We start from the raw sequence: 230686 nt of genomic DNA on the forward strand, positions 1-230686 counted from the left end.
GGCGATTTTCCCGCCCAGGATTCACACTGAAATCCAACGATGCACAGTCGAACGTCCTACAGCGCCCGCAGCGTACCGGTGAGGTACGGGTAGCCCTTGGCGATATTGCGCAGATTCAGATCCCAGCCGTCATTGACCTGGTCGACGTAGAGCCCAGCCTTGGCGGGTAGTACCAGTGGCTTGCCGAACCGCACCGAATACTTCACCGCGTCGGGCAGACGGCCTTCGAGGTTGACCAATACCGCTGCCGCGCTGAACATCCCATGCGCAATGACGGTCGGGAATCCGAACAATTTGGCGCCGATGGGATTGGTGTGGATCGGGTTGTGGTCGCCGCCGATGGCGGCGTAGCGGCGAATCTGCCCGGCGCTGATCGGCAGGACCGCGTTCGGGGGAGGCAGCTTGGGCTGCTTCTGGGGCGGCGGCTTGGGTTCGTCGGAGAGGCTGGTGCGCTGCTGATGCAGGAAGGTCGTCACTTGGTGCCACGCGGTGTCGTTGCCGACACTGACATCGGTCACCAGATCTACCAGCAGGCCCTTACGGTGTTCGCGGATGTTCTCCGCGTGGACCGCGATGCCCACGGTATCGGTCACCTTGATCGGCCGGTACTGCGTGATGTGGTTTTCGATATGAACCGAACCCATTGCGGGAAAAGGAAAGTCGAAGGCGGTCACCAGCGACATCATGGTCGGAAAGGTCAGCGCGAACGGGTAGGTCAGCGGCAGGTTGTCGCCGTAGCGCAGCCCGGTGACCCCAGCGTAAGCGGCGACGTTCGCGCGGTCGATGGGCACGTCCGGCACCGTCACCGTCCGGTTGGACAGATGGTCGCTGCGCGGTACGAACGGCAACGCCCCGGCTGCGGCGCGGACTAGGTTCTTCAGACCACTGGGCTGGGTCACCGGCTACGCCCCTAACATTGCTTGGCCGCAGACGCGAATCACGTTGCCCGTCACGGCGTTCGACGCGGGGCTGGCGAAGTAGGCGATGGTCTCGGCCACATCGACCGGCTGGCCGCCCTGGTACAGCGAGTTCAGCCGCCGGCCCACCTCACGGGTGGCCAGCGGGATTGCGGCCGTCATCTGGGTTTCGATGAATCCCGGCGCGACGGCGTTGATCGTGATGCCCTTCTCGGCCAGTTCCGGCGCCAGCGCCTGCGTCAGCCCAATCATGCCCGCCTTGGTGGCGGCGTAATTGGTCTGCCCGCGGTTGCCGGCGATACCGGCCATCGACGACAGGCCAATCACCCGGCCACCTTCGCCGATGCTGCCGTTACCCACCAATCCTTCGACAAGACGTTTTGGCGCAAGCAGATTGACAGCGAGGACGGCGTTCCACCGGTCATCGTCCATGTTGGCCAGCAGCTTGTCGCGAGTGATGCCGGCGTTGTTGACCAGCACGTCGGCGTGTCCGTTGTAGTGGTCACGCAGGTGCTCGGTGATCTTGTCGACGGCGTCGTCGGCCGTGACGTCGAGGGTGAGCGCAGTGCCGCCGACCTTGGTGGCAGTTTCGCCGAGTGCCTCGTGGGCGGCTTCGACGTCGATGGCCACCACCCGGGCGCCGTCACGGGCGAACACCTCGGCGATGGTCGCGCCAATACCCCGTGCGGCGCCGGTCACGATGGCGACCTTGCCGTCCAGCGGCCGGTCCCAGTCGGCCGGCGGGGTGGAATCCTCGGCGCCGACATAAAACACCTGGCCGTCGACATAGGCGGATTTGCCCGACAGGATGAAGCGCATTGTCGACTCCAGCCCGGTGGCCGCGGGTTTGGCGTCGGGAGCCAGGTAGACCAGCGCAACGGTGGCTCCCCGGCGCAACTCCTTGGCCAGTGAGCGGGTGAAGCCCTCCAGCGCGCGCTGCGCAATCCGCTCGTCGGTGCTGCCGGCTGCCTCGGGGGTAGTGCCCACCACGACGACGCGGCCGGAAGGGCCGATGTTGCGTAGCAGTGGGGTGAAGAATTCATGCAGCGCCGTCAGGCCGGCCGGAGTGGTGATTGCGGTGGCGTCGAAGACCAATCCGCCGAACGAGTCGACCCATCGACCGCCGAGGTTGGCCCCGACCACGTCGTAGTCCTTGTCCAGTGCTGCACGTAGCGGTTCGACCACTCGGCCTTCGCCACCGATCAACAGCGACCCGGCCAGTGGCGGATCGCTGGCGCGGTAGCGGCGCAGCGGCTCGGGCTGGGGGACTCCGAGCTGTTTGGCCAGGAACGACCCGGGGCCGGAGTTGACGACCTGAGAGAATAGATCCGTGGGGGCCACTGAAGTTGCCTTCCATATCGAGCGTGCCATCTATCGACAACCGTAACGAGACTGAACTTACTCCAGAGTAAGAACCGTGGGTACTATGACCTTAACCGCGGATAACCCCTACTGACGGAGACAAACGTGGCCCCTGCCAATTCCTCTGCAAGTTCCAAGACCAACGACCAGGCCTCGAAGGAGAGTCTGCGATCCAGGCGGCGCGTGGCGGTGCTGGGCGGCAACCGTATCCCCTTCGGGCGTTCCGACCGCGCGTACGCCGAGGCCTCCAACCAGGACATGTTCACCGCAGCCCTGGGCGGCCTGGTCGACCGGTTCGGCCTGTCCGGTGAGCGGCTGGGCGCGGTGATCGGCGGGGCCGTGCTCAAGCACAGCCGCGACTTCAACCTGATGCGCGAGTGTGTCCTGGGATCGGCACTGTCTTCCAACACACCGGCCTTCGACATGCAGCAAGCCTGTGGCACCGGGCTGCAGGCGGCGATCGCCGCGGCCGACGGCATCGCCGCGGGCCGCTACCAGGTTGCCGCCGCCGGCGGGGTGGACACCACGTCCGATGCGCCGATCGGCCTGGGCGACAACCTGCGCCGCACATTGCTCGGGCTGCGCCGGTCGAAGTCCAATGTCGAGCGGCTGAAGCTGGTGGGCAAACTCCCGGCCAGCCTCGGGGTGGAGATCCCGGTGAACAGCGAACCGCGCACCGGACTGTCGATGGGCGAACACCAGGCCATCACCGCCAAGCAGCTGGGCATCAAGCGCGTCGACCAGGACGAGTTGGCCGTTGCCAGCCATCGCAACATGGCGGCCGCCTACGACCGGGGCTTCTTCGACGACCTGGTCACGCCATTTCTGGGGCTCTACCGTGACGACAACCTGCGGTCGGATGCCTCGGTGGAGAAGCTGGCCAAGCTCAAGCCGGTGTTCGGCGTCAAAGCCGGCGACGCCACGATGACGGCGGGCAATTCGACGCCGCTGACCGACGGCGCCTCGGTCGCGCTGCTGTCCAGTGAAGAATGGGCCTCCGAACATTCGCTGCCTGTCTTGGCCTACTTCGTCGACGCCGAGACCGCCGCCGTGGACTATGTCAACGGTGCCGACGGCCTGCTGATGGCGCCGACGTATGCGATACCGCGGCTGCTGGCCCGCAACGGGTTGAGCCTGCAGGACTTCGACTTCTACGAGATCCACGAGGCCTTCGCGTCGGTGGTGCTCGCTCATCTGCAGGCCTTGGAGTCCGAGGAGTACTGCAAGGAACGGCTTGGCCTGGATGCCGCACTGGGACCGATCGACCGGTCCAAGCTCAATGTCAATGGCTCGTCGCTGGCCGCCGGTCATCCCTTCGCCGCCACCGGCGGACGGATCCTCGCCCAGACCGCCAAGCAGCTGGCGGAAAAGAAGGCCGAGCAGAAGGGGAGTGGCGGCAAGCCGCTGCGCGCCCTGATATCGATCTGCGCGGCCGGCGGCCAAGGCGTCGCTGCCATCCTGGAGGCTTGATCGGACGGGGCGGAGAATTTCCGTCCCGGATTGTTTTGTAACACTGGGCCGCGGGTATGCGACGTGCCGGATAGCTCCGCGTTGTCGTCCGACCCCCCGACCCGATGGCGATGCGGAGCTTCCCTGAATTAATTGGCACGCCGCTGGGATGAGGGGATTTAGCGGCGGTCATTTCAGTTCTGGGAGGGCCCGCAATTCGCGTGGCCCGCAATCGCAAAGTCCCCCGTTTCGCAGCGGCGAAACGGGGGACTGTTGCGTCTTAAAGCCTGAACATCAGAAGGCGGCTTCGTCAAGCTCCATGATGTCATTGTCGATCGTCTCGACCACCTGGCGGGTGCTGGTCAGCAGCGGCAGGAAGTTCTTCGCAAAGAACGACGCCACCGCGATCTTGCCCTCGTAGAAGGCCCGATCGCTGTCGCTGGCCCCGGCGTCGAGCGCCTCGACGGCCACCGCAGCCTGACGCAGCAACAACCAGCCGATCACCAGGTCGCCGACGCTCATCAGGAAGCGCACCGAACCCAGGCCCACCCGGTAGATGCTGGAGATGTCCTCCTGCGCGGCCATCAGGTATCCGGTCAGCGCGGCCGCCATGGCCTGCACGTCGGTCAACGCGGTGGCCAGCAGCGCGCGCTCGGCCTTCAGCCGGCCGTTGCCGGACTCGTTCTTGACGAATTGCTCGATCTGCCCCGACACGTGGGCCAGCGCCACACCCTTGTCCCGCACGATCTTGCGGAAGAAGAAGTCCTGCGCCTGGATGGCGGTGGTGCCTTCGTAGAGCGAATCGATCTTGGCGTCGCGGATGTATTGCTCGATCGGGTAGTCCTGCAGGAAACCGGACCCACCGAGGGTCTGCAGGCTCTCGGTGAGCTTGGCGTACGCCTGCTCGGAGCCCACGCCCTTGACCACCGGCAGCATCAGGTCGTTGACCTTGACTGCGAGATCGGCGTCCACATCGTGCACCGCCTTCGCCACCCCGGCGTCCTGGTAGGTCGCGGTGTAGAGGTACAGCGCGCGCAGACCCTCGGCGTAGGCCTTCTGGGTCATCAGGGACCGACGCACGTCGGGGTGGTGAGTGATCGTCACCCGCGGTGCGGTCTTGTCGGTCATCTGCGCCAGATCGGCGCCCTGCACCCGCTCCTTGGCGTAGCCGAGCGCGTTCAGGTAACCAGTGGACAGCGTTGCAATGGCCTTGGTGCCGACCATCATCCGCGCCTGCTCGATGACGTCGAACATTTGCGCGATGCCGTTGTGCACCTCGCCGACCAGCCAGCCCTTGGCCGGCACGTCGTGCTGACCGAAGGACAGCTCACAGGTCGCCGAGACCTTCAGGCCCATCTTGTGCTCGACGTTGGTCACGAATACGCCGTTGCGCTCGCCCGGTTCACCCGTCTCAGGGTCGAAGTGGAACTTCGGCACGAAGAAAAGCGACAGGCCCTTGGTGCCGGGGCCGGCGTCCTCGGGGCGGGCCAGCACCAGGTGGAAGATGTTCTCGAACAGGTCACCGGAGTCGGCGGAGGTGATGAACCGCTTGACACCGTCGATGTGCCAGGAGCCGTCGTCCTGCTGCACGGCCTTGGTGCGGGCAGCGCCCACATCCGAGCCGGCGTCCGGCTCGGTCAGCACCATGGTCGAGCCCCAGCCGCGCTCGGCGGCCAGCACGGCCCACTTCTTCTGCTCCTCGGTACCCAGGTGGTAGAGGATGTTGGCGAAACCGGCGCCGCCTGCGTACATCCACACCGCCGGGTTGGCGCCCAGAAGGTGCTCGTGCAGCGCCCACATCATCGCCTTGGGCATCGGCATACCGCCCAGCGCCTCGTCGAGTCCAACCCTGTCCCAACCGGCCTCGGTAACCGCGCGCACCGACTTCTTGAACGACTCGGGCAGGGTCACGGAATGCGTTTCCGGGTCGAAGGTCGGCGGATTACGGTCCCCCTCGACGAACGAGTCAGCGATCGGCCCCGCGGCCAACCGGCTGATCTCGTCCAGCATCTCGCGGGCGGTGTCGACGTCCAGGTCGCTGAAGTCGCCTTCACCGAACGCCTTGTCCACGCCTAAGACCTCGAAAAGGTTGAATACCTGGTCGCGGACATTGCTCTTGTAGTGGCTCACGTGCTCCTCCTCGATGAGAATGCCACTCGTGGTTGGGTACTAGGGCTAAGTTACCCACCAGTAACAGCGCCAAACTTAACGGTTCGGTAACTGCAACGCAAGCGACTGTGAGCTAAATTTCATAACCTAAGCAACCAACTGGTTGGGCCACCTGTTCTCAGCGCTGTGACCTGCGGAGACGGTAGATACGTGCGTTGTGTGGCAAGCATCACCGAGTGTCGGCTGGTCGATCTCCGCGAGCATCCGCACGCCCCTGCGAAGCCCGCTCTCTGGCGGGCACACAGCCGCACGGATAGTTAGGCACCGCCGAGGTCACCCGGCCCGCCGAGTAGGGTCAGAGTTGCGAAAATCCGTCGATCCGAATGAAGCCCGGTGAACTCACCCGACAAGCTGACGCCGTCGTCTCTGCGTGAGGCATTCGGTTGTTTCCCGTCCGGCGTCATCGCCATTGCCGCTGAAGTCGGCGGTGTCCGGGAGGGGCTGGCTGCCAGCACGTTTGTCCCGGTTTCGCTGGATCCGCCGTTGGTCTCGTTCTGCGTGCAGAACACGTCGGCGACCTGGCCGAAACTCAAAGATGTGCCGTCGCTGGGCATCAGCGTGCTGGGAGAGGCTCACGATGAGGCAGTTCGCACCCTGGCCGCCAAGACCGGAGATAGGTTCGCCGGCCTGGAAACGGTCTCCAACGGCAGCGGAGCCGTCTTCATCAAGGGCACCAGCATGTGGTTGGAAAGCGCCGTCGAACAACTGGTCGCGGCGGGGGACCACACCATCGTCGTGCTGCGCGTGATCGACGTCCAGGTGGATCCCGAAGTGGCCCCTATCGTGTTTCACCGCAGCGTTTTCCGTCGCCTCAACGTCTGAGCGACTCTGCGGCTTATGGACGTTCGCCGAGCTCGTCGCGGTACTCCTGGATACGTTGCTCGATCTCGGCGGCCTCGTCGTGCCTGCCCTCCTTGTGGGCGATATCGGCACGCGCGGACAACTCACGGATCGCGGTTCGAATGTCCTTGGGGCTGGCAGGTTCTCGGAGTGCCATCGCTGCCGCCTTTCCGGGTCGGTCGGGCTCGGCTCTGCACGGAGTACCCGCGTCGGATGTGAGCTAAAGCTCCCGGCGATTTACCGGCGGAACAGCTTGTTGCCCAGCCAGACCACCGGGTCGTATTTACGACCGGCGACGCGCTCCTTCATCGGGATGATGGCGTTGTCGGTGATCTTGATGCCTTCGGGACAGACTTCGGTGCAGCACTTGGTAATGTTGCACAGTCCGAGGCCGGCCTCCTCTTGGGCGAGGTCGCGCCGGTCAGCGGTGTCGAGCGGATGCATTTCCAGCTCGGCGAGACGGATGAAAAAGCGCGGACCGGCGAACGCCTCCTTGTTTTCTTCGTGGTCGCGAATCACGTGGCAGACGTTTTGGCACAGGAAGCATTCGATGCACTTGCGGAATTCCTGTGAGCGCTGAACGTCGACCTGCGCCATCCGGTATTCGCCGGGCTGCAGATCCTTGGGTGGAGTGAACGACGGGATTTCACGCGCTTTTTCGTAGTTGAACGACACGTCGGTGACCAGGTCGCGGATCACCGGGAACGTCCGCAGTGGTGTCACCGTGACGACCTCGTCCTCGGCGAAGGTCGACATCCGGGTCATGCACATCAGCCGGGGCCGGCCGTTGATCTCCGCCGAACACGATCCGCACTTGCCGGCCTTGCAGTTCCACCGCACCGCGAGGTCGGGCGTCTGGGTCTGCTGCAGTCGGTGGATGACGTCGAGGACCACCTCACCCTCATTGACCTCGACGGTGAAGTCTTCCAGGCCGCCGCCGTCGGTGTCGCCGCGCCACACCCGCATGGTGCCGTTGTACGTCATCTAGCTTCTCCGTCCTGGATGGTCGGCCAGCTCTTCGTCGGTGTAGTACTTCTCCAGCTCGGAGATTTCGAAGAGCTCCAGCAAGTCGCCCCGCATCGGGACCTGCTCCTCGCGGCTGACACTGATGTGCGGAACGTTGACCTCGCCGGGCCCACTATCGGCCCGGCACACCAACAACGTATTGCGCCAATCGGCTTCCATGGCCGGATGGTCGTCGCGGGTATGGCCGCCGCGGCTCTCGGTGCGCTCCAACGCCGCCCGGGCCACGCATTCGCTGACCATCAGCATGTTGCGCAGGTCGATGGCGAGGTTCCACCCTGGGTTGTACTGGCGATTTCCTTCGACCTGCATTTTGGTGAACCGGGCCCGAAGCTCCTCCAACCGCGACAGCGCCTCGGAGATCTCGTCGGCCTTGCGGATGATCCCGACCAACTCGTTCATCGCGTCCTGCAAGTCGATCTGCAGTTTGTACGGATTCTCCGCTGCCGAACCGTCTTCGGGCCCGTCGAACGGCGCCAGGGCCAGCTTCGCCGCGGCGTCGACGGCCTCCTGGGAAACCGCCGGACGGCTGTGTAGGGCCCGCACGTAGTCCGCGGCGCCGAGGCCGGCGCGCCGGCCGAACACCAACAGATCCGACAGCGAGTTGCCGCCCAGCCGGTTCGAGCCGTGCATTCCGCCGGAGCACTCGCCGGCGGCGAATAGCCCCGGTACCGTCGCCGCACCGGTGTCCGGGTCGACCTCGATACCGCCCATCACGTAGTGACAGGTCGGCCCGACTTCCATCGGCTCCTTGGTGATATCGACGCCGGCCAGCTCCATGAACTGGTGATACATCGACGGCAGCCGCTGCTTGATCTCCGCAGGCGTCAGCCGCGACGCGATATCCAAGTAGACCCCGCCATGCGGGGTGCCGCGGCCGGCCTTGACCTCCGAGTTGATCGCGCGAGCCACTTCGTCGCGGGGCAGCAGGTCGGGGGTGCGACGGGCCGAGTCGTTGTCTTTCAGCCACTGGTCGGCTTCTTGCGCGGTCTCGGCGTACTGCCCTTTGAACACCGGCGGGATGTAGTCGAACATGAAACGAGAGTTCTCCGAGTTTTTCAACACACCGCCGTCCCCGCGGACACCCTCGGTGACCAGGATCCCCTTCACGCTGGGCGGCCACACCATGCCCGTCGGGTGGAACTGGACGAACTCCATGTTGATCAGCGTCGCCCCGGCCCGCAGCGCCAGCGCATGGCCGTCGCCGGTGTACTCCCACGAGTTGGAGGTCACCTTGAACGACTTGCCGATGCCGCCGGTAGCCATCACCACCGCGGGGGCCTCGAACAGCACGAACCGGCCGCTCTCCCGCCAGTACCCGAACGCGCCGGCGATCGCGTCGCCGTCCTTGAGCAGCTCGGTGATCGTGCACTCGGCGAACACCTTGATTCGCGCTTCGTAGTCGCCGGATTCGGCGTAATCCTCCTGCTGCAGCGAGACGATCTTCTGCTGCATGGTGCGGATCAACTCGAGGCCGGTGCGGTCACCGACGTGCGCCAGCCGCGCGTAGGTGTGCCCACCGAAGTTGCGCTGGCTGATCTTGCCGTCTTTGGTGCGGTCGAACAATGCGCCGTAGGTCTCCAATTCCCAGACCCGGTCGGGCGCCTCTTTGGCGTGTAGTTCAGCCATTCGCCAGTTGTTCAGGAACTTCCCGCCGCGCATGGTGTCGCGGTAGTGGACCTGCCAGTTGTCTTTCGGATTGGCGTTGCCCATCGACGCTGCGCAGCCACCTTCGGCCATCACCGTGTGGGCCTTGCCGAACAGGGATTTAGATACCACCGCAACTTTCAAGCCGCGCTCGCGTGCCTCGATGACCGCGCGCAGCCCCGCGCCGCCGGCACCGATTACGACGACGTCGTACGCGTGCCGTTCGACCTCAACCATGAAACCTCACTCAACTCTTGCTGATTGTCCTGACTGAATCTGCTTGTCAGTTGCCGATGAATCTCAGGTCGGTAATGGTGCCGCTGGCCACCAGCATGACGTAGAAGTCGGTGAGCGCCAGGCTGGCCAGCGTGATCCACGCGAACTGCATGTGCCTGGTGTTCAGCTTTGTGACCTGGGTCCAGATCCAGTACCGCACCGGGTGCTTGGAGAAGTGCTTGAGCCGTCCGCCGGTGACGTGCCGGCAGGAGTGGCAGCCGCCGGTGTAGGCCCACAGCAAGATCACGTTGACCACCAAAATGATGTTGCCCAAACCGAATCCGAACCCGGACGGGGAATGGAACGCGACGATGGCGTCGTAGGTGTTGAGCAGCGCCAGCAGCGACGCGGCGTAGAAGAAGTAACGGTGGCTGTTCTGAAAGATCAGCGGCAGACGCGTCTCACCGGTGTACCCGGCGCGCGGCTCGGGCACAGCGCATCCTGCCGGCGACAACCACACCGAGCGGTAGTAGGCCTTGCGGTAGTAGTAGCAGGTGATGCGGAATGCGAGCAGGAACGGTAATACCAGCATTCCCAGCGGAATCCAGCGGGGGAATTCCGGCAGCCAGACGCCCAGATGGCTGGAGTGCGGGACACATGACTTACTGATGCACGGCGAGTAGAACGGCGTCAGGTAGTGGTATTTGTCCACCCAGTAGGCGCTACCCCAGAACGCCCGGATGGTCGCGTAGATGATGAACGCGGCCAAACCGATGTCGGTCATCAGTGGCGGGAACCACCACTTGTCGGTGCGCAGGTTGGACTGCGTCACCTTGGCGCGGGTGGCTGAGAAGACGCCGGTGGCAGGACGGTTCGCCGTGGGTGCGCTCATCTGTTGTGATCCTCTTCGCGTGGGGCTCGTTGGAGAGTACTAAGTCACACAGCTGCACCCGGACCGCGGGGTGGTCAGGACCGACTATGGCCGCCGACACCCTCGTCGTCCACGTCACGCCAGAACTCGGCGTCGTATTGGGTGTCGGGGATGGAGATCTTCTCGCCCGGATGCGGCAGCGGACCGGCCAGCTCCAGCTCGCCGGCGTCGATGTCGAGCAACTCGACATCGTTGAGGATTCGCTCGGCGTCGTTGACAATGCGCCGCATCGCCGGGGTATCGGCGTATCGCGACCTCAACGACGTCACACACCGGCGCAGGCCACCGATCAGGTCGTGCAATTCGGCGAGTTCAGTAGTGGTCGACAACGGATCTCCCTGGGCCGAGGTGTCATGGATCACAGTACGTGACTCGATACTATCCACCGCACACCGCCGGCGTGAGGCAGGTCACGCCCTCCACGAGAGGCTCAGCAAAGATGCCAGCAGACAGCGCACCGGTCGATCGGGCGAACGCGTTACTGGCGCTGCACCAGCCCGGCAACCCAGTGATTCTGCCGACGGTGTGGGATGCCTGGTCGGCGCGGCTGGCCACCGAAGCAGGGTTCGCTGCGCTGACCGTCGGCAGCCATCCCGTCGCCGATTCGGTCGGCAAACCAGACAACGAAGGCATGTCGTTCGACGACCTGCTCGGCCGGGTTGCGCAGATCACCGCTGCGGTGGACGTCCCGGTTTCGGTGGATATCGAGTCGGGTTACGGGCTGTCGCCGTCGCGGCTCATCGACGGGCTGCTCGATGCGGGCGGGGTGGGCCTGAACATCGAGGACTCCGTACATAGCGAGGGCAAGCGGCTGCGGCCAGCCGGTGAACACGCCGAGCTGGTTGGGGCACTGCGCGCGGCTGCCGATGCGGCCGGAGTGCATATCGTGATCAACGCCCGCACCGATCTGTTTCTGCGTCAAGACGGTGACGAATCGGATCGCGTCGAGCGAGCGGTGGCGCGGCTGAAAGAGGCCGCGGCGGCCGGTGCCGATGTGCTCTACCCCGTCGGCCGCCATGATCCGGAGACGCTGCGGCGCTTGACTGCTGAGCTGCCGCTTCCGGTCAACGCGATCGCACTGCCCGACCAGGACGATCCGGCATCGTTCGGTCCGCTGGGCGTGGGGCGGATCAGCTTCGGGCCGTTCTTCCAGGCCGCGCTGGGGACCCGGGCCAAGGAGATCCTGGCCCGCTGGAGTTAGCGCGTCAGCAGACGCAAAAGGCCCCCGACACGCCGGGCGCGCGGGGGCTTTTGCGTCTGCTCGGGTTACTTGCTGATCGCGATGCGCTGCGTGCCGGTTCCCGCGTAGGCACCGGCGACCCGGACGGTCAGTACGCCGGCGTCGTAGGAGGCCGAAATCGCGTCGCTGGTGATGTGGGCGGGCAGTTGGAACGACCGGCGAAACGATCCGTAGCGAACCTCGCGCAGCGTGCGGCCGTCCTTCTCCTCGGCGTGCTCGTCACGGCGCTCGCCATGAATGACCAGCCGGCCTTCGTCCAGTTCGACGTTGACGTCCTTCTCGACGTCCACACCGGCCAACTCCAGGCGGACCACCGCGTCGTCGCCCTCTTTGACGACCTCCGCGGCGGGGCTGAAGCCGCCGTCGCTGAATACCGGCTTGAACCAGTCGGAAGCCGCTGCGGGACCGAAGAATTCACGTAGCCAGCGGTCGGTGTTCCAGGCCGGGCGCGACCACAGTGTGACGTTGCTCATTGTTGTCTCCTCGTCGTGATGCGGCCGACACCGTATCGGCCTGCTATCCGGTAAACATGAGTCACCCACGCTTAAGTTCCACCTCGGTGTTCGCTCTTGGTGAACCGAACCAGCCTCAGTTTCGTGTCCCTTCATTGTGAGATCACCGTCACCCAGAAGGGACGCCGCGCGAAACATCCCGGAAATATGCCGTTCCTAACCTCGTGAGCATGGCCTCCGGCGGAAACCCCTGTGCGACCCGCGATGTCGTCGTGGTCGGACATGGGATGGTCGGCCACCGATTCGTTGAGGCGTTGGGCGCCCGCGACGCGAACGGGTCCTGGCGAATCACCGTGCTGGCCGAGGAGCCCGATGCTGCCTACGACCGGGTGGGGCTGACTGCCTACACAGAGCAATGGGACCGGGACCTCCTGGCGCTCCCGGGTAACGACTACGCCGGTGACGAGCGGGTCCGGCTGCTGCTGAACACTCGGGTCACCGAGATCGACCGGGCCGCCAAATCGGTGCTGACCGCGGATGGCCAGCGGTATGGCTACGACACGCTGGTGTTGGCGACCGGCTCCTATCCGTTCGTCCCGCCGGTTCCGGGTCATGATCTGCCCGGGTGCCATGTTTATCGCACGCTCGACGACCTCGACGGCATCCGCGCCGATGTCCAGCGCACGCTGGACGCGGGCAACGTCAGCACCGGTGTGGTGATCGGCGGTGGGCTGCTGGGGCTCGAAGCCGCCAATGCTCTGCGTCAGTTCGGCCTGCAGACGCACGTCGTCGAGATGGCGCCGCGGTTGATGGCACAGCAGATCGACGAGGCCGGTGGAGCGCTGCTGGCAAGGATGATCACCGAGCTGGGCTTGGCGGTGCACGTCGAGGTGTCCACGGATTCGATTGAAGCCGTAGAGCATTCGCAGGGCTCGCCGTCGGTTCGAGTGCACCTGTCGGACGGCGGCGCCATCGACGCCGGATTGGTGATCTTCGCCGCGGGTATCCGACCGCGCGACGAGCTGGCCGCCGCGGCGGGTCTGGTGATCGCGGACCGGGGCGGCGTGCTCACCGACTTGTCTTGTCGGACAAACGACCCCGACGTCTACGCGGTAGGCGAGGTGGCCGCCATCGAGGGCCGCTGTTACGGCTTGGTCGGCCCCGGTTACGCCAGCGCCGAAGTCGTCGCCGACCGGCTGCTGGACGGCGCGGCCGAGTTCCCCGAGGCCGACATGTCGACCAAGCTGAAACTGCTTGGCGTCGACGTTGCCAGCTTCGGCGACGCGATGGGCGCCACCGAGAACTGCCTTCAGGTCGTGGTCAACGACGCGGTCAAGCAGACCTACGCCAAGGTGGTGCTTTCCGACGACGCCAAAACGCTGTTGGGCGGCATCCTGGTCGGTGACGCCTCGTCGTATGGTGTGCTGAGGCCGATGGTCGGTTCCGAGCTGCCCGGTGATCCGCTGGCGCTGATTTCACCGCAAACCGGTGATGGGGCAGCGGTGTTGGGGGTTGGCGCCCTGCCCGGCTCGGCCCAGATCTGCTCGTGCAACAACGTCAGCAAGGCCCAGCTGACCGACGCGATCGCCGCCGGCTGCTCCGACGTAGCGGGGCTGAAATCATGCACGGGCGCCGGCACCTCGTGCGGCTCCTGCGTGCCGCTGCTCAAGCAGCTGTTGGAAGCCGAGGGTGTCGAGCAGTCCAAGGCGTTGTGCGAGCACTTCAGCCAGTCACGTGCCGAGCTGTTCGAGATCGTCAGCGCTACCTCGATCCGCACTTTCTCGGCGCTGTTGGACCGCTTCGGTACCGGAAAAGGTTGCGACATCTGCAAACCCGTCGTCGCATCGATCCTGGCGTCAACCGGTTCTGAGCACATCCTCGACGGTGAGCAGGCGTCCCTGCAGGACTCCAACGACCATTTCCTGGCCAACATCCAGCGCAACGGCAGCTACTCGGTGGTGCCGCGGGTTCCCGGCGGCGACATCAAACCCGAACACCTCATTCTCATCGGCCAGATCGCCCAGGACTTCGGTCTGTACACCAAGATCACCGGCGGTCAGCGCATCGACATGTTCGGCGCCCGGGTCGACCAGCTGCCGGCGATCTGGAAGCGGCTGGTCGACGCAGGAATGGAATCGGGGCACGCCTACGGCAAGGCGGTGCGCACGGTGAAAAGCTGCGTCGGAAGCGACTGGTGCCGCTACGGCCAACAAGATTCGGTCCAGTTGGCCATCGACTTGGAGATGCGCTACCGCGGACTGCGGGCACCGCACAAGATCAAGTTGGGTGTGTCGGGCTGCGCGCGGGAGTGCGCCGAGGCGCGCGGCAAGGACGTCGGCGTGATCGCGACCGAAAAGGGCTGGAACCTCTACGTCGGCGGCAACGGCGGTATGACACCCAAGCATGCCCAGCTGTTGGCCAGCGACCTCGACGAAAAGACCCTGGTCCGCTACATCGACCGGTTCCTGATGTTCTACATCCGCACCGCCGACCGGTTACAGCGCACGGCGCCGTGGATCGAGTCGATCGAGGGCGGATTGGATCACGTGCGCAGCGTGGTGTGCGACGACTCGCTGGGCCTGGCCGACGAGTTGGAGGCCGCGATGGAGCGGCACGTGGCCACCTACCAGTGTGAGTGGAAGGGGGTGCTGGAGGATCCCGACAAGCTGTCCCGATTTGTGTCCTTCGTCAACGCTCCCGGCGCCGTCGACGCCACCGTGACATTCACCGAGCACGCCGGCCGCAAGGTACCGGTACCGGTCAGCAACGACAGCTCAGTTTCCATCGGTATGCCCTCGATGCCGCGGGCATGAAACACCAAGGCACCAAGGAGTTCTCATGACATTACTGGACGACATCACCGCCCTGTCGAACTTCGATGACCAGACCTGGACCGCGGCCTGCGCCTACGACTACCTCATTCCCGGCCGCGGTGTCGGTGTACTGCTCGACGATGGATCGCAAGTGGCGCTGTTCCGGCTCGACGACGGCTCACTGCATGCCATCGGCAACATCGACCCGTTCTCGGGAGCTGCGGTGCTGTCTCGCGGTATCGCCGGGGATCGGGGCGGGAAGTCGGTTGTACAATCACCGATTGCCAAGCAGGCCTTCGTTTTTGACGACGGCCGCTGCCTCGACGATCCCGCCGTCGCAGTGCCGGTCTACCCGACCCGAGTGATGGACGGTGTCGTGCAGGTGGGCCGCGGCAAATCTGCCGGTCAAGCAGCCAGGCACATCGCGGCCGCCTGAAATCGGCCGGCGATCAGCCGCACCAGCGCCGGGTGGGTGCCCAGCGGCTGGGTGACCAGATCAGCGCCGCTGCGTCGCAACCGTCCCTGAAAAAGGCCGTCGGCCAACAGATGGGACGCCACCACAACTCGACGCGAGGACCCGTCGCGCGCCTTGGCCACGGCGTCGGCGATGCTGCGCTCGGTGGTCGCCAACGCCGGTTCCACGGGTGAGTCGATCAGCGCCGACACCATCGCCGCGGTGGCAGCCAGGTCGTTATGGGCCGCGGGATCCGATGTGCCGGCCGCCGCCAGGATCACCGAATCGCCTGAACGCCAACCGGTGCGATCCAATTGGTGGGCAACGATCGCTGCCACATCAGGGCTCGGCCCCAGGGCCGGGGTGACGATGACGTCGGGGTGTCCGCTGGCCGCAACATGCGCGGGCAGATCGGTGCGAACGTGGTATCCGCGAGACAAGAACGCCGGCACCACGATCGCGGGCTCGGCGGCCACTGCGGCGACGGACAGCAATTCGCTCGGCGCGGGCCCCAGCACGTCGACGAAACCGACCTGAACGGTTTGGCCCACTACCGCGCTTACCTGCTCGGCAAGGCCGCTGACGATGGCGATCCCGGCCGATCTGCGGGTGCCGTGCGCCACCAGGATCAGGCTCATGCCACTCCCGACTGTTCGTCGATGGCCAACCGGTAACCACGTTTGACGACCGTTGCCACGATGCTCTTGTCGCCCAGCGCGGTTCGCAAACGAAGGACTGCCGTATCGACGGCATGGGTGTCGGAGCCGTTGCCCGGCAGGGCCCGCAACAGCGCGGCGCGGGCGACGACGTCTCCCGGACGTTGAGCCAACACCCGCAAGGTGGCCATTCCCGCCGGGGAGAGCGATTTGATGGTCCCGTCGACCACCACACAGGAGCCGCGGATCTCGATCAGATGACCGGCGGCGCGCACGATGCGGGATCGTCGCGACGGCAACTCGTCGGCGATATGGCGGGCCAGCGCCGCCAGTCGCATTCGTTTCGGTGCCGAGGTCGGAATACCGGCCGCCAGCAGCGGTTGGGCCGTCACCGGGCCGACGCACATCGCATGCACGTCGGCGCCCAACGCGGCGAGCAACTGGTCGCCGATACCCAGCTGGCGAGCCCGCAGTAGTGTCGCCGCAGCGGCCGGCGCCGAGGTGAAGCTGACGGCGTCAACCTGGCGTTGGGCAATCAGGGTCACCAGCTGGTCGAACCCCCCGGCCGGCGCCGGCAGCCACCGGTACACCCGCACCGGCACCACCTCGGCGCCCGCGCCGCGCAGCTCAGCAACGAACTCCGGGAACGGATCCCAGTGGTCGCTGGCCCCGTGCAGCTGCAACGCGACCCGCTGTCCGTGTACACCGCCGCCGAGCAGGTACTGCAGCACCTCGCGCGACGACTCAGATCCAGGGCTCCACTCCTCATACAGGCCGGCTGCGCGCAGCGCGCCGGTCGCTTTCGGTCCGCGCGACACTATCCGGGCGTCTCGCAGCACTGCGGTCAACTTGGTCGCCAGCCGCCAACCGTCGGCGGCGGCCAGCCAGCCGCGCAGGCCGATGCCGGTGGTGGCGACCAGGATGTCGGGCGGACGGGCGATCAGAGCCTCGGTGTGACGGCGCAGTTCGTCGTCGTCGAATAGTCCAACTTTGGTGATGGCCGGGGCGCTGTAGACCGTGGCGCCGGAGCGGCGCAGCAGCGCACACAGCTCGTCGGCACGGTGCGCGGACGTCACCGCGACCCGGTAGCCGACCAGCGGCGGCGAGTCTGGCTGGTCCATATGAAGTGTGTATGCCTGATAGATTGCCGCCGCATTACCTGGCAATTTCCGCCGAGTTGCCCCGTCGTCACACCGGTGGAACCATCGGTCACACGCGGGCGGGCGTCGGCTCGCTTTCTGCTTCGGGCGCTGCTGTGGCCGAAACAGGAGGACGCACGTACATGGCCCAGGTCAGCAGCGACGCGACAACGTAAAAGAGCAGGAAGATCCAGAACGCCGACGTCTCTGTGCCGGTGCTCTCGTAGGACTGCCGTAACGCCAGGTTGATCGCCACACCACCGAGTGCTCCGACGGCTCCGGCGAACCCGATCAACGCCCCCGACATCGCGCGGGACCAGTGCCGGCGCTCGGCTTCATTGACGTCCAGCGCACGGCTGCGCGCCTCGAAGATCGACGGGATCATCTTGAATACCGATCCGTTGCCTACCCCCGACAGGATGAACAGCGCAATGAACCCGATGACGTATCCGACCAGCGTCGCGCCCGGTGCAGAGCCGTGGCTGTATTCGTCGTAGCTGCTGACGCCGACCAATAGCCCGGTAGCCAGGATCATCCCACCGAATACCGCCAGCGTGATCCGACTTCCCCCGATGCGGTCGGCCAACCGGCCGCCGTAGATTCGCGAGAGGGATCCCAATAGTGGCCCTAGGAAGGCGATTTGGGCGACGTGCAGGGATGCGTGCGCAGCGGTCTGTCCGCCGGTCATGAAGTTGATGTAGAGCACCCGGCCGAATGCGAACGAGAATCCGATGAACGACCCGAACGTACCGATGTAGAGCAGTGAGATCACCCAGGTGTGTCGCACGAACAGAATCGACCGCAAATTGCCGACCTCGATGCTGTGGTCCAGATTATCCATGAACACCGCCGCCGCGATGCCGACAATCGCCAGCAGCACAAGATAAAACGCGCACACCCAGTAGGGCTGCCGGCTGCCCGCGGTGGCCAGCACCAGCAGTCCCACCAGCTGAACGACCGCCACCCCGAGGTTGCCGCCGCCGGCGTTGACCGCCAACGCCCAGCCCTTGAGTCGCTGGGGATAAAAGGCGTTGACGTTGGCCAGCGAGGCGGAATAATTGCCGCCGCCCAAACCGGTGGCCGCCGCACACAACACGTACGGCCACAGCGGCAGCCCGGGATTGGCCAGCAGCAGGATCGTGCCCACGGTGGGTACCAGCAGCACCAGCGCCGAGAACGTCGTCCAATAGCGGCCACCGAATTTCGCGATGCCCAATGTGTAGGGGATGCGTACGCACCCTCCGACCAACGTCGCGATTGCACCCAGCAGCAGCTTGTCGCTCGGCGAAAAGCCGTAGACCGATTCGGGCATGAACAGCACCATCACCGACCACAAGGACCAGATCGAAAACGCGACGTGGTCGCCGGCGACCGTGCACATCAGGTTACGTCGAGCGACGGCTTTGTTGCCGGCCTCCCAGGCGACGGTGTCCTCGGGATTCCAGTGGGAGATGCGATGCGAGCGGACCATGCAAATTGACCTTTCGGTTCTTAGTTGCGCCAACACCATTCACTGCCCGGGGTAGCCGATACCCCGACATCTACCGAGCCACAACCTATTTCGCCTGCGATATGACAACTGACTGGGCCGTGTGGCCGAGATCCTTCCGGGCGCAGGAGCCTCTAGCAAGGGCATACGACGCTGTATTCGGCAATCTCACATGAGGATTCGAACCGGGTCAAGTCAGATCCGGCCATTGCGGCTTAAAGTTGCGTTGCGGTTAGCTGAAAGGACGCTGCAAACATTGTTAAATCATTGTTTCGCAGTTGCGTTGCGCCACAATGGGCTTCGTCCATAAGAGTTGAAACCCCAATATGACGCAGGAAATGTGGTGCCGATCACATCGGGCGTTGCCGGCTACCAAACGTCGCCGTCACGCCAGTCGCAGGTCAACTCCGCGGAGGTGTCCACCGTGGCCGCGACCGGGAGCACGAACACCGAGCCGTCGTCGTCCGGGGTGCGCACGGTCCCGGCGGGCGCCAACACCGACGTCGGTCCGCACCACGGCAGCCAGCCGCGCACGACGAAGAGCCGCCGTCCGCGCTCGGAAGCGCTGATCGCGCCGATGTGGTAGCCGCCGCGGATGACCTGCTCGCACGCGTCGAGCACCGCGATCGCCAGTCCTTGGCCGCGCCACTCCTCGGCTACCGCCACAGCTTCGATGTAGCCGCAGCGCAGCGCGCTGCCGCGGTGAATGAGCCGCCGCTGCACCACTGCAGCGTGTGCGATGATCACGCCACGATGCCAGATCAGGGCATGCATCCCGCCTAGCGCGTGGTCCCAGTCGCAGTCGGTGAAACCACCGCCGAACGCCTCGATGACCATCTGGCGAGCGCTGTGCCGGGTCTCGCAGTCGAGATCGGCGGTGTGGACCAGGCGAGCGGTGTGGACCTGGGTGTACACACCTTCCGGTTTACCAGGCTGACTGGCCCGCGGCAGCGGCAGTCAGCGGCGACCGGGGCCGCGACCAGTGCAACCGCACATACTGGCCGGGCCGCACCTGGGCAACTTTGTCGATGTCGTCCTCGGCGAGCACGCCGATCACCGGATAGCCGCCGGTGATCGGATGATCGGGCCCCAGGATGACCGGCAAACCGTTAGGCGGCACCTGAATTGCGCCGCGAGCAGCTCCTTCGCTGGGCAACTGCCGATTCGGCCAGCGGTACTGCAGCGGACGGCCCTCCAGCCGCATTCCCACCCGGTCGCTGCGGTCGGAAACCATCCAGATGGTGCGCACGAGCGCGTCGGGATCGGCGAGCCACTCGTCACGCGGGCCCGGCACCACCCGCAGCTCCACCAGATGCTCGTCGATCGCCGCTACCGGGGCCTGATCGAGTTCGGGATACTCGTCGGTGTGCTCGCCGATCGGCAGCACGTCGCCAGGCTGCAGCGGCAGCGGGCCGATCCCCGACATCACGTCGTAACTCCGCGAACCGAGCACCGGTGTCACGTCGATACCGCCGCGCACTCCCAGATAGCTCCGCAAGCCCGCCAACGGCGCACCCAGCGAGATCACGTCCCCGTCGCGGACATGCTCAACGCTGTTGGTGCCGAACACGTTTCCGTTGACGGCTGGGTCCGTGTCGGCACCGGTCACGACAACGTCGACGTCGCCGCCGCGGACTCGAGCCGAGAGGCCGCCGAAGGTCACTTCAATGGTGGCGCGGTCGTCGGGGTTGGCCACCAGCCGGTTGGCCAGCGTGTGCGAACCACGATCCGCCGCCCCCGACCGGGTGACGCCGAGGTGAGCCAGACCGACCCGCCCGAGGTCCTGGACGAGTGCCAGCGGCCCGGTGCGCAGGATTTCCAGCGTGGTCATCGGTGCTCTCCTAGGCGGCTCGGAATTGAACCCACTTGCCGGGCGTGAGCAGCGCCGGGTCGGGCCGGTCGATATCCCACAGGACGGCTGTCGTGTGGCCGATCAGCTGCCAACCGCCGGGGGACCGCCGCGGATAGATTCCGCTGAACTCTCCGGCGAGGCCCACCGCACCGGCCGGCACCGACTGCCGTGGCTCCGAGCGCCGCGGCACCGCCAACCGTGGGTCGCCGCCGACGAGGTACGCGAAACCCGGAGCGAATCCGCCGAATCCGACCTGCCAGGGCGTGGAGGTGTGGGCGTTGATGACCTGTGCGGTGCTCAGCCCGGTGCGATCGGCGACCTCGGCAAGGTCGGCGCCGTCATAGACGACGTCGATCACCACGTCAACGTGTCCGTCGGGCGGGGCGGTCTGCGTCGCCTGGGACGTGACCTGCATGCGGCGTAACCGGTGCCGGGTGACGCCCTGATAGCGCGGCCCGTCGAGTTTGACCAGGATGGTGCGGGACGCGGCGACGATGTCGAGCACACCGGGCAGCGCCGCCTCGCGCAGGGCAGCTGTCCACGCCAAGACGTCGGCGCTGCTGTCGAATTGCAAAAGCAGTGCCTGATCACCGTAATCGAGAACGGTGTCGGTTACCTTCAGGTCCATTGCCACGCTCATTACTCGACGGTAACCTCGGGTTCCGGCGGCTGCCAGTAATTGTGGTGCTCTGCCAGAGGTGCCTTAGCGAACGCTCAGAGGGCCGCCGTTTTCGGCGAGCTCAGCCCAGGATTTTGGTGATCAGCGACGGCAGTTGGTCGGCCACCACCGGGTAGCTCAGCGGTGAGGCGAAGGCAAGCGCCCCGGCTTGGTCCTTGGTGGTGAAGACACTGCGCGGCCGAAGGTCTGCCACGCCCGGATCGGCCAGCAGCATCCGCTGGTCGTCTTCGGTGTCCGTTGTCCAGATCAGCACGTCGGTGGCGTCGAGCGCTGCCTTGATCTTGTCGCGGGGAATGAACGCACGCTGCTGATCGACGGCGAACTGGTTGATGCCCTCGGCGACCACCAGACCCATCCGGGTCAGAAACTCGGTGCGCCAACCCGCCGTCGTCGCCACCACATTGTCCTGGTAGAACGTGCCCTGCAGCAGCAGCGCCTTCTTGTCCTTGAATTGCGCGTGCTGCTCACCGATCGTGGTGAACTTCTGGTCGACGCCGTCGATCAGCGACTTCATCTGATCGGACTGGAAAACCGCTTGGCCGATCGCGGTCGCCTGGTCCTTCCACGGCTCGAAGAACGCATCGCCGCCGGCCTGCGGGAGGGTCGGGGCAATCGCGGCCAGCTTCTGGTAGGTGTCGGCGTCTACTCCGGCGTTGGTGGCCACGATCAAATCAGGTTTCAAGCCGGCGATCTGGTCGATCTGAATCCCGTTGTCCAGGTTCAAGACAACGGGTTTGGCGTCGCCGAGTTTCGGCTGCGCCCACGGCCACACCGCGAACGGCTGGTCGCCGAACCAGTTGGTCACCGCGATCGGCACGATCCCCACCGCGAGCAGGTCGTCTTGCCCCGTGTAGCCCGCGCTGACCACCCGCTTGGGTGGCGCGGGGATTGTCGTCTCGCCGAACGCGTGTGGAATCGTCACCGCGCTGCCGCCCGGGGCGCCGGTGGTGGTCTTGTGCGACGAGCAAGCGGCCGTGGCGAGCAGTCCGGCCCCGCCGGCAAGACCCAGGAATGCGCGCCGGTTCCATCGTCGTTCCATCGCGTCAGTCCTCCGTCACCGGCATCCAGCGATTGTTGCGTATGTATCGCGGTGGTGGGCCGTTAACGGCTCGGCCAAGGGCTGTAGTCGGCGATCAGCTCCTCCTGCGGCGGCCGTTGATCGGCCGGCACGTGCTGCAGGTTGATCCGGATTCGGTACCAGATCGAACTCGGTCCGCGCATGCCGTCGACGAGCACATCGACCGGCTGGAGTCGCTGGGCCACATCGGGATAGCGGTCACGCCAGGTGTCCAGCGCAGCCATCGCCTCGTTCTTGGTCTTGGTGCGGGCGATCTCGATCAGCGGCATCGTCGAGGCCCGCCGGCCGTCCCGGCTCTTGGTCGCCCCCTTCGGTGCCTTCTCGGCGGGGCCGAGCTCCTCGGCCAGCGTGAGCAGCCGATCCAGCGTCCCGGCGGCATCGTCCATCCCCGCCCACGGGTCGCCGACGTCGGCGACCCGGTCCGGCACGGTCGCCATCGTGAACGCCGCCGGGTCGCAGTCTGCGGCCTCGTCCCAACGCAGCGGCACGGACACCCGGGCATCGGGCGTGGCCCGCACCGAATACGCCGAGGCGACCGTGCGGTCTTTGGCGTTCTGGTTGAAGTCGACGAAAACGCCCTGGCGTTCTTCCTTCCACCACCGGCTGGTCGCCAGGTCGGGGGCGCGACGCTCGACCTCGCGTGCCACCGTCTGGGCTGCCAGTCGGACCTGCCGGAACGGCCAGTCCGGCGTGATGCGCGCATAGATGTGAAAACCGCGCGACCCTGATGTCTTCGGCCACGGGGTCAGGCCGTAGTCCTCGAGCACGTCTCGTGCGACGGCCGCGACCTCCACGATCTGCGGCCACCCCACGCCGGGCATCGGGTCCAAGTCGACGCGCAGCTCGTCGGGATGGTCGAGATCGCCGGCGAGCACCGGGTGCGGGTTGAGGTCGACGCAGCCCAGATTGATCGCCCACACCAGGCCGGCGGCGTCGTCGATGACGGCCTCCTTGGCCGAAGTTCCGGACGCATAGCGCAGTTCCGCCACCCCGACCCAGTCCGGGCGCTTCGTGGGCGCCCGTTTCTGGAAGATGGCTTCCTGCTCGATGCCCTTGACGAAGCGTTTGAGAATCATCGGACGTCCGGCCACGCCCCGCAGCGCCCCCTCGGCGACGGCGAGGTAGTAGCGGATCAGGTCGAGCTTGGTGTAGCCGTGGTCCGGGAAGACCACCTTGTCGGGGTGGGTGATCTCAACGTGGCGGCCGTCCACTTCCAGTGACAGCGGACGGACCATGCACTTCATCGTAATTTGCCCGTCGCGGTGCGACCTGGCTCACATATGGTGGGGCTATGCCTAACCTTCCTGACCCGTTCGGGGCCACGGCCAAAGTCCAGCAATACGCCGAGCGTGGCCTGGCCGAACTGCACTATGTCCGCAAAATCTTCGAAGCAGGCGGATTCCCGATCGAGCGGCCACAGAACGTGGCGGCGATGGCGAATGACATCCGCAAGTGGGGCGAGATCGGCATGCTGCCCGCGCTGCACGCGCGCCGCACCCCAGACAAGGTGGCGATCATCGACGACGAGGGCGAGTTCACCTGGAAGGAACTCGACGATGCCGCCAACGCGGTGGCCCACGGGCTGCTGGATAAAGGTGTCAAGGGGGGCGACGGCGTCGCCATCCTGGCACGCAACAGCCGGTGGTTTGCCATCGCGGAGTTCGGTTGCGCGCGGGTCGGGGCCCGCATCATCCTGCTCAACAGCTCGTTTTCCGGCCCGCAGATCAAGGAAGTGTCCGAGCGCGAAGACGCCAAACTGATCATCTACGACGACGAATACGCCAAGGACGTCAGCAAGGCCGAGCCGCCGCTGGGCAAGCTGCGCGCTCTGGGCACCAACCCCGATTCGGACGAGCCGTCGGGCAGCGAGGACGAGACGCTTGCCGACCTGATCGAACGCAGCAGCGGCGAGCCCGCGCCCAAGGCCGGCAAGCACTCCTCGATCATCATTCTGACCAGCGGCACTACCGGCACTCCGAAGGGCGCGAACCGCAGCACCCCGCCGACGCTCGCGCCGATCGGCGGCATCTTGTCGCACGTGCCGTTCAAGGCCGGCGAGGTGACGTCGCTGCCGGCGCCGATGTTCCACGCGTTGGGCTTCCTGCACGCCACGATCGGGACATTCCTGGGATCGACGCTGGTGCTGCACCGCAAGTTCAAGCCGGCGGTGGTGCTGGAAGACGTCGAGAAGCACAAAGTATCGGCGATCGTCGTCGTCCCGGTGATGTTGTCGAGGATGCTCGAGGCCGTGGAGAAGATGGACAAGAAGCCCGATCTGTCCAGCTTGCGGATCGTGTTCATCTCCGGCTCGGCGCTGGGCGCCGACCTGGCCGAGCGTGCCCTCAAGGACCTCGGGCCCGTGGTCTACAACATGTACGGCTCGACTGAGATCGCGTTCGCCACGATTGCGGGACCCGACCATCTGGAATTCAATTCCTCGACGGTGGGACCGGTCGTCAAAGGGGTCAAGGTCAAGATCTACGACGACAACGGCAAGGAGTTGCCGCAGGGCGAGGTCGGGCGAATCTTCGTGGGCAACGCCTTCCCGTTCGAGGGCTATACCGGCGGCGGCAACAAGCAGATCATCGACGGGCTGTTGTCATCCGGCGACGTCGGCTATTTCGACGAGCACGACCTGCTCTTCATCAGCGGGCGCGACGACGAGATGATCGTCTCCGGCGGCGAGAACGTCTTCCCCGCCGAAGTCGAGGATTGCATCACCGGCCATCCGGACGTCACGGAGGCCACCGCGATCGGTGTCGAGGACAAGGAGTGGGGCCACCGGCTGCGCGCCTTCGTCGTGAAGAAGGAGGGCGCCGATGTCGACGAGGACACCATCAAGAAGTACGTGAAAGACCAGCTGGCCAAGTACAAGGTGCCGCGCGAAGTGGTCTTCCTCGACGAGCTGCCCCGCAATCCCACCGGCAAGATCCTCAAGCGCGAGCTGCGCGAGATGGACGTCGACTCTGACTAGGGCCACCTTTCGCCTCGCGCGAGCGTGCGCCTCTTCTCGCGCGAGCGTGCGCCTCTTCTCGCGCGAGCGTGCGCCTCTTCTCGCGCGAGCGTGCGTGTCCCCGGTCGACACGCCGGGTGAAATCCCGTTTCTGCGCACGCTCGCGGTCGGCGGCTAGCCGTCGAAACCGGTTGCGCCGTCAAGTTGTTCGCGCAGATATCCAATTGCCCGCCGTGACGGGCGGTCTCCTCGATCATGTGCACGTAGATCCAGCGCAGTGACACCTGTCCGAGCCGGACATGTGGCACCACGTGATCCAGCGAATAGCGCGCGGCTATCCGTCGCGACTCGTCGCATTGCGTTCGATATTCCGCGATCAACGTATCCAGTGATTCCTGAGGAAAAAACTCGAATTCCCAAGCACGGTCATGCGTGCGGCGGTTGTCGCTGATTCGCTCCTGAAGCAGCTGATCGAACCAGCCGTATTCCGCCCAGCGCAGGTGCTTGACCAGCCCGCCCACCGTCGTCGGCGAAGAAACCAGGCGGCGACAGGCGTCGGCGTCGGACAGGCCAGAAGCCTTGCGCACCACGATGTCTCGGTAGTCGTCGAGGAAAGACTCCAGGGTCTCACGCTCGGCGGCATCCGCACGGTTGCGGCGATGGGGCGGGCCTTCGGTCATGCCGGCGAACCTAGCACCGGACCAGGGCATCGGCGCTACATGGTTTCCGCTCGGCGCGAGGGTGCGCAGAAACGGTGAAAGCTTCGGCGTGTCGGCCGGGGACACGCACGCTCGCGCCGAGAAGTAAGCCTTACGGGTCGCGGGGGAGCCCCAGCAGCCGCTCGGCGATGATATTGAGCTGCACCTCCGACGTGCCGCCGTAGATCGTGGTGGCCCGGCTGGCCAGCAGGTATTCGTCCCACTTGCCGGGCAGCTCCTCCGGGTCGCCGATCGCGGCGTCGGCGCCGAAGGTGGACACCGCGAACTCCGCATAGCCCTGGCCGGTGCGCATCGACAGCAGCTTGGAGATGGCCGCCGAGGGCATCGCGTCGCCCCCGGCCAGCGTCAGCAGCGTCGAGCGCATATTGAGCAGCCTGGCGGCGTGACCTTCGGCGATCAACTGGCCCGCCCGGTTCTTCGCGACCTGGTCGAACTGACCGTCGCGAACGAAATCGACCAACTGGTCGAGGTTGGCCAAGAACGGCGCCTCGCTGCCGCCGATCGAAACCCGTTCTGCGGTCAGAGTATTGCGACTCACCTCCCAGCCGCGGTCGACCTCGCCGAGCACCAACTCGTCCGGCACGAACACATCGTCGATGAACACGGTGTTGAACATCGCGCCGCCGGTGAGCTCGCGAAGCGGCTTGACTTCCACGCCTTCACTGTTCATGTCCAGCAGGAAGTAGGTGATCCCATTGTGTTTCGGAACGTCGGGATCGGTCCTGGCCAGCAGCGCCCCCCACTGCGAGAACTGCGCGGCGGTGGTCCAGATCTTCTGGCCGGTGATGCGCCAGCCCCCGTCGGCCCGAGTCGCCTTCGTGGTCAGCCCTGCAAGGTCAGAACCGGCACCGGGCTCGGAAAACAGCTGGCACCAGATCATTTCGCCTCGGAAGGTGGGCGGCAGGAACCGGAGCTTCTGCTCCTCGGTGCCGAACGCGACGATCGACGGGACGATCCACGACGCGATACCGATCTGAGGCCGCTTGACCCGGCCGGTGCCGAACTCTTGGGCGACGATGATCTGCTCGACCGGACTTGACGCGCGGCCCCACGGCGTCGGCAGATACGGCAGCACCCATCCGCCTTCGGCGATCGCGGCGTTGCGTTCGTCGCGCGGGATCGCCTTGAGCGCAGCCACCTCGTCCCGGATTTCGGCCCGCAGTTTCTCGGTGTCGGGGTCCAGGTCGATGTCGACTTTGCGCATACCGGTGCCGGTGGCGGTGTCGACCACCCGCTGCGGGTACTCGGAGGTGCGGCCGAAGGAGGCGGCCAGCATCAACGCCCGCCGGTAGTAGACGTTGGTGTCGTGTTCCCAGGTGAAGCCGATGCCGCCATGCACCTGGATGCAATCCTGTGTACAGCGCTGAGCGGCGGCAGGCGCCAACGTCGCCGCCACCGCGGCGGCGAACTCGACCGCGGATGCTTGCACATCCCAATTGTTTTGGCGTGCTTCGTCGATCGCGCGGGCGGCGTCCCAAACGGCCGCGGTGGCACGCTCGGTGTCGGCAATCATCTCGGCGCACTTGTGTTTGATGGCCTGGAACTGACCGATCGGCCTACCGAACTGTTCGCGGATCTTGGCGTACTCCGACGCCGTGTCGGTGGCCCACCGCGCGACCCCGACGGCCTCGGCCGACAGCAAGGTCGACATCAGCGCGTGGGCGAGCGTCATGCTGAGGTTGCTCAGCACGGCGTCGTCACCGACCTCGACGGCGTTCGCACGGACGTGGGCGATCGGGCGCAGCGGGTCCACGCTCTGCACCGGTTCGATCTCGAGTTGGTCGGCGCGCAGCACCACCCATTCCTCGCCACTGTCGATCGCCACCGGTAGCACCAGGACCGACGCCTGCGCCGCGGCCGGCACCGCCCGCGCTTCGCCGCGGATCACCAATCCGTCGCCGTGGCGGGTGGCGGTCAGCCCGGAATCCAGCGCGTAGGCGGCGACGGCCGCGCCCGATGCCAGCTCGCCCAGCACTTTGGCGTCGGGATCGTGTGCCGAGATCAGCGCACTGGCAATCGCCGACGGCACAAACGGGCCGGGCACCGCACCATAGCCGAACTCAGCGAGCACGACGGCAAGCTCGAGGATGCCGAAACCCTGCCCGCCGACGGCCTCGGCCAAGTGCACGCCCTGCAAGCCTTGGTCGGCGGCGCTCTGCCAGTAGGGCGGTGGGTTGTCGATCGGTGTTTCCAGCGCGGCATGCAACACCTCCGAGGGCGCTACCCGCGCTACCAGGGACCGCACCGAGTCGGCCAGGTCTTGATGCTCGGGAGTTATCGCGATCGGCATTGCTCGCCTTCCTTCGGGGCATTCGTCCCCTCAATTTAATAACCGGTTGGTTAGTTGACTACAGGAGGACTCTCAGCGCCACCGCTTGGCAATCCACTTGGCGATCACGTCGGCCTGCTCGCTGCGCGCCCCGGGAGTGGTGAAGTAGTGATCGGTATCGATGGTGCACAGCATCTTGTCGGTGCCGGCCAGCGCGTCGCAGATACGTTGAGCGTCCGACGGGAAGACGCCCGTGTCGGCTTCGGCATTGATGACCAGCCCGGGGCAGGTGATGCGCCTTAGATGCGGCTCGGCCCGGGTCTGTGCGTTTCGCAGGCTCCACATGCCCAGCCAGTTGCGCAGCGTGCATGCCGCCGCGATGCCGTGCGCGGAACGATTCGCCTTGGCCGGGATGCCGGCATAGCACATGTTGGGCTGCCGTTTCGTGGGCTCGATGCTCGGGTCGACCATCCGGGGGTCGGCCCAGGTTCGCGTAACGGTGAAAGGGATGTCGGAAAACCCTGCGGCCTGAATACGTTTCAGCTCCTTCTCGGCCCAGTCGGTGATCGCGCGGTTGCGTGCGGCCTGCGCTGAGCGGTAGCGGGTGAGGAACTCCGGTGAATAGGGCGGACCGTTGTTTTCGTTGAACAGGTCGAGGTCGGGATCGGTGGCGACGGGGTCGTTCTCGTCGACGACGGCGCCGTCCATCCATGCGGTCAACACGTCGGGGCGGCCGGGATGGGCAGCGCTGGCGACGTATCCGTCGGCGGGCAGCAACTCGGTCAGCCCGGCCGCGGGCCGCATACCCGGCAGCGGAGTCACATTCGGGTCGACCGCTTGCGACTGGTAGGCGGCCATCAACGAGCCACCGCCGGAGTTGCCCAGCAGCACAATGATTTCCACACCCTGCACTTCACGAAGCCAGCGGACACCGACGCCGATGTCGACGAGAGCATGGTCGAGCAGAAAACTGCTCTCAAAGCCGCGGAACCGGGTGTTCCAGCCCAGGAACCCGATGCCGCGGGTCGCCATGTAGTCGGCGAGATAGTGCTCGGAGAAATCAATCTGGTAGTGGGTGGCGATCATCGCCACTTTGGGCTTGCGGCCCACACCGCGGTGATACAGGCCTTGGCAGGGGTGCCCACCGGCGCCGGCGCGGCGAGCGGTCGGCGACGGTAGGCCGACGAATTCGCGGAGGACGCCCGGTGCTCCGGTATTGCGAGTCACCTCAGTCGACCTCCTTGAAATAGATGGCTCGATAGAAGATGTTGGCCAGCGTGTTGATGCAGGCTTCGTCGTCGGGTTCACCGACCTCGTTCGAACGAGAGCCGCTCAGCTGCGAGTAGCAGAACTGGTTGAACATCGCCACGATCGCCACCGCGACCAGCTGGGGATCATCGTCGGGGCAGCAGCCTTCGCTCTGCGCACGTCGCACGGTTTCGGCGATGAAGGCAATGGGGCCCGCGCAGATTTCGGCCCAGTACTGCGCGAAGTCGTCGTTGATGATCGCCAGCTGTGACACGCCGATCATCTCGGCGAGCCGATGGCGGTAGGTGTGCCAGTGCGCGGCCGCGGCCTGATGGGCGCGTTCGCGGTTCGAAAGGCCGTGTCGGGTAATCGTTTTCGCGCGGTCATTGGCTTCGTCGCGAAAGCGCAACGCCCACTGGCGGACCATTGCCTCTTTGGAGTCGTAGTAGTTGTAGAACGACGCCGTCGATCGGCCCGCTTCGGTAGCGATGTCAGCGATGGTCGCGGCGAGGATTCCCTTGCGGGCGATGACGGCCCGGGCTGCGGCGTCAATGGCCGCCTGTGTCCGCCGGCCGCGATGTGTCGGTAACTCGACGCGCTCGGCGGGTTGCTCGGACACGGTTGACACCGGACGGCTCCTTTCCTCGCGACCCCGCGACCCCTGGAAGAGAACTGAATCTGATGTTAGATTCAGTTTCGGGTATTCGCCACAGATCGGCAATCCGCCCGCCGACGAACGGGAGTCGGAAAATGATCAAGCCGCACAACACCAACACCGAATTCGAACTCGGCGGCATCAATCACGTCGCGCTGGTGTGCTCGGACATGGCGCGCACGGTGGACTTCTACAGCAATGTGCTGGGCATGCCGTTGATCAAATCGCTGGATCTGCCGGGTGGCCAGGGCCAGCACTTCTTCTTCGACGCCGGCAACGGTGATTGCGTCGCGTTCTTCTGGTTCGCCGAGGCGGCCGACCGGGTGCCGGGCATCTCGTCGCCGGCCGCGATCCCCGGGATCGGCGAGATCACCAGCGCGGTCAGCACCATGAACCACCTGGCCTTCCACGTGCCGGCCGAGAAGTTCGACGACTACCGGAAGCGGCTCAAGGAGAAGGGCGTGCGGGTCGGTCCGGTGCTCAACCACGACGAGAGCGAAATGCAGGTCTCGGCCACGCTGCATCCCGGAGTGTACGTGCGCTCGTTCTACTTTCAGGACCCCGACGGCATCACGCTTGAGTTCGCTTGTTGGACGAAAGAATTCGCGGAAAGCGATCCGCGGGCGAAACCGAAGACGGCCGCTGACCGACGGGTGCCGGTAGGCAACTAGCAGGCAGCTCAATCGCGATACAACGCCGGATCGGCCAGTCGGTCGAGAGCCGTGGTGAGCTGCTCGACCAGTTCGTCGGGGGTCAGCGACACCGCACCGGCCAACCAGGCGCTGATGGTTTGCCCGACGCCACCGACCACGAAGTGCGCGGCGGCGGCAATGCGGTCGTTCTCCGGGATCCGCGAGACCTGGCCGGCGTGTCGCCCCAGCAGCGTGGCGAACAGCGCGGTGGATTCCACGCGTTTGCGCACCAGCACAGGATCGGTCAAGTGCGCGCTGAACAGCAGGCGCCCGACGCGCGGGTCGCCGGAGAATGTCTGCACGATATTGGTCATCCCGGCGCGAGATTGCTGGTCGGGTGGCACCGCGTCGACGGAAGCCTGCGTCGCCGCCGCGAGATCGGCTACCACCCAGTCGAAGACCGCGCAGACGAACGCATCCTTATCGGCGAAGCTCTCGTAGAAGTAGCGGGCGGTCACCCCGGCCCGTCGGCAGATAGCGCGCACCGTCAACTCCGACCAATCGCGCTCACTGGCGCCGAGCAAGTCCAAGCCGGCCCGAAGCAGCCGGCCCCGCCGCTCGGCCAGCCGGTCGGCCGGCTCGACCCCGCGGTAAGGGCGCGCGCTCGTCGTCTCCGTCGCAGCCATGCGTCTCATCTTGACATCGCAGGGAGCCGGCGGCAATATCAGGAAACAAGTGTTCTCAGAATTAGCGGAGCAGGTAAGGCAATGACAACCCAACACGTCGAACGAGCGGTCAGCGATCCGCCGATACCAGCACTGGCGCGCCGCCGACCCAAGCGCGCCGCCCGCATCGACGACCAGTTGATGGGCATGGCGCTGCTGCTCGGCCCGGCCAACGTGATCATGCAGTTGGCCCGGCCCGGGGTCGGCTACGGAGTCGTGGAAAGCCGGGTTGAAAGTGGCCGGGTCGACTTGCACCCGATCAAGCGGGCCCGCACCACGTTCACCTACCTCGCGGTGGCGATGGCCGGCAGTGACGACCAGAAGGCGGCGTTTCGTCGGGCGGTGAACCGTGCCCACGCCGAGGTCTATTCGACTTCGGAGAGTCCGGTCAAGTACAACGCCTTCGACCCGGAGTTGCAGATGTGGGTGGCCGCCTGCCTCTACAAGGGTGGCGTCGATTTCTATCGCACCTTCATCGGCGAGATCGACGAAGACGATGCCGAACAGCACTACCGCGAGGGCATGGTGCTCGGTACCACGCTGCAGGTGCCGCCGGAGATGTGGCCGGCCGACCGCGCCGCGTTCGACAAGTACTGGCAGGAGTCGGTGGACAAGGTGCACATCGACGACACCGTGCGCGACTACCTGTATCCGATCGCCGCCTCCAGGGTGCGGGGGATGACGTTGCCGGGTCCGCTGCAACGATGGGCGGAGAAGCCCGCACTGCTGATCACCACCGGCTTCTTGCCACAACGCTTCCGCGACGAGATGCAGCTACCGTGGGACGCCGCCAAGCAGCGGCGGTTCGACCGCTTGATGGCTGTGCTGCGCACCGTCAACAAACTTCTGCCTGGCTTCGTCCGGCGGTTCCCGTTCAACGTGTTGCTCTGGGACGTGGACCGGCGGATCAAGTCCGGCCGCCCGTTGGTATAGCGCGCGTCAGTCCCCCGCGAGGGTGATGCGATCACAACCGGCAGGTCGTGCCACGATGAGGCATGGACGGACCGGAGGGTGACGCAGCGCGCGGGGCGAAACCTACCCGGCCCACCCACGCTGACGTAGCCCGGCTGGCGAGCGTGTCGACCGCGACCGTTAGTTATGTACTGAACAACTCGGAAGGCCGACGGATCTCGTCGAGCACCCGCGAGTCGGTCTACCGCGCCGCCGAGCAACTCGGATACCGGCCCAACGCCGCCGCACGCAACCTCGCCCGCGGCAAAAGCGGTGTGGTGCTGTATGTCGTGCCGCGGGTGGCCGTCGGTGAAATGCCGATGCAAGCGGGCAGCCGGATGACCACGGAGCTTGCGCGCCGGGGTCTACTGCAGGTACAGATCTTCGAGACCGAAGACGATCAGCATGTCATCGACGCGGTCGAGAATCTCGATCCCATTGCCGTCACCAGTTTGTTCCCGCTGAGCCGCGGGGCGCGGAGCGCGGTTGAGGGCGCGCACGTCGCCCACATCGAGATCGGGACGCTACCTGCGCTCGGAGATCCACATTTGTCGATCGGCGCGGTCCGCGTCGAACACCTGGTTTCACGTGGCCACCGAAAGATCGCATTCGCCTACACCGGGATCGCCAAATGGCGTGCCCTGGGCGACTATTGGCTTGAAGGAGTGGCCCGCGCAGCCCGTGCCCACGGTCTTTCACCGATCAGTGTCGACGACGTCACCATCGACAACGCCGCCGACATCGTGGCCCGCTGGAGCCGCGACGGCGTGACCGCGGTGTGCACGCAAAGCGATGAGATTGCATTCCTGGTGCTCCACGGCATCCGTGAAGCGGGCCTGGTGTGTCCCGGTGACCTCGCGGTGATCGGCGTCGACGCCAATCCGATGGGAGCTATCAGCTCCCCACCTCTGACCACGGTCGAGTTCAACCCCGTTGCCGTCGCCGACGCCGCCATCGCGGCTGTCTTGACCGAATTGGGCTATTCGGCCCCGCCGGCTCCGCGACCCGCCGATATCGCCCGCTTGGTCGTGCGCGCCTCGACATAAATATCGGCGAAACCCCCAGGCATCAAAGGTGTTTCGTGCTGATCCCGCATGCGGGCACAGCTTGTTCAGGGCCACCTCGCCGGACGCCCAACACCCGTCCGGCCGTTAATCGCCAGCCCTGGACAACGCTTGGTTAAGCGCATAACCTACCGTGCAAACGCAATTACCGGTATGCGAGAAGGGGATATCTATGACGGTGCAGGCAGTGCTGGACGAGATTCGTAACCGACCCGGCACCGGCGACGTCATTCCCGTCGTCGACCCCGCCACCGAAGAACAGCTCACCGAATTCACCGATTGCGGCCCAGAAGCCGTCAACGATGCGGTAGCGCGCGCGAAGGCGACCGCCGAGGCGGGGGTGTGGTCGGGCATGGCCGACTATGAACGGGCCAGGGTGCTGTGGCGGATCGCCGATCTGATCGACGAAAACGCGGCTGTTTTGGCCGAACTCGAATCGGTCAACGCCGGCATACCGCCCGGTCAAGCCGGGATCATCACCAAAGTCGGCTCCGAGTGGTTCCGCTACTACGCCGGCTGGTGCACGAAGATCGACGGGATCGCGCGCGACGTGAACACCGGCGGGCTGACCGGCATCGAATCGCACCAGCACGTCTACACACTGCGCGAGCCCTACGGCGTGGTGGGCCTGATCTTCCCGTGGAACGGCCCGGTGTTCAACTTCTGCGCCAAGCTGGCGCCCGCATTGGCTGCAGGCTGCAGCAGCGTCGTCAAACCCGCTGAGGAGACCCCGTTGTCGGCGCTGGTGTTGGACCGGATCCTGACGGAGGCGGGGGTGCCTGACGGCGTCGTCAACTTGCTGCTCGGCTACGGGCACACCGCAGGTGCGGCGATCACCGCGCATCCCGATGTCGAGAAGGTCGCCTTCACCGGTTCCACCGAGGTCGGCAGGGAAATCGTGCGTGCCTCGGCAAACAGCAACCTCAACAAAGTCACGCTGGAACTTGGAGGCAAATCGCCGGTACTGATCTACGACGACGCCGATTTGGGCATGGCGATCCCGATGGCGGCGTTTGGCACCTTCATCCACTCCGGGCAGGCCTGCGTGTGCGGGTCACGCATCATCGTCCAACGCGGTGTCTACGACCAGGTCGTGGAGGGCCTCGCCAATATGGCGAACACCATGCAACTGGGCGGCCCGAAGGAAGAGGGCGCGATCATCGGCCCGCTGATCAGCCAGAAGCAGCTCGCCCGTGTCCTGGGTTACCTCGAACAGGGCAAATCCGACGGGGTCGAGCTGGTGACCGGCGGCAATCGGCTCGACCGCAAGGGGTACTTCGTGCACCCGACCGTGGTCACCAATGTCGACCCCGACAACAGCAGGCTGTTCCAGGAGGAGATCTTCGGTCCGGTCGTCACAGTCCTGCCGTTCGACGACGACGACGAGGCAATCGCCTTGGCCAACAACAGCACCTACGGATTGGCTGCCACCGCTTGGACCCAAAATCTGGGCCGCGCACACCGGCTGGCCAAGCGACTGAAGGCCGGAACCGTGGGTCTGAACTGCCAGATGCAGTTCGATCACTCCATGCCTTTTGGCGGCTACAAGCAATCCGGTTGGGGCTACGAATCGGGCAAGGCCGGCATCGAGACCTATCTGCAAACCAAAATTGTCTGGGCGCAGATGTAAACCCGCTGAACGAATGGCGTTCCGTCGCAGGAGCGTAAGGTCTGTTGAGTGCGTACTGAAGGCGACAGCTGGGACATCACAACGAGTGTCGGTTCGACCGCGTTATTCGTGGCCACCGCTCGAGCATTGGAGGCACAAAAGCCCGATCCCCTGGTTCTCGACCCGTTCGCGGAGGTGTTCTGCCGTGCGGCGGGTGGTGACTGGGCCGGTGTGCTCGACGACGATGTTCCCGACCACCAACTGAAAACACCCGAGTTCGGTGAGCATTTCGTCAATTTCCAAGCCGCGCGAACCAAGTACTTCGACGACTATTTCCGGCGCGCAGCCGATGCCCGTGTCCGCCAGGTGGTCATCCTGGCGGCCGGCCTGGATTCCCGCGCCTACCGGCTGCCCTGGCCCGGCGGAACGACGATCTTCGAGCTGGACCGCCCCGAGGTTCTCGACTTCAAGCGTGACGTGCTCGACGAGCGCGGCGCCAGTTCGCGTGCCGAGCGCCGCGAGGTCGCCGTGGACCTGCGCGAAGACTGGCCGCAAGCATTGCAGGACAGTGGGTTTGATCCGGGCAAGCCGTCGGCCTGGATTGCGGAGGGTCTGCTGATCTACCTTCCGGGCGCCGCGCAGCACCAGTTGTTCACCGGGATCGACGCGTTGGCCGCGCCGGGCTCTCATCTCGCGGTCGAGGACGGTGCTCCGCTGCCGGCCGAGGATTTCGCCGCCGCCGTCGAAGAAGAGAAGGCCGCGAGAGCCGAAGGCGACCAGCGTCTGTTCTTTCAGCTTGTCTACAACGAACAGTGCGCACCGGCTGAGCAGTGGTTCGGCGAGCGCGGATGGAGTGCGACGCCAACCCCGTTGGCCGATTACCTGCGCGAGGTGGGCCGTCGAGTGCCCGAGCCCGACTCCGAGGCCGGACCCATGATCGCTCGTAACAGCCTGGTCAGCGCCGTTAAGGCTCGCTGAATCCGGCCTGGTTGAGGATTTCCTGACCGCGCTCACTGGTCACGAGATCGATGAATTCTGCGGCCAACCCTGGTTGGGCAGTCTCGTTGAGTACGGCAATCGGGTAGGTCATCACTGCGCTTGCGGCCGCGGGGAACCTGACCGTTGTTACCTCGTCGCCGGCAGCGTGCGCGTCGGTGGCATCGACCACGCCCGCGTCAGCCTGACCGGTGGTGACCTTATTGAGGACATCCTCGACGTTCGGTTCCTCACTGGCCGCCTGGAGGTGCACCCCGGTGCTGTCCTCGACGCGCTGGGTCGCTACTCCGCACGGCATGGGCGGCGGGGAGACCGCCACCACCAGTCCCGGTTTGGTGAGATCGGCGAAGGAGCTGATGTGCTTCGGGTTACCGGGAGCCGTGACGATGACCAATGTGTTGGAGGCGAATTCGACCGGCCTGCCGTCAATCAAGCCTGCCCGGTTTACCGTGTCCATTTGCGCGGTATCCGCCGACGCGAACACGTCGGCGGATGCGCCCTGAGTCAGCTTAATGGCCAGGTCCGATGAACTGGCGTAGTCGAAGTGGATGGCGGTGCCTGGATTGTCCGTTTCGAAACGTTCGCCGATGTGATTGAAGGCGGGTCCCAGCGAGGCCGCGGCGAGCACGAGCACCGACGGCAGAGACGGCTGGGAGCTACAGCCGGATTGGGTTGCCACCGCGATCGACACAATGCCCGCGAGCGCCCAAGTTTTGCTCGGAGAACAGATCAATTGTTATCCCAGCTGCTCGGCATCATCGGGACGGTTGGGCTGCCGCCGAAGTTGTCGCCGCCTAGCGTGGTCAATCCCGCCGGCCGTGGGACGGCCTCGGCTGTGGAGGCGGCAGAACCCAGTGGTCCCGCGCCTTGATTAGAGGCCGTCGGCGATATCGCGCCGCCGCCAGCCGAAGTGCCGGAGTGCAATTGGGCATCCGAGTCCAGGTCTAAGTATTCGTAGCGGTGACCGCGGTCGATGCGCTTTGATGCCGCTCGCCGACGTCGCTCCGCTTGCTGCTGCGGCGGGCCCGCCGACGCCGCCGCGGCCGCCGGGACACTGGCGGTGTCGGATGCCGACTTTGGAGCTTTACCGCGGACGCTGGACTCCGACCGGGCCCCGAGAACACCCGCCAGGTATGGGTAGACGTAATTTTGCGCGCCAACGGTAACTTCAGGGCCCATCAGCGGTGGCGGTGGCGCGCCGCCCGGCGGCGGTGGCGCGGCGGGCGCGGGTGCCGGCATCGTCGGCGCCGCCGCGGGCGCCGGCGCCGCGCTGACGGTAGGAGCCGGCGCGGGGGCCGGCACAGTAGGCACACCCGCGACGGGAATCGGCGCCGCCGCGACCGGAAGAACCGGCGCCGCTGCCGGCACGGCGGCCAGACCCGCGAGACTCGCGAAACCGCCCGCCGCTCCGGCAGGCACGAGTGCCATGGGTGCGGTCAGCCCGAGGGTATAGATCGGATTGCTCAGAACGAAGCCGATCAACCCCACCGGGTTGTAGAGAATAAGCCAGATCAAGTACATGGTTCGGTGAACCACGAATTGGACGGCGAGCAGGATTATCGCCTCGAGCAGTTGCCCGGGGCTACCAGCGTAATTGGCCAGCATGGCCTCAGCGCGGGGAATGAACGTTGCCAAACTCGGGTGCATCATCGAGAAGGAATTCGGGTCGAACGGGTTGAATTGCGGGGGGAAGATGGCTTGTAGCCATTGCTCGGGGGTGGTGGGCAGGTGGGTTTCCATGCCGGGCATGGGCATGTTCCCCATGCCGCCGCCATTCATGCCACCCGACCCGTCGCCCATGCCCGAACCGCTGTCCATGTTGGATTTCATGACCGGCGGCGCCGCCGGGGTAGGTGGGGTGGCGGCCACGGCCGCGGTGGCAGCGACCTGATAGGTGGTCATGACGGTGGCGGCTTGGACCCACATCCTCAGGTAGTCGGCCTCGTTGAGGGCGATCGGGATGGTGTTGATCCCGAAGAAGTTGGTCGCCAGCAATACCGCGTGGGTGGCGTGGTTGGCGGCCAGCTCAGGGAGTGTCGGCATGGCGGCCAGCGCGGTCGTATAAGCAGTCGCTGCGGTCGTCTGCTGGGCGGCCATCCCGGCGCTGTCGCCGCTGGCCAGCATCAGCCACGCTATATAGGGTGCGTGCGCGGCCACGTAGGACTCCGCTGATGGGCCTTCCCATGCGCCGGCCTGCACTCCGCCCAGCACTGTGATGAGTTCGTTTGCCGCCGAGGCGTATTCGGCGCTAAGGATGTTCCACGCCCCAGCCGACGCGAGCAACGGCCCCGGTCCTGGGCCGCTGCTCAGCAGCGCCGAGTGCACTTCGGGTGGGAACGCCATCCAGATTGGTGCCGTCACGACAGAACGCCGGGGTGCGTCATTTAGATACCTCATTCCGATAATCCGTTGCCGGTCCCGGATCGGCCATACGACTTAATGGCCCAGCCGCAAAACGCGATAGGCATCCCGGTCGTCACAACGTGGACTGCGCCTGTGATCGCCGCATGCGGTCCTGAGCGTACGTCGTAGTTAACCGTAAATGCGGAGAATTCAGCCAATTAACACCGCATTCACAGATATATTGCGCTTATGCAGCCGTGCATGCGCCGCTATGCTTCTGCTGTGCCGACGATCTGGATTCGTGCGGTTTCTGACGGCGCCCGTGCCGCCGGGGCCGGGGCGTCGCCGCCAAGAGTGCACCCGAACGCAACTAGCCATTGCCGTAACTGCGGAGTCAAAATTCGATATGATCCGCGATTGCAGGACTTTTTGGTCGTCGCGACCGCTCTTGGGCCGACGTGAAATTTGGTCTCGCCCAACCATCCGGCTTTACCGAGGCGGCTGTGCCTGCCAGGGGCGACCAGTGATCGCGCGTCGACGTAGCAACGAGTGAGGGAGCAATGGAACCGAGGGGCCCCCGTAGCCGACTACCTGTTCGGCCGGTCCGCGACGGCTTGGAACCGGCCGATGACCGCCCCTAACCTCCTGGTGACTCCCAATGCGCCACCGACTCTGAGGACGCCGACTACTGTGCCCGCTTTGCCGCGCGCCTCATCGCTAATGACACTCATTTTCATTAACGCTCGGGGCGGAGTAACGTTGCCGTCCGGAGCGGGGGTCGCGACCTTCGCCCGGACGAGCGTCGACCTTGAATTCCAACGCACCCCGAAAGGAGGCTGCCATGTCTGCTGATGTGCGGCGTGAGCGTCCGCGCTTGCGGGTGACCGAGGCCACGTCTTGGCCCCAAGGGGCCATCTCGACACTTAGCTTATCCAATGCTAACTTCAGCGAAGTTAGCTTAGGCAATGCTATTACCGAGGGGAGGCGACGGGGTCGTGGAAAGCGCTGATACCGGCACGCTCGCGACCCGGCCCGCAGCGGTCCGCGTCGACGATGACGTCATCAGCCGGTTCGCCACCTGCTGTCGGGCGCTGGGCCTCACCGTGTACGACCGGCGTCGTCCCGCGGACTTGACTGCCGCCAAATCCGGGTTCACGGCGCTGACTCGGATCGCGTACGACCAGTGCGACGCCTGGACCGGGCTGGCCGCCGCCGGGGATGTGTCAGCCCATGTGCTGGAAGCGGTTTCACGGACCGCGGCCACTGCCGGCGTGCTGCAGCGGCAGGTCGAGCTGGCGCCGGGCGCCCTGGGCTTCCGCTACGACACCGGACTGTATTTGCAGTTCCGCACCACCGAGCCCGACGGTTTCCACCTCGCCCACGCCGCGGCGCTGGCAGCCGACGGGAAATACGCCGAGGCGCACGAGGTGGTCATCGAAGTCACCGAACGCCGGCCGAGCTGGCTTGATGCCCGGTGGGTTGCCGTCGCCATCCAATACCGCGCCGAGCGGTGGTCGGATGTCGTCAAGTTGCTGACCCCGATCGTGAACGACGCCGGCTTGGACGAGACCTACGCGCACGCGGCCAAGGTCACCCTGGGAATCGCGTTGGCCCGGCTGGGCATGTTCGCCCCGGCATTGTCGTACCTCGAAGAGCCCGATGGCCCGGTCCCTGTCGCCTCGGTCGATGGTGCGCTGGCCAAAGCGCTGACGCTGCGTGCCGACGAGGATGAGGACACCGCCCGGGAGGTGTTGCAGGATCTCTACGCGGCAAACCCGGAGAACGACCAGGTCGAGCATGCACTGTCCGATCCCACGTTCGGTATCGCCACCACTACCGCGGCCCGCATCGAGGCACGCACCGACCCGTGGGATCCCCACACCGAGCCCGGTGCCGAAGATTTCATCGACCCCGAAGCCCACGAGCGCAAGGCTGCGCTGCTGGCGGAAGCCGAACACGAGCTCAGTGAGTTCATCGGTTTGGACCAGGTCAAAAACCAGGTGCAGCGACTTAAGAGCTCGGTGGCCATGGGGCTGCTGCGCGAGCAACGCGGGCTGGAGGTGGCGCAACGCACCTACCACCTGGTCTTCACCGGGCCGCCCGGAACCGGCAAGACCACCATCGCCCGCGTGGTGGCCAAAATCTATTGCGGCCTGGGCCTTTTGAAGAAAGAGAACATCAAAGAGGTGCACCGCGCCGACTTGATCGGCCAGCACATCGGTGAGACCGAAGCCAAGACCAACGCGATCATCGACAGCGCTTTGGACGGGGTGCTGTTCCTCGACGAGGCTTACGCGCTGGTGGCGACTGGCGCCAAGAACGATTTCGGTCTGGTCGCGATCGACACGTTGCTGGCCAGGATGGAAAACGACCGCGATCGGCTGGTCGTCATCGTCGCCGGCTACCGGGCCGACCTGGATCGGTTTCTCGACACCAACGAAGGTCTGCGATCACGGTTTACCCGCAATATCGACTTCCCGTCCTACTCGGCGTCGGAACTGGTCGAAATCGCCAACCACATGGCGGGCAAGCGCGACAGCGTCTTCGAACAGCCGGCGCTCGACGATCTCGAGGCACTGTTCGATCGATTGGCCACCTCCACGAGACCCGACGCGGCAGGTGTCCAACGACGCAGCCTCGACATCGCCGGTAACGGCCGCTTCGTTCGTAACACCGTCGAAAGATCGGAAGAGGAACGGGAATTCCGATTGGACCATTCGGAGAAAGCCGAAAGCGGTGAGTTCACCGACGAGGAATTGATGACCATTACTGCCCCTGACGTCAGAAACTCGGTGGAGCCGCTGCTGCGTGGCCTGAACCTGTGGGAGTCGGCATGACGACTCCATCAGACGACGAGCGTCGCTCGTTCTCGTCGCGCACCCCGGTCAACGACAATCCCGACAAAGTGGATTACCGGCGCGGCTTTGTCACCCGCCACCAGGTGACCGGCTGGCGGTTCGTGATGCGCCGGATCGCCTCCGGTGTAGCTCTGCACGACACCCGGATGCTGGTCGACCCACTGCGCACCCAGACCCGCGCGGTGATGATGGGCGTGCTGATCGTGGTCACCCTGCTGGTGGGCTGTTTCGTGTTCTCGCTGATCCGGCCCAACGGGTCGGCGGCCAACAACGCCGTACTGGCCGACCGGTCCACCGCCGCGCTGTATGTGCGGGTCGGTGACCGGTTGCACCCAGTGCTCAACTTGACCTCGGCCCGACTCATCGCCGGGCGGCCCGTCAACCCCACCACGGTGAAAACCAGTGAGCTGGACCAGTTTCCGCGTGGCAACCTGATCGGCATCCCGGGCGCTCCCGAGCGGATGGTGCAAAACAGCGCCAAGGACGCGGACTGGACGGTGTGCGACGCCGTCGGCGGTCCGGCCACCGGCGTCACGGTGATCGCAGGAACCCTGGAAACCAGCGGCGCGCGTGCCGCACTGCTGCCGGCGGGCCGAGCGATTCTGACCGCCAACCCCACCGGCACTTGGCTGCTCTGGGACGGTCGACGCAGCCGAATCGATCTGGCCGACCGGGCCGTCACCGGCGCGCTGGGCTTCGGCGCGGAGGTACCCAAACCACGCCCGATCGCCGCGGGCTTGTTCAATGCGATCCCCGAAGCGCCGGCGCTGACCGCACCGGCGATCCCGGAGGCGGGCAACCCACCGGCATTCGGTCTGTCCGCCCCGGCGCCGATCGGTGCCGTCGTCGTCGCCTACGCGGCGGACAACTCCGTGTTGTACTACGCGGTATTGCCCGATGGGCTGCAGCCCATTTCGCCGGTGTTGGCCGCGGTGCTGCGCAACGCGAACTCCTACGGTCTGGGTCAGCCGCCGCGACTGGGCGCCGACGAGGTCGCCAGGCTGCCGGTATCGCGAATGCTCGACACCGACCGTTACCCCAACCAGCGGATCAGCCTGGTCGACGCCGCCCGTGACCCGGTGTCCTGCGTGAATTGGAGCAAGGCCGCCGGGGCCGCCACCAACTCGCTGACGTTGTTGTCGGGTTCGGCACTTCCGATACCCGAGGCGATGCACACCGGAGAACTGGTCGGCGCCGGGACGAACGGCATCGCCACCCGCGTCGCATTAGCGCCTGGCAGCGGCTATTTCACTCAGACCGTCGGCCAGGATGCGGCGTCACCGGCTGCCGGGTCACTGTTCTGGATTGCCGACACCGGTGTGCGCTACGGCATCGACAACGAAGCCACCGATGCCACAGGCCGTGCGAAAACCGTTGAAGCACTTGGTTTGAACCCGCCACCAACCCCCATCCCGTGGTCGGTGCTGTCATTGTTCGCGCCCGGCCCGACACTGTCGCGGGCCGATGCGCTGCTGGCCCACGACGGCCTGGCCCCAGACGCCAGGCCCGGTCGGACAACCAAAGCCGAACTGGAGACACGATGAGCCGACTGATCTTCGAGGCCCGCCGTCGGCTGCCACCGCCGGCGACCCGTAAGGGCGCCATCAACATCGAGGCACCGCCCGAACTGCAGCGGGCCATTCCGCCGTCGATGCTGCGTCGGGCGTTGCCGGTGGTCATCGTGATCCTGATCGTGGGAATGATCGTCGCGATGGTCGCCACCGGGATGCGGGTGATCTCCCCGCAGACCTTGTTCTTTCCGTTCGTGCTGTTGCTGGCCGCCACTGCGCTGTACCGCGGCACCGACAACAAGATGCGCACCGAGGAAGTCGATGCCGAACGGGCTGACTACCTGCGCTACCTGTCGGTGGTCCGCGACAACATCCGGGCGCAGGCCGCTGAACAGCGGGCGGCTGCCGAGTGGTCGCACCCCGACCCGGCCGAGCTGGCGGCGATCCCCGGTTCACGACGCCAGTGGGAACGCGACCCTCACGACGCCGACTTCCTGGTGCTGCGGGCGGGACTGCACTCGGCACCACTGGACACGGCACTGCGCGTCAACGACACCGCCGACGAAATCGATCTGGAGCCGGTGTCGCACAGCGCGTTACGCAGCCTGCTGGATACCCAGCGGACCGTCTCTGACATTCCAGCCGGTATCGACCTGACCAAGGTCTCGCGGATCACCGTGCTCGGGGACGAGGACGAGGTGCATGCCGCGTTGCGCGCGTGGATTGCTCAGGCGGTGACCTGGCATGATCCGACAGTGCTCGGGATCGCGGTGGCTACACCCGAACTGGAAGCGCCGCAGTGGTCCTGGCTGAAGTGGTTGCCGCATGCCGACGTTCCCGGCGAGCTCGACGGCGTCGGTCCCGCCCGTTACCTGTCGGCGCGACCCGACGAGCTGACCGCACTGCTGGCTCCAGCACTCGCTGATCGCCCGGCGTTCACCGGCGGGCCAGCTGACACGTTGCGGCACTTGCTGGTCGTCGTCGACGATCCCGATTACGACCTGAACGCTTCGCCGTTGGCCGTCGGCCGCGCCGGCGTCACGGTCGTGCACCGATCGACCAAAGCACCGCACCGCGAGCAGTATTCCGATCCCGAACGGCCGATCCTGCGGATCGCCGACGGTGTCATCGAGCGTTGGCAAACCGGCGGTTGGCAGCACTACATCGATACCGCCGACGGCTTCGGTGCCGACGACGCCGGCCACCTGGCTCGCCGGCTCTCCAGGTGGGATTCCAACCCGACACACAGCGGCCTGCAGTCGGCCGCCACCCGCGGTGCCACTTTCACCACGCTGCTGGGGATTCCGGATGCATCGCGGATCGACGTCCCGACGCTGTGGGCGCCCCGTCGCCGCGACGACGAGTTGCGGGTCCCGATCGGGGTCACCGCGACCGGTGAGCCGCTGATCTTCGACCTCAAGGACGAAGCCGAAGGCGGGATGGGCCCGCACGGCCTGATGATCGGTATGACAGGTGCCGGGAAATCCCAGACCTTGATGTCGATCTTGTTGTCGCTGTTGACGACTCACTCAGCCGATCGGCTGATCGTGATCTACGCCGACTTCAAGGGTGAGGCCGGCGCCGACATCTTCCGGCACTTCCCGCAGGTTGTCGCGGTCATCTCCAACATGGCCGAGAAGAAGGCGTTGGCCGACCGATTCGCCGACACGCTGCGCGGCGAAGTCGCCCGTCGGGAAATGCTGCTGCGTGAGGCGGGGCGAGCGGTCCAGGGCAGCGCATTCAACTCGGTGACCGAATACGAGAACGCGATCGCGGCCGGACACGACCTGGCTCCGATCCCGACGCTGTTCGTGGTCGCCGACGAGTTCACCCTGATGCTGGCCGACCATCCCGAGTACGCCGAACTGTTCGACTACGTAGCTCGTAAAGGTCGCTCCTTCCGAATCCACATCCTGTTCGCCTCGCAGACCCTGGACATCGGCAAGATCAAGGACATCGACAAGAACACCTCCTACCGGATCGGGCTGAAGGTGGCCAGCCCAGCCGTGTCCCGCCAGATCATCGGTGTGGAGGACGCGTATCACATCGAATCCGGCAAGGAGCACAAAGGCGTCGGCTTTTTGGTGCCTGCGCCGGGGGCCGCACCGATCAAGTTCCGCAGCACCTACGTCGACGGTATCTACGATCCGCCGCGGGCTGCGAAGACCCTTGTGGTGCATGCGGTTCCCGAGCCCAAGCTGTTCCCGGCCGGCCGGGTGGAGCCGGATCAGAACACGGTGATCGCCAGCAGCGACGACGAGGAGCAGACCGGGCCGCCGCGCAAGCTGATCGCCACCGTCGGCGACCAGTTGGCGCGCTACGGGCCGCGGGCGCCAGAGTTGTGGTTGGCGCCGCTCGACGACCCGATCCCACTGAGCACCGTGCTGGCACGCGCAGGTGTGCCGCAACGGCAGTGGCGCTGGCCGCTGGGTGAAATCGACAAGCCATTCGAGATGCGCCGGGACCCGCTGGTGTTCGATGCGCGTTCGGCCGCGGGCAACATGGTGATTCACGGGGGCGCGAAGTCGGGCAAATCGACCGCGCTGCAGACGTTTATCCTGTCGGCCGCGAACCTGCATTCACCCGCCGAGGTGAGTTTCTACTGCCTGGACTACGGCGGTGGGCAGCTGCGGGCCCTCGAGGATCTCGCGCATGTCGGCAGCGTGGCCTCGCCACTGGAACCAGAGCGCATCCGTCGCACGTTCGGCGAGCTCGAGCAGTTGCTGCGGCTGCGGCAACAGCGAGAGGTGTTCCGGAACCGGCACGAGTCCGCCCCAGATGACGGGTTCGGCGAGGTGTTTTTGGTGATCGACAACCTCTATGCCTTCAGCCGGGACAACACAGATCAGTACAACACGCGAAACCCGTTGCTGGCGAAGGTTACCGAGCTGGTCAACGTCGGCCTGGCCTACGGCATCCACGTGATCATCACCACCCCCAGCTGGCTGGAGGTGCCGCTGGCGATGCGGGACGGGCTCGGGTTGCGGTTGGAGCTCAAGCTGCATGACCCACGCGACAGCAACGTCCGCGTGGTCGGCGCGCTGCGCCGCCCGGCCGAGGCGGTGCCGGCCGACCAACCCGGTCGTGGCCTGACGATGGCTGCCGAGCATTTTCTGTTCGCGGCCCCGAATCTGGCCCAGGTGGGCGAGATCAACGCACGTCATCCCGGTATGTCGGCGCCACCGGTGCGGTTGCTGCCTATCAACCTCACCCCGGCCGCGGTCGGCGCCACCTCTCGGGGTCCGGATCGGGTGGTCATCGGCCAGCGCGAAGAGGACTTGGCCGCAGTCGAACTCGACTTCGCCGACAACCCGCTGCTATTGGTCCTCGGTGACACGAAGACGGGCAAGACCACACTGCTGCGCCACATCATCCGCACGATCCGTGAGCACAGCACGCCCGACCGGGTCGCGTTCACCGTGCTGGACCGCCGATTGCACCTGGTCGATGAGCCGCTGTTCCCCGACAACGAGTACACCGCCAACATCGACCGCGTCATCCCGGCGATGCACGGTTTGTCGGCGCTGATCGAGCAGCGCCGGCCGCCGGCGGGCCTGTCGGCAGCCGAACTGAGCGGCTGGTCATATCAGGGCCACACCCACTACCTGATCATCGACGACGTCGACCAGATCCCGGACACCCCGGCGATGACTGGGCCGTACATCGGGCAGCGGCCGTGGACCAACCTGATCGGACTGCTGGCCCAAGCCGGCGATCTGGGTCTGCGAGTGATCGTCACTGCCCGGGCCACCGGATCGGCGCACGCGCTGATGACCAGCCCGCTGATGCGCCGGCTCAACGATTTGCAAGCGACCACGCTGATGTTGTCCGGTAACCCGGCTGACGGGGGCAAGATCCGCGGTCAGCGATTCGACCGGTTGCCGGCCGGCCGGGCAATCTTGTTGGGCGACAGCGCTACCCCGACATATGTGCAGTTGGTCAATCCTCTGGTTGACGAGAGGGTGGCCCTTGATGGCCGATGAGATTTATCGAAAGGAGTACCTGCCATGACGCTGCAAGTTGTTCCCGAAGGTCTGGCCGCGGCCAGCGCTGCCGTGGAGGCGATCACCGCCCGGCTGGCAGCGGCGCACGCGGGCGCGGCCCCGTTGATCACCGCTGTAGTACCGTCGGCGGCCGACCCGGTATCGCTGCAGACTGCGGTGGGATTCAGCGCCCAGGGCAGCGAACATGCCGCGGTGGCCGCCGAGGGTGTCGAAGAGCTGGGCCGTTCCGGTGTCGGTGTCGGTCAGTCCGGGGTCAGCTATGCCGTTGGAGATGCCGCCGCGGCCTCGACCTACCTGGTTGCCGGCAGCTGACACATGATCGCGCCGATCTGGATGGCCTCACCGCCGGAAGTGCATTCGGCGTTGCTGAGCAGCGGTCCGGGTCCAGGGTCGCTGCTGGCGGCCGCGGCGGCGTGGACATCGTTGAGTAGCGAATACGCTTCGGCGGCGGGAGAACTCACCACAGTGCTGGGTGCGGTGCAGGCCGGAAGCTGGGTAGGCCCAAGCGCTGAGCAGTATGTCGCCGCCCATGCTCCGTATCTGGCGTGGCTCGCGCTGGCCAGTGCGAACAGCGCCGGCGCGGCCGCACAGCACGAGACCGCGGCGGCCGCCTACACTGCCGCCTTGGCCGTGATGCCGACGTTGCCCGAATTGGCTGCCAACCACATGGTTCACGGCGTGTTGGTGGCGACCAACTTCTTCGGCATCAACACGATCCCGATTGCGCTCAACGAGGCCGACTACGTGCGGATGTGGATTCAGGCCGCCACCACGATGACGACCTATCACGCGGTTTCCGGCACCGCATTGGCCTCCGCGCCGCGCACTACACCCGCACCGCAGGTGATGAAACCTGGTGTGGGGGAGAGCAACAACGCTTCGACGTTGCAGAGCAACGCACCCGTGCAGGGGCAGTCTTGGCTCTCGGATCTGCTGAAGTCCCTGCGGGATATGTTCAACCAGCTCAAGGACGTCTTCCCGTTCTTACTGGCGAATCCCTTGGTGCTCGCTTTCTTTGTCGGATATCAGGTGTTCTTCAACCTGATCGGCTGGCCGACCTGGGCAATGATCTTGAGCGCTCCGATCCTGCTGCCGCTGCTGATCGGCTTGGGCGTCAATTCGCTGATGACGGCGACGCCGCCGGCATCCATCGCGGCACCTGCGGTCGTGGGACCTCCCGCCACCGCCGCTGCTCGGTCCATGCCGGTCGTCGGGCTGGCTCCCGGGGCGGCCACACCCGCAGCGACGCCGGCTTCGGCTCCCGCAGCCGGGGCGGCCGCCGGCGCCGCGCCGGCCGCCGCACCGGCGGCTGCGGGTTTCGGTTATGCGGTGGCCGGTTTCGGTCCACAGGGTGGGCCTGGCCCGACGTTGCATGACCGTGAAGGTGTCAAGGCGCCGGCGTCCCACATCCCGGCCGCCGCTGCCGCCGGAGTGTCGAGTCGACAGAAAACGCGGGCCAGGCGGCGCCGACGGGCGGCGCTGTACGACCATGCCGACGAGTTTGCCGATATGAACGTCGAGGTCGACCCGGACTGGGATGCGGGGCCCGTTAAGGAGCCAGTCGCCGCCGCGGTGGCGTCGGAAAACGGGGCGGGACGGTTGGGGTTTGCCGGCACGGTGGGTAAGGACACCATCGGTGATGCGGCTGGGCTGACCACACTGTCCGGCAACGGTTTCGGCGGGGGACCGGCGATGCCGATGGTGCCGGGCAGCTGGCAGTCTGACAGCCCCGCTGAATCCAACAGCGAAGGGGGAGAGCACAACTGAGGCAGAACGGTGTATCACGATGACTGGAAATCGATGACGAAAGGATGTGAGTGATGAGTTTGTTGGATGCCCATATTCCGCAGTTGGTGGCGTCGCAGTCGGCGTTTGCGGCTAAGGCGGGGTTGATGCGGTCCACGATTGGGCAGGCGGAGCAGGAGGCGCTGTCGGCGCAGGCGTTTCATGTGGGGGAGTCTTCGGCGGCGTTTCAGGCGTCGCATGCCCGGTTTGTGGAGGTGGCGGCCAAGGTGAATGCGTTGTTGGATATCGCGCAGGCCAATTTGGGTGATGCCGCGGGCACCTATGTGGCGGCGGATGCTGCTGCGGCCAGTGGCTATTCCGGGTTCTGAGTCGAAGGGATCAGATGATGTCGCAGATTATGTACAACTACCCGGCGATGTTGGCGCATGCCGGGGATATGGCGTCGTATGCGGCGACCATGCAGGGGTTGGGGGCGGATATCTCCAGTGAGCAGGCCGCGTTGTCGGGTGCTTGGCAAGGGGATACCGGGATGACGTATCAGGCGTGGCAGGCGCAGTGGAATCAGGCGATGGAGGAGTTGGTGCGGGCCTATCACGCGATGGCGGGTAATCATGAGGCCAACACCATGGCCATGCTGGCCCGCGACCAAGCCGAAGCCGCCAAATGGGGCGGCTAGCCAGTCGGCCGGTCATCGAGTCCAGTCGGTTCGCGGGATAAATGGGCACCGGGCCTAACGCCGTCGAACTGACCGTCGATCAGGCGTGGTTCATCGCCGAAACCAGTGGCGCGGGAAGTTTGCCGTGGGTACTGGCGATCACAACGCCCTACACCGACGCCGGGGAGCGAGGCGCGTTCATCGCTCGGCAGACTGCCGAATTGACCCAGATGGGTCTGATGTCGGCCGACGACACGATCAACCCTGCGGTGGCCGACTGGTTACGGGTGGTGTGCTTTCCGGACCGATGGCTGGATTTGCGCTACGTGGGACCCGATCAATCCGGCGGAGCAGGCGACCTACTGCGCGGTATCGTCGCGCGGCGCGGCGACAAAACCGTTGTCGCGCTGCGCAACGCGCAGCTGGTCACCTTCACATCGATGGACATCGGTGACGCGCGAGCCCTCGTGCCGGTCCTGGGCGTCGGGCTCGCGCATCAACCTCCGGCGCGGTTCGACGAGTTCAGCATGCCCGCCCGGGTCGGCGCCCGAGCCGACGAGCGGCTGCGCGCCGGCACCTCGCTTGCCGAAGTGCTTGACTTCCTGGGGATTCCAGAAACAGCACGACCCGTGGTGGAGTCGGTGTTCACCGGCCCGCGCAGCTACGTCGAGATCGTCGCCGGGTGCCGCCACGACGGACAACACGCCACCACCGAAGTCGGGATGAGCATCGTGGACACCGCCGCGGGCCGGGTGCTGGTCAGTCCCTCCCGCGCATTCGACGGTGAATGGATCTCGACATTCAGCCCCGGAACACCATTTTCGATCGCCGTCGCGATCGACCAACTGACCGCGACGCTGCCGGACGGTCAGTGGTTCCCCGGGCAGCGACTCTCCCGAGACTTTCAGACCCAATCCAGCTGACGAGACCTACCAGAACAGAACAACCGCTGTTCTACGAAGAGAAAGAGAAGCAATGTTCCCCCAAAGTCTGAGGATCCGCTGATGTCCAGCGCCGTGATGCCGATCGTCCGGGTCGCCATCCTCGCCGACAGCCGGTTGACGGAAATGGCGTTGCCCGCCGAGCTGCCGCTGCGCGAAATCCTGCCCGCGGTCCAACGGCTGGTGGTTCCCAGTGCCGGTAGCGACGGTGCCGAAGCGGCCGACGGCGCCGACGACACCGGGCCGGTAACCCCCGCCCGGCACAGCCTTGCGCCGATCGGTGGTGCGCCGTTCAGCCTGGATGCCAGCCTGGACACCGTCGGCGTGGTCGACGGTGACCTACTGGCGCTGCAACCGGTCCCCGCCGGACCGGCTGCCCCCGGAATCGTCGAGGACATCGCGGACGCCGCGGTGATCTTCTCGACATCGCGGTTGAAGCCGTGGGGAATCAGCCACATCCAGCGCGGTGCGCTGGCCGCAGTGATCGGCTTAGTGGTCGCTGCAACCGGTCTGGCGGTCACGCACCGATTGGTCACCGGCGCAGCCGCCGGGCTGATCACCGTCGCCGCGATCGCCGTGCTCACCGCGCTGGCCGGCCTGGCGATCCGGTCGACGCGTGCGGCCACCGCCGTGTCGATTGTCGCGCTGGTGCCGATCGCTGCGGCATTGATGCTGGCGGTACCCGGCGACTTCGGACCGGCGCAGCTGATGCTGGGCGCAGCCGGCGTCACAGCGTGGTCACTGATCAGCATTGTCATTCCCCGTCGCGACCATGGCCGCGCTACCGGATTATTCACCGCCACAGCCGTTCTCGGTATCGGCGTGTTGCTGGCCGCGCTGGCTGAAATTCTCTGGGAGCTACCGATGCTCAGCGTCGGTTGCGGGCTGATCGTGCTGGCATTGCTGGTGACCATTGAAGCCGCACAACTGTCCGCGCTGTGGGCGCGGTTCCCGCTGCCGGTGATCCCGGCACCGGGGGACCCCACCCCCTCCGCGCCGTCGTTGCGGGTGCTGCAGGATCTGCCGCGGCGGGTGCGCATCAGCGATGCGCATCAAACCGGGTTCATCGCGGCCGCTGTGTTGCTCAGCGTGCTCGGCTCGGTGGCCATCGCGTTGCGACCCGAAACATTGGCGGGCTGGGGCTGGTATGTGGTGGCGGGAACTGCGGCGGCCGCGGCCCTTCGGGCCCGGGTGTGGGATTCAGCCGCCTGCAAGGCGTGGCTGCTGGCTCAGCCGTATCTGGTGTCGGTGGTGCTGCTGGTGCTCTACACCGCTACCGCGCGGTATCTCGCCGCGCTGTGCGCGATCGTGGTGCTGGCGGTGCTGGTGCTGGCCTGGGTTGTGGTTGCGCTGAACCCGCCGATCGGTTCACCGGACAGCTACTCATTGCCGCTGCGCCGATTGCTGGGCTTCGTCGCGTCCGGCATCGACGCATCACTGATTCCTGTGATGGCCTACTTGGTCGGGATCTTCAGCTGGGTACTCAATCGATGATTCGTGCCGGCTTCTCCTGTCTCGCAGCGGTTTTGGTCGTCGGGGTGTGGGTCTGCCCGTCGGCGGTGGCGATCAGCCCGCCGACGGTCGATCCTGGCGCGGAGCCGCCGAGCGGTGCCCCAGGGCCGGTCCAGCCGATGGAGCAGCGCGGCGAATGCAGCGTCTCGGGCATCATCCCGGGTAGCGATCTCGGTGTGGCGAGCCCAAACCAACTCGCCATGAATCTGCCTGATGCATGGCGAATTTCCCGCGGCGATGGTCAGTTGGTGGCGGTCGTGGACACCGGGGTGCAGCCGGGGCCGAGGCTGCCCAGCGTCGAACCTGGCGGCGACTACATCGAGGCGACCGACGGCCTCACCGACTGTGACGGACATGGCACCCTGGTCGCCGGGATCATCGCCGGCCAACCCGGCGACGACGGCTTCGCCGGAGTCGCTCCCGGCGCCCAGTTGCTGTCGTTGCGCACCGCCTCTGTGAAGTTTTCGCCCCGTATGCCCGGTGGCGACCCGACATTGGCGCGTGCGACTTTCGACGTGACGGCGCTGGGACGAGCGATCGTGCACGCGGCTGATCTCGGTGCTCGCGTGATCACCATCTCCTCGGTCACCTGTCTACCGGCCGACCGTGGCGTCGACCAGTCCGCGCTCGGGGCGGCAATCCGGTACGCCGCGGTCGACAAGGACGTGGTCATCGTCGCGGCCGCCGGCGACAGCGGCTCGACCGGTTCGATGGCTGGTGGATCCGCGTGCGAATCCAACCCGCTGACCGATATGAGTCGTCCCGAGGACGCCCGAAACTGGGCAGGCGTCGCCTCGGTATCGATCCCCTCGTGGTGGCAGCCGTACGTACTTTCGGTGGGCTCGCTGTCACCCAACGGCCAGCCGTCGAAGTTCACCATGGCCGGCCCATGGGTGGGTATCGCCGCGCCCGGGCAGAACATCGTGTCGGTGAGCAACCGCGACGACGGTGGCCTGGCCAACGGATTGCCCAATGATCGCCAGCAACTGCTGGCACAGAGCGGCACCGGCTATGCGGCCGGTTATGTGTCGGGCGTGGCGGCGCTGGTGCGCAGCAAATATCCGGAGTTGAGGGCCGACCAGGTGGTGCACCGGATCACCGCGACCGCACACAACGGTGCCCGCGCGCCGTCCAACGTTGTCGGCGCCGGCACGCTGGACCCGGTGGCGGCCCTGACATGGGAGCTGCCCGCTACCGCCGATCACGAGGCGGCGCCGGTGAAACAGCTCGCGGCGCCGCCGGAACCGGCCCCGAAGGACCACACCCCGCAGATCGTCGCGTTCGCCGGATCAGCGGCCCTCATCCTGGCCGTCGTGGTTGTAGCCGCGATCGCCGCGCGCCGACGAAAGGAACCCACCTCGTGAGGCAATCAGCTCTCGCATCGCTACCGACCGGACGGATTGTGCTGGTGCTGTTGGCCATCGTGCCTGCGGCCATGGCCTATCCGTGGCAGTCCCCGCGCGAGCGCTGGGTGCTCGGCATCGCCGTCGCGGTGGTGATCGTCCTGTTGGCCTGGTGGCGGGGCTTGTTCGCGACGACCATGCTGCGCCGGCGGGTCGCGGTGCTGCGCCGCAACCGAGGTTGGGGCCGCGGCCGCCGATCAACCACCGACGTGCGGGCTACCGCGCTGTTGCGCATCACGGCGTCGGACACCGACCGCGACGCGCTGCCGTTGCCGCTGATCGCCCGATATCTGGACTGCTACGGGATTCATGCCGACGCAGTGCGTATCACCAGCCGCGACAGCGCATCCGATACCGCAGCGCCGCAGCGGGACACCTGGATCGGGCTGACCTTGTCGGCCGCCGACAACCTCGCGGCGTTGCAGGCCCGCTCCTCGAAGATCCCGTTGCACGAGACCGCCGAGGTGGCCGTGCGCCGACTCGCCGACCATCTCCGCGAGGCCGGCTGGGCGGCGAGCACTGTGGACCCCGATGACGTTCCCGACCTGTTCGCGCGGCCCGCCCAGGAGACCTGGCGCGGAATCCGGGTTGGCAGTGCGGAATACGTTGCGGCGTACCGGGTCAAGGCCGACGCGGAGCTGCCCGACACGCTCGCGGTGATCCGGTCATATCCGGCACGCGAAACGTGGACGGCGCTGGAGATCGCCGGTGGTCCGGGGGGCCGGACGCTGGCGGTGGCATGCGCATTCCGCACCGACGGCCGGCCGGGGCGGGCGGGGCCGCTGGCGGGGCTGACTCCGCAAGCCGGTAACCAGCGGCCGGCGCTTGCGGCGCTGCACCCGTCGTCGGTGCAGCGGCTCGACGCGCACAGCGAGCTACCCACCGATCTACTCACCCGGCTGCGCTGGCCCAGCACCGCCCAACGGCAGGCCAGGGCGCGCCACGCAGCCGTCAGCTGAACATGAAACCCTGCAGGAACTGAGTCATCCGACGCAGGTAGTCGAGTTGGCTGATATGCATGAGGTGGCTGCCGGGGAACCAATGCAGCGCGCAGCGACCCCAATGCTGCCATAGCATTTCGGCCTGACCCGGGGGTGCAAACCGGTCGCCGAGACCGGTGATAATCAGCCGGCGGTCTTTGGCCACCAGCGGTTGGTAGCTCAACGGCGAGTGGTAGGACAGTGCGGCGGCCAGCTCGTCGCGGCTGATGTCACTCATCCGCATCCCCAGCGCCACCAGCAGGCTGGCGGGGAACCAGTCGTCGAACGCCGCGATCGGGGTGACCACCGGGCAGTTGGGTATGACGGCTTCGAGCCGGTCATCGACCGAGGCGACCAATGCCGAGGTATAGCCGCCCAGCGATATTCCGGTGAGCGCGATCCGTTCGACACCGGTAGAGCGCAGATAATCCAGCAGCGAACGGAAGTCGTGGACCGCCTGGGCGGTTGCTTCGGCGAAACCGGTCAACCCGCGGGCGAAGTAGCCGTATCCGCTGAACGGAGCATACTTTTCGGCTCGTCGCCCGTGAAACGGCAAAGTGTAGAGCACAACGTCATAGCCGGACTTGTAGTACCACGGCAGCGAGAAAAACCGGCCGTTCAGCAGATAGGACGAACCCAGAAAACCGTGAATGACACACAGCGTCGGGCGAGGACCATCGTTATGCCGCCAATGCTGCGCCCGGACAACATTGTTGTGACGCAATGTTCGCCACTGCTGGCGCATCGCGGGGTTGACTGTTTCGAAACTGCTGGCGAACGCGATGTTTTCGACATTGCCGTGCGCGAGCCACTCCGCCAGGTGGCTGGCCGGCCGTGAGGACACCCGAGGCGGCGTCGTCGGCGCCGGGAACGACTTCGCCGGATCGGGTTCGGCGGCCAGTTCGGCGTAGAAGCCCAGATTGTCCCGCTCGCGGTGGGATTCGCTGCGGCGCAACGCAGTCCCGAGCACCGGTGGCAGCATCGCGGCACCGAGCATGGTGGCGACTGCGGTACGCAGTCCGACATCGCTGACCGCGGACGCCTCGACGATCGCGCGTTGCCGCGGCGGCAGCGTCGACCGATCGGGCAGCCCGCTGGCGCTCGCATCTGCGCCGGGCACGTCGGGAACGGGAATCGGCGGATCGACGGGGGTGGCGTCGGACGTCATTGTCGGCTGGCCTCTCCGGTATCGGGCGGCGAGAACAGTGTAGCCGCGTTCTGGTAGAACACCCGCCGTAACCAGTCGTCGTCAATACCGGGCAATTCGGTGATCGACCGCAGGGAGTCGGCGTAGTTGTAGGGGATGTTGGGAAAGTCGCTACCGAACATAATGCGATCTCCCAACTGGCGCAGTCGGCCCAGTTGCGCCGGTGGGAACGGCATCGATTCCTCGACGAACGGCGTGAAGGCCATCGTGGTGTCCAACCGCACGTCGGCGGAGCTCTCGCAGATGTCGAGAAAATCCGCGTATTCCGGCATTCCCAGATGGGCGATGACCAACCGCAGGCGCGGATAGCGGCGCAGCAGGCGGCGTATCGGCTCCGGACCAGTGTGCTCACCGGGAACCGGTCCCGAGCCACAGTGGATGACGACCGGCACCCGGTTGTCTTCGATCATTCCCCAAACCCGGTCGAGCAGGGCGTCGTTGGGATCGTAGCGGCCCACCTGCAGATGTGCCTTGAAGACCTGCGTTCCGCCGCGGATCGCGGCCTCGACGTAGTCATCGGCGTCGGGCTCGGGGTAAAACGTCGCGGTGGCAAGACAATCCGGTGTCGTCCGGGAGAACTCGGCTGCCCACTGGTTCAGCCATGCTGCCATCTGCGGCTTGTGGGCATAGACCAGTGCGGTGAAGCCGCGCACGCCGAACTGCCGTAGCACCTCGACTCGTCGGGACTCCGTGGCGCGATAGTTGATCGGCCACTCGCGTCCGACCAGCGGGCCGGCGGAGTCGAAGTACTTCCACACCTTGTCCATCACCGGTCTCGGCATGAAATGGGTGTGCACATCCATCACGCCGGGCAATCCCAATGCAGACCAGATCTCCCGGACGCGCGCGGCCTCATCTTCGTCGGCCATCGTCCACCCTCGATTCGTCACCAGTAATAGGTTGTCTATATCAGTCGGCTCGCGGACTGCTGATCGGAGGACATATGTGGGATCCAGATGTCTACCTGGCATTCGCCGATCAGCGTGCCCGCCCTTTCTACGATCTGCTGGCCCGGGTGGGCGCCGAGCAACCGCGACGGGTGGTCGATCTCGGCTGCGGCCCGGGCAACCTCACCGTGGAGTTGGCGCGGCGCTGGCCCGACGCGGCGATCGAGGCGCTGGACAGCTCGCCGGAGATGGTCGCCGCCGCCCGCGAACGCGGTGTCGACGCCACCGTCGGCGATCTGAGGACCTGGGCACCGCGGCCTGACACCGACGTGGTGCTGTCCAACGCCGCGGTGCACTGGGTACCTGAGCACGCCGAGCTGATGGTGCGATGGGCCGGTGAGCTGCCCGCCGGGGCCTGGATCGGCGTTCAGGTGCCGGGCGCATTCGACACGCCCTCGCACGCGGCGGTGCGGGCGGTAGCCCGTCGCGAACCCTTCGCAAAGGCACTGAGCGACATACCGTTTCGAGTGGGCGGCGTGGTCGACACCCCGACGCATTACGCCGAGCAACTGATCGACGCCGGATGCATCGTCGACGCCTGGGAAGCGACGTACCTGCACCAACTGCGCGGCGAGCATCCGGTGCTGGACTGGATCAGTGGCACCGTGCTGCTGGCAGTGCGCGAACGGCTCAGCGATGCAGACTGGCAGCAGTTCCGCTCCGAGCTCATCCCACTGCTCGCCGATGCCTATCCGACGCGGCCCGACGGGACGACGTTCTTCCCGTTCCGGCGGATCTTCGTCGTCGCACACGTGCGCCCGTCGTGAGTGTGCATCCTTGGCGTTGAGTGTGAACGTAGGGTGGGATTTCAGCGCTCAGCCCGCCCTGACTACACACTCAACGCCAAGGATTCATAGTCAAACCGGTAGGCCGAGTTGCTCCGCCTCCATGCGATAGCGGTCCACCCACTCGTCGGAGCGCTGATCGGCCTGGCGTTCCAAGGCCGGCGCGGGCGCCAGCCGGGGATCCTGCCCGACAGCGTCCAGCACGGTCGCGACGATCGTGGTCAGGTTGCGCCACAGCACCGGATAGGCGACGTCGATCGGAATGATGTTCTCCTCGGCAAACCAACTGCGCCAGCCCTTCTCCTGATCCCGCAGCGTCGTGACGATGTGGGCGATCGCGCCCGCGTGATACACCGCCCGCGAATCGCGTTCCGGATCGGGCCGGCCCCGCCACACCCTTGTCTGCACCGCCCGCCAGAACGACACCGCCTGCGAGATCACATCGGGCCGGTAGACGTGCACGTAGACCGGCTCGCTGCCGATCACGTCACGGATCGCGGCCCGAAGACTCACCCCGGAGCGGTCCGGCAGCCCCGCGGCCCGCTGCTGAAGCAGCGGGGTCTGGTTCCACATCAGCTTGCCGCCCCACACGCCGTTGGGGGTGCGGCCCGAACTGCGGATGTGCTCACGCCAGGCCACCGGCGTCGCGGTGTCCGGCGTCCCGGGATCCAGCGGATCGAGCAGTCGCAGGATTGTCTCGTCCTCGACCTCGGCGAACCATTCCCGCGGCTGGGGCGCCATGCCGGTGGTGGGCAAGTATTGAAAGAACTCCTGTGGCTCACCGGCGCATCCGGTCGCGCGCAGCGATTCCACCAGCAGCGTGCTGCCGCTGCGTTGCGAAGCGAGCACCAGATACGACGTCGGCGTGGGCATCAGGTGAGCCTATTTCTTGACTTCGTCCTCGATGCCGCGATCGACGGCGATCGCCGACCGGCTGGTCGGCACCTTGGGGGCATGGATCTGCAAATAGGTTTCGGTATAGCGAGCCGCAATGCGGGTGCCGGCGAAATCCGACGGTATGACGTCGCCGGTCTGCTCGCGCCACTCGTTGAGCAGCTCAGCCAGATCCCCCGCAATGGCGTCCGCCTGGCCGGTGTCGTCGTTGGCCAACAGATTATTGGTCTCGGTGGGATCAGCGAGCAGGTCGTAGAGTTCGCGTCCGGGCCGCGGCGCGGTGACCAATGGCCCGACGGCGTGACCCGACGGGCTTTCCTCGATGTCCCACGGCAGATCCAGCAGCGGGCGGGGCGCGTAATTTTCGATGTAGCTGTATTCCTTCGTGCGGATTGCCCGGATCGGATCGAACGAGTCGTGATACGTCTTGGCGGTGTAGACGTGCTCGCGCACCGGCGTGCCGGTGTTGGCCGCAAGCAGCGCCTGTGCATGTGAGATTCCCTCGACCTCGGCCGGCGCGTCGACACCGAGCACGTCGAGCAACGTCGGCACCAGGTCCACGCCGCTGAACAGGTCGTCGTAGACCTTAGGACTGGCGGTCATTCGGGTGGGCGGGCGGATGATCATCGCGATGCCGGTGCCGGCCTCATACAGCGTGGATTTCTCGCGGGGGAATGCCGCTCCGTGATCGGTGAAAAACACCACCCACGTCGTAGCGTCGAGTCCGGTGTCGGCCAGCGTGTCCAGCAGCCGGCCGACTGCGGCGTCGGCGGTGGCTATCGACCCGTAGAAGTCGGCCAGATCTTCGCGGACCTCGCGGGTGTCGGGCAGGTAGCCGGGCAGCGCGACAGCGGTAGGGTCGGCCGGCTGGTAGCGGTCCCGCGGGAAAGGTCGATGTGTCTCGAAGAACCCCGTCGTCAACAAAAACGGTCGGCTGGAGTCGTAGGCGTGCAACCACTGCTGAGCGCGCTCCACCACGTACTCGCAATAGGAATTCGACACGTCGAATTCGTCGAACCCCAGCTGAGACGGATACGACGTCTCGTGCTGCATACCGAAAAGTGCTGAATGCCAACCCTCTTCGGACAAAATCCGTGGCAGCGTACGAACATTCGAGCGGTATTCCCAGCCGTGATGAGCCAGGCCGACGAGTCCGTTGCTCTGCGGATAGCGTCCGGTGAACAGCGATCCGCGCGACGGTGAGCACAGCGGTGCGGTGGCATGCGCTCGGGTGAACAGGATGCCCTCGGCGGCCAACCGGTCTAGTCGCGGGCTCGTCACATCCGCGTGGCCGTAGATGCCGAGGTAGCGCCCCAAGTCGTGCCAATGCACGATCAAGACGTTGTCGGGTTGCCGGTGTGTTTCGTCGCTGTCGCTGATCGCCGTCACCTTCCCAGGTCGTCTGGTTCACTCGGAGACGTTATCGGCACCGGTGTGCCCCAGGTGTTCTCCGCTACGAAATCGGCCAACGGCCGCGCATATGCCCAGTGGTCCAATTCCAGCGCCGGCCGATCCGGGAACTCGGGCACCGGACCGAGGCACAGTATTGCCACCGGCTCGGCGTCGGCGGGCATGGACAGCAGCGCCGCCAGCCGTCGTGGATCGAACAACGACACCCAGCCCATGCCCAGTCCCTCGGAACGTGCTGCCAGCCAAAGGTTTTGGATTGCGCACGAAACCGACGCCAGATCCATCTGCGGCAGAGTGCGCCGCCCGAAGATGTGGTCGTCTCTGCCGTCGCCCAGTGCCACGACCAGCAATTCCGCGCAATCCAGGACGCCTTCGACCTTCAACGCGAGAAATTCCTGAGCTCGCCGGCCCAATGCTTGCGCAGTGAGCAGGCGCTCGTCGTCGACCAGTTCGTGGATGCGTCGTCGCAGCGAGTCATCGGTGATACGGATGAAGCGCCAGGGCTGCATCAGCCCGACACTGGGCGCGGTGTGCGCGGCCTGCAGCAAGCGCGCCAGCACGTCCTGCCGAACAGTGCTGCCCGGCACAAACCGGCGCATGTCTCGTCGCTCGGCGATCACGCGATAGACGGCTCGCCGTTCGTCCGGACTGAACGCGTGATCGTGCACAGGGCCATCGTAGGAACCCGGTGAGCAGACCCGATAAGGAGGCGTTCGGCAACTACGGCCGGTAGGTCACGCCCACGGCGCGGAAAACGTATTCCGGCGGCATGTCGAAGGACAGCGACCGCTGCGGCAACCCGGTGAGCACGTCGCCGGGGATCGCCGCCTTGTAATGCAGCGAGAGGTGACCGCTGAACGCGGGATCGACGCGGGGAAGGTCCAGCTCCACCTGTACGCCGGTCGACCCGATCTGGGCCGTGGCGGCACCGGTTTGCGGCGCATCCCAGCGGGCGTCCACGGTGGGACCGGCCAGCTTGGGCAGCGACGACAAGGTGGCCAGCACCCGCTGGGAGGTCAGCACCAATGAGCCGACGTAACTGGCGACACTGTGCGCCGAGCGCAGGCCGGGGATGGCGCCGCTGAACCGCCGGGTGACCGCGACGTAGTCGGCGAGGTAGATCACGCCCTCCGCTTCGACCTGCGTGCGCAGATCGGCCGGCAACTTGCCGATGCCGAACAGTCTGCGGACAAAGACCGACATGAGCCCAGTATGACGGCGGCCCGTGGTATCGGTGTAGCCGTGGTATCGGTTCGGCCGAGGGCTGCCGCAGTGGCTGCCGTGGTGGTGTATGCGGTGATGTGGCTGGGGCACCGGCAAGCGTGGAGCTGGCTGGATTCGCCCGATGCGGCGTCGCTGACCGCGCTGTACGACGTCGGGGTCCACCATCCGGCGTGGGTGCGGTCCTGGCAGCTGGTGTCTGCCGTGTTCGGCCCCGCGACGTTTCGGCTGCTGGCCGCGGTCGCCGCAGTGATCGCGCTGGTCAGGCGCAGCCTGCGGACGGCGGTTTTTCTGTTCGTCACGGTGGAGTTCAGCGGGTTGCTCATCCAGGCGGCCAAGGGTCTGGCCGATCGGCCGCGGCCGGTGACGGCGCTGGTCACCGAATCGTCATCGTCCTTCCCGTCCGGGCACGCCCTCGGCGTGCTGGTCGGGGTGCTGGCATTGCTGACCGTGGTGTGGCCGATGCTGAGTCGGCCGCTGGCGGTAACCGCCGGCGCGGCGGGGGCGCTGGTGGTGGTGGCGGTCGGGTTCGGCCGAGTCGCGCTGAATGTGCACCACCTGTCCGACGTGCTGGCCGGCTGGGCGCTGGGATACCTGTACTTCCTGGCGTGCGCGTGGTTGCTGCGGCGCTAGCTCGGGTCGCCGGATGTCGCGTCCGGTACGACGACGCGCCTGGTGGCAACCGGCTTGCCCGCCAGTCGTTTTGTCACCTCCGGCGCCGCCGCGGTGATACGGCCCTGCACCGGGGCGCCGTTGCGCACAGACGGCACGATGACCCGTTTGGCATCGGCTTTGGGGTCGCCGGCAGATCCGCTCGTCGGCGAAACGGCGCCCGGTGGCACCATCGGCATGGCGCCCATCCCGGCCCGCGGCGTATTCGCCGTTTCCGGCGCGCTCGGTCTTGTCGGCATGGTCGGTGACGACGCGGGTGTGGTAGCCGCGGACGGCGCGGGCGGCGGCCCGAGCACTGCGGTCGGTGCGGTGCCCTCGACGCCACCGCCGGCACTGCCATCGCCGCCGATGCCACCACTGCCGCTGAAGAATTCGCCGGCATCATCGGCAGTGCCGAGCGCCTCCTCAGGCAGCACCTCGGCGTTATCCCCATGCAGCCCGCCCATGCCCAGTTGCAGCGCCTGCTGGCCGGCTTGGGTAGCTTGCTGCGAGGCCTGACTCAGCGGCTGCAACGCACCGCCGAGAGCACCGGCGATCGCCCCGGCGACACCGAAGGTCAGCTGGACCAGCTGGGTCATTTGGTTCGGATCGGTGAGCCCGCTCAGCTGTGCGGCCGAATCTTCTTCGTTGGTAGGGAATTTCGCTTCCGCTTCAGCGGCTTTGAGGGCGCGTTCGGCTTGTCCGATTTGGGCGTCGATGTTGTCGGTCGGGACGCCGATGTTGGCGGCAGCACCCAGAGTCGTTAGCAGGTTGTCGACGATCGAGCCGGCGCGCGGGACGTCGGTGGGCATGATCGGTGGCGGCGGTGTGTTTGCCGCGGCAGCGGCCGCATAACCTGCGGGTGCGGCCTGCAACTCGCCGCTCATCTCGGGCCGTCAAATGACTTGTCTGCGTTGACTATCGCAGCCGCCTGTGCTCGAGCGTTGTCCGGGCTGGGGTGACCGAACATGCGCCCGGTGTCAATCCCGTGTTCGGCGGCGAACTGACGAGCCGACTTGCCGGCGCCTTCGGCATCGAGGACCCGTTGGACCGCACTGAGTATGCCCTCGCCACACGCGGCGGCCTTGACATTGGCGCGAGTCTGGCAAGCCAGCACGACGTCGCCGATGTTGTCCAGCTTTGATGCCGACGAGTCGTTACCTTGTTGAATCCGCGCGATTTCGGTGTCGCCGTCTTCGGCGATCGTGGTGAGCGCCGACCGGAGCTCGCTGAGCGCATCGCGAACCGAGGTGAAAGCGGCCCGTTTGATTGCGTTCTTCTCTGCGACATTGCCGGCGTGGGCCTCGCCCCGCTGAAAGGTATCGCGAACATCGTCGGCGGTCACTCCGGCCTGGCTGGCCAGCGGCCCAAAACGGATCTGGCGCAGCTGATCCTGCAGATCTTGATAGGCGGTAGCGGTATTGCCGAAATCCGTCGATGCATTGCCGATTGCAGCAAGGTTCGAACCCGACGGCCACACGTGGCCGACCAGCACGTGCGAATACCGGCCCGGCGGAAAGTCCGACATCGGCCGATGGTAGGACCGTTGCGCGGTACTCGCTATTCACTTGATTGCGAAGCTCGGAAGTGGTTGCGGCCGCCCAGTGACCGAATTGAGGCTAAACCTTTACTTGACCCTGAAGTTGGGCGGAGTTGATCATGAAATGGTGCGCCGACTGCTGGGTTTGCTTTGTGCTGCCATGGGTGCGGCCTTGGTGGCGCTGGCGGACGCGCCGTTGAGCGCCGCGGTCGTCACACCCTGGTTCGCGCAGTCCGTCGGCAATGCCAGTCAAGTGGTTTCAGTTGTCGGCGTGGGCGGTTCGGCGGCCAAGATGGATGTTTACCAGCGCGGCGCCACCGGCTGGCAGCCGATCGGTGTCGGGATCCCGACCCACATCGGGTCCGCGGGCCTGGCGCCGAAGGCCAAGAGTGGCTATCCCGCCACGCCGATGGGCATCTATTCGCTCGACTCTGCCTTCGGTACCGCACCCAATCCGGGCGGCGGCCTGCCGTATACCCAAGTCGGGCCGGACCATTGGTGGAACGGTGACGACAAGAGCCCCACGTTCAACACCATGCAGGTGTGCAAGAAAGCGCAGTGCCCCTTCGACACCTCCGCGAGCGAGAACCTGCCGATTCCGCAGTACAAGCATGCGGTGGTGATGGGCGTCAATAAGGCGCGCGTCCCCGGTGACGGCGCCGCGTTCTTTTTCCATACCACCGACGGCGGGCCGACTGCGGGGTGTGTGGCCATCGACGACGACACCTTGGTGCAGATCATCCGCTGGCTGCGCCCCGGCGCGCTGATCGCGATCGCCAAGTAATCAGGCCAGCGCGCGACCGGGTTTCACCTTGAAGTCCAGTCCCGCCAACGACATCGTCGCTTCGTAGGTGCGGTCGTAGCCGGTCGCACTGATCTTCCAACCCTCAGCGGTACGCCGGTAGCGATCGCGATAGAACGCCGCGCCGATCAGCATGAAGTCGAACTCGGCGACGATCACGCGGTCCTGCAGATACCAGGTGCCGGACGCCTCGTCGCCGGTCACCGTGATCTCGGGGTGGATCACCCGGTGTTCGGTGATGACATTAGGGCCCAGCGCCGAGCGCATGTAATCCACCAGATCCACGCGGTTGGTGAAGTGCAACTCCTCACCGAGCGAGGACCCGTAGTCGCCGGCAATGTCGTCGGTCAGCGTGCCGGCGAAGTCGTCCCAATGCTTGGTGTCCAGCCCGCGCAGGTAGCGGTACTTGACTTGTTTGATCGCTTCGATGTCGGCCGCGAGATCGTGGGGGCTCACCAGGTCATTGCAGCACATCTGGATTCACAGCCGCGCGCGGGTTCGCGGACGCTGTCTCACCGGGCTCACCGACGACAGCAGGCCGGTCAGTTCGGCGACAGGTATCTCGTCCAGGCGTTGCACTGCGGTGATGATCTCGTCGCGAAGCGCTTCGTCGGCGAATGGCTCACCGAGCCAGTGAAACTTGTCGACGACCCGTTCCCAGGACATCGGTCGTGTCGGTGATCCTTCGAAATCGGATTGCTCGCGGTCGAATTCACGACCGTCGTGCAGGGCGATGTGTATGCGGGTCGAGGTGCGCTCTGGATAGGCGGCCGTCAAGTCTGATGCCGGTTTGACAGCGATCCGGGTCAGCAAGTCCTGCACATCGGCCCGTCGGACACGCTCGGATTCCAGCTGCTCGGGCCCCACCTGCCCGTCAAGCAACGCGACGGCCGTGAGGTAGTTCAAGTTGTAGTCGGCCTGCTCCTTGGTCAGCGGGTGGTCCTTGTCGCCGTAAGTGCCGCCGCCGGCGAAGTCGAATGCACCTTGGAAGACCTCCACAGTGGCGCGCTCGACGTCAGCGCCGGTGAAGCCGTGTTCCTCGCGGGCGTTCAACGTGGCGTCGATGACGGCCTGGCCATGGATCAGCGAGCAGTACTGCTTGAGGTAGGTCTGTTCGACGGCGACCAGCGCTGGGTCATCGGTATGCAGGTCGATGGGCTGGTCGAATAGCTGCGTCAGGCCATGGGGCCCGTCGAAAAGCGCCCTGGGACCGGTGATGCCACGCTCAGCCAGCTTCGTGACATAGACCGCGCGCATCCCGGTGATTGCCGGCGATATGCCCTTCCAGTTCGACACCGGCTCGGTGTGCGCCGCCGCCAATGACACGTTGTCGACAACCGAGGCGGCGATCGCGTCGGCGGTGCGCGCCGAGTCGAGGTTCAACAGTTTGGCCGAACCAGCGGCGGCCGACATCGCCAGCTGCAGTGCGTGATTCAGGCCACGAGCCATCACCGGAACCTGCGCGCTGAACCGACACTGAATCTCATAGGCGATCGCCAGCGCCAGCAGGAAATCCGCTCCACGGGCATCGACATATTCGGCCATCGCCAGGATCGCTCCGAAGTTGTCGGCCGGGTGGCACAGTCCGCCAGGCGTCAGGTAGGTGTCGAGCAGATCGGGGTAGCGCACCAGGACGGCGTTGAAGAACGCCGCTTGGTCCACCGATGCGCGTCCACCACCGATGAAGGTCGCGGTCGGGCGGCTGCTGAATTCTTCGGCATGGGCGCGCAACGCCGGAATGAGTTCGCCGTCGAGCGCGCCCAGCGCACAGGCGATGCTGTCGAGCACATTTCGCTTCATCAGCGCCAGGTTGGGTTCACTCAGATCCTGCAGGCGCGCATCGACGACGAACTGGCCCAACTGATCCACGACATAGTTCATGTGATCAGTGAAGCGCGACGATGACCAGCCGTCCACGACGAATCTGCTACCTGTCGTAGGCGCGGCTTACGACAGCAGCGTGTCGCGGTGCGGGTCGTCGGCCGGTGTCCACCAGCGCTCGGCCGGCGGCCTTCGCCAGTCCTGGCTGTCGGCGAAGGCGAGCAGCGACTCGACCGCCGCACGCACACCGGGCCGGTCGTCGTCGCTGCGGTGCAGCAGCGACCAGGTCCACAGCGGTGCCGGTTCGGCCACCGGCCGCTGCCCCAACCGCGGTGGGATGGCTGCGGTGTGACGTTTGGGCGAGGCGAGCACCGGTGCCCCCAGCCGCCGCACGTGCGCATAGAACGCGTCGCCGACGATTCCACCGTCTTCGATGTGGGCGATGCGGGCACCCGACTCGGCGGCGAAACCCTCAGCGAATCGGTTCCATGATGACCAGGCCGACTCGTCGATGTCGAGCAACACGGTGACGTCTCGCGCGGCAAGGGGAACACCCGAGCCGGCCCCCGGAAGAACTGCGCGCAGGCGCTCCGCGCGTAATAGATGCGCCGCCAAACCATTTGCAGCCGCGTCTGAACCACTCACCCAGGCCAGCGCCAAATCAAGGCTGCCCTCGGCGACCCTGGCGGCCTGCGCATGCGACGGCAGCACCCACTCGTCGATACGCAACGTCACCGCGGAGCCCACCAACGCGGCCAAATTGTCGGGCAGCCAACTGACATAGCCCAGACGCAGCGGGGCCGACTGGGCGGCAGTGCGGCGCAGCCGCTCGGCGGCGCCGTCGGCCATCGTCAGAATCTTGCGGGCGTCCTCGAGCAGGGACCGTCCCGCCTCGGTGAGCCGGACACTGCGTCGGTCGCGGATGAACAGCTCAGCTTTGAATTCCCGTTCCAGCGCAATGATCTGCTGAGACAAGGCCGGCCCGGAAATGTGACTCCGTTCCGCGGCGCGACCGAAATGCAACTCCTCGGCCACCGCAACGAAGTAGCGGAGCTGCCGCAGTTCCATGCGCCGAGCTTAAGCGCTGACCTGCAGCGGCTCAGCGCTGCAGGTAGTGGCTGGCCATGTCGATCAGCGCGCGTCGTTCGGATTGCCAGTCGATGGGCACACCGACGATCATCTGCGCCAGCACCACCCCGCGCAGGGTGGCCCAAATGACTTCGGCCACACCGCTATCGGCGGGGTCATCGGTGACCAGCCTGCCCAGCTGGGCGATCGCGGAGTTCATCTCGAGCAGATGCCGTCGTGAGCTCTCCTCCCAGCGCGTTGCCCGCAGGATTTCAAAGGCCGCCATGGATGTCGGGCTGCTGTAACAACGCCAGGCGGTGTCGACGACGACCTCGATGCGTTCGCGCAGGGTCAACTCACCGACATCGGCCGCCGCCAGGCTCTCCAGCAGCTTGCTCACGCCGTCGTCGACCACCGCCATCAGCAGGCCGTTGCGGTCACCGAAGTGGTACTGGATCACGCCCCAGGTCACGCCCGCGCGTTCGGCGACGTGCTTGGCCGTCGCGGCGGCGAAACCTTCTTCGACGATGCAGCTAATCGTTTCGTCGATGATCTTCGCGCGAGTGTCGTCGCCGCGTTTGCGCGGCGCATTGGTGCGCCGGGTAGGACTGACGCCGGCGCCGACTGACATAGTTGACTTTATAACATAGTCACATCTATTTTTGGAGTCGTGGTCGCATCCCGGTACGCGCGGTTGTCCCGCGAGCAACTTGCCGTCTTGGTCCCGGAACTGCTGTTGATCGGGCACATGATCGACCGGTCCGGCATGGCCTGGTGCATCCAGGAATTCGGCCGCGAGGAAATGCTGCAGATCGCCATCGAGGAGTGGGCCGGCGCCAGCCCGATCTACACCCAACGGATGCAACGGGCACTGAATTACGTTGGCGACGACGTGCCCACCATCTTCAAGGGCTTGCAGCTCGACATCGGTGCGCCGCCGCAGTTCATGGACTTCCGCTATACCGTGCACGACCGCTGGCACGGCGAATTCCAACTCGACCACTGCGGTGCGCTGCTCGACGTGGAACCGATGGGCGACGAGTACGTCTTCGGTATGTGCCACACGATCGAGGATCCGACCTTCGATGCCACCGCGGTGGCGACTAATCCGCGGGCGCAGATGCGGCCCATCCACCGCCCGCCCCGCGAACCGGCCGATCGGCATCCGCACTGCGCGTGGACCGTCATCATCGACGAGTCCTACCCGCCCGTCGAAGGCATCCCCGCGTTGGAGGTGGTGCGCCAGACCTCGGCTGCGACATGGGAACTCGAAGCAATTGATGCGACCGACGAGGGTTTGACCGACTACTCCGGCCCGCTGCTCTCCGACCTCGACTTCGGTGCGTTTTCGCGTTCGGCGCTGGTCCGCATGGCCGACGAAGTGTGCCTGCAGATGCACCTGCTGTACCTGTCGTTCGCGATCGCGGTGCGAGCACGGGCCGGGTCGGTCGCCGCGTTGGGCGCCTCGGTAGGCACCCGGCAGTTGATCGGCCTGGCCGGCCTGGCCGCCGAGCGCATCCATCGCGCATTGTCATTGCCCGACGGCATTGAGGGCGCGCTGCAGGTCTTCGAATTGCATCCGCTGCTCAACCCCGCCGGCTATGTGCGGGCCGAGTTGTCCGAAAACCACGTGACGGTGGATCGGTCGCCCGCCCACGACGACGGAGCCTGGATTTCGCTGTGCTCGCCGGAGTCTGTGCAACCGCTGCAGGCGATCGCCACCGCAGTCGATCCACATCTTCAGGTGCGCGTCAACGGCACCGGCGCCGACTGGACAGCTGAAGTGATCGAAACCGACACCATCGCACCGGAATTGCCGGAGGTGCAGATAGCCAAGGTCAGCGGCGGGTCGACGTTTCAGTTCCAGCCGCGCAGATCGCTGCCGTTGACAGTGTTGTAACTCGTACGGCCCGAGGGCATTAGATAACAAGACCGTATCCACCGCGTCTCGATCGTGCTTTACCTGGTCTCGATCCAGTCCAAGCGCGGCTATCGTGAACGCTGCCCGCCGACCGCTATCGATGCGAGGTATTCACTGTATGTACGACCCGTTGGGGTTGTCGATCGGGACCACGAACTTAGTCGCGGTGCGTAACGGAAGTCCGCCCGTTACGCGCCGCTCAGTGTTGACGCTGTTTTCGGATCGCGCGCCACAGCTCGGTGCGCCTGTGCCGGAATCGAGTTCGACCGATCACGGCACATTGATCGGCGGCTTCGTCGAACGCGTCGGTGACTCACGGGCTTTGGTATCCGCCGACGGATCTACCCATGATCCCGCGCTGTTGCTGGTCGAAGCGCTGGATGCGATCATTTCTGCGGCCGGGGGCGACGCTTCGACGTCCGAGATCACGATCGCGCTTCCGGCCTACTGGGGCCCGGGCTCCCTGCAAGCGTTACGTGCTGCACTGCGTACTCACGCCGGTTTCGTTCGAAGCGGCATGGCTCCGCGGCTGGTGTCGGATGCCGTTGCGGCGCTGACTGCGTTGAACTCCGATGCGCGCCTGCCCAGCCATGGCGTGGTGGCCCTGCTGGATTTCGGCGGCGGCGGAACCAGCATCACGTTGGCCGACGCAGGGTCCGACTTGATCCCGATCGGTGAAACACTGCGCTACTCAGCATTTTCCGGCGACCAGATCGACCAGGATCTCCTGGCCCATGTCCTGTCGGATATCGGCCACACCGTCCAGGCCGATCCCGCCGGCACCGCTGCGGTCGGCCAACTCGCCGACTTGCGCGAGGCATGTCGTACGGCTAAGGAGCAATTGTCCACTGAGACGGCGGCCGAACTGGTAGTCGAACTTCCAGGACGGCGCACCGTCGTCGTGGTAACGCGTGCCCAGCTGGAGAATCTCATAGAGGAGCGGTTGAGCGGTGTGTTCTCCGTCTTCGACGAGACGTTGTCTCGTCATAAGATTGCCCGCGGGGATCTTGCGGCGGTAGCGATGGCCGGTGGCGGTGCCAGCATTCCTCTTGTCGCTCAACGTCTCTCATCGCACACGATGGCCTCGGTGGTGACCGCGGTGCGGCCCGCGCTGGCGATGGCGGTCGGTGCGGTGATGCTGTCGTCGCGCGAGCCGGGCGAGCAGGAAGCGGACGAGGCCCAGACGTCGACGGCGATGGCCCCGGTGGCTAGCGCAGCTACCGGCAGTTTCGCTGCGAATACCGGCGGTTTCGCCGCGCACAGCGGAGCGTTCGACGCGCCCACCGGTGACTTCGGAATCCCCGCCGGTGATGTGCTTGTCGAGGACCCGCCGGCGACACGACGGGAGCTGGCTTGGTCGGAAGCCGACGACGACGAAGGACCGTTGGCCTACTTCGGCGAGCCCTACAGCGACGATGGCAGTGGTGCCACACCGTCGCAGTACCTGCTCACGCTCCAGCCGCCGCCTGACGAGCGTCGCCGACGCGGGTCCCGCCTGCCGCAGCTGCTTTTGGGGTTCGGCGCGTTGGTCGCGATGTGCGCGATCGGTGGGGTGGCGTATTCGTTGACCAGCGTCACGGGGCACCATGCGCCACCTGCGCCCAGCAGCGTCGCGCCTCCGCCGCAATTGCCCAACACCCAGCCACCTGCGCCGAGCCCGGCGCCGCCACCGCCCAGCGCGGCACCGACGCCCAGTGTGGCGCCGCCGCCACCACCGACCACCGCCGAACCGCCTCCTCCGCCGCCGCCGGTTACCACCACGCATCAGCCCCCGCCGAGCACAACCACACCGCAGCCGACGACGACTACCACAACGCCCCCCACGACGACGACCACCACGACCACGACTCCACCGCCCACCACCACGACGACCACGACGACGACGGTGCCCATGACGACGGAGTACCTGAGAATTCCGTTGGTGCCGGTGCCCATTCCGATTCAAGTCCCGCAGGGGTAGCCGCAGGACCGCAGAAGCCTTCGCTATTAGGCCGGTCAGGCCGATTTGTGTTCCCCGTCGGGCTTGCCGGGTAGGGTGGAACTGCCAGGCCTGGCGAGGTGATGCCGTGGTGTCGTCGTCTCGACCACACAGAACTTCATGAGACTCCGGCAAATTTCGGGAGTGACGACGACCCGGTGTGCCCCTCCGCCCAGATTCTGGCCAGCAAAGAATTTTGGAGGAGCAGTGGACATCGTACTCGGCGTGTCGATGGCGCCCACGACGGTCCGCATGGTGCTGGTCGAAGGCGAGAACGCCGACGGAGTCACCGTCGAGGAAGACAGCTTCGCAGTTGCCGGCACCGACGTAAGGGCAGCGTCCAGGGCGCCCGAGCAGGTGATCGGCGCGATCCTCGGTACCAGGCAAGCGGCCGCCGAAGGGGGCCACCGGCTGATGTCGACCGGGGTGACATGGACCGAGCCCAGCGAAGTCGGCGCGCTGCGCGATGCACTGGCCGTTCGGGAAACCCGCAACGTCATGTTGGTATCTCCGCTGCTGGCGGCCGCCGCGCTGACCCAGACTGTCGGTCAGGCGGTCGGCGACGAGTACATCGCGCTGGTATTCGCCGAGGCGGACAGCGCGACGGTGGCCGTGGTGGAAGTCACCGACGGTTCCATCGTCGATCTGCAGCGTCAGCAGATCCGGTGTGTGCAGCCCAGCCCCGCGGGGCTTTCCGCGCTCGCCAAGATGATCAGACGCCTGGAGGAGCTGGAGTCGAGCCCGGGCGGCGTGTTCATCGTCGGCTGCGGCGTGGACATCGTGCCGGTCAAACACGGCCTGGAAGAGCTGGTCTCGCTGCCGGTGAGCGCGCCTGAAGAACCGGATATGGCGCTGGCGCGGGGCGCGGCGTTGGCGTCGGCGAACGCACCGCTGTTCGCGTCGTCAACCGCGGCGCTGGCCTACGCGCAAGATCCCGGAACCGGTGAGGTGAACCACGACGTCATCGCACCGGCCTACCTTGACGTTTCGGCCAACGCCAGGGTGGGCTCCGGAGCCCTCGCATACAGCGCCGTCGCCGACGAGGACGACGACAGCAGCCCGCGGCACCGGCCGTTCCTGCTGGTCGGTAGCGGAGTTGCGGCGGTAGTGGCCATCGGCGTTGTGGCGCTGGTGGTTTCGCTGGCCAGCGATGTGCGGCCGTCGGTCGGCCAACGACCCAACCCCGATGGCAAGGGCGTCGTCCCGACCGCACCCGCGAACCCGCACCCGCCCGCCGCGGCCGCTCCGGCCCCAGCAGCGCCGCCCGTCGCATCGCCGCCGGCACCGCCGCCGTCGGCCGCTCCGCCCGCACCGCCACCCGCCGCACCGTCACCGGCGCCGGAGACCATCACCGAGCCGGCGCCCGTGGTGCGGCAGCAGCCGCAGCAAGTCGTCAACCCGCCGCCGGTCCGCCAGACACCGGCCCGCCAAGCACCCGCCTACGTGCCGCCTCCCGCGGCAGAACCGGCGCCCCCGCCGGCCGCGCCCGCACCGCCACCCGCCGCACCCGCGCCGCCGCCGGCCGCTCCACCACCGCCGCCAGCTCCCCAGCTGCCACCGATGACGATGTATCTGCACCTGCCGTTCGTCACGGTGCCGATACCGATCAATCCGCCACCACCGCCGCCGCCGGCGCCATAACGGGAGAGCTGTCATGGGAGAGAACGGTCCGTTCGGGTTCGATCCCGACGACTTGGATCGGGTAATGCGCGAGGCGGGTGAAGGATTGCGCGACGCTTTCGAACGCTTCAGCCGGTTCGTCACGGTCCCCGGCGAACGCGCCGGCTGGTCCGCGCTTTTCGAAGATCTGGCCCGGCGCTCACGCACCGAGCCGGAAACCACCGGCGAAGCCGGCGACGGCGTCTGGGCGATCTACACCGTCGACGCGCAGGGCGGCGCCCGCGTCGAAGAGGTGTATGCAACCGAGTTGGATGCGCTGCGCGCCAACAAGAACAACACCGACCCGACGCGCAAGGTTCGATTCCTGCCCTACGGCATCGCGGTCAGCGTCCTCGACGATTCGGACGAATGCCCGTAACGCCACGACTTTGAGTCGGCGCGTCACCGGATTGTGATGCGCGCGCCCGCCGGCTCATGGTTTCATTCGTCTGTGCCTGAGATGAATCGTCGCAACGTGATGTTGATGCTGGGAATCGGCGCGGTGGCAGCTGCGAGCCCGCTGCCCACAGCCGGTGCTAACCCGTCCCGACCGGCGCCACCGCCCACGGCGCCGCCCGGTGCGACGACTGGGGCTTTCCTTTTTCACGACGAGTTCGACGGCCCGGCCGGTTCGGCGCCGGATCCTTCCAAGTGGACCGTGTCCAATCACCGCACTCCGATCAAGAACCCGGTCGGCTGGGACCGGCCGGAGTTCTTCGGGCAATACCGCGACAGTCGTCAAAACGTATTCCTCGACGGCAATTCCAACCTCGTTCTGCGCGCCACGCACGACGGAGACGCCTACTTCGGCGGCCTGGTGCACGGCAACTGGCGCGGCGGCATCGGCACCACCTGGGAAGCGCGGGTCAAGCTCAACTGCCTCACCGGCGGTTGCTGGCCGGCCTGGTGGCTCTCCAACGACTTCCCCGGCCGTGAAGGCGAAGTCGACCTGGTCGAGTGGTACGGCAACGGAGAATGGCCGTCGGGAACCACCGTCCACGCCGATCCATACGGCACCGCATTCGAGACCCATCCGATCGGAGTGGACGGCGGCTGGCACACCTGGCGGGTCACGTGGAATGCGACCGGTTTCTACTTTTGGGAAGACTATGCCGACGGCGCCGAGCCGTACTTCAGCGTTCCGGCGATCGGCATCGAAGACCTCAACGACCCCATCCGCAAATGGCCGTTCAACGACCCCGACTACACGATGTTCCCGGTGTTGAACCTTGCGGTTGGCGGATCCGGTGGCGGCGATCCGGCGTCGGGTTCCTATCCGGCGGACATGCTCATCGACTGGGTACGCGTCTTCTGACGTTGCGAGTTGGGTTTATCTCGCGGAAAACCGGGAAGACACCGAGCGCAGCGTAACTTCAGATCACGTCGCGGTCGCTGGCGCGACACGGTGGGGGTAAACATGAACGTCGTCGAATGGATCCGTGCCATGCGGGCGCACCGGTTGGGTCGCGTCTGTCCGGCTGCAGCAGTGCTGATCGCGGCGGCGCTGCTCGGCGTGCCCACTCCAATTGCGGCAGCACAGCCATGTCCCGACGTCGAGGTGCTGTTCGCCCGGGGTACCGGCGAGCCCCCTGGTGTGGGCGGAGTGGGGCAGGCCTTCGTCGACTCGCTGACGTCGAAAGTCGGCGGTAGATCGGTCGGCGTGTATCCGGTCGACTACCAGGCCAGCGGCGACTTCGGCGGCGGCATCGAATTCGCCAGAACCGTCGTCGACGGAATCCGAGACGAAGGTAACCACATCGAGACCACGGCCGCGAACTGTCCTAACACCCGCATGGTGCTCGGCGGCTACTCCCAAGGTGCAGCCGTGACCGGCTTCGTCACCTCGGCCAGTATTCCGAAGGAAGTGCCCGCGGAGTACGTGTCGTATGTGCCCCAGCCGTTGCCCGCCGAAGTGGCTAACCACGTCGCCGCAGTGGTTCTGTTCGGAACGCCGTCGAACGAGTTTTTGAGCGGTGCCGGAGCACCGCCCATCACGATTGGTCCGTTGTATACCGCCAAGACCCTCGAGTTGTGTGCTCCGGATGACACGGTCTGCAATGGCGCGCCGCCCGGGCAGCCCGGCGCCGCGCACGTGCTCTACCCGGTGAACGGCATGGTGGATCAAGGCGCGGATTTCGCCGCGAGTCGCCTGTAAATTCCCAGGTCGTCGCGCTGATTTGCGAGCCGAGCACCGCCGCGGTCGCGTTCCGGCCGTTACAAAATTGTGACTATTGCCGGTTTTGCTCGTAAAGTGGCTTGCCGTGGGTCGGCACCGATTAGCCACGAAGCGACGAAAGTCACCGGCAATCATGGCTACCGCCATCTCCGCGGGCGCCGTCTTCTTTGCCCTCGGCGGCAGCGCCCGTTCATTCGGTCCCGCCGGCGACGCCGGTTCAGGAGCCGACGACGGTGCGGGGTGCTGCCTCGAGATCGTGGGGGGAGTACCGACCGCAGTTGCGTCGGCGTCGCCGAGTGACGGTTCCGTTCCCGACGACAGTGTGGCGGCATCGAGATGGCGGGTCATTGATCAACGTCCTCCGCAGCTGTTGCCCGTCGGGGTGGCCCCGGAGCAGGGATTACAGGTCAAGACGATCCTGGTCGCTCGGAGTATCAGCGCGCTGTTCCCCGAGATTCAGAGCATCGGCGGTGTCCGACCGGATTCGTTGCGGTGGCATCCCAACGGTTTGGCCCTTGACGTGATGATTCCCAATCCCGGGAGCGCCGAGGGCATCGCGCTCGGTGACGAGGTCGTCGCGTTTGCGCTGAAAAACGCGGAACGGTTTGGATTGCAAGACGCCATCTGGCGCGGCACCTACTACACGCCCTACGGGCCACAGTCATCCGGATATGGCCACTACGACCACGTCCATATCACCACCACCGGCGGCGGCTATCCCAGCGGTGGCGAAATCTACATGCGCTGACCGCGGAAGCCAGTTTTCCCGCCTGCGCGCGCGCCGGTTGGCCGCAAAAGCATGCCCGCGCTGAAGATTGGCGCTGCGCTGCCCTAACCCTGCGCCCTTCTCGAAAGAGCGAACGTCACCATTTGGACACGGCGCGGCGCGGCACGGCCCGTATTCCACACCTGTTGCAAACAATTGAGTCGGTCGTCGAGGTACGACCTCGGTACGGCTATGTGGTTCTGCTGCACCATCAAAATTTCGGAAATATCTGAGCGCGAATAGAGGAGTTGAGGGTGATGACGATCTTTGATCGGCTCGAGATCAAAGTAGTTGCCAGCGCTGGGTTGTGCGGAGCCGCTATAGCGTTATGCCCGCACGCAGTAGCCGTAGCCGCCCCGTTTACCACGGGCGGGTCTGCGTGCATGCAGGGCTTGGCCGGCGAAGTGCCGGCCGCGGGCGGAGCGGGCGGAGCGGGAGCCGCCGCGGGTGGAGCGGGCGCCACGGGTGCCGCGGACTCGTGCGGTCCGGCCGCCGCGCCGGTTACTGATATGGCTGGCGTGCCGATGGCCGTCCCTGGGCCGCTGCCGCTCGGTGCGCCAGTCCCGATCGGTGGCCCGTTACCGATCGGGGCTCCGTTGCCGGTTGCGCCGGTGGTGCCGGCCGGTGCCCCGCTGATCGCGCTCGGGGGCGCGCCGGCTGGTGCTCCAATCGTCGACATGTCGGGTGCGTACGCGGGTAAGGGTGAGCCGACCGCTCCGGCTCCGGCCGGCGGGCCGGTGGCCGGTGAGCCGGTTCCGGCCGGTCCTGCGGCTGGGAGCGCGAGCTAGCACTGATCCTCTCCCGACCGCACGGACCCGCTGGATTCCCACCAGCGGGTCCGTCCCGTTTGCAATGACAGCGGCGGGCGGGGATGTTGCGTGTCAGCGGCGAGGCGTGCGCCGGTGAAAAGTCCTTAGACAACAGCAGATTGGCGCGCGGGTGCGCACATCGGTCTAGGTGCGGAATCCGGTCAGTTGAGCCGGTGTGGTCGCTCGATTCCTGATTCCTGCACAATCACCGGGTCACCGACGTGGACCGTGTTGAAGTACCACTCTGCGTCCTCCGGGCTCAGACTGATGCAGCCGTGGCTGACATTGTCCAGCCCCAGTGAATTGACAGCCCACGGAGCCGAATGCACGAAGATGCCGCGGTTGGTGATACGGACGGCGTAATCCACTGAAAGGTGGTAGCCCTCAGGGTCGTTCACGGGAATGCCGACGCTGCTCGAATCCATGGTCACCGAGCGTTCTTTGGACAAGACCGTGTAGGTGCCGACCGGCGTGGGGAAGTGTGGTCTACCCATGGAGGCCGGCAGTACGCCCGTTTCTCCGAAGTGAGGCCGGTGGTGTGGCGTGGGTAGTGGAGGCGGCGGTCCTGCCTCGACCCCGTCGATGCTCACGGTGAACGTGTGCGCCGAGATATCGGCGATACCGACGATGGCGGGACCCGTTTTGAACTGGCTGGAGACGCCGCCTACCGAGAGCGCGACTGTACTGTGCGCTGGCCAGAATCGGTCGGGAGTCCACTGCACAACCTCGTTGTCGACCCATTCGAACTTGCCGGTCATCGCGGGCACCGAGGTGATTCCGATGGCGTGTTCGGCCGCGCGCCGGTTGACGACGGGCGCGCCGAACGTCACCGCTATCGGGTGTGCCACACCCACCACGGCACCCTGCGCTGGCAAAACCGATGCGATGGTGAAACCGTGGGACTGGTACCCCGCCGGGCTTACGCCGGCCGGCCCCACGACCATGCTCGCGGCGATCACGAGCACAACAAGAGCGCAACGAACAACCGCCCGCATGAGTCTATTTCCTTTAATTGACAGAGTTGTAATAGTGATGGTAGGTGTGGCCTGAGCAGTGGAACGGCAAGGGCGCGTTCGCAATTCGGTCAAGTATTCGTCACGTTTTGGCTACGGCGAGCGAACCCCGACAAGTTGCGCGGCGGATCTGCGCCAGCGATTCGAGTGTCTAGTCAGGGATGGCGTTAGCGGCGTGTCGTCGCCAACGATTCACAGTGAACGGCAGAAGCGGACCCGAGGACCACGCGCTGACGACGCCCTGCTCAGAATGGAGCCGATGACGGGAATCGAACCCGCGTATTCAGCTTGGGAAGCTGCCTTGGTGCGATCAACGCTGTTCGCTAGGTACCAAGAGGTCAACGACAGTTCACATATCGATGCATGTCAATGATGATTTCTGTGGTCCGCCGATGACCTGTTGCTATTTGTTGGAGACCTAGTGAGGGCCCCTGTCGACGGCCAACTCACGGTCAAGGGCAGCAAACGCGGTGTCCCGCCCTGTCTTGCGTTCTGGGCAAACTATTTTTCCTCGCGGCTGGCAGTTGGTCAGAACTGCTTAAGGGCGATTTCGCTCGCGTGACCCGGATATGCGATCTCCGAATGAGGCCAGGCCGAGGCCGAAGGGAAGTAACCCTCGTAAAAGTCGACGTAGTCGTCGCTGGTCTCCTTGAGGACATCTCCTACCGCCTTGCCAAGCTCCAGTGCCGCCTGCTCAATCAGCACGACGCTGGCGGTCGCGACACCCATAGCTGCTCCGACCACTGTTAGCAGCGAGTTGAGGTCGCTCTTCTGGATGACGTCGGCCACCGAAGACAGCGTTTGCCCAAAATTGCGGATGCCTTCGGCCGACTCCCAAATCTGAATTCGCACTGCAAGTCCAGCGGTGACACGCCTTCTCGGAAACAGGAGTGCTCCTTCACCCATGAACTCGCGGACATCCCCGCCTCGCATGGGAATCAGCACACTCGTGGGATTGGCGCTGACGCCCGGGTACACCGACGCTGGCGCGCCGCTGAGGTCCCAGCACCAGGCGAGGAAGTAAACATCACTTGTTTTGTGAAACAACCGAGCGAGGAAGCTTTGGAATCCCGTATCGAGGCGCAGACGGGCTAGCGCAAGTCCGCGAGGTTCGGGTGAGACCTCGAACTGGAACACGTCTGCCGGCGCGTCGCGGGTGACCTCTGCGAGCACTCCGAAATTGTCAACAACATCGGCCGCTGCCACAGACGTGCTAGCGCCCTTAGTGGGTTCGATCGAGAAGTCAGCCAATGAGCCACGGGTGATGATCGCCATCAGAGTGCTCCTACAGTTTCGCCGAGGTGTGTCCGTGCAGGCGCACGCTGTATTGATTCGATTTTGCGAACAGCCAGGCGGTCCGAGCATCCGACGAGCCCAGTCCGAACCTATGTCCGTTGGTCTTGTAGACCACTCGGGCCTGAGCGAAATTACGGCGCAGTTCGTCAGCCGCTGAGCCGATATCGTCACCCTGAGTAAGCAGCCCGCGTAACCCGTGGATGACGGCCATTGCCATCGGAAACGGCGCCAAGAGCGGGATGCCGAACTCGTCATCAAATCCAAGAAATGCTTCGACGTTTGGATTCTGAACCGACTGCGGCCCGAGCGTGACCGCCGCATCGCACGCAATCGCGATCACGATTCCTCCCCCTAAAGTGCCGACGTTGTGTTGATCCACCAAAGCTGATCCGTTAGCAATGAGTTCGGCGGTGGTGCCATGGCCGAAGTAGAACAGACTCGTCGCCTTTGGCAGCTCGGCGTCGACAGTGGCCCGATTGACCTGTTGACCGTAGAGGTCAGTACTTGTAAACGCTGTCGCTAATAATCGGACGGCTTGGCCCACAGTGGCGATTTGGCCGGCTGCGCTGTCATCTGCCGGACGGACGAACAGCAGATGCGCCATCTCAGGGATGGTCCCTGATCCAGCGTTTCGTGTCCTGCCAATAGTCGTCGAGAATCTGATCGAGAGACTCGAGCTTTTCATCGTCGTCGGCAATCAATCCGGCTGCGAATACTCGCAGCAGCTGCCGCCCTCTTGGGCTGTCGGGTTCTGCTGCGGCTCTAGCCATGTCCAACGGCGTGAGTTCACTGCCGTCAATTAAGGCGATGACGGGAAGATTGCGGTGAGGATGTACCTCAGCCCAGGCCTGCAGCGTTTCGGCGATCTGTCGCTGCTCTCGCTCATCAAGATGCACGCCACGCGGCAACCTGTGCCTCCTTTTACTCGATGGCCATTTTATCCCACATCGAGCACTTGGCGAGGCGTGTGATGCATTTGACGACGCTTGGAAGTCGGGCGGATGTCCTCCCAAGACACGACGCAGTCCGCTGCGACTGATCTCCCGACTATTACGCAACGTACGGCGTCGCGATTCTGCGACCAGCCGAGACGCCGACGTAGTACTCGCTGCGGCGTCTTGTGCGTATCTTAGCTCCGACGTGGACCCCGGCGTATTCGCCGCCAGGGCCGACCCGACCGACCCGGACAGTGTTGCCGAGGCTCCCGGTTACGTACCGCGGGCGTCGCCGATTGATCTTGCGGCCGATCCGCTTGGTCCGGGAGCCCCCATGGGCCGCGAAACGACCCCGCCGGTCGCGCTTGTAGGTGCGGCGCTTGGGCATCAGAGGACCACCGCTGTCGCCGAGTACAGATTCCGGCCGAGTTGTCGCCCGCGCCGACTGTCGGAAGTGGTCATCTCCCATGCCTCGCAATCCGTCTGGTATCTGTCGAGTGTACTCGAGATAATGACAAAAGCCGGTGTGCGACAGTAAGTTTCAGTGTCGAAGCTCTCGCAAACCTAGGCGGGTATCGCAGCTCAACGACGGCCTGTGTGGCCCTGAGACGAACGAACATCGAGGCGGTGGGGTGATTTGGCCGCGCCGACCCGTTGACATGGCGTCCGATTTTGAACGAAGACTGCAAAAGCAGAGTGATCAACGCCAGGACCGAAAAAATCCGAAGCTGAACGGTAGAAAACGATTTCACGTTCAAACGCGAAAAAGCCTTTCGGCGTTATACTCAAGAAACATGCCGAATGCGATAGACACAAAAACGCGACAAATTGCAAGCGAAGAAATGCGCTTCACAGAATCTACCGGAAACGAATAACTTTTTTACGTTATAACCCTAGCTCAGAGCCACTTGCCGACCCCTACCACAATCAATTGAGAATGGTTGCCAAGCGCTATGGACGCATCCGCATATAGGGCACTACTATTGGACCCAATGGGCGAATTGCCCGGTATTGATCGAGTATATGGGCCTCCAATAGGCCTCACGCATGGAAGCTAACCCTTATGACAAGAATGGACCGCCGGCCACCAGTATCGACTCATACCTGCGAATTGGCCGCCGACCTGCAGCAGTGGCTTGATTCTCAGAACGTCGGCAGACTGCCGACTTTGACCAAGGACGGTGCTCTAAAGTTCCTCAACGACCGCGGTATGCCTGTGAAGCGCAACGCGGTCGTCACGGCTTTCAACGCCAAGGAGCTAGCTTCGGGGATCTATTCCGGGAAGCGACTCGCGTCGGAGTACGACGTGATGAGATGGGCGGTTTCGCGGTTGGGTGACCGCCACCAAATGTCGTTAGGCGCATGATCGCCGAGCGCCATGACCATGTCCAAGCCCGCGGACGCTATGCGCGTCGCAAATCTGCCGGATGTCAGCGGTATGTCGAACGGCGAGGCCGCCCTTATCTACGCGAAGGCTGGGGTGTGCGTTGTGCCGGTGCGGCCGGGCACCAAGGACCCCGGAAGCTATATCGGCAAGGGCTGGCAGCACCGAGCAACCTGCGACGTCGACGCGGTGCGCGCATGGTGGCGACGCTGGCCAGATGCTGGGATCGCGATGCACGCCGGTGCCAGCGGATTCCTCGTGGTCGATGTCGATGATCCGGACAAGGTGCCGAAGTGGCTGTGGCCGTTACTGGGCAAGGCGATATTTCGTCCGACGACGCGCGAGCCCACGAGCCGACGCGGGCACTACATTTTCCGGCTGCGACCAGGCGAGCGATTGGGCAATGGTCTGGGCAAGCTCAAGACCGCCAGGGGCCAAGCGTGGGGTGAGGTCCGGTGCTGGGGTGGTGCGCTAATTCTTGGGCCAACCGTTCATCCCAGGGCTGACGAAGGTGGCCACTACTCGACGGCACCTGGCGGGGTGGCGCCGGAGCTGCCCGACGAAATCGGCGAAAAGCTCAAGGCCGTGCCGGATCAGGAGATCTTCAGTCTTCTGACGCCTGCTGAACTGGAAGTAGGTGCCAGGGCGTTTCTGTCGACGTACGACGACAGCCGCGATGCGTCGGCCTTGGCTGCGATCCTGAACAATTTCGACCCGGCGCCCGGTGGCCGGCATGGATCCATGTACGACACCCTGTGCTGGGCGATGCGGGAGGCGAAGGCCGGATGCTTTCCAGCGCAGACGGCCCATGATCAGCTCAAGTCCGCGTGGGAGAAATCCATTGGTGCCCCGGCGCGGAACGGGGATGGCGACGAGTTCAACCGCATGCTTCGTGACGCTATTCACGCAGCTGATGCTGACGGGACGACCGAGCAACTGTGGGCGCGAGCGCATCGCAACCAATGGCCGTCGCCGAGCGCGCCCCTACGGGTGGCAGATGAGATAGTTCGGCGCGCGGATGTACGGCGGCGGCCGGTCACCTACTGGGGCGAAGAGTGGCTGTGGTGGGAAGGTCCGCAGTGGAGATTTATCCGCCCGACTGAATTCAGACAGTTTCTGTACCAGCAACTCGCACAGGCGATCTACGACAAGAACGGGGAACGAATTCCCTGGAATCCCGACAAAACCAAAATCGACAAGGTCCTAGACGCCCTCAAAGCTGTTGTGGCCCTCCCGCACGGTACAACGGTGCAGAGTTGGCTCGACGGAACTGCGGAGCCGGTGATTGCGTGCGCCAACGGTCTTGTGCGGCTGCGAGATCGCACTGTGATGGCACACACCCCATGTTATTTCAACACTTTTGCCCTACCATTCGACTACGAGCCGCATGCAGCCAAGCCGGAACGGTGGGAACGGTTTCTAGCCGAAGTGTTCGGTGATGATGCGGAAGCCATCGAGGCGATCCAAGAGTGGTTCGGCTACGTGCTCTCCGGTCGAACCGATCTTCAGAAGATGTTGATGCTCATTGGCCCAACCCGCTCCGGCAAAGGCACCATCGACAAAGTGCTCGCAGCGCTCGTAGGAGTCGGGAACCACATCGGACTCTCAGGCCGAGACCTGCAGGGCGAGTTCGGCTTGTCGACCCTGTTGGATAAGACGCTCGCGGTGTTCTCCGATGAGCGAATGTCGATGAACAGGAAGCGGTTTGTTGAAACGCTGTTAAGGATCACCGGTGAAGATGTGGTCACTGTCGCAGAGAAGTACAAGCCAGCGTGGACGGGCCGGCTGGGCACGCGTTTCATGTTCATGAGCAACGAGCTGCCGACACTGCCTGACAGCTCTGGAGCGATCGTCGGACGCCTCATCTTGCTCTACATGCCCCGATCATTCCTTGGACGCGAAGACACGGGATTAGTCGCGGAGCTGATGAATGAACTGCCAGGGATCTTCAACTGGAGCCTGGATGGTTTGGAGCGGTTGGATCGTCATGGTGCATTCACGCGTGTCGCCAGTAGCAATTCGCTGCTGGAACTGTTGCACGAAGGCGCCAGTCCGATAACCCAATTTGTGGCCGAACGATGTGTACTGAGATCAGGGCAAACAGTTGCGAAGGACGATTTGTATCGAGTGTGGAAGGAATGGTGCCAGCAGACCGGACATGAAGCTGGGACCAAGGAGAATCTGACAAAGAAGCTCGTAGCTGCGTTCGGCCGCGATGTCATTGACCCGAGCGGCCGCCGTGGCGGGCGTGGCGACCAAGTTCGCGTTTACTCCGGGATTGCACTGCGGCACACGGTCAACAGCAACGGTGTGCTCACAGCGCCCCGGCTTCGTGTGGTCTCGGAAGCCGGTGCGGTAGATGGCAAGTAGGCAGCTTGTCGCTGGGTACAACACACACTCTGGTCTGCGCGTAGGCGGGGTAGTCAGCTTCTATTTGTATCCGTCGGAATTGAGAAGACCGGAGTGCAGGAGAAGTGGGATGACTTTTCTGTTGGAGGTCTCCCCATTGCGCCTACATCGCCTACGTCGCCTACTGCCAGCTAGAAGTGGCCATTCCAATTGCCTACAGGGGGTGGATCTATGAATGACCTATCGAGCTCTGGACCTATCGACCGTTGGGCGCGCAGTGCCCACCCGGAGCGACGTTGCACCGCGCATAGGAAGAACGGTGACCGGTGCAAGAACGCTGCACGGCATGGGACGAACGTTTGCGACTTCCACGGCGCCAAGGCGCCTCAGGTGAAGCGCAAAGCGCGGCAGAGGCTTGAGGAAGCGGCTGATCGGATGGCGTGCGAACTGTTGAAGATGGCGACGGACGCCAATGTGGCCGATTCGGTCAAGCTTGCAGCGATTCGGGACGCCCTTGACCGAGCAGGCTTAGCGGCGAAGAACGCTGTCGAGGTCGAAGTGGGTCCGCCCAAGCCGTACGAGCAGATATTCGACCGCATCATGGTGCTCGAAGGCGGCTCGCGCGCCGAGTATCGGCGATCGCGAGGGATCCCCGATGGCAGCGACTCCACCCCCAACGCCGCCTATGGCATGGTCGAAGACTTCATCGTCGTCGACGAATGACGAAGACTTGAACGATGTGACCGGAAACCGTTGATGCGACCACCTTGCGACTGCCGCTCAGGATCTGCCAACTGAGGTCGCCCGGAGGGCTACGCCGACATGGCGCTAGGCACCCGCGCTTCAAGACTCCGTAGTCGCGATGTCCACTTCGGCCACACGGGAATTAGTTCAAAGAAGTCCTGGTCGGTGTCAGCGTCGGCCAATCCTCGGCGTGCTGTTTTGTCCCAGGCCCCGACGCAACCCGGGTTGCCATCGAATTTGATGCGCCAGTAGTCCCTGTTGGGCTCGATGACTTCCGTTGCCGCCACGAAGCGTTCCAGCATGCGCTTGATCCTCTCGCCATCGAGTGCATCGATGCGGCAACGGACCACCAATGTCTGAGACTGGTGCAGCTCACCCTTGGTCGTCGATGAGCCCGCGCGATGAACTTTGTCATTGCTCCAGTCGATGTCGCGAGCGCCAACCTCCAGGGGAGCGAGGACGTAGCCCGCAACTTCGGCTCGACTACGGAAGCACGTGATTCGCTCGAGAGCGCGCAACTGTGCCATTGTCTGCGCAGCTTCAGATCGTGATCGGCCTACGAACTCGGCATCCAGGTCGAAAGTGCCGCTCGTCACGAGATGCCTGATCGAGTCGCGCAGTTCGCCATCAACTTCAGTAGGCAAGTCCAGTTCGGCGACGTGACTCAGTGTGCGCAACACCGTCGCACGTGTCCCGGCGTCCTCGAGCACGCGCAGCGCTGCGGCGTGTTCTTCGCCGGCCAGTTCGGCGACTAGTCCGGGATCGTCGGAATCCGTGCCCCACAACAGTGTCCACGCCGCCAGATGGGCCGAAACCGCACGGCCGGGATCCGCCGCGTCCTTGAGGAGTAGTTGAAAGACGACGTGGATAAAAATCGCGGCGTTGTGCACCGCCAACGTCGGACCGAGCTTGTCGATGAATCCCTTGTCTCGAGTCGCGGCGGCGTACCGAGTCACAAATCGGTTGATGGCCATGCGGGTTCGCGTGGCAACACCGAGCGGCTGGCTGTTGGCACGGTCGGAGTCCTCGTCCGGGTCGTTCGCTGTCGTCGTATCGCCGGATATCGAGAGGTCGTCGTCGGCGGAAACGGTGGAGTCGCCGCCTAGCGGATCCAGACGGCCCGAAATTGATGCCAAGACGACTTCGATGTCGGTGTGGTCGATGGTTCCGCGCGAGCTCCCATACAGGTATGCGCCGTAGCGTGGGTCTCGCCGGATCCGGTCCCAGTCGAGCTCCTCCCAGCGGATCGATGACTGATCTTGCGACAAGGGATCCTCGGCGCCGCCTGCATTCGCGACGCGCCACGCGGTCACGGCGTCGAAGATCAAAGTGCCCTCGAGCTCGCGCAGCACGAGAAGTAGTTCGGTGTCCTCCTCCGGGAGCGTTCCCGTCTTGGCGAGCAGGTCGCGGTTTGTGGTCCGCTCGAGTCGGCCTTTCAACGTCGACAACTGGTACGGCCATGTGACAGTGGATATCTGGTGATCGCCGGAGAGTGAAACCCAGATGGGCCCACCGTCGGCGAGCCTGCCCGCGTCGGCTGTGTCGAGCGTGAGGGTCATGGTGGCATCGGCCCTATCGATACTGACGATGCCGACCGGTCGTTCGAACGCTGTCAGTGCGACCGCCACGTCGGACCCGAGGAAGGAAAACTCCAGGGTTAATCGGCCCTTGTCCAGCCTGCTCCAAAGCAGCGAAGGCTTCGCTGGATCGTCGACCTCGTCGGCCTCGGAGTGGAAGCTCAGATCCAGTTCTGTGCAGGAAGCCAACTCGGTGAGGTTTAGTGGTGCGTAGAGATCGTCGAGGCCACCGGCGTCGCGGACGCTGACGATCCCGAGTTCGATGTTCCCTTGGGCGGCAGTGGACAACAGCGCTGATCGCGAGAGGTTGGCCGAGCCGGTCAGCATGACCTCGCGATCGGTGCCTGCGAGGTGAATCCACTTGGCGTGTATAAACGTTGCAGGATCGTCTCGGACCTCGAGCTGCTCACAGGTCGCGCCTGCCGTCGCTGCGATGATCTCGTCGAGCCGGTCGGCGTCCACCGATGTGTTTCGTGAGACCAGAAGACGAAGCCGCCTGGGGTGGAACCTGTTGAGTACCGCCAACACCGCCGCGCAGTCGGGATCGTGAAAGGGGGCGTAGAGGGTCGCGACGTCGACGTCGAAATCAACCGCGTCTGCCAACTGCTCGATCAGTGGTGACTGCATGTTGTGGCGAACGGCCCCAGCAGCATACGAGTCAGACGTAGGCAACCACGGGCTCTGCGCCCACACCAGTTCGAGCATCTGGGATGTCGGGTCGTCGAGCGCGCCGCTCTGAGCGAGCCCGTCGACGAGATGGCGCAAAGTCATGAATTCCGCGAGGTGCTCTCGACGGTCCTCGCGATATGCGAATACGTGCCAGAGCTCGCCTGGCGACGCGTAACCGTCGTGCCCGAGATTTCCCGAGCCGACAAGAAGCAATCCTTCGGTTGGGTTCGACAAAAAGACCGCCTTGGCGTGCGCGGCCCGGTGATGACGTATCGGGCCGATAAGGCACGTCCGATTGGCCATGGCCAGACGTTGGCCAGTCTGCGCCGCCTCTGCGTAGCGACGCGTGAGCCGACCGGCGTCCGCCAGCACAATCCGCACCGGGACGCGATGAAGCTGGCTGAGCAATCGACGCTCAAGGAACCCGAGATCGACGCCGTAGGTCAGCACCAGTATCGACGTCCAGGATCCCTGAAGGAGATCGGGGAGTCGGATCGACGGTATCGGAGTGGAGTCGCTGGTCATGATGACTCTAGGTCGAAAACGTAGGGCGCGGCCGCTTCGGTGAGCAGACCCATTGGCAGGTCGCCTGTCTCGAGCAGGGTCTGTCCTGCCTGAGTCAACTGGCGATTCGGTCGGAGCAAACTCGAGACAAGTCCGAGTTCCTCCACGGTGGCACTTAGAGCGGTGTATCGGCTGTCGTTGAAATCGGCCGGCGCGGCCTGGGTGGAGAACCGGATCGAGTCGCCGACGCGCCTGAGTCGAAACGTATCGTCTGGCAGCTTGGCGTTGGCGACACGCTCGTGCTGAATAACGACGTAGTCGTGAATGATCCACCGCGCCAGAGCCGACAACGTGGCGCCCGCCATAAGTCGGCGGTTGAATTCAGTGAAGAAGCACGCCATGCCGATGCGGGTGGTGGCGCCCTCGGTCACCAGGCGCTCGTCGTCGCGGAGGTCGGCGACGCGCCCCGGCGATCCGATGCGGCGGTAGATCAGCAGCAGCATCGCGATCATCGCGACGACGGTCTCCGGCGTATCCGACCTCGTCGGGTGCGCGCAATAAAGCGCGTGTTCATCGAGCGTTGGGTGCCGAGACCACGCTTCGTCAACGCCAGCGTCGAGGTCGACGTGTGTAGCGAGCGTGTTGGCGAACTCGGAAGCCCGAGTCGAGGCGCCGAAGGTGCCCAGCTCATCGGAAGCGAAGGCATTTTCGTCCAGTGCGTCGTCGACCCACGACCACATCTGCCCCATCGGCAGGTTGACGAGGCCGTCGTCAGACTCGTGCTGCCCTCGCCGGACAAGCCATCCGAAGAGTCTGTTGAAAGCGAATGAGAAGTACTCGCGCGCCTGGAACAGCCGCCACCGGCGTGCGACGTCGAGCAGATCTGCGCGCGGCTGATAGAGCTCGCCGTCGAGGGTGCGAAAGTAGATGAGCTGGCGAAAGGCGTCCTCGGTCAGCGTCTCGGGCTGACGTGTAGTGCTCACGTCCAGCAGCAGTCGGAAGGTCCCGCGCCGCGCCGCCGATTCGTCCGCGCTTCCTGAGTGAGTGAATAGATCTTGCAGCAGGGGAAGGTCGTAGTCGTCGGCTGTGGCGAGTTGACACAGGCAGCCGTGGCGGGCGAACGCGATCAGCACCTCGCGGGAAATAGATTCTTCGAGGGGATCGCCGAGGTAGTCCTGCCAAAGGGTGGTCGTGCTGATGGCCCTCCGATACGCGTCTGCGATCGCGCGACCGGGCGCTGTAGGGGCGTCGTACACGAAGCCGTTGCGCGGCGACGGCGTGACGATGGTTCCGGTGGCCTCCATCGTGGAGCGGTAATAGAGCGAGTAACCGCCCAAAGTCTCCTTGATGTAGTCGTAGCTCGGGTCGAACTGCTCCTGCTTGGTCAGCCGCGCGATCTTCTGCGAACCCACGATGTGCCCGCCTAGTGTCGCGTGTTCCTCCGCGTCACAGAGGTTGCAAGCCGTTGCGAAAAGCGCTTCTCGTGGCCGATAGAAATCGCGGAATGCGGTTCGGTTACGTGGCAGCTCGCGCGACCAGAACTCATCTAGCACGAACAGGTAGAACGACCAGTAGCGCGGGTGAATGGTCAACACGTTGATACCCGGCGACAGCAGCGGCAGTATGCGGTCCGAGCTCACTGAACCGAGGCCCAAATGATCCTGGCCCGACGTAGGCGCAAACATCCGTGCTGCCCAACTCGGACCAGTATGGTCCAGTCCCCAGACCAACCCCGTACCTGTCACGCCCCACCTTGATCAAACGCAGCAATCAGTGAATGAGGGTGTTCCCTCTACGGTCAGCCTCTCAAACCGGGCGACTCACGGTCATGGGACCAAGCGATCCGGGTGTTTCCGCAATCATCGACTGATGCTCTTGCCTTCCTCGAACAGCCAACGCTCGATAACGTCGAGGCGCGACAATTCGAGCTGGTCCACCCACCTTCCGAGCAATGTCGCATAGCGGTCGTATGCGGTCGCGAGCCAATTCTTGGTCGGCAGCGATGCCCAGTCGCATGCTCTTTGTAGCGCCAGGGCCACGTTCTCGTCGAGGATGCAGCAAGGATGGCTTGCATCTCCGCCCCCCGCGAAGTAGAGGTACTTGGTGAAGAACGCCGGTCCTAACTCGGGGATGGCCGTGCGATTGCGCGGATACAACACGTCCGTAGGCCGAGCGCGGATCGGTTCGGCTGAGCCTCGCTGCCTCTTGAAGCAGCGCACCTATGCGATCTGGGTCGCGAGCGACAGAAGCGATGCGACCCTTGTTGTTTCGTCGTTTGCTGCCGCTTCCCCAAGCAAGTGAGTTCCACAGCAGAGTCAGCGCTGCGGCCGGGCTCCCCAGGGCGTCATCGGCCAGCGCGAAGATGTCATCACGGCGGATGGTGTCTCCGACCACGGTGTCGTCGAAGCCTTGCTCGTGGAGTGCAGATGTCCACCAGGCGCGACCAACCTCTATAGCGTGGCCCGCGATCCAATCGCGGGCATCGACACTCCTGAGCTGGTCTACCGCCCGCACAGGTAGCTGGATGTCGCTAAGTGGAGTCGCAGTCACCGTCTGATTGTCTCGCTTTGGCTCAGGTCAATCGCAGTGTTGGGCGACTGTCGTGAGCGCGTGTCACTCTTCATTCTCGGTAAACCGTGCGAGCTCGCGGTCGAGGCGAGCGAGGCCGATGATGTATTGGCACGTTTCCCGCAGCGCCTCCAGCGAGTCTGTCGGCCAGTCCACAAGTGGTGGCACGATCAACAGGAAGTCCAGCAGCTTGTCATGGCGCTCAGCATCGTGGGTGTGCTCGGCCATCGTCGCGAGCAACTCTTGTAGCGCTGAGTCACCTGGGTTAACAGCGTCGACAGACTCCATCATCGGCACGGTAGCTGTGGCCACCGACAACAACTCCGCCCCGCAGGCGCTCGCTATTGCGACCACCTCGGATGTATGCAGCATGCTCGAGAGCGCCGAAGGTCTCGAAAACGATGGGTTGATGCGACTGCGACCGCCGGCCTGTCACCGATTCCACCAGCAGGGGTTAAGCACCCCCCGGTTGTCTTGAAAACCTGTCTTAAAACCGTATAGTATCGAAACCTAGATCACGCGGGATTATGAGACAGGAGCGGCGATGGCCATCATCGGGTACGCACGGGTCAGCACCATTGACCAGAATCCCCAACTACAGCTCGACGCGCTTGACGAGGCCGGCGCCGCCCGCGTGTTCACCGACCTCGGCGTCAGCGGCTCGACCGCTAACCGCCCACAACTGAAGGCCTGCATGGACCACCTCCGTCAAGGCGACATCCTCACGGTCTGGAAGCTCGACCGGCTCGGGCGCAACACTCAACACGTGCTCGCCGTTATTGATGAACTGACGTCCCGCGGCATCGGGTTCCGCAGCATCACCGAGGGCCTGCACACCGACGGTGCGATGGGCAAGGCGATGCTGACCATCATGGCCGCGTTTGCCCAACTCGAACGCGACACCATGGTCGAGCGGACCCGCGCCGGGCTGGCCGCCGCCGCGGCCAACGGACGCAAGGGTGGACGTCCGCGCAAGGTCGACGACGCCGACGCCGCCAAAGCCCGAACACTTCGGGATAAGGGCGTCACGGCCGCCGATATCGCGAAGATGTTGGGAGTCTCCCGGGCAACGACGTACCGGTATCTCGCTTGCGAGTCCTCTGTTGCCTGACATGCCTTAAGTCGAATGCCGGCAGAGTGCAGTGTGGAACTCAGCGCGTGTTCGGACCAGACGGCACCCGAACGAACTCTTCGACGCTATGGGCAGATATAGGGGTGGTTCGAAGCCGTGGGAGGAAGACGATGTTGGAAGGCAACAAACTTGACCCGAGGCAGTTCCCAGAATTGAACGCGGTTTTCAACACAGCCCGTAGCGTCCGACTTCAACGAGATGCGCGTCAAGGTATTGACGTTGATGGGTAGTGACGCCGCCTTCCTCGCCCTCGCCTTTGCGATCGACCGGCGCATCGGGATCGATGGCGTTTGATGGCAGCGAGCGGCGTCTGGCGACGAACGCCAGCGGTCGCTCAGAACAGAAGCCGTCACGATCGTCCACCACGCTTCGCAGGCACTTCTGCAGTCAGATTCTTTTGCGCATGTCGATCAACCCGAGTGTTCTTGGCTGGGCATGTCGGCATCCACAAGCTTTCGCGAGTTCAAAGGTCAGGTTGACGACGCGCTCACTGCGGGATTCGACCGGGGCGACATTGCGGCTATCTTCCTGGGCGGTGCGAACCCCGAGGAAGCAGGCGGGGAGATGTCTGTCGAAGAGTTGACTGGGACGAGGCGAAGTCGTCGAGGACAACGCCGAAGGAGGAAGCTGCGCGACGGTTCTTTCCAATTTCACGCCCCCGCACCCAGACTCGTCCACAGGTTGGGGCCATTGCTTCCGTCAGAACCGGCGGGCCGCGCTCCACTGGTGTCTGATGTATCGGCGCATTTCATCGGTGTTGGAGGGCCAGTGACCAGCCTAGCGACTCAGGCGCGATCACCGAGGTACCCATCGGAGTCGGCCTGAGTCCGCCAGCCCTCTGGAACGCCCCTTGACCCGTTAGGGCTGACGGGCACCTCCAGCCGGCTCGGTCAGGCTGCCCCAGACTCCGGCGGCGGTTCGAGTTCGGCGAACTTGGTCTTCATCGTCTCGTTACCCCGGGTGAGCTTCTTGACGGTGAGGGCGGTCGCCTTGTCGTTGGCGAGCCGCAGGTTGTTCTCGGAGCCGAGCAGTGCGTCCTTCACCTTCTGGAGGCGGTCGATGGCGGAGTCGATCTCTTTAATCGCAGTATCGAACTTGCGCTTCGCAAGGTCATAGTTCCTGCCGAATGCCGACTTGAACCCTTCGAGTTCGGACTCGAAGTTGGTGATGTCGATGTTCTGCTTCTTCACCTGCTCCAGCTCGGCCTTGACCACGATGGTTTCCTGTGCGGCGTTGCGGAGCAGTGCGATGATGGGGAGGAAGAACTGCGGCCGGACGACGAACATCTTCGGGTACTCATGTGAGACGTCGGTGATGCCGGTGTACAGCTCGGACTCCTCTTCGAGCATGGACACGAGAACTGCATACTCGCAGCCCTTTTCCCGCCGGTCCTTATCGAGCTTCGCGAAGAAGTCAGCGTTCTTCTTCTTGTTCGACGACGAGTCGGCCTCGTTCTTCATTTCGAACATGATCGAGATGTACTCGACCCCGTCGTCATTGAAGTCCCGGAAGACGTAGTCGCCCTTGGTTCCGCTAGATGCGTCGTTGTCCTTGCCGAACTCGGCGTTCGGGAACGCGATCGCCCGCATCCGGTTGAATTCGGTCTCGCAGTGTTGCTCGAGGTTCTCGCCCAGCAGCTTCACGGAAAGCTTGGCCTTCATGTCCTTAAGGCGCTCAATGAGGTCATCCTTGAGCGCGATCTCCTTGGAGTGGCTCTCCTTGAGCGCTGCTTCGGTGACCTTCTGCTCCGCCTCCTGGAGGGCGAGCCGGTTCTCGGTCTGGGCGAGCTTGTGCTGCACGGCAGAGGTGGCCTCTGCGAGGACGAGTTCCTGAGTGATGGCGGCCTTTTCGATTTCGGCCTTCAGACGCTGGATCTCCACGTCCTTTTCGACGGCGGCCTTCTGGGCCTCCTTGCCGACCTTCTCGATCGCCAGAGCCTGCGCGGTGTCTGCGCCTTTCAGCTCAGTCTTTAGTCTCTCGATCTGAAAATCCTTGTCGCCGAGAGCTTTTTGTGCCTCCTGAGCCGCCTTCGCCAATGCGAGCGCCTGCGCAGTCCCGGCTCCTTCAATCTCGTTCTTGAGCCGCTGAATCTCAGCGTCTTTCCGTGCGGCATCCTCCTGCGCTTGCTGCGCGACCTTCGTCTCGGCGAGCCTAATCTCGGCATTCTTGGCCTTTTCGGCCTCAGCGAGCCGCTCGTGGAGTTCGTTCTCGAACTCCACCGTGCGCACCTGCTGCACGAGGCTGGCGTAATCTGCCTCGTCGATGGTGAATACGGTTCCGCAGTGCGGGCATTTAATCTCGTTCACTGGCTACCTCCTTCCGTGTCACCAAGGTCAATCTGGCGTGACGGGGAAGATGTAAACCTCAGAACATGAATTCGTCCTCGTTGTTGGCGAAGATCTCGGCCTGCTCGATGACCAATTCGATGGCCTCAACTTCGGCATCGGGAGGGTAGTCGTAGCGAATTAAGATGCGGCGAACTGCTGAGCGCATCCTCGCACGCACGCTTTCCTTGACGTCCCAGTCGATCGTCCAATTGTCGCGGATCGTTCGTACCAGGTCCCGAGCGATCGCCTTCAGTGTCGCGTCGCCGAGTTCCATGACGGCCGAGTCGTTCTGGGCGACGGCGTCGTAGAAGGCGATCTCGTCCTCACGAAGGCCCAGGGCGGCATGCCGATTCATTTCTTCGCGCATCTGCTTCGCGAGCGTTACAAGTTCGGCGATGATCTGCGCCGAGGTGAGCGACCGGTTGTTGTACCTGTTTATGGCCTCGTCGAGCATCTCGGAAAACTTCCGCGTCTGCACGACATTGCTTCGCTTGATCGTCTTAATCCGGTCGTCAAGGAGCCGACGTAGCAGACCGATCTGAAGATTCGGCTTGTCCTTATCCGCAAGGCCATCGAGGAACTCATCAGAGAGGATTGACAGCTCAGGCGTCTCGACGCCGGCGAGCTGGTAGATGTCGATTACCTGGTCCCCCGACACCGCTTGATCGACAAGCTGCCCGATAGCGGTATCGACATCGACCGCACCCGATCCGCTGCGACCCGAACCGGGGTCGAGAATCTTCAGGATCGCGGCACGCACGTCGACGAAGAGACGAACGTCGTTACTTATCGCGGCCGCCTCATCCCGAGCCCCGCACAACGCGTACGCCTTGGCGAGGGCGAGTACCTGATCGTTGTACCGCTTAGTGCGATCGGGATCGGCCATGACGAAGTCGAGCACCTTCGCGTACTGGGCCAGCCTCTCCGATGCAGTTAGCTCTGGGGACGAGTCGAATGTCACTCCGTGTAGCAGTGATGTCACGATGTCGTGCTTCTCCAGCATGACGACGACCATCTCGTCGATGGGCACACCCGCTTGATCGCGGTCCGACGGCGAGTAGACCCTGAGTGCCTCTTGCAGGTTGGAGTAGACCCCAATCAGGTCAACGATCAGGCCGCCCGGCTTGTCACGAAAGGTCCGATTGACGCGCGCAATAGCCTGCATGAGCCCCGCGCCCTGCATCGTCTTGTCGACATACATCGTGTGCATCACGGGCGCATCGAAGCCGGTGAGCCACATGTCGCGCACGATCACGAGTTGCAACTCATCGTCGGGATTCTTTGCCCGAAGCTGGATTTCCTTCCGGGTCGCCTTGTCATGCAGATGTGGCTGGAACTCTTGCGGGTCGGCCGCGGACCCGGTCATGACGACCTTGATTTTTCCCGTGCGGGGGTCGTCGGTGTGCCACTCGGGCCGAAGGGCGACGATTTTCTCGTAGAGCTTGACCGCGATACGGCGGCTCATCGCGACGATCATGCCCTTACCGATCAGCGACTCACGCCGCTTCTCCCAATGCTCGACGATCTCCCGAGCCACGAGGTCGAGACGCTCGTCCGTCCCGACGATGGCCTCGACGCGGGCCCAGCGAGATTTTGCCGCTGCCGCAGCCATCTCCTCGACCTGCTCGGTGATCTCGTCGGCAAGGTCGTCGAGTTGGCCGTAGACAGAATCGCTCAAGCCAACCTTGACAAGTTTGGGCTCGTAAAAGATCTTCACAGTCGCCCCATCTTCGACCGCGCGAGTGAGGTCGTAGATATCGATGTAATCGCCGAAGACGGCCTGAGTGGATTTATCGGTGGTCTCGATCGGCGTTCCGGTGAAGCCGAGGCAGGTCGCGCTGGGAAGCGCGTCCCGCATGTGCTTGGCGAGGCCGGCCTTAAGCCGCCCCTCAGGGTCGAGAGTCTCACCGAACCCGTACTGCGACCGGTGTGCCTCGTCCGCGACGACGATCACGTTGCGTCGGTCGGTGAGCACCGGGTTGGTGTCACCACGAGCCTCGGGCGCGAACTTCTGCAGGGTCGTGAAGACGATACCGCCGGACGCTCGCGTGAGCAGCTCACGCAGATGGGCGCGGTTCTCGGCCTGCACCGGCTTCTCAGGGAGAATGGTCGCGGGCGAGAAGGTCTCGCCAAAGAGCTGATCGTCGAGGTCGTTGCGGTCAGTAATGAAGACGAGGGTCGGGTTCTCCGTGCGTGGATCGCGCATGACCTTCGCGGCGTAGAACACCATCTCGAAGCTCTTGCCCGACCCTTGCGTGTGCCAGACCACACCGCCACGCTTGTCACCCTCGGGGCTTGCGGCCTTCACGGTCGACTCGACCGCGGTATTCACAGCCCAGTACTGGTGATACTTCGCAACCCGCTTCACAAGGGAACGCATCGGCTGGCCCGTGGCCGTGTCGGTGATCGTCTCGTCGCTGAAGACCACGAAGTTGCGAAGGATGTCGAGGAATCGCTTCGGCTCGAACACGCCTCGGATAATTACTTCGAGGGAGGGCCGGTCCGTGACGACGTCGCGACCGTCGATGGTCTTCCAGGGTGCGTAGTGCTCGAAGGCGCCGGTGAACGAACTCATGGCGGCACTGGGCACGCCGTCCGAAATGACGGTAAATGCGTTGAAGTCGAAGATCGACCCGATGTCGTGGCGGTAGGTCTGAATCTGGTTCCAGGCGCCCTTCATGTCGGCGTTCTCATCGGTGGGGTTCTTCAGCTCGAACAGAGCCAGCGGCATGCCATTCACGAAGACGACGACATCGGGGCGACGGTTCCTACCGTCCTTCGTCACGGTGAACTGATTGACCGCCGCCCAGTCGTTCATCTCGGGATTCTCGAAGTCGATCAGTTTCACGCGGACGGTGCGCGTCTGACCGTCCGCCCCTCGGTGCTCGACCGGTACGCCGCCGATGAGTAACTGGTGGATTCGGTAATTCTCATCAATCGGGTTTTGGGATTCAGGGCGGAGTAGGCGCTTGATGGCCTGGTCGATGACGGTTTTGTCGATACCGTCGTTCAGCCCGCGAACAGTCGGCAGCAGTCGGTCGATGAGCACAACGTCGGTAAATGAGTCACGAAGTTGGGGGCCATTGCCGCCTGGCGAGATACTCGGCCCATGCAAGGTTTGGTAGCCGAGGTCGGCGAGCCATTCGAGGGCAGCATTCTCGACGATGGATTCGTTAAAGTTCCTCACGGTGCTGTTTCGACCTCCGCGTCATCTATCCAGCGAGCAAGCACGCTGAGTGCGGCCAGGTACTCCAGGCCGATCTGCTCGTCGATGTCCTTCGGGTCTTCGTGGTTGAGCGGGTTGCGGATACCGGCATATATGCCTTCTGCCAGTGCCCAGGCGCCGCGCTGAACGGACTTGTAGGTCTCGCTGCCGTCGGGCTTCCGGCGCCGCAGCCGAGACTTCCCAGGGCCCGCGGTGTCTAGGCTGAACGCCTGCTTAAACAAGTCGGTCTCGCTGACATCACGACGCCCGACCTTGTTCTGTGTCTCGGCATTCACCTTCTTCGCAGCGTCTTCAACGGCGGAACGATAGTGCCCTGACTGCCACAGTGAGCGGGCGCCACTCCACACCCAAGGGTGCAATTGGCCCGCCGAGATGTTGGGAGCATCGTCTCCGAGGTTCTCGCGCAATTCTTGCTCGCGCCGTAGGGCGGCGATGCCGCGTCCGGCCCAGTCGCGCAAGTGATTCCAGCGAGCTTTGTGCCGTACCTCGGAAGGCCGGTCGTCGGCGTGCCGCCAATCCGGTAGCACGCGATCGAGGATCTGCTCGGCGACGTGCGCGAGTTCCGCGACCTCGGAGTCTGCAGACCGCTGGTGAGTTCCTAGCATGACGACACCGCTGCCGGGACGGTTGTTGTACGCAACTTGGTCGGTTGCTCGTACGAACTCCTGCAACGCATTGATGGCCCACTCCGCGTCGAGGGTGCTCACGACGCCTCCTCGACCGGCACCCGAATGCGGCCGGACAACAGCTCGGGAAGAAGTACATCGCGTATCGATGCGAGACAGCCATTCTCGGTAGCAAGGTGGTCTGCGCGGCGTTCCAAGGCGAACAATTCTTCTTCAAGCACACTCATGTTCGCGGCGTCCGGAAGGCGCACCTTGAATTCACCGAGCCGAGTCGGGCTGAGTTCAGTCTGGCCAGTGCTCCCTTCGCCCAGTGCCTCAATATCAGGCACGCGCCCGAGCATTGCGTACGCCAGCACAGTGGGACCAACCTCAGCGACGTCTGGTTTGATCACAGAGACGTGGCTGTCGACGAAGATCGATCCCTCGTGCCATCGGGCAACGCGCCCGAGCGTGCCGACTCCAGTCGAGTTCACCAGGATGTCGCCGCTCGACGCCTTCCGCGCGGACGCTACGACTCGGTCCTGCACGCGCCGTGCCGGTGCCAGCGACACCCAGCCGTCACGGATGCACCTCTGGTTCAGCGCGAGTGGAGCCGAAGTCTCATCGTCGGCGTACTTGGGCGAGACCCCTCGAGCGATACTGGTTGTGACGGAATGGAGCGGTCGCTCAACTTCACCGTCAGCTAGGGCACCGGCGAATCGCGCGGCCCCCAGTTTCCGCAGCAAACCGCGCTGGCGTTCGTTGGATTCAATCTTGTCGTCAAGCGTGCCGAGGGTGGCGGCGATGGAGCGCTGCTCTGCGATAGGTGGTAGATAAACGGGCACCTCCCGCAGAACACCTGTGTTGAGATTGGGCATGGTTGCGCCTACGGCGTGCTGACTAATCCAGTTTCGAGTGGCCGGGAGCGATAGTGCGTAGGCCAAACACCGCGCATCGACGGTGGGGCCACCCACACGGACAAGCAGACAGCCCGTCCCGCACAGCCATCCGTTTTCGAACTCCGTGACTAGTGCACACTTTTCAACGTCACCTCGCCGACTGTAAACAATGTCCCCTGGCTTTAGTTTGTGTCGGGCGAGGCGCTCGATGTGTTCGCTAGATACGCGAGCAATTCCGTCCGTCGAGATCCGCAAATCGCGGATGTTTGTCGGCATCACAACTGGCGTCCCAACAGTGGAGTAGTCGCTCGCGTGAAGCTGGCTCCCGAACGGACCGGTTTGAATCACGCCATTGGATTCGCGCTCCAACTCACCGAGTGTGGGGGTTCTCCACCCGCTGCTCATTCGAGTACGTCCAGTCGGGCTCGGATCTGCGCTTCAAGCTGACGGCCTTGTTCGAACTCAGCAAACAGCTCTTTCGTCAGCCGCTCGACCCTGTCCGCAATCGGTTCGTCTTCGGCTTCAGGTTCTTCGGTGCCGACATAGCGCCCCGGCGTTAGCACAAAGTAGTGCTGCGCTATCTCTTTGAGCGACGCCGCTTTTGCGAATCCTGCGACGTCCTCGTAGCCGCCGTCGTGGTTTCGCCAGGAGTGGTAGGCGCCGGCGATCTGCCCGATGTCGTCGTCGGACAGCTCGCGGAGGCGGCGATTGATCATCGCCCCGAGTTTTCGGGCGTCGATAAACAGCACCTCTCCCTTGCGCTTGCGGTGCTGCGCGTTGCCGTTTCGGTCCCTGCTAATGAACCACAGGCTCACCGAAATGCCTGTGTTGAAGAAGAGCCTGTCGGGCATCGCGACGATGCAGTCGACCAGGTCGGCCTCGATGAGCCTTCGACGGATTTCACCCTCGCCGCCGCTCTTCGAGCTGAGCGACCCGTTGGCGAGCACGAATCCGGCTGTGCCGCGCGGGCTGAGGTGGTAGATGAAGTGCTGCACCCAGGCGAAGTTGGCGTTGCCCACCGGAGGCGTTCCGTACTTCCATCGGGCGTCGTCGGCGAGTTTCGCGTTCCACCAGTCGCTTACGTTGAACGGAGGGTTGGCGAGCACAAAATCGGCCCGTAGGTCGGGGTGCAGGTCCTGGGTGAAGGAGTCGGCGGACTTGTCGCCGAGGTCGGCGTCGATGCCACGAAGTGCCAGGTTCATCTTCGCGAGCTTCCAAGTGGTCGCGGTGAACTCTTGGCCGTACACGGAGATGTCGTTGCGCTTCCCGCCATGCGCCTTCACGAACTCGGCGGACTGGACGAACATGCCGCCCGAGCCGCACGCGGGGTCGTAAACACGGCCATGGTAGGGCTCCAGCATCTCGACGAGGGTCTTGACCACCGAGCGGGGCGTGTAGAACGCCCCCGCGTCCTTGCCGGTCTCCCTGCCTGCGAACTGGCCGAGGAAGTACTCGTAGACCCGGCCGAGCACGTCATCGGACCCGTGGTCATCGGTCTCGGTGAACCCGATCGAGCCGATGATGTCAACGAGCTGACCGAGGCGACCCTTGTCGAGGTCCTCGCGACCGTAATTGCGTGGCAGAACGCCACGCAGCTTTGGGTTCTCGCGCTCGATGAGATCCATCGCTTTGTCGATGGATTCGCCGATATCAGGCTGCTTCGCGGATTTCTGGATGATGCCCCACCTGGCGGCGGCGGGAACCCAGAACACCGACTGGCTGGTGTACTCGTCTCGGTCCTCGACGAGACGCTCGATCTGCTCTGGCTTCAACCCTTCGGCTGCAAGTTCGGCTTCAAGCTCTCTGCGACGCCCCTCGAATCGGTCGGATATGTACTTGAGGAACACCAAGCCGAGCACGACGTGCTTGTACTCGCTCGGCTCCTGATTGCCGCGCAGGGCGTCGGCGGCGTCCCAGAGCTTTTGCTCAAGGCTTTTGATTGCGGCCTTGCGTACGGCTCGTGCCATTTGGGGCCTCCCTTCTGCGTTGTTGCCGTTAACTCTCTGCCGGACACCAAGTCCAATCCGACTAAGTGGCGCCGATGTAAACAGCCGGTGCCTACTCCGACTGGGCCGCCTTGGCCCGGCGCTTCTTGACCGCCGCCGAGAGGATCGCGTGCTCTTCCTCAGTGGCCTGGTCGAAGAAGTTCTCCGGCCACTCCTCGATCCCGCCGTACTCGTTGGACTTCACGGGCTCGTAGTTGGTCGCGCCGTCTACGCGCTTCGCAAAGTAGATACCAATTGTGTTCTGAAGCTCATCATCGAGATCTTCAGCAACATGTCGCCGCAGTCGCGAAATCAGGTACTCACTGTGGGTCTCGACAACGAGGTGGCGTCCGCTTTGGGCGATCGCCAGCAAGAAGTCAGTAAGCCGCTGCTGCACTCGCGGATTGAGATGCAACTCCGGTTGTTCGATTAGGAGCAAGGAGCCGATTGGTGCCTGCACGCACATCACGATGACCGGCAGCAGCTGGCTGACGCCGGTGCCGACACTCGTCAGGTCAAGATCTCCCTCGACGTCCTTTTGCTTCACCTGCAGCTGGATCCCGAAGCGGCCTTGGTCCGAAACCGAGAAGCTCTCGCCGATATCGAGGTATTCGGCCCACCGGTTGACGGCGGTAATGAGCTGGATTGGCCGACGGGGAGTCTTGATCGTTCCATCTGGCTGCGGCGTCGGGACGCTGACTTTCCGGTCGCCGTGCCGTTGCAGCACCGAGGCGGTGAATTCGCCCTTCGGGCCGACATAGGTGTCGTCGCCTTCCGGCGAGTCGGGATACGAGGCCCGAGGTTCGTCCCGAAGAGGACCAAGATAGCGGATGCTTGCGCTCAAGTAGGAGGCTGCGAGATCCGATGCCCTGCCCAGGTCATCCAAACGATGAGGGAACGGGACCTCGCCTTGAATTCCACCCTTGGTCAGTTCCTCGACAACTGCATCGTTGAACGTCTCGGACGACACCACGTTGAGGTCGATCTTGGAACGTGTCTCAGGAGCCTTCGAACCAAGCTCAAGGCGCACAGCGTCCCCGTACTCGGCCTTCGCGTCGGCCACCGCTGCGTGAACCGATAGCAGAACACGGCTGACTTCCTCGATTGCTTTAGCTTCGGTGAATAGATCATGCTCGATCTCGTCCCGCTCCTGGATCGATCGTCGGAGGAGCATGTCGCGCCAAGCCTCGAACAGGACTTCGGCACGCGGACGCATCACTGACGCGTCGAGCGGGAAGCCCCCAGCGACATGGATGTCGATGACTTCCAGCAAGCTGCTATTGGCACCGGCGAACTGTCCCGAAAAGTAGTGCGGAATGGAACTCGCTTCGTCGTCTTCGTCGAGCGGAACGAGATCCTCGGCGTCTTCGTCCGCTATGGCAAGTACCCACGCTCTGGCCACACGCGGGACGTTCTCTGGGAGCGTGTCGGGGTCCTCTGGCTTCAAGTCGACGTTCAGCCGCTCGATCTTGGCGATGCCCTTCTGTTGTGATGACTCACCGAGCTTGACTTCCCAGGACAAGGTAGCGAGAACCGGGGCTGCTTGTGATTGGGTCAGCCCTCTGCCCTCCCTATATCCGCCTCGCGGGGCCTGAATTTCGAAATCGGCGCCGATGATTAGCGGCTCTTCATCGTTACCGGGGCCCCGGTATTTAACCTCGGCCACGGTGCCGAGCCGGACCCCGCGACCGTTGAGGGGATACAAATAGCCTGTCGTGCCTATCGCCTGGCTCGCAGCGCGGATGCTCTGGAGCAGTGTGCTCTTGCCCGCACTATTCGCGCCAACGATGACGGTCAGTGGGCGAAGCTCGACGCTGTCGTTTCGCACGGACTTGAAGTTCTGTAGACGCCAACGGCGGAGCGTGATGCCCCGCCGAGTCGAGAAGGGCGGGCGGCGCCCGATCAGTGGATTACTCATGCGAAGACCTCTCGGTAATGGGTGACGCGCGCGCGGGCGGAAATAAGGCCTATCTGGACGAGGCGTCCATCACGAGTGCGGGTGGGGCGCGCCTCGATCGGACCTCGAATATCGGTCGACCGGCCCAGAAGCCACAGGCTCGAGTGTCCGGACGCGGATGCCATCTCCACTTGAAGAACCTGCAAGTGCTCAAGCGGTGAGTTGGCAGATGGCGGTTTGGGGCCTGCATCAGTTGGGTCAGCAAGTCTCCATAGAAGACGCAGCGAGTTGTAGAGGCCGACCGCGCGGTAAGCCTCTATAAGTTCGTCGTCCAGGGCGATGTCTACGAGCCAACCGGGGACTCGCGCTGTCCCACGACCCACTCCTTCGACGACTTCCACCACGAATTCCTCAAATGCCGCGATTTCCGCCTCCGTGGAGGGTGCGCGAAGCGCGTTTGGATCAATGGAAGCAACCCGCTCGCCGTCGATCAGTTCGCGAGTGCAGTCTGCGGTCAAGCTCTGGAGCCGCTTCAACTCCTGGAGTTTGAACTTCCAGCGAGGGTCGCTGCGGTCAATAACCGGAGGGCCGGCAACCCGACGATCTACCGCGTCCTCCTCGCGCAGCGCAGAAAGAGCCCTCAAAACCTGCGCGTCGACTCGTCCAATACGTCGATCGAGTTGGACCACCCACGCGTAGCCGAAAACGTCAGACTCGGCCAGTAGATCGTACGGGCGGCCAATCTCGTCCCCTGATAGGAGAAGGTCGGTGCTTGAGCCCAACTCGACATCCGGGCTGAGCAGCGTCACGGTGAGAGACTGCGTTGCCTCGTCGAAGTCTGTGACAAGCACCAACGCGGCCGGTGTTTCACGGTCCATCGCCACCGCGCGGTAGATGCCTCCGATCTCAATGTCGGTCATGATGCACCTCCTCCGACCCTGGTGATTACAGCTGAATGCAGACGCCCCAACGTGAACCTGACCACGGCTTCACTTTGCGAGGTGAGTTCGTTACGAACCTTCGCGAAGGCGGACGCCTTGTAATTCGCGGCGGTGGGCCGGCTGACACCGAGGCGGCGTGCGATGTCGCCGTCGGAATCGCCGATCCACTTGCCCGCGAGCACCGTCGCTTCCTCATGCGTTAGCGCTGCACCGAGTCGCTCTGCGAGTTCGTTTGCCATGATCAGTTCGCTGGGGTCGAGTTCGCCGGAGCTGTCTCCAGTCCCGGCCTCATCAGACACAACCTCCGCTGTTGCGAAGACTGTCAACGACTCGTCAAGAATTTTTCGAAGATCGAGTTCCTCGACCTCGTGAACCGAGGTGCAGATCAGATTCAGAGCGTCAACAAGCGTCTCCGTCGTCCAGATCGCACTTGCGCGCTCCGTTCCATTGCCTGGAAGGCGGGGCAGCGCCGCGAGGGATGTGGTGAGCCGTTGTGTGTAGGGCGTGGCCTCGAGACTGTGGCCAGCGATCCGCCAAGATCGTGGCTTCTCCTTCACCTGCTCAAAGGGTAACTCCCCAAAACGCTCAACAGCTCGATCGAAAAGGTTGTCGACCGCTGTCCGCTGTCTGCGGTCGATCAGCGTCATTCGCACTTGGCGGTATATGAGGGCTCGGGCGTGGCCGAAGTCGTTCGCGACGTCACAGATGTACTCGGCTTGCCCTTTTGTCAGCATGCGTTCGACAACGTCTTGGACCAGATCGTCGACGGCCTCGTCGTCCCAAACGGCGCTGCGAGCGTAGACCGAGGGGCTGTACCGTCGAGTGATACGTGACGCTGCCGTCTGAATTTCTTGGAGCCAGCGCGGACCGACCCCGCGGCGTTCGAATTCCTCAATCAAGGTCTCAAGGTCTCCGCCATCGACATCGCCGAGGCCGAATTCCTCGTCGACATCCGCGAGCGGGTCGGCGGGTTCTACCTGGTCTGCCATCGCGCTTTCATAACTGCCTTGATCGTGCTGGCGTCATCGTCGCTGCACAGCCGGTGCGCCTCGTCGAGGGCATCCTTCGGCACGGGGAGCGGCCGTGAGACGACGATGCTGCCATCGTCGCGGAGCCAGCATTTGGGCCATTCGTTGCGATGGTCGTGCCCAGGGTTGAGAACTTCGACGCGATCGAGGCTGGAGGTGCGGGCGAAGACGTAGGCGATCGCGCCGGAACTCGGCCAGTGGCGGAGAATGATCGGCCGTTTGGCGCTGGGCTTTTGCGGGGCAAAGCCTACGATCGATTCGGTCTGCTCAAACCACGCCTCGCCATCGGGTGGGCCCATGTTGAGCAGCTTCGCGAGATCAGACAGATCGAACCCCACCGGCATCCTTCACTGCCGAAGCGGAGTTCGGCCGTATGCGCCTTTGCAACTTGGCCGAGTGTATCGAGTCGGACAGCCACAAACGGGTTCACGCCGCACCCTGGCAACATTCGGCAATGCTTCGACGGCCTCGTCGCGGTAGCCGGTTTTGCGCGCATCACCTTTTGATCTGTGACACTCCTACGCCACCACCGCGCTGCGGGCCGGCATGAACCCCAAGGTGATCAGCGAGCGGATCGAGCGCGCCGACTTTGAGTAGCGTCGGTCCCTGGATTGTTCTGGTGAATGACAAAATGTCATATCTCAGCTCACAACGGGTTCGGCTGAGAGACCAGCATCGCGAAACCGGTTCGATTCCCGGCAGCTCCACTGGAACGGCAGTGCTACGCGAGCCGCGGCTCCTGCGTAACGGGTGCGGCGTTGAACCTGTCGCCTGACCGTGCAGCCGAGTCGTCGTTGTCTAGCTTCCCTGCAGGCCACGTTTACGCTGGGAGTGCCGCTCAAAAACGGTCAAATGACGGTCAAAGACGCCCCGAAGAGGGTGTGGCATGCTGGTTGGCAACAGCTGCTAGCTCCGTCGTTGCCGCCCCGCTGCTCTTCAATCGAGCAGCGTATTCAGCTTCTACGACTGTTGCGATCGGCGAACTGGGGAAAAGGGGGCTTGATGGCTGTTTCGGCGAAACGCGCTCACGACAGACTGGCCGATCGGATCAGGACGTGCACCAAGTGCGCAGGCATGAACGTAAAAGGCAAGACCCAAGCTGCGCCGGGTTGGGGGAATCTGGGATCACCCGTGGTGATCGTCGGCCAGAGCTTGTGCGGGCCGTGCATGGCAGCACAGGAACCGTTTGTTGGTGGCAGTGGCGATCTGCTGGAAGCCGCGTTCGACCTGGCCGACCTCGAAAAGCGCGATCTCTACATCACCAATGTCGTGCACTGTCATCCCGAAGGCAACGTCAAATCGCTGCGCGAGTGGAAAACGAACTGCACCCCGTATCTAGGCGAAGAACTGCGCCTGGTCCGTCCGAAACTGATTGTCGGTCTGGGCGATGACGCCAAGGTCGCCGTTCGCAGGTTCTATCCTGATGGGCCAGAACTGTTGTGGCCGTTTCGAACACCACGCGCTGAGCCGTCGAACGAATCGCCGCGCGTTCACTTCATGTGGCACCCGTCGTATATCAAACGCCAACACGATGATGCGTTGGAACGGCGATACAGCGCGAGTTTGGGACGGGCGCTGCGGTGGGGTTTTCAACCCGAACGCACGTGCAAAGGTGAGAACGACTGGATGACGGACGGGAACTGACGATGCATATTCGGGTCCGTGAATCGGGTAAGCGCGTCAACGGCAAACCGGTCAAGCGCTATCAAGCCGTCTGGTACGAGCATGGCCGCGAATACCGCGAGACGTGCGACACGCGGGAGCTGGCCCAAGACAAACTTGACCGCGCTAAAACGCTTTTATCGCAAGGCCAATCGGTGGCGAGTCTACGTGAGCGCGGCAAGGAAACGTTCGGCGTGGTCGCCGCGCAATGGCTGGACGGTCGCCACGATCTCAAGCCCCGCACGCGCGCCGAATACGCAAACCTGTTGAGCGGCAAGACACGCGCGCGTCGCAACGGCGACGGCGCGAGCACCGCCGATTTGTCGATCGCAGCGACATTCGACCACCGGCCGGTCAACGAGATCATGCGCGCCGACATCGCCAACTGGGTTGGCAGGCTGTCAAACGCAGGTAAGTCGGCGTCGACGGTACGACATCACTATTTCGTTGTGCGCCAGATACTTTCGCAGTGTGTCGCCGACGGACGGTTGACGGTCAATCCGGCTGATCACGTCAAGTTGCCCAGTGAGCGAAGCGCCCAAAGTGGCACGCCGGGCGTGGTGGACGATCCCGACATGTTTCTCACCGCCGCGCAGGTGGCTGCGCTGGTCGACGCCACGCCCTGGCCGTGCTCGGTGATGGTGCACCTGGCCGCGTGGTGCGGTTTGCGTGCCGCCGAGTTGGCCGGGCTACAGGTCGGTGACGTCGAGTTGCCGGATGCGCCGATCAACCCGAACGCGCCCGCCAAACCGGGCGTGCTGCATGTGGAACGCACCGTGACCACGATCGACGGTGCGCTGGTGTATGACTCGCCCAAGACGAAAGGTTCACGGCGTCGCGTGCCGATGATGAGCGGGACCACCGAACTGTTGCGCGAGTATCTGGCCGCCCACCCACGCGCCGATGATCCTGCCGCACCACTGTTTTGCTCTGTGACGTTGAAAGCGGCCAAGCCGACCGGCAAGCGCGCTACCGATGCCAACGGTAATCGCGTTGTGCCCACCGCCGTCGATGCCCTGGCGGGGCTTTCGATCGATGAAGCGGCGGACCGCCTGGTGCTGGATTGGTCGGCACCGATCCGCCACCAGACGTTCTACAAAGCGGTGTTCCGCCCTGCGGTCGCGCGCGCCAACCGACTTGGCGGGTCGGATGCGGTGTTGCCACCCGCGTTGAAGTTTCACGCTCTGCGCCACACCTACGCGAGTTTGTGTGTTGCGGCCGGTATCCCGCCGCTACAGCTTTCGCGCTTCATGGGTCACGCGAAAGTGACGACGACACTGACGATTTACACGCATCTGTTCGATGACGATCACTCCGAAACGATGGCCGCGCTAGAGGCGATGAGCCGCCCGGTCGATGCGCGCAACGTGGTCGCGATGCGCCAACGCGGCTAAAAGTCGGGATCTTCGTCGGGGTCTTCGTCGTAGTCGTCAGGTTCGTACTCGGGTTCGCGTTCCTCGTAGTAGGAATCCGGCGGTTCAAAGTCGTCGTCACCGTCGAAATCGTCGTAGTCGGAATATCCACCGCTGCTATCGGTTTCATTCACAGTCGCTTCGGCAGCGGTCGCGAACGGATTCACGGGCGGCGGTGCAGCGGGTGACGGCTGTTCTTCGCTGTCGGCCGCGCCGAGCATCAGTTTGAGTGAGTTGAAAGCGTTGTCGATTAGTTGGTCGTAGGTGATCACCTGAACCCGCGTCAAGTGGCTGTTGTACGTGCGCAATGCACGGTAGAAGTCGTCTTCGTCCATTTCTTCCACGTTGTGATTGATGTGGCCAATCACCACCGTTGCGAAAACGCGGCGCGCCTCAAATTTGAGTTTGGACTTGATCGTATGGGCTTCTTCATCGAGAGACCGTAGATAGTTCTCGGTTTGCGAAACAGCTTCGTGCACTTCGTTTCCGACGATGTGGTGGTTGCGATACGGCCTTACCAGTTTCGGGATGTTGGCTCTCTTGAGTTCGACAACGTGGAGCGAACCGTCGCCGGTTATCAGCGCAATGTCGATCTGATCTTGGGTCGTCAGTGTTCGTGTCTTCTCGACGCCGACGAACTGCCCGCCGAACATCCACGGATTGTCCTGCAATATCCGCTGGAAGCTGTTTTCGTCCGAAGTTGGGTCTTCGGCGAGCGCTTTGAGGGTTTCCAACGTGTCGATGTTCTTTTGGCCGATGAGTACGCCGGTGAGAAAATCGGCCTGACCCGCTTGTTGGATTGCCTTGACCAGTTCGGTTTTGTCCGAGATCGCGACCAAGATTTCGGCCAGTTCCGTCGACCCGTACTTAGCGACCTCTTTGGCGATGTCGCGGTCATCGACCCGAACGTAGTGCCCGTCTTGGTTGAACTCTTCATTCAGAAACGCTTTGAGGGCGAGAATTTCGTTGTTCTCGATGGAAATCTGGCGTTCGGGATTGTCGAAGTCGTAGCCGTCGCCGGGGATCTTTCGGCACTGCTTGATCTCCAACCGTGCTTTCGACGGGTTTTCGGGATCGTCGCCGAAGAATCGAAGACTCGCCGTTTTGTAGGTTCGCCCGCGCGGCTTGATCTCGGCGGCCTTGATGCCGAGGTACTTCGTTCCCGGTTCGGGCGGCAACGACCATGCGCGTAGTGGCCCGTCCTGGTCGGGTTCGGCGTCGTCCAGGTCTTGCGGTCCTCCACCGAACACGGTCGCTCGGACCATCGTTCCACCCACAACGACCAGAGCAAACGGGCTCGCTGTGGGGGTTTCGCCGACCCACGGTCAAAACACGGTCCAAACGCCGTCTGGCGGGTTGATGAGATCGGCCGATATGCCGTTGAACTGGGGGTTTGTGGAGCCGATGACGGGAATCGAACCCGCGTATTCAGCTTGGGAAGCTGATGTTCTGCCATTGAACTACATCGGCGCGGATGCTTGACGAAGGCTAGCACCCGGCGCCGCGCCGTTCATCGGCAACGCAGCCGCCAACGCAGCCGATACGCTCGTCGGGTGCTGCTCTCCGATCGTGACCTCAGAGCCGAAATCGCCGCCGGCCGATTGGGCATCGACCCGTTCGACGACGCGCTGGTGCAGCCGTCCAGCGTGGACGTTCGACTCGACAGCATGTTCCGGGTGTTCAACAACACCCGCTACACCCACATCGACCCGGCCAAGCAGCAGGACGAGTTGACCAGCCTGGTGCAACCGGTCGACGGTGAACCGTTTGTGCTGCATCCCGGCGAGTTCGTGCTCGGTTCGACGCTGGAGTTGTGCACACTGCCCGAGGACCTGGCCGGCCGCTTGGAAGGCAAGTCGTCGCTGGGACGGCTGGGACTGCTGACCCACTCGACCGCCGGCTTCATCGACCCCGGCTTCAGCGGCCACATCACATTGGAGCTCTCCAACGTCGCCAACCTGCCAATCACGCTGTGGCCGGGGATGAAGATCGGCCAGTTGTGCATCCTGCGGTTGACCAGCCCGGCCGAGCACCCTTACGGCAGTGCGCGCGCCGGGTCGAAATACCAGGGTCAGCGCGGCCCGACGCCGTCTCGCTCCTACCAAAACTTCCTCAAACCCAGCCAGCCGTAACGCCGCGCCGTAGAGCCGAGTGAGGCATCGCACGGTCGCGGCCACCCTGCCAACTGCGAGCGGGCCGGTAGGCTCGAAGTAACAGGGTCAGCGGGGACGGGTTAGTTGCTGCCCACTATCGCGAGTAGCTAGCAAACTACTTTGGAGGAAGTAGTGGACATCGTACTGGGTGTGTCGATGGCACCCTCAGCGGTCCGGATGGTGCTGGTCGAGGGCGAAAATGCCGACGGTGCCACCGTCGACCGGGACAACTTCGAGATCAACGGCAACGGTCATGCAGTAAACCCTGCCGTGACCGACCAGGTGATCTCGGCCATCCTGGGCACCCGTGAAGGCGCAGCCGAAAGCGGTTACCACCTGACGTCGACCGGGGTGACCTGGACCGATCAGCTCGAGGCCGCCGCGCTGCGCGACGCGCTGGCCGCCCGCAAGATCGAAAACGTCATGCTGGTGTCGGCGTTTTTGGCCGCGGCCGCGTTGGCCCAGGCAGCCGCCAATGCCTCCAACTACGCGAACACTGCACTGCTATTTATTCAGCCGGACACCGCCACCCTGGCCGTGGTGGACTCGGACGACGGGTCCGTCTTCGACGTGCACCGCCAGCCGCTGCCCGACGACGACGACGCGGCCGTTGCCGAGTTGGTCAAGCTGGCTTCCGACGCCCAGGCGCTGGAAGAACGACCCGACGGCTTGTTCGTCGTCGGCTCTGGCGTGGACATCCCGTTGATCAAACCGGCGCTGGAGGCCGCGACGTCGCTGCCGGTGAGCGCGCCCGAGGAACCCGACCTGGCGTTGGCGCGCGGAGCGGCCCTGGCCTCCGCGAGCGCACCGCTGTTCGCGTCGTCGACCGCCGCACTGGCCTACGCCCAAGATCCCGGCACCGGCGCCGTGGACCCGTATGCCGTCTCGCCCGGTTACCTCGCCGCCGCGGATGTTCCCGCCGATGCGGAGCCGGGGGAGGAGGCTCTTGCCTACAGCGCGGTCCCCGACGAGGAGGCCGAGGCATACACGGCAGAAGGGCCCGAGGCCTACAGCGACCTCGCCGACCAAGAGGAAAACCTGGATTCGAGCATGCTCGACTTTCGGTTCGCGCAGGGCGAGTCGCCGAGTCGCAGGCCGTTCCTGACTGCCATCAGCGTGCTGACGATCTTCGTGGTCGGCGTTGTGGCACTGGTCATTTCGCTGGCGTTCACCATCCGGCCGTCGGTCAGCGAACGACCCGACATCGGACACAACGTCGTCGCCCCGTCTAAGCAGGCTCCTGCGCCGCCGCCGTCGGCACACGTGCCCGCTCCGGCTCCCGCGCCGCCCACGCCGGCCGCACCTCCGCCTGCACCGGCACCCGCTCCCGCGCCGGCGCGAGCGCCTGCACCCGCACCGGCTCCTGCGCCAGCACCTCCGCCGCCGATGCCGCCGGTACTGCCGCAATTGGGGCAGATCTTGGCGCCGCCGCAGCAAGGCCCACCCCTTCGACCGCGAGGCGATGACCATGGCGGCGGTGGCTGGCGCCACGGCGGCGACGACGACGACCACGGCCACGGCTGGGGCGGCGGACCGCGCATCAAGATCCCGCTGCCGGTACCGGGGCTCAACCTCGGCATCGGGTAAGCGCCGGTTCCTCCAGCCCGCAAAAACGGGTACTCCTCCCACCGGACCCCGACGGCGGCAAGAATTTGGAGGAGCAGTGGACACCGTACTTGGCGTGTCGATGGCACCCTCGACGGTTCGCATGGTGCTAGTGGAGGGCGAAAACGGCGACGGCGCCACCGTCGAGCAAGATGACTTTGCCCGGCCCGGCAACGGCGACGCAGCGCCGCCCAGCGCGCCGGAGCAGGTGGTCTCGGCGATTCTGGGCACTCGGGAAGGCGCGGCCGAAGGCGGCTACCAGCTGGCCTCGACCGGCGTGACCTGGAGTGATCCGACCGAGGCCGCTGCGCTGCGCGACGCACTGGCTGCCCACAAGATCGAAAACGTCATGCTCGTGTCGGCGTTTTTGGCCGCCGCCGCGCTGGCCCAAAGCGTCGGCAGCGCCAACGGCTACGGCCGAACCGGACTGCTGTTCGTCGAACCCGATGCCGCGACGACCGCCATCGTCAACTCCGCGGATGGATCGGTCATCGAGGCGCGCCGCGAGCCGTTTACCAGCGGTGATCCCGCCGCAGAATTGTCCGCGATGGTCGGCGACATGCAGACCCTGGAGTCGCGCCCCGACGGGCTTTTCATGGTCGGTTCCGGCGTGGACGTCGGCCCGCTCAAGCCCCAACTGGAAGCGACCACGTCGCTGCCGGTGAGCTCGCCCGAGGAGCCCGCGACGGCGCTGGCCCGCGGCGCGGCGCTGGCTTCGGCACACGCGCCGTTGTTCTCGGCGTCCACCGCAGCGCTGGCGTATGCGCAGGATCCCGGCACCGGTGCGGTCGACCCGTATGCGGTGTCGCCGGCATATCGTCCGATGCCGGACGCGGCCGCCCCAGCGGGCGGTGACGCACTTGCCTACAGCGCCGTCGCCGACGACGAAGCGAACGCCCCGACCGCCCTCGCCGACCGCCACCCAGTGGAGCCAGATCAGGATCAGCAGAGTCGGCCGCGCAGGCGATTGACCTTGGTGTCCGGTGCGGTGGCCGCCATCTTCGTGGTCGGTGTCGTGGCACTGGCGATCGCGCTGGTGGTCACACTGCGCCCGACGGGCGAGCAGCCCAATCCAGGCCACAAGATGGTCGTGCCGGGCAATTCGGCACCGCAGCAAGCACCGCCTCCCCCCGCCTCGGCACCGGCGCCGGCGCCCGCTCCGGCCGCGCCCGCTCCGGCACCGGCTCCCGCGGCGCCCGCGCCGGCGCCCGCCCCCGCACCCGCGGCTCCGCCACCTGCGGCGCCGGTGCCGCAAATCCCGCAGATCCCAGGGCTCCCGGGCGGCGGTGGCGGGCCACCCGGCATTCCGGGTGGTGGCCACGGGGGCGGCGGTGGTGGCGGTCATGGCGGTGGCGGCGGCCACGGCGGCGGTCATGGCGGCGGTGGCGGCGGCGGCGGGATTCCCGGGGTCCCGGGCATCCCGGGAGTTCCCGGCCTGTAACAACCCGCATCGTCGCCGGGCAAACTGTCATCTGACGTTCGCTTATCGCTCAGGGAGCGGTCACGGTCAGCTCGTCGCGGCCGCCTACACACGGTGTAATGCGATGCACCGTCTTCGGCACGGGTTATCTGGGCGCCACCCACGCCGCCGGGATGGCCGAGCTGGGCCATGACGTCGTCGGGGTCGACATCGATCCCGGCAAAATCGCCAAGCTGGCCGGCGGCGACATCCCGTTTTACGAGCCGGGCCTGCGAAAGCTGTTGAGCGACAACCTCGCTGCGGGCCGGCTGCGGTTCACCACCGACTACGAGATGGCTGCCGAATTCGCCGACGTGCATTTCCTGGGTGTCGGCACGCCGCAGAAACGGGGCGAATACGGCGCGGACCTGCGCCATGTGCATGCCGTCATCGACGCGCTGGTGCCGCGACTGGCCCGCCCATCGGTGATCGTCGGCAAATCCACGGTGCCGGTGGGCACCGCCGCTGAACTGGGTCGACGCGCCCGGTCCATCGCGCCACCCGGAGTCGACGTCGAAGTGGCCTGGAACCCGGAGTTTCTGCGCGAGGGACTGGCGGTGCAGGACACGCTGCAGCCGGACCGCATCGTGCTGGGAATGGAACCTGGCTCGACGTACGCCGAGGCCGCCCTGCGTGAGCTGTATCAACCTCTGCGACAGGCCGGTGTGCCGTTCCTGGTCACCGATCTGCAAACCGCCGAACTGGTCAAAGTGGCCGCCAACGCATTCCTGGCGACCAAGATCTCGTTCATCAACGCGGTCTCCGAAGTCTGCGAAGCCGCCGGCGCCGACGTCACGATGCTGGCGGACGCACTCGGACACGACCCGCGCATCGGCCGTCGATGCCTCAACGCCGGCCTCGGTTTCGGCGGCGGCTGCCTGCCCAAAGACATCCGGGCGTTCATGGCCCGCGCCGGGGAGCTGGGGGCCGACCAGGCGCTGACGTTTCTGCGCGAAGTCGACAACATCAACATGCGCCGACGCACCCGCATGGTTGAACTGACCACCACCGCCTGCGGCGGGTCACTGCTGGGCGCCAATATCGCTGTGCTCGGCGCCGCGTTCAAACCCGAATCCGACGACGTGCGCGACTCGCCGGCGCTCAACGTCGCCGGCCAACTTCAGCTCAACGGCGCCGCGGTCAACGTCTACGACCCCAAAGCGCTGGAGAACGCGCAGCGGCTGTTTCCCACCCTGAACTACGCGGTGTCGATCGCCGAGGCGTGCGAGCGCGCCGACGCCGTGCTGGTGCTCACCGAGTGGCCCGCATTCGTCGACCTCGACCCCGGCGACCTGGCGGATCAGGTGCGCGCCAAAGTCATTGTCGACGGCCGCAACTGTCTCGACGTCGCCCGCTGGCAGCAGGCGGGTTGGCGGGTGTATTGCCTGGGCCGCCGCGTAACCTGACCGGGTGGATTACGCGGCAGCATTTCTCGAGGAGAACCGCGCCTTCGGTGAGGTGATCCGCGGCGGCGATCCGTCGACCCCAGTCCCGACCTGCCCGGACTGGACCATCCAGCAACTGTTCCGGCACGTCGGCCGCGGCGACCGGTGGGCGGCGCAGATCATCACCGACCGAGTCGACCACTTTCTGGATCCCCGGTCCGTCGAGGGCGGCAAGCCGCCACCAGATCCCGACGACGCCATCTCGTGGCTGCACGCCGGCGCGCGGCGACTCGTCGATGCCATTGAGCTGGCTGGTCTGGAAACCCCGGTATGGACCTTTCTCGGACAGCGCCCGGCGTACTGGTGGGTGCGGCGTCGCCTGCACGAGGCGACCGTGCACCGCGCCGACGCCGCGCTCGCGATCGGTGGCGACTACACGCTGAGCGCCGAGCTGGCGGCCGACGGCATCAGCGAATGGCTGGAGCGTGTGGCAGCCCAGGCCGGACGCGACGATGCGCCGATGCCGCTCGCGCAAGGCAACACCGTGCACCTGCACGCCACCGACCCCGGCTTGGGCGCTTCGGGCGAATGGACGATCGGCGTGGGCGACTCCGGGATCACCTGGTCGCACGACCACGGCAAGGGAACGGTGGCGCTGCGGGGCGCTGCCGCCGACCTGCTGTTGGCCGCCACCCGGCGGGTTGCGGCCACCGATACCGACATCGCGGTGTTCGGTGACACCGCGGTCTGGCAGAACTGGCTCGACCACACGCCGTTCTAGGTCAGCTCCGACCCGGTATTTTGCAGTCCATGACCACATCGGAGATCGCCACCGTCCTGGCTTGGTACGACGCCCTCAACGCGTCCGACATCGACACCTTGGTCGCCCTGTCCAGCGACGACATCGAAGTCGGCGACGCACGCGGTGCCGGTCAGGGGCACGACGCGCTGCGCCAATGGGCGAGCGATCGCCCGGGCGGCACCGAACCGGGCAGGATGTATGTGCACGACGGCGTCGTCGTCGTCGAACACAAGGCCGGCCCCGACGATCCGCCCGCTAACGTCGTTGCGGCGGCAGCGTTCCGGGTGGTCCACGATCACATCACCTCGGTATTCGGTCATCGCGACTTGGCGGCCGCACTGGCCGCGACCGATCTCACCGAGGCCGACCTCGTCGACTGAGGAGTACTACATGCGCGGCATCATTCTGGCCGGCGGATCGGGCACCCGGCTCTATCCGATCACGATGGGCTCCAGCAAGCAGTTGCTGCCCGTCTACGACAAACCGATGATCTACTACCCGCTGTCCACGCTGATCATGGCCGGCATTCGCGACATCCAGATCATCACCACGGGCCACGATGCGCCGGCTTTCCAGCGGCTACTCGAGGACGGCGCGGCATTCGGCATCAACATCAGCTACGCGGTACAGGACCGGCCCGACGGCCTGGCCCAGGCGTTCGTCCTCGGTGCAGACCACATCGGGAATGACTCGGTGGCATTGGCCTTGGGAGACAACATCTTCTATGGCCCCGGGTTGGGAACGAACCTCAGCCGCTTCCAAACCGTCGACGGCGGAGCAATTTTCGCCTACTGGGTGGCCAACCCATCGGCATACGGTGTCGTCGAATTCAGCGACGACGGCATTGCGTTGTCGCTGGAGGAGAAGCCGGCCACCCCGAAGTCGCAATACGCGGTTCCGGGTCTGTACTTCTATGACAACGATGTGATCGAGATCGCGCGTGGCCTGCGGCCGTCGGCGCGCGGCGAGTACGAAATCACCGAGGTGAACCAGATTTACCTGAATCAAGGCAGGCTCAACGTCGAAGTGCTCGCACGTGGTACCGCCTGGTTGGACACCGGGACGTTCGATTCCCTGCTGGACGCCAGCGATTACGTGCGCACGGTAGAGCGTCGACAGGGTCTCAAGATCGGTGTTCCCGAGGAAGTGGCCTGGCGCAGCGGCTTCATCGACGACGAGCAACTGGCGCAGCGCGGCCGGTCGCTGGCGAAGTCCGGGTACGGCAATTACCTACTGAGCCTGTTGGAACAACGCTGATATCCCGTACACCCACAAGTCTGCTTACTGACGGTAGCTGGCCAAGAAGTTACCCAGCCGCTCGATCGCATGGGACAGGTCGCGTGCCCACGGCAGCGTCACGATGCGCAGGTGATCGGGTGCGGGCCAATTGAATCCAGTGCCTTGAGTCACCAGAATCTTCTCCGTCAACAATAGATCCAGCACCAACTGCTCGTCGTCGGCGATGTCGTACACCTCGGGATCCAGTCGCGGGAAGGTGTACAGCGCACCCGCGGGTTTGACGCACGACACCCCGGGGATCTCGTTGAGTTGGGTCCACGCCACATCGCGCTGCTCGAGCAGCCGGCCACCCGGAAGCACCAGGTCGTCGATGCTTTGGTAGCCGCCCAACGCGACCTGGATGGCATGCTGCGCAGGGACATTGGGACATAGCCGCATGTTCGCCAGCAGGTGGATGCCTTCGAGGAAACTGCTGGCGTGGTCTTTGGGACCGGTGATGGCCAGCCAGCCGGCCCGATAGCCGGCCACTCGATAGGCTTTCGACAATCCGTTGAACGTCAGGCACAACAGGTCGGGCGCTACTGAAGCCATGCTGATGTGCTCGGCGTCGTCGTAGAGGATCTTGTCGTAGATCTCATCGGCGAGCAGCAACAGCTGATGCTTGCGCGCCAAATCGGCTATCTGGGTGAGGACTTCGCGGCCGTAGACGGCACCGGTCGGGTTGTTCGGATTGATCACGACCAGCGCCTTGGTGCGCTCGGTGATCTTGGACTCCAGGTCGGCGATGTCGGGCTGCCAGCCCTGGGTCTCGTCGCACAGATAGTGCACCGGGGTGCCGCCGGCAAGTGACGTCGACGCCGTCCACAGCGGATAGTCGGGTGCCGGGATCAACACCTGATCGCCGTTGTCCAGCAAGGCCTGCAGCGTCAGCGTGATCAGCTCGGAGACACCGTTTCCCAGGTAGACGTCGTCGACGTCGAACCGGGGGAAGCCTTCGATGACTTCGTAGCGGGTGACCACCGCACGCCGCGCCGGCAGGATTCCCTTGGAGTCCGAATAGCCCTGCGCATTCGGCAACGCCTGGATCATGTCGCGCATGATCACGTCGGGAGCTTCAAACCCGAACGGCGCGGGGTTGCCGATGTTCAGCTTGAGAATCCGGTGCCCCTCGGCTTCCAGCCGTGCGGCGTGGTCATGCACCGGGCCGCGAATCTCGTAGAGGACATCCTGCAGCTTGGACGACTGCGCGAACGTGCGCTGCCGCGGCGGATGCCCGGTGGCATGCCAGGGCAGCTGATGCGTAGTCACGTCAACTATGGTGCCACGGTTGTCCAGTGAAAATTCGCTAAAGCGTCTCAGCGCTTGCCCGGGGGACGCACGCCTTTGGCGATTCCCAGCCCTTTGACCGGCGGCGTTGGCGTTTCGCTGTCGCCGTCTTGGTCCGTGGACGCCGGCTTGGATTCCGGTTCCGGCTTTGCTTCGGGCGCCGACGCCGGCTCGGCACTCGCCGGTTGCGCGGGGGCTTCTGCGGGCGTCGCAGCGGCTTTTTTGGCGCCGGGTCGTTTGGCCCCCGCGGCGATGCCCAGCCCCTTGACCGGCGCGGCCGGCGCCTTGGCTTCCGGTTTGGCTTCGGCCGTGGTCTCTGCTTCCGGCTTTGCTTCCGGGGCGGCCGCGGATTCTGCTGGTGCAGCGGTCTTCTTGGCGCCTGGCCGCTTGGCGCCGGCGGCCATGCCCAACCCCTTCACGGGTGCGGCGGGCGCCGCGGCTTTGGCTTCTTGCGCCGGTTGCGTTGGCGCTGCGGCCTTTTTGGCACCGGGCCGCTTAGCGCCACCGGCAATACCCAGACCGGTAACGGCCTTGGTGGCCTTCTCCTGCGTGGGCGCGGCGGTTTCCGCTTCGGTGGTCTCCTTGCCCGGCGCCGTCGCGGCGGGGGCTGCCGCGGCCTTCGGAGCGGCCTTCGGGGCGGCCTTGGCGGCCTCCTCGGCAGCCGTGCCCTTCGCCGGCAGCGTGACGTTGCTGCGGTCGATGGTCTCCAGCAATATGTTGGCCACGTCGCGCACGTCGACATCGGTACGGCCGGCGGCTTCGGCGCGGTCGTTGACGCCGTCGCTGACCATCACCCGGCAGAACGGACAGGCGGTGGCCACGGTGGTGGCGCCGGTGCCCAGCGCCTCGTCAACCCGCTCGTGGTTGATCCGCTTGCCGATGTGCTCTTCCATCCACATCCGCGCGCCGCCGGCGCCACAGCAGAAGCTGCGCTCGGCGTGCCGCGGCATCTCCGTCAGCGTCGCACCCGAGGCCCCGATCAGGTCGCGCGGCGCCTCGTAGACCTTGTTGTGCCGGCCCAGATAACACGGGTCGTGGTAGGTGATCGACGGTCCGTCGCCGTCCACCGGCTTCACCGAAATCAGCTTCTTGTCGCGCACCAGCCGGTTGAGCAGCTGGGTGTGGTGCAACACCGAGTAGTTGCTGCCCAGTTGCTTGTATTCGCGGCCGATGGTGTTGAAGCAGTGCGGGCAGGTGACCACGATCTTGCGGTCGACGGTCTCCACGCCTTCGAAGACCCCGTCGAGCGTCTCGACGGCCTGGGCGGCCAGCTGTTGGAACAGGAACTCGTTGCCCGAACGGCGCGCCGAGTCGCCGTTGCAGGTTTCCCCGGTGCCCAGCACCATGAATTTCACCCCGGCGATGGCCAGCAGTTCGGCGACGGCTTTGGTGGTCTTCTTGGCCTTGTCGTCGTAGGCGCCGGCGCAGCCGACCCAGAACAGGTATTCGTAGCCGTCGAAGCTGTCGACGTCTTCGCCGTAGACCGGGACGTCGAAGTCGACCTCGCTGATCCAGCTGGTCCGGTCGGCGGCGTTCTGCCCCCACGGGTTGCCCTTGGTTTCCAGGTTTTTGAACAGCACCGAGAGCTCGGAGGGGAACTCCGACTCCATCATCACCTGGTAGCGGCGCATATCGACGATGTGGTCGATGTGCTCGATGTCCACCGGGCACTGCTCGACGCAGGCGCCGCACATCACGCAGGACCACAGCACGTCGGGGTCGATCACGCCGCCCTGCTCTTCGGTGCCGACCAGCGGGCGGTTGACCTGCTCAGGCCCGGAGCCCGGTACCCGGCCGAACCCGGATTCCGGGACGTGGTGGCCTTCGCCGCGGCCGGATTCGATGTAGCCGCCCTCGGCGTCGGCCTGCTTCTCGCCGAGCAGGTAGGGCGCCTTGGCCATCCAGTGATCACGCAAGTCCATGATGACGAGCTTGGGCGACAGCGGCTTGCCGGTGTTCCAGGCCGGGCACTGCGACTGGCAGCGTCCACACTCGGTACAGGTGGCGAAGTCGAGCATGCCCTTCCAGGTGAAGTCCTCGATCTTGCCGCGGCCGAATTCGGCGTCATCGGGCGGGTTTTCGAAGTCGATCGGCTTGCCGCCGGACTCGATCGGCAGTAGCGGTCCCAAACCGTCGGGCAGCCGCTTGAACACGACGTTGATCGGCGCCAGGAAGATGTGCAGGTGCTTGGAGTGCAGCACGATGATCAGGAACGCCAACATGACGCCGATATGCAGCAGCAGCGCAACGGTTTCCAGGATCTCGTTGCCGGTGTGGCCCAGCGGCTTGAGGATCACACCGAACAGGTGTGAAACGAATGCCGCCTTACCGTAGGGCAGCGTGCCGTTGTTGACGGCCGCCCCACGCAGCAACACAAACGTCCAGACGACGTTGAAAATCATGAACAGGATCAGCCAGGCCCCGCCGTTGTGCGAGCCGTAGAACCGGGAGGCGCGCCCGATCTCACGCGGATTGCGCAGGAGACGGATGATCGCAAAGGTGACGATCCCGGCAGTCACCGCAACGATGAAGAAGTCCTGAATGAAGCCGAGCACGTCCCAGCGACCGATAACCGGGATGTGGAATTCTTGGTCGAACAGCAACCCGTAGGCCTCGATGTAGACCGTCAGCAGGATGAAGAAAGCCCACATCGTGAAGAAGTGGGCCAGGCCGGGGATCGACCATTTCAGCAGCCGGCGCTGCCCGAAGACCTCGGAGAGCTCGATCCAAATCCGTTCGCCGATATTGTCGGTGCGTCCGCTGGCCGGTTGGCCGGTCAGGGTGAGTTTGGCCAGCCAGCCGACCCGTCGGGCGGCGAACAGCACCACGAGCGCCGTCATGCCCAGGCCGACTACCAGTCTGATCAGCATCTGTGTGTCCACTGAGCGTCTCTCCCATTCTGGCGCTACTGATCGGTAACTTAACTAATGTTACTAGCCGGTAACTTAGCTGCCGGTGCCTGCTCGGCCAGCTCATAGTGACATCTTTGCGGTGACGACCGCGACCAAGGCTGCCCTAACTCATGCCCGTAGCGAGCGAGTGGCCCGTCAGTGGCCGTAGGTGGGCGTGACCGGCACCAGCGTCGGGATCTGGGCAGTCGTGGGCGGACGCGTCGTGACCGGCGGGTAGGTGAAGGTGGTGGTCGGTTGCGTGGTCGTCGGCATGGTCGTCGTCGGTCGGGTAGTGGCAGTCGTCGGTTGCGTCGTCGTGGTGGTCACGGGCGGCTGGGTGGTCGTCGGCGGTGGTGGTGGCGGTGGGGCCGGATTCACCGGCTCGGTCGGTTCGGGGGCGGGCGGCTCGGTCGCCGGCGGCGGTGGCTCCGAGGTCAGTGGTCCGACGCTGGGCAATTGGCTCGGCGTGGGAACAGTGGTCGTGCTTTTAATGGGGCTCTGGTTGGCGGCACTCAGTTTCAACACCACGACACCGGCTCCGAGCAGGGCCACCAGCGCGGCGGTCGCGGCCACGCTGAACAGCACTCCTGATCGCTTGTACCAGTGCGACCGCTCGGGCGCGGCGGGTGGTGGGGCGGGCTCCGGCGGCGGGGCAGCAGGCGGGGTCTGCCCGTATTCGCCGCTGTGGTCCTCACCGGTATAGGGCAGCGGCTCGCTACCCGTGGAGGCCTCCTGGGACCAGGCCAAGGCACGGTAAGTCGCCGAGCGGGCGCCGTCCTCGACCGATTGCCCCGCGGCCGCGGCGCTGACCCCGGCGGCCCATCCAGCGGGGACCATTTCGGTCGGGTCGCTCGGCTCAACCTCGTCGAAACCGCGCGGTTCTACCGGGGCGACGGTGGGTCCCACCGCAGTCGGTGGTGCCGCGGAAGCCACACCGCTCGTCGACGATTGCTGTTCGGCGAGGACGGCTGCGCCGATCGCAGCGCTCAGCGTGGGTTGTGGTGTGGTCACCACCGGGACCTGCAGCCGCTCCTCCAAATGATGAGTGACCAACGGGATGCACGCCCCGCCGCCGACCGTCGCGATCGCTGCCAGTTGGGTCCTTTGAATCGCCTTGTGCCGCAACATATTCTGGACGCAGTTGACGAACCGCTCGAGCGGTCCGGAGATCAGGTCCTCCAGTTCCGCGCGAGTGAACCGCACCTCGTAGCCCAGGCCGGGCATCTCGGCCGGCACCACAGCGACCGTCGCGGCGGACAGTTGCTCTTTGACGCGCCGGCATTCGTCGAGTCGGCGCACCGGCGACCCGACCGGCCCGGTGCCCGCCGCGTCGGTGCTGCCGGCACCGCGGGCCTGCAGTCGGTTCAGGATCGCGCGATCGACTTGGTCACCGGAGAATTCGGTGTAGCGAACGGTTTCACCGATGTGCCGAAAGTTCGCCGCCGCGTCGGTGAGCGTGAGGCTGGTGCCGCTCGCACCGAAGTCGCACAGCGCGACGACGCCGTCCGTCGGGAATCCCGGTTTCGCGTACAGCGCGGCCAGCGCCGTGGTGGCGTCGGAAATCAAGGCAGGCAATGCACCGTTGGGTGTCAGCGCGGGCTTGGCGCGCAATGCCTCGCGCAGCGCAGCGACCGCGTTTTGGCCCCAGTGCCCGGGAACCGCGACCGCCGTTGGCGCGCCGCCGCCAGCGGCACGGGCCACCGCGTCGAGGGCTTCGGCCGCCAACACATCACTGCGGTGAATCGATCCGTCGGGCCCGATGAACGGCGCCGGGTCGTCGACGCGCTCGATGAATCCGCTCAAGATCAGGCCCGGTTCGTTCAGCTTCGGGTTGTCCTCCGGGACCCCCACCTCGGGTGGCCGGTGGTCGAACACCGTCAACACCGATCGGCGGGTCACCGGCGCGCTCCCCACCCGCGCCGCCACCAGGTTTGCCACCCCGACCGACAGCCCGAGCGGATCGCTCATATCGCACACCTCTGTATCCCACATCTGGCCGACGGCCAAGACCCCCTGGCTCACAGCGCCGGCACTGCCCCACGATCCCTATAGTCAGTCCCCCGTTAGGGCGCGCTCTAATCCAGCAGTTATCACAGCGGGCTGCGCACCCCTCACGGGCCGAGCCGCGGTCGAGACAAGGTGGGAAACAGCTTGGGGGTTGCTGTGAATACCGGGGTCGTTGGTAACAGGCGAACAGGAGGTTCCGTGGGGCAAACTCATTGCTGGACTTCGTGTTTGTTCCGGTGCGCAATCCCGATGCCGCCATCCGCGCCGGAGCAGTGCTGCTGACGACCGCAATGCCAACGGCTCAGGGGATAGAGGGCACGTGAATGTTGGGCAGGTCCTGCCACCAGTGATGACGGGGCTGTTGCTCAGTCGGCGGCGGGTAAGGCTGCGGCGGCAGGGGTTCCTCGGTTGTCTCGGACGGGACCGTCGTGGTGGTAGTGGTGGTGGTCCTGACCGTGGTCTTCGTGGTAGTGGTGGTGGTCGTCGTCGTGGTAGATGACGGTGTAGTGGTGGCGGGCGTGCCGCCACCACCGCTGGCCAGGATGACCAGGCCGTAGATGATCACCGCGATCAGGATCGCGACCAGCACGCCCCAGCCGGCCAGCACTCAGGGCTTGAGAAACCAGGGCGACGGTCCGTCGGTGCGGCTGAACAGGTCGTCACCATTGCCGCCCGAGCGCGAGTCGTCGGCGTTGCCAGGTGGTTCGCTGACCCCCACGGCGAGCGATGTTATCGCTTCAGAGGCCCGGCGGCAGCGTGACTGCAGTCGGTATCGGCGGCAAGGTGATCACTGACGGCGCGTTGAACGCTCCCGGCGGGGGCGCGCTGGCGGTAGTGGTGGTCGTCGTCGTGGTCGTCTCAGTGGTGGTCGTTGTCGTGGTGGTCGTTGTCTCGGTGGTGGTCGTCGTCGTTGTGGTGGTGCTGGTCGGGGCAGTCGTGGTGGTGGGAACGGCGGTGCTGGGCGGCACGACCGGCGCGGCGGTGGTCGTCGTGGGTGCCGGTGTGGTGGTGGTCGTTGTGGTGGTCGACGACGTCGTCGTCGTGGAGGTACCGCCTCCGCTCACCATTTGCACGATGCCCCAGACGATCAGCGCGATGAGAATTGCGACCGCCACACCCCAGGCGACCAGCGCTGCGGGTTTGCGATACCACGGGGTGGGTTCAGGTTCTGGCGGGGCGCCGCCGCCGTCGTCGTCGTATTCCGGACCCGCCTGGTACTCGTTGTAGTTGGCGGCATACTGGGTCGGCTCGCCGCTTTGGCCGTAATTGGGCGCGTACTGAGTCGGCTCGTCGCCGCCATTGCCGGGGGGTTCGTAGCCTGTCACGGTGGCTGATGGTAGCTCTGGCCATCGCCGCGACACCGGTGCCACGCGGACGGCAGGCCGACCGGCCGTCGGCGCCTTAGCTCAGATGCCCGGCGGCAGGGTAATCACCGTGTGCGGCAGGGTGATCGTCGACGGCAGATGCGGCAACGGCGGCAACTTGGGCAGATGCGGAGGTTGGTGCGGCGCGGCCGGTGCGGGCTGCCGTGGGACGGGCGCGTTCTGCGCCGGCGGTGGTGGCGGCGGTTCATTCGAGCTGGACGGCGAGGGGCTCGTCGTGGTCGTCGTTGACGACGGGCTGGTGGTGGTCGTCGACGTCGACGACGTCGTCGGGGTGGGCGCGCCACCGCCACCGGTGGAGAGTTCGACGAGCCCGTAGATGATCAGCGCGACCAGGATCGCCACCACCGTGGCCCAAGCGGCCAGCAGCGAGCGCTTGCGATACCACGGCGTTGGTGCGGCGTCGGGCTCGGCGAGCTGAGCAGATTCGATCGGACCGGTCGGTTGTTGTGCGTTCGGGTCGTAGTCGGCCCGCTGAGTGGGCTGGTTGCTTGGATTATCCGGGGGACCGTAGCGGGCCACGGGTCGATCCTACGACTGTCACAACTGGGGCAGCACCTCGTCGGCGAATAGCTGCAGGTGCTCCAGATCCGACATGTCCAGCAGTTGCATATACACCCGCTGTACACCGATCTCGGTGAATGGCCCCAGCCGGTCGACGATCTCGTCGGGGCTGCCCGCCAGGGGAGAGTTGTCCCGCAGCTCGTCGAGATCACGCCCGATGGCGGCGGCGCGCCGGCGGATCTCTGCGTCGTCACGCCCGGCGCACAGCACAAAGGCCGCGGAATAGGTCATCGAGTCCACCGACCGGCCCACCGCCTGCACTGCGGCGCCGACTCGATCCAACTGGGCGCGGATGGTGTCTAACGGCGCGAACGGCACGTTGAACTCGTCGGCGAAAGTTGCCGCCAGCCGCGGTGTCCGCTTGGCGCCCATCCCGCCGATGATGATGGGGGGTTGCGGTTGCTGCACCGGCTTGGGCAGCGCGGGGGAGTCGTTGATCGCGTAGTGAGCTCCGGCGTAGTCGAACGTTTCACCCTCCGGGGTGGTCCACAGCCCGCTGATGATCTCCAGTTGCTCGGTCAGCCGGGCGAACCGCTCGGCCAGCGGTGGGAACGGGATCGCGTAGGCCTGATGCTCCCGCTCGAACCAGCCGGCGCCGATGCCGAATTCGACACGCCCGCCGCTCATCTCGTCGACTTGCGCGACCGACACCGCCAACGGCCCCGGATGCCGGAACGTCGCCGAGGTGACCAGCGTGCCGAGCCGGATCGACGACGTCTCCCGGGCGATACCGCCCAGCGTCACCCAGGAATCCGTCGGGCCGGGCAATCCGACACCGCTCATCGCCACGTAGTGGTCGGAGCGGAAAAACCCAGAGAAGCCCAACGATTCGGCGGCCTGCGCCACGGCGAGTTGGTCGGCGTAACTGGCGCCTTGTTGCGGTTCGACGAAAACCCGGAAGTCCACGCCCGACAGACTACGGGCGCTGCCGCGAACAAGACGTGATCGAGGTTTTAGCGGCGGATGGTGTATGAGCCGCCGGCGTCTCAAAACATCGTGATGACGGTGCTACGGCCATATGAGGGACACCGCTGACCAGCAGTGGAACCATGATGAGGTGGACCGCAGCACGGATGGTGGCGGTGGACTGACCGCGACGGGGCGATTCTGTGATTCTTGCGGCGCGGAGTCCGGGCCAACGGCCAAGTTCTGCGCTGAATGTGGTGCGCGACTCGCCAAGGCTGTCCAGTCGGCTGAGTACAAGCAGGTGACGGTGCTGTTCGCCGATGTCGTTCATTCGATGGAGCTTGCGGCAACGGTGGGTGCGGAGCGGCTGCGCGAAATCATGGCACAGTTAGTCGACAAAGCCACTGCTGTGGTGCAGCGCTTTGGTGGGACGGTGGACAAGTTCACCGGCGACGGCATCATGGCGGTGTTTGGCGCACCGGTGGCTTTGGAGGACCACGCCGTGCGGGCCTGCCTCGCGGCGCTGGGCATCCAGGCGGAGATCAGCCGGATGGCCGTTGCGGTCAGCAATCGCGACCACGTCGAACTGGCTTTGCGGATCGGGCTGAACTCTGGTCAGGTCATCGCTGGGGAGGTCGGGTCAAAATCGTTGGGCTACACCAGTATTGGCGAGCAGGTAGGCATGGCTCAGCGGATGGAGGCGGGCGCTCCGTCGGGTGGGGTGATGCTCAGCGCATCGACAGTGCGGTTAGTTGATGGGGTAGCGGCTCTCGGCGAATCTGAGCTGATTCAGATCAAAGGTGTCGACGCGCCAGTACCCGCCCGTCGGTTGCTGGGGATGGGTGGAGGTCACCGTGCGGCCTGGCGTGCTGAATCCACTCTGGTCGGTCGGCGGCTGGAGATATCCGCCGTTACAGGCCTGTTGGACTGCGCCGTCGATGGTCAGGGCGCTGTGGTGGGCGTGGTCGGGCCGCCTGGCATCGGCAAAAGCCGTCTTGTGCGCGAGGTGGCGGCGCTGGCGGCCCGACAGGGCGTGGCGGTGTTCACCGCGCATTGCGAGTCGCACGAGAGCCAAATTCCATTTCAAGTCGTGGCGCGGCTGCTATGTGCGATCACCGGCGTCGATGGTTTTGAAGGGCAGCAGGCTCGCGATCGAGTGCGCGACCGGCTGAGCGACGCAGACCCACAGGACTTGGCCTTGCTCGATGACCTGCTGGGCATTGCCGACCCAGATGCTGCTCTACCGACCATCGATCCCGATGCGCGCCGGCGGCGGCTGACCGCATTGGTCAATGCCGCCTCCCTGGCCCGCAAAAGCCCGGCTGTCTACGTCATCGAAGACGTTCATTGGATTGACAAGGTCAGCGAGTCGATGCTGGCTGAGTTCCTCAGCGTGATCCCGCGAACTCCGTTGCTGGTGCTGGTTACGTATCGACCGGAGTATGGCGGCGCCCTGGCGCGGGCGCCTGGGGCTCAGACCGTCGCCCTTGCACCGCTAAGTGATTCAGAGACCGCGGCACTGGTCAGAGAACTACTCGGGCCAGACGGCTCGGTCCGGGGGCTGGGCCAGATGGTCGTTGAGCGGTCCGCTGGAAACCCATTTTTTGCCGAGGAGATCATGCGCGATCTGGCCGATCGTGATGTGCTGCGCGGCGCGCCGGGTGCATACGCGTTAACGAAAGGCACTACTGAGGTCAGTGTGCCGGCCACGTTGCAGGCGACTATCGCTGCGCGTATTGATCGTCTCGATCCGAACGCGAAACGCACGTTGAGCGCAGCGGCAGTCGTCGGCTCTCGTTTCGACCTAGACCTGCTGACCGTTCTGGGTGTCGAGCCAGTTGTCGATGACCTAGTCGTAGGCGAGTTCATCGATCAGGTCAGCTTCGCCAGGCAACCCGAGTATGTATTCCACCATCCGCTGATCCGTGCGGTGGCTTACGAATCGCAGCTCAAATCCGATCGAGCTGAGTTGCACCGGCGGGTTGCTGCCGCGATCGAAGCGCGCAAGCCGGAATCGATCGACGAAAACGCCGCGTTGATCGCGGATCATGTGGAGGCTGCAGGCGATCTGCACTCAGCGTTCGGATGGCACATGCGAGCCGGGAACTGGTCGACGCATCGCGACATCACCGGTGCGCGAATGAGTTGGGAGCGAGCCCGTCGCGTGGCTGACCAGGTGCCCGCCGAGGACGCCGGTCGCATTGCCATGCGCATCGCCCCCCGGACCTTGTTGTGCGCAACGATCTGGCGGGTCAGCGCAAGCCTCGACGACATTCGCTTCGACGAATTACGCGAATTGGCCACTGCTGCAGGCGATGCGAGATCACTAGTCATCGGCATGACAGGGCTTGTCAGTCTGATGCAGTTCTACGGGCAGTATGCAGAAGCCTCACGCTTGGCTTCGCACCATGTGGCACTGCTGGATTCGATCGGTGATCCCGAGCTGACTGTCGGCCTGTTGATGACGCCCATAATCGTCAAATGGTCCGTGGGTGAAGTCTCCGAAGCCATGGAGCTCAGCCAGCGCGCAATCGACACATCCCGAGGCGAACCCACTATGGGCAACATGATCGTGGGGTCGCCATTGGCGTTCGCATTGGTGATGCGGGCGTCGGCACGGTGCGCGCTGGGCATTCCCGGTTGGCGCCAGGACTTCGATGACGCCGTCGCGCTCGCCCGCAAAACCGACAAATTCACGTTCTGCGCTGTGGTCATGTTCAAGTACATCGCGACGCAGAGCTGGGCGCTGCAACCCGATGACGATGCGTTGCGAGACACTGCGGAGGCGTTGGAAATCGCCCAACAGTTCGGCGACGACTTCGCGCTCACTAATGCGGAATTCACGCGTGGGCTCGTCTTGGTGCGCCGTGAGGACGCTGACCGAAAGTTTGGTTTTGAACTACTGGACAGGGCTCGCCGAGTGGCGCTCGAGCATCGAAACATCATCGTTGCCGCCTGGTGCGCTGACATCGATTTCGCAGCAGAGAAAAGTCGAATCGGTGACTTCGACGGTGCTATCGCATTGTGCCGTGCCGTACTCGAGAACGAAATCCAGTCCGGCGAAATGAGCAATCGCGGTTGGTGCACCACCGTCCTCGTCGAAGCACTGCTCAACCGACATCGCGATGGAGATCTTGACGAAGCGCAGAATGCCATCGACAACCTAGCGGCAACACCGACCGAGCCTGGCTTCTTGTTCCACGAGCTTCCCCTGCTGCGGTTGAACGCACTGCTTGCCAAAGCTCGCGGGGATGCCGATCGCTATCGCGAGTTCTGCGAACGGTACCGCGCCCGCGCTGAATGGTCCGGTTTCGAGGGACACATTGCGCTTGCTCACGCGATGAGCTAACGGGTTGCAGGCCGTGCAGCGGCCGGTGCCGTAACCACCGTAAATGTCCCCGACGACTCCTCGGCGACGCGTTAAACGGCTATCTTTAGAAGACGCTTGAACGGGGGGCGGACTGGCGGAGGGTCGGATGACGGCCACAGCGGCGTGCCGAAAGTGCGGTACCGAGCCTCTAGCGAATGCGCGGTTTTGCCATAGCTGTGGCTCACCGATATCCGAGCCCGGCGCCCACGCGGAGTACAAGCAGGTCACGGTTCTGTTCGCCGACGTGGTCCACTCGATGGACATCGCGGCTGCCGTGGGAACGGAGCGGCTTCGCGAGATCATGGCCGACCTCGCCGACCGGTGCGCGGCAGTGGTCAAACGCTATGGCGGCACGGTGGACAAGTTCACCGGTGACGGGATCATGGCGGTGTTTGGCGCGCCGTCGGCACTGGAAGACCACGCCCTTCGTGCCTGCTTAGCGGCGTTAAGGGTTCAGGAGGATACGAAGCGGCTTGCCGTCGATGTCCAAAAGCACGACGGTGTGAAGCTGCAATTGCGGGTGGGACTGAACTCCGGTGAGGTGATCGCCGGTGAAATCGGTTCTGGGCCATTCGGTTACACCGCCGTTGGTGAGCAAGTCGGGATGGCACAACGGATGGAGTCCCTCGCCCCGGCCGGTGGGGTGATGCTCACCGAATCCACGGCGCGACTTGTTGAGGGCGTGGCGAGCCTGGGCGAGGCTGAGCTGGTTCAGATCAAGGGTTCCGACGTACCAGTGCCGGCTCATCTACTGCTGGGGGTGTCGGAGCGCGATCGCCGTGCCCGAGGTGCTGAGTCGGCGCTGGTCGGTCGGCGCAGAGAGATGGCCGTTGTGGAGGCTCTACTGCAACGCGCGATTGACGGTCATGGCTCGGTGGTCACGGTGGTGGGCTCCCCGGGGATCGGCAAGAGCCGCCTGGTGCGCGAGGTCGCCGTGCTCGCTGCGGTGCGGGGTGTTGAGGCGTTCGCGGCCTACTGCGAATCGCATGCCACCGACATCCCGTTTCAGGTGGTGGCTCGACTGTTGCGCGCAGCGACCGGAATTGGCGGGCTGGACGAGCCAGTGGCCCGTGAGCGGGTGCGGGCTCAAGCTTTTGATGCCGACCCCGAAGACGTGCTGCTGTTCAACGAGCTGCTGGGCATCGCAGCACCCGATGACGTTCTGGCCAAGATTGATCCGGATGCGCGGCGACGGCGCTTGACCGCGTTCGTGAACGCCGCCTTGTTGGCCCGGAAAAGCCCGGCGCTCTATGTGATCGAGGACGCCCACTGGATTGATGAGGTCAGCGAGTCGATGCTGGCCGCGTTCCTCACGGTGATCCCCCAGACGGCCACACTGGTACTGGTCACCTACCGCCCCGAATATCGGGGAGTGCTGAGCCGCGTTGCCGGTGCCGAATCCATAGCCCTCGCGCCACTGACTGATCAAGAGACCGCAGCATTGGTCTCGCAGCTGCTCGGGCCGGATCCCTCAGTCGCCGCGTTGGCCTCCGTGATCGCCGAGCGGGCCGCCGGTAATCCGTTTTTCGCCGAGGAGATGGTGCGGGATCTCGCTGAGCGTGCCGTGTTGCGAGGCAGCCGAAGCGTTTATGTCTCCACGGTCGACGCTGCCGAGATCACCGTGCCCGCCACTGTGCAGGCCACCCTCGCCGCTCGCGTTGACCGGCTGAACCCCAAAGCGAAACGCACCCTGAACGCTGCGGCGGTCATCGGTGCGAAATTCAGCCGGGACCTGTTGAAAACGCTGGGGATTGATCCTGTGCTGGAGGACCTGGTGGTGGGCGAGCTGATCGATCAGATCAGGTCTCAGCGACAGCCCGAGTACGTATTTCACCATCCGCTGATCCGCATGGTGGCCTACGAATCACAACTCAAGTCGGATCGTGCCGAGTTACATCGGCGGCTGGCAGCCGCAATCGAGGCCCGTAGCCCGATCACGCCTGATGAAAATGCTGCCCTGATCGCTGAACATCTGGAGGCTGCCGGTGATCTGCGCGCCGCCTACGGCTGGCAAATGCGTGCCGCAACATGGGCGACCAACCGTGACATCGCCGCCGCGCGATTGAGTTGGGAGCGGGCCCGAATCATCGCCGACGCACTACCCGCCGATGACCCGGATCGGGCGGCCATGCGCATCGTCCCGCGCACCATGTCATGCGGGACCGGCTGGCGAGTCCACGCCAATGTCGCGGGCGACCGCTTTGATGAATTGCGGGAGTTGTGCAGCGCCGCGGGGGACAAGGCGTCCCTTGGCATCGCGACGGCAGGGTTGGTAGTTGGCTACGCGCACCAGGACCGGGTGCGCGAGGCGTCGCAGCTGGCTTCGGAAGCCTGGGCGCTCGCTGAGTCGGTCGGAGAACCAACCTTGACCGTGGGTCTGTCCTTCCCGGTGATTTACGGCAAGATCGAGAGTGCCGAATGGCGTGACGTCTTGCGATGGTCACAGACCGTCATCGATCTGGCCGACGGTGATCTCTCGAAAGGCAACTTCCTAGTCGGGTCTCCGTTGGTGCTCGCCGTTGCGTCGCGGGGGATGGCTCGTTACTTTTTGGGCCGTCCCGGATGGTCGGAAGACCTGCGGCACGGCCTGGCTATGGCCCGCCGCGCTGATCCCGCGTCGTATGCCGGGGTCGTCGGCTATGTCTACTTGCTGGGAATACCGTTTGGCGTGCTGAGGCCCGATGACCGTGCGCTGCACGAGATCGAGGATGCACTACGAGTCGCCGAGCGATCCAGTGATGACGTCGTGGTGCGCTTTACCCAGGCGGCGTTAGGCGTTGCCCTGGTGCACCGCGACACCCTCGTCGAGCGTGCCCACGGAGAGCAGCTGTTGGCCGAGGTAAGCGAAGTGTTTCTGAACCGAGGACACAACCTTTGCGATTTGCCCCTCGCCCAGGTCTACTCAGCTCGTGAGACTGCCAATCAGGGAGATCGCGATGCCGCCATATCGGTGATACGCGCCGTCGCCGACCATCTGTTCCGCGAGAGATATCTGCTGTTATGGAGCATTCCCGTGACGGCTGTTCTGGTGGAGACACTGCTCGATCGCGAGGCCGACGGTGACGTGACCGATGCCGAGGCCGCGATTGACCGGCTGGCGAGCGCATCAGCCGATGGGGCCCTGATGCTGTGCGACGTCTGGTTGTTGCGGCTGCGGGCGATGCTGGGCCGGGCCCGTGGTGATGGCGCCGCTTACACGCGCTTCCGGGATGACTACCGTGGCATGGCGAAAACGCTTGGCTACGAGGGACATATCGAATGGTCCGAGGCGATGCCGTGACGGCGGCCGCATACGCTGCGCATCAACTCGGTCCGCTAAAACGTGTCGACGTGCTCGATGCTGACGAACATGCCGTGGCCGGTGCGCTCATTGGTGAAACGGGTGCCCTTCTCGGAGGCATCGATCGTCCAGCCCTGCGCGTCATAGGTGCGGTACTCGATGGTCACGGTAGGGATGTCGCCCAGATTGCCCAGCACCCACTGCACGTCCCCGCTGGCGGTGACATTGACGCCGTTGGCGTGCTCACCGTCCTTGATCGGCGAGTTGGTGAACTGCGCTTCGCAACCCACCGTGTCTGTCGCGATCTGGCAGCGTGTCTGACCGGATTTGGTCTCGATGAAGACGTAGCCATTCTGGTCGGGCGGTAGCGCAATAGCGCCGCCCGGCGCGGTCGGGCTCGGTGACGGGCTGGGCATTGGCGGCTTCGCCGTCGGCCGGAGTGACGGCCTGGCGGTCGGGAACGACGGTTCGGGCGCTCCTGCGCCCGGGACCGCCACGGGCTTGCCGTCGGTAGACGTGCTGCAGCCGGGGGCCAGCAGCGCGGCCAGCAGCCAGGCGCCGATCAGACCGAGCTTCGCTCTGCGCACAGACATATCGGAATCAGCCTACGTACGAAGTGATGCAAGTGACTGCAGTGACGCACCTTGGGCAGCGGTGTTCATGCGGGCATCCTGCGCGTCCTGGTTCAGTAGTGTCCGCCTAATGGACATTTCGTGTGCGTTCGCAACCTCGTCCGAGACTCCCGCGCACGTGGAGCTGGCTGAAGCGCTTGGCTACCAGCGTGCCTGGCTTTACGATTCGCCGGCCCTCTACCCGGACGTGTGGATGGTGCTCACCCGGTGTGCGGAGCGTACGTCACGCATCGGTCTTGGACCGGCAGTACTTGTCCCCAGCCTGCGCCATCCGATGGTGAACGCTGCCGCGATCGCTGAGATGGTCGGCCTGGCGCCTGGACGGGTGGCGGTGGCGATCGGCTCCGGCTTTACCGGTCGATTCACCCTCGGCCAGCGGCCGATGCCGTGGCGGCACGTCGCCGACTACGTCCGGTGCCTGAGGGCTCTTCTCGCGGGCGAAACCGCCGAATGGCAGGGGGCGGCGGTGCGCATGATGCACCCGCCGGGCTTCGGCGCCGAGCGGCCGGTTGACGTGCCGATCCTGATCGGCGCCGACGGCCCAAAGGGTCTGGCCGTGGCGGCCGAACTAGGCGACGGCGTGTTCTCCGCCGCGCTGCCCCAACCCGATGCGGCGAAGGTGTCCGCGTGGCGGGCGCTACTGGCGTTCGGCACCGTGCTCGACGAGGGGGAGGACCTGACTTCTCCTCGGGTCGCGGACGCCGCGGGTCCCGGGACGGTCGTGCTGTATCACGCCAGCTACGAACGCGGCGGCGCTGATGCGGTTGACGCACTACCCGGTGGGCGCGCATGGCGCGAGGCGATCGAGGCCTGTCCGGAGAATGAGCGGCATCTGGCGATCCACGATGGGCATCTGGTAAGGGCCAACACGCGCGACGAGCCCCACGTCGCCGACCTCCTCCCGCTTGCCAGCTCGACGGCGCTGACCGGCAGCGCCGAGCAGATCATGGACAAGATCGCCAGGCTCGCCGCGGCCGGCGTCACCGAGCTCGCCTACCAGCCGGCCGGATCCGATATCCCGCGCGAACTAAAGGCTTTCGCAACCGCTGTTGGTCTGCCGGGCTGATCCGCTGCCGGGCCCGACATCGACTCGGCGGCGCGGTGAACGGCGTTGACGATGCCCTGATAGCCGGTGCAGCGGCAGAAGTTGCCGGATAGACCCTCGCGGATCTCGGTGTCCGTGGGCTGCGGGTTGTCGCGCAGCAGCGCGGTAATCGACATAACGAAACCCGGTGTGCAGAAACCACATTGCAGGCCGTGGCATTCACGCAGTGCCGATTGCACCGGCGACAGCTCACCGGCGGGGGAGGCGACGCCTTCGACCGTCGTCACCTCCATGCCGTCGGTCTGGACGGCGAAGATCAGGCAGGACCGCACCGCCGCCCCGTCGAGCAGCACCGTGCACGCGCCGCAGGCGCCGTGCTCGCAGCCCAGGTGGGTCCCTGTCAGCCCGCAACGTTCGCGCAGATAGTCGGCCAGCGTCAGCCGGGGCTCGACGATCGCTTCGGTCGGGTGCCCGTTGACCGATACGCGGACCGGCAATTCATTCATCGCGTGCCTCCTGAATCGCCTGAGTCCAGGCGCGCCCCACCATCGTGGCGCCCACTCTGGTTCGGTATGCAGCCGATCCCTGCAGGTCGGCGGGAACATCGTCGAGATCGGCCATGGCCAGTTCACCGATCTGCTGCGACGTGATGTCGTCGACGGGACGGCCGAGCACCGCTTGCTCGGCGGCCGAGGCCCGCACTGGAGTGGACCCGAGCCCAAGCAGCCCGATACCGCACCGGCCGATCCGGTTGTCGTCGTCGAGCTGGACGGCCACCGCGGCGCCGGCGATCGCGAAGTCGCCATGGCGGCGCGCGAATTCCTCGATGGCGAACCCGGATCGACTGCCCCACACCGGAAAGCGCACGGCGGTCAGTATTTCGCCGGACTCCAGCGAGTTCTCCCACAGCCCGGTGAAAAAGTCGTCGGCGGCGATCTCCCGGGTGCCAGTCGACGACACCGCTTCCATCTGGGCGCCGAGCGCCAGCGCCACCGCGCCGTACTCTGCCGCGGGATCGGCGTGGGCGATCGAACCGCCGAGGGTGCCCCGGCTGCGGATCTGGAAGTGCCCGATCAACGGCGTGGCCCGGGTGAGCAACGGAACCGAATCGGCGACCTCGTCGTCCATCCCGACCAATGCGTGCGGGGTCGCCGCACTGATCCGCACCTCCTCGCCGCACAGGTCGATGCCCACCAACTCGTCGACACGCGAGATGTCGACGAGGTTCTCGAAATAGGTCAGGCGCATCGCCAGCATCGGCACCAGGCTCTGCCCGCCGGCCAGGATCTTCGCCTCGTCGCCATACTCGTCGAGCAGGCCCACCGCCTCCTTGACCGACTCAGGACGGTGATAAGCGAAGGGGGCAGCTTTCATGACAGCAGCCGGACCAAAGCGGCCTGCAGATCCTCGGCCAGCACTGGATGCGCACGCATCCGCCGGTTCCGGCGGCCCAGGAGAAACCCGAGCGCCGTCCCGGCGGCAAGACCGGCGAGTATCGGCATGGCCCGCTTAGCCAGCGGAAACGCGACCACCTTGAGAAGGTCGACCGAATCGGTCGTGGCATCCTGCGCCGCGGATACGGACGTCATTGTCGCCGAGAAGGTTTCAGCGCCTGCTTGGCCGCCGAGTAAGTCGGCCTCGAGCCGTTTGGCGAACTGGGCGATCAGGTTAGTGGACACATCGGCCAATACCCCGCGGCCGAACTGTGCCGCTTTGCCCGAGATGGTCAGGTCGGTGGTGATGACGACGGCAGTCGCCGCTCCCTCGTCTTTGAGCTGGGCGGTCACCACCGCCGCGGCGTTGCCGTTGCCGCGGGTCTCTTTGCCGTTGGCTTTGAGTACCACCCGCTGGGCGGCCGCGTCCTTTTCCTGGAAGGAGGCGAACCCCTGGTAGGACACGGTGATTGGGCCCACCTTGACCTTGACCGCGCCGGTGAACTCGTCGCCGTCGACGCTCAGCAGAGTGGCGCCGGGCAGACAGGGGGCAACCCGTTCGACGTCGGTGAGCACCTCCCACGTCTTGGCCGGCGGTACCGCGACACGAAATTCGTTGTTGAGCTCCAACTTCGGGGTCCTTACTTGTCGTGAGCTTGCTCGAGCAGCGAAACGATCGACGCCGGGCTGGCGGGCAGATGGGTCAGCGTCACGCCCAACGGCGCCAGTGCGTCGTTGATCGCGTTGATCACGGCCGGTGACGATCCGATGGCCCCGCCCTCGCCGACGCCCTTGTAGCCGCCGACGCCGGGGCCGGGAATTTCGACGTGGCCGAACTCGATCGGCGGCACCTCGGTGGCCGTCGGCAACAGGTAGTCGACGAACGTCGACGACAGCGGGTTGCCGTCGTCGTCGTAGACCAGGTTTTCCATCAGCGCGCCGCCGATCCCCTGCACTGTCCCGCCGGCGATTTGGCCTTCCACCACATTGGGATTGATCATCGGGCCGACGTCTTCGCTGACGATGTAGCGCAGCAGTTTGACGTGACCGGTTTCCACGTCGACCTCGCAGGTGCAGGCGTGGGTGGCGTTGGCCCAGTGGATCGGCGCCTGCGAGGTGAAGCGTGCAGTCGCCTCCAACGACGCCGACGTCCCCGGCGGCAGTTGCTGCGGCTCGTAGTAGGCGCGGTACGCCAGATCGGCGAAGCTCACGCTCTTTCCGGGATCGTCGTGCACGGTGGCGCGTGAATTCGCCAGTTCCACATCCGTTTCCGCCACGCCGAGATAGTGCGCAGCCATCGCCACCACCTGCGTGCGCAGCATGCCGCCGGCCTGGTCGACCGCCCCGGCCGTCATCGGACCGCTGCGGCTGCCCTGGGTTCCCGCCCCGTACGGCGTGACCGCGGTGTCGCCCTGGATGCACGCCACGTCGGCGATGTCGGCGCCCAGCGCGTCGGCGGTCAACTGGACGACGGTGGTTTCGATGCTGTTGCCGGTGGAGCCGCCGTTGACGTAGACGTTGATCTTGCCGGTCGACTCGATTCGGATGGTGGCGCCCTCGGTGGCCAGATGGCCGGTGGCCGCACCGGTCGGCTCGATGTAGGCCGAAAACCCAAGTCCGATATAGCGTCCCTGCGCCAGTGCCTCGCGCTGCTCTTTGCGAAAGCCTTCGTGGTCAAGGATCTTCACCGCCTGCTCGAACGTGTCGTTCGGGGCCACGTGGTCATAGGGCATGCCGTTGGGGTTGAAGTACGGCATCTCATCACCGCGAAGGATGTTGCGCCGGCGCAGCTCCACCGGATCCATGTTCATTTTGCGGGCGGCGATGTCGAGCAGGATCTCGCGCGCCAGCGTTTCGTACTGCCACGGCCCGCGATAGGCCGCCAGGCCGGCGGTGTTGGAGAACACCGTCTTGTAGTTGAAGCTGGACTTGGGCACCCGGTAGGGACCGGGGAAGAACATGCCGATCGCGGCGGTGGTCAACACCGGATACGGCGTGGGATAGGCGCCGATGTCCTGAGCGAAGTCGATGTCGGCTGCCAGCAGGGTGCCGTCATCGTCGAAAGCCATTCGGGCTCTGCCGTCGACGTGACGTGCCTGCCCGGCCGACATCAGGTTCTCGCGGCGGTCCTCGATCCACTTCAGCGCCGCCGGCACTTTGCGCGCTGCCAGCATGATGCACATGTCTTCGCGCATCGGCACCACCTTCTGGCCGAAGCCGCCGCCGGTGTCGCGCATGATGACCCGGACCCGCTGCGCCGGAACGCCCAGCAGGCGCGCGGCGAATGCCCGCAGCTCGTGCGGCGTCTGGGTGGATGCCCAGACGGTGAGTTCATCGGCCGCAGACGACCATTCGACGACCATGCCGCGCGTCTCAATCGGCACCGGCAGATAAATCTGCTGATAGACATTCTCGGAGACCACGCATGCGGCGGCCGCAAACGTCTCCTCGTCCGGCGGTGCTCCGGCCATCCCGCCCGCGACGTTGTCGGGATACGCCTCGTGGACCACGACGTCGGAGCCTTGAGCGGCGGTGAAGTCGGCGATCGCAGGCAGTGGCTCGTAGTCGACCTCGACCAGTTCGACCGCGTCTTCGGCGACATACCGGTTTTCGGCGACGACGAGGGCAACCGGGTCGCCGACGAACTTGACCTCCCCCTCGGCCAGCGGCGGGCGCGGCGTGTCCGGGACATCTTTGCCGGCTACCGCGTGCCAGGCTTCCTTGACGCACGGGTTGAGGTCGGCCGCGACGAACACTGCCCGCACGCCTGGCAGCGCCAGCGCCGCCGCGGTGTCGATGCCGTTGATGCGGGCGCGGGCAAACGGGCTGCGCACGAAACAGCCGTGCAGCATGCCCGGCCGCGAGACGTCGTCGACGAACGTGCCCCGGCCGGTGAGCAACCGGGTGTCCTCGACCCGATGCACCCGGGTACCGGCATATCGAGGGGTGACGGTGCGTTGCGCCAGGTCAGCCATGCCATCGCTCCATCTCGATTCAGCAGGTTATCGCGTTATGAGAAGTGCAATGTCATCATATGAGAGTGCGGTTATCACAGTCGATAGCCCGTGCGCCACGGAGTGGTCGTGCGTGACGTCTTGCCGGAGTTGACCTCGATCTGGAGAACCGGTGGCATCGCGGGTGTCGCCACCGTGGTGCGCACGCTGGGCTCGTCGCCGCGTCCGGCGGGTGCGGCGATGATGGTTGCGCCGAACGGAGCGGTCGCCGGTTCGGTGTCCGGCGGGTGTGTCGAGGCGGCGGTCTATGACTTGGCCACCGAGGTGGCGCGCGCCGGACGACCCGAACTGCAGCGCTACGGCATCAGCGCTGACGATCCGTTCGCTGTCGGCCTGACCTGCGGCGGGGAAATCGACATCTTCGCCGAGCCGATCTCCCGGCACACCTTTCCGCAATTACAGGTGGTGGCCGATCGCATCGCCACCCACCGCCCCACCGCGGTGGCCACCGTGATCGCCCACCCCGACCCCGGCCGACTGGGTTGCCGGATGGTCATCACGGCCGATTCGCTCGACGGCTCGCTGGGGTCGGCGCGGACCGACGCCGCCGTCGCCGATGACGCCCGCGGCATGTTGGCCGCCGGACGCACCGGCGTGCTGACCTACGGCCCGGACGGCGAACGCCAGGACGTCGGCATGGACGTGTTCGTGGCCAGCCACGCACCACCGCCCCGGATGCTGATCTTCGGGGCCATCGACTTCGCGGCGGCGCTCGCACGACAGGGTGCCTTCCTCGGATATCGGGTCACGGTGTGTGACGCTCGCCCGGTGTTCGCCACCCGGGCCCGATTCCCGACCGCCGACGACATCATCGTCGACTGGCCCGACCGCTGCCTGCGCTCGCAGTCCGCGCAGGGCGCGATCGACGCGCGAACCGTCGTCTGCGTGCTCACCCACGATCCCAAGTTCGACGTACCGCTACTCCAGGTGGCACTGCGGCTTCCCGTTGTCGGCTATGTCGGTGCGATGGGTTCGCGTCGCACCCACGACGACCGGCTGGATCGACTGCGTGCGGCCGGACTGACCGAAGCCGAACTCGACCGGCTCGCCGGCCCGATCGGCCTGGATCTCGGTGCCCGCACTCCGGAGGAAACCGCGGTGTCGATCGCCGCCGAGATCATCGCCCGGTGTTCGGGCGGTGGCGGACGACCGCTGACCGAGGTCGACGGCCGCATCCACCACGACATGGGGCCATGAAAACCGCGGGCGTGCTGCTGGCGGCCGGCGCCGGCCGACGCTACGGCAAGCCGAAGATTCTGGTCGACGGCTGGCTGGAGATCGCGGTGCGGGCGCTGCGCGGCGGCGGATGTGACGACGTCGTGCTGGTGCTCGGCGCCGCCCAGGTGCCCGCCCCCGCTGGTGTCACCGCGGTCACCGCACACGACTGGCAGGACGGGCTGAGCGCATCGGTGCGCATCGGTTTGGCCGCCGCTGATCGGCTGCGGGCCGACTACGCCGCGCTGCACGTCGTCGACACTCCCGACGTCGGGGGCGACGTGGTGAGCCGAGTCCTGCAGCGGGCGTTGGCATCTCGCGGGGGGCTGGCACGCGCGACGTTCGGCAATCGGCCCGGCCACCCCGTCGTCATCGCACGCCGGCACTGGCCCGAGGTACTGGCCAGCGTCAGCGGAGACACCGGCGCAGGCGCCTACTTGCGCGACCGCTCGGATGTCGAGAACGTCGACTGCAGCGACCTGGCCACCGGGTGCGACATCGACGAACCCGCCTGAACCCGCCGGTACGGTACTGGACAGTACTAAATGACGGACTCTATTGTGGGCGCTGTGACCCAGGTTGCCGACTGCGCAGCGGACCCTTCGCCGTGGTCGCCGCGCGAAACCGAGTTGCTTGCGGTGACGTTGCAATTGCTGCAGGAACACGGCTATGACCGACTGACGGTGGATGCTGTCGCGGCCACCGCCCGGGCGAGCAAGGCCACCGTGTACCGGCGTTGGCCGTCGAAAGCCGAACTGGTGTTGGCCGCACTCATCGAGGGGATCCGCCAAGTCGCCGTCCCACCCGACACCGGCACGCTACGTGGCGATTTGCTGCGATTGGGCGAGCTGGTCGCCCAGGAGACTCGCCAGCATGCCAGCACCATTCGCGCGGTGCTGGTCGAGACGTCGCGCAACCCCGCGCTCAACGCGGTCATGCAACACGAATTCGTCGACCAGCGGAAGGCCCTCGTCCGGCACGTGCTGCAGCAGGCTGTCGATCGCGGTGAGATCGCCAGCGCTGCGATCAACGACGAACTTTGGGATCTGCTGCCCGGCTACCTGATCTTCCGATCTGTCGTCCAGGACCGGCCCGCCAACCCGCAGACGGTGCAAACCCTCGTCGACGACGTCATCCTGCCCAGCCTCACCCGGTAGCGCGGCCAGCTGCCGACATCCGACTGTATACGGCATCGTCTCTTGTGCGGTCCGGTCCGGTACCGTACTGTTCTCCTAGGTTTCCTGCTTAATACAGCGACGATGACCTCGGCGTCACCGGTGATCGAAAGGCCAACGGGTGAAGCAGCTTTCAGTCTTCGGCCTGGTCAGGCGCTGGTGGATGGTGCTGATCACCGTCGGGTTGGTGGCGCTCGCGGGTTTCGGCGTGTATCGGCTGCACGGCATCTTCGGCTCGCACAACGACACCTCCACTCCGAGTGGCGTCTTGAATGACACCGTTCCGTTTAATCCGAAGCGCGTGGTCTACGAGGTCTTCGGTGACCCGGGGACTGTGGCCACCATCAACTACCAAGACATCCACGCGGTGCCGCAGCGAGTCGACCACGCTCCGCTGCCGTGGAAATACGAGGACACCACTACCGACCCCGCGGTCATCGCCAACCTGACCGCGCAAGGCAACAGCAGCACGCTCGGCTGCCGCATCATCATCAACGACGAGGTCAAGGACGAGAGGACCGTCAACGAAGTGAACGCCTACACCTACTGCCTCGACAAATCCGGATGAGTAACGACCACGCCCCGCGGCGCTTCGTGCCGCATACCATCCGCCGGCTTGCCGTGCCGATCATCATGCTGTGGGTCGGCGTTGCTGCCCTCACCAACATTGCGGTACCGAATCTGGAGACCGTGGCCAAGGCGCATCAGGTGGGCATGAGTTCCCCGAGCGCGCCGGCGCTGCAGGCGATGAAACACATCGGCAAGGTGTTCCAACAATTCGACTCTGACAGCGCGGCCATGATCGTGCTGGAGGGGGATAAGCCCCTCGGCGACGACGCCCATCGGTTTTATGACACCCTGATCCATCGGCTTGAGCAGGACACCAAGCACGTCGAGCACATCCAGGATTTCTGGGGCGATCCGCTGACGGCGTCGGCCTCTCAGAGCAACGACGGCAAGGCCGCGTTGGTTCAGGTGTACCTGGCCGGTAATCAAGGTGACGCGCTAGCGGGCGAGTCGGTCGACGCGGTTCGCGGCGTCGTCGATCACACGCCGCCGCCGGAGGGCGTCAAGGCTTATGTGACCGGCGCGGCGCCGCTGATCACCGATCAGTTCGAGGTTGGCAACAAGGGCATCGTCAAGGTCACGCTGATCACTTTGGTGGTGATCGTGATGATGTTGCTGTGGGTTTATCGTTCCGTCGTCACCACCATGCTGGTGCTTGTCACGGTCCTCGTCGAACTGGCTGCGGCGCGGGGAGTCGTGGCCGTGCTGGGGAACTCCGGTTTGATTGGGCTTTCGACGTTCTCGGTCAATATCCTCACGCTGCTGGCGATCGCCGCCGGCACGGATTACGCGATCTTTGTCCTGGGCCGGTATCACGAGGCGCGCGGAGCCGGCGAAGACCGAGAAACGGCCTTCGACACGATGTTTCACGGCACCGCGCACGTCGTGTTGGGTTCGGGCCTGACGATCACCGGCGCGGTGTATTGCCTGACGTTCGCGCGGCAGCCCTATTTTCAGTCGATGGGCGTCCCCTCTGCGGTGGGGATGCTGGTTTCGGTGCTGACCGCGCTGACTCTGGCGCCCGCCATGCTTGCGGTGGCCAGCCGGTTCGGTCTCCTCGAACCCAAAGTCACCATGAGGACCCGGGGATGGCGGCGTATCGGCACCGCCATCGTGCGCTGGCCGGCACCTATCCTCGTGGTGACAATCGCGGTCGCGCTTGTCGGTCTGCTCGCGCTACCGGGATATAAAACGAGTTACGACTCCAAGCCATACTTGCCTGCCGAAACCCCGGCCAAGATCGGGTATGCGGCCGCAGAGCGCCACTTCTCACAGGCCCGGCTGAATCCCGAGTTGCTGATGGTCGAGGCGGATCACGACCTGCGCAACCCGGCTGACATGCTCGTCTTGGAGCGGGTCGCCAAAAGCATCTTCCATACGCCGGGTATCGCGAAGGTGCAGGCGATTACCCGGCCGTTGGGGACACCGCTCGACCACAGCTCGATACCGTTTCAGCTCAGCCAGCAAAGCGTCGGTCAGGTCATGAACCTGAAATACCAAAAAGACCGGGCCGCCGACTTGCTCAAGCAGGCCGGCGAGCTGAGAAAAACGATCGACATCTTGCAGCAGCAATATGCACTCCAACAGCAGACTGCCGCTGCTACGCATGAGCAGACCCAAAGCTTTCATGACACGATCGGCACGATCACTGACCTGAGAGACAAGATCGCGAATTTCGAAGACTTCTTCCGGCCCATTCGCAGCTACTTCTACTGGGAAAAGCACTGCTACGACATCCCCGTCTGTTTCGCACTGAGAAACGTCTTCGATGCCATCGACGGCATCGACGAACTCACGGAGCAGTTCGAAGCCATCACGGCGTCTCTGGATAAATTGGATGCGCTCCAGCCGCAACTGGTGGCGCTGATCCCACCCCAAATCCAGAGCCAGATGACGAATCTGGAGCTGACGCTGTCCAACTACGCGACCAACTCGGGGATCAATAATCAGTCGGCCTTTGCGAATGACAATCCGGCCGCAATGGGGCAAGCCTTCGACAAGGCCAAAACCGATGACTCCTTCTACTTGCCTCCGGAGGTGTTCTCGAACCCCGATTTCAAGCGGGGCGTGAAACTCTTCATGTCACCGGACGGCAAGGCCGCTCAGATGATCATCACCCATGACGGTGATCCCGCGACGCCCGAGGGAATCTCGCATGTCGACCCGATCAAGAAAGCAGCGAAAGAGGCCGTGAAGGGAACTCTTTTGGAGGGCTCCCACATCTATCTCGCCGGAACCGCGGCGACCTATAAGGACATCCAGGACTCCGTCAAATACGACCTGATGATCGTCGGGATCGCCGCGCTGAGCCTGATCCTGCTCATCATGATGTTCATCACCCGAAGCCTGGTCGCCGCGATCGTCATCGTCGGCACGGTGGCGCTGTCGTTGGGCGCATCATTCGGGCTCTCGGTGCTGGTTTGGCAGGACATCCTCGGGATGCAGTTGTACTGGGTTGTTTTGGCGCTGGCCGTCATCCTGCTGTTGGCGGTCGGATCCGACTACAACCTGCTGCTGATCTCCCGGTTCAAAGAAGAGATCGGCGCGGGGTTGAAGACGGGCATCATCCGCGCGATGGCCGGCTCCGGTTCGGTGGTCACTACTGCCGGCCTGGTGTTTGCCGCCACCATGTCGTCGTTCGCCTTCAGCGCGTTGGTGATTCTCGGACAAGTCGGTACCACGATTGCGCTGGGCCTGCTGTTCGATACCCTGATCGTCCGCTCGTTCATGACGCCGTCCATCGCAGCGCTACTGGGGCGCTGGTTCTGGTGGCCGCAGCGGGTGCGGCCGCGCCCGGCCAGTCAGATGCTGCAGCCTTACGGATCACGCCCCGCGGTGCGTCAACTGCTGCTCTGGGACGACCCGGAGGAGGAGGACGCAGCACTATCGAGTGTGAATGCTGGGAGTCGAGTGTGAATCCAGGGCGGGATTTTTGCCGACGGCCGTCCCTGAGTACACACTCAAATCCCTGATTACACAGTCGGTTTCGAGCTAAGCCGAGGATGCAGCGGCATCCGCGATCAGCGTCTCAGCGGCCGGGCCGAACATCGTCTGCTTGATCGCCCCCAGCGTGCCGGGATCCTTCCCGCCGAGCGGCCGCAGCAGGTCAACTGCAGCGTCGGTAACTGCACCCTCGGGTGCGGTCGCATCGACCATGCCGTGGCTCGCCGCGTCCTCCCCGCCGAAGCGCCGTCCGGTGGTCATCGAGGCGACCGCCGCCTGCGGGGTGAGTTTGGCCTGGATCAGCGCGGCCATGCCGGGAGTGAACGGAATGCGGATATCCGCTTCGGGAAAGCAGAAGTAGCCGCGGTCGGCCCGCATCACCCGAAAGTCGTGTGCCAGGGCCAACATTGCTCCGGCACCGAACGCGTGGCCGACCAGAGCGGCCGCAGTGGGAATCGGCAGCGTCAATACCCGGGCCAGCATAGCCTGCACCTGCCCGACGTACCACTGGGTCTGCTCACCATGGGCGGCCAGCCAGTCCAGATCCAGCCCGTTGGTGTAGAACTTGCCGCCTGCTGTGGTGACCAGGCCAGCTGCTCCGGAACCGATGATTTCGTCGAGGTGGGAGTTCACCTCCTCGAGAAACACGGGTGAGAACCGGTTTTCGTCGTCGCCGAGATTGAGGACGGCGATCTTGTCTCGGTAGGTCAGGCTGATGGCCACGGCATCATCCTTTCGTCTGTTACGAGAAGTCGCGGAAGGCGAGCGCGAAGCCCGTCACCGCGATCACGGCGGCGGCTCCGTAGCCCAGAATTGACCACCAGCCGGCATGCAGATTTGCGGTGACGGCGACAATCGCGATAGCGAGGAAGACCATCACCATTCCGTAGAGCGGCGGAGTGGCCGCATATCGGTTGCGGCTCATCGGTTCACCTCCTTGGCGGTAGCCATCACCCGGTGGCGGACCAGATACCAGCCCCCGACTAAGGCCGGGATTGCCACCGCCAGCGTGCCGATGATCCAGTGGCCGCGCCGATGGTCGAGCATCATCAGCACCAGCACGGCCGCCAGGAACGCCAATGTGGCGTAGCCGCTATAGGGAGCCAACGGCATCCGGAAATGGGGCCGCTGCATTTTCCCCGCCTTGGCCGCGCGGTAGAGCCACAGCTGGCAAGCCACGATCGTGGCCCAGGCCGCCATCACGCCCATGGCAGCGATGTTGAGCACGATTTCGAAGGCCTGGCCCGGCTTGACCGCATTGAGCACGACTCCGAACAGTCCGACCATGCTGGTCAACAGGATGCCGCCATAGGGCACACCGTTTTTCGACATTCGCGCGGTGAACTTCGGGCCGCTGCCGTTGATCGCCAGCGAACGCAGAATCCGGCCAGTCGAATACAGTCCGGCGTTCAGGCTGGAAAACGCCGCGGTCAGGACCACCACATTCATCAGCGTTCCCGCGCCGCCGAAGCCGATCTTGGAAAAGAATGTGACGAACGGGCTTTCGTGTTCTTTGTAGGCGGTGTAGGGCAGCAGTAGCGCCAGCAGCGCAACCGACCCGATGTAGAAGATCGCGATGCGGGCCACCACCGAGTTGATGGCACGGGGCATGACCTTGTCCGGCTCGGCCGTTTCCCCGGCGGCGGTGCCGACGAGCTCGACTGCGGCATAAGAGAATACGACTCCGGAAGTCACGAGCACCAGCGGAAGCAGACCGGTCGGCAGGAATCCGCCGTGATCGGACCACAGACTTAGTCCGGTGTCCCGGCCGTCGATCTGGTAGCGCCCGGCCAAAAAAACCGTCCCGACGACCAGGAACGTCATCAGCGCGACCACCTTGATCAGCGCGGCCCAGAATTCCAGCTCACCGAAGAGTTTCACCGAAATCATGTTCACCGCCACCACCGCCACCAGCGCGATCAGCGCCAGCGTCCACTGCGGGATCACGTGAAACGCCGTCCAGTAGTGAAAGTAATTCGCGATCGCGGTGGAGTCCACGATTCCGGTCATCGACCAGTTCAGAAAGTACATCCAGCCGGCCACGAAGGCCGCCTTCTCACCGAAGAATTCGCGGGCGTAAGAAACGAACGATCCCGACGAGGGGCGGTGCAGCACCAGTTCGCCGAGCGCGCGCAGGATCAGGAACACGAAGGCGCCGCAGATCCCGTAGACGAGGAACAACCCCGGCCCCGCCGACTCCAGCCGCCCGCCGGCCCCGAGAAACAGGCCGGTTCCGATGGCGCCGCCGATCGCGATCATCTGCAGCTGCCGCGGTCGTAGCTCCTTGTGGTACCCGGCGTCTTCGCGAGTCAAGAAGTCCGCGGCCGCCTGGCGTACTGCCGGCGTCGGCGCGTCGGGCAGCGGTGGCATCGGATTCCTATCGTCGTGAGGCTGGGGGAAAGGGTATCCGACGGCGCCGCCTGGACATGCGGCATTCCTCTGAGCTGCGTTTTTCGATCGTCTGGGCGCTATTCGCTGCTAGATTCAAACGCCATGACGGACTCCAGTGGACTGTTGTTCAATCCGAACACCTACGACCCGCGGCAGTTCGACGCCGAGACGCGGCGTCAACTGCGGGCCCTGATCGACTGGTTCGAGATGCGCGGCAAGACGAAGTTGCTCACCGACGATCTTGACGCGGTGTGGGTCTCGGACTTTCTGGATTTCATCAAACAGGAGCGAATTTTCGCGACGTTCCTCACACCATCGGCGTATGGCGGGGGCGACCCGAACAAACGATGGGACACCTCTCGCAATGCCGCGCTCAGCGAGATCTTCGGGTTCTACGGGCTGGCGTATTGGTATGCCGAGCAGGTCACGATCCTGGGCCTCGGGCCGATCTGGCAGAGCGACAACATCAAGGCCAAGGAGCGCGCGGCCGAGCAACTCGAAGCGGGTGGCGTGATGGCGTTCGCGCTCTCCGAGCGCGAGCACGGCGCGGACATCTACAACACCGACATGCTGCTGACCCCGGTCGAAAGGGGCGAGAGCGGGGACGGACTGGTCTTCCGCGCGTCGGGAGAGAAGTACTACATCGGCAACGGCAACGTGGCCGGCATGGTGTCGGTGTTCTCGCGCCGCACCGACGTCGACGGTGCCGACGGTTATGTGTGGTTCGTCGCAGACAGTAGCCACCAGAATTACGAACTGATCGGCAACGTCGTGCACGGCCAGATGTACGTGAGCAACTTCCGGCTCAATGACTATCCGGTGTACGAGGAGGACATACTGTGCGCCGGGCCCGACGCGTTCTCGGCCGCACTCAACACCGTCAATGTCGGCAAATTCAACCTGTGCACCGCTTCAATCGGCATGTGCGAGCACGCGTTCTACGAAGCAATCACGCACGCAAACAACCGCATCCTCTACGGCAACCCGGTCACCGACTTCCCGCACGTGCGCGCGAGTTTCGTCGACGCCTACGTCAGATTGATCGCGATGAAACTGTTCAGCGACCGCGCGATCGACTACTTCCGCAGCGCCAGCCGAGAGGACCGCCGCTACCTGCTCTTCAATCCGGTCACCAAGTCGAAGGTGACCTCTGAGGGCGAAACGGTTGTCACTCTGCTCTGGGATGTCCTCGCCGCCAAAGGCTTCGAGAAGAACACTTACTTCTGCGAAGTCGCCCGGCTGATCGGCGCCTTGCCGCGGCTGGAAGGCACGGTGCACGTCAACGTCGCGCAGATCCTGAAATTTATGCCCAACTACCTTTTTAATCCCGCCGAGTACCCCGAGATCGCCACCCGCAACGACCCGGCGGATGACGTCTTCTTCTGGGCGCAGGGGCCGGCTCGGGGCGCGTCGAAGGTGCAGTTCGCCGATTGGACCCCGGTCTACGAAACATTCCTGGAGATACCGAACGTCGCTCGCTTCTATGAGCAGGCTCGTGCGCTCAAGGAACTGCTGGCCACGGCTGCGCCAGCTGCCGACCAGCAGCGCGACTTGGATTTCATCCTCGTCGTCGGGCACCTGTTCACGCTCGTCGTCTACGGCCAGTTGATCCTTGAGCAAGCCGATCTCCTCGAACTCGACCGTGACCTGGTGGACCAGATCTTCGACTTCCAAATCCGCGACTTCTCCGCGCATGCGATCGCATTGCACGGCAAGCCGAGTTCTACTTCGGCGCAACAGGAGTGGTCGCTGTCGGCGGTGCGCAAGCCGATCACAGATGCCGACCGCTTCGACCGGGTCTGGGAGCAGGTGAAGGCCTACGACGGCGCCTACACCATGCGCCCCTAGGCCCTGGCGGAGCGCTCGGCTCGCGACCTGACCAGTCGTGCGCCGAGTTCGTCCGAGGGCACCGGGTGGCCTTCGGCGCAACGGATTTCGACTGACGCGTCGGCGCCGCAGCCAAGATGGATCAGACCTAGCCGCCCCCGGTTCGGCAAGTGGCGTTGTCCCCACTGGAACATCGCCCAGACCACTGGCATGAAATCAATGCCGGCTTCGGTGAGGACGTATTCGTCGCGGCTGCGCTGCCCCGGCTCACGGTAGGGCCGCCGGGTCAGCAATCCGAGGTCGACCAGTTCCGCGAGCCGCGCCGCAGCGGCGGCCTTGGTGATGCCCACCCGGCGGGCGAAGTCGTCGAACCGGGTAGTGCCGTAGTAGGCCTCGCGCATGATCAGCATCGCCGATTTGGTGCCGACAACCGCCATGGTTTTCTCGACCGGGCACTCGCCGACCGCCGACCAGGTATCGCGGTCGACGAGGGATCCCTGCAGGAATGTCATCTAGCTCACCTCAATCCTGGGTTGTCTCCGCTGTACCTAGGGTGTATACCTGAGTATAGCAGACAATACTCAGCGTGGTTAAAGGAGGCTTCCGGACTGACGGTGAGAACCGTTGATACACAGGATGAAAGAAGGGTGACGGCCATGAACACGATCCGAGCCGCAGCGGTGCAAATCAGCCCGGTGCTGTACAGCCGGGAAGGGACCGTCGAGCGGGTGGTCGCCAAGGTCGAACAGCTGGCCCGGCAGGATGTGCGGTTCGCGACTTTTCCGGAAACCGTGGTCCCGTACTACCCGTACTTCTCGTTCGTGCAACGTCCATTCGAGATGCGGGCGGAACACCTTAAATTGATCGACCAGGCCGTCACGATCCCGTCGCCGACGACGGATGCGATCAGTGCAGCGGCCCGGCAGGCCGAAATGGTGGTGTCGATCGGTGTCACCGAGCGCGACGGCGGCTCGCTGTACAACACCCAGCTGCTGTTCGACGCCGACGGCGCGTTGCTTCAGCGCCGGCGCAAGATCATGCCGACCTATCACGAACGGATGATCTGGGGACAAGGTGACGGCAGCGGTCTGAGGGCTGTCGACAGCGCGGTCGGGAGGATCGGACAGCTGGCCTGCTGGGAGCACTACATCCCGCTGGCCCGTTATGCCCTGATCGCCGACGGCGAGCAGATCCACTCGGGCATGTGGCCGGGATCATTCGCCGGCGATCTGTTCGCCCAGCAGGCGGAGATCAGTGTGCGCAATCATGCGCTGGAGTCGGGTGCTTTCGTGGTGAACGCCACCGCCTGGCTGGATGCCGACCAGCAAGCGCAGATCATGGCCGATACCGGATGCCCGATCGGCCCTATTTCCAGTGGGTGTTTCACCGCGGTCATCACCCCGCAGGGCGAACTATTGGGTGAACCGGTTCGCACGGGTGAGGGCGAGGTAATCGCCGATCTCGACTTCTCGTTGATTGATGCCCGCAAGTCACAGATGGATGCCGGCGGCCACTACAGCCGGCCCGAATTACTCAGCCTGGTGGTGGACCGCACCCCGGCAGCACACGTGCATGACCGCTTCGATGAAGCTGCGGTCGTCGAGGTTGAGGAGGTTGGCTATGCCGCAGTCTGATTCGCGTGAGACCCGCTTCGATGGGGTCCGGGTGCGCTACGACAGTACGAAGAGCTACGACGAGCTGGTTGCCGCGTTACTTGCCGACGTCGGCAGCCGGCCGGTTCCGATCGACGATTTCCCGGAGGATTTCGACAGCTGGGACTCGTATGCCCAAGAGGTCGAATCCCACGTCGGCCCAAGCGGGTTCATGCTGTTCACGGTCTTCAACCACGGCGGATGGATCAAGAAGGCCGGCATTGACCGCAAAGTGTTGCGCGCCATCATCGGCAACCCGCTGATCGCGATCACGATGTTGCGGCACGACGTGACCGCGGGTCTCTTCGCCCCGGTCGAGTTGCTTGTCGCCGAGGAGGACAACGGGCACAGCAGCTTGATCTACGTCAACCCGTCATCGCTGATGGTTTACCAGTACAACCCGGAACTCGAGGCGGCCGCGCAGGAACTCGACGCCAAGTTGGCCGCGCTGGCCGCGAAGATAGCAGCCTAAAGGGGTTCAGCTCCCAGCTCCGCTGCCTCGTCGTGGCCGGGCGTAACGCGGTGACGCCAGCGCGTCCAACTCGTCGTCCGGATCGGGGAACAAACGGCCAACCGGGGCCGTTGACCCATTCGACAACCTGAGTGAACCAGACTCAACCTTTGGCTTGACAGCACCCCGGCAGCGGAGGCAGGCTTGAGCGGGGTTCACTCAGCGTAGTGCACTGACAAAGCTCGATTATCAGGGAGGATTCACTATGGCTCGTGCGGTCGGTATCGACCTCGGGACCACCAACTCCGTCGTCTCAGTTCTGGAGGGCGGCGACCCCGTCGTCGTCGCGAACTCCGAGGGCTCCCGGACCACGCCATCGGTCGTTGCGTTCGCCCGCAACGGCGAGGTCTTGGTCGGTCAGCCCGCCAAGAACCAGGCAGTGACCAACGTCGACCGCACCATCCGGTCGGTCAAACGGCACATGGGCACGGACTGGTCGATCGAGATCGACGACAAGAAATACACCGCGCAGGAGATCAGCGCCCGGGTTCTGATGAAGCTGAAGCGCGACGCCGAGGCTTACCTCGGTGAGGACATCACCGACGCGGTGATCACCACACCCGCCTACTTCAATGACGCCCAGCGTCAAGCGACCAAAGAGGCCGGCCAGATCGCCGGGCTGAACGTGCTGCGGATCGTCAACGAGCCGACCGCGGCCGCGCTGGCCTACGGCCTGGACAAGGGCGAGAAGGAACAGCGGATCCTGGTGTTCGACCTCGGTGGCGGCACTTTCGACGTCTCGCTGCTGGAGATCGGCGACGGGGTCGTGGAGGTCCGCGCCACCTCGGGTGACAACCACCTTGGTGGCGATGACTGGGACGACCGGATTGTCAGCTGGTTGGTCGACAAATTCAAGGCCTCCAGTGGCATCGACCTGACCAAAGACAAGATGGCCATGCAGCGGCTGCGGGAAGCGGCCGAGAAGGCCAAGATCGAGTTGTCCTCGTCGGGCAGCACGTCGATCAACTTGCCGTACATCACCGTTGACGCGGACAAGAACCCGCTGTTCCTCGACGAGCAGCTGACGCGTGCGGAGTTCCAGAAGATCACTCAGGATCTGTTGGACCGCACCCGTAATCCGTTCCAGTCGGTGATCAAGGACGCCGGCATTCCGGTGTCCGATATCGACCACGTGGTGCTCGTCGGTGGTTCCACCCGGATGCCCGCGGTGAGTGACCTGGTCAAGGAGATGACTGGCGGCAAGGAGCCCAACAAGGGCGTCAACCCCGACGAGGTCGTCGCCGTGGGTGCCGCGCTGCAGGCCGGTGTGCTCAAGGGCGAGGTGAAAGACGTTCTGCTGCTTGATGTTACGCCGCTATCCCTGGGTATCGAGACCAAGGGCGGCGTGATGACCAAGCTGATCGAGCGCAACACCACGATCCCGACCAAGCGGTCGGAGACCTTCACCACCGCCGATGACAACCAGCCGTCGGTGCAGATCCAGGTCTATCAGGGTGAGCGCGAAATCGCCTCGCACAACAAGCTGCTCGGCTCCTTCGAGCTGACCGGTATTCCGCCGGCGCCGCGCGGCGTGCCGCAGATCGAGGTCACCTTCGACATCGACGCCAACGGCATCGTGCACGTCACCGCCAAAGACAAGGGCACCGGCAAGGAGAACACGATCAAAATCCAGGAGGGCTCCGGCCTGTCCAAGGAGGAGATCGACCGGATGATCAAGGACGCCGAGGCGCACGCCGACGAGGACCGCAAGCGTCGCGAGGAGGCCGACGTTCGCAACCAGGCCGAATCGCTGGTCTACCAGACGGAGAAGTTCGTCAAAGACCAGCGCGAGGCCGAGGGCGGCTCCAAGGTTCCCGAGGACACCCTGACCAAGGTCGACGCGGCGATCGGCGAGGCGAAGACGGCGCTGGAGGGCACCGACATCGGCGCGATCAAGGCCGCGATGGAGAAGCTGGGCCAGGAGTCTCAAGCGCTGGGCCAGGCGATCTACGAGGCGACCCAGGCCGAGCAGCCCGCCGGCGGCGGCGCTGAGGCCGGCCCGAGCGGAGCCGATGACGTCGTCGACGCGGAGGTGGTCGATGATGACCGGGAGGCCAAGTGACCGAAGGCAACCCACACGAACCGGTAACCGTCACCGACAAGCGGCGGGTTGATCCCGAGACCGGCGAGGTACGACACGTGGCTTCCGAGCCGGCCCCGAGCGGGCCGGCCCCGGAAGCCGCGCCGGCGGACGCTTCCGACAAGGTCGCCGAGTTGACGGCCGATTTGCAACGGGCGCACGCCGACTTCGCTAACTACCGCAAGCGGGCGCTGCGTGACCAGCAGGCGGCGGCGGACCGTGCCAAGGCCACCGTGGTCAGCCAATTGCTGGGCGTGCTCGACGATCTCGATCGGGCACGCAGCCACGGTGATCTGGAGTCAGGTCCGCTGCGCTCGGTCGCCGACAAGCTGACCAGCACGCTGACCGGGCTCGGCCTGGCGGCGTTCGGCGCCGAGGGCGACGACTTCGACCCAGAGCTGCACGAGGCGGTCCAGCACGAAGGCGATGGGGCTGAAGGCTCGAGGCCGGTGATCGGCAACGTCATGCGGCAGGGCTACAAGCTCGGTGACCAGATTTTGCGGCACGCCATGGTCGGCGTGGTCGACACCTTTCCGGGAGAGGGCGCCGACACAGCCGATAACGACGCCAATAACGCCGAGCAGACCGCAGAATCAGAACCAACGGAGAATTAACGACGAGACAAATGCAGAAAGGTGAGAGGGGGTGACGCGAAATGGCCCAACGGGAGTGGGTCGAAAAGGACTTCTATAAGGAGTTGGGCGTCTCCCCTGACGCCAGCCAAGACGAGATCAAGCGGGTGGCCCGCAAGCTGCTCGCCGAGAACCATCCCGACCGCAACCCGGACAACAAGGCGGCCGAAGACCGCTATAAGGCAGTGTCCGAAGCCAAGGAAGTCCTGACGGATCAGGCCAAGCGCAAGGAGTACGACGAAACCCGCCGCCTGTTCGCGGGCGGCGGGTTCGGTCGCCGGTTCAACGGCGGCGACTTCGGCGGCGGCTTCAACGTGGGCGGCGACGGCGCCGAATTCAATCTCAACGATTTGTTCGACGCCGCCGGCCGCAGCGGCGGCACCAATATCGGCGACCTGTTCGGGGGCTTGTTCGGCCGGGGCGGCGCCCCGCGTCCGAGCCGGCCACGGCGTGGCAACGATTTGGAGACCGAGGCCGAACTGAGCTTCCTCGAGGCCACTAAGGGCGTGGCGATGCCATTGCGGCTCACCAGCCCTGCGCCGTGCACGAATTGCCATGGCAGCGGCGCGCGCCCGGGCACCAGCCCGAAGGTCTGCGCCACGTGTAACGGCTCCGGGGTCATCAGTCGCAACCAGGGCGCGTTCGGCTTCTCCGAACCCTGCACCGATTGCCGCGGCAGCGGGTCGATCATCGAGCACCCCTGCGACGAGTGCAAGGGCACCGGTGTCACCACCCGCACCCGCACCATCAACGTGCGGATCCCGCCGGGTGTCGAGGATGGGCAACGGATCCGGCTGGCCGGCCAGGGCGAGGCCGGGTTGCGGGGCGCTCCGTCGGGTGACCTGTACGTGACCGTGCATGTGCGGCCGGACAATGTTTTCGGTCGCGACGGTGATGACCTGACCGTGACAATTCCGGTCAGCTTCTCCGAATTGGCATTGGGTACCACGCTTTCGGTGCCGACGCTGGAGGGACGGGTCGGTGTTCGGGTGCCCAAAGGTACCGCCGACGGCCGCATCCTGCGGGTGCGTGGGCGCGGTGTGCCCAAGCGCGCCGGCGGTAGCGGCGATTTGCTGGTCACCGTCAAAGTCGCTGTCCCGCCGAACCTCGAAGGCGCCGCCCAGGATGCGTTGGAAGCCTACGCGGCCGCCGAACGGTCCAGCGGCTTCGACCCGCGGGCCGGATGGGCAGGTAACCGCTGATGGCCAAGAAAGACGACGCCCGCACGTTTCTGATCTCGGTGGCCGCCGAGCTGGCCGGTATGCATGCCCAGACCCTGCGTACCTACGATCGGCTCGGGCTGGTCAGCCCGCAGCGCAGTTCCGGTGGCGGACGGCGGTATTCGCCGCATGACGTCGAACTGCTCCGCGAGGTGCAGCGGCTCTCCCAAGATGAAGGCGTCAACCTGGCCGGCATCAAACGGATTATCGAGTTGACCAATCAAGTCGAAGCGCTGAAGTCGCGGCTCAGCGAGATGGCGACCGAAATCGAGGCATTGCGGGCCACTCAGCGGCGTGATGTCGCGGTGGTGCCCAAGAGCACCGCGGTGGTGGTCTGGCAACCCCGCCGGCCGCGCTGACTTCTGCCGCCAAACAGAAGCCACGGCTGTATTTTTCGCGGTTCTACGACCCTGGCTTCTGCTTCGCGATTACACCCGAATCGAGAACTGAGCGATTGCCGAGTCGCCCGGCTGCGCGCATCGGTAACCCCCACGCCGTAGTGCATCAGTCGGGGCGGCCATCGGCTCGAAGCACACCACATCCTCGCCGGGCGGAGCGAAAATCTGCGCCGCGGGATAACCCGACTCGAAATGCACTTCGATGCGTCGGCCACCACCAGACACGGCGAACACCGCGCCGTCGACGACCTGGTCATAGCCGTCGTCGAAAGTCTTGTCGCCCAGAGCTTCTCTGGTTGCCGGCTGCGGTGACGACTCGCCGGTGGGCAGGCCACGCTCGTCGAGGCTCAGGTGCCGCAGCGGCGGGGTCTCGACGATCCACTCGCTGCGCGCCACGTCCGGCAACTGAAGATACGGATGAAAGCCGAAGCACAGCGGCACGGCGGTGTTCCCGGTCGGTGTGATTGCCGTTCGCAGCGTCAGCGTCCGCCGCGAGAGTCGAACGGTCAGCGCCAGCAGATGCGGGAACGGGAAGCTGGACAGCAGTTCGGGATCCGCGCCGAAATCGACCTCGGCGGTCAGTTCGCTCGCGGATTCGGCCACCACCCGCCAGCGTGGATACGCCGCCAGCACACCGTGAATAGGCAGCCCGTGCGGATCGGCCCGCACCCCATTGCTCCCCGGCTCCAAGTTGACCGTCTCGCCCTCGGCGCGGTAAGTATTGGCCCCCAACCGATTTGCCCACGGATAGAGCAGTGGGATGCCCATCGTCTTACCGTCGGCGACGTAGGCGTCCAGCCCGCGGCGCTGGCCGAGCAGTTGCACATCGGAGTCCGTGAGTGAGGCGCCGATCATCCCGGCGTCCGGCACGAACTGGGCCTGCACGGCTGACGACGGGTCACGCAGTGTGACGATGTGCACGACCGCCAGCCTAACCTCAGCTGTGCAGCGGGTCGTGCTGGATGTGCTCCGGCGGTGTTCCTTTGGCGATCAGCGCCGCCTTGGTGGCGCGCACCATGTCCGGTCCACCACAGATCAGGATCTGGCGGTCACCCCAGCCGCCGTATCGGGTCACCACGTCGGGCAGTCGGCCCGTTTGCCGCACATGCAGCCCGCGCGGCGGCGTCACGTCGGGGTAGTCGGCGGCCCAAGCCGGGTCACCGCCGTACTCCGACACCGGGGACACCGACAGCCACGGGTTGTGCGCCGCGATCTGCCACAGCGTGGGCAGGTCGTAGAGCTCGCAGGGGTAACGACCGCCGAAAAACAGGTGCACCCGCGGATTCTGCCCAAAGCGGGCGAGGTCCATGACGATCGACCGCAGCGGCGCCAGGCCGGTGCTGCCGGCCACCATCAGCACGTCGCCGCCGTCGCGGTCGACGTGCATCCCCCCGTGCGGACTGGACAGCCGCCACCGGTCACCGGGCCGGGTTTCGCCGACGATGGCGGTACTGACCAGGCCGCCGGTAACCGCCCGGACATGGAATTCGATGGCGCCACCACCATCCGACGGGATGGCCGGCGTCAGGTAACGCCACCGCTGCGGGCATTGCGGGACCGCGACGTTGACGTACTGGCCGGGGTGATAGTGCAGCGGCCGGTTCAACTGCAACCGCACCACCGCCAGATCGCGCGACACCCGCAGGTGTTCGATCACGGTGCCGTCCCACCAGGCGGGGCCCTCATCGGCATCGGCGGCGCCGCTCATCACCCCGGTAATGAGGTTCAGCGACTGCCGCGCGGCCTCGTCGACGGCATCGGTCCAGGCGTGGCTCAGCCCGTCGCGCAGCGTCGCATACAACGCGCGCCGCAACGTCTCGTAATGCCTGGGGATGACGCCGTATTTGCGGTGGTCGCGGCCCAGCTGAGCCAAAAACGCCACCGGCGACTGTGCGCGCTGCGCGACCAGTTCGCCGTAGACCCAATGCAGCGCGTGGGCGAACGCGGCCCGTTGTCCGGCCATATCCGGCGGGAACAAATCGCGCAGTGCCACGTCGAGGGAAAACCAGCGGGCATAGAACTGGCCGACCAGCCCATCGGCGTCGGATGGGGCCTCGTCGTCGAACGCGGCGTGCAACACTCGCAGCGCATCTCGGTCGTCTAGGCCCACGGCCCACGATTTTAGGCCTGTTGAGGCGCATGGTCGCCGCGGCGAGCAAGGCTTCTGCCTAGAGAGAGTGAATTCCCTTGTAGAGCACCAGCAAACCGATCAGAACCAGGATCACCGCGAGCATCGCGGCGTTGTGGCGCTCCATCCAATCCTTGAGTCGGCCCAGCGGGTCGTGGAGGCGCTCACCCGCAGCGGCGTAGGCCAGGATCGGGATTGCGACCGACGACGCGGCGACCGCGACGAAAAATACCGCCGAGATCCATGCACGGGTGGCGCCCAGGCCGGCGCTGCCGATCGCCAAACCGGCCGCGGCGCAGATCAGCAGCACCTCGAGCCGGACCACTGCCAGCACCGCCCCCGTCACTCCGGCCCTGAACGGCGTGAGCGTGGTGAGCGACTGCATCCATCGCGGCGTCTCCGTGTGGCGGTGGCGGCTCAGCCACCGGTAGACGCCGAAGAGGATCAGCGCAGAGCCGACGACAATCCGCAACCACGACGCCCACGCCGGTGGCGACTCATGCAGCCCACCGAGCAACCCGGAGATCGCGACAAACAGAGCCGTCAGCCCAGCCAGGACCACCAACCAGCCAGCGAGAAACGCGAGACCGGTCGGCCGCGGTCGCGGAGTGTGCAATACCAGCACGGCGGGAATGATCGACAGTGGAGAAAGGCTGATCACCAGCGCGAGGGAAAGAAGTCCGGTCAGCGCCGAACTCCAGCTTCCTGCCACGCCAGCACCGTAACCCATGGCGCCCGCGCCCCACGGTCGCCGAGCGTGTCGCTCGTCGTCCTTCGGCGCGATCGCAGGTCTGGCCGGCGGCAACGTGGCCCGATGGGGCCGCGTTGAGTCGCACCGGGCTGCTTCGTCGTACCCTCGTCTCGAGCTCGACGTCGAACCGGCGCAGCGGTGAAACGGCCTCGTCGGCGATTCATCTCGCGTCAGGTCCGGCTGAGATCTCACCACATCGATACAAAGAAGTTGGGCGGCAGAGAAATTGGACACAGTGAACTGGTATCGGGTCAAGACGTCGCTCACCGGACTGAAGAGGCTGGCCACCCTGCCAGAGGCAGACAAGCAGGCATGCATCGACGCCTACAAGTTCTTCCAACGTATGCAGGCCGGCGAGCCGACCGAGACGGCGGATGAGACGAAAGCAGTCGCTGATTACTACAAGGTTCTCAACAACCTGCTGTCAGTGTTCGATCTGGAAAAGCTCTACATCCCGCCCATGCTCGACGAATCCGAGGGCTTGTACGGCAATCAGTTGCTGATCGAGAAGGCGGTGCTGGCCGAGCTGGATCTGAAGGATCCGGTGAACTCGCACCTGCTCGACATGGGGTGCGGACGGGGCCGGATCGCCCACCATTTCGCGACGATGACCGGTGGGCAGGTATCCGGCTACAACATCGATCCGAATCAGCTGGAAAACGCTGTGGACTGGGCCGACCGGTGTGCGATGAGCGAGCGGTTGCACTTTGCGTTCGGAGATCATCATCAACCGCTGAGATACGAGACAGAATCGTTCGACGGGTGCTTTTCCTTTCAGGCGGTCTGGCCGTTCTTCAAGCAACATGAACTGGACGCCCACGCCCGGGAGATGTACCGGGTACTCAAGCCGGGAGCGCGCTACGCCTGTTCGGAGTACCTGCTGACGCCCTACTTCGACTGGGGCAACGACGAGCACGTGGCGCTGCACCGACTCTTCCTGCCGACGCTGGCTGCCACGCAGTCGAGGTACCCGGACGAGGTATGCGGGGCGTTGGAGCGGGCCGGTTTCCGGATCCTGGTTTCGGCGCCATCGAAGAGCGAAGCGTGGCCGATCTGCGAGCAGAAGCGTGCCCTGATCCTGCGGGGCCTGCGCGTGGTCCGGGTACTGGCGGCGGCGCGGATCGCGCCGGCCTGGCTGGAAGAGGCCCTCGACCTACTTCAGAAGGGCGGGCAAGCCTGGAACGATGCGGAGAGAGCCAAGATCGCCGACTTGAACTGGCGGATCGTCGCCGAGAAGACGCGCTGAGCGGGCCGGCAACGAGTTAGCGAGCCCAGACCGGGACGGGCGCGCCGCAGCGGCGAAAAATTAGATAGACTTGAGCGGAACAGACTCAACCTTGACGACGTTGAACAACGCGACAAGCATTTTGCACACCCTTTTCACGCTCGAGGGGAGATAGTCGTGGACTCTTTCAACCCGACAACCAAGGCGCAAGCGGCGCTGACATCGGCCTTACAGGCGGCCTCCGCCGCCGGTAATCCCGAGATCCGGCCCGCTCATCTGCTGTTGGCGCTGCTGACGCAGAACGACGGGATCGCCGCGCCGCTGCTGGAGGCTGTCGGCGTCGAGCCCGCCACCATCCGCGCCGAAGCCCAGCGCCTACTCGACGCGCTGCCGCAGACCAGCGGCGCCAGCTCGCAGCCGCAGCTGTCGCGCGAATCGCTGGCGGCGATCACCACCGCCCAGCAGCTGGCCACTGAACTCGACGACGAATACGTCTCCACCGAGCACGTGATGGTCGGACTGGCTACCGGCGACTCCGAGGTCGCCAAACTGCTGACCGGTCACGGCGCCTCCCCGCAGGCATTACGCGAGGCATTCGTGAAGGTCCGCGGCAGCGCCCGGGTCACCAGCCCCGATCCGGAGGCCACCTACCAGGCGCTGGAGAAGTACTCCACCGACCTGACCGCGCGCGCCCGCGAAGGCGAACTCGACCCGGTCATCGGGCGCGACAACGAGATTCGCCGCGTCGTCCAGGTGCTGAGCCGTCGCACCAAGAACAACCCGGTGCTCATCGGTGAGCCCGGCGTCGGCAAAACGGCGATCGTCGAGGGCCTGGCCCAGCGCATCGTCGCCGGCGACGTGCCGGAGAGCCTGCGTGACAAGACCGTCGTCTCGCTGGACCTGGGTTCGATGGTGGCCGGCGCCAAGTACCGCGGCGAGTTCGAGGAACGGCTCAAGGCGGTACTCGACGACATCAAGAACTCCGCCGGCCAGATCATCACGTTCATCGACGAGCTGCACACCATCGTCGGCGCCGGCGCCACCGGCGAATCGGCGATGGACGCCGGCAACATGATCAAGCCGATGCTGGCTCGCGGCGAGCTGCGGCTGGTTGGCGCCACCACGCTCGACGAATACCGCAAGCACATCGAGAAGGACGCTGCCCTGGAACGCCGCTTCCAGCAGGTCTTCGTCGGTGAACCGTCGGTGGAAGACACCGTCGGGATCCTGCGCGGATTGAAGGACCGCTACGAGGTGCACCACGGGGTGCGCATCACCGACTCGGCGCTGGTTGCCGCGGCCACGTTGAGTGACCGCTACATCACCGCGCGGTTCTTGCCGGACAAGGCCATCGACCTGGTCGACGAGGCCGCGTCGCGGTTGCGGATGGAGATCGACTCGCGGCCCGTCGAAATCGACGAGGTCGAACGGCTGGTCCGCCGCCTCGAAATCGAGGAAATGGCGCTGGCCAAAGAGGAAGACGAGGCGTCGCGCGAAAGACTGGAGAAGCTGCGCGCCGAACTGGCCGACCACAAAGAAAAGCTGGCCGAGCTCACCACCCGGTGGCACAACGAGAAGAACGCCATCGACGTCGTCCGCGAGCTCAAGGAGCAACTGGACACGCTGCGCGGCGAATCCGACCGCGCCGAACGCGACGGCGACCTGGCCAAGGCCGCCGAGCTGCGCTACGGTCGCATCCCCGAGGTCGAGAAGAAGCTCGACGCGGCGCTGCCGTCCGCGCGGGCCCGCGAGGACGTCATGCTCAAGGAGGAAGTCGGGCCCGACGACATCGCCGACGTCGTGAGCGCGTGGACCGGCATCCCGGCCGGGCGGCTGCTCGAAGGCGAGACCGCCAAGCTGCTGCGGATGGAAGACGAGCTGGGCAAGCGGGTCGTCGGCCAGCGCAAGCCGGTGCAGGCGGTGTCCGACGCGGTCCGGCGCTCACGCGCCGGGGTCGCCGACCCCAACCGGCCGACCGGGGCGTTCATGTTCCTCGGCCCCACCGGCGTCGGCAAGACCGAGCTGGCCAAAGCGCTGGCCGACTTCCTGTTCGACGACGAGCGGGCGATGGTCCGCATCGACATGAGCGAGTACGGCGAGAAGCACTCGGTGGCCCGCCTGGTCGGAGCGCCGCCCGGCTACGTCGGATACGACCAGGGCGGTCAGCTGACCGAAGCGGTCCGCCGCCGGCCCTACACGGTGGTGCTCTTCGACGAGGTGGAAAAGGCCCACCCGGACGTGTTCGACGTGCTGCTGCAGGTGCTCGACGAGGGCCGGCTCACCGACGGGCAGGGCCGTACCGTCGACTTCCGCAACACCATCCTGATCCTGACGTCCAACCTAGGGTCGGGCGGCAACGAGGAGCAGGTGATGGCCGCGGTGCGGGCGACGTTCAAGCCCGAGTTCATCAACCGGCTCGACGACGTGCTGATCTTCGAGGGCCTCAACCCCGAAGAACTTGTGCACATCGTCGACATCCAGCTCGAGCAGCTGAGCAAGCGGCTGGCGCAGCGGCGCCTGCAGCTGGAGGTGTCGCTGCAGGCCAAGAAGTGGCTATCGCAGCGCGGATTCGACCCGGTCTACGGGGCGCGTCCGCTGCGGCGGCTGATACAGCAGGCCATCGGCGACCAGCTGGCCAAGATGCTGCTGGCCGGCGAGGTGCACGACGGTGACACCGTGCCGGTCAACGTCAGCCCCGACGGCGAGGCCCTCATTCTCGGATGAGCTCGAACGTCGACTTGTTGTGGACATTTCCCGGAAATCGCCCAACAAGTCGACGTTCGGCAGCGGGGGTGTGATGGGGTTGTGACCTGCAAGCATTCGTGATTCTTCACGAAAAGCAAGTAGGCTACGTGCGATGGTCCCGCTTTGGTTCACGCTCTCCGCGCTGTGCTTCGTCGGCGCGGTGGTGCTGCTTTACGTCGACATCGATCGACGCCGCGGGCGGGGCCGGCGCCGCAAATCCTGGGCGCGTTCGCACGGATTCGACTACGAGCCGGAATCCACCGACATCCTCCAGCGCTGGAAGCGCGGTGTGATGTCGACCGTCGGCAACATCCCGGCCCGCAACGTGGTGCTGGGCCAGATCCGCGGCGAAGCGGTGTTCATCTTCGACCTCGAGGAAGTCGCCACGGTGATCGCGCTGCACCGCAAGGTGGGCACCAACGTCGTGGTCGACGTCCGGCTCAAAGGCCTGAAAGAGCCGCGGGAGAACGACATTTGGCTGCTCGGCGCGATCGGGCCGCGGATGGTGTACTCCACCAATCTGGACGCGGCCCGGCGGGCATGCGACCGGCGCATGGTCACCTTCGCCCACACCGCACCGGACTGCGCCGAGATCATGTGGAACGAGGAGAACTGGACGCTGGTCAGCATGCCGATCGCCAGTACCCGCGCCCAGTGGGACGAGGGCCTGCGCACCGTGCGCCAGTTCAACGACTTGCTGCGGGTGTTGCCGCCGGTGCCCAAGCAGGCCGCGCTGAGCCAGTCGGCCGGCCGCCGTAACGCCGCGCCGAGTCGCCCGCTGGCCCCGACCGCCCGGGCGGAGGCGGCGCCGACGCGCACCGAAGCCTCCGGGCGATCCGAGCCGGCTCGGCGGGCACCCGACGAGGCCGTCCGTCGCCCGCCGCCGGACCGCAACGGCTACCAGGCCACGCATTATCAGCGTTGATATCTGACAGCTACGCTGTCGGTCATGCCGTCGCCCGTCGCCCTGATCACCGGGCCCACCTCGGGGATCGGCGCAGGATTCGCCCGCCGCTTCGCCGCCGACGGCTACGACCTGGTATTGGTTGCCCGCGATGCTGATCGGCTGGACCAACTGGCCGCCGAACTGCGCGACGAAGGCGGCCGCGCGGTCGAGGTGCTGCCGGCCGACCTGGCCGAGCCCGCCGACCGCGGCAAGGTCGCCGAGCGGCTCGCTGCCGGCGTCGACGTACTGGTCAACAACGCCGGCTTCGGCACCTCCGGCGAATTCTGGACCGCCGACCCCGCGCTGCTGCAGGCCCAGCTGGATGTCAACGTGACCGCGGTGATGCAGCTGACCCGTGCCGCGCTGCCGGCCATGGTCGACGCGGGTTCGGGCACCGTCATCAACGTCGCCAGCGTCGCCGGGCTGGTGTCGGGTCGCGGGTCGACCTACTCGGCGTCCAAAGCGTGGGTGGTGTCGTTCACCGAGGGGCTGGCCGGTGGGCTGAAGGGCACCGGGGTGGGAATACACGCGGTGTGTCCGGGCTTCGTACACACCGAATTTCACAGCCGCGCCGGGATCGACATGGCCTCGATGCCGTCGTTCATGTGGCTCGAGGTCGACGACGTGATCCGGGAAAGCTTGGCCGATATCGCGCGCGGCAAGGTGATCAGCGTTCCGGGCTTGCAATACAAGGCGCTTACCACGGCCGGGCGGATGGCGCCGCGAAGCCTGGTCCGCGGCTTTGCCAATGTGATCGGCCGGGGTCGTGGCCGCACCTGAGCCCGCCGACCGCGACGAGTTGGCCGACCTGGTGCGCCGACTCTCGGTGGTGCACGGCCGCGTCACGCTGTCGTCGGGGAAGCAGGCCGACTACTACGTCGACCTGCGCCGGGCCACCCTGCACCACCGCGCCGCCGCGCTGATCGGCCGGTTGATGCGCGAACTCACCGAAGACTGGCAGTACGCGGCCGTTGGCGGTCTGACCTTGGGTGCCGATCCCGTCGCCGCCGCCGTCATGCACGCGCCGGGACGCCCGATCGACGCGTTCGTCGTGCGTAAGTCGGTGAAAGCCCATGGCATGCAACGCCTTATCGAAGGCCCCGACATTTCCGGACAGCAGGTGCTGGTGGTCGAGGACACCAGTACCACCGGCGCTTCGGCGCTGACTGCGGTACGAGCGGTGCGTGACGCCGGCGCCGACGTGGTGGGTGTGGCGACGGTGGTGGATCGTGCGACCGGCGCAGCCGAAGCGATTCGAGCCGAAGGCCTGCCCTACCGCAGCGTGCTGAATCTCGCGGATCTAGGACTGCGTTAATTGTCTGGCGACAACCCGCTTCGCCCGGCCTTGCCACGCTTGCGATCGCTGCGCGGCGCCGTGCGGCCTCTGATCGCAATAGTGGCGACGCTGGCGCTGGTATCGGCCTGTTCGGGTGCGGCTCACGATGACCGGGTCTACGGCGCGCAGCCCGCCCGGCTGGGCGAATCGCTGGCAGTGCTGGGCTGGAATGTCGCAATGTCCAATCTGCGCTGGAATGCCGACTACGTTCTGGTCGACGTCGACGCCGCCCCGACCGACCCGGCTGCAGCGCACGCGAAGCCCGAGGACTTCCGGTTCGGTTTCTACGGCGCGCTGGCCCACCCGATGGAAGCAACGGGCATCGGCAGTTGTGCAGGCGCGAAGAATGTTGTCGTGCAGCATCTCTCCGCGCCGACGCCAGACCGGCTGACCGGCACGGTGTGTCTGGGCCCGCTGAAGGACCGCAGCGCGGTGCGCGGGGTGTACATGTATTCGCCACGGGACCGTATCGCCGGCACCGCGGCGGCGTATCCGGCGACCTTCCCGGTGGGCATGCTGCCGACCAAGGAGAACGACATCGGCATGGTGGTCAAGACCACCAGCGTGTCGGCCTGGCGCACCGACGGCACCCAGTTGACTCAAGAGTCGCTGGGCGACCCGGCCGTGTTCACCGGCAACGGTTATATGCTGCTGGGCCTCGTCGCTGACACCGTTGCGGCGCGCTACCGCGAGGAGTCGGCTGCCCGCGATGGGCCAATGATGCTGCTGGCCACCCCATCCCTACCCGCGCCGGGGCTCAACGCCGCCTGCTCGGCATACGGGTCGTCGGTGTTGCTGCTGCCCGAGGTGTCGCTGGACGCCGTACACGTCGACGCGTCGCTGTGCACTCAGGGCGAGATCAACCAGGCGCTGCTGTACGCGACCGTCGCGGTGGTCGGCACCCACGCCGCGGTCTGGACCACGCAATGACTGAGCCCGGTCCCACCGAATGGGGCGCACCCAATGCGGGTGTAGGCCCGTGGGTGGGAGATCTCCCGGAGGATCCGCGGTATGACCCGGCACTGCTGCGTGACGGTGACACCCGCAACGTCGTCGACGCCTACCGCTACTGGACGCGGGAGGCGATCATCGCCGACATCGACCAGCGCAGACACCCGCTGCACATCGCGATCGAGAACTTCGGCCACGACGCCAACATCGGCGGGATGGTGCGCGCCGCCAACGCGTTCGCGGTGGACACCGTGCATGTCGTGGGCCGCCGCCGGTGGAATCGCCGCGGCGCCATGGTGACCGACCGCTACCAGCGGCTGTCCCATCACGACCACATCGCCGACCTGCTGGATTTCGCTGCCGGCGCCGGGCTGACGGTGGTGGCCGTCGACAACGTCCCCGGCGCCGCCCGGCTGGAGCAGACGCCGCTGCCGCGCAATTGCCTGTTGGTCTTCGGCCAGGAGGGGCCCGGCATCAGCGACGACGCCCGCGCGGGCGCGGCGCTGACGGTCTCGATCGCTCAGTTCGGCTCGACGCGCAGCATCAACGTCGCGGTGGCCGCCGGGATCGCCATGCACGCCTGGATCGAGCAGCACGGAGACCTGTCGCGCGCCTGGTGAACGCGCCATCACCTGTCGTTGTGGAGGGCGGCCGCTCGTGCCCGGCCAGCCGATGTGCCAGTCACCCTTCATCATTAGCTCCTTCCCCGGAAACGTTTTTCGCGCCCACCACAAGTGTGGGCGGGTTCGTCCGGCCGGGCTGCGGCCAATTGCCGAACGCTTCTGCATAGCTGTGACTCATCAACTCGAGCACGGTTCCCCACGGGTCGGCGACGTAGGCGAGCCGCCACGGACGTCCCGGCACAAATTCGTACGGCTCCGCCAGGACCGTGCCGCCATGATCTGTGACGCGCCGGACCATGCCCCCGACGTCGGGATGCGTGATGCACAGGTGCCAGAACCCGCGGTCGAGCCAGGGCACCGGCTCGTCCGACCGACCGCGGGTGGGCGGGTCGATGAACTGGAACAGTTCGATGCCCACGTAGTTTCCGGTGATCAGATGCGCCTGCCAGGCTCGGCGGAACGTTTTGCCGAAGACGGACTTGGCCTCCAAGTGTCCAGCGGCCTCGAGCACGCGCGGGCCCATGATGCAACGGAAGCCGAAGACGTCGCCGTACCAGTCGATTGCGGCGAAGACGTCCGGCACCGTGAGCCCGACGTGGTTGACGGCGAGTGCGGCCATCGGTTCGGTCGTCATGCGGGGCTCTTTCGCGGATTGCGTTCCCAGGGCCAGTCTTCGGCGTCCCAACTCTTCTGAAGGTCGGAGTACAGGGGCGCGTGGTCGCCGGACATCGACGCCTTCACCTCTTGCGTGAATGCATCAGTGAGCACCTCCTCGTCGCCGCGCCGGACGGCATTTAGGGTCTGGGTGGCGACGTCGCGAGGGGAAATCATGGTGTCGGACACCGTCGCCGCCATATCCGTGTCGATCCAGCCCGCGTGCACGGCTACGACAAGGGTTCCCTGCGAACGCAATTCGATGCGTGCCGCATTGGTCAGGGCCCATTCGGCGGACTTCGACGCCCCGTACGAGCCGTTGAACGGCGACGTCAGCCAACTGGCTACCGACACAATGTTTACCAGCGCGCCACCACCCTGGCGGGCGAGTACAGGGGCGAACGCGCGGCACATCTGCAGCGTTCCGAAGTAGTTGGTTTCCATCTCGTCTCGGGCCGCGCTCAGGTCGGGCGCCGCCAGCAACGGCGTCCTCAGCATGGCCCCGGCGTTGTTGACCAGAACCGAGACGTCGGCACAACGTTTCGCCGCGGCGTGCACATCGTCCGGCCTGGTGATGTCCAGTCCCATCGGGACGACCCGGTCGTCGTCGACGTTGACCGTGGTCGGATTCCGCGCTGCGGCATACACTTTCGCCGCGCGACGGTCGAGCAGTTCTCGCACGAACGCTTTCCCCAGTCCGCGGTTGGCTCCTGTCACCAACGCACATGTACCTGCGATCGCAACTCCGTAAGCCGTGTTCATCTCGATTCCTCTTCCCGTCGTCGTCCGCGGGACAGCCGTTTCTCCATCCGTTCATAATAATGAACAGTATGTGCAGTATCCAGTCTGCTGAGGAAAAGAACACTGCTCAGTACGTCAAAAAATGAATGGTATGTGTACGGTTTACTGAACAAGGAGGTGGAATGGCAGTCGCGGAGGGCCTTGGCGTACGGCTTCGCCGGGTGCGCATCGAGCGCGGCATTTCAGTACGGGAACTCGCCCGACGGGTGGGTTGCTCCGCCAGCCTCATTTCGCAGGTCGAGCGCGGAATCACCACACCGTCCGCGAGCGTGGTTTACTCCCTGGCGAGCGAGTTGGGTGTCTCGCTGGATTCCCTGTTCGAGGTCGCGCCGCACCCGCATCCCCCCGTCTGGGGCCGTCCCGGCGGCCCTGACGGGGCGGGCATCGTTCAGCGGGCGGCCGACCGCCGGGCGATCGATCTCTTGACGGGTGTTCGCTGGGAGCGCCTCACGCCCAACCACGACGACAAGGTCGACTTCCTCGAGGTCGTCTACGCCCCGGGCGGTCAATCTTCCGAAAACGGGCGGGCCGTCCGTCACGACGGGCGCGAGTACCTGCTCGTCTTGCAGGGCGAACTGGAGGCGGTCATCGGCTTCGATACCCTGCTACTCGCCGAAGGGGATTCGTTGGCGTTCGATCCGGCCACGCCGCACCACTACAGGAACCGCACACACGATATGGTCCGGGTGCTCTCCCTTGTTGTGCACGGTTCCGCCAACAGCGCCTACTGATCGCGACACACCAGTAGGGCAGGATCGCAGGTATGGATCAGCTATGGGCCAACCGAGCGGCCAGCGCCGAAGCGGCGGTGACCGCCCGGCACCTCAGACGACTGTGGGCGCTGCCGGGCACCCAGTTGGGCGTGGTGGCCTGGCCGCCGGTGCGGCGTGACCGGTTGTTCGGACACTGGCATTACTGGTGGCAGGCGCACCTGCTGGACTGTCTGGTCGACGCCCAGCTGCGCAACCCAACACCGGAGCGCCACAAAGAGATCAAACGCCAGATCCGCTCACACCGGCTGCGCAACGTCGGACGATGGGTCAACGACTACTACGACGACATGGCCTGGCTGGCGCTGGCGCTCGAGCGGGCGTCCCGGTTTGCCGGGGTCGACCGGCATCGCGCCCTTGACACACTGACCGACCAGTTCGTCAAAGCTTGGGTGCCCGAGGACGGCGGCGGCATCCCATGGCGCAAACAGGACCAGTTCTTCAACGCCCCGGGCAACGGTCCGGCCGGAATCTTTCTGGCCCGCTACGGCGACCGGCTCAAGCGCGCGCAGCAGATGGCCGACTGGATCGACAGCACGTTGATCGACCCAAAGACGCATCTGGTGTTCGACGGCATCAAGGCCGGTTCGCTGGTCCGCGCTCACTACACCTACTGCCAGGGCGTGGTGCTGGGGCTAGAGACCGAACTGGCCGCGCGCGCCGGCGATCCGCGGCACGCGCCGCGGGTGCACCGGCTGGTCGACGCCGTCAAGGAGCACATGGCGCCGGCGGGGGTGCTCAAGGGCGAAGGCGGTGGCGACGGGGGACTGTTCGGCGGGGTCACCGTCCGCTACCTGGCGCTGGTCGCCACCACGTTGCCGGGGGAGTCGGTCGAAGACGCCGCGGCCCGCGACACCGCTCGCGAGTTGGTCCTGGACTCCGCGCAGTCGGCCTGGGACTACCGGCAGTCGGTGCAGGGGCTGCCGCTGTTCGGACCGTTCTGGGATCGCACCGCCGAACTGCCGTCGACGCTCGGCAAGGAGGCCGAGTTCGTCGAGGGCGCGGTGACCGGTTCCGAGGTCGCCGAGCGAGACCTGTCGGTGCAACTGTCCGGCTGGATGCTGATGGAGGCCGCCCACGCAGTCAGCGCAGTAGAGAGGAATACCCGATGAGCAAAATCCATCCCGACGCAGAGACCGCATTGCACGGCCTGCTGAAGGACGGGATCACCGTCGCCGCCGGCGGTTTCGGCCTTTGCGGCATTCCGGAGAACCTGATCCAGGCTCTGGTGGACAGCGGTGTCAAGGACCTCACGATCGTCGGAAACAACGCCGGCGTGGACGATTTCGGCATGGGCCTGCTCCTCAAGGCACGGCAGGTGAAAAAGGTGATCGCCTCCTACGTCGGCGAGAACAAGGAGTTCGAACGCCAGGTGCTGTCCGGCGAACTGGACCTCGCCCTCACTCCGCAGGGGACGCTGGCGGAGAAGTTGCGCGCCGGCGGGGCAGGCATTCCCGGCTTCTACACCCGCACCGCGTACGGCACCAACCTCGCCGAGGGTAAAGACACCCGGGTCTTCGACGGCACCGAATATGTTCTGGAAGAAGGCATTCGCGCCGATGTGGCCATCGTCAAGGCGTGGAAGGGCGACGCGGCCGGCAATCTCGTCTATCGCAAGACCGCGCGCAACTTCAACCCGATGATCGCCACCTGTGGCGCGGTGACGGTCGCCGAGGTGGAGGAGCTCGTCGACGTCGGTGACTTGGATCCCGATCAGATTCACACTCCCGGCATCTACGTCGACCGGATCATGGAAGGGCACAGTTACGAGAAGCGCATCGAATTCCGCACGGTGACAAGCGGTGCCGCACTCAAGCACGACAGTCCGATTCGCGAGCGGATGGCCCGCCGGGCCGCCCAGGAACTGCGCGACGGCTACTACGTCAACCTGGGCATCGGGATTCCCACGCTGGTGGCCAACTTCATTCCGTCGGGCATCAGCGTGACGCTGCAGTCGGAGAACGGCCTACTGGGTATCGGCTCCTACCCGACCGAAGATGCGATAGACCCTGACCTCATCAACGCCGGCAAGCAGACCATCACCACGCTTGCCGGTTCGAGCTTTTTCAGCAGCGCCGATTCCTTCGCGATGATCCGCGGCGGCCACATCGACCTGTCCATCCTGGGCGGACTAGAAGTCGCGGAGAACGGCGACCTGGCCAATTGGATGGTGCCGGGCAAGATGGTCAAAGGCCCGGGCGGCGCCATGGATTTGGTGTCGGGCGTGAAGCGGGTGATCGTCGTGATGGACCACACCGCCAAAGACGGCAGCCCGAAGATCCTCAAGCAATGCACGCTGCCGGTCACCGGCAAGGCCGTGGTCGACATGATCATCACCGACCTGTGCGTGTTCGACGTCGAACCCGACCGCGGGCTGACCCTCACAGAAGTGCATCCCGGGGTGACGGTCGAGGACGTGCGCGCCAAGACCGGCTGCGATTTCACCGTCGCCTTATGAGTCGCGTTGGGCGCAGTCGCTGAAGATCAGAGTTGTCATGCGTCCGCTCGCACTGTTCGACGACATGGGTTCAGGTCGACGCAATACGTGTTCAAGCGATTGGTTTCGCCTCCAGCAGCGAGAACGCCGCGGGCGGCGGCAACGCTGTCACGCTTTCGAGGCGAAAGTGGGCGGCGGCGCATAACCGCTGGAACTCTTCGCGTGTCCGTTCGCGGCCGCCGGCGTTCACGAGCATGTTGAGGTCGCTGAGGTACGTGATCAACGGCATCGCGCCATCGACAGTGGGAGGAACGACGGGTTCGATGATCAATAGCCGGCCGTCAGCGGGAATGACCGTGCGCACGTGGCCGAGGATGGTGACACACCGCTGGTCATCCCAGTCGTGGATGACGCTCTTGAGCAGATATAGGTCGGCCCCAGCTGGCGCGGAATGGAAAAAGTCGCCGACGATGCTGGTTGCACGGTCGTCGAGTGCGGCGGCGCCAAATGTCTTGTCGGCCTGCGCGAGGCCCTCGGCGGTGTCAAATAGAATTCCCCGCAGCGCGGAATTCGCTTTGAGCACCGCGGCCAGAAGCGTCCCGTCACCACCGCCGATGTCGGCAACGGTGTGAAAACGGGTGAAGTCATAGCTACCCGGCAGCTCCTGAGCTATCGCCATGGTGGCCTGTCGCATCGCGGCGTTGAACCGAGCGGACAATTCAGGTCTCTGCCCCAGATAGTCGAAAAAGCTTGTGCCATAGACTTTGTCGAACGTCGCCTGACCGGTTCGTACGCCTGTTTCAAGCTCTCGCCACGCGGCCAGCATAGCGGGGTCGCCGAACATCTGGACGAACGCGAGTAGTGAGTCGGAATGGTCGCTGCGCAGCAAGCCGCCCGATTCGGTGAGTCGGAACCGGCCTGGCGCGGGTTCGGTAAGCAGGCCCATCGCGGCCATTGCCCGCAACAATCGGATGAAGGACGTTGTGTCCGCCTCGTACTCAGCAGCCAGGTCGACGGCCGCGGACTCACCCTCTCCGATTAGGTCGGCCACGCCCAGCCGAGCGGCGGTAAACAGCACCTCCGCGGCCATCGCGCCGAACACGGTGTCGACGATCCGAAGCCTGTCTGCCGAGGACGCCATGCCGAGTCAGCGTAGCGGCCGCCCCGCCTCCTCAAGTCCCGGGACCGCCCCTTGGGGAAGAATTTCCGGCGTCCCGGCAACCGGATCGAGCTACCAGCGGCTGAGCGCCTGGTTCTTTCTCAGATGCCGGCGAAGTACTTTGACACAGCGACGGTGCCGTCGAAGTAGTTGGCGTGGGTCACCTTCACCGTTTCCAGCGAATCGGAGCCAATCAGCACGATTTCGATCGCATCTGACTTGCCTAGGTGCTCGCGCTCCAAGCGGGCATATTCCGCCATAGCGCTTTTCGCATCGGTGCCGAAGTCCTTCAGATCGACCAACTCAGCGCGGCTGTGGTCGAAGACAAGCAAGAAGTGATTCAACGATGCAGTCATCGACGAACTCCTTGCAGGTAGGGCTGGGCGGATGCCCTCAGTGTAGACACGCGGCGCAATAGCTCCGCACCCACTTGCTCACCCTGTTCTTCTAGCGCCATAGCGTCTGACACTGCTGCAAACCAGTCGCGAACCGGCGGCGGGCCACCACCAGCCTTGATATCAAGCCCGAATCGTGATGTGACGCTCTCCACGGTGTATGCCCATTCGTGCTGCACGTGCGTACGGAGTTGTACCTCAATCAGTCGGTCGTGGTAGTGGACGATCACATGCACGGCGCGGTAGCCGTCTGGCTTCGGTTGTTCGATGTAGTCCCTGATCCTCGCAGTGACGCGGTCGCCCGCGTAGCGAGATTGGACTCGCCGGACTTCGTCGAGATCGCGCAAGACTGACCGGCAGCCGCCGATGTCGTGCATCCGCCCGAGGTTCATCCTCGGTTCGCGGCGAAGCTTGTCGATGATCGTAGGAATGCGTTTGAGTCGCTGCGATACCTCAATCTGCGAGCAGCCCGCTGTCGATACCCGCGACCGCAGGCCCATCGTCGCGGCCTGAAGCGGTCGAGCGTGCGCGGCGCGCCAGGCTTCCAGCGTGTCGAGGGCTTCGAAGATCTGCTCAATGCCTAGTTCGTCGGGTGCAGTGATTGTGCCCAAGTTCGAAGTGACTGTCAGCCTGCGCAGAACGTGGCCTGCTCGGTTCACAGCGGAGACGCTCGGCACGACGGCAGCCACGTTAAGCAACGTATCGCGCTACGCCGACGAGATCTGACTCGACGTTGCCCTTCTTCGGCCCGCGGCAGGCCGGTGCCAACGCGTCGAGGTTACTTAGGAACCGAACTGGTCTCGCGTGATTCCTTGGCTGCCCGACGGCGGTTCAGATAGCTCCGTCCGACCGCGATCAATGCCGGCAACAGCGATACGAACAGGATGCACAGGATGATCGCTTCCAAGTTGCGATGGACGAAGTCCACGTTGCCCAGGAAGTAGCCCGCCACCGTCGCACCGCCACCCCAGGCGATGCCGCCGACGATGTCGAACGCCAGATACGTCGGATAGTGCATGTAGGACACCCCGGCGACCACCGGCGTGAAGGTGCGCACAAACGGCATGAAGCGGGCCAGAATGATGGCCATCGGGCCGTACTTCTCGAAGAAGGCGTGCGATTCGGTCACGTGATGCTGCTTGAAGAAGCGGGAATCTTCCCGCTTGAACAACGCCGGCCCGATCCGGCGACCGATGAAATACCCGGTTTGGTCACCGAGCACCGCGACCAGCGCGACCGCCGGGGCCAGCACCCAGATGTTCATCGTCCCGTGCGCGGCCAGCAGACCGCCGGTGAACAGCAGCGACTCGCCGGGCAGCAACGGAAACAGCAGGCCGGTCTCGATGAAGACGATGAGCAGGATAGCGGGCAGTACCGCCGACGCGAACAGGCCCTGCGGACCGATCCAGTACATCGGGTCCATCAAGTCGGGCAAGGCCAACACGGCGGTGTCCATGAGGACTCAAGATACCGGCGTCGGAGGCCGGCCCTGACCAGACGCCGCCCGGGTGGGCTGTCAACGCCTGCGCGGGGTTGCGATACTGGGCTTACACGTCTTCAGGTGCAGCCGCTGCCGGCCCCGCTTCACACCAGCTCAGGAGGAGTTCCATGCCGATCGCAACACCCGAGGTCTACGGCGAGATGCTGGAGCGGGCCAAGCAGAACTGCTACGCCTTCCCGGCGATCAACTGCACATCCTCGGAGACCGTCAATGCCGCGATCAAGGGATTCGCCGACGCCGGCAGTGACGGCATCATCCAGTTCTCCACCGGTGGTGCGGAGTTCGCTTCCGGCCTCGGCGTCAAGAACATGGTGACCGGTGCGGTGGCGCTGGCCGAGTTCGCCCACATCATCGCCGAGAAGTACCCGATCAACGTGGCGCTGCACACCGACCACTGCCCCAAGGACAAGCTGGACGGCTACGTCCGCCCGCTGCTGGCGGTCTCGTCGGAGCGGGTGTCGGCCGGCAAGAACCCGCTGTTCCAATCGCACATGTGGGACGGCTCAGCAGTGCCGATCGACGAGAACCTCGACATCGCGCGCCAGCTGCTCAAGGATGCGGCGGCCGCCAAGATCATCCTGGAGATCGAGATCGGCGTCGTCGGCGGTGAGGAGGACGGCGTCGCCAACGAGATCAACGACAAGCTGTACACCACACCGGACGACTTCGAGAAAACCATCGACGCGCTGGGCCACGGCGAGCACGGAAAGTACCTACTGGCCGCGACGTTCGGCAACGTGCACGGCGTCTACAAGCCCGGCAACGTCAAGCTGCGTCCCGACATCCTCGCCCAGGGCCAAAAGGTGGCGGCGGCCAAGCTCGGGTTATCCGACGACGCCAAGCCGTTCGACTTCGTCTTCCACGGTGGCTCGGGTTCAGCGAAGTCGGAGATCGAGGAGGCGCTGCGCTACGGCGTGGTCAAGATGAACGTCGACACCGACACCCAGTACGCGTTCACCCGGCCGGTCGCCGGGCACATGTTCAGCAACTACGACGGCGTGCTCAAGGTCGACGACGAAGTCGGCAACAAGAAGGTCTACGACCCGCGCAGCTATCTGAAGAAGGCGGAAGCCGGAATGACCGAGCGGGTCGTCGAGGCCTGCAACGACCTGCACTGCGCCGGAAAGTCGCTGTCCAGCTAGGAACCGGCGCCCGCGGAAACAGCACGTCATGGCCCCGCTCGGGGCGCACCGCTACCCATGGATGCGGAAGCGCGAGACCATGCGACATATATACTTTTGGCGTTGAACGTATATGCCTGGAGGTGTGGTGACAAAGCGGTTGATTGATCTTGACGATGACCTGCTCATCGCGGCGCAACGTGAGCTCAATACAACTGGCGTTTCGGACACCGTGCGGTTGGCGCTGGAACAGGCGGCGGCCAACTCCGCCCGTGCGCGCCAAGTCGAATGGCTTGTCGGTGGCGGCCTAGAGGAGATGGCCGAACCGCAGAAACGCGTCGACGTGTGGCGCTAATCGCCCGCTACCTGATCGACACCAGCGCCGCGGCCCGGATGCGGCACCCCGAGGTGTCGCGACGGATCGCCCCGTTGATCGAGGCCGGACTGGTGGCGACCACTGCTTCGCTTGACGCCGAAGCGCTGTACAGCGCGCGTAGTCCAGGCGAATACGAACAGCTATGGCACGATCGCCGCGCGGCCTATGAATACTTACCGACCAACGACGAGCATTGGCAGTCCGCTCTCAACGCTCAGCGCGAACTCGCTCGAACGGCCCAGCACCGCTCTGTCGGGGTCGCCGACCTACTTACCGCGGCCCTGGCCGCAGCCCACGACCTCACCGTCGTGCACTATGACGCCGACTTCGACACGGCCGCAACCGTATTGACGTTTGCACAGCAATGGGTCATCGCGCGTGGCAACTTATAGTGATCAGCCCGTAGTGGACTGACAGATCTTCCACTGGTCGTCGCGGTATTGCAGGTCAAAACTGCGGGTGGAGCGGACCTGCGGGGCGTAGGACATGAACGCGGTGACGTTGGCCTCGGCGTGACCGTCGTTGACGACCACCTGATCAATGCTGGCCACCACCGGATACTGCTTGGCCGCCGCGACGCGCTGGTAGGTGTCCTCCCAGGCGTGCTCGTCGTAGTTCACATAGCCGTCGCGGGCGGTGCCGCAGGTCAGGCCGCGCAATGCAGCCAGATCACCGTTTTGCACAGCGACGTCGAAACTTTGGATGGTGCTGCGGACATCATCTTCCTGAGAAGTGGCTTTCTTCTCGTTTCCGTGGGTCAGCACCACCGTTCCCAGCACCGCGATCGCCGCCAGCGCCAGGATGATTAATATCAACGCCAGCACCCAGCCCCAGCTGCGCTGGCTCGACGGACGCAGCTTGGCCCCCAGTCGTGGCGGAATCAACTGTGGCACAGCAGCTCTCGGCGTTGACCGGACCTGGCCCCCCGGTTGCGCGTCACCCGCCTGGAATACCTCGGTGGCCGGCTCCGGGCCGGTGTCGATGACCGCGGTCTCATTGGCGTCGAAACCCGGTGCGGTGAAACGCCGTTCACCGCGCTGGCGCTGCGGTGGGGCGGCCTCGTGCTCCGTATCGTGGCCTTTGGCGATCACCTCGGTGGCGGGTTCGGCGTCCGACGGTGCTCTCCGGTAGGCCTCGGTGGCCTCGTCGTGGGGGTCAGCGTGCCCGCCGGCGGGATCGGTGTCCCGACCCGTCGAGTCGTTGCCGGCGTCTGGATCGAATCCAGCCTTGTTCGACCTGCTGTCGCGGTTGGGCCCTGGTGACGTGGGCATGAGCGCTGCTGTCCTCCCCGCAGTCGAATCGGTATGTCGGAGCTTAGCGACCCGACCCAGTTTGTGTGGCGACGCCGCGGCGAGACCGGGGCAACGGCAAGATAGAAGTCATGACTTCCATGGGTGACCTGTTAGGGCCGGACCCGATCCTGCTGCCGGGCGACAGCGAGGCCGAGACCGAACTGCTGGCCGGCGAGAAAGCGGCCATTGTCGCCGCCGCGCACCCGACGGCCTCGGTGGTCTGGGCGGTGCTGGCCGAAGAAGCGCTGGCCGACGACCAGGCCGTCACCGCGTACGCCTATGCCCGCACCGGCTATCACCGCGGGCTGGACCAGCTGCGTCGCCACGGCTGGAAGGGTTTCGGTCCGGTGCCCTACGCGCACGAGCCCAACCGTGGCTTCCTGCGGTGTGTGGCCGCGCTGGCGCGGGCCGCCGATGCCATCGGCGAGACCGACGAATACGTGCGCTGCCGGGATCTGCTCGACGACTGCGACCCGCACGCGCGTCCTGCGCTCGGTTTGAACTAGTTACCAGCTGGCTCCGCAGCCGCCCGCGCCGCCCGTCGGCTCGACCTGGACGGTGGCGTGCGTCAATCCGCGGGCGCCCAACACCGCGCGGGCCTCGTCGAGCACTCGGGCCGAGTCGCCGTGGCTGGTCAGATGCGCGGTCACCATGTCCTTGCCCGGTACCAGCGTCCAGACATGCAGATCATGGACGTCGGTCACGCCGTCGACGGCACACAGTGCCGAACGCAGCTCCTCGACATCGATGTGGCCAGGTGATGCTTCGGACAAAATCCGCAACGCCCCGCCGGCCAATGAGAACGCCCGCGGCAACACCCAGAGCGCAACGACGACGGCCACCACCACGTCGGCGTACGGCCAGTGCGTCGTGACGGTGACCAGCCCGGCGATCAGCACGCCGACGCTACCGATCGCGTCGGCGATGACCTCCATGTACGCGCCCTTGACGGCCAGGCTCTGGGCGGCGTGCGAGCGCAGCATCAACGCCACTACGGCGTTGGTGGCCAGGCCGAGCAGCGCGACCACGATCAGCGGTACGCCGGGCACCGCCGGTGCGTCGCCGAGCCGCCGAACCGCTTCATAGAGGATGAACGCCGCCACCCCGATCAGCAGCGCCGCGTTGGCGACAGCGGTGAACACTTCGGCGCGGTGCCAGCCGTAGGTGCGCCGCGGCGACGTACTGCCGCGACGGGCCAGCAACACGGCTGTCAGCCCCATGAACGCGGCCACCACGTCGGTCAACATGTGCCCGGCGTCGGCCAGCAGCGCAATCGAGCCGATGGCCAGCGCGGTGGCGATCTCGACGGCGAAGAACCCGCTCAGCAGGGCCGCGGCGGCGAGCAATCGGGATACACGGGCGTCGACCTCGGTGTGTTGGTGGCCGGCGCCCATGCCACGAAATATATGCGCGTTGACGCATATATGGCAAGGTCACATCCAGGGGCTCCAGAACCGGGTCAGCTGTCCGCCGGCGCCTGCCAACATCGCGGGCACTCCGGATAGCTCGAAGAACCAGTAGACGATCCCGAAGAACCACTGGTTCAGCACCGGTGCGATGAGCAGCACTACCAGCGCCAATACGCCCCACGGTTTGACCGGTTCCAGCGCGCGCTGCGTTTCGGGACTCAAATGTGGTTCCAGTGCGCCGTAACCGTCCAGGCCCGGAATCGGCAGGAGGTTCAGCAGGACCGCGGTGACCTGCAGGAAGCCGAGGAAGGCCACGCCGGCCCACAGCACCGGGTGCTCGGGGTCGTAGCAGATGCGGGTCACACCCAGCAGCAGCACCGCCAGCAGCAGGTTGGCGGTGGGCCCGGCCAGGCTGACGATGGTGCGCCGCGCGGCCGTCATGAACGAAGTGCGCACGTAAACCGCGGCGCCGGGTAGCCCAATTCCGCCCAACGCGATGAACAGCATTGGTAGGCCCAGCGACAGCCCCGGATGGGCGTAACGGCGCGGATCCAGGGTCAGATAGCCGCGCACGGCGACATCGTGATCACCGAACCGCCAGGCGGTGACGGCATGCCCGAACTCGTGCAGGCACAGCGACACGACCCACCCGGCGATCACCATGACGAACACCCCGGCATAGGCCAGCGGCGCGATGTTGGCCCGGGCCAGCCACGCCAACGCACCGCCCAGCACCGTCAGGCCGACGATCGCCAGGAAGATTGGACTGGGTCGCACCGATTGGTGCACACCGCGAATGCTCACGTCACGACGCTACCGGACCAGTAACCAGCCCTCGGTGTTCCGGTAGAACGTCGAGCGTCGCACCGGGCGGGCGGCCGGAATCCCGTCGCGCATCACCGCCGCGCCGGTGGTGCCCAGCTGTGCCGCTCGTCCGGTCACCCAGCGGCGCCGGCCAACTACCCGGGCGCGCAGGCCGGGCACCGTCGCCGTGGGCTCGATTCGCGCCCCGTCGAAGTGGCCGTCGACGAGCACGGTGTCGTCGACCACGGCTTCGCCGTGCAGCAATCGCGCGTCACCGGACGGGCGCCACTCGGCGGACCCGACAATCACCGACCCGGTCTCGTCCCGGATCAACGGCACCCGCCCGGCGGTGCCGCGTTGCGCCCGGCGGGCAGCTCGCCACCCGACCGGCAGCCGATAGGCCCGGGTGGCGGGGGTGCGGCGGCGCGACACGTACGCCACCTCGACGCTCAGCAGCTCGGCGCGCAGCAGCCGGGTCAGCACGGTGGCCAGGTCGGCATCGGCGCCGACCACGACTAGCCGTCGACAGGTTTTCGCTGCAGCGTCCACGTCGGCCGGGCTGGTGACCCGGCGGGCGGGCAGGCTGCACAGCGGACCCGGGGCACGACGATCGCCGAACAACAACACCGCCACGCTGGCGGCGTTCCCGCCGGTAATCGTGGGTTCTGGGCGAGCTCGGTCGAATTCAGCGATCACCCATTGTCTATTAGTTCCACCTGATCAACGTCATGTGGCCGAGATCGAGGTCGGTTTGTGAGGCGATACGAGTGGGTTTGTTGTCGCCGCCGACGTCGACGACATACAGGCCGCCGGGCGAGTTGGTGTTAATGAACGCGATTTTGGTGCCGTCGGGATTGGCTACGGGCTGGCTCACGTTTTGGATACCTAAGTCGAAAACTTTCGTGGCGTCCTGGTTGCTTTGGTTGATAGCGGGGCAGCCGTTGCCGGTGGTGATGATGGGGTATTTGACGATAGCGAACCCTTGAGAGGAGGAGGAATCGGTGGAGCTGCCGGGCAGCCCGATCGTCGTGGAGACGGTCATCCGGCTGTCGGACCCGAGCCACTGTCCGGGTATTTCCGGGCAGTCAAAATTCAGGGTGCCGTCGGGGTTGCGGAGTGGGTAATTGGCCTGATTTTTGGGGTCCGGGCTGACCTGTTGCGGGTCTGATGTTGATCCGGCCGGCTGCTTGTACAGGTGATAGGTGTTGTCTTGACTTGCCCAGTAGTAGAAGTTCCCTGCTCCGTCGAAGATGGGCCAGCGGGGCACCGCTGGTTGGCTTTGCTGAAAATCGGTAGCGGGCGGTGGCGCGGGGCTGACTGCGGTGAATTTTCCGCTGGTATCGATCCATCCGGCGCGTGATGGCGCGCTTATTGGTGAGCCCCCGCTGTCATCTGACTTACTAGTGGCGAATTTAGTCAGGTCCGGTGACAGTTCCAGAACCTCGGGGTCGCTGCTCGTCGTTCCCGCGCCGCTGAACGTTGAGACAAGACCGTATTTGCCGCTGCCGGGATCAATGTAGCCAAAATTGAGGCCCGAGCCATCATTCGACATCACCAGAAGGCCCGACGTCGGTGCGCCTCCGCCATGGCGCGAACCACGGTGGTGTGGACCGCCAGGCCCCGCCTGGGCGCCCGGTCCGGATTCTTCGCCGAAGAAGTGGCTGTATACCGGGAAGACCACCTTCGAACTCGCCGGTATCGCCACGGCGACGACGGCCACTATGGCGGTGACGACCAAGGCTTTGAGTGCAACGGGTCGTTGCGACCGGAGGATGAAGAACGCGATGATGGCCGCGATCGCGGCGACAATCAGGATTGCTGGCCAAAACGCTCCGAACTGGACGCGGCCGGCCACGAACGCGGCAATGACCAACACCAGCGCAACGCCCGCGAGGATGGCCGCTGTCTTGATCGCGCCGGACGTGACCCGGGACGCAGCGGGCGGCTGCGCCTGCCCGGGTGGGGGCGGCGGCACGTTCGACGAGGGCGGTGGCGGCGGCTCGTTCCGCGGGGGTGGTGGCGGCGGCGTGGACCTGCCGGGCGGCTGCTCCGGCGGGGGAGGCTGCTGCCGCGGCGCGGGCCGTGAAGCCTGCTTTCGCTGACGGTGTGGCGTCCAGTCCTGACCGTCCCAGTAACGCTGCGCGTTCGGGTCGTTGGGGTCGTCGTACCAACCGGGCTGGCGGGATGTTGTCGTCATTGCTCTCTCCCCTGTGGAGGTTGTGCTACGGGGCTGGCAAAGTCTCGAGCAGACGTCTTGGAACTTTCTTGTCGCGGATCGTAACGCCGCCATAGCGGCTGATGGTCCGTTTCGCAGATGCAGTTAGCCGGGCGGTTCAGCGGCCTCCTCGCAAACCCCTGAGATAGTGTGAGACACCGGCTGGAACCACAAGAAACAGGAGAACCATGCCGGCAATCGTCCTGATCGGCGCCCAATGGGGCGACGAGGGCAAAGGCAAAGCCACCGATCTACTCGGTGGGCGCGTGCAGTGGGTGGTGCGCTATCAGGGCGGGAACAACGCCGGGCACACCGTCGTCTTGCCCACAGGCGAGAACTTCGCCCTGCATCTGATCCCGTCGGGTGTGCTAACACCCGGCGTCACTAACGTCATCGGCAACGGCGTAGTCATCGATCCCGGTGTGCTGCTCGACGAACTCGAAGGCCTCGAGGACCGCGGCGTCGACACCTCCCGCCTGCTGATCTCCGCCGACGCGCATCTGCTGATGCCCTACCACGTGGCGATCGACAAGGTGACCGAGCGCTACATGGGCAGCAAGAAGATCGGCACCACCGGTCGCGGCATCGGCCCCTGCTATCAGGACAAGATCGCGCGGATGGGCATCCGGGTCGCCGATGTGCTCGACCCCGAACAATTGGCCCACAAGATCGAGGCCGCGCTAGAACTCAAGAACCAGATCTTGGTCAAGATCTACAACCGAAAGGCACTGGAGCCCGAGCAGGTCGTGCACAACCTGTTGGAGCAGGCCGAAAGTTTCAAGCACCGCATCGCCGATACCCGCCTGCTGCTCAACAATGCGCTGGAGGCCGGTGAAACCGTGCTGCTGGAAGGCTCGCAGGGGACCCTGCTCGACGTCGACCACGGCACCTATCCCTATGTGACGTCGTCGAATCCGACGGCAGGCGGCGCTGCCGTCGGCTCCGGCATCGGCCCGACCCGGATCACCACGGTGCTGGGAATCCTCAAGGCCTACACCACCCGGGTGGGTTCGGGACCGTTCCCCACCGAATTGTTCGACGAAAACGGCGAATACCTGTCCAAGACCGGCGGCGAGTTCGGGGTGACCACCGGCCGGCGCCGGCGCTGTGGCTGGTTCGACGCCGTCGTCGCCCGCTACGCCACCCGGGTCAACGGCATCACCGACTTCTTCTTGACCAAACTCGATGTGCTGTCCAGCCTGGAGACCGTTCCGGTCTGCGTCGGCTACACCGTCGACGGCAAACGCACCCACGAGATGCCGATGACCCAAAGCGATTTGGGTCGCGCCGAACCGGTCTACGAGGATTTGCCGGGCTGGTGGGAAGACATCTCGCACGCCCGGGAGTTCGACGACCTGCCGGCCAAGGCGCGTGACTACGTGCTGCGGTTGGAAGAGCTTGCCGGAGCACATGTTTCGTGCATCGGGGTCGGTCCGGGCCGAGATCAAACCATTGTCCGTCGCGATGTTCTGCAGGTGCGCCGATGACCGATCAACCGGAGTCGGTCGATCCTGATTACGGAAAGCACGGCGGGTTTCCGCGGTACGAGGCCGCCGAACCGGGTCCGGGCTTCGGTCGCTTCGTCACCGCGATGCGGCGCCTGCAAGATCTGGCGGTCTCCACCGATCCCGATGACGACACGTGGGACAGCGCCGCCGAGCGGGCCGAAGAACTGGTCAAGCTCCTCGATCCGTTCCAAGCGCCGGAGGGCGTGGCGCCGGCAGGCCGAGTGCCGTCGATGCCCGGCATGGGCAGTCTGTTGATGCCGCCGTGGAAGATGACGAAGTTCGACTCCGACGGTGTCGAAATGCGCGGGCAGTTCAGCCGCTACTACGTCGGCGGCAACTCGGCCGTGCACGGCGGTGTGCTGCCCCTGATTTTCGATCACGTCTGCGGCATGGTGGTGCACGCGGCTTCCCGGCCGATCAGCCGAACCGCATTTCTGAAAGTCGACTACCGCAAGGTCACTCCGATCGACACCCCGCTGATCGTGCGGGCACGCATCGACTCCGCCGAGGGTCGCAAGGCGTTCATCTCCGGAGAGCTCGTCGACTCCGAGGATGCGGTGCTGGCCGAAGTACACGCGTTGATGGTGCGGTTGCTCCCCGGCCAGCCGTAGGTTGGTCTCGTGCGCGACGTGCTCGCCGATCTGATGTCGATCTGGCACGCCGGCGGCACCGCCGGCGTGGGGACCGTGGTGCGAACCTTCCAATCAGCACCGCGCTCACCGGGTGCGGCGATGGTGGTGGCTCCGGACGGATCGGTGAGCGGATCGATATCGGGCGGCTGTATCGAGGGCGCCGTCTATGAGCTCGCCACTGAAACGGCGCGTAGCGGGACGCCGCGGCTGGAGCGCTATGGCATTAGTGACGACGATGCGTTCGCCGTCGGGCTGACGTGCGGTGGCGTCATCGACGTCTTCATCGAGGCGATATCCCGGGACGCGTTTCCGCAGCTCAGCACGGTAGCCGACGATTTCGACGCGCACCGGCCGGTGGCGATCGCCACCGTGATCGCCCATCCCGAACCCGCGCGGCTGGGCCGACGGCTGGTCGTCCGCCCGGACGCGGTGTCTGGCTCGCTCGGTACGGCGCGCGCCGACGCCGCGGTCACCGATGACGCGCGCGGATTGCTGGCGACCGGGCGTAGCGAGGTCCTGCACTACGGGCCCGACGGCCAACGGCTGGGCGAAGGTATGGACGTGTTCGTGGCCAGCCACGCGCCGCGGCCGCGGATGCTGGTGTTCGGCGCCATCGATTTCGCTGCGGCACTGGCACGGCAGGGTTCGCTGCTGGGCTACCGGGTCACCGTCTGTGACGCCCGCCCGGTGTTCGCGACACCGGCGCGCTTTCCCACCGCCGACGAGGTCGTCGTCGACTGGCCCAACCGCTATTTGACGGTGCAGGCGCAGGCGGGCGCCATCGATCGGCACACGGTGATCTGCGTGCTCACCCACGACCCGAAGTTCGACGTGCCGGTGCTCGAGGTGGCACTGCGCCTGGACGTCGGCTACGTCGGGGCGATGGGATCGCGCCGCACTCACGACGATCGAATGACCCGGCTGCGCGAAGCGGGTCTGACCGACGCCGAGCTGAGCCGACTGGCCAGCCCGATCGGGCTGGATCTCGGGGCACGCACACCCGAAGAGACCGCGGTGTCGATTGCCGCCGACATCATCGCCCGGCGCTGGGGAGGCGGTGGCGGTCGGCTGGTCGATATCGGCGGCCGCATCCACCACGACAGCGGCCGTGCTGCCAACCCCGCGACCAGTTCAGCGCTTACTTTCCCGCTCTATCCTTGAGCAGCATGCAGGCCGAACCGGTCGAGGACGAGCAGCTCCGCAGCGATGACATCCAACGCACCAGGGTGATGTTGCTGGGCGCGGACGAGTTCGGCCGCGAGCTGGCGGTGGTTTTTCAGCGCCTCGGCGCTGAGGTGATCGCGGTGGACCGACATGCCGACGCGCCCGCGCACCGGGTTGCCGACGATTCGGTGGTGGTCGACCTGACCGACACCGACGAGCTGGCCGCCGTAATTGGTCGGGTGCAACCCAATTTTGTGGTGACCGTCACCGATGTGGTCGCAGCCGACGCGCTGACGGCTGCCGCCGAAACCGATTTCGCGCGGGTATTCCCGACCGCCCGCAGTGCCCGGCTCACCGCTGACCGGGAGGCTCTGCGGCGGCTGGCCGCCGACGAGCTCGGGCTGCCCACTGCGCCGTTCTGGTTCGCCGGATCGCTCGAGGAACTCCGCGCGGTGGCCGACTACGCCGGGTACCCGTTGCAGGTCCAGTCGGTCGCGCGCGTGGACGGTCATGCAGCGACGGTGGTCTCCGCGCCGGATGACCTCGATGCGGCCTGGCAGCGTGCGGTGTCGGCCGGTGGCCCGCGCACACCCAACCGGGTGTTGGCCGAAACCGTCGTCGAAATCGACTTCCGGGCCACCCTGCTGACCGTGCGCAGCGAGGGACCGACCGGTCCGGCGGTGGAGTTCTGCGCTCCGATCGGGCACGGCGAAACCACCGGCGATGTGGTGGAGTCGTGGCAGCCGCAGAATCTGACGCCGGCCGCGCTGGACGCCGCTAAGTCGATCGCCGCGCGCATCGTCAAGGCACTTGGCGGACGGGGCGTTTTCGGGGTCGAGTTGATGGTCCGCGGCGACGAGGTGTACTTCTGCGATGTCAGCGCGTCGCCGTACGAGAGCGGGCTGGTGACGCTGCGCACGCAACGGCTGTCGGAGTTCGAGTTACAGGCCAGGTCGATCCTCGGCCTGCGCACCGACACGATCATGATTTCGCCGGGCGCCGCACACGTCGTGTACTCCGAGGCGGTCGAACAGGCGGCAACCATCGGCAGCGCCCTGCGTGAAGCGCTGGCCGTGCCGGAAAGCGATGTGCGAGTCTTCGGCGATGAGGCCGAGGACCGCCGTCGGCTTGGGGTGGCCGTCGTCACTGCAGACGACGTGGCGACCGCGCGTGACCGTGCCCGACAGGCGTCGGCCGCCCTGCGCAAGCATTGGGGGCTCGTGAGAGACTCCTCCGAGTGAGTTACGCAGGAGATATCACGCCGCAGCAGGCCTGGCAGCTGCTCAGCGAGAATCCCGAAGCGGTGTTGGTCGACGTACGCACCGACGCCGAATGGCGCTTCGTCGGCATGGCCGACCTGTCCAGTCTCGGCCGCGACATCGTGTACATCGAGTGGAACAGCGCGGATGGCACCCGCAACGAGAATTTCGTCGCCGACCTGCTCAACCGGGTCCCGGCGCGAGACGATCGACCGGTGGTGTTCTTGTGCCGCTCGGGCAACCGCTCCATCGGCGCCGCGGAGGCCGCCACCGAGGCCGGCATCGCGCCGTCCTACAACGTGCTGGACGGGTTCGAAGGACATCTCGACGAGGCGGGCCACCGCGGCGTGACCGGCTGGCGGGCAATCGGCTTGCCGTGGAAACAGTCATGACTTCCGCAGACGACCAACGCTCGATCCGCATCCCACGCCCGCTGCCCGAGGGTGTGGGTCCGGCCACCATCGGGGTGCGTGGCGGGGTGTTGCGGTCGCAGTTCCACGAGACCGCCGAGGCGATGTATCTGTCGTCCGGCTATGTCTACGAGTCCGCGGCCGCATGCGAGCAGGCGTTCACCGGGGAGGTGGACCGTTATGTGTACTCCCGCTACGGCAACCCGACCATCACTATGTTCGAGGAGCGGCTGCGGCTGATCGAGGGGGCGCCGGCGGCGTTCGCCACCGCCAGCGGCATGGCGGCGGTGTTCACCTCACTGGGCGCACTGCTGGGAGCCGGTGACCGACTGGTCGCATCCCGCAGCTTGTTCGGCTCGTGTTTCGTGGTGTGCAACGAGATCTTGCCGCGCTGGGGTGTGGAGACCGTGTTCGTCGACGGCGACGACCTCGCCCAGTGGGAGCAGGCGCTGTCGGTGCCCACCCAGGCGGTGTTCTTCGAAACACCGTCGAACCCCATGCAGTCGCTGGTCGACATCGCCGCAGTTACCGAAATGTCGCATGCCGCCGGCGCGAAGGTGGTGTTGGACAACGTCTTCGCCACGCCGCTGCTGCAGCAGGGCTTCCCGCTGGGCGTCGATGTCGTGGTGTACTCGGGGACCAAACACCTCGACGGGCAGGGCCGGGTGCTGGGCGGGGCGATCCTCGGCGACCGGGAATACATCGACGGCCCGGTGCAGAAGCTGATGCGGCACACCGGTCCGGCGATCAGCGCGTTCAACGCCTGGGTATTACTGAAAGGTCTTGAGACGCTGGCGGTTCGGGTTGATTACGCCAACTCGTCGGCGCAGCGGGTGGCCGAGTTCCTGGAAAGCCACCCGAGTGTGCGCTGGGTGCGTTACCCCTATCTGTCGTCGCACCCGCAATACGATCTGGCCAAGCGGCAGATGTCCGGGGGCGGCACGGTGATCACGTTCGAGCTCGATGCCCCGGCCGACGTGGTCAAGCAGCGATCCTTCGACCTGTTGGACAATTTGCAGCTCATCGACATCTCCAACAATCTCGGCGACGCGAAATCCCTTGTCACTCATCCGGCGACCACCACGCATCGGGCGATGGGACCCGAAGGCAGGGCCGCGATCGGCCTCGGCGAAGGGGTCATCCGAATCTCGGTGGGGTTAGAAGACACCAACGACCTGATCGCCGACCTCGACCGGGCGCTGAGCTAATTGACAACGACGAGATAACAGTTCCCGCAACAAACTATCGCAACGCGCGGGGCAAATACCGGGGACACCGCCTTGGCCAACATATCGTCAATTTGTGTATCGCCGAACCGTCTTGAAACTGCCGCTGCTGCTGGCAGCGGGCGCGGCGATGGCCCAGGCACCGCACGCCGCTGCCGACCCACCACGCGCCTCTGGCGAGTCGAGTCGGTGGTCGGTTGACCGTGCCAACCGGTGGTATCAAGCCCAGGGTTGGCCCGTCGGCGCCAACTACAGCACCTCGACCGCCATCAATCAGCTCGAGATGTTTCAGCCCGGCACCTACGATCCACGGCGCATCGACACCGAACTGGGCTGGGCGCGTTTTCACGGACTCAACAGTGTGCGGGTTTTCCTACACGATCAGCTCTGGGCTCAGGATTCCCGGGGCTTCCAAATGCGCTTGGCGCAGTTCGTCAACATTGCTGCGCGTCACCGCATCAAACCGCTCTTCGTTTTCTTTGACTCGTGTTGGGATCCGTTCCCCAGGCTGGGCCGGCAGCACGCACCGAAACCCGGAGTGCACAACTCTGGTTGGGTGCAGAGCCCGGGTGCTGAACGTCTCGATGACCGCGGCTATCAGCGCGTTTTGCAGTCCTATGTCACCGCGGTGATCAGCCAGTTCCGCAATGACGATCGGGTTCTGGGTTGGGACCTGTGGAATGAGCCCGACAATCCCGCGAATCAGTATCGCAGTGTCGAGCGTAGCGACAAGCTGGAGCTGGTCGCCGAGCTGCTTCCCCAGGTTTTCGGTTGGGCACGCTCAGTCGAGCCCAGCCAGCCACTGACCAGCGGTGTGTGGGACGGCGAATGGGGAGATCCCGCACGCCGCAGCACGATCAGCAGTATTCAGCTGGACAACTCCGACGTGATCACGTTCCACTCCTATGGCAAACCGGCGACCTTCGCCAACCGGATCGGCGAGCTTGCGCCGCTGGGGCGGCCGATGCTGTGTACCGAATACATGGCTCGGACCCAGGGCAGCACGGTTGAGGGAATCTTGCCAATTGCCAAGCAGCACAACGTTGGCGCATTCAACTGGGGTTTGGTCGCCGGCAGGACCCAGACCTACTTCCCGTGGGACTCGTGGAACCACCCCTACACGTCAATCCCGAAAGTGTGGTTCCACGACCTGCTACGACCCGACGGGCAGCCCTTCCAGGGCAGCGAAATTCAAGCAATTCGGGCGCTGAGCAGCGGTCCGGTGTCTTAACTCGCCGCCTCTTGTTCGGCGTGCTCGGCCTGCTCGACCGCCGCCAACGCGCCCGCCTGCTGCTCACGCACCCTGCTCATCGCCAGCCTGGCGTAAATCATCTGGCTGGTGATGGCCATCTGCCCGCGACCGCGGCCCAGGAACGAGACGCCCCAGGCAACCACGGCGGTGAACCGATTCTTGTGTCCCACAAGGTAATACAGGTGCAGCACCAGCCACGCCAGCCACGCCAGAAAGCCGCCGAACTCCAACTTGCCGACCTGCGCGACGGCGCTGTACCGCGACACTGTCGCCATGCTGCCCTTGTCGAAGTACTTGAACGGCACGCGCTGCGCGGGGTTGTCATGGCCTTTCAGTGCGCGCTTGATGCACTTGGTCGCGTACGTCGCACCCTGAATTGCGCCCTGCGCCTGCCCGGGCACATCCGGCACCGACATCAGATCGCCGACCACGAACACGTACGGATGCCCTTCGACGGTCAGGTCGGGTTCGACGACCACACGTCCGGCGCGGTCCACCTCGGTCCCGCCGGACTGCTCGGCGAGCATCTTGCCCAGCGGGCTGGCCTGCACGCCGGCCGCCCATACCTTGCAGGCGCATTCGATGCGTCGCTCGGTGCCGTCCTTGTCCTTGACCCCGATGCCCTGGTAGTCGACGGCGGTGACCATCGCGTCGAGTTGGATCTCCACGCCCATTTTCTCCAGCCGGCGCTGCGCCTTGAGCCCGAGCTTCTCACCCATCGGCGGCAACACCGCGGGTGCAGCGTCGAGCAGGATCACCCGGCAATCAGTCGGCTCGATGGTGCGAAACGCCCCGGCCAGCGTGCGATCGGCGAGCTCGGCGATCTGCCCGGCGAGCTCGACGCCCGTCGGCCCCGCCCCGACCACCACGAATGTCAGACGGCGTTGCCGCTCGGCGTGGTCGGTAGTGACCTCGGCGGCCTCGAACGCGCCAAGAATCCGGCCGCGCAGTTCCAGCGCGTCGTCGATCGTCTTCATGCCCGGCGCATAGGTGGCGAATTGGTCGTTGCCGAAATACGACTGCTGCGCACCGGCGGCGACGATGAGGCTGTCGAAGGGCGTCACCGTCTGCATGTCGATCAGCTTCGACGTCACGGTGCGTGCGGACAGGTCGATCGCTTCGACATCCCCGAGCAGCACCCGGGCGTTGCGCTGCTTGCGCAGGATCAGCCTGGTGGCCGGAGCAATCTCGCCTTCCGACAAGATCCCCGTCGCCACCTGATAGAGCAGCGGCTGAAACAGGTGACTGGTGGTCTTGGAGACGAGCGTGACGTCGACATCCGCTCGCTTCAAAGCCTTGACCGCGGTCAGGCCGCCAAAACCCGACCCGATGATGACGACACGGTGACGCGGGGATGCAGGCGGGCTCACCTCATCGAGGCTAAACCGACGCCTCCGGTCAGGCCAGTGCTCAGTCCTTGTGCTCGACGACGCCGGTCGCGTGCTGTGCCCGGTCCTCGTAGGCCGCGCGCGCAGTGGTGTCGAAGTTGAGGAACACCGTGTCGGTGCCCATCTTCTTGCCCAGCCAACGCCGGCCCCGAGACGGCAGCAACATCGTGATGATGCCGATGAAGCGGGACGAGCCGGGCACCGACACTTGCGCTTTCGGCTTGTCGAGCACCTTGACGATTGCGGCGGCGACGTCTTCGGGCTGCACCGGCTTGGTCGCGGCGGTGGTAGCGGTGCCGGAGATCAATTCGGTATTGGTGAAGGTCGGCAATACCGCGCTGACGTTGACGCCCTGCGGGGCGAATTCATCGGCCATCGCGCTGGAGAGCCCGACCACAGCGAACTTCGTGCCGGCATAGACCACCTGGCCCGGGACCGCCACCATGCCGGCCATCGATGCGATGTTGACGATGTGGCCGCTGCGGCGCTTGACCATTTCCGGTAGCACCAGTTGGCAGCCGGTGATCACGCCATAGAAGTTGACCTCGATCGAGGAGCGGATCGCCTCGGCGGACTGCCGCAAAAACGGGCCCACCGGCATCACACCGGCGTTGTTGATCAGCACATCGATGTGCCCGCCGCCGTCGGCGCTGGCCTTATCGAGAAAGGCCGCGAACGACTCTCGCTCGGTGACGTCGAGGGGATGGCCCGACACCGCACCCAGACTGCTCAACCCCGCGACGGCTTTTTCCAGCACGTCGACGTCGCGGTCGCCGATGACCACCCGCGCACCGCGGGCCAGCAGCGCCTTGGCGGTGGCGTGCCCGATGCCCCGGGCAGCGCCGGTGATCACGACGGTCTTACCCCTGATGTTGTCCATGGCCAGCGACTTTACAGGTGTCAAGTTCGGCGTGGAACCCGGCTATCCCGACTGCTTTACCGTATTGCGGCCCTACTGTTTCAGCGTCATACTGTCACGATGCCTTTCCGCGGATACGTAGGAGTACAGGCGCGCGGCGTGGTGGCACTGCCGGCCGAGGTGCGGCGCCGGCTGCACTTGGACGAACCAGGTGCACAGGTCGAGATCACCGAGCGCGACGACGGGGTGCTCGAACTGCGACCGTCGTTGCCGGTGCCGGCGGATCAGCGTTGGTTTTGGACCGAACGCTGGCAGCAGCGTGAGACCGAAGTGGACCAGCACGTGGCCGCTGGGCGGCTCACCGTGCACGACGACGGGGATGCATTACTAGAGCACTTGGATGCGTTGGATTCCGAAGAGCGGTGAAGTTCGAAACCACCCCGGCATTCGATGCGGACTACCGCCGACTCAAAGTTGAACATCGAGATACGTTTCGGCGGGCGCTCAAGAACAAGTTCATCCCGGCCCGTGACGCTCTGGCGGCCGATCCATCCGCGGCCTGGCCGCGGTCGCTTCGTATCAAGTCCGTACAGGGCGCACCAGGCGTATTAGAAATGACGTGGTCGTTCGCCAGCCCGGATGGCCGCGCCACGTTCGAACTGATCACCGTCGGCAATGAACTGAGATGCCGGTGGCGCCGTATCGGCGACCACGCTGTATTCCGGACTTCTTGACGACAGAGAGCCACGGCTATCCGTTGAGATTGCTCCCAGGGTCGCGAGATTTTGGCGGAGACAGCCCTGAACGCAATCTCAACGGTGATCACTCCGGTTCGCCGTACTCGTCGAACCAGTACGCGAGTTTGCCGCGGCGACTGACCGCCCGCAGCCGCCGTTCGGCGGCCGCACGCGTCTTGGCGGTGGTGACGATGAGCAGCTCATCACCGGCCTCGATGCGAGTGTCCGGCTGGGGCACGAACGTGCTGCCGTCGCGGATGATCAGGGTGATGGCGCTGGGTTCGGGTAGCCGCAGCTCCAGGAGCGAGACGTTGTGCAACCGCGACGCCTTGGACACCGTCATCGTCAGCAGCTCAGCCTCCAGCACGTCCAGCGGCGCCGCTTCCACCTGGATTTCCCGGGTGGCCTCGCGGGAGATCAGCCTCATCCAGTGCGCGATCCAGCCCAAGCTGGGGCCCTGCACCAGGGTGAACACCACCACCAGGACGAAGACGATATTGAGCAGTCGGTAGCTGTCCTGAACACCTTCGACGATCGGAAAAGTCGCCAACACGATCGGGACCGCGCCGCGTAGCCCGGCCCACGAGAGAAACACCTGCTCGCGCAACGGCACCCGGAACCAAACAAGCGAGGCGATGACCGACAGCGGTCGGCCAAGCAGCAGCAGGACGGCTCCGATGACGATCGCCGGCACCAAATCACCGGCCAGCTGGCCCGGACTCACCAGCAGGCCCAGAAGGACGAACAGACCGATCTGGGCGAGCCAGCCCAGCCCTTGGGCAAAGGACCGGGTGGCCGAGCGATGCGGTAACCCGGAGTTGGCCAGCACAACTCCGGACAAGTAGGCGGCCAGGAACCCGCTGGCGTGCACGCTGCCCGCCGCTGCAAAGGCCACCATGCCCAGCCCGAACGTCGCGAGTGGGTAGAGGCCCGAGGCCGGCAGGGCCGCGCGCCGCAGCGCGACGGCGCCGACCAGCCCGCACGCCAATCCGATTGCCGCGCCGGCAATCAACTCGTACACCACCCCGGCGATGGCGGGCCCGGGCGAAAAAGTCAGCGGCGTGGCGCTGAGCATCAGGACGAGAATCGCCGCTGGTGCATCGTTGAATCCGGACTCGGCCTCCAGCAGCCCCGCAACGCGCCTCGGCAGTGGCAGGACGCGCAGGATAGAAAAGACCGCGGCCGCGTCCGTGGGGGAAACGATGGCACCCAGCAGCAGCGCAAGTTGCCAGTTGATACCGAGCAACAGATGTGCGCCGGCAGCGGTGACCACCATGCTGACGAAAACACCCAGAGTGGCCAGGACACCGGCGGGTGCCAGCAGTTTGCGGATATCGGCGAACCGCGTGGTCAAGCCGCCTTCGATCAGGATGACGGCCAGCGCCGCGGTGCCGAGGTCACTGGCGAGCTGAACGTCGCTGAAGTCCAGCCCGAGCCCGTCGTTGCCGAGCGCGACGCCGACCGCGAGGAACAGCAACAGGCTGGGCAAACCCACCCGGGCCGCGAACCGGGTAGCGACGATGCTGGCCAGCAGCACAACGCCGCCGATCAGCAGCGCCACGTACAGCTGCTGCAGGGTCATTTCATCCTCGTCGGGCCTGCGCACGTGCGACGGAACATCCCGCTACTGCGTGCAGCAAAGGTCACCGGAGTTGCGTTCAGGCCGGTAAATCAGTACCAACGCTAGTGAATGCCGTGGTACCGGCGAAGTACCACCCCGGGCAACGGCGGTGAGGAGACCAAAGGTGCGGATCGGGATCGCGGGCGCAGGCGCTGTCGGTCGGTCCGTTGCGCGGGAACTGCTCGACGACGGGCACAAAGTCTTGCTGATCGAGCGCGACCCCCGGCACTACGAGCCGCGTGCCGTTCCCGATGCGGAGTGGTTGCTTGCCGACGCGTGTGAGCTGACCTCGCTCGAAGAGTCCGGCATCGAGATGTGCGATGTGGTCATCACCGCCACCGGCGATGACAAGGTGAACCTCGCCGCGGCTCTGTTGGCCAAGACCGAGTTCGGCGTGGCCAAAGTGGTGGCGAGAATCAACGAGTCACGCAACGAGTGGCTGTTCACCGACGCCTGGGGCGTCGACGTGGCGGTCTCCACCCCGACGGCCATGGTGGCCGGAGTCGAGGGCGCCATCGATGTCGGCCACCTGGTGCGATTGATGGGGCTTCGGCGAGGCCAGGCCAACCTGGAAAAGCTGACGCTCCCCGCGGACAACCCACTCGTCGGACAACGGGTCCGTGACTTGGCGCTACCCGAGAACACCGCGCTGATCACCGTGCTGCGCGGCGACGAGATCATCCTTCCGCAACCGGACGACGTGCTGGAGGCCGGCGACGAGATGTTGTTCGTCGCCGGCAGCGCCGTCGAGAATCAGATCCGGGCTGTCATTCACGGCCTCGACACCGCAACGAGTTGAGCACGTGCTGCGTCTGTAGGCGGATGTAATCGTCGAGGCTGTAGTTGGGCCCGAAATGCCAATGTTTCAAGGCCCATCCGTGCGCGAGCAGCATGATGTCGAAGACCAGCAGATCCACGTCGGCGTCGCGGAACGTGCCGTCGGCGATACCCGCTTCGATCGCCGTACGCAGCGGTGCGGCGGTGGCGATCTCCAGTTCTTTGATCTGGGCACGCCCGGCCGCGTCGAGGGTGCGGCTCTCCCGGTAGGTCAGCACCACCGCATCCAGGTTGTCCTCGACGATCTCGATGTAGCGCCGGATCCCGGCGGCCAGCTGCTCGGCGGGATCCGCACCGGCCGCCTCCATGACCGGGGCCAACTGGTCGCGAAAGGCGTCTTGGATCCGCACGATCGTCGCGAGCAGCAGATCCTCCTTGCCGCCGAAGTACTTGTAGATCAGCCCCACGCTGACGCTGGCCTCGGCCGCCAGATCCTGCATGGACATTTGGTGAAAGCCCTTCTGGCCCATCACTGTAACCGCGGCGTCGAGCAACTGACGGCGCCGCGTGCTGGCGCGTACGGCCCGCACGGCCTCCTCGACTGGCAGGTCGCCGTAGTCGAGTACCATCAGAAGCCCAGATCCTTGGCGATGATCGTCTTCATGATCTCGGTGGTGCCGCCGTAGATGGTCTGGATACGCGCGTCGACGAACGCCCGCGACACCGGATACTCCCGCATATAGCCGTACCCGCCATGCAGTTGCAGGCAGCGGTCGGCCACCCGCACTTGCAGTTCGGTGGTCCACCACTTCAGCCGGGCCGCGCGCGCGGTGGTGAGCTCACCGGTCAGGTGTTCGGCGATGCAGTCGTCGAGGAAGGTTCGGGCGACGTCGAGTTCGGTGGCCAGTTCGGCGAGTACGAACTGGGTGTTCTGAAAGTCGGCGATCGGCGAGCCGAACGCCTGTCGCTGCCGGACATACTCCAGAGTCTCGGCCAGCACCCCTTCGGCGGCGGCCACGGCACCAACTCCAAGCGAAAGTCGTTCTTGGGGAAGGTTGCTCATCAACTGGTAGAAGCCCTTGCCCTCTTCCTCGAGCAGGTTGTCGACGGGAACCCGCATGTCGGTGAAGATCAACTCGCTGGTGTCCTGGGCGTGCAGGCCGATCTTCTCCAGGTTGCGGCCGCGGCTGAAGCCCGGTGTGTCCGGCTCGACCACCAGCAGCGACAGGCCCTTGTGCTTTTCGGGTGAGGTGCGCACCGCGATGACGAACAGGTCGCCGTTCTGCCCGTTGGAGATAAAGGTTTTCGCGCCGTTGACGATGTAGTGGTCACCGTCGCGGACCGCTGTCGTGCGGATGCCGGCCAAATCGCTGCCGGTGCCGGGCTCGGTCATCGCGATGCCGAGCACGGTCTCGCCAGTCACTACTCCGGGCAGCCAGCGTTGCTTCTGTTCGGTGGTGGTCATGGCGGTGAGATAGGGCAGCACGACGTCGTTCTGCAGTGAAAAGGCGATGGCCTCGGCGGCCGCGCCGGCCCGCTGCAGTTCTTCGATAACGATTGCGTGGTAGCGAAAGTCGTGGACGCCGGGGCCGCCGAGGCCTTCAGGCACCGGAAAGCCCAGCAGCCCAAGCTTGCCGGCTTCGGTGAACAGCGACCGGTCCCAACACCCGGCCCGTTCCCAGTTCTCGTGAGCCGGCAGCACGGTCTGTTGCACGAAGCCAAGCACCAGCTCCCGGAACTGGTGGTGTTCGGCGGTGTAGCTCAGCGCGCTCATCGGAAGGCGTCCAGGCCGGTGAAGGCCTGCCCGAGTATCAGTTGGTGCATCTCCGGGGTGCCCTCGTATGTCAGCACCGATTCCAGGTTGACCATGTGCCGGATCACTGGGTATTCCAAGGATATTCCGTTGCCGCCCAGGATGGTTCGCGCGGTACGGCAGATCTCGATCGCTTCCCGGGTGTTGTTGAGCTTGCCGAAGCTGACCTGCTCCGGCCGCAGTCCGACGCTGTCTTTGAGTCGGCCTAACTGCAGCGACAGCAGCTGCCCCTTGTGCAGTTCGATCGCCATGTCGACGAGTTTGGCTTGGGTCAACTGGAATCCCGCGATGGGGCGGTCGAATTGGGTGCGCTGGGTGGCGTAGTCGAGCGCGGATTGCCAGGCCGACCGTGCGGCGCCCATCGATCCCCAGATGATGCCGTACCGCGCCTCGGACAGGCAGGCCAGCGGACCTTTGAGCCCAGTCGCGTCGGGCAGCACCGCGTCTTCGGGCAACCGCACGTCGTCGAGCACCAACTCGGAGGTGATCGACGCGCGCAGCGACAACTTGTGGTGAATGGTGTTGGCCGTGAAGCCGGGCGTGTGAGTGGGGATAATGAATCCGCGGATCCCGTCGTCGGTGGCCGCCCACACGATCGCCACGTCGGCCACCGTGCCGTTGGTGATCCACATCTTGCGGCCGTTGAGCACCCAGTCCGAACCATCGCGTCGCGCACGGGTTTTCATTGCTGCGGGATCGGACCCCACATCGGGCTCGGTCAGCCCGAAGCACCCCAGCAGCTCGCCGGCCGCCATGCCCGGTAGCCACTGCTGCTTCTGCTCCTCGGAGCCGTTGTTCCAGATCGCGAACATCGCCAGCGACCCCTGCACCGATACCAGTGAGCGGATCCCGGAGTCGGCGGCTTCGAGCTCGGTGCAGGCCAGCCCATAGTGCACCGCCGATGCGCCGCCGCAGCCATAACCCTTCAGGTGCATGCCCAGCAGGCCCAGTTCGCCGAACTGCTTGGCCAGTTCGCGGGCCACCGGCAAATCGCCCGCTTCGAACCAGTCGGCAACATAGGGGGTGACATTCTCGGCGCAGAAATCACGGACCGTCTGCCGCACCGCAATCTCGTCGCTGGACAACGACGCATCCAGGCCGAGCGGGTCGTAGGGGTCGAAGCTCATCATCCCGCCATCGTAAGTCCGCCGCTGACGCTGATCACCTGACCGGTGATGAACGACGCGGCGTCGGAGGCGAAGAACAGTACTGGCGCCGCGACTTCCTCGGGCCGGGCCAATCGGCGAAACGGGATCGCCTTGACCAGAGCCTCTCTCAGCTTGTCCGGTTGCGCCGCGAATAGCGGGGTGTCGGTCGGGCCGGGGCACACGCAGTTGACCGTGATCTGGTGGCGGGCCATTTCGCGGGCCAGCGACTTGGTCAGCGCGATGACACCGCCCTTGGCGCCGGCGTAGATGGTTTCGCCCGCGCTACCCACCCGTCCGGCGTCGCTGGCCAGGTTGACCACCCGCCCGCCAGCACTGGCCTCGATCATGCCCGGCAGAAACGCGCTGCACATGTGCACTGGGCCGAGGTAGTTGATCGCCACCACCTTTTCAGCGAAATCGGTTGTGGCGTTGAGGAATTGGTCGGTCCGGTCCCAGCCGGCGGCGTTGACCAACACGTCGGGGACGCCGACCTCGGCGTGGGTGCGGTCACGCAGGGTGTCTACTTGTGCGCGGTCGGCGACGTCGACCGGCAGTGCGGTGATCAACTCGGGGTGTGCTTTGGCGGTGGCCTCGGCAGCAGCTTGGTCGAGGTCGGCGGCGACGACCCGGTCGCCCCGGGCGGCGAACCCCAGCGCGATCGCCTTGCCGATACCCGATCCGGCCCCGGTCACCAGTGCGAGTTTGCTCATCTGCGGCTTCTCCTCAGGCCGTGATATAGCGGCCGAACTCGGCGGGACGCTTTTCGGCGAACGCCTGCGCCCCTTCGCGGCCTTCGTCGGTGTGCACAAAGATCTCCAGCGCCGACATCGCCATGTTGCTCAACCCGGCCTGGTGGTCGGTGTCGGCGTTGAACGACTGCTTGAGGAAACGCAAGGCGGTCGGGCTCTTCTCGGCGATCTCCGCCGCCAAAGCCTTGGCCTCGGGTATCAGTTGGTCGGCGGGCACCACGTAGTTCACCAGACCCCACCGTTCGGCGGTGGCGGCGTCGTAGCGGCGGCACAGGAACCAGATTTCGCGGGCCCGCTTCTCGCCAACCACCCGCGCCAGATACGCCGATCCGAAGCCCGCGTCGAACGACCCGACCCGCGGTCCGGCCTGGCCGAACGTCGCGTGCTCTGCGGCGATCGACATGTCGCACAGCACATGCAGCACATGACCGCCGCCGACCGCGACTCCGTTGACCGCGGCGATCACCGGCTTGGGCACGTCGCGAATCAGCTTGTGCAGATAGCCGATTTCGAACATGCCGCTCTCGGTGGGCCCGTAATCGCCGGTCTCCGCGCGCTGCTTGACGTCGCCACCGGTGCAGAACGCCTTGTCGCCCGCACCGGTCAAGATGATCGCCGAGACTCGGGTGTCGGCCCACGCGGCGCGGAACGCCCTGACGAGTTCTTCGACGGTGTTGCCGGTGAAGGCGTTGTAGCGCTGCGGCCGGTTGATCGTGATGATCGCCGCGGCAGCGTCGATCTCGTAGGTGATGTCTGCGTAGGGTGAATTGGCGTTCATTCTGGACGAATCTATATTCATTCTGGGTGGCGGTCAAGCCCGTCGCGGTGTTCCAGTCCAGACGAGGGCGACTGGTCCCCTGCGAGGCTTGGCGTCGTGAGCTCATCAGATCTGCGTGGCTTCTGCCCAATTCGGCGGTCGCACAACGCTCCACAAGACCTAAAGAGTCCGGGAGGGGCGGGCAAGACTTGAGAGACAATTACAAGCATGACCGATACGGTGAAAGTGACGTTAGATCGCAGCAGCGTTGCTATGGGCGATGATGTCGAGTCCCATCGTGTTTTCTGGATCTTCCCTAGCTCGGCTACCGTCGATGACTTCCTGGTTGAAATCTCCACCCGTTATGTGCCCGGAATCGCTGGCCCGGCCGGCTGGACTGTGGACGTGAATACCGATGACCATCTCCGTCGCCTCGACCTCGGATTGATCTACACGCGCGACGACCTCAAACAAGAGGATCACATCTGCAGGTTGGTTTCCGGCAGAACAACATTGGGAGATCTGGCGCGCCGCGCCAAGGTCGCGGATCTTGACGTGTACGCCCGGTATCTGACCTGGGATATGGGACGCCCGCTCACGCTGAGTGAGGTGACGGCCGGACCCACATACACTGGGGCCCAGCCAACCAAATTGGAATCCGAAGCCGCCGCCCAGGCAAAGACCGACTGGGTACTTGTAAACGAGCTGGATCGCCGCGCAGCCGCGGTAACGACAGCGCGGCGTGACTGGATTCGCGCCAATGTCGTCTCAGTGGCCAAGCCACCTCCGCACACCGATACCTTCATCGCCCGCAATTTCCACTTCTTGGCCGACCTGCACTGTCCCGCCAGCATGGACGTTGCCGCACAATTGCTGGGAACCGACGAAGCTAGGTACGAAGACCTTGCAGCGGCAGTCGATATCGAAGAGCGCCCCGCCGTTGTGACTCTGGCGATGGTGCTTGCGGCATTTGAATGGAATACCGCCCGTCGCAGCTCGCAAGCAGGCGGACGTCCCTATTGCAAGCCTTACTTCGAATTTCTTGCCGACTGCGGATATCGGCTCTCACCGATTGAACAATTCCTGGCGGGCCATATCAGCATCGAGCAATTGACGTTCTCGGCGAACGACGCCGCCAGACTCGACCGCATTCGGCAACTGCGAGAGCAGCAATACCAGCTGCGCACAAGGCGCTACTACACGAAATCTTTGAGCGAAGACCAATACCGGGCAGCCATTGAACCCGTCCACGCAGAACTCGCTGCCCTTGGCGAGCTCCCGGGGCCCATGTAGCCACGCGATCATCGCCCCAAAGCGACGAAAATGTACGAGCAGGTGCGATGGTCGGCGACGAGCACGCGGGTGCCCACAGCGGGCGTGACGTTTAGCGTTCGTCAACGTCAGGAATGATCACAACCGGATGTTCGCTCAACGGCTCAATGACAATTCCCGCGTTTTTCATCAACTCGATTGAGCGATTAGTGTCGATCAGGGATTTGATGTCGCCTTCAATGATCATATACGCGGCGCGATTCATTCGCGTATAAAATTCTTTCATCGACTCCTCGCTACGAAAAGCAGGAACGTAGTACACGCCGTCGCGTTCAAGTAAAAAGAGCTTTTGCGTGCCGTCTGTTGTGTCGCCAAAAGGTGTGGAGTAGTAGATTTTAGCGTCACCAGCAGCTGTTTCGGCCTTCTTCTTCCTCTTGAATAGGCCCACGTTATCCTCCCATCATGGCGGCGATAGGTCATCGAAAACCACTTTTGAGCCTGAGACTGACGTCGTCGCCCTACGGCATCGACCCCTGCATCACTCCAGCGGAACTTACCTGGGAGTTCCGCGATCCTTTCCTGGTTTGTAAACCAGAAGATCGTCGTGTTCGCGACGACGACAAGCCTCTGCAAATTCGAACGCTAAGTTTTGGTTTTCCAAAAAACCTTGATATTGTTCGTCGTCAATCCAGTAGAACTCGATGTAATCCACCATTGCGTTCGAAATTGGTATCCCAAGATAATATCGACCCGAATCTGTTTCCTCTCCAAGCCAGTATCTGCCTTCCCTAGAGAAGTAGGTCTTTTGGAAGTTCATTTATTTCCTCCCGGGTCTCGAAGTTTTTTTATGCTCAGGCCGTCAGGTAGGACTTTCGAGCCGTCAATGACAGCCTCCGGCATTCCCTGGGGCAAGAAACCCCCCGGAAGCCAGTATTCGTTCGCGCCGGCTTCATTGCCAGATGGGATCCTCAAGTTATACTGCTGCGGGTCAGAGATATCGACGCGAATTACATTATCTTTTAAATAACCATCCGGCAGTCCAAGCGACTTCTCCAGTGGAGCCGGATCGCCCTTGCTCGCCTCCATAAGAGCATCAATTTCACTCCTCGGAAACACGAAACTTGTTCCGTCGACTTGCCCAATGCCGAAATCTTCGAAAGTGTCCTTTAACATGAAACGAGTCGCGCCGTGATTGAATTGCTCCAGATGGTGCTCAATGTACTCTTGTGACAAATACTCGGACGGGTCAGGGCGCGTTCCCCTTTCCATTGCGAGGATTTCATCGCACTTTTCGTCACTCAACGGGGTTGATGATGTATCGGCGGAACGCGGTCCATCATGGTCGGCAGGTAAGCCATCGTCAGATGCGTGCGAGTCGCCGTGCTCGGATCCGTCTCCGGGGCTGTGACGGTCTGCGCCGTGGCCGCTACCGTCACCGCGGCCACCACCGCCATGGTCACCACCGCCGCCTGGTCCATCCGGTGGTGGCTCGGGTGGATGCGCCCCACCGCGGTACGAGTCAGGGACTGACTCGTGGGCCGGCGACATCGGCGCAGCCTGCGGCGAATGAGTGCCCGCCAGCGTCGGCTGTGCCGGGTGCCCGTCGGTAGCCAGCGGCACTTGCGAAGGGGCGGCTTCTGGCACGTGTCCAGCGGGTGACGGCAGGTGCTCACCCGGCGCGAGCGGTGCAGTCGTCAGGTGTTCACCCGCTGCGCCCGGCACCGACGCCGGGTGGTCAGCGATGGGGACGGGTTCACGCGGGCCGATCGGCGGCTCGGCGCCACCTGCTGCCGGGGCCGGTGCCGCAGTTGGATGTTCAGCCGGAGTTTCGGGCACACGCCCGCCCGGCGATCCGGGAAGGTCCCTTGGGGCCGCGGCGGCGGGTGGAGTGTGGTCGACAAGCGAGGGCGGAATGCCTTTGCTCCCGGTCGCGCCGGACTGTGCGCTGGCCGACAAGTCGCGCTCGATCTTGCCCAAATCGGCAGCGAGCTTGCCGGACTGCTCGGTGATCGGGTTGAGCACACCCGCCGCACCGCGTGCCGCCTCACCAGCACGCGCCCCCGCTCGACCGGCCGCGCCAGCCGCATCAGCCTCCGCCTCAACCCCTCGGGCGGCACCCGCGGCCGCCTCGACGCCCTTCGCGCCCGCACCGACCTCGCCAAGCCCAGGAGCAGCCAGGGTGGCGATGTCGAACAGATTTTCACCAGCCCCCAGGCCCGGCCGGTCGCGGCGCCAATCATCGAGATGGAGCAAACCCTTGGCGAGCTCTTTGTCGGCCTGCGCGGCAGCTTCAGGGTTGGCGATGTGCGCAAGCAAACCCGTTCTGCTCATACCCTTCCAGGTGGCTGCCGCACCTTCGGGGTCATAGGCGAATCGCGCCGGGTTGAGCTGCTCGAGGCTCTGCTCCGCTCCGACCGCGCCCTTGATGAGGCCCTCACCGAGATTGGTATAGGTGTCGAAAGCCGTGGCGAGCGGGTTACCAACGTCCTCACCCAAATAGTGGGTGAACTCCTTGCGCATGTAGGCCTGTAAACCCGTCACCGCGCCGTCGAGTAATCCCATCGCCTGCTGCACCACCTGCCCGCGGGCGGTGGCTTGACGTTTGAGATTATTCAGCACTGCCTTGATATCGTTGGCGATCTTCTTGACTTCTTCCAGGCCATCGCCTTTGAAGAAGGCGACAGCTTCGCCGAACAACCCCTGCGGAGTGCCCAATCGGTGCAGTAGATCCCGGATCGCGTTTTGGGCGGATTCCACGTCGGCGGCGAACTCATCGAGCTGGGTGGCCAACTTCGTGCACTCGCCGGCGATGCCCGAAATAGCCTGGCCCGCCCCCGACAACGCCGACGTGATCAGCGCGCCCTCATCGATTTGCTGACCGGCAATGGTCGCCGACGGGCCGCTCAACTGCCCGGCCGCGCCGGAGATCGCCGACCCCAACGCCCGCCACGCCCCCGCTGCCGACCGCAACTCCGCCGGATTCCCGCTCGGCCACACATCGCCGACGAACGTCTCCACCACCGACCACAGCCCCGGCGCGGCTACCCCGGACCCGAACGGTGACGGCACCCGCGGCGCATCAAAGTGCCCCGGCTCACCTGGCGGCGACAACGCCTCCCCGCCGCCGATTGTCGATGCCGCCTCCGCGCGCGAATAATTCGTCGCCGTCATTTGGATGCCAAAACCCAACTGCCGGCACGCATTGACCCCGGCGTCCACTGCGTTCAGCACGCCTTGGGCGGCTTGCTCGTAGGCCTGACCGAACATGCGCCCCGCCGTGTCTTCTCCGGCCATGTCCCCACAACCGGACAGCGCCGAGCCCAGCGTGCCCACCGCCGTCGCCAACTCATCGCCGACACCGCCGACAGCGCCACCAGCTCCCGCCAACACATGCGGGTCAACCGTTAACGGCGCCACCCCAGGCCCCGCCTCGCGCCTAGGACCACATTCGCGAATTCATCGCCGCCGCACCCGAATAATTCGCGTGTGCTACGTCGGCGATCCCCCGAAGACGCGAAAGCGCCTGCCGCATCTCGGCCGCGCCCTCATGCCACTCTGCCTGCGCAGCGCGCTGCGCCTCGCTAGCTTGTCCATGCCAAGCCGGTCCCAGCGAATCCACCATCGCCTGAGCCTGCACCAACGACTCTTCCAACTGGTTCTCAAACGACGACATCTGTTCCACCGCACTCATCAGCGCCGCGGTGTCCACAACAAACTTCGCCATCACAGGCCCGCCGAATCCACCGCAGCACCGCCGGCCGCGTCCGTCGTCGTGTAATGCTGTGCCGCCTCGTCCAACAGGTCAGCCATCGCGCTCAACCCGTGCACCACCTTCGAAGCGCCCTCATGCCAGGGCTCCCACACCCCGGAGAACGCCGACCCGGCCTCACCGACCCAGCCCGTGCCCAGCAAACCCGACACATGCTCGTCCAGACCACCCAAGCCGGTCTGCATTCCATCGGCAACTGACCGCAAATTGCCGGCAACCGACACCAACTGTCCGGCAGATACCCCCAACTCAGCCACAACCGACCCCTGTTCAACACGCAGCTAACTGAGCAATCATGTCGTCGGCTCAAGTTAGCGCCGGTCGCCTTTTCAGCGTGAATTAACGTTCCAAGTACTGTCGCGGCATGCGAGCACCGCGAGCCCTGGGTTGGCTGGGCGTCGACATGACGTGCGTGCTGGTGTTCTGCGCGCTCGGCCGACGCAGCCACCACGAAGGACTCGACGTTGCTGGTCTCGCGACGACGGCGTGGCCGTTTTTGAGCGGCACCGTCCTGGGCTGGGCGCTGTCGCGAGGGTGGCGTCGGCCGACGGCCCTGGCTCCGACCGGCGTAACCGTGTGGATCAGCACCGTCGTTGTCGGGATGCTGCTGCGCAAGCTCAGCTCGGCCGGGGTCGCTGTCAGCTTCGTGGTGGTGGCCTCGTCGGTTACTGCTGTGCTGTTACTGGGCTGGCGGGCGGTTGGCACGCTCGTGGTTCAGCGTCGCTCCGCGGCGTGACGACGTAGCACCTATGTGCTACACGTGTAGCACATAGGTGCTACAGTATCGACATGAAGAGCACCATCAGCCAGCGCGAGTTGCGCAACGACAGCGGCACGATCATGCGCCGGGTCGAACACGGGGACAGCTTCACGGTGACGAGAAACGGCGTTCCGGTGGCGGACCTGGTACCGCATGAGCGCACTGGTGCAGGCGAGCGACCACGTTTCGTCGCAATAGCGGAAATCACTGCCGGCGCCGCCGGACTTCCCGCCTGGGACGCGGAGCATTTCGCTCAGGAGTTGCATGCGGTTGATGACACCGTCGATGACAATGACATCGATCCGTGGCGCAACGCCAGGTAACCGAATGCATGAACGCGTATTGCTCGACACATCCGTCGTGATCGACTTTCCCGCTGACGCCGTCGCCGCTCACGCCGCAACCGCCGCGGTCAGCACCATCACGCTCGCCGAATTGTCCTACGGTCTGCACACCGACGATCCGCTCCTCAACGCCGCCCGCGAGCAGCGATACCACTGGATCGCCAACACATTCGCGCCGATTCCATTCGACGCGACCGCCGCCCGTGTCTATGGCGCATTGTGCGCGAATGTCCGAGCTATCGGCCGAAACCCCAAGCCGCGCCGATTTGATTTGCTCATCGCTGCGGTGGCAGTGGCTTTGGGAGTCCCGCTCATTACCCGTAACGAGGCGGACTTTCTGCGCGTACATCGCACATTGACAATCATTGCTGTGCCTTGACCCGGGAATGCGGCTGGGCCATCCACGGTAGACAGTTAGATGATGCCAGAAACCCTCCAGTTCGTGCCGGTCGGCCAGGACGATCCGCTGACGCAGCCACTGCTGACCGAGTTGGCCGCCGAGTACGCGCAGCGCTACGGCGGCGCACCACAGGCCGTGCTGACCTGGCTGCGCGACTATCCGGCGGCCGAATTCAGCCCACCCGACGGCGGTTGGCTGATCGGCGTGCTGGACGGTGTGCCGGTCACCGGCGGCGGGTTCCGCCGCTTCGACGCCGAAACTGCTGAGCTGAAGCGGATTTGGACCGACCGCGCCTACCGTCGCCGCGGCTTGGCGGCAGCACTGCTGGTCGAGCTGGAGGCGGCGATCACCGCTCGCGGCTATCGGCGGATCTACCTGATGACCGGTGACCGTCAGCCCGAGGCCGCGGCGCTGTATCACGCCACGGGTTACACCCGGCTGGCCGAACCACTGCCCTCGACCGAACCGGTCTATCCGGTCGCCTTCGCCAAGGATCTGCCATGACCCAGCAGCTGCACCTGGGCGTCGCGCTCGACGGCTACGGTTGGCACCCGCAGGCCTGGCGCACCACGCCGGACCCGGCGGCCGAATCGATGCTCAGCGGCGGCTATTGGGCGGACCTGGCCGCCACCGCCGAACGTGGGCTGCTCGACTTCCTCACCATCGACGACACCCTGATGCCCCAGCCGGGGCGCCGTGAAGCAATCGATCCGCGCCGGCTGGCCGGCCGCGGGGACGCGGTGTTGGTTGCCGCCCGCATCGCACCCGCCACGCGGCACATCGGGCTGATCCCGGTGGCCACCGTCACCCACACCGAGCCGTTCCACATCTCCAAGGCCATTGCCACCCTCGATTACGTGTCGCGCGGACGGGCCGGCTGGCAGGCCCGGGTCAGTGCGACCGCGCACGAGGCGGCACTGTTCGGCCGACGCGAGGCATCCGGCGACCTGTTCGACGAGGCCGCCGACTACGTGGAGGTGGTGCGCCGGCTCTGGGACAGCTGGGAGGACGACGCGGTGATCCGCGACGTCGCCACCGGGCGCTACGTCGACCGGGACAAGCTGCACTACATCGACTTCACCGGAAGGTACTTCGCGGTCAAGGGGCCGTCCATCACCCCGCGGCCGCCCCAGGGGCAACCGGTGGTCGCCGCACTGGCCCACGCGACGCCCATCTATCAATTCGCCGCCGCCAGCGCCGATCTCGTGTTCGTCACACCGACGGATGAGACGTCACTGCGCGCGATTCTCGACGAGGTGGACCAGCGATTGAACGTCTACGCCGACGTGGTGGTGGCGTTCGGTGGCGAGGCTGACTTCCGATCGGATGCGCTGGTGTTCGGCGGCAGCGCAACAGAATTGGTGGATCTGCTGCTGGATTGGCAGCAGCAAGGCATCCAGGGGGTCCGGCTGCGGCCGGCCGTCAACGCCGTCGACCTGCCGGTGATCGTCGATGAAGTAGTGCCGTTACTGCAGCAGCGCGGCGTGTTCCGCAGTCGTTACCGAGACGGCGAGACGCTGCGCGAGCGTCTTGGATTGCCTTTGGCGCCCAACCGGTACGCGGCGGCGGCCCGATGACCAACGCCCCGTTGTCCGTCCTCGACCTGGCGCCGATCAGCGCCGGCAGCGACGCCGCGACCGCGCTGCGCAACACCGTCGATTTGGCGCAGCACGCCGAACAGTGGGGATATCGGCGGTTCTGGATCGCCGAACACCACTTCGTTGCTGTCGCCAGCGCGTCACCGGCGGTGCTGATCGGCCAGATCGCCGCCGCTACCAACACGATTCGGGTCGGCTCGGCAGCGGTACAGCTCAGCCACACCACCGCGGCCGCGGTAGTGGAAAGTTTCGGGATGCTCGAGGCATTCCATCCGGGCCGCATCGACCTCGGTGTGGGCCGCTCCGGGCAACGCCGCAGGACCAACAAACCGCGCAAGCCACGGCCGAAGATTGAACTGCCCCGCGAATGGCGCGAGGTCGACGGGGTGGTGGTGCCCCCGCCATTCGACCTGCGCACGGTGCTCAACAAAGAACGTGTGCAGGCCACCATGGCGATCCTGCAGCAACCCGAGGCCGTCGCACCCGACTTCGCCGAGCAACTCGGCGACATCCTGGCCATGCTCGACGGCAGCTACCAGGCCGACGGGTTCGACGTGCACGCGGTACCGGGTGAGCGAACCGGCTTGACGCCGTGGATCTTCGGCAGCAGCAAGGGCAAAAGCGCACAGCTGGCCGGCGCGCTCGGGCTGCCATTCGTCGCCAGCTATCACCTCACCCCGGCCACTGCGCTGGACGCCGTCGACGCGTACCGCGCCGCGTTCACACCGTCGGCGACACTGACCGAACCCTATGTGGTGATCTCGGCCGACATCGTCGTCGCCGACGACACCGCCACCGCACGGCGGCTGGCCTCCAGTTACGGCCAGTGGGTGTACTCCATTCGGGCCGGCGACGGCGCGATGCCCTATCCGGACCCAAACGACTGCCCGCCGCTCACCGACGAGCAGCTGGCGGTGGTAAATGACCGGCTGGCAACACAATTCGTCGGCGATCCTGATGAGGTAGCCGAGCGGTTGACAGCGCTGCAGCGGGTCAGCGGGGCCGACGAGCTCGTCGTCACCTCGGTCACCCATCGCCACGAGGACCGGCTGCGCTCGCATGAATTGATCGCCAACCGTTGGGGCCTGTCCAAATGAAGCAGGTTCATCTGGCCGCACATTTCCCGGGCGTCAACAACACCACCGTGTGGACCGACCCGGCCGCAGGCAGCCAGATCGAGTTCGACTCGTTCGTACATCTGGCCCGCACCGCCGAACGCGGACTCTTCGACTTCTTTTTTCTGGCCGAAGGACTGCGATTGCGCGAGCACCGCGGCCACATCTACGACCTGGATGTGGTGGGCCGCCCGGACACTTTCACTGTGCTGGCCGCGCTGGCCGGCGTCACCGACCGGATCGGCCTGACCGGCACCATCAACACCACCTTCAACGAACCCTTCGAAGTGGCAAGACAATTCGCGACCCTGGATCACCTGTCCAAAGGTCGCGCCGGCTGGAACATCGTCACCTCGTCGGACGCGTTCACCGGGGCGAACTTTCGTCGCGGTGGATTCCTCGAACACGCCGAGCGGTACCAACGGGCCGACGAATTCCTTTCGGTAGCACGTCAATTCTGGGACAGCTGGGCGTCCGACGCCGTGCTGGCTGACGTCGACGCCGGGATCTACGTCGATCCCGGCCGCATCCGGACCGTCGAACACCACGGCGCGCAATTCGACGTGCGCGGGATGGCGACCCTGCGCGGCGGACCGCAGGGCCACCCGGTCCTGCTGCAAGCCGGCGACTCGCCGGAAGGCCGGTCGTTTGGAGCACGGCACGCCGACGCCATGTTCACGCTGCATGGCTCGTTGGAGGACGGGCAACGTTACACCGCCGACGTCAAAGGCCGCGCAGCAGCCGCTGGCCGAGACCCCAACGCGCTCAAAGTATTTCCCGCCGCCACCTTTGTGCTGGGCGACACCGCCGCCGACGCGGCCGAGAAAGCGCAACACATCCGTCACCAGCAGGTCAGCGGCCCGACCGCAATCGCCATGCTCGAACAAGTGTGGGGCCGCGACCTGTCGGCCTACGACCCCGACGGCCCGCTGCCCGACGTCGAGCCAACCGGCGACACCGGGATGACCCAGGGCCGGGTGCGGCACGGCGACCCAGTCGCGGTGGCCAAGCTCTACCGGGAACGTGCCCGGGCAGAAAACCTGACCATCCGCGAACTGGTAATCGCCGTTACCGGCCGTCAGCAATTCGTCGGAACCGCCGCCGAAATCGCTGACGAGATGAACCGCTACGTACAAGCGGATGCCTGCGACGGATTCATCCTGGTGCCGCACCTGATCCCGCATGGGCTCGACGAGTTCGTCGACCGGGTCGTCCCGCTATTGCAGGACCGCGGTGTCTACCGCACCCGATACACCGGTCGAACCCTGCGGGATCACCTCGACGTTCAGCCGGCCATGAACTCGTCGTAGGCCGACTGCAGCTGGGGTGAGAGCACTGTGGTGTTGCACTGGCGCTGCGTGTCGCCGATCGGCGCCAGGATGCCGCGCAGGTCGTGGTACTCCTGCGGGTGGGCGGTGAAGTAGCTGCGCAGGTTGGCCGCCGCCTCTGGACGCGGCTGGCTGAACGCATTTGTCACCGCGGCATTGGCATCCGGGTGGCCGTTGAGATATTGGCGAGCCGACCCGGTCGCCGAGTTGACGGTGTTCTGCACCCCGGCAGGGCTGCAGTCCGGCGCTGCGGACGCCGTCGGCGCCAGGATCGTGGTTGCAGCCAGGCTCCCGAAAAGGCAGCAGGCGGCAGAGATGCCGGCGGCTTGCCGGCGCGCGGTCATACCACGGAATTTCATCATTGGTTGTTCCTCGAATCGCACGTTGGCTTTGGTTTGCGATCGCCCGCCTCCTGCTCAAGCGGGGGGCTGCGACGGCCCGAGGCCCAAAGTACGCGCGGCTCGAAGAGCGTCAACTGTGTGAAATCCGCGAAAACCGGTGCCGCGGTGCATTACCGGCACGCGCGCGTGAAATGAGTCTCAATTGCGGCCGTTTTCGGTAAGCAATCGACGAGAGGGGTAGCGAAAGCGTGAGAGTTCTTAACGAATCGTGATCTGCACCGTGACCGAATTGTGACCGCGTTCAGCGTACTTGCGCGAGCGCGCGGGCCTGCTCGGCGGCCTGACGGACCGGACCGCGCCACAGGTCGCCGTGACCGGGAGCCAAAATCTCGGTCTCCAATAGTCCCAGCGCCGCCAGACTGCGCACGCAGTCGTCCTGGCTGTGGCTGAACACCGCCGGGAGCAGCTGCGGGCCGTTGCGTGCCAGCAACGGATGTCCGGTGACCAGGGCGTCGCCGCTGGCGAGCACACCGTCGACCAGATACGAGCAGTGCCCGCCGGTGTGCCCGGGCGTGGGGATGGCCAGCGGTTGGCCGGGTAAGCCCGCGGCCACCTCCGCCGTCAGCGGCTGCGCGGTCGGGATGCCTTCGCGGATCAGGCCGCCGTTGCGGACCACGTGCACGGCCCACACCGCCCAGCGGGGCCGCCAGATCCGCAGCGCGACGTCCAACGGGGACGCCTGTTCCAGATACTCCCGCTTGGTGTGGCCGACCTCGTCGGGATGGCAATACACCGGGGTGCCGTGGGTTTTGGCGAACCAGATCGCCGAGCCAAAGTGGTCGATGTGGGCGTGGGTGAGCAGGATCGCGCGGACGTCGCCGGCCTGATATCCCAGTTCACGCAGCGAGGTCAGCACGTCATCGCGGTCGCCGGGATAGCCGGCGTCGATCAGCATGACCCCGGTGTCGTCGGTGACCAGCAGCCAGTTGACCGCGTCGCCCTGGGCGAGGTGCACGGTCTCGGTGATGGCCGTCAGCGCCGGTGCCATGCCCGCGAGCTTAGCTACTGGAGTAGAAACGACAGCGTGGCTGAACTGAAACTCGGATATAAGGCATCGGCGGAACAATTCGCGCCGCGGGAGCTCGTCGAGCTGGCGGTTGCCGCCGAGGCTCACGGTATGGACAGCGCCACGGTCAGCGACCACTTTCAGCCGTGGCGGCACGAGGGTGGGCATGCTCCCTTCTCGCTGTCCTGGATGACCGCGGTTGGTGAGCGCACCGAGCGCATCCTGCTCGGCACCTCGGTGCTAACCCCGACGTTCCGCTACAACCCCGCCGTCGTGGCGCAGGCGTTTGCCACCATGAGTTGCCTGTACCCGGACCGCATCTTCCTCGGTGTGGGCACCGGGGAAGCGTTGAACGAGATCGCCACCGGCTACGAGGGCGACTGGCCGGAGTTCAAGGAGCGCTTCGCGCGGTTACGCGAATCAGTGCGGTTGATGCGCGAGTTGTGGCGCGGCGACCGGGTCGACTTCAACGGCGACTACTACCGGCTCAAAGGCGCCTCGATCTACGACGTACCTGAGGGCGGGGTGCCGATCTACATCGCCGCCGGTGGCCCGGCGGTGGCCAAATACGCGGGGCGCGCCGGCGACGGCTTCATCTGCACCTCCGGCAAGGGCGAGGAGCTGTATCGGGAGAAGCTCATCCCGGCGGTACACGAGGGTGCGGCCGCCGCCGAGCGCAATGTCGACGACATCGACAAGATGATCGAGATCAAGATCTCCTACGACCCCGACCCGGAGTTGGCGCTGGAGAACTGTCGATTCTGGGCGCCGCTGTCGCTGACTGCCGAGCAGAAGCACAGCATCGACGACCCGATCGAGATGGAGAAGGCAGCCGACGAGCTGCCGATCGAACAGGTCGCCAAACGCTGGATCGTGGCATCGGATCCCGACGAGGCCGTCGAAAAGGTCGGCCAGTACGTCACGTGGGGCCTCAACCACCTGGTGTTCCATGCGCCCGGTCACGACCAGCGCCGGTTCCTCGATCTCTTCCAAAAGGACCTCGCGCCGCGCTTGCGGCGGCTCGGCTGACGTGGCCACATCGAGCGTCTACATCACCTCGCCGGAAGGCGACACCGGAAAGTCGACGGTCGCGCTCGGGGTGGTGCATCTGCTGACGGCGACGGTGGCCCGGGTCGGCGTGTTTCGGCCCATTGTGCGCCCCGAGCCTCGCGACTACATCTTGGAGTTGCTGCTGTCCCACGCCACCGCCGACCTGCGTTACGACCAATGTGTCGGCGTCGGCTACCAGCAGTTGCACGATGACACCGACGCCGCGGTCGCCGAAATCGTCGAACGGTTCCACGCGATGGCCGATGCGTGCGACGCCGTGGTGATCGTCGGCAGCGACTACACCGACGTCGCGACTCCCACCGAGCTGTCGGTCAACGCCCGCATCGCGGTGAATCTCGGGGCACCAGTGGTGTTGACGGTGCGCGCAAAGGACCGGACCCCCGACGACGTCGTCCGGGTCGCCGACGTGTGTCTGGCCGAGCTCGCCGCCCAGCACGCTCACACCGCGGCGGTGGTCGCCAACCGCTGCGCGCCGGCCGACGTTCCGGCGGTGGCTGCGGCGCTGCAGCGTTTCGAACCGCAAACCTACGTGCTGCCCGACGAACCGCTGCTGGTCGCGCCGACCGTCACCGAGATGCAGCACGCCGTCGACGGAACACTGATCAGCGGCGACAGCGCCTTGCTGGATCGCGAAGTGAGCGGTGTGCTGGTCGCCGGCATGACCGCCGAACACGTGCTGGAGCGGCTGACCGACGGCGTCGCGGTGATCACCCCGGGGGATCGCTCCGACGTCGTGCTCGCGGTGGCCAGCGCCCATGCGGCCGAAGGGTTTCCATCGCTGTCCTGCCTTATCCTCAACGGCGGGCTGGAGCCGCACCCGGCGATCGCGGCGCTGGTGTCCGGGCTGGGGCTGCGGCTGCCGATCATCGCCACCACCACCGGCACCTTCGAAACGGCCAGCGCCGCCGCGACGGCCCGCGGCCGGGTGACCGCGACCTCGCAACGCAAGGCCGACACCGCGCTGGCGTTGATGGAGCGCAATGTCGACGTTTCGGATCTGTTGGCGCGGCTGGCAATTCCGATCCCGTCTGTCACCACGCCGCAGATGTTCGCCTACCAGGTGCTGGAACGAGCACGCTCGGACCGCAAGCGCATCGTGCTGCCCGAAGGAGACGACGACCGCATCCTGCACGCGGCCGGACGGCTACTGCGGCGACGGGTGGCAGACCTGACCATTCTCGGCGACGAGACCGAGATCCGCTCCCGGGCAGCAGAGCTCGGGGTAGATCTGTCCGATGCCGAAGTGCTGAATCCGAGCAGCAGCGAGCTGCGCGACAAGTTCGCCCACCAGTACGCCGAGCTCCGCAAAGCCAAAGGAGTCACGGTCGACTGGGCCGGCGAGGTCATGCAGGACGTGTCGTACTTCGGGACGATGCTGGTGTACAACTCCCATGTCGACGGCATGGTGTCCGGCGCGGCACACACCACCGCGCACACGGTCCGGCCCGCCTTCGAGATCATCAGGACCGCACCCGACGTTTCCACGGTGTCCAGTATTTTCCTGATGTGCCTGCCGGATCGGGTGCTGGCGTACGGAGACTGCGCAATCGTCCCGGATCCGACGGTCGAGCAACTCGCCGACATAGCGATCAGTTCGGCGCGCACCGCCGCCCAGTTCGGCATCGAGCCGCGGGTCGCCATGCTGTCATATTCCACCGGCGAGTCCGGCTCCGGCGCTGACGTCGACAAGGTCAGGGCAGCAACGGAATTGGTGCGCAAGCGACAGTCCGATCTGCTGGTCGAAGGCCCAATACAGTACGACGCCGCCGTCGACCCGTCGGTGGCGGCCACCAAATTGCGCGACTCGGCGGTCGCCGGCCGGGCCACCGTGCTGATCTTCCCCGACCTCAATTCCGGCAACAACGCCTACAAGGCGGTGCAACGCAGTGCGGGTGCCATCGCGGTCGGTCCGGTACTGCAGGGGTTGAACAGACCGGTGAACGACCTGTCCCGCGGGGCATTGGTCGAAGACATCGTCAACACCGTCGCCATCACCGCGATCCAGGCGCAAAGCGCATGACCGAGCGTGTGGTGCTGGTGATCAACTCCGGCTCGTCGTCACTGAAATACCAGCTGATCCAAGCAGGTTCGGGGACCGCGCTGGCGGACGGCATCATCGAGCAGATCGGTGAGCCGTCGTCGCCGATCGCCGACCACGATGCGGCTTTGCGGGCGGTGTTCGACCAATTGGCCGAGGACGGCGTCGACCTGAAAAGCTGCGGGCTGGCGGCGGTCGGGCACCGCGTTGTGCACGGCGGCACGAAGTTCTATCGCCCCACCGTCCTCGACGACGCGGTGGTCGCCGCGCTGCAGGATTTGTCACCGCTGGCACCGCTGCACAATCCGCCGGCGCTGAGCGGTATCGCGGTGGCCCGCACGATGCTGCCCGATCTGCCGCACGTCGCGGTCTTCGACACGGCGTACTTCCACGACCTGCCCGCGGCAGCCGCGACCTACGCCATCGAGCATGAGCTCGCCCAGAAGTGGCGGATTCGTCGATACGGTTTTCACGGCACGTCGCACCAGTACGTCAGCGAGCAGGCCGCGGCGTTTCTGGACCGGCCGCTGGGCGAGCTGAATCAGATTGTGCTGCATCTGGGTAACGGCGCGTCAGCCTCGGCGATCGCCGGTGGCCGGCCCGTCGACACGTCGATGGGTCTGACTCCACTGGAGGGCCTGGTGATGGGCACCCGCAGCGGCGACATCGACCCCGGCACCATCGGGTATTTATGCCGGGAAGCGAAGCTGAGCGTCGACGATGTCGAATCTATGCTCAACCAACGCTCCGGGATGCTGGGATTAGCCGGTGAGCGTGACTTCCGCCGACTGGGGGAGATGATCCAATCCGGAGATGCCACAGCACAGTTGGCCTACGACGTGTTCGTGTACCGGCTGCGTAAATACGTCGGCGCGTATTTGGCGGTATTGGGGCATACCGACGTGGTGACGTTCACCGCCGGCATCGGCGAGAACGTGGCGGCGGTGCGGCGCGACGCGCTGATCGGACTCGGCGCGCTGGGTATCGAGATCGACGAACAGCGCAATAACCAGCCTGCGGGCGATGCGCGGCGGATCTCCACCGACGACTCAGCCGTTGCCGTGCTAGTGATTCCGACTAACGAAGAGTTGGCCATTGCCCGCGATTGTCTCAGCGTGATTTAAGCCGGTATGTCGTTCCTAAAGGCTAGAGTTTGGAATTGCTTGGGACTTTAGGGGACACGCAATGGGGCAGCAGCCCGATGACGCACGAGTCGGGACGCGATTCGGCCGCTACGAGATACGGGCGGTCCTCGGCCAAACCGGCGTGGGCCGGGTCTACCAGGCCGTGGAAATCGGGCCGGACACGGGCGGGGAGCGCGGGGTCGCGGTTATCGTGTTGCCACCCACCCTGGATCGCGAGCGGTTCTTCCGCGAGTTGCCGATCGTGGCGGGACTCTCAGATCCGCACCTCCTGCCGCTTCGTGATTGGGGCGAGACCGACGGCGTGGGGTATGTCGCGACGGCGTCGACATCCGGTGAAACATTGCGGTCGCTGCTGACCATGTACGGACCGATCGCCCCGGCTCGCGCGGTGGCGATCGTCGAGCAGCTCGCCGCGGTCCTCGATGTCGCTCACGCTGCCCGGCTGACCCACCGGGATATCAAGCCGGAGAACATCCTTGTCACCGGCGACGACGCCGTATACCTACTCGGCTTCGGTATCGCCGACACAGCACTCGACGGACGGGGGCCGACGGCGAGCACTTATGCGTACACGGCGCCGGAGCGTTTCGACAACGAGCGGCCGACCAGCCGCGCCGACGTGTATTCGCTGACTGGCGTGCTGTGCGAAATGTTGACCGGTGACAGTCCCTTTGCCGGCGCAACGACGGTGAGCCAGGTAATCAAGGCGCACCTGACCGCCGCACCGCCCAAGCCCAGCCTGTTGCGGCCGCGTGTCATCCCAGCTCGACTCGATGCCGTGATCGCGCGCGGGATGGCCAAGAACCCGCAGCACAGGTTCGCCACCGCTGGCGATCTGGCCCGCGCTGCCCGCGATGCACTCTCGGCGCCGCCGCACGACGCACCCACGATGATTCGTCGCACCACCGACCGGCCGCCGGCGCGCATCCGCAGCCGGCCCGCGAAGCCGATCCCCGACTTCGGCTTCTCTTCAGACGAGGTCGCCGAGCCCGGACCGCGGGGTCCGAAGCTGCTACCGCTGGCGATCGTTGTGGTGGTGCTGCTGTTGACCGTCATCGGCCTCCTTCTGTGGTGGATCGCGTCATCGGGCAATGACCAGCACGGCCAAGGGACGAGATCCACACCGACGACGTATCAACCAGACGTGCTGCCGTTCAGCGGTCTCACCGGACCGGAGGGTGTGGCCGTGGACGCGTCGGGCAACGTATACGTCACCAACATCGACAACGACCGGGTGATGAAGCTGTCTGCCGGCTCGACCCACCAGACCGTGCTGCCATTCACCGGCCTGAAGGAACCGTATGGCTTGGCGGTAGACGCGGACGGCGGCGTGTACGTCGCCGACACCGACAACGATCGGGTGCTGAAGGTGGCGGCCGGGTCGAATAGCCAGACGGTGGTGCCGTTTACCGGCCTCAAACGCCCGGCGGGTTTGGCGGTGGATGGGTCGGGCAGCGTCTACGTCGTCGATACCGGTCACGATCGGGTGCTGAAGCTGCAAGCCGGGTCGGAGGACCAGACGGTGTTGCCGTTCAACGACCTGGAACGGCCGAAGGGCGTGGCGGTGGACGGGTCGGGCAGCGTCTACGTCGTCGACACCGGCAACAATCGGGTGCTAAAGCTGGCGGCGGGGGCGGCCGGCCAGACGGTGATGTCGTTCACCAGCCTCAAAGATCCGTCCGGTTTGGCGGCCGATGCAGCGGGCAACGTCTACGTCACTGACGGCAGCAGGCTGGTGAAGATGGCGGCCGGTTCGACCAAGCAAACCGTGCTGCCGGTCACCGACCTCGGCTACACCAGGGGCGTGGCGGTGGATGCCTCCGGCAACGTCTACGTCACCGATTACGGCAACGATCAGGTGGTGAAGCTGGTGCCGGGCTGAGCGCGCCGATAACCCGACTTGCGCCCGTCATAGCAATTACGGACCCCGTTGACATCGATCTCATACTTGATCGTCGATGCCGGCCGTCCCAGCCGCTTGCCCATCGACTGCATTGATTCATTTATCCTGACGCCAATTTCGATCTCGACCCGATCTTCAAACGTCAGTCTCGGACGCGGGCCAGAGGTCTTCGGTTCGCACAGCTGTGGTTTCACACCACCAGCATCAGCAAACCAGCGCAAGCCAGAACGCTCCGACGCGCCGATGGCAACACCCGCCTCTGCAGGGGCGCAGCCACGACCGATGTGACCCCAGAACTGACGGAGAGCAGACCTCAATGCCGGACGAGCCATAGCAACACTCCTAAATTAGCGGTGTTGCATCTATCCCTTGAAGCCGCGGCAAGAATTCCGCCAACGATTCACACTCAAACTGGGGAGGCGGCGCCCACTAGAAGGTGCTGGGGGGTCGCACCCGGTTGGCCATGTCGACCAGCGTGTAACGGTGTTGCTGGGTGGGCGCCACCCGCGCCAGGCCGCGCAGCGACGCCTCCACACCCAACCGCAGCCCATGCTCGGTGAACGGAAAACCCAAAATGTGGTTGGTGCTGGCCTCGTGCTCCTGCAGCCAGTCCATTGCGCTGCCCAACACCAGGGCGCGGATTTGCAATACCCGCGGTTCGGTCGGCGGCAGCGCCTCCACCCGTCGCGCGGCGTCGCGGATCTGCTCCTCGGTGATCTCGCTGGTCGACCGGCCGGACAGCAACGTCACCGCACTGGTCAGCCGCGCGGTGGTGAAATGCCTTGAGCTGGCCGGCACTTCGTCGAGTGTGCGCACCGCGCCGGCCCGGTTGCCCTCCACCGACAGCGCCCGCGCCAATCCGAAGGCCGCCGAGATCACGCCCTCGTCGGTGTTCCACACCGTTTCGTAAAACTTGTGCTCGTCGGAGCCGCCGGCCAACTCCGCGGTGGCGGCCAGCGCCATCTTGGGGGCCAGCTCACCGGGGAAGGTGTCGAGCACCTCGGTGAAATGCTTGATCGCCGAGTCATAGTCACCGGTGAGCAACTCGGCGACGGCGCGATACCACACCAGCCGCCACCGCCAGCCGACCCGTTCGGCCAGGTCGTCGAGTTTGCGGGTCGCCTTGGCCACGTCGCCGAGGTCGAGCAGCGCGCGCACTTCCATCAGCGGCAACTCCACCGACTCGGACAAGTCGATGCCCTCCGACTCCAGTGAGCCGTGCCGGACCGCACGCAACGAGTCCAGGGTCTGCACCGGCTGGGAGAGCACCGTCGCCGACAGCACCGGTGCCGCGACGTCGGCCGGATCGACCAGCGGCACCTGCAACGCGGTGACGATCTCCTTGGCGGTCAGCTTCTCCGAATGCACCCGCCCGTCCAGATACACATCGGTGTGGGCGACCAGCAGGTCCACTCCGAACGTGGCGCGTGAGCGGGTGAAGATCGTCGACAATCCCGGCCGCGGCACCCCGGTGTCCTGCGCGACCACCTCGCGCAGCACACCGATCAACTGACCCGACATCTCCTCGGCGCTGGCGAACCGCCTTCGCGGGTCGGGATCGATCGCACGGCGCAGCAGCCGGGCGAACGAGTCGTATTCGACCAGCAGAGGATCGTCCTCGGGCAGCCCTTCGACATAGCGACCGCTGCGGGTACGCAACTTCATCGTCAGGGCCGCCAGCGTGCGTCCCACCGTGTAGATGTCGGTAGCCACCGTCGGTCCGGTGCGCACGATCTCCGGCGCCTGGTAGCCGGGCGTGCCGTAGAGGTAGCCGAACGAGTTGATCCGCGACACAGCACCCAGGTCGATCAGCCTGAGCTGCTCCTCGGTGAGCATGATGTTCTCCGGCTTGAGGTCGTTGTAGACCAGACCGAGGGAATGCAAATACCCCAGCGCGGGCAGGATTTCCAGTACGTAGGCGATGGCCTCGGCAACCGACAGGTTCTCACCGCGGCCACGCTTGAGCGACTGCCCGCCCACATATTCCATGACGATGTAGCCGACCGGATCGCCGTGCCGATCGGTGTGCTCGACGAAGTTGAAGATCTGCACGATCGACGGGTGCACCACCTCGGCGAGGAACTGACGCTCGGCCATCGCGATCGCCTGCGCTTCGGCATCGCCGGAATGCACCAATCCTTTGAGCACCACCGGACGGTCGTTGACGTTGCGGTCGACGGCCAGGTACACCCAGCCCAGCCCGCCGTGCGCAATGCAGCCCTTGATCTCGTACTGGCCGGCGACGACATCACCCGGATTCAATTGCGGCAGAAACGAATACGGACTACCGCAGTACGGACACCAACCCTCTGACAGAGCTTTGCCGTCCGGGCTGGACCGGCCCACCGGCCGCCCGCAGTTCCAGCAGAACCGCTTGGACTCCGGCACCACAGGGTTGACCATCAGAGCTTCGCGCGGGTTGGTGTCGGGTATCCGCGGAATCTCCACCAAGCCGCCGCCGAGTCGCCGAACCGGCTGGGCAACCCGGGTCGGCGTCGTCACGCGTTCTCGCGGTTCGGTGTCGACTGTGTGATCCGAGGTGAAGTCGTCGTCGTCGAAATGCGGGCGGTAGAGCGCCTGGGTGGACACTGGTCGCATCGTCGGAAGGGAGTCGGATGTCGCGTCGGCGGGCTGGGTACCGGGGGCGTTGTCGTCGTCCCCGAGTTGCCTGCGTTCCGAACCGGATGTGCTCATCAGTCCAGATACCTCGGGCTCGGCGGGGCCGGTGCCGGACCGAGCACGTTCAACCACTTGCGGTACAACGTGTTCCACGTTCCGTCGCGCCGGATGCGTTCCAAAGTGCCGTTGACGAAGCGGACCAGCCCGGTGTTGTCCAGATTGATTCCGATGCCGTAGGGTTGGGTGTCCATGTTGGGCCCGACGATGTGCAGATACGGATCCTGGGACACCAGCCCGGCCAGGATCGTGTCATCGGTGCTGACCGCGTCGACCTGCCGCTGCTGCAATGTCACCAGGCAGTCGGCCCAGTTGATTACCGACACGACCATCGGCGGCGGGGTGATCTCACGGATTCGGCGTAATGACGTGGTGCCCTTGGCCACGCAGACCCGCTTGCCCGACAGGTCCGACGGCTTGGTGATCGTCGAATCGCCGGGCGCCAGAATACGTTGGTTGGCATCGAGGTAAACGGTGGAGAAGTTCACCAGCTTGCGCCGCTCACAGGTGATCGTCATGGTTTTGACGACGATGTCGACCTCTGATTTCTGCAACGCGGTGATGCGCTCGGCCGACGAGAGAATCCGGTACTCGGCCGCCGAGGGGCTACCGAAGATGTCGCGGGCCACCTCGCCGGCGATGTCGACGTCGAACCCGGTGATCTGACCGGTGATCGGGTCGCGGAAGGACAGCAGGTTGCTGCCGATGTCGAGGCCGACGATCAACCGGCCCCGCTGCTGGATAGCGGCCACGGCGGCATCGGCCTCGGCTTTGGTGGGAAAGGGTCGCAGGCTCGCAGTGGCGTTGCAGTCGTCACCGGATTTCGGTGGCGACTGCGGCGGCTGCGGCGGCAGCTCCTGCATACCGGCCGGGGTGGGCGGCGGCAATGTCGGCGCGGTCGCCATCACCATGGACTCCGAGCGGCCGCAGCCGGCCAGCACCGTGGCGATCGCCAGCGCGGCACACAGCATCCGGGGTGGGCTCATCGGTACTCGTTCAGCCGCGGCCACAGGCCCAGGGCGACCGCGATAGCAGCACTGAGGCTGAGCACCGCGCCGCCAGCTGTGGCGCCGGACAGCCCACGACGCGCGTTGAGGATGTCGTTGCGCAATTGATTGCGGCTTTGCTCCATGGTCTTTCGCAATGCGCTGTCGATTTTGTCGAACGCCGGGCTGGAGTCGTTCTCACCGCCGCCGAGCGCAACCTGGGTGGCGGCTTGATAGTTGCCCACCGAGATGTAGGAGTCGATCCGGTCGTTGGCCCGACGCCATCGGATCAACAGCTCGTCGGCGTCGCGCAAGTCGGTTTTGTCGACGGCGTCGGGGCGGGCGAGATATTGGTCGAGCTGCTGGTGCATGGTGTCGATGCGTTGGTAGAAGGACTGTTGGCGGACCTCTTCGTCGCCGCGCCGGATCAGCGACAGCGTCTCGTCGGCACGCGCCTGCTGGGCGGTGATCGACAGGTTGGTGACGGTCTTGAGCGATTCTGCCGCAGTGTCTTTCGCGCTGCGACTGCCGGAGGTGGAAATCGTCAGAGCCGTCCCCACCCACACCACCATAATGAGAATGGCCAGGCCGCCCGCGACAAGTCCGGGGTTGACTCGCCGTTGGGTACGACGGCCCAGCCAACGGTGCGCGAAAGCGCCGAAGATCACCGTGGTGACGACGATGAGAATCACCGGCGCCGGGATTTGAGTGGACGCAGTGGTTTCGGCGTCGACCCGATCCGACGTCGCGTGGTAGAGCTGTTGCGCGTCCGGCAGGATCCTGGACTGCATCAACGCCGACGCCTCGGACAGATACGACGAACCGACTGGATTACCGGCCCGGTTGTTGGTCCGCGCGATCTCGATCAGCCCGGTGTAGACGACCAATTCGGCGTTGATCCGGCCCAGCAGCTCCACCAGCGGCTCATCGGTCAGACCGCTCGACGCGCGGGTCACCGCGACCGCGGCATCGGTGATGGCTTGTTCGTAACGCGCCCGCACGGTGCGCGGCTCGGCCTGCGCGATGAACGCGGTGGCCGCAGCCGCGTCGGCCACCGACAGCGTGGTGTAGAGCCGTCCGGCCGCGAACGCCAGCGGCTCGGTGTGATTCAGCACGGTGGCCAGCGCCTGCCGGCGCTGGTTGATCGTCGTCGAGGTGGCGAACGCGCTGAGCCCGCCCAGCATCGCCAGGATCACGCCGATGGACAGAATGCGGCCGGGCGTCGTCGAGATGAACCACCAGCGGGGGTGGGCCGGTTCCGTGGACGACCGCAATCCCAGCGGCTCTGTCGACGGATGCGCCAGCTCAACGGTCACGTCTGTTCGGACCCCAATTCTTCAGGACGTGCGTCCCACGAACTCTATAAGCGAAGTCTAAGAGTTCGCCGCACCGATGCGTGGAATCTCGGCGCCTAACACCCTGCTTATCCTGAACGCGTGCGCGGCGACGGTGACGGCTGGGTGGTCTCCGACACCGGCGTGCCGTACTGGGGCCGGCACGGCGCGGCCGGTCTGCTGTTGCGCGCGCCGCGCTCGGACGGCACCCCGGCGGTGTTGTTGCAGCACCGAGCGCCGTGGAGTCATCAGGGCGGAACGTGGGGATTGCCCGGCGGGGCACGCGACAGCCACGAGACCGCCGAGCAGGCCGCCGTCCGGGAAGCATTCGAGGAGGCCGGACTGCCCGGTGAGCGGCTGTCGGTGCGGTCGACACTGGTCACGGCCAGCGTCAGCGGCACCGGCTGGACCTACACCACGGTGATCGCCGATGCCGGAGAGTTGCTGCACACCGTGCCGAACCGGGAAAGCGCCGAGCTGCGATGGGTGGGCGAGGACGAGGTGGCCGCCTTGCCGCTGCATCCGGGGTTCGCCGCCAGTTGGCAGCGGCTGCGGACTGCTCCGACGACGGTGCCGCTGGGCGCGGGTGACGAGCGGCGCCGCCACCTGCCGCGCACCGTCGAGATCGAGACAGGGAGGTTCCTGTGGTGTACCGCCGGCCTGCCCGACCAGGCGCCGTCGCAGCTGAGTTATCGGATCAGCGCGCTGCTGCAAGCACCGAACTGAGCTGCTGCGCGGCCGCTTGCGGATCCTGGGCGGCAGTGATCGCGCGGACCACCACGATCCGACAAGCCCCCGCGGCCAGCACCTGGGGCAGTCGCTCGGCGTCGATCCCCCCGATCGCGAACCACGGTTTGTCGCCGGCCATCGCGGCGGCCGCCTGCACCAGGGGCAGCCCCGGCGCCGGGCGACCGGGTTTGGTCGGAGTCGGCCAGCACGGCCCCGCGCAGAAATAGTCGACGTCCTCGGCGACCGCGGCGGCGACCTGCTCGGAGTCGTGGGCGGACCGGCCGATCACCACGCCGGCCCCGACGATGTCGCGGGCCACCGTCAGCGGCAGGTCGTCTTGACCCAGGTGCAGCACGTCGGCGCCCGCGGCACGGGCGATATCGGCGCGGTCGTTGACGGCGAGCAGCGCACCGTGCCGTCGGGCGGCGTCGGCGAGCAGTTCCAGCGCCGTGAGCTCGTCGCGCGCCTCCAGCGGGCCGAACCGTTGCTCGCCTGCCGAGCCCTTGTCGCGCAGCTGGATGACATCCACGCCGCCGGCCAGCGCGGCGTCGGCGAATTCGGCCAGGTCGCCGCGCTCCCGGCGGGCGTCGGTGCACAAATACAGCCGCGCGTCGGCAAGCCGCCTACGAGGTTCGTGCACACCGCGACGCTAGCGGCTAGCGTGGAAAGCTGACGAATCACGGGAGTCCCAGGGTTATGGCTACGGGGGCTGAGAGTGGGCACGCCTGCCCTGACCGTTCGACCTGATCCGGATCATGCCGGCGAAGGGAGCAGAACATGGCACCCGACCTCGGATCGCTGGCCGTCGTCGGCGGCGGCGTCATCGGGCTGTCGGTGGCGCGCCGGGCGGCTCAGGCCGGCTGGTCGGTACGGGTACATCGCAGCGGCGAGCACGGTGCATCCTGGGTGGCCGCCGGGATGCTGGCCCCGCACAGCGAAGGCTGGCCCGGCGAGGAACAGCTGTTGCGGCGCGGATTGGAGTCGCTGCGACTCTGGCACGAAAGCGGCTTTCTGGACGGTTTACCGGCTCAGGTGGTCACCGCCAGGGAGTCGCTGGTGGTTGCCGTTGACCGCGCCGATGTCGCCGATTTGCACACGGTCGCGGACTGGCTCTCGGCGCAGGGCCACCCGGTGATCTGGGAGTCGGCCGCGCGCGACGTGGAACCCTTGCTGGCGCAGGGTATTCGGCATGGTTTCCGGGCGCCCACCGAGTTGGCGGTAGACAACCGTGCCGTGCTGGACGCCCTGGAAGGAGCCTGCCGGCAACTCGATGTGCAATGGGCCGGACCGGTGGATGACCTGGCCGCCGTCGAGGCCGACGCGGTGGTGATCGCCAACGGAATCGACGCCCCGGTGCTGTGGCCGGGCCTGCCCATCCGGCCGGTGAAGGGCGAGGTACTGCGGCTTGCGTGGCGTAAGGGCTGTATGCCGGTGCCGCAGCGTGTCATTCGGGCGCGGGTGCATGGCCGGGCCGTGTACCTGGTGCCGCGCGCCGACGGCGTCGTAGTCGGTGCCACCCAGTATGAGCACGGTCGCGACACCGCCCCGGCGGTATCCGGTGTGCGCGACCTGCTCGACGATGCGTGCGCGGTGTGCCCGGCGCTGGGTGAGTACGAACTGGCGGAGTGCGCCGCCGGGTTGCGTCCGATGACACCGGACAACCTGCCGCTGGTGGGACGTCTGGACGCGCGCACGCTGGTGGCCGCCGGGCATGGCCGCAATGGCTTTCTGCTGGCGCCGTGGACCGCCGAACAGATTGTGTCCGAACTCGTACCGGTAGGAGCCCCCACGTGATCATTCTTGTCAACGCAGAACAGGTCGAAATCGACGATCAGACCACCGTGGCCGCCCTGCTGCGGTCGCTGGGCTACCCCGATCGTGGTATCGCGGTCGCGCTGGACCGGGCGGTGCTTCCGCGGTCTGACTGGGCGACAACGCTTTCCGATGGTGCGCAACTCGAGGTGGTGACGGCGGTGCAGGGTGGCTGACTCGAAACTGACCATTGCCGGCCGTGAGTTCTCGTCCCGGCTGATCATGGGCACCGGCGGAGCGACCAACCTGGCAGTGCTGGAGGAAGCGCTGGTCGCGTCGGGCACCGAACTGACCACCGTCGCGATGCGCCGGGTCGACACCGAGGGCGGCACCGGCATGCTCGATCTGCTGAGCCGGCTGGGTATTGCGCCGTTGCCCAACACCGCGGGCTGCCGAAGCGCGGCGGAGGCGGTGCTCACCGCGCAACTGGCCCGCGAAGCGCTGCACACCGAATGGGTAAAGCTGGAAGTGATCGCCGACGAACGCACGCTGTTGCCCGACGCGGTCGAATTGGTCCGGGCCGCTGAGCAATTGGTGGACGACGGCTTTGTGGTATTGCCCTACACCAATGACGACCCAGTGCTCGCTCGACGGCTGGAGGACACCGGTTGCGCAGCGGTGATGCCGCTCGGGTCGCCGATCGGCACTGGGCTGGGTATTGCCAACCCGCACAACATCGAGATGATTGTCGACGCCGCCGATGTCCCGGTGGTGCTTGACGCCGGCATCGGCACAGCCAGTGACGCCGCGCTGGCGATGGAGTTGGGCTGTGACGCGGTGTTGTTGGCCACCGCGGTGACTCGGGCCGCCGACCCGCCCGCGATGGCCGCCGCGATGGCCGCCGCCGTCACCGCAGGCTATCTGGCGCGCAAAGCCGGACGTATCCCGAAACGATTCTGGGCGCAAGCATCCAGTCCGGAGCTATGACGAAACGGTATGTGGCGCTGGGTAGTTCAATGGCTGCCGGGCCTGGCATCCGGCCTCGCGCCAAAGGTGCGCCCTGGGGATCGGGACGATCGGCCCGCAACTACGCGCACCTCGTCGCCGGGCAACTCGACCTCGATCTGGTCGATGTCACGTTTTCCGGGGCGACCACCGCTCATGTGCTGGCAGAGCATCAGCGTGGCGCATCGCCACAGGTGGATGCGCTGGATGGCTCTGAACAACTGGTCACCATCACGATCGGCGGCAACGACGTCGGCTACATTCCGATGCTGATCGCCGCGTCCCTGCCGCGCGTCGCGCGGCTGTTGCCGAATGTCGCAGCCGTGCTGGACGGCGCTGCCCGCGACCAAGCGCTCAACGAAGTCGGCGCCTCGCTGCGCGCGGTCGGTGCAACGGTGCGCCGGCGCGCTCCTAACGCTCGGGTGATTTTCGTCGACTATCTCACGATGCTGCCACCGAACGGGCAACGCGCGGCACCGCTCTCAGACGCCGACGCCGAACTCGGTCGCCACATCGCCGCGCGACTGGAGGATCTCACTGCGGCCGCCGCGCAGGCCACCGGCTGCGGCATCGTGCGCGCCGGACACGCCAGCCGGGACCATCACGCCTGGTCGGCTGACGCCTGGGTAGTCGGTGCGGCCTGGCCGCTGCCTTGGCGTCCAGCACCGTTTCATCCCAACGCCGCGGGAATGCGCGCCGTCGCCGAGTTGCTCGTGGCTGCGACGCACTGATTAATGCACCGCCGCAGCGGGTAGGCGATCGCGGACGCGACATGCGCCGTCGCTAGTTGGACGGCCGACTCGAGCGGAGCCGCTGACGTGACGTTGAGCAAACCGGCTGCACAGCCCTGCTTCGATCACACGGCGTTGTTCTATTGTGCACAAGACGAATACCTCGGCGCTGTCGTGCCGTTCATCAGCGAAGGGCTGCGCGCAAAGCAGCCGGTGTGGGTGGCAGTACCCGAGCCCAGGATGGCTTCCTTGCGTCGCGCATTGGGCGACACGGCGGACGGCGCGACGTTGGTCGACATCACCGAGATGGGCCGTAATCCCGGACGGATTCTGGCCGCGGAGTTGGCTTTCTTGGAGCGCCACCCGAATCGGCCCGTTCGGATGATCGCCGAGCCGTTGTGGCCGGGACGCACCAAAGCCGAGTACTGCGCCTGCATCCAGCACGAAGCCCTGACGAATCTCGCGTTCGGCGAACGCGAGGTAGCGGGTTTGTGTCTGTATGACGCAGCCCTTCTCGATGACGGCGAGATCGGGGTGCTGGCCGACGTCCGCGCCACTCATCCGTCGATCCGCCGGGCGGGATCGCACGAGTCCAGCACGGGCTTCGCCGTCGACGCCGCACTGGAGCGTTGCAACCAACCGTTGGTCCGCAGCCCGGCTGCGGTGACCTACACCGTTTCTTTAGCACGCGAATTGGCCGGGGCCCGGCGGCACGGTACTCGCTACGGCCGGCTGCTCGGATTGTCCGCCGACAGAATCGCCGATCTACAGCTGATCGTCACGGAGTTGGCCACCAACAGCATCCAGCACGGCGGGGACGCCTGCCGACTGGCCTTTTGGGAGGACCACGGCCATCTGGTCTGCGAGGCACGCGACAACGGGTTCATCGCCGACCCGCTGGCCGGCCGGCGGCCGCCGAGCAGCGACCGGCCAAGCCCGGCCGGGCTCTTCGTCGTCAATGCAATCGCGGATCTGGTGCGCATGCACACGACCCAGGCCGGCACGACCATTCATGCTTATCTGCGAATCGACCGGCGCGCCGGTGAGGATATGTGATGGAGTTCCGCGCCCGCGCCAGGACTGACCAATGTGAGTGTGGAGGAGTGAGTGGGTACCCTCCTCGCCGATATGGCGACGACCTATAGCGCGAATCGGCTGGTGCACGGGGCGCTCTTCTACTACTCGGAGCGCGAATACGTCGATTCTGTGGTGCGGTTTGTCAGCGGATGGTTGAGTGTGCCCCAACCGGTGCTGGTCGCAGTGCCCGGGGACAAGATCCCTTTGCTGCGCGACGCGCTGGGCGCTGCGGCGAGGGAAGTGACGATGATCGACATCACCGAGGCCGGGCGTAATCCCGGCCGGCTCCTCGGGCTGCTCACCACGTTCCTGGAACGCCACACCCACCGGTCGGCGCGGATCATCGGCGAGCCCGTTTGGCCCGAGCGCAGCGCGGTCGAATACCTGGCCTGCGTGCAGCACGAGGCGCTGGTCAATATCGCGTTTGCCGGTCGGGACGTGACCGGCGTGTGCCTCTACGACGCGACACGACTGGACGCCCGCGCGTTAACGGATGCACGGCGCACCCACCCGATGATCTGGCAGGACGGCTCGCACCAGGACAACCCCGAGTATGCGGTCGAAGCCGCGCTGGATCAGTGCAACCAGCCCCTCACGACCAGTCCCGTCGCGGTGACGCACACCGTCTGCGAGCCGGCGGATCTGGCCGGCGCCCGCCGCTGTTGCACGCGATATGGTCGATTGCTGGGCATGTCCGCAGACCGGCTCGCGGATCTGAAGTTGATCACCACCGAACTGGCCACCAACAGCCTCGATCACACCGGCGGGGTTTGCCGGCTGGCGTTCTGGCACGACGCCGGACACCTGGTCTGCGAGGCCCGCGATATCGGGTATCTGGCTGATCCACTGGCCGGGCGCCGGCCGCCGAAAGACCGGCGAGCAGGGCCCTACGGGCTGTTCGTCGTCAACGCGATCGCGGATCTGGTGCGCACCCACGCCACACCGGCCGGGACCACCATTCAGGCCTACCTGCGGCTTGACCGTCCTCTGGTCGAGGCATGACGCGCCGCCAGGGTGCCGTCGCCTCCGTCGCAGGCCTTGGGGCGCACGCGCACGTGGGCTGGGGCTATCACGACCGGTCGGTGTTCCTGGCCCGCGCCGCCGAATACATTGCCGACGGCCTTCGGCGAAACCACCGGATTTTGTATGCCAGCGACAGTAGCCGCGCGGAGCTACTGAAAGAACTGGTCGACATGGGTTTCGCCGACGCACTCCAGGCCGGGCTGATCTCGGCGACACCGGTGGACGAGCACTACCGGTTTGTTCCGGGCACCGACGTGGTTGACCCCGAGGCCACCGTGGCCGACGCCGTGACGGCCCTGCAGCGTGTCGTCGGAGCGGGATGCAGCGGCTGCCGGGCGGTGGTCGACGGGGCCGCGTTCGTCCGCACACTGGAACAACGCGATGCATTCAGCCGCCTGGAATACCTCGTCGACCAGAAGATGACAGCGCTGCCGTTCTCGGCGCTGTGCGCCTATAACTTGGAGATTTTGGGTGACGCCGCCAAAGAAGTGATTTGCCTGCACCCATTTGTCAGCCGGGGTGCATCGGGCTTCCGCATCTACGCCGAAGAAGGCATCGATTTCGCCTTGGCCGGCGAGATCGACGCAGCCGACGATGAGGCGTTCAGCGCTGCGTTGCAACGGATCTGGCCATTAGCCGGCGCGGACGAGGTGACTGTCGGCGCGCACTGTCTCGACTTTGTCACCCACCGGCAGCTGTTTGCCTTGGATCAGTTGGCCGGCGCCGATGGTCGGCAGGTGGTGTTTCGAACCGACCAGCCTATGGTCGCGCGACTGGCTGACCTGCTGGAGCTGACCAACCTACGGACGGAAATACTGCCGCCGTTCTTTGCCGCCGGCTGAGGGGCATCGCGTCGTCGGCAGCGGCTAACGTGGGCGCGTGCACACTAAGCCAAAGCTCATCCTCGTAGTGACCGCCGCCGTTGCGTTGCTGATCGGCGGGTGCGGTGACTCGTCGGATTCCAAGCCGGCCGTCTCGTCATCGGCTGCCAATTTCGCTTCCACACTGCGAGAGAAGGTCAGCACCGACGCGATGATGGCGCACCTGTCGAAGCTGCAGGACATCGCCCGGGCGAATGACAACACCCGCGCGGTCGGCACTCCCGGGTATGACGCCAGCATCGACTACGTTGTGAGTAAGTTGCGCGACAAGGGTTTTGACGTGCAAACCCCAGACTTCGAGGCTCGGGTGTTCCATGCCGAGACCGGGTCGGTGGCGCTCGGGGACAAGACCTTCGAGGCGCGTGCGCTGGAGTTCAGTCTGCCCACTCCGCCCGACGGGGTGACCGGGCCGTTGGTGCCTGCGCCGATCGAGGACAGTCCGGGCTGCACTCCCTCCGACTACGACAAGCTGCCGGTGAAAGGCGCGGTCGTGTTGGTCGATCGCGGTACCTGCCCGTTTTCGGAGAAGGAGGACGCCGCAGTGCAGCGCGGCGCCGTCGCGCTGATCGTCGCCGACAACGTCCTCGAGGAGAAAATGGGCGGAACGCTGGGCGAGAAGACCGATGTGAAGATCCCGGTGGTCAGTGTCACCAAAGCCGCCGGCGCGGAACTGCGAAGCAAGCCGGGCCCGATCACGGTCAAACTCAAGGCCGAGACCAAGAACATCCAGGCCCGCAATGTGATTGCGCAAACCAAAACCGGGTCGGCCAACGATGTGGTGATGATCGGTGCACACCTCGACAGCGTCCCCGAGGGCCCGGGCATCAACGACAACGGCTCCGGGGTGGCCGCTGTGCTGGAAACCGCGCTGCAGCTGGGCAGCTCGCCGGAGGTGCACAACGCGGTGCGGTTCGGATTCTGGGGCGCAGAAGAACTCGGGCTGATCGGCTCACGGAAGTACGTGGAGTCGCTGGATACCAACGCGCTCAAGGATATTGCGCTCTACATGAACTTCGACATGCTCGGCTCGCCGAATCCGGGCTACTTCACCTACGACGGTGACCAGTCGCTGCCGCTGGACCAGCGGGGCCAGCCGGTGGTGCCAGAAGGCTCGGCCGGTATCGAGCGCTCGCTGGCCGCCTACCTGAATTCGGCCGGCAAGTCACCGCAGGACTTTGCGTTCGACGGCCGGTCGGATTACGACGGTTTCACGCTGGCGGGCATCCCGGCCGGCGGGCTGTTCTCCGGCGCGGAAGCCAAGATGTCCGAGGAGCAGGCCAAGCTGTGGGGCGGCGACGCGGACCAGCCGTTCGACCCCAACTATCACAAGGACACCGACACCTACGATCACGTCGACAGCACCGCGCTGGGTATCCACGGCGGTGGCGTCGCGTATGTGACCGGGCTTTACGCTCAGGATCTCGGCGGCCACAACGGTATTCCGGTTCGCTCGGACCGCGTCCGGCACGAGCTGGCCAAGTGACGAGGGTCGGCTGAGGCCAACTTGTCGGTGCCGAGTGGCATAATCGAACTTATGTTCGAGGATGTGCCGGATCTGGTGGAGCGGATGTGTGCGGCGTCGCGGGCCGAGAATCAGGCGGCCGGTCAGCGGCTGGTTGCGATCGGTGAGTTGGATGCGTTGCGGTTGCGTGAGGTCGGTGAGCGCGAGACGTGGATGACCGATACCCAGGAGGCGGTGAGCGCCGAGGTGGCCGCGGCGTTGGGGATCACTCATGGGTTGGCGACGAGCTATTTGTACTACGCGCGGGTGATGCGCAGTCGGTTGCCGCGGGTGGGGGCGCTGCTGTGTGCCGGCGATATCACGTATTGGATGTTTCAGACGATGGTCTATCGCACCGACTTGATCACCGACGCTGAGGTATTGGCCGGGGTCGATGCCCGGCTGGCAGCGCGGGTGTCGCGCTGGCCGGGGCTGACCCAGAGTCGGCTGGGTGCCTATGTTGACCGGATTGTGGCCGGCGCCGATCGCGATGCGGTGCGCCAACGTCGGGAGGCTCAGGCCAATCGGGAGTTTTGCATTGGGGATGGCGGCAATGGCCTGTGCGAGGTGTTTGGCCGGTTGTTCACCACCGATGCCCATGCGGTGGATGCTCGCCTGGATGCGTTGGCCGACACGGTGTGTGCTTACGATCCGCGGACCCGCCAGCAGCGCCGCGCCGATGCCATGGGGGCCTTGGCAGCGCGGGCCGATCGCCTGCAATGCCGCTGTGGGCGGCCGGATTGCCCGGCCGGGGCGCGGCCGGCGCCGGGGCCGGTGGTGGTGCAGGTGATCGCCGAGCAGGCCACGCTCGACGGCGCGGCTTCAACGCCGGGAGTGATGATCGGGGTCGATGAGCTCATTCCGGCTGAGTTGATCGCTGAACTGGCGAGTTCGGCCACGCTGCGGCCCGTGATCCATCCCGCCGATGCGCCGGCCGAGCCGGGTTATCGACCCTCGCGCGCGCTGGCCGACTTTATCCGCTGCCGCGATCTGACCTGCCGATTCCCTGGCTGTGACCGGCCGGCGACCGCGACCGACATCGACCACACCATCCCCTACGGTGACGGTGGGCCAACACACGCGTCGAACCTCAAATGCCTGTGCCGGCGGCATCATCTGCTGAAAACGTTTTGGGGCTGGCGGGACAAACAGCTCCCCGATGCCACCATCATTTGGACCTCACCGGCGGGGCAGATTTATGTGACCACCCCCGGCAGTGCGTTGCTCTTCCCGACCCTGTGTGTGCCGACCGCAGAGCTGGCCCAGCCACAACCCACACCCAGCGACCGGTGCGGGGATCGCGGGGCGATGATGCCCAAACGTCAACGCACCCGCGCCCAAAACCGCGCGGCCTACATCAGCGCTGAGCGCAAACGCAACCAAGAAGCACGCCACGCCCGCCAAGCCGCCCGCTTAGGCCCAGCCCCACCAAGCAGCGGCCAGGATGAGCCTCCGCCATTTTAGTTGGGAAGCAACCGATCTCGTCGATCTTCGTCCAACGCTTCAAATTGTGCCTCATCGTCGTTAGTCCTCATGCTGCGAGGCCCGGTGCACTTTGGCGGCTCGCCTCGTAATTCAGGAGGGCCGCGAACCGCGCGCGCCACGGGTTGAAACCGACAACTATGTCAAACGGCATCGAGTAAACGAACTTCGTGTCTGGACCTTTGATGCTGATATCGACCGTCTCGGTCGTCGTGACCGTGGCGGTGAGCCCTTGCAGCGGAATGCGCAGAGCGCCCGCTTTATAGCCCTTGATCAGCTCGGTCCACGTGATGCGAAGCTCGTAGAAGTGATGGATGACGCCCTCCACGCGGTTCTGTTCTGTCGGGTCAAAGCCGACCTCTTTCTTGATGGCGGCGCGGTGTCTGTAATAGGCAAAACACACGAACGCGAACATGATCAACCCCAACCACGAGAACAAGATCAACATCAATCCGGCGTAAAAAAGGGCGACCGCGCCGCTCGACGCGCTACGTTCATCTCCTTTCTGTCGAGTCCGGTCTTGCTCCTCGCGATGCTCCCCGCGATCACGGCGCCCAGCAGGCAGACCACCGCCAGGACGTTCACGATCAACCAGTAGTTGGCCACTTATCAGTCCTTTCTCGCGAATGTGCTCATCATGCGCCGAGGTCGGTCGTGGTGGCCGACAATGCGCAGGATGCGTCAGGACTCTTGAAAGATGCTTGGCGAGTTCCATTTATAGCAAGGTTGAGCTGCCATAAGATTCGGCTGGAACCGATCAGACCTGCGAGGCTTCTTCCTCGCGAGCCGGGTCGGTTGGGGCGTGGTGCAACCACCCCGCCACCAAAGCGGTGAGTAACAGCCAGCCGAGGATCGCGGTTGGGATCGCCCAAACACGCCGCACGAGCATCGCGTTGCCGCACTGCGCGACGAGGTTGTCGCCGCCGGCATCGGCGGCATAGGACATGTTCGCGTTAAAGGCTCGGCCGCAGGTGATCTGAATGCCGTACTGGTCATACTGGGCCAAAAAGACCGGCCACCACAGCGCCATGAGTCCGACCACCACCATCAGCATGCCTGCGATGACGAGTAGCAAGTGCCGATTCTTCACGGTCCTCCCTTCAAATCAGGTTGCGGCGCCGACGGATTCGCCATCGCACATCGGCAAGCAACACATAGCTGCCACCTTGTCGGATGAACGTGGGCAGGAAGCGATTGACGAATGCCACCAGCAAAAACAGGAATTCGAATCGACGCTGTTGTCCTGACGTCCACTCGATATGCAAGGCATCCCGGAACACCGGAGCCAGGAATCCCGACGTGAGAAACCGCAGCAATGGCACCAACGG

At 65.2% G+C, this 230686-nt stretch carries 212 protein-coding genes, 1 tRNA gene, 3 pseudogenes and 1 riboswitch (1 of these 217 cut by a window edge); of the genes and pseudogenes, 107 read left to right on the forward strand and 109 right to left on the reverse strand.

What is annotated here, in order from left to right; all coding sequences use genetic code 11:
* Window positions 1-56 precede the first annotated feature (56 nt).
* Complete coding sequence (locus tag AC5Y42_RS00005) at window positions 57-899, reverse strand: MaoC/PaaZ C-terminal domain-containing protein (protein ID WP_499894738.1); 843 nt, start codon at window positions 897-899, stop codon at window positions 57-59.
* Between the two features lie 3 nt (window positions 900-902).
* The gene (locus AC5Y42_RS00010; protein ID WP_499894741.1) at window positions 903-2288 is read right to left on the reverse strand and encodes a 3-oxoacyl-ACP reductase; all 1386 of its coding nucleotides are present in this window, start codon (window positions 2286-2288) and stop codon (window positions 903-905) included.
* A 156-nt stretch (window positions 2289-2444) separates the two neighbouring features.
* On the opposite strand from AC5Y42_RS00010, the gene AC5Y42_RS00015 reads away from it, so the two are divergent.
* A complete protein-coding gene (locus tag AC5Y42_RS00015) occupies window positions 2445-3749 on the forward strand; it encodes an acetyl-CoA C-acetyltransferase (RefSeq protein ID WP_499895793.1) in 1305 nt (434 codons plus the stop codon).
* Window positions 3750-4022: 273 nt separating this feature from the next.
* On the opposite strand, the gene AC5Y42_RS00020 is transcribed toward AC5Y42_RS00015, so the two are convergent.
* Entirely contained in the window at window positions 4023-5858 is a 1836-nt protein-coding gene (locus tag AC5Y42_RS00020; protein ID WP_499894744.1) for an acyl-CoA dehydrogenase, read from the reverse strand.
* Between the two features lie 372 nt (window positions 5859-6230).
* Between AC5Y42_RS00020 and AC5Y42_RS00025 the strand changes: the two genes are divergently transcribed.
* Window positions 6231-6719: a flavin reductase family protein gene (locus AC5Y42_RS00025; protein ID WP_499894748.1), complete on the forward strand. Its 489-nt coding sequence runs from the start codon at window positions 6231-6233 to the stop codon at window positions 6717-6719.
* Between the two features lie 13 nt (window positions 6720-6732).
* Here AC5Y42_RS00025 and AC5Y42_RS00030 read toward each other — a convergent pair whose 3' ends face one another.
* The 5 genes from AC5Y42_RS00030 to AC5Y42_RS00050 form a co-directional block, all read right to left on the reverse strand.
* Window positions 6733-6894: a hypothetical protein gene (locus AC5Y42_RS00030; protein WP_499894750.1), complete on the reverse strand. Its 162-nt coding sequence runs from the start codon at window positions 6892-6894 to the stop codon at window positions 6733-6735.
* 80 nt (window positions 6895-6974) lie between these two features.
* Window positions 6975-7721 (reverse strand): succinate dehydrogenase/fumarate reductase iron-sulfur subunit, encoded by a 747-nt coding sequence (locus AC5Y42_RS00035; RefSeq protein ID WP_499894754.1) that lies wholly within the window; start codon window positions 7719-7721, stop codon window positions 6975-6977.
* On the reverse strand, window positions 7722-9644 hold the full coding sequence (locus AC5Y42_RS00040; protein WP_499894757.1) for a fumarate reductase/succinate dehydrogenase flavoprotein subunit: 1923 nt from the start codon (window positions 9642-9644) through the stop codon (window positions 7722-7724). It abuts the gene before it with no gap.
* A gap of 46 nt (window positions 9645-9690) precedes the next feature.
* Window positions 9691-10515: a succinate dehydrogenase subunit SdhC gene (gene sdhC, locus AC5Y42_RS00045; RefSeq protein WP_499894759.1), complete on the reverse strand. Its 825-nt coding sequence runs from the start codon at window positions 10513-10515 to the stop codon at window positions 9691-9693.
* Between the two features lie 74 nt (window positions 10516-10589).
* Window positions 10590-10883, reverse strand: a complete 294-nt coding sequence (locus AC5Y42_RS00050) for an Rv0250c family protein (protein WP_499887789.1) — start codon at window positions 10881-10883, stop codon at window positions 10590-10592.
* 110 nt (window positions 10884-10993) lie between these two features.
* On the opposite strand from AC5Y42_RS00050, the gene AC5Y42_RS00055 reads away from it, so the two are divergent.
* Complete coding sequence (locus tag AC5Y42_RS00055) at window positions 10994-11755, forward strand: isocitrate lyase/PEP mutase family protein (protein ID WP_499894762.1); 762 nt, start codon at window positions 10994-10996, stop codon at window positions 11753-11755.
* Window positions 11756-11820: 65 nt separating this feature from the next.
* On the opposite strand, the gene AC5Y42_RS00060 is transcribed toward AC5Y42_RS00055, so the two are convergent.
* A complete protein-coding gene (locus tag AC5Y42_RS00060; protein WP_499894766.1) occupies window positions 11821-12267 on the reverse strand; it encodes an Hsp20/alpha crystallin family protein in 447 nt (148 codons plus the stop codon).
* Between the two features lie 209 nt (window positions 12268-12476).
* Between AC5Y42_RS00060 and nirB the strand changes: the two genes are divergently transcribed.
* Both nirB and nirD read left to right on the forward strand, forming a co-directional pair.
* The gene (nirB, locus tag AC5Y42_RS00065) at window positions 12477-15059 is read left to right on the forward strand and encodes a nitrite reductase large subunit NirB (protein ID WP_499894769.1); all 2583 of its coding nucleotides are present in this window, start codon (window positions 12477-12479) and stop codon (window positions 15057-15059) included.
* Between the two features lie 25 nt (window positions 15060-15084).
* On the forward strand, window positions 15085-15495 hold the full coding sequence (gene nirD, locus AC5Y42_RS00070; protein ID WP_499894773.1) for a nitrite reductase small subunit NirD: 411 nt from the start codon (window positions 15085-15087) through the stop codon (window positions 15493-15495).
* On the opposite strand, the gene AC5Y42_RS00075 is transcribed toward nirD, so the two are convergent.
* The 8 genes from AC5Y42_RS00075 to ligD form a co-directional block, all read right to left on the reverse strand.
* Window positions 15465-16151: a sirohydrochlorin chelatase gene (locus tag AC5Y42_RS00075; protein ID WP_499894775.1), complete on the reverse strand. Its 687-nt coding sequence runs from the start codon at window positions 16149-16151 to the stop codon at window positions 15465-15467. The genes nirD and AC5Y42_RS00075 overlap by 31 nt on opposite strands.
* On the reverse strand, window positions 16148-17290 hold the full coding sequence (locus AC5Y42_RS00080) for a uroporphyrinogen-III synthase (protein WP_499894777.1): 1143 nt from the start codon (window positions 17288-17290) through the stop codon (window positions 16148-16150). Before AC5Y42_RS00080 ends, AC5Y42_RS00075 begins: the two co-directional genes overlap by 4 nt.
* Before the next feature lie 88 nt (window positions 17291-17378).
* Entirely contained in the window at window positions 17379-18779 is a 1401-nt protein-coding gene (locus tag AC5Y42_RS00085; protein WP_499894779.1) for a nitrate/nitrite transporter, read from the reverse strand.
* A gap of 387 nt (window positions 18780-19166) precedes the next feature.
* On the reverse strand, window positions 19167-19712 hold the full coding sequence (locus AC5Y42_RS00090) for a GNAT family N-acetyltransferase (protein WP_499894781.1): 546 nt from the start codon (window positions 19710-19712) through the stop codon (window positions 19167-19169).
* A 10-nt stretch (window positions 19713-19722) separates the two neighbouring features.
* Window positions 19723-20628, reverse strand: coding sequence for a 5-oxoprolinase/urea amidolyase family protein (locus AC5Y42_RS00095; RefSeq protein ID WP_499894783.1), 906 nt, complete (start codon window positions 20626-20628; stop codon window positions 19723-19725).
* A 10-nt stretch (window positions 20629-20638) separates the two neighbouring features.
* Complete coding sequence (locus tag AC5Y42_RS00100; RefSeq protein WP_499894785.1) at window positions 20639-21289, reverse strand: 5-oxoprolinase subunit B family protein; 651 nt, start codon at window positions 21287-21289, stop codon at window positions 20639-20641.
* Between the two features lie 100 nt (window positions 21290-21389).
* The gene (locus AC5Y42_RS00105) at window positions 21390-22367 is read right to left on the reverse strand and encodes an ABC transporter substrate-binding protein (RefSeq protein WP_499894788.1); all 978 of its coding nucleotides are present in this window, start codon (window positions 22365-22367) and stop codon (window positions 21390-21392) included.
* Between the two features lie 62 nt (window positions 22368-22429).
* Window positions 22430-23650 (reverse strand): non-homologous end-joining DNA ligase, encoded by a 1221-nt coding sequence (gene ligD, locus AC5Y42_RS00110; protein ID WP_499894791.1) that lies wholly within the window; start codon window positions 23648-23650, stop codon window positions 22430-22432.
* Window positions 23651-23697: 47 nt separating this feature from the next.
* Here ligD and fadD2 point away from each other — a divergent pair, with 47 nt between their 5' ends.
* On the forward strand, window positions 23698-25380 hold the full coding sequence (gene fadD2 / locus AC5Y42_RS00115) for a long-chain-fatty-acid--CoA ligase FadD2 (protein WP_499894794.1): 1683 nt from the start codon (window positions 23698-23700) through the stop codon (window positions 25378-25380).
* Here fadD2 and AC5Y42_RS00120 read toward each other — a convergent pair.
* The 4 genes from AC5Y42_RS00120 to AC5Y42_RS00135 all read right to left on the reverse strand — a co-directional run bounded on the left by AC5Y42_RS00120 (window position 25377) and on the right by AC5Y42_RS00135 (window position 30223).
* Window positions 25377-26039 carry a DinB family protein gene (locus AC5Y42_RS00120; RefSeq protein ID WP_499894796.1) on the reverse strand — a complete coding sequence of 221 codons (663 nt, stop codon included), beginning with the start codon at window positions 26037-26039 and terminating at the stop codon, window positions 25377-25379. The two genes, fadD2 and AC5Y42_RS00120, sit on opposite strands and share 4 nt — an antisense overlap.
* 130 nt (window positions 26040-26169) lie before the next feature.
* On the reverse strand, window positions 26170-28368 hold the full coding sequence (locus tag AC5Y42_RS00125) for an acyl-CoA dehydrogenase family protein (protein WP_499894798.1): 2199 nt from the start codon (window positions 28366-28368) through the stop codon (window positions 26170-26172).
* A 72-nt stretch (window positions 28369-28440) separates the two neighbouring features.
* Entirely contained in the window at window positions 28441-29574 is a 1134-nt protein-coding gene (locus tag AC5Y42_RS00130; protein WP_499894802.1) for an alpha/beta hydrolase family protein, read from the reverse strand.
* A 1-nt stretch (window position 29575) separates the two neighbouring features.
* On the reverse strand, window positions 29576-30223 hold the full coding sequence (locus AC5Y42_RS00135; RefSeq protein WP_499894804.1) for a TetR/AcrR family transcriptional regulator: 648 nt from the start codon (window positions 30221-30223) through the stop codon (window positions 29576-29578).
* Between the two features lie 122 nt (window positions 30224-30345).
* Between AC5Y42_RS00135 and AC5Y42_RS00140 the strand changes: the two genes are divergently transcribed.
* On the forward strand, window positions 30346-30921 hold the full coding sequence (locus tag AC5Y42_RS00140; protein WP_499894806.1) for a VOC family protein: 576 nt from the start codon (window positions 30346-30348) through the stop codon (window positions 30919-30921).
* A gap of 8 nt (window positions 30922-30929) precedes the next feature.
* Here AC5Y42_RS00140 and AC5Y42_RS00145 read toward each other — a convergent pair whose 3' ends face one another.
* On the reverse strand, window positions 30930-31568 hold the full coding sequence (locus AC5Y42_RS00145; protein WP_499894808.1) for a TetR/AcrR family transcriptional regulator: 639 nt from the start codon (window positions 31566-31568) through the stop codon (window positions 30930-30932).
* Window positions 31569-31649: 81 nt separating this feature from the next.
* On the opposite strand from AC5Y42_RS00145, the gene AC5Y42_RS00150 reads away from it, so the two are divergent.
* From AC5Y42_RS00150 to AC5Y42_RS00165, 4 genes are all read left to right on the forward strand, one after another.
* Window positions 31650-32540, forward strand: a complete 891-nt coding sequence (locus AC5Y42_RS00150) for an oxygenase MpaB family protein (protein WP_499894810.1) — start codon at window positions 31650-31652, stop codon at window positions 32538-32540.
* Between the two features lie 62 nt (window positions 32541-32602).
* On the forward strand, window positions 32603-33604 hold the full coding sequence (locus tag AC5Y42_RS00155; RefSeq protein ID WP_499894812.1) for a LacI family DNA-binding transcriptional regulator: 1002 nt from the start codon (window positions 32603-32605) through the stop codon (window positions 33602-33604).
* A gap of 190 nt (window positions 33605-33794) precedes the next feature.
* Window positions 33795-35252 (forward strand): aldehyde dehydrogenase family protein, encoded by a 1458-nt coding sequence (locus AC5Y42_RS00160; RefSeq protein WP_499894816.1) that lies wholly within the window; start codon window positions 33795-33797, stop codon window positions 35250-35252.
* Between the two features lie 48 nt (window positions 35253-35300).
* Window positions 35301-36209: a class I SAM-dependent methyltransferase gene (locus AC5Y42_RS00165; protein WP_499894818.1), complete on the forward strand. Its 909-nt coding sequence runs from the start codon at window positions 35301-35303 to the stop codon at window positions 36207-36209.
* On the opposite strand, the gene modA is transcribed toward AC5Y42_RS00165, so the two are convergent.
* Window positions 36196-36906, reverse strand: a complete 711-nt coding sequence (modA, locus tag AC5Y42_RS00170; protein WP_499894819.1) for a molybdate ABC transporter substrate-binding protein — start codon at window positions 36904-36906, stop codon at window positions 36196-36198. The two genes, AC5Y42_RS00165 and modA, sit on opposite strands and share 14 nt — an antisense overlap.
* Before the next feature lie 50 nt (window positions 36907-36956).
* Complete coding sequence (locus tag AC5Y42_RS00175) at window positions 36957-38588, reverse strand: PPE family protein (protein WP_499894820.1); 1632 nt, start codon at window positions 38586-38588, stop codon at window positions 36957-36959.
* A gap of 977 nt (window positions 38589-39565) precedes the next feature.
* Between AC5Y42_RS00175 and eccA the strand changes: the two genes are divergently transcribed.
* The 11 genes from eccA (at window position 39566) to eccE (ending at window position 54159) form a co-directional block, all read left to right on the forward strand.
* Window positions 39566-41407: a type VII secretion AAA-ATPase EccA gene (gene eccA, locus AC5Y42_RS00180; protein WP_499894821.1), complete on the forward strand. Its 1842-nt coding sequence runs from the start codon at window positions 39566-39568 to the stop codon at window positions 41405-41407.
* A complete protein-coding gene (gene eccB / locus AC5Y42_RS00185) occupies window positions 41404-42972 on the forward strand; it encodes a type VII secretion protein EccB (protein WP_499894822.1) in 1569 nt (522 codons plus the stop codon). Before eccA ends, eccB begins: the two co-directional genes overlap by 4 nt.
* A complete protein-coding gene (eccCa, locus tag AC5Y42_RS00190) occupies window positions 42969-46922 on the forward strand; it encodes a type VII secretion protein EccCa (protein WP_499894823.1) in 3954 nt (1317 codons plus the stop codon). Before eccB ends, eccCa begins: the two co-directional genes overlap by 4 nt.
* Before the next feature lie 24 nt (window positions 46923-46946).
* Window positions 46947-47255, forward strand: coding sequence for a PE family protein (locus AC5Y42_RS00195; protein ID WP_499894825.1), 309 nt, complete (start codon window positions 46947-46949; stop codon window positions 47253-47255).
* Between the two features lie 3 nt (window positions 47256-47258).
* Window positions 47259-48710: a PPE family protein gene (locus tag AC5Y42_RS00200; RefSeq protein ID WP_499894827.1), complete on the forward strand. Its 1452-nt coding sequence runs from the start codon at window positions 47259-47261 to the stop codon at window positions 48708-48710.
* Window positions 48711-48763: 53 nt separating this feature from the next.
* Window positions 48764-49057 carry a type VII secretion system protein EsxG gene (gene esxG, locus AC5Y42_RS00205; RefSeq protein ID WP_499894829.1) on the forward strand — a complete coding sequence of 98 codons (294 nt, stop codon included), beginning with the start codon at window positions 48764-48766 and terminating at the stop codon, window positions 49055-49057.
* Window positions 49058-49074: 17 nt separating this feature from the next.
* Window positions 49075-49365: a WXG100 family type VII secretion target gene (locus AC5Y42_RS00210; protein ID WP_499894831.1), complete on the forward strand. Its 291-nt coding sequence runs from the start codon at window positions 49075-49077 to the stop codon at window positions 49363-49365.
* 41 nt (window positions 49366-49406) lie between these two features.
* The gene (locus AC5Y42_RS00215; protein ID WP_499894832.1) at window positions 49407-50267 is read left to right on the forward strand and encodes an ESX secretion-associated protein EspG; all 861 of its coding nucleotides are present in this window, start codon (window positions 49407-49409) and stop codon (window positions 50265-50267) included.
* Between the two features lie 81 nt (window positions 50268-50348).
* Window positions 50349-51779: a type VII secretion integral membrane protein EccD gene (gene eccD / locus AC5Y42_RS00220; RefSeq protein ID WP_499894834.1), complete on the forward strand. Its 1431-nt coding sequence runs from the start codon at window positions 50349-50351 to the stop codon at window positions 51777-51779.
* Window positions 51776-53161, forward strand: a complete 1386-nt coding sequence (gene mycP, locus AC5Y42_RS00225; protein WP_499894835.1) for a type VII secretion-associated serine protease mycosin — start codon at window positions 51776-51778, stop codon at window positions 53159-53161. Before eccD ends, mycP begins: the two co-directional genes overlap by 4 nt.
* Window positions 53158-54159 carry a type VII secretion protein EccE gene (eccE, locus tag AC5Y42_RS00230; protein WP_499894837.1) on the forward strand — a complete coding sequence of 334 codons (1002 nt, stop codon included), beginning with the start codon at window positions 53158-53160 and terminating at the stop codon, window positions 54157-54159. Before mycP ends, eccE begins: the two co-directional genes overlap by 4 nt.
* Here eccE and AC5Y42_RS00235 read toward each other — a convergent pair.
* Both AC5Y42_RS00235 and AC5Y42_RS00240 read right to left on the reverse strand, forming a co-directional pair.
* Window positions 54152-55348, reverse strand: coding sequence for an alpha/beta hydrolase family protein (locus tag AC5Y42_RS00235; protein ID WP_499894838.1), 1197 nt, complete (start codon window positions 55346-55348; stop codon window positions 54152-54154). The two genes, eccE and AC5Y42_RS00235, sit on opposite strands and share 8 nt — an antisense overlap.
* Window positions 55345-56256 carry an amidohydrolase family protein gene (locus AC5Y42_RS00240; RefSeq protein ID WP_499895794.1) on the reverse strand — a complete coding sequence of 304 codons (912 nt, stop codon included), beginning with the start codon at window positions 56254-56256 and terminating at the stop codon, window positions 55345-55347. Before AC5Y42_RS00240 ends, AC5Y42_RS00235 begins: the two co-directional genes overlap by 4 nt.
* 74 nt (window positions 56257-56330) lie before the next feature.
* On the opposite strand from AC5Y42_RS00240, the gene AC5Y42_RS00245 reads away from it, so the two are divergent.
* Window positions 56331-57101, forward strand: coding sequence for a trans-aconitate 2-methyltransferase (locus AC5Y42_RS00245; RefSeq protein ID WP_499894840.1), 771 nt, complete (start codon window positions 56331-56333; stop codon window positions 57099-57101).
* 90 nt (window positions 57102-57191) lie between these two features.
* On the opposite strand, the gene stf0 is transcribed toward AC5Y42_RS00245, so the two are convergent.
* The 4 genes from stf0 to AC5Y42_RS00265 are packed head-to-tail and all read right to left on the reverse strand — an operon-like array spanning window position 57192 to window position 60626.
* A complete protein-coding gene (stf0, locus tag AC5Y42_RS00250; RefSeq protein ID WP_499894842.1) occupies window positions 57192-57992 on the reverse strand; it encodes a trehalose 2-sulfotransferase in 801 nt (266 codons plus the stop codon).
* 9 nt (window positions 57993-58001) lie between these two features.
* Window positions 58002-59393 carry a sulfatase family protein gene (locus AC5Y42_RS00255; protein WP_499895796.1) on the reverse strand — a complete coding sequence of 464 codons (1392 nt, stop codon included), beginning with the start codon at window positions 59391-59393 and terminating at the stop codon, window positions 58002-58004.
* 5 nt (window positions 59394-59398) lie between these two features.
* Window positions 59399-60091: a 5,6-dimethylbenzimidazole synthase gene (gene bluB / locus AC5Y42_RS00260; RefSeq protein ID WP_499894844.1), complete on the reverse strand. Its 693-nt coding sequence runs from the start codon at window positions 60089-60091 to the stop codon at window positions 59399-59401.
* Between the two features lie 52 nt (window positions 60092-60143).
* The gene (locus AC5Y42_RS00265) at window positions 60144-60626 is read right to left on the reverse strand and encodes a hypothetical protein (protein WP_499894846.1); all 483 of its coding nucleotides are present in this window, start codon (window positions 60624-60626) and stop codon (window positions 60144-60146) included.
* A 9-nt stretch (window positions 60627-60635) separates the two neighbouring features.
* Between AC5Y42_RS00265 and AC5Y42_RS00270 the strand changes: the two genes are divergently transcribed.
* A complete protein-coding gene (locus tag AC5Y42_RS00270) occupies window positions 60636-61277 on the forward strand; it encodes a phosphatase PAP2 family protein (RefSeq protein ID WP_499894848.1) in 642 nt (213 codons plus the stop codon).
* Here AC5Y42_RS00270 and AC5Y42_RS00275 read toward each other — a convergent pair.
* The gene (locus AC5Y42_RS00275) at window positions 61274-62182 is read right to left on the reverse strand and encodes a hypothetical protein (protein WP_499894850.1); all 909 of its coding nucleotides are present in this window, start codon (window positions 62180-62182) and stop codon (window positions 61274-61276) included. The genes AC5Y42_RS00270 and AC5Y42_RS00275 overlap by 4 nt on opposite strands.
* On the reverse strand, window positions 62179-62823 hold the full coding sequence (locus tag AC5Y42_RS00280; protein ID WP_499894851.1) for a hypothetical protein: 645 nt from the start codon (window positions 62821-62823) through the stop codon (window positions 62179-62181). The genes AC5Y42_RS00275 and AC5Y42_RS00280 overlap by 4 nt, the downstream gene beginning before the upstream one ends.
* 139 nt (window positions 62824-62962) lie before the next feature.
* On the opposite strand from AC5Y42_RS00280, the gene AC5Y42_RS00285 reads away from it, so the two are divergent.
* The gene (locus AC5Y42_RS00285) at window positions 62963-63619 is read left to right on the forward strand and encodes a L,D-transpeptidase family protein (RefSeq protein WP_499895797.1); all 657 of its coding nucleotides are present in this window, start codon (window positions 62963-62965) and stop codon (window positions 63617-63619) included.
* On the opposite strand, the gene AC5Y42_RS00290 is transcribed toward AC5Y42_RS00285, so the two are convergent.
* The 4 genes from AC5Y42_RS00290 to AC5Y42_RS00305 form a co-directional block, all read right to left on the reverse strand.
* A complete protein-coding gene (locus tag AC5Y42_RS00290) occupies window positions 63620-64111 on the reverse strand; it encodes a nuclear transport factor 2 family protein (protein WP_499894853.1) in 492 nt (163 codons plus the stop codon).
* A 6-nt stretch (window positions 64112-64117) separates the two neighbouring features.
* A complete protein-coding gene (locus AC5Y42_RS00295; RefSeq protein WP_499894855.1) occupies window positions 64118-65518 on the reverse strand; it encodes an MmgE/PrpD family protein in 1401 nt (466 codons plus the stop codon).
* A 66-nt stretch (window positions 65519-65584) separates the two neighbouring features.
* Window positions 65585-66526, reverse strand: coding sequence for a LysR family transcriptional regulator (locus AC5Y42_RS00300; RefSeq protein WP_499894856.1), 942 nt, complete (start codon window positions 66524-66526; stop codon window positions 65585-65587).
* A 31-nt stretch (window positions 66527-66557) separates the two neighbouring features.
* Window positions 66558-67157, reverse strand: coding sequence for a TetR/AcrR family transcriptional regulator (locus tag AC5Y42_RS00305; RefSeq protein WP_499894858.1), 600 nt, complete (start codon window positions 67155-67157; stop codon window positions 66558-66560).
* 39 nt (window positions 67158-67196) lie between these two features.
* Here AC5Y42_RS00305 and AC5Y42_RS00310 point away from each other — a divergent pair, with 39 nt between their 5' ends.
* The 8 genes from AC5Y42_RS00310 (at window position 67197) to AC5Y42_RS00345 (ending at window position 75814) form a co-directional block, all read left to right on the forward strand.
* The gene (locus tag AC5Y42_RS00310; protein WP_499894860.1) at window positions 67197-68426 is read left to right on the forward strand and encodes a hypothetical protein; all 1230 of its coding nucleotides are present in this window, start codon (window positions 67197-67199) and stop codon (window positions 68424-68426) included.
* A 139-nt stretch (window positions 68427-68565) separates the two neighbouring features.
* The gene (locus tag AC5Y42_RS00315; RefSeq protein ID WP_499894861.1) at window positions 68566-70407 is read left to right on the forward strand and encodes an Hsp70 family protein; all 1842 of its coding nucleotides are present in this window, start codon (window positions 68566-68568) and stop codon (window positions 70405-70407) included.
* Between the two features lie 225 nt (window positions 70408-70632).
* The gene (locus tag AC5Y42_RS00320) at window positions 70633-72066 is read left to right on the forward strand and encodes a DUF7159 family protein (protein WP_499894863.1); all 1434 of its coding nucleotides are present in this window, start codon (window positions 70633-70635) and stop codon (window positions 72064-72066) included.
* Window positions 72067-72079: 13 nt separating this feature from the next.
* A complete protein-coding gene (locus tag AC5Y42_RS00325; RefSeq protein ID WP_499894865.1) occupies window positions 72080-72463 on the forward strand; it encodes an Rv0313 family protein in 384 nt (127 codons plus the stop codon).
* A gap of 36 nt (window positions 72464-72499) precedes the next feature.
* Window positions 72500-73399, forward strand: a complete 900-nt coding sequence (locus AC5Y42_RS00330) for a glycoside hydrolase family 16 protein (RefSeq protein WP_499894866.1) — start codon at window positions 72500-72502, stop codon at window positions 73397-73399.
* A 129-nt stretch (window positions 73400-73528) separates the two neighbouring features.
* Window positions 73529-74239 carry a cutinase family protein gene (locus AC5Y42_RS00335; protein ID WP_499895798.1) on the forward strand — a complete coding sequence of 237 codons (711 nt, stop codon included), beginning with the start codon at window positions 73529-73531 and terminating at the stop codon, window positions 74237-74239.
* A gap of 106 nt (window positions 74240-74345) precedes the next feature.
* A complete protein-coding gene (locus AC5Y42_RS00340; protein WP_499894868.1) occupies window positions 74346-75008 on the forward strand; it encodes a VldE C-terminal domain-containing protein in 663 nt (220 codons plus the stop codon).
* Between the two features lie 275 nt (window positions 75009-75283).
* Window positions 75284-75814, forward strand: a complete 531-nt coding sequence (locus tag AC5Y42_RS00345; protein WP_499894870.1) for a hypothetical protein — start codon at window positions 75284-75286, stop codon at window positions 75812-75814.
* A gap of 182 nt (window positions 75815-75996) precedes the next feature.
* Here AC5Y42_RS00345 and AC5Y42_RS00350 read toward each other — a convergent pair whose 3' ends face one another.
* The 4 genes from AC5Y42_RS00350 to AC5Y42_RS00365 form a co-directional block, all read right to left on the reverse strand.
* Entirely contained in the window at window positions 75997-76830 is an 834-nt protein-coding gene (locus tag AC5Y42_RS00350) for a L,D-transpeptidase (RefSeq protein WP_499894871.1), read from the reverse strand.
* Between the two features lie 546 nt (window positions 76831-77376).
* Entirely contained in the window at window positions 77377-78123 is a 747-nt protein-coding gene (locus tag AC5Y42_RS00355; protein WP_499894873.1) for a hypothetical protein, read from the reverse strand.
* Between the two features lie 10 nt (window positions 78124-78133).
* Window positions 78134-78748, reverse strand: coding sequence for a hypothetical protein (locus AC5Y42_RS00360; RefSeq protein WP_499894875.1), 615 nt, complete (start codon window positions 78746-78748; stop codon window positions 78134-78136).
* Between the two features lies 1 nt (window position 78749).
* Complete coding sequence (locus tag AC5Y42_RS00365; protein WP_499894877.1) at window positions 78750-79052, reverse strand: hypothetical protein; 303 nt, start codon at window positions 79050-79052, stop codon at window positions 78750-78752.
* 1405 nt (window positions 79053-80457) lie between these two features.
* On the opposite strand from AC5Y42_RS00365, the gene AC5Y42_RS00370 reads away from it, so the two are divergent.
* Window positions 80458-82833: a phage/plasmid primase, P4 family gene (locus AC5Y42_RS00370; protein ID WP_499894879.1), complete on the forward strand. Its 2376-nt coding sequence runs from the start codon at window positions 80458-80460 to the stop codon at window positions 82831-82833.
* Between the two features lie 369 nt (window positions 82834-83202).
* The gene (locus AC5Y42_RS00375; protein ID WP_499894881.1) at window positions 83203-83535 is read left to right on the forward strand and encodes a hypothetical protein; all 333 of its coding nucleotides are present in this window, start codon (window positions 83203-83205) and stop codon (window positions 83533-83535) included.
* Between the two features lie 89 nt (window positions 83536-83624).
* On the opposite strand, the gene AC5Y42_RS00380 is transcribed toward AC5Y42_RS00375, so the two are convergent.
* The 5 genes and pseudogenes from AC5Y42_RS00380 to AC5Y42_RS00400 all read right to left on the reverse strand — a co-directional run bounded on the left by AC5Y42_RS00380 (window position 83625) and on the right by AC5Y42_RS00400 (window position 89162).
* On the reverse strand, window positions 83625-86327 hold the full coding sequence (locus tag AC5Y42_RS00380; RefSeq protein ID WP_499894882.1) for a phospholipase D-like domain-containing protein: 2703 nt from the start codon (window positions 86325-86327) through the stop codon (window positions 83625-83627).
* Entirely contained in the window at window positions 86324-87946 is a 1623-nt protein-coding gene (locus AC5Y42_RS00385; protein ID WP_499894883.1) for a hypothetical protein, read from the reverse strand. Before AC5Y42_RS00385 ends, AC5Y42_RS00380 begins: the two co-directional genes overlap by 4 nt.
* Window positions 87947-88165: 219 nt before the next feature.
* On the reverse strand, window positions 88166-88465 hold the full coding sequence (locus tag AC5Y42_RS00390; RefSeq protein ID WP_499894885.1) for an 8-oxoguanine DNA glycosylase OGG fold protein: 300 nt from the start codon (window positions 88463-88465) through the stop codon (window positions 88166-88168).
* A gap of 49 nt (window positions 88466-88514) precedes the next feature.
* Window positions 88515-88856 (reverse strand): annotated as a pseudogene (locus tag AC5Y42_RS00395) (8-oxoguanine DNA glycosylase OGG fold protein); the annotation flags it as partial.
* Between the two features lie 63 nt (window positions 88857-88919).
* On the reverse strand, window positions 88920-89162 hold the full coding sequence (locus tag AC5Y42_RS00400) for a hypothetical protein (protein ID WP_499894887.1): 243 nt from the start codon (window positions 89160-89162) through the stop codon (window positions 88920-88922).
* Between the two features lie 256 nt (window positions 89163-89418).
* Here AC5Y42_RS00400 and AC5Y42_RS00405 point away from each other — a divergent pair, with 256 nt between their 5' ends.
* Window positions 89419-89985 (forward strand): recombinase family protein, encoded by a 567-nt coding sequence (locus AC5Y42_RS00405; protein ID WP_499894889.1) that lies wholly within the window; start codon window positions 89419-89421, stop codon window positions 89983-89985.
* Between the two features lie 186 nt (window positions 89986-90171).
* Here the strand turns inward: AC5Y42_RS00405 and AC5Y42_RS00410 are convergent, their stop codons facing one another.
* The 10 genes from AC5Y42_RS00410 to AC5Y42_RS00455 all read right to left on the reverse strand — a co-directional run bounded on the left by AC5Y42_RS00410 (window position 90172) and on the right by AC5Y42_RS00455 (window position 103252).
* A complete protein-coding gene (locus AC5Y42_RS00410; protein ID WP_499894891.1) occupies window positions 90172-90369 on the reverse strand; it encodes a hypothetical protein in 198 nt (65 codons plus the stop codon).
* Window positions 90370-90896: 527 nt separating this feature from the next.
* Window positions 90897-92312, reverse strand: a complete 1416-nt coding sequence (locus AC5Y42_RS00415; protein ID WP_499894892.1) for a DUF2130 domain-containing protein — start codon at window positions 92310-92312, stop codon at window positions 90897-90899.
* A gap of 58 nt (window positions 92313-92370) precedes the next feature.
* The gene (locus AC5Y42_RS00420) at window positions 92371-95520 is read right to left on the reverse strand and encodes a type I restriction endonuclease subunit R (protein ID WP_499894894.1); all 3150 of its coding nucleotides are present in this window, start codon (window positions 95518-95520) and stop codon (window positions 92371-92373) included.
* Complete coding sequence (locus tag AC5Y42_RS00425; protein ID WP_499894896.1) at window positions 95517-96266, reverse strand: TIGR02391 family protein; 750 nt, start codon at window positions 96264-96266, stop codon at window positions 95517-95519. Before AC5Y42_RS00425 ends, AC5Y42_RS00420 begins: the two co-directional genes overlap by 4 nt.
* A complete protein-coding gene (locus AC5Y42_RS00430; RefSeq protein ID WP_499894898.1) occupies window positions 96263-97468 on the reverse strand; it encodes a restriction endonuclease subunit S in 1206 nt (401 codons plus the stop codon). The genes AC5Y42_RS00425 and AC5Y42_RS00430 overlap by 4 nt, the downstream gene beginning before the upstream one ends.
* Window positions 97465-99030, reverse strand: a complete 1566-nt coding sequence (locus AC5Y42_RS00435; protein WP_499894900.1) for a class I SAM-dependent DNA methyltransferase — start codon at window positions 99028-99030, stop codon at window positions 97465-97467. Before AC5Y42_RS00435 ends, AC5Y42_RS00430 begins: the two co-directional genes overlap by 4 nt.
* A gap of 91 nt (window positions 99031-99121) precedes the next feature.
* On the reverse strand, window positions 99122-100966 hold the full coding sequence (locus tag AC5Y42_RS00440; protein ID WP_499894902.1) for an AAA family ATPase: 1845 nt from the start codon (window positions 100964-100966) through the stop codon (window positions 99122-99124).
* Window positions 100963-101865 carry a hypothetical protein gene (locus AC5Y42_RS00445; RefSeq protein WP_499894904.1) on the reverse strand — a complete coding sequence of 301 codons (903 nt, stop codon included), beginning with the start codon at window positions 101863-101865 and terminating at the stop codon, window positions 100963-100965. Before AC5Y42_RS00445 ends, AC5Y42_RS00440 begins: the two co-directional genes overlap by 4 nt.
* Window positions 101862-102875, reverse strand: a complete 1014-nt coding sequence (locus AC5Y42_RS00450; protein WP_499894906.1) for a hypothetical protein — start codon at window positions 102873-102875, stop codon at window positions 101862-101864. The genes AC5Y42_RS00445 and AC5Y42_RS00450 overlap by 4 nt, the downstream gene beginning before the upstream one ends.
* Window positions 102860-103252, reverse strand: coding sequence for a hypothetical protein (locus AC5Y42_RS00455; RefSeq protein ID WP_499894908.1), 393 nt, complete (start codon window positions 103250-103252; stop codon window positions 102860-102862). Before AC5Y42_RS00455 ends, AC5Y42_RS00450 begins: the two co-directional genes overlap by 16 nt.
* 664 nt (window positions 103253-103916) lie before the next feature.
* On the opposite strand from AC5Y42_RS00455, the gene AC5Y42_RS00460 reads away from it, so the two are divergent.
* Window positions 103917-104558, forward strand: a complete 642-nt coding sequence (locus AC5Y42_RS00460; protein WP_499894910.1) for a uracil-DNA glycosylase — start codon at window positions 103917-103919, stop codon at window positions 104556-104558.
* A 2-nt stretch (window positions 104559-104560) separates the two neighbouring features.
* Window positions 104561-105970 (forward strand): tyrosine-type recombinase/integrase, encoded by a 1410-nt coding sequence (locus tag AC5Y42_RS00465; protein WP_499894912.1) that lies wholly within the window; start codon window positions 104561-104563, stop codon window positions 105968-105970.
* On the opposite strand, the gene AC5Y42_RS00470 is transcribed toward AC5Y42_RS00465, so the two are convergent.
* Together AC5Y42_RS00470 and AC5Y42_RS00475 are read right to left on the reverse strand one after the other, a co-directional pair.
* Entirely contained in the window at window positions 105967-107166 is a 1200-nt protein-coding gene (locus tag AC5Y42_RS00470) for a Shedu anti-phage system protein SduA domain-containing protein (RefSeq protein ID WP_499894914.1), read from the reverse strand. The genes AC5Y42_RS00465 and AC5Y42_RS00470 overlap by 4 nt on opposite strands.
* A 218-nt stretch (window positions 107167-107384) precedes the next feature.
* Window positions 107385-107458 (reverse strand) — tRNA-Gly (locus AC5Y42_RS00475).
* An 83-nt stretch (window positions 107459-107541) separates the two neighbouring features.
* Here AC5Y42_RS00475 and dcd point away from each other — a divergent pair.
* From dcd to rfbA, 7 genes are all read left to right on the forward strand, one after another.
* Window positions 107542-108120: a dCTP deaminase gene (gene dcd / locus AC5Y42_RS00480; protein ID WP_499894917.1), complete on the forward strand. Its 579-nt coding sequence runs from the start codon at window positions 107542-107544 to the stop codon at window positions 108118-108120.
* A 153-nt stretch (window positions 108121-108273) separates the two neighbouring features.
* Window positions 108274-109728: a DUF7159 family protein gene (locus AC5Y42_RS00485; RefSeq protein ID WP_499894919.1), complete on the forward strand. Its 1455-nt coding sequence runs from the start codon at window positions 108274-108276 to the stop codon at window positions 109726-109728.
* A gap of 76 nt (window positions 109729-109804) precedes the next feature.
* Complete coding sequence (locus AC5Y42_RS00490; protein WP_499894921.1) at window positions 109805-111187, forward strand: DUF7159 family protein; 1383 nt, start codon at window positions 109805-109807, stop codon at window positions 111185-111187.
* 98 nt (window positions 111188-111285) lie between these two features.
* Window positions 111286-112611, forward strand: coding sequence for a UDP-glucose dehydrogenase family protein (locus AC5Y42_RS00495; protein ID WP_499894922.1), 1326 nt, complete (start codon window positions 111286-111288; stop codon window positions 112609-112611).
* Window positions 112612-112615: 4 nt separating this feature from the next.
* Entirely contained in the window at window positions 112616-113371 is a 756-nt protein-coding gene (locus AC5Y42_RS00500; protein ID WP_499894924.1) for a maleylpyruvate isomerase family mycothiol-dependent enzyme, read from the forward strand.
* Window positions 113372-113400: 29 nt separating this feature from the next.
* Entirely contained in the window at window positions 113401-113772 is a 372-nt protein-coding gene (locus AC5Y42_RS00505) for a nuclear transport factor 2 family protein (protein ID WP_499894926.1), read from the forward strand.
* Between the two features lie 10 nt (window positions 113773-113782).
* Window positions 113783-114649 (forward strand): glucose-1-phosphate thymidylyltransferase RfbA, encoded by an 867-nt coding sequence (rfbA, locus tag AC5Y42_RS00510; protein ID WP_499894927.1) that lies wholly within the window; start codon window positions 113783-113785, stop codon window positions 114647-114649.
* Window positions 114650-114673: 24 nt separating this feature from the next.
* Here the strand turns inward: rfbA and AC5Y42_RS00515 are convergent, their stop codons facing one another.
* From AC5Y42_RS00515 to AC5Y42_RS00530, 4 genes are all read right to left on the reverse strand, one after another.
* Window positions 114674-115966, reverse strand: a complete 1293-nt coding sequence (locus tag AC5Y42_RS00515; RefSeq protein ID WP_499895800.1) for a pyridoxal phosphate-dependent aminotransferase — start codon at window positions 115964-115966, stop codon at window positions 114674-114676.
* 20 nt (window positions 115967-115986) lie between these two features.
* On the reverse strand, window positions 115987-118839 hold the full coding sequence (locus AC5Y42_RS00520; protein WP_499894928.1) for a (Fe-S)-binding protein: 2853 nt from the start codon (window positions 118837-118839) through the stop codon (window positions 115987-115989).
* A 165-nt stretch (window positions 118840-119004) separates the two neighbouring features.
* On the reverse strand, window positions 119005-120816 hold the full coding sequence (locus tag AC5Y42_RS00525; protein ID WP_499894930.1) for an Hsp70 family protein: 1812 nt from the start codon (window positions 120814-120816) through the stop codon (window positions 119005-119007).
* Window positions 120817-121156: 340 nt separating this feature from the next.
* A complete protein-coding gene (locus tag AC5Y42_RS00530) occupies window positions 121157-121462 on the reverse strand; it encodes a hypothetical protein (protein WP_499894932.1) in 306 nt (101 codons plus the stop codon).
* Between the two features lie 149 nt (window positions 121463-121611).
* On the opposite strand from AC5Y42_RS00530, the gene AC5Y42_RS00535 reads away from it, so the two are divergent.
* A complete protein-coding gene (locus tag AC5Y42_RS00535; RefSeq protein ID WP_499894934.1) occupies window positions 121612-122082 on the forward strand; it encodes a hypothetical protein in 471 nt (156 codons plus the stop codon).
* A gap of 179 nt (window positions 122083-122261) precedes the next feature.
* Here AC5Y42_RS00535 and AC5Y42_RS00540 read toward each other — a convergent pair whose 3' ends face one another.
* Both AC5Y42_RS00540 and AC5Y42_RS00545 read right to left on the reverse strand, forming a co-directional pair.
* Window positions 122262-122759 carry a hypothetical protein gene (locus AC5Y42_RS00540; RefSeq protein ID WP_499894937.1) on the reverse strand — a complete coding sequence of 166 codons (498 nt, stop codon included), beginning with the start codon at window positions 122757-122759 and terminating at the stop codon, window positions 122262-122264.
* A gap of 18 nt (window positions 122760-122777) precedes the next feature.
* Window positions 122778-123707, reverse strand: coding sequence for an LLM class F420-dependent oxidoreductase (locus AC5Y42_RS00545; RefSeq protein ID WP_499894939.1), 930 nt, complete (start codon window positions 123705-123707; stop codon window positions 122778-122780).
* 112 nt (window positions 123708-123819) lie between these two features.
* Here AC5Y42_RS00545 and AC5Y42_RS00550 point away from each other — a divergent pair, with 112 nt between their 5' ends.
* Window positions 123820-127056: an AAA family ATPase gene (locus AC5Y42_RS00550; protein ID WP_499894941.1), complete on the forward strand. Its 3237-nt coding sequence runs from the start codon at window positions 123820-123822 to the stop codon at window positions 127054-127056.
* 127 nt (window positions 127057-127183) lie between these two features.
* A complete protein-coding gene (locus tag AC5Y42_RS00555; protein ID WP_499894942.1) occupies window positions 127184-130357 on the forward strand; it encodes an adenylate/guanylate cyclase domain-containing protein in 3174 nt (1057 codons plus the stop codon).
* A 35-nt stretch (window positions 130358-130392) separates the two neighbouring features.
* Here AC5Y42_RS00555 and AC5Y42_RS00560 read toward each other — a convergent pair whose 3' ends face one another.
* The gene (locus AC5Y42_RS00560) at window positions 130393-130950 is read right to left on the reverse strand and encodes a hypothetical protein (protein ID WP_499894943.1); all 558 of its coding nucleotides are present in this window, start codon (window positions 130948-130950) and stop codon (window positions 130393-130395) included.
* 109 nt (window positions 130951-131059) lie between these two features.
* On the opposite strand from AC5Y42_RS00560, the gene AC5Y42_RS00565 reads away from it, so the two are divergent.
* Window positions 131060-132055, forward strand: a complete 996-nt coding sequence (locus AC5Y42_RS00565; protein ID WP_499894946.1) for an LLM class flavin-dependent oxidoreductase — start codon at window positions 131060-131062, stop codon at window positions 132053-132055.
* On the opposite strand, the gene AC5Y42_RS00570 is transcribed toward AC5Y42_RS00565, so the two are convergent.
* Genes AC5Y42_RS00570 through AC5Y42_RS00585 form a run of 4 tightly spaced genes read right to left on the reverse strand, consistent with a single transcriptional unit; the run spans window position 131983 to window position 136442 of the window.
* On the reverse strand, window positions 131983-132540 hold the full coding sequence (locus AC5Y42_RS00570; protein ID WP_499894948.1) for a (2Fe-2S)-binding protein: 558 nt from the start codon (window positions 132538-132540) through the stop codon (window positions 131983-131985). The genes AC5Y42_RS00565 and AC5Y42_RS00570 overlap by 73 nt on opposite strands.
* Window positions 132533-133408 (reverse strand): FAD binding domain-containing protein, encoded by an 876-nt coding sequence (locus AC5Y42_RS00575; protein WP_499894950.1) that lies wholly within the window; start codon window positions 133406-133408, stop codon window positions 132533-132535. The genes AC5Y42_RS00570 and AC5Y42_RS00575 overlap by 8 nt, the downstream gene beginning before the upstream one ends.
* Window positions 133405-134097, reverse strand: coding sequence for an SRPBCC family protein (locus AC5Y42_RS00580; RefSeq protein WP_499894951.1), 693 nt, complete (start codon window positions 134095-134097; stop codon window positions 133405-133407). The genes AC5Y42_RS00575 and AC5Y42_RS00580 overlap by 4 nt, the downstream gene beginning before the upstream one ends.
* 11 nt (window positions 134098-134108) lie before the next feature.
* Window positions 134109-136442 (reverse strand): xanthine dehydrogenase family protein molybdopterin-binding subunit, encoded by a 2334-nt coding sequence (locus tag AC5Y42_RS00585; protein WP_499894953.1) that lies wholly within the window; start codon window positions 136440-136442, stop codon window positions 134109-134111.
* 108 nt (window positions 136443-136550) lie between these two features.
* On the opposite strand from AC5Y42_RS00585, the gene AC5Y42_RS00590 reads away from it, so the two are divergent.
* The 5 genes from AC5Y42_RS00590 to AC5Y42_RS00610 all read left to right on the forward strand — a co-directional run bounded on the left by AC5Y42_RS00590 (window position 136551) and on the right by AC5Y42_RS00610 (window position 142354).
* A complete protein-coding gene (locus AC5Y42_RS00590; protein WP_499894955.1) occupies window positions 136551-137678 on the forward strand; it encodes an XdhC family protein in 1128 nt (375 codons plus the stop codon).
* Complete coding sequence (locus AC5Y42_RS00595) at window positions 137675-138211, forward strand: nucleotidyltransferase family protein (RefSeq protein ID WP_499894957.1); 537 nt, start codon at window positions 137675-137677, stop codon at window positions 138209-138211. Before AC5Y42_RS00590 ends, AC5Y42_RS00595 begins: the two co-directional genes overlap by 4 nt.
* 42 nt (window positions 138212-138253) lie before the next feature.
* Window positions 138254-138853, forward strand: coding sequence for a TetR/AcrR family transcriptional regulator (locus AC5Y42_RS00600; protein ID WP_499895802.1), 600 nt, complete (start codon window positions 138254-138256; stop codon window positions 138851-138853).
* Between the two features lie 181 nt (window positions 138854-139034).
* Window positions 139035-139439 (forward strand): MmpS family transport accessory protein, encoded by a 405-nt coding sequence (locus AC5Y42_RS00605; protein WP_499895804.1) that lies wholly within the window; start codon window positions 139035-139037, stop codon window positions 139437-139439.
* Complete coding sequence (locus AC5Y42_RS00610; protein ID WP_499894959.1) at window positions 139436-142354, forward strand: MMPL/RND family transporter; 2919 nt, start codon at window positions 139436-139438, stop codon at window positions 142352-142354. Before AC5Y42_RS00605 ends, AC5Y42_RS00610 begins: the two co-directional genes overlap by 4 nt.
* Before the next feature lie 75 nt (window positions 142355-142429).
* Here the strand turns inward: AC5Y42_RS00610 and AC5Y42_RS00615 are convergent, their stop codons facing one another.
* The 3 genes from AC5Y42_RS00615 to AC5Y42_RS00625 are packed head-to-tail and all read right to left on the reverse strand — an operon-like array spanning window position 142430 to window position 144751.
* On the reverse strand, window positions 142430-143104 hold the full coding sequence (locus AC5Y42_RS00615; protein WP_499894960.1) for an enoyl-CoA hydratase-related protein: 675 nt from the start codon (window positions 143102-143104) through the stop codon (window positions 142430-142432).
* Between the two features lie 19 nt (window positions 143105-143123).
* A complete protein-coding gene (locus AC5Y42_RS00620; protein ID WP_499894962.1) occupies window positions 143124-143306 on the reverse strand; it encodes a hypothetical protein in 183 nt (60 codons plus the stop codon).
* On the reverse strand, window positions 143303-144751 hold the full coding sequence (locus AC5Y42_RS00625) for an amino acid permease (protein ID WP_499894964.1): 1449 nt from the start codon (window positions 144749-144751) through the stop codon (window positions 143303-143305). Before AC5Y42_RS00625 ends, AC5Y42_RS00620 begins: the two co-directional genes overlap by 4 nt.
* Window positions 144752-144874: 123 nt before the next feature.
* Between AC5Y42_RS00625 and AC5Y42_RS00630 the strand changes: the two genes are divergently transcribed.
* Window positions 144875-146620: an acyl-CoA dehydrogenase family protein gene (locus AC5Y42_RS00630; protein ID WP_499894966.1), complete on the forward strand. Its 1746-nt coding sequence runs from the start codon at window positions 144875-144877 to the stop codon at window positions 146618-146620.
* Here the strand turns inward: AC5Y42_RS00630 and AC5Y42_RS00635 are convergent.
* Window positions 146617-147111, reverse strand: coding sequence for a winged helix-turn-helix transcriptional regulator (locus AC5Y42_RS00635; protein WP_499894968.1), 495 nt, complete (start codon window positions 147109-147111; stop codon window positions 146617-146619). The two genes, AC5Y42_RS00630 and AC5Y42_RS00635, sit on opposite strands and share 4 nt — an antisense overlap.
* Window positions 147112-147255: 144 nt before the next feature.
* Here AC5Y42_RS00635 and AC5Y42_RS00640 point away from each other — a divergent pair, with 144 nt between their 5' ends.
* From AC5Y42_RS00640 to AC5Y42_RS00665, 6 genes are all read left to right on the forward strand, one after another.
* Window positions 147256-148233, forward strand: coding sequence for a nitrilase-related carbon-nitrogen hydrolase (locus tag AC5Y42_RS00640; protein WP_499894970.1), 978 nt, complete (start codon window positions 147256-147258; stop codon window positions 148231-148233).
* Window positions 148220-148723 carry a DUF302 domain-containing protein gene (locus AC5Y42_RS00645; RefSeq protein ID WP_499894971.1) on the forward strand — a complete coding sequence of 168 codons (504 nt, stop codon included), beginning with the start codon at window positions 148220-148222 and terminating at the stop codon, window positions 148721-148723. Before AC5Y42_RS00640 ends, AC5Y42_RS00645 begins: the two co-directional genes overlap by 14 nt.
* 244 nt (window positions 148724-148967) lie before the next feature.
* Complete coding sequence (dnaK, locus tag AC5Y42_RS00650) at window positions 148968-150824, forward strand: molecular chaperone DnaK (RefSeq protein ID WP_499894973.1); 1857 nt, start codon at window positions 148968-148970, stop codon at window positions 150822-150824.
* Window positions 150821-151456, forward strand: a complete 636-nt coding sequence (grpE, locus tag AC5Y42_RS00655) for a nucleotide exchange factor GrpE (RefSeq protein ID WP_499894974.1) — start codon at window positions 150821-150823, stop codon at window positions 151454-151456. The genes dnaK and grpE overlap by 4 nt, the downstream gene beginning before the upstream one ends.
* A 41-nt stretch (window positions 151457-151497) precedes the next feature.
* Window positions 151498-152676 carry a molecular chaperone DnaJ gene (dnaJ, locus tag AC5Y42_RS00660; RefSeq protein ID WP_499894977.1) on the forward strand — a complete coding sequence of 393 codons (1179 nt, stop codon included), beginning with the start codon at window positions 151498-151500 and terminating at the stop codon, window positions 152674-152676.
* Window positions 152676-153053, forward strand: a complete 378-nt coding sequence (locus AC5Y42_RS00665; protein WP_499894978.1) for a heat shock protein transcriptional repressor HspR — start codon at window positions 152676-152678, stop codon at window positions 153051-153053. The genes dnaJ and AC5Y42_RS00665 overlap by 1 nt, the downstream gene beginning before the upstream one ends.
* Before the next feature lie 69 nt (window positions 153054-153122).
* On the opposite strand, the gene AC5Y42_RS00670 is transcribed toward AC5Y42_RS00665, so the two are convergent.
* The 3 genes from AC5Y42_RS00670 to AC5Y42_RS00680 are packed head-to-tail and all read right to left on the reverse strand — an operon-like array spanning window position 153123 to window position 155932.
* Entirely contained in the window at window positions 153123-154013 is an 891-nt protein-coding gene (locus tag AC5Y42_RS00670) for an aldose 1-epimerase (protein WP_499894980.1), read from the reverse strand.
* A gap of 16 nt (window positions 154014-154029) precedes the next feature.
* Window positions 154030-155202, reverse strand: coding sequence for an FAD-binding oxidoreductase (locus tag AC5Y42_RS00675; RefSeq protein WP_499894982.1), 1173 nt, complete (start codon window positions 155200-155202; stop codon window positions 154030-154032).
* Between the two features lie 58 nt (window positions 155203-155260).
* Window positions 155261-155932 carry a GAP family protein gene (locus tag AC5Y42_RS00680; protein WP_499894984.1) on the reverse strand — a complete coding sequence of 224 codons (672 nt, stop codon included), beginning with the start codon at window positions 155930-155932 and terminating at the stop codon, window positions 155261-155263.
* Between the two features lie 274 nt (window positions 155933-156206).
* Between AC5Y42_RS00680 and AC5Y42_RS00685 the strand changes: the two genes are divergently transcribed.
* The 7 genes from AC5Y42_RS00685 (at window position 156207) to AC5Y42_RS00715 (ending at window position 163794) form a co-directional block, all read left to right on the forward strand.
* Complete coding sequence (locus AC5Y42_RS00685) at window positions 156207-157217, forward strand: class I SAM-dependent methyltransferase (RefSeq protein ID WP_499894986.1); 1011 nt, start codon at window positions 156207-156209, stop codon at window positions 157215-157217.
* Between the two features lie 156 nt (window positions 157218-157373).
* Entirely contained in the window at window positions 157374-159920 is a 2547-nt protein-coding gene (gene clpB / locus AC5Y42_RS00690; RefSeq protein ID WP_499894988.1) for an ATP-dependent chaperone ClpB, read from the forward strand.
* 133 nt (window positions 159921-160053) lie between these two features.
* A complete protein-coding gene (ttfA, locus tag AC5Y42_RS00695; protein WP_499894990.1) occupies window positions 160054-160866 on the forward strand; it encodes a trehalose monomycolate transport factor TtfA in 813 nt (270 codons plus the stop codon).
* 24 nt (window positions 160867-160890) lie between these two features.
* Window positions 160891-161667 (forward strand): SDR family NAD(P)-dependent oxidoreductase, encoded by a 777-nt coding sequence (locus AC5Y42_RS00700; protein WP_499894992.1) that lies wholly within the window; start codon window positions 160891-160893, stop codon window positions 161665-161667.
* Complete coding sequence (gene pyrE / locus AC5Y42_RS00705) at window positions 161654-162202, forward strand: orotate phosphoribosyltransferase (RefSeq protein ID WP_499894995.1); 549 nt, start codon at window positions 161654-161656, stop codon at window positions 162200-162202. The genes AC5Y42_RS00700 and pyrE overlap by 14 nt, the downstream gene beginning before the upstream one ends.
* A gap of 60 nt (window positions 162203-162262) precedes the next feature.
* On the forward strand, window positions 162263-163153 hold the full coding sequence (locus AC5Y42_RS00710; RefSeq protein WP_499894997.1) for a hypothetical protein: 891 nt from the start codon (window positions 162263-162265) through the stop codon (window positions 163151-163153).
* Window positions 163150-163794, forward strand: a complete 645-nt coding sequence (locus tag AC5Y42_RS00715) for a TrmH family RNA methyltransferase (RefSeq protein ID WP_499894998.1) — start codon at window positions 163150-163152, stop codon at window positions 163792-163794. Before AC5Y42_RS00710 ends, AC5Y42_RS00715 begins: the two co-directional genes overlap by 4 nt.
* Before the next feature lie 61 nt (window positions 163795-163855).
* Here the strand turns inward: AC5Y42_RS00715 and AC5Y42_RS00720 are convergent, their stop codons facing one another.
* Together AC5Y42_RS00720 and AC5Y42_RS00725 are read right to left on the reverse strand one after the other, a co-directional pair.
* Window positions 163856-164431, reverse strand: coding sequence for a VOC family protein (locus tag AC5Y42_RS00720; RefSeq protein WP_499895000.1), 576 nt, complete (start codon window positions 164429-164431; stop codon window positions 163856-163858).
* Window positions 164428-165213: an SDR family oxidoreductase gene (locus AC5Y42_RS00725; RefSeq protein ID WP_499895002.1), complete on the reverse strand. Its 786-nt coding sequence runs from the start codon at window positions 165211-165213 to the stop codon at window positions 164428-164430. The genes AC5Y42_RS00720 and AC5Y42_RS00725 overlap by 4 nt, the downstream gene beginning before the upstream one ends.
* A gap of 161 nt (window positions 165214-165374) precedes the next feature.
* Here AC5Y42_RS00725 and AC5Y42_RS00730 point away from each other — a divergent pair, with 161 nt between their 5' ends.
* Genes AC5Y42_RS00730 through AC5Y42_RS00740 form a run of 3 tightly spaced genes read left to right on the forward strand, consistent with a single transcriptional unit; the run spans window position 165375 to window position 168480 of the window.
* Window positions 165375-165983 (forward strand): helix-turn-helix domain-containing protein, encoded by a 609-nt coding sequence (locus AC5Y42_RS00730; protein ID WP_499895004.1) that lies wholly within the window; start codon window positions 165375-165377, stop codon window positions 165981-165983.
* A gap of 32 nt (window positions 165984-166015) precedes the next feature.
* On the forward strand, window positions 166016-167134 hold the full coding sequence (locus AC5Y42_RS00735; RefSeq protein WP_499895006.1) for a glycoside hydrolase family 76 protein: 1119 nt from the start codon (window positions 166016-166018) through the stop codon (window positions 167132-167134).
* On the forward strand, window positions 167131-168480 hold the full coding sequence (locus AC5Y42_RS00740) for a 3-oxoacid CoA-transferase (protein WP_499895007.1): 1350 nt from the start codon (window positions 167131-167133) through the stop codon (window positions 168478-168480). The genes AC5Y42_RS00735 and AC5Y42_RS00740 overlap by 4 nt, the downstream gene beginning before the upstream one ends.
* Before the next feature lie 91 nt (window positions 168481-168571).
* Here AC5Y42_RS00740 and AC5Y42_RS00745 read toward each other — a convergent pair whose 3' ends face one another.
* The 4 genes from AC5Y42_RS00745 to AC5Y42_RS00760 form a co-directional block, all read right to left on the reverse strand.
* Window positions 168572-169600 carry a methyltransferase gene (locus AC5Y42_RS00745; RefSeq protein ID WP_499895009.1) on the reverse strand — a complete coding sequence of 343 codons (1029 nt, stop codon included), beginning with the start codon at window positions 169598-169600 and terminating at the stop codon, window positions 168572-168574.
* Window positions 169601-169719: 119 nt separating this feature from the next.
* A complete protein-coding gene (locus AC5Y42_RS00750) occupies window positions 169720-169974 on the reverse strand; it encodes a hypothetical protein (RefSeq protein WP_499895010.1) in 255 nt (84 codons plus the stop codon).
* Window positions 169971-170702 (reverse strand): RelA/SpoT domain-containing protein, encoded by a 732-nt coding sequence (locus AC5Y42_RS00755; RefSeq protein WP_499895011.1) that lies wholly within the window; start codon window positions 170700-170702, stop codon window positions 169971-169973. Before AC5Y42_RS00755 ends, AC5Y42_RS00750 begins: the two co-directional genes overlap by 4 nt.
* 89 nt (window positions 170703-170791) lie before the next feature.
* Entirely contained in the window at window positions 170792-171469 is a 678-nt protein-coding gene (locus AC5Y42_RS00760) for a DedA family protein (RefSeq protein WP_499895013.1), read from the reverse strand.
* A 152-nt stretch (window positions 171470-171621) separates the two neighbouring features.
* On the opposite strand from AC5Y42_RS00760, the gene fbaA reads away from it, so the two are divergent.
* The 3 genes from fbaA (at window position 171622) to AC5Y42_RS00775 (ending at window position 173403) form a co-directional block, all read left to right on the forward strand.
* Window positions 171622-172656, forward strand: a complete 1035-nt coding sequence (gene fbaA / locus AC5Y42_RS00765) for a class II fructose-bisphosphate aldolase (RefSeq protein ID WP_499895015.1) — start codon at window positions 171622-171624, stop codon at window positions 172654-172656.
* 127 nt (window positions 172657-172783) lie between these two features.
* Entirely contained in the window at window positions 172784-172990 is a 207-nt protein-coding gene (locus tag AC5Y42_RS00770) for a DUF2191 domain-containing protein (protein ID WP_499895017.1), read from the forward strand.
* Window positions 172981-173403: a PIN domain-containing protein gene (locus AC5Y42_RS00775; protein WP_499895019.1), complete on the forward strand. Its 423-nt coding sequence runs from the start codon at window positions 172981-172983 to the stop codon at window positions 173401-173403. Before AC5Y42_RS00770 ends, AC5Y42_RS00775 begins: the two co-directional genes overlap by 10 nt.
* 3 nt (window positions 173404-173406) lie before the next feature.
* On the opposite strand, the gene AC5Y42_RS00780 is transcribed toward AC5Y42_RS00775, so the two are convergent.
* Entirely contained in the window at window positions 173407-174282 is an 876-nt protein-coding gene (locus AC5Y42_RS00780) for an Rv0361 family membrane protein (RefSeq protein WP_499895021.1), read from the reverse strand.
* Between the two features lie 110 nt (window positions 174283-174392).
* Between AC5Y42_RS00780 and AC5Y42_RS00785 the strand changes: the two genes are divergently transcribed.
* Window positions 174393-174809 carry a DUF3151 domain-containing protein gene (locus AC5Y42_RS00785; RefSeq protein ID WP_499895023.1) on the forward strand — a complete coding sequence of 139 codons (417 nt, stop codon included), beginning with the start codon at window positions 174393-174395 and terminating at the stop codon, window positions 174807-174809.
* On the opposite strand, the gene AC5Y42_RS00790 is transcribed toward AC5Y42_RS00785, so the two are convergent.
* The 5 genes and pseudogenes from AC5Y42_RS00790 to AC5Y42_RS00810 form a co-directional block, all read right to left on the reverse strand.
* The gene (locus tag AC5Y42_RS00790) at window positions 174810-175697 is read right to left on the reverse strand and encodes a cation diffusion facilitator family transporter (RefSeq protein ID WP_499895025.1); all 888 of its coding nucleotides are present in this window, start codon (window positions 175695-175697) and stop codon (window positions 174810-174812) included.
* A 39-nt stretch (window positions 175698-175736) separates the two neighbouring features.
* A complete protein-coding gene (locus AC5Y42_RS00795; RefSeq protein ID WP_499895026.1) occupies window positions 175737-176516 on the reverse strand; it encodes a site-2 protease family protein in 780 nt (259 codons plus the stop codon).
* 9 nt (window positions 176517-176525) lie between these two features.
* Window positions 176526-177209 carry a peptidase M50 gene (locus tag AC5Y42_RS00800; RefSeq protein ID WP_499895805.1) on the reverse strand — a complete coding sequence of 228 codons (684 nt, stop codon included), beginning with the start codon at window positions 177207-177209 and terminating at the stop codon, window positions 176526-176528.
* Between the two features lie 13 nt (window positions 177210-177222).
* Complete coding sequence (locus AC5Y42_RS00805; protein WP_499895866.1) at window positions 177223-178392, reverse strand: hypothetical protein; 1170 nt, start codon at window positions 178390-178392, stop codon at window positions 177223-177225.
* Window positions 178393-178605: 213 nt separating this feature from the next.
* Window positions 178606-178806, reverse strand: a pseudogene (locus AC5Y42_RS00810) (DUF2510 domain-containing protein); the annotation flags it as partial.
* A 113-nt stretch (window positions 178807-178919) separates the two neighbouring features.
* Here AC5Y42_RS00810 and AC5Y42_RS00815 point away from each other — a divergent pair.
* The 7 genes from AC5Y42_RS00815 (at window position 178920) to AC5Y42_RS00845 (ending at window position 186161) form a co-directional block, all read left to right on the forward strand.
* The gene (locus tag AC5Y42_RS00815) at window positions 178920-180218 is read left to right on the forward strand and encodes an adenylosuccinate synthase (RefSeq protein ID WP_499895027.1); all 1299 of its coding nucleotides are present in this window, start codon (window positions 178920-178922) and stop codon (window positions 180216-180218) included.
* Window positions 180215-180850 carry a PaaI family thioesterase gene (locus AC5Y42_RS00820; protein ID WP_499895029.1) on the forward strand — a complete coding sequence of 212 codons (636 nt, stop codon included), beginning with the start codon at window positions 180215-180217 and terminating at the stop codon, window positions 180848-180850. The genes AC5Y42_RS00815 and AC5Y42_RS00820 overlap by 4 nt, the downstream gene beginning before the upstream one ends.
* Before the next feature lie 9 nt (window positions 180851-180859).
* Entirely contained in the window at window positions 180860-182032 is a 1173-nt protein-coding gene (locus AC5Y42_RS00825; protein WP_499895031.1) for an XdhC family protein, read from the forward strand.
* 5 nt (window positions 182033-182037) lie between these two features.
* A complete protein-coding gene (gene purT, locus AC5Y42_RS00830; RefSeq protein WP_499895033.1) occupies window positions 182038-183276 on the forward strand; it encodes a formate-dependent phosphoribosylglycinamide formyltransferase in 1239 nt (412 codons plus the stop codon).
* Complete coding sequence (locus AC5Y42_RS00835; protein WP_499895034.1) at window positions 183273-183686, forward strand: rhodanese-like domain-containing protein; 414 nt, start codon at window positions 183273-183275, stop codon at window positions 183684-183686. Before purT ends, AC5Y42_RS00835 begins: the two co-directional genes overlap by 4 nt.
* Window positions 183683-184912: an O-succinylhomoserine sulfhydrylase gene (locus AC5Y42_RS00840; protein ID WP_499895036.1), complete on the forward strand. Its 1230-nt coding sequence runs from the start codon at window positions 183683-183685 to the stop codon at window positions 184910-184912. The genes AC5Y42_RS00835 and AC5Y42_RS00840 overlap by 4 nt, the downstream gene beginning before the upstream one ends.
* A 94-nt stretch (window positions 184913-185006) precedes the next feature.
* Complete coding sequence (locus tag AC5Y42_RS00845; protein WP_499895038.1) at window positions 185007-186161, forward strand: glycoside hydrolase 5 family protein; 1155 nt, start codon at window positions 185007-185009, stop codon at window positions 186159-186161.
* Here the strand turns inward: AC5Y42_RS00845 and AC5Y42_RS00850 are convergent.
* Together AC5Y42_RS00850 and AC5Y42_RS00855 are read right to left on the reverse strand one after the other, a co-directional pair.
* Window positions 186158-187552 carry an NAD(P)/FAD-dependent oxidoreductase gene (locus tag AC5Y42_RS00850; protein WP_499895039.1) on the reverse strand — a complete coding sequence of 465 codons (1395 nt, stop codon included), beginning with the start codon at window positions 187550-187552 and terminating at the stop codon, window positions 186158-186160. The two genes, AC5Y42_RS00845 and AC5Y42_RS00850, sit on opposite strands and share 4 nt — an antisense overlap.
* 40 nt (window positions 187553-187592) lie before the next feature.
* Entirely contained in the window at window positions 187593-188450 is an 858-nt protein-coding gene (locus tag AC5Y42_RS00855) for an SDR family oxidoreductase (RefSeq protein ID WP_499895041.1), read from the reverse strand.
* A 99-nt stretch (window positions 188451-188549) separates the two neighbouring features.
* Here AC5Y42_RS00855 and AC5Y42_RS00860 point away from each other — a divergent pair, with 99 nt between their 5' ends.
* Both AC5Y42_RS00860 and AC5Y42_RS00865 read left to right on the forward strand, forming a co-directional pair.
* Window positions 188550-188855, forward strand: a complete 306-nt coding sequence (locus AC5Y42_RS00860) for an AbrB/MazE/SpoVT family DNA-binding domain-containing protein (RefSeq protein WP_499895042.1) — start codon at window positions 188550-188552, stop codon at window positions 188853-188855.
* Entirely contained in the window at window positions 188852-189163 is a 312-nt protein-coding gene (locus tag AC5Y42_RS00865; RefSeq protein WP_499895044.1) for a hypothetical protein, read from the forward strand. The genes AC5Y42_RS00860 and AC5Y42_RS00865 overlap by 4 nt, the downstream gene beginning before the upstream one ends.
* Window positions 189164-189251: 88 nt before the next feature.
* Here AC5Y42_RS00865 and AC5Y42_RS00870 read toward each other — a convergent pair whose 3' ends face one another.
* Window positions 189252-190748, reverse strand: a complete 1497-nt coding sequence (locus AC5Y42_RS00870) for a potassium/proton antiporter (RefSeq protein ID WP_499895047.1) — start codon at window positions 190746-190748, stop codon at window positions 189252-189254.
* A 163-nt stretch (window positions 190749-190911) separates the two neighbouring features.
* On the opposite strand from AC5Y42_RS00870, the gene AC5Y42_RS00875 reads away from it, so the two are divergent.
* Complete coding sequence (locus AC5Y42_RS00875) at window positions 190912-191586, forward strand: potassium channel family protein (protein WP_499895049.1); 675 nt, start codon at window positions 190912-190914, stop codon at window positions 191584-191586.
* Here AC5Y42_RS00875 and AC5Y42_RS00880 read toward each other — a convergent pair.
* The 5 genes from AC5Y42_RS00880 to AC5Y42_RS00900 are packed head-to-tail and all read right to left on the reverse strand — an operon-like array spanning window position 191555 to window position 196052.
* Window positions 191555-192193, reverse strand: coding sequence for a TetR/AcrR family transcriptional regulator (locus tag AC5Y42_RS00880; protein WP_499895051.1), 639 nt, complete (start codon window positions 192191-192193; stop codon window positions 191555-191557). The two genes, AC5Y42_RS00875 and AC5Y42_RS00880, sit on opposite strands and share 32 nt — an antisense overlap.
* Entirely contained in the window at window positions 192193-193338 is a 1146-nt protein-coding gene (locus tag AC5Y42_RS00885) for an acyl-CoA dehydrogenase family protein (RefSeq protein ID WP_499895053.1), read from the reverse strand. The genes AC5Y42_RS00880 and AC5Y42_RS00885 overlap by 1 nt, the downstream gene beginning before the upstream one ends.
* Window positions 193335-194507, reverse strand: a complete 1173-nt coding sequence (locus AC5Y42_RS00890) for an acyl-CoA dehydrogenase (protein ID WP_499895056.1) — start codon at window positions 194505-194507, stop codon at window positions 193335-193337. Before AC5Y42_RS00890 ends, AC5Y42_RS00885 begins: the two co-directional genes overlap by 4 nt.
* Window positions 194504-195235, reverse strand: a complete 732-nt coding sequence (locus AC5Y42_RS00895; protein ID WP_499895058.1) for an SDR family NAD(P)-dependent oxidoreductase — start codon at window positions 195233-195235, stop codon at window positions 194504-194506. Before AC5Y42_RS00895 ends, AC5Y42_RS00890 begins: the two co-directional genes overlap by 4 nt.
* A gap of 13 nt (window positions 195236-195248) precedes the next feature.
* A complete protein-coding gene (locus AC5Y42_RS00900; protein WP_499895060.1) occupies window positions 195249-196052 on the reverse strand; it encodes an enoyl-CoA hydratase-related protein in 804 nt (267 codons plus the stop codon).
* Window positions 196053-196259: 207 nt separating this feature from the next.
* Between AC5Y42_RS00900 and AC5Y42_RS00905 the strand changes: the two genes are divergently transcribed.
* Window positions 196260-197324 (forward strand): hypothetical protein, encoded by a 1065-nt coding sequence (locus AC5Y42_RS00905; RefSeq protein ID WP_499895062.1) that lies wholly within the window; start codon window positions 196260-196262, stop codon window positions 197322-197324.
* Window positions 197325-197415: 91 nt separating this feature from the next.
* Here AC5Y42_RS00905 and AC5Y42_RS00910 read toward each other — a convergent pair whose 3' ends face one another.
* From AC5Y42_RS00910 to AC5Y42_RS00925, 4 genes are all read right to left on the reverse strand, one after another.
* Window positions 197416-197751 carry a hypothetical protein gene (locus AC5Y42_RS00910; RefSeq protein ID WP_499895064.1) on the reverse strand — a complete coding sequence of 112 codons (336 nt, stop codon included), beginning with the start codon at window positions 197749-197751 and terminating at the stop codon, window positions 197416-197418.
* Window positions 197752-198116: 365 nt separating this feature from the next.
* Window positions 198117-200720: a WXG100-like domain-containing protein gene (locus AC5Y42_RS00915; RefSeq protein ID WP_499895066.1), complete on the reverse strand. Its 2604-nt coding sequence runs from the start codon at window positions 200718-200720 to the stop codon at window positions 198117-198119.
* A gap of 19 nt (window positions 200721-200739) precedes the next feature.
* On the reverse strand, window positions 200740-201027 hold the full coding sequence (locus tag AC5Y42_RS00920) for a WXG100 family type VII secretion target (protein ID WP_499895068.1): 288 nt from the start codon (window positions 201025-201027) through the stop codon (window positions 200740-200742).
* Window positions 201027-201329 carry a WXG100 family type VII secretion target gene (locus AC5Y42_RS00925; RefSeq protein ID WP_499895070.1) on the reverse strand — a complete coding sequence of 101 codons (303 nt, stop codon included), beginning with the start codon at window positions 201327-201329 and terminating at the stop codon, window positions 201027-201029. The genes AC5Y42_RS00920 and AC5Y42_RS00925 overlap by 1 nt, the downstream gene beginning before the upstream one ends.
* A gap of 107 nt (window positions 201330-201436) precedes the next feature.
* On the opposite strand from AC5Y42_RS00925, the gene AC5Y42_RS00930 reads away from it, so the two are divergent.
* The 7 genes from AC5Y42_RS00930 to AC5Y42_RS00960 are packed head-to-tail and all read left to right on the forward strand — an operon-like array spanning window position 201437 to window position 206599.
* The gene (locus tag AC5Y42_RS00930; RefSeq protein ID WP_499895072.1) at window positions 201437-201808 is read left to right on the forward strand and encodes a DUF3054 domain-containing protein; all 372 of its coding nucleotides are present in this window, start codon (window positions 201437-201439) and stop codon (window positions 201806-201808) included.
* Window positions 201809-201861: 53 nt separating this feature from the next.
* Window positions 201862-202155: a type II toxin-antitoxin system Phd/YefM family antitoxin gene (locus AC5Y42_RS00935; RefSeq protein WP_499895074.1), complete on the forward strand. Its 294-nt coding sequence runs from the start codon at window positions 201862-201864 to the stop codon at window positions 202153-202155.
* Between the two features lie 4 nt (window positions 202156-202159).
* On the forward strand, window positions 202160-202555 hold the full coding sequence (locus AC5Y42_RS00940; protein ID WP_499895075.1) for a PIN domain-containing protein: 396 nt from the start codon (window positions 202160-202162) through the stop codon (window positions 202553-202555).
* Between the two features lie 39 nt (window positions 202556-202594).
* Window positions 202595-203080 carry a GNAT family N-acetyltransferase gene (locus tag AC5Y42_RS00945; RefSeq protein ID WP_499895077.1) on the forward strand — a complete coding sequence of 162 codons (486 nt, stop codon included), beginning with the start codon at window positions 202595-202597 and terminating at the stop codon, window positions 203078-203080.
* Window positions 203077-204153 carry an LLM class flavin-dependent oxidoreductase gene (locus tag AC5Y42_RS00950; protein ID WP_499895080.1) on the forward strand — a complete coding sequence of 359 codons (1077 nt, stop codon included), beginning with the start codon at window positions 203077-203079 and terminating at the stop codon, window positions 204151-204153. The genes AC5Y42_RS00945 and AC5Y42_RS00950 overlap by 4 nt, the downstream gene beginning before the upstream one ends.
* Window positions 204150-205271, forward strand: a complete 1122-nt coding sequence (locus AC5Y42_RS00955; protein WP_499895082.1) for an LLM class flavin-dependent oxidoreductase — start codon at window positions 204150-204152, stop codon at window positions 205269-205271. The genes AC5Y42_RS00950 and AC5Y42_RS00955 overlap by 4 nt, the downstream gene beginning before the upstream one ends.
* Window positions 205268-206599 carry an NtaA/DmoA family FMN-dependent monooxygenase gene (locus AC5Y42_RS00960; protein ID WP_499895084.1) on the forward strand — a complete coding sequence of 444 codons (1332 nt, stop codon included), beginning with the start codon at window positions 205268-205270 and terminating at the stop codon, window positions 206597-206599. Before AC5Y42_RS00955 ends, AC5Y42_RS00960 begins: the two co-directional genes overlap by 4 nt.
* On the opposite strand, the gene AC5Y42_RS00965 is transcribed toward AC5Y42_RS00960, so the two are convergent.
* The gene (locus AC5Y42_RS00965; RefSeq protein ID WP_499895806.1) at window positions 206575-206976 is read right to left on the reverse strand and encodes a heme-binding protein; all 402 of its coding nucleotides are present in this window, start codon (window positions 206974-206976) and stop codon (window positions 206575-206577) included. The two genes, AC5Y42_RS00960 and AC5Y42_RS00965, sit on opposite strands and share 25 nt — an antisense overlap.
* Window positions 206977-207259: 283 nt before the next feature.
* The gene (locus AC5Y42_RS00970; protein ID WP_499895086.1) at window positions 207260-208006 is read right to left on the reverse strand and encodes an MBL fold metallo-hydrolase; all 747 of its coding nucleotides are present in this window, start codon (window positions 208004-208006) and stop codon (window positions 207260-207262) included.
* Window positions 208007-208042: 36 nt separating this feature from the next.
* Between AC5Y42_RS00970 and fgd the strand changes: the two genes are divergently transcribed.
* The 4 genes from fgd to AC5Y42_RS00990 all read left to right on the forward strand — a co-directional run bounded on the left by fgd (window position 208043) and on the right by AC5Y42_RS00990 (window position 214160).
* Window positions 208043-209053 carry a glucose-6-phosphate dehydrogenase (coenzyme-F420) gene (gene fgd, locus AC5Y42_RS00975; protein ID WP_499895088.1) on the forward strand — a complete coding sequence of 337 codons (1011 nt, stop codon included), beginning with the start codon at window positions 208043-208045 and terminating at the stop codon, window positions 209051-209053.
* 1 nt (window position 209054) lies between these two features.
* The gene (gene pta / locus AC5Y42_RS00980) at window positions 209055-211115 is read left to right on the forward strand and encodes a phosphate acetyltransferase (protein ID WP_499895091.1); all 2061 of its coding nucleotides are present in this window, start codon (window positions 209055-209057) and stop codon (window positions 211113-211115) included.
* Window positions 211112-212257 carry an acetate kinase gene (locus tag AC5Y42_RS00985; protein WP_499895092.1) on the forward strand — a complete coding sequence of 382 codons (1146 nt, stop codon included), beginning with the start codon at window positions 211112-211114 and terminating at the stop codon, window positions 212255-212257. The genes pta and AC5Y42_RS00985 overlap by 4 nt, the downstream gene beginning before the upstream one ends.
* Window positions 212258-212318: 61 nt before the next feature.
* A complete protein-coding gene (locus AC5Y42_RS00990) occupies window positions 212319-214160 on the forward strand; it encodes a serine/threonine-protein kinase PknD (protein WP_499895094.1) in 1842 nt (613 codons plus the stop codon).
* Here AC5Y42_RS00990 and AC5Y42_RS00995 read toward each other — a convergent pair.
* The 4 genes and pseudogenes from AC5Y42_RS00995 to glnX form a co-directional block, all read right to left on the reverse strand.
* A pseudogene (locus AC5Y42_RS00995) lies at window positions 214157-214513 on the reverse strand (helix-turn-helix domain-containing protein); the annotation flags it as partial. The gene AC5Y42_RS00990 and the pseudogene AC5Y42_RS00995 overlap by 4 nt on opposite strands.
* A 97-nt stretch (window positions 214514-214610) precedes the next feature.
* On the reverse strand, window positions 214611-216875 hold the full coding sequence (locus tag AC5Y42_RS01000) for a serine/threonine-protein kinase PknG (RefSeq protein ID WP_499895096.1): 2265 nt from the start codon (window positions 216873-216875) through the stop codon (window positions 214611-214613).
* Window positions 216875-217843, reverse strand: a complete 969-nt coding sequence (locus tag AC5Y42_RS01005) for a glutamate ABC transporter substrate-binding protein (RefSeq protein ID WP_499895098.1) — start codon at window positions 217841-217843, stop codon at window positions 216875-216877. Before AC5Y42_RS01005 ends, AC5Y42_RS01000 begins: the two co-directional genes overlap by 1 nt.
* Window positions 217840-219159, reverse strand: coding sequence for a protein kinase G-activating protein GlnX (glnX, locus tag AC5Y42_RS01010; RefSeq protein ID WP_499895099.1), 1320 nt, complete (start codon window positions 219157-219159; stop codon window positions 217840-217842). The genes AC5Y42_RS01005 and glnX overlap by 4 nt, the downstream gene beginning before the upstream one ends.
* 120 nt (window positions 219160-219279) lie before the next feature.
* On the opposite strand from glnX, the gene AC5Y42_RS01015 reads away from it, so the two are divergent.
* Entirely contained in the window at window positions 219280-219903 is a 624-nt protein-coding gene (locus AC5Y42_RS01015) for an NUDIX hydrolase (protein ID WP_499895100.1), read from the forward strand.
* Here the strand turns inward: AC5Y42_RS01015 and thiE are convergent.
* Window positions 219875-220546 carry a thiamine phosphate synthase gene (gene thiE, locus AC5Y42_RS01020; protein ID WP_499895102.1) on the reverse strand — a complete coding sequence of 224 codons (672 nt, stop codon included), beginning with the start codon at window positions 220544-220546 and terminating at the stop codon, window positions 219875-219877. The genes AC5Y42_RS01015 and thiE overlap by 29 nt on opposite strands.
* 32 nt (window positions 220547-220578) lie before the next feature.
* Window positions 220579-220693, forward strand: a riboswitch (TPP riboswitch).
* Here thiE and thiO point away from each other — a divergent pair.
* From thiO to AC5Y42_RS01065, 9 genes are all read left to right on the forward strand, one after another.
* Window positions 220684-221700, forward strand: coding sequence for a glycine oxidase ThiO (gene thiO / locus AC5Y42_RS01025; RefSeq protein WP_499895105.1), 1017 nt, complete (start codon window positions 220684-220686; stop codon window positions 221698-221700). Its footprint overlaps the riboswitch before it by 10 nt.
* A complete protein-coding gene (gene thiS / locus AC5Y42_RS01030; protein WP_499895107.1) occupies window positions 221697-221894 on the forward strand; it encodes a sulfur carrier protein ThiS in 198 nt (65 codons plus the stop codon). Before thiO ends, thiS begins: the two co-directional genes overlap by 4 nt.
* A complete protein-coding gene (locus AC5Y42_RS01035) occupies window positions 221887-222645 on the forward strand; it encodes a thiazole synthase (protein WP_499895108.1) in 759 nt (252 codons plus the stop codon). The genes thiS and AC5Y42_RS01035 overlap by 8 nt, the downstream gene beginning before the upstream one ends.
* Window positions 222642-223394: an SGNH/GDSL hydrolase family protein gene (locus AC5Y42_RS01040; RefSeq protein ID WP_499895110.1), complete on the forward strand. Its 753-nt coding sequence runs from the start codon at window positions 222642-222644 to the stop codon at window positions 223392-223394. The genes AC5Y42_RS01035 and AC5Y42_RS01040 overlap by 4 nt, the downstream gene beginning before the upstream one ends.
* Window positions 223395-223481: 87 nt before the next feature.
* On the forward strand, window positions 223482-224450 hold the full coding sequence (locus AC5Y42_RS01045) for an anti-sigma factor RsbA family regulatory protein (protein WP_499895112.1): 969 nt from the start codon (window positions 223482-223484) through the stop codon (window positions 224448-224450).
* Window positions 224451-224501: 51 nt separating this feature from the next.
* Window positions 224502-225473 carry an anti-sigma factor RsbA family regulatory protein gene (locus AC5Y42_RS01050; protein WP_499895114.1) on the forward strand — a complete coding sequence of 324 codons (972 nt, stop codon included), beginning with the start codon at window positions 224502-224504 and terminating at the stop codon, window positions 225471-225473.
* Window positions 225470-226336 (forward strand): MEDS domain-containing protein, encoded by an 867-nt coding sequence (locus AC5Y42_RS01055; protein ID WP_499895116.1) that lies wholly within the window; start codon window positions 225470-225472, stop codon window positions 226334-226336. The genes AC5Y42_RS01050 and AC5Y42_RS01055 overlap by 4 nt, the downstream gene beginning before the upstream one ends.
* A 37-nt stretch (window positions 226337-226373) precedes the next feature.
* Window positions 226374-227858 (forward strand): M28 family metallopeptidase, encoded by a 1485-nt coding sequence (locus tag AC5Y42_RS01060; protein WP_499895118.1) that lies wholly within the window; start codon window positions 226374-226376, stop codon window positions 227856-227858.
* Between the two features lie 51 nt (window positions 227859-227909).
* Window positions 227910-229340, forward strand: coding sequence for an HNH endonuclease signature motif containing protein (locus AC5Y42_RS01065; protein ID WP_499895120.1), 1431 nt, complete (start codon window positions 227910-227912; stop codon window positions 229338-229340).
* A gap of 67 nt (window positions 229341-229407) precedes the next feature.
* Here AC5Y42_RS01065 and AC5Y42_RS01070 read toward each other — a convergent pair whose 3' ends face one another.
* The 3 genes in view from AC5Y42_RS01070 to AC5Y42_RS01080 are tightly spaced (at most 42 nt apart) and all read right to left on the reverse strand, a layout consistent with a single transcriptional unit that may run on beyond the window.
* Entirely contained in the window at window positions 229408-230073 is a 666-nt protein-coding gene (locus tag AC5Y42_RS01070; protein WP_499895121.1) for a hypothetical protein, read from the reverse strand.
* Window positions 230074-230115: 42 nt separating this feature from the next.
* Complete coding sequence (locus AC5Y42_RS01075) at window positions 230116-230448, reverse strand: hypothetical protein (protein ID WP_499895123.1); 333 nt, start codon at window positions 230446-230448, stop codon at window positions 230116-230118.
* A 10-nt stretch (window positions 230449-230458) separates the two neighbouring features.
* Window positions 230459-230686 carry the 3' end of an oxygenase MpaB family protein gene (locus tag AC5Y42_RS01080; RefSeq protein WP_499895124.1) on the reverse strand. 660 nt of this gene lie beyond the right edge of the window, so only the last 228 of its 888 coding nucleotides appear in the window; its start codon lies beyond the right edge, outside the window; its stop codon occupies window positions 230459-230461.

The sequence above is a fragment of the Mycobacterium sp. NGS48 genome (assembly GCF_059812585.1).

Coding starts and splice junctions, on each gene's coding strand:
- dnaJ (WP_499894977.1), top strand. CDS start 151,498: ATGGCCCAACGGGAGTGGGTCGAAAAGGACTTCTATAAGGAGTTGGGC.
- AC5Y42_RS00985 (WP_499895092.1), top strand. CDS start 211,112: ATGACCGAGCGTGTGGTGCTGGTGATCAACTCCGGCTCGTCGTCACTG.
- AC5Y42_RS00960 (WP_499895084.1), top strand. CDS start 205,268: ATGAAGCAGGTTCATCTGGCCGCACATTTCCCGGGCGTCAACAACACC.
- rfbA (WP_499894927.1), top strand. CDS start 113,783: ATGCGCGGCATCATTCTGGCCGGCGGATCGGGCACCCGGCTCTATCCG.
- AC5Y42_RS00405 (WP_499894889.1), top strand. CDS start 89,419: ATGGCCATCATCGGGTACGCACGGGTCAGCACCATTGACCAGAATCCC.
- AC5Y42_RS00970 (WP_499895086.1), bottom strand. CDS start 208,006: ATGGCACCGGCGCTGACGGCCATCACCGAGACCGTGCACCTCGCCCAG.
- AC5Y42_RS00750 (WP_499895010.1), bottom strand. CDS start 169,974: ATGACTGCATCGTTGAATCACTTCTTGCTTGTCTTCGACCACAGCCGC.
- AC5Y42_RS00930 (WP_499895072.1), top strand. CDS start 201,437: ATGCGAGCACCGCGAGCCCTGGGTTGGCTGGGCGTCGACATGACGTGC.
- AC5Y42_RS00565 (WP_499894946.1), top strand. CDS start 131,060: ATGGACATTTCGTGTGCGTTCGCAACCTCGTCCGAGACTCCCGCGCAC.
- AC5Y42_RS00870 (WP_499895047.1), bottom strand. CDS start 190,748: ATGACCCTGCAGCAGCTGTACGTGGCGCTGCTGATCGGCGGCGTTGTG.
- AC5Y42_RS00725 (WP_499895002.1), bottom strand. CDS start 165,213: ATGAACACGGCTTACGGAGTTGCGATCGCAGGTACATGTGCGTTGGTG.
- AC5Y42_RS00330 (WP_499894866.1), top strand. CDS start 72,500: ATGCGCGCGCCCGCCGGCTCATGGTTTCATTCGTCTGTGCCTGAGATG.
- AC5Y42_RS00380 (WP_499894882.1), bottom strand. CDS start 86,327: ATGACCAGCGACTCCACTCCGATACCGTCGATCCGACTCCCCGATCTC.
- AC5Y42_RS00040 (WP_499894757.1), bottom strand. CDS start 9,644: ATGGTTGAGGTCGAACGGCACGCGTACGACGTCGTCGTAATCGGTGCC.
- AC5Y42_RS00790 (WP_499895025.1), bottom strand. CDS start 175,697: ATGGGCGCCGGCCACCAACACACCGAGGTCGACGCCCGTGTATCCCGA.
- AC5Y42_RS00640 (WP_499894970.1), top strand. CDS start 147,256: ATGAACACGATCCGAGCCGCAGCGGTGCAAATCAGCCCGGTGCTGTAC.
- eccB (WP_499894822.1), top strand. CDS start 41,404: ATGACGACTCCATCAGACGACGAGCGTCGCTCGTTCTCGTCGCGCACC.
- AC5Y42_RS00120 (WP_499894796.1), bottom strand. CDS start 26,039: ATGACCGAAGGCCCGCCCCATCGCCGCAACCGTGCGGATGCCGCCGAG.
- AC5Y42_RS00605 (WP_499895804.1), top strand. CDS start 139,035: ATGGTGCTGATCACCGTCGGGTTGGTGGCGCTCGCGGGTTTCGGCGTG.
- AC5Y42_RS00450 (WP_499894906.1), bottom strand. CDS start 102,875: ATGGCAGACCAGGTAGAACCCGCCGACCCGCTCGCGGATGTCGACGAG.
- AC5Y42_RS00295 (WP_499894855.1), bottom strand. CDS start 65,518: ATGAACTATGTCGTGGATCAGTTGGGCCAGTTCGTCGTCGATGCGCGC.
- AC5Y42_RS00625 (WP_499894964.1), bottom strand. CDS start 144,751: ATGCCACCGCTGCCCGACGCGCCGACGCCGGCAGTACGCCAGGCGGCC.
- AC5Y42_RS00060 (WP_499894766.1), bottom strand. CDS start 12,267: ATGAGCAACGTCACACTGTGGTCGCGCCCGGCCTGGAACACCGACCGC.
- AC5Y42_RS00740 (WP_499895007.1), top strand. CDS start 167,131: ATGAGCAAAATCCATCCCGACGCAGAGACCGCATTGCACGGCCTGCTG.
- AC5Y42_RS00465 (WP_499894912.1), top strand. CDS start 104,561: ATGCATATTCGGGTCCGTGAATCGGGTAAGCGCGTCAACGGCAAACCG.
- AC5Y42_RS00570 (WP_499894948.1), bottom strand. CDS start 132,540: ATGAATGAATTGCCGGTCCGCGTATCGGTCAACGGGCACCCGACCGAA.
- AC5Y42_RS00525 (WP_499894930.1), bottom strand. CDS start 120,816: ATGAGCGATCCGCTCGGGCTGTCGGTCGGGGTGGCAAACCTGGTGGCG.
- AC5Y42_RS00075 (WP_499894775.1), bottom strand. CDS start 16,151: ATGAGCCTGATCCTGGTGGCGCACGGCACCCGCAGATCGGCCGGGATC.
- AC5Y42_RS01055 (WP_499895116.1), top strand. CDS start 225,470: ATGACGCGCCGCCAGGGTGCCGTCGCCTCCGTCGCAGGCCTTGGGGCG.
- AC5Y42_RS00160 (WP_499894816.1), top strand. CDS start 33,795: ATGACGGTGCAGGCAGTGCTGGACGAGATTCGTAACCGACCCGGCACC.
- AC5Y42_RS00785 (WP_499895023.1), top strand. CDS start 174,393: ATGACTTCCATGGGTGACCTGTTAGGGCCGGACCCGATCCTGCTGCCG.
- AC5Y42_RS00885 (WP_499895053.1), bottom strand. CDS start 193,338: ATGAGCGCGCTGAGCTACACCGCCGAACACCACCAGTTCCGGGAGCTG.
- AC5Y42_RS00195 (WP_499894825.1), top strand. CDS start 46,947: ATGACGCTGCAAGTTGTTCCCGAAGGTCTGGCCGCGGCCAGCGCTGCC.
- AC5Y42_RS01040 (WP_499895110.1), top strand. CDS start 222,642: ATGACGAAACGGTATGTGGCGCTGGGTAGTTCAATGGCTGCCGGGCCT.
- stf0 (WP_499894842.1), bottom strand. CDS start 57,992: ATGCCCACGCCGACGTCGTATCTGGTGCTCGCTTCGCAACGCAGCGGC.
- AC5Y42_RS00855 (WP_499895041.1), bottom strand. CDS start 188,450: ATGGACAACATCAGGGGTAAGACCGTCGTGATCACCGGCGCTGCCCGG.
- fadD2 (WP_499894794.1), top strand. CDS start 23,698: ATGCCTAACCTTCCTGACCCGTTCGGGGCCACGGCCAAAGTCCAGCAA.
- nirD (WP_499894773.1), top strand. CDS start 15,085: ATGACATTACTGGACGACATCACCGCCCTGTCGAACTTCGATGACCAG.
- AC5Y42_RS00105 (WP_499894788.1), bottom strand. CDS start 22,367: ATGGAACGACGATGGAACCGGCGCGCATTCCTGGGTCTTGCCGGCGGG.
- AC5Y42_RS00335 (WP_499895798.1), top strand. CDS start 73,529: ATGCGGGCGCACCGGTTGGGTCGCGTCTGTCCGGCTGCAGCAGTGCTG.
- AC5Y42_RS00610 (WP_499894959.1), top strand. CDS start 139,436: ATGAGTAACGACCACGCCCCGCGGCGCTTCGTGCCGCATACCATCCGC.
- AC5Y42_RS00240 (WP_499895794.1), bottom strand. CDS start 56,256: ATGGCCGACGAAGATGAGGCCGCGCGCGTCCGGGAGATCTGGTCTGCA.
- AC5Y42_RS01065 (WP_499895120.1), top strand. CDS start 227,910: ATGTTCGAGGATGTGCCGGATCTGGTGGAGCGGATGTGTGCGGCGTCG.
- AC5Y42_RS00245 (WP_499894840.1), top strand. CDS start 56,331: ATGTGGGATCCAGATGTCTACCTGGCATTCGCCGATCAGCGTGCCCGC.
- AC5Y42_RS00145 (WP_499894808.1), bottom strand. CDS start 31,568: ATGGCTGCGACGGAGACGACGAGCGCGCGCCCTTACCGCGGGGTCGAG.
- AC5Y42_RS00965 (WP_499895806.1), bottom strand. CDS start 206,976: ATGAAATTCCGTGGTATGACCGCGCGCCGGCAAGCCGCCGGCATCTCT.
- AC5Y42_RS00495 (WP_499894922.1), top strand. CDS start 111,286: ATGCGATGCACCGTCTTCGGCACGGGTTATCTGGGCGCCACCCACGCC.
- AC5Y42_RS00780 (WP_499895021.1), bottom strand. CDS start 174,282: ATGCCCACGTCACCAGGGCCCAACCGCGACAGCAGGTCGAACAAGGCT.
- AC5Y42_RS00820 (WP_499895029.1), top strand. CDS start 180,215: ATGACCGATCAACCGGAGTCGGTCGATCCTGATTACGGAAAGCACGGC.
- esxG (WP_499894829.1), top strand. CDS start 48,764: ATGAGTTTGTTGGATGCCCATATTCCGCAGTTGGTGGCGTCGCAGTCG.
- AC5Y42_RS00745 (WP_499895009.1), bottom strand. CDS start 169,600: ATGGCGTCCTCGGCAGACAGGCTTCGGATCGTCGACACCGTGTTCGGC.
- AC5Y42_RS00945 (WP_499895077.1), top strand. CDS start 202,595: ATGATGCCAGAAACCCTCCAGTTCGTGCCGGTCGGCCAGGACGATCCG.
- AC5Y42_RS00315 (WP_499894861.1), top strand. CDS start 68,566: ATGTACGACCCGTTGGGGTTGTCGATCGGGACCACGAACTTAGTCGCG.
- AC5Y42_RS00325 (WP_499894865.1), top strand. CDS start 72,080: ATGGGAGAGAACGGTCCGTTCGGGTTCGATCCCGACGACTTGGATCGG.
- AC5Y42_RS00035 (WP_499894754.1), bottom strand. CDS start 7,721: ATGACGTACAACGGCACCATGCGGGTGTGGCGCGGCGACACCGACGGC.
- AC5Y42_RS00990 (WP_499895094.1), top strand. CDS start 212,319: ATGGGGCAGCAGCCCGATGACGCACGAGTCGGGACGCGATTCGGCCGC.
- AC5Y42_RS00560 (WP_499894943.1), bottom strand. CDS start 130,950: ATGTCTGTGCGCAGAGCGAAGCTCGGTCTGATCGGCGCCTGGCTGCTG.
- AC5Y42_RS00905 (WP_499895062.1), top strand. CDS start 196,260: ATGACCGATACGGTGAAAGTGACGTTAGATCGCAGCAGCGTTGCTATG.
- AC5Y42_RS00715 (WP_499894998.1), top strand. CDS start 163,150: ATGACTGAGCCCGGTCCCACCGAATGGGGCGCACCCAATGCGGGTGTA.
- AC5Y42_RS00300 (WP_499894856.1), bottom strand. CDS start 66,526: ATGGAACTGCGGCAGCTCCGCTACTTCGTTGCGGTGGCCGAGGAGTTG.
- AC5Y42_RS00720 (WP_499895000.1), bottom strand. CDS start 164,431: ATGACGACCGAACCGATGGCCGCACTCGCCGTCAACCACGTCGGGCTC.
- mycP (WP_499894835.1), top strand. CDS start 51,776: ATGATTCGTGCCGGCTTCTCCTGTCTCGCAGCGGTTTTGGTCGTCGGG.
- dnaK (WP_499894973.1), top strand. CDS start 148,968: ATGGCTCGTGCGGTCGGTATCGACCTCGGGACCACCAACTCCGTCGTC.
- purT (WP_499895033.1), top strand. CDS start 182,038: ATGCAGGCCGAACCGGTCGAGGACGAGCAGCTCCGCAGCGATGACATC.
- AC5Y42_RS00950 (WP_499895080.1), top strand. CDS start 203,077: ATGACCCAGCAGCTGCACCTGGGCGTCGCGCTCGACGGCTACGGTTGG.
- AC5Y42_RS00700 (WP_499894992.1), top strand. CDS start 160,891: ATGCCGTCGCCCGTCGCCCTGATCACCGGGCCCACCTCGGGGATCGGC.
- AC5Y42_RS00620 (WP_499894962.1), bottom strand. CDS start 143,306: ATGAGCCGCAACCGATATGCGGCCACTCCGCCGCTCTACGGAATGGTG.
- eccCa (WP_499894823.1), top strand. CDS start 42,969: ATGAGCCGACTGATCTTCGAGGCCCGCCGTCGGCTGCCACCGCCGGCG.
- ligD (WP_499894791.1), bottom strand. CDS start 23,650: ATGAAGTGCATGGTCCGTCCGCTGTCACTGGAAGTGGACGGCCGCCAC.
- AC5Y42_RS00350 (WP_499894871.1), bottom strand. CDS start 76,830: ATGCGGGCGGTTGTTCGTTGCGCTCTTGTTGTGCTCGTGATCGCCGCG.
- AC5Y42_RS00840 (WP_499895036.1), top strand. CDS start 183,683: ATGACTTCCGCAGACGACCAACGCTCGATCCGCATCCCACGCCCGCTG.
- AC5Y42_RS00585 (WP_499894953.1), bottom strand. CDS start 136,442: ATGGCTGACCTGGCGCAACGCACCGTCACCCCTCGATATGCCGGTACC.
- AC5Y42_RS00100 (WP_499894785.1), bottom strand. CDS start 21,289: ATGAGCGTGGCAATGGACCTGAAGGTAACCGACACCGTTCTCGATTAC.
- AC5Y42_RS00900 (WP_499895060.1), bottom strand. CDS start 196,052: ATGAACGCCAATTCACCCTACGCAGACATCACCTACGAGATCGACGCT.
- AC5Y42_RS00360 (WP_499894875.1), bottom strand. CDS start 78,748: ATGGCGCATCTGCTGTTCGTCCGTCCGGCAGATGACAGCGCAGCCGGC.
- AC5Y42_RS00210 (WP_499894831.1), top strand. CDS start 49,075: ATGTCGCAGATTATGTACAACTACCCGGCGATGTTGGCGCATGCCGGG.
- AC5Y42_RS00150 (WP_499894810.1), top strand. CDS start 31,650: ATGACAACCCAACACGTCGAACGAGCGGTCAGCGATCCGCCGATACCA.
- nirB (WP_499894769.1), top strand. CDS start 12,477: ATGGCCTCCGGCGGAAACCCCTGTGCGACCCGCGATGTCGTCGTGGTC.
- AC5Y42_RS00215 (WP_499894832.1), top strand. CDS start 49,407: ATGGGCACCGGGCCTAACGCCGTCGAACTGACCGTCGATCAGGCGTGG.
- AC5Y42_RS00275 (WP_499894850.1), bottom strand. CDS start 62,182: ATGAGCGGCGAGTTGCAGGCCGCACCCGCAGGTTATGCGGCCGCTGCC.
- AC5Y42_RS00940 (WP_499895075.1), top strand. CDS start 202,160: ATGCATGAACGCGTATTGCTCGACACATCCGTCGTGATCGACTTTCCC.
- AC5Y42_RS00270 (WP_499894848.1), top strand. CDS start 60,636: ATGACGGCGGCCCGTGGTATCGGTGTAGCCGTGGTATCGGTTCGGCCG.
- fbaA (WP_499895015.1), top strand. CDS start 171,622: ATGCCGATCGCAACACCCGAGGTCTACGGCGAGATGCTGGAGCGGGCC.
- AC5Y42_RS00460 (WP_499894910.1), top strand. CDS start 103,917: ATGGCTGTTTCGGCGAAACGCGCTCACGACAGACTGGCCGATCGGATC.
- AC5Y42_RS00095 (WP_499894783.1), bottom strand. CDS start 20,628: ATGACCACGCTGGAAATCCTGCGCACCGGGCCGCTGGCACTCGTCCAG.
- AC5Y42_RS00880 (WP_499895051.1), bottom strand. CDS start 192,193: ATGGTACTCGACTACGGCGACCTGCCAGTCGAGGAGGCCGTGCGGGCC.
- AC5Y42_RS00860 (WP_499895042.1), top strand. CDS start 188,550: ATGCCTTTCCGCGGATACGTAGGAGTACAGGCGCGCGGCGTGGTGGCA.
- AC5Y42_RS00735 (WP_499895006.1), top strand. CDS start 166,016: ATGGATCAGCTATGGGCCAACCGAGCGGCCAGCGCCGAAGCGGCGGTG.
- AC5Y42_RS00080 (WP_499894777.1), bottom strand. CDS start 17,290: ATGGACCAGCCAGACTCGCCGCCGCTGGTCGGCTACCGGGTCGCGGTG.
- AC5Y42_RS00010 (WP_499894741.1), bottom strand. CDS start 2,288: ATGGCACGCTCGATATGGAAGGCAACTTCAGTGGCCCCCACGGATCTA.
- AC5Y42_RS01070 (WP_499895121.1), bottom strand. CDS start 230,073: ATGGAACTCGCCAAGCATCTTTCAAGAGTCCTGACGCATCCTGCGCAT.
- AC5Y42_RS00635 (WP_499894968.1), bottom strand. CDS start 147,111: ATGACATTCCTGCAGGGATCCCTCGTCGACCGCGATACCTGGTCGGCG.
- AC5Y42_RS01000 (WP_499895096.1), bottom strand. CDS start 216,875: ATGAGCACATCCGGTTCGGAACGCAGGCAACTCGGGGACGACGACAAC.
- AC5Y42_RS00445 (WP_499894904.1), bottom strand. CDS start 101,865: ATGACCGACATTGAGATCGGAGGCATCTACCGCGCGGTGGCGATGGAC.
- AC5Y42_RS00920 (WP_499895068.1), bottom strand. CDS start 201,027: ATGGCGAAGTTTGTTGTGGACACCGCGGCGCTGATGAGTGCGGTGGAA.
- AC5Y42_RS00435 (WP_499894900.1), bottom strand. CDS start 99,030: ATGGCACGAGCCGTACGCAAGGCCGCAATCAAAAGCCTTGAGCAAAAG.
- ttfA (WP_499894990.1), top strand. CDS start 160,054: ATGGTCCCGCTTTGGTTCACGCTCTCCGCGCTGTGCTTCGTCGGCGCG.
- AC5Y42_RS00935 (WP_499895074.1), top strand. CDS start 201,862: ATGAAGAGCACCATCAGCCAGCGCGAGTTGCGCAACGACAGCGGCACG.
- AC5Y42_RS00140 (WP_499894806.1), top strand. CDS start 30,346: ATGATCAAGCCGCACAACACCAACACCGAATTCGAACTCGGCGGCATC.
- AC5Y42_RS01005 (WP_499895098.1), bottom strand. CDS start 217,843: ATGAGCCCACCCCGGATGCTGTGTGCCGCGCTGGCGATCGCCACGGTG.
- AC5Y42_RS00235 (WP_499894838.1), bottom strand. CDS start 55,348: ATGACGTCCGACGCCACCCCCGTCGATCCGCCGATTCCCGTTCCCGAC.
- AC5Y42_RS00505 (WP_499894926.1), top strand. CDS start 113,401: ATGACCACATCGGAGATCGCCACCGTCCTGGCTTGGTACGACGCCCTC.
- AC5Y42_RS00280 (WP_499894851.1), bottom strand. CDS start 62,823: ATGTCGGACTTTCCGCCGGGCCGGTATTCGCACGTGCTGGTCGGCCAC.
- AC5Y42_RS00815 (WP_499895027.1), top strand. CDS start 178,920: ATGCCGGCAATCGTCCTGATCGGCGCCCAATGGGGCGACGAGGGCAAA.
- AC5Y42_RS00125 (WP_499894798.1), bottom strand. CDS start 28,368: ATGCCGATCGCGATAACTCCCGAGCATCAAGACCTGGCCGACTCGGTG.
- AC5Y42_RS00730 (WP_499895004.1), top strand. CDS start 165,375: ATGGCAGTCGCGGAGGGCCTTGGCGTACGGCTTCGCCGGGTGCGCATC.
- sdhC (WP_499894759.1), bottom strand. CDS start 10,515: ATGAGCGCACCCACGGCGAACCGTCCTGCCACCGGCGTCTTCTCAGCC.
- AC5Y42_RS00030 (WP_499894750.1), bottom strand. CDS start 6,894: ATGGCACTCCGAGAACCTGCCAGCCCCAAGGACATTCGAACCGCGATC.
- AC5Y42_RS00355 (WP_499894873.1), bottom strand. CDS start 78,123: ATGGCGATCATCACCCGTGGCTCATTGGCTGACTTCTCGATCGAACCC.
- AC5Y42_RS00055 (WP_499894762.1), top strand. CDS start 10,994: ATGCCAGCAGACAGCGCACCGGTCGATCGGGCGAACGCGTTACTGGCG.
- AC5Y42_RS00760 (WP_499895013.1), bottom strand. CDS start 171,469: ATGGACACCGCCGTGTTGGCCTTGCCCGACTTGATGGACCCGATGTAC.
- AC5Y42_RS00575 (WP_499894950.1), bottom strand. CDS start 133,408: ATGAAAGCTGCCCCCTTCGCTTATCACCGTCCTGAGTCGGTCAAGGAG.
- AC5Y42_RS00440 (WP_499894902.1), bottom strand. CDS start 100,966: ATGAGTAATCCACTGATCGGGCGCCGCCCGCCCTTCTCGACTCGGCGG.
- AC5Y42_RS00370 (WP_499894879.1), top strand. CDS start 80,458: ATGACCATGTCCAAGCCCGCGGACGCTATGCGCGTCGCAAATCTGCCG.
- AC5Y42_RS00555 (WP_499894942.1), top strand. CDS start 127,184: ATGACGGCCACAGCGGCGTGCCGAAAGTGCGGTACCGAGCCTCTAGCG.
- AC5Y42_RS00895 (WP_499895058.1), bottom strand. CDS start 195,235: ATGAGCAAACTCGCACTGGTGACCGGGGCCGGATCGGGTATCGGCAAG.
- AC5Y42_RS00645 (WP_499894971.1), top strand. CDS start 148,220: ATGCCGCAGTCTGATTCGCGTGAGACCCGCTTCGATGGGGTCCGGGTG.
- AC5Y42_RS00345 (WP_499894870.1), top strand. CDS start 75,284: ATGACGATCTTTGATCGGCTCGAGATCAAAGTAGTTGCCAGCGCTGGG.
- AC5Y42_RS00550 (WP_499894941.1), top strand. CDS start 123,820: ATGAGGGACACCGCTGACCAGCAGTGGAACCATGATGAGGTGGACCGC.
- AC5Y42_RS00665 (WP_499894978.1), top strand. CDS start 152,676: ATGGCCAAGAAAGACGACGCCCGCACGTTTCTGATCTCGGTGGCCGCC.
- AC5Y42_RS00085 (WP_499894779.1), bottom strand. CDS start 18,779: ATGGTCCGCTCGCATCGCATCTCCCACTGGAATCCCGAGGACACCGTC.
- AC5Y42_RS00595 (WP_499894957.1), top strand. CDS start 137,675: ATGAAAACCGCGGGCGTGCTGCTGGCGGCCGGCGCCGGCCGACGCTAC.
- AC5Y42_RS00305 (WP_499894858.1), bottom strand. CDS start 67,157: ATGTCAGTCGGCGCCGGCGTCAGTCCTACCCGGCGCACCAATGCGCCG.
- AC5Y42_RS00290 (WP_499894853.1), bottom strand. CDS start 64,111: ATGTGCTGCAATGACCTGGTGAGCCCCCACGATCTCGCGGCCGACATC.
- eccD (WP_499894834.1), top strand. CDS start 50,349: ATGTCCAGCGCCGTGATGCCGATCGTCCGGGTCGCCATCCTCGCCGAC.
- AC5Y42_RS00890 (WP_499895056.1), bottom strand. CDS start 194,507: ATGATGAGCTTCGACCCCTACGACCCGCTCGGCCTGGATGCGTCGTTG.
- AC5Y42_RS00955 (WP_499895082.1), top strand. CDS start 204,150: ATGACCAACGCCCCGTTGTCCGTCCTCGACCTGGCGCCGATCAGCGCC.
- AC5Y42_RS00265 (WP_499894846.1), bottom strand. CDS start 60,626: ATGTCGGTCTTTGTCCGCAGACTGTTCGGCATCGGCAAGTTGCCGGCC.
- AC5Y42_RS00200 (WP_499894827.1), top strand. CDS start 47,259: ATGATCGCGCCGATCTGGATGGCCTCACCGCCGGAAGTGCATTCGGCG.
- thiO (WP_499895105.1), top strand. CDS start 220,684: ATGGCACCCGACCTCGGATCGCTGGCCGTCGTCGGCGGCGGCGTCATC.
- AC5Y42_RS00155 (WP_499894812.1), top strand. CDS start 32,603: ATGGACGGACCGGAGGGTGACGCAGCGCGCGGGGCGAAACCTACCCGG.
- AC5Y42_RS00630 (WP_499894966.1), top strand. CDS start 144,875: ATGACGGACTCCAGTGGACTGTTGTTCAATCCGAACACCTACGACCCG.
- AC5Y42_RS00430 (WP_499894898.1), bottom strand. CDS start 97,468: ATGAGCAGCGGGTGGAGAACCCCCACACTCGGTGAGTTGGAGCGCGAA.
- AC5Y42_RS00400 (WP_499894887.1), bottom strand. CDS start 89,162: ATGGAGTCTGTCGACGCTGTTAACCCAGGTGACTCAGCGCTACAAGAG.